At 65.9% G+C, this 169968-nt stretch carries 183 protein-coding genes and 8 pseudogenes (1 of these 191 running past the window's edge); 90 read left to right on the top strand and 101 right to left on the bottom strand.

Annotated elements, in window-relative coordinates:
• The 3 genes from HLB44_RS30080 to HLB44_RS30090 all read left to right on the top strand — a co-directional run.
• Positions 1–1557: the 3' portion of a sigma-54-dependent Fis family transcriptional regulator gene (locus HLB44_RS30080; protein WP_173132065.1), read on the top strand. It extends 129 nt beyond the left edge of the window; 1557 of the gene's 1686 nt are visible here — the last part of the coding sequence; its start codon lies beyond the left edge, outside the window; its stop codon occupies positions 1555–1557.
• A 4-nt stretch (positions 1558–1561) separates the two neighbouring features.
• Positions 1562–2296: a GntR family transcriptional regulator gene (locus HLB44_RS30085; RefSeq protein ID WP_173132068.1), complete on the top strand. Its 735-nt coding sequence runs from the start codon at positions 1562–1564 to the stop codon at positions 2294–2296.
• A gap of 99 nt (positions 2297–2395) precedes the next feature.
• Positions 2396–2740 (top strand): carboxymuconolactone decarboxylase family protein, encoded by a 345-nt coding sequence (locus HLB44_RS30090; RefSeq protein ID WP_173132544.1) that lies wholly within the window; start codon positions 2396–2398, stop codon positions 2738–2740.
• A gap of 3 nt (positions 2741–2743) precedes the next feature.
• On the opposite strand, the gene HLB44_RS30095 is transcribed toward HLB44_RS30090, so the two are convergent.
• The gene (locus tag HLB44_RS30095) at positions 2744–4153 is read right to left on the bottom strand and encodes an aminotransferase-like domain-containing protein (protein ID WP_173132073.1); all 1410 of its coding nucleotides are present in this window, start codon (positions 4151–4153) and stop codon (positions 2744–2746) included.
• 198 nt (positions 4154–4351) lie between these two features.
• On the opposite strand from HLB44_RS30095, the gene HLB44_RS30100 reads away from it, so the two are divergent.
• The gene (locus HLB44_RS30100) at positions 4352–4543 is read left to right on the top strand and encodes a DUF2970 domain-containing protein (RefSeq protein WP_173132076.1); all 192 of its coding nucleotides are present in this window, start codon (positions 4352–4354) and stop codon (positions 4541–4543) included.
• Between the two features lie 60 nt (positions 4544–4603).
• Here HLB44_RS30100 and HLB44_RS30105 read toward each other — a convergent pair whose 3' ends face one another.
• The 8 genes from HLB44_RS30105 to HLB44_RS30140 form a co-directional block, all read right to left on the bottom strand.
• Entirely contained in the window at positions 4604–4816 is a 213-nt protein-coding gene (locus HLB44_RS30105) for a universal stress protein (protein ID WP_173132079.1), read from the bottom strand.
• 228 nt (positions 4817–5044) lie between these two features.
• Positions 5045–5617, bottom strand: a complete 573-nt coding sequence (locus tag HLB44_RS30110) for an NADPH-dependent FMN reductase (protein ID WP_173132082.1) — start codon at positions 5615–5617, stop codon at positions 5045–5047.
• A 64-nt stretch (positions 5618–5681) separates the two neighbouring features.
• Positions 5682–5858 carry a hypothetical protein gene (locus HLB44_RS30115; protein ID WP_173132084.1) on the bottom strand — a complete coding sequence of 59 codons (177 nt, stop codon included), beginning with the start codon at positions 5856–5858 and terminating at the stop codon, positions 5682–5684.
• A complete protein-coding gene (locus HLB44_RS30120; RefSeq protein ID WP_173132087.1) occupies positions 5855–6220 on the bottom strand; it encodes a hypothetical protein in 366 nt (121 codons plus the stop codon). Before HLB44_RS30120 ends, HLB44_RS30115 begins: the two co-directional genes overlap by 4 nt.
• Positions 6221–6244: 24 nt before the next feature.
• Positions 6245–6874 carry an esterase gene (gene ypfH / locus HLB44_RS30125; protein WP_173132090.1) on the bottom strand — a complete coding sequence of 210 codons (630 nt, stop codon included), beginning with the start codon at positions 6872–6874 and terminating at the stop codon, positions 6245–6247.
• Positions 6875–6888: 14 nt separating this feature from the next.
• Positions 6889–7695, bottom strand: coding sequence for a dioxygenase family protein (locus tag HLB44_RS30130; protein WP_173132093.1), 807 nt, complete (start codon positions 7693–7695; stop codon positions 6889–6891).
• Positions 7696–7738: 43 nt separating this feature from the next.
• Positions 7739–8191 (bottom strand): DoxX family protein, encoded by a 453-nt coding sequence (locus HLB44_RS30135; protein WP_173132096.1) that lies wholly within the window; start codon positions 8189–8191, stop codon positions 7739–7741.
• 34 nt (positions 8192–8225) lie between these two features.
• The gene (locus HLB44_RS30140) at positions 8226–8858 is read right to left on the bottom strand and encodes an NADPH-dependent F420 reductase (protein WP_173132099.1); all 633 of its coding nucleotides are present in this window, start codon (positions 8856–8858) and stop codon (positions 8226–8228) included.
• Positions 8859–8986: 128 nt separating this feature from the next.
• Here HLB44_RS30140 and HLB44_RS30145 point away from each other — a divergent pair, with 128 nt between their 5' ends.
• The 4 genes from HLB44_RS30145 to HLB44_RS37560 all read left to right on the top strand — a co-directional run bounded on the left by HLB44_RS30145 (position 8987) and on the right by HLB44_RS37560 (position 11854).
• The gene (locus tag HLB44_RS30145) at positions 8987–9886 is read left to right on the top strand and encodes a LysR family transcriptional regulator (protein WP_173132102.1); all 900 of its coding nucleotides are present in this window, start codon (positions 8987–8989) and stop codon (positions 9884–9886) included.
• 316 nt (positions 9887–10202) lie between these two features.
• Positions 10203–10355 (top strand): hypothetical protein, encoded by a 153-nt coding sequence (locus tag HLB44_RS30150; protein ID WP_173132105.1) that lies wholly within the window; start codon positions 10203–10205, stop codon positions 10353–10355.
• 86 nt (positions 10356–10441) lie between these two features.
• Positions 10442–11086, top strand: a complete 645-nt coding sequence (locus HLB44_RS30155) for a universal stress protein (RefSeq protein WP_343051664.1) — start codon at positions 10442–10444, stop codon at positions 11084–11086.
• A gap of 99 nt (positions 11087–11185) precedes the next feature.
• Complete coding sequence (locus tag HLB44_RS37560; protein ID WP_246312553.1) at positions 11186–11854, top strand: trimeric intracellular cation channel family protein; 669 nt, start codon at positions 11186–11188, stop codon at positions 11852–11854.
• Between the two features lie 113 nt (positions 11855–11967).
• Here HLB44_RS37560 and HLB44_RS30160 read toward each other — a convergent pair.
• From HLB44_RS30160 to HLB44_RS30200, 9 genes and pseudogenes are all read right to left on the bottom strand, one after another.
• A pseudogene (locus tag HLB44_RS30160) lies at positions 11968–12816 on the bottom strand (universal stress protein); the annotation flags it as partial.
• A 12-nt stretch (positions 12817–12828) separates the two neighbouring features.
• Entirely contained in the window at positions 12829–13251 is a 423-nt protein-coding gene (locus HLB44_RS30165) for a GreA/GreB family elongation factor (protein ID WP_173132110.1), read from the bottom strand.
• A gap of 329 nt (positions 13252–13580) precedes the next feature.
• The gene (gene mnhG, locus HLB44_RS30170) at positions 13581–13922 is read right to left on the bottom strand and encodes a monovalent cation/H(+) antiporter subunit G (RefSeq protein WP_173132113.1); all 342 of its coding nucleotides are present in this window, start codon (positions 13920–13922) and stop codon (positions 13581–13583) included.
• The gene (locus tag HLB44_RS30175; protein ID WP_173132116.1) at positions 13919–14197 is read right to left on the bottom strand and encodes a K+/H+ antiporter subunit F; all 279 of its coding nucleotides are present in this window, start codon (positions 14195–14197) and stop codon (positions 13919–13921) included. Before HLB44_RS30175 ends, mnhG begins: the two co-directional genes overlap by 4 nt.
• On the bottom strand, positions 14194–14685 hold the full coding sequence (locus tag HLB44_RS30180; RefSeq protein WP_173132119.1) for a Na+/H+ antiporter subunit E: 492 nt from the start codon (positions 14683–14685) through the stop codon (positions 14194–14196). The genes HLB44_RS30175 and HLB44_RS30180 overlap by 4 nt, the downstream gene beginning before the upstream one ends.
• Positions 14682–16334, bottom strand: a complete 1653-nt coding sequence (locus tag HLB44_RS30185; protein ID WP_343051641.1) for a monovalent cation/H+ antiporter subunit D — start codon at positions 16332–16334, stop codon at positions 14682–14684. The genes HLB44_RS30180 and HLB44_RS30185 overlap by 4 nt, the downstream gene beginning before the upstream one ends.
• A complete protein-coding gene (locus HLB44_RS30190; RefSeq protein ID WP_173132122.1) occupies positions 16331–16675 on the bottom strand; it encodes a Na+/H+ antiporter subunit C in 345 nt (114 codons plus the stop codon). Before HLB44_RS30190 ends, HLB44_RS30185 begins: the two co-directional genes overlap by 4 nt.
• Positions 16675–19587: a monovalent cation/H+ antiporter subunit A gene (locus tag HLB44_RS30195; RefSeq protein WP_246312554.1), complete on the bottom strand. Its 2913-nt coding sequence runs from the start codon at positions 19585–19587 to the stop codon at positions 16675–16677. Before HLB44_RS30195 ends, HLB44_RS30190 begins: the two co-directional genes overlap by 1 nt.
• Before the next feature lie 35 nt (positions 19588–19622).
• On the bottom strand, positions 19623–20117 hold the full coding sequence (locus tag HLB44_RS30200) for a helix-turn-helix domain-containing protein (RefSeq protein WP_173132125.1): 495 nt from the start codon (positions 20115–20117) through the stop codon (positions 19623–19625).
• A 507-nt stretch (positions 20118–20624) separates the two neighbouring features.
• On the opposite strand from HLB44_RS30200, the gene HLB44_RS30205 reads away from it, so the two are divergent.
• The 6 genes and pseudogenes from HLB44_RS30205 to sdhB form a co-directional block, all read left to right on the top strand.
• Positions 20625–21038, top strand: a complete 414-nt coding sequence (locus HLB44_RS30205) for a GreA/GreB family elongation factor (RefSeq protein WP_173132128.1) — start codon at positions 20625–20627, stop codon at positions 21036–21038.
• Between the two features lie 45 nt (positions 21039–21083).
• The gene (locus tag HLB44_RS30210) at positions 21084–21959 is read left to right on the top strand and encodes a sensor histidine kinase (RefSeq protein WP_173132131.1); all 876 of its coding nucleotides are present in this window, start codon (positions 21084–21086) and stop codon (positions 21957–21959) included.
• A 330-nt stretch (positions 21960–22289) separates the two neighbouring features.
• The gene (locus HLB44_RS30215) at positions 22290–22709 is read left to right on the top strand and encodes a MarR family winged helix-turn-helix transcriptional regulator (RefSeq protein WP_173132134.1); all 420 of its coding nucleotides are present in this window, start codon (positions 22290–22292) and stop codon (positions 22707–22709) included.
• A gap of 25 nt (positions 22710–22734) precedes the next feature.
• Complete coding sequence (locus tag HLB44_RS30220; RefSeq protein WP_173132137.1) at positions 22735–23244, top strand: PAS domain-containing protein; 510 nt, start codon at positions 22735–22737, stop codon at positions 23242–23244.
• Between the two features lie 299 nt (positions 23245–23543).
• Positions 23544–23867, top strand: coding sequence for a ferredoxin FdxA (gene fdxA, locus HLB44_RS30225; protein WP_173132140.1), 324 nt, complete (start codon positions 23544–23546; stop codon positions 23865–23867).
• A gap of 29 nt (positions 23868–23896) precedes the next feature.
• A pseudogene (gene sdhB / locus HLB44_RS37565) lies at positions 23897–24004 on the top strand (succinate dehydrogenase iron-sulfur subunit); the annotation flags it as partial.
• 54 nt (positions 24005–24058) lie between these two features.
• Here the strand turns inward: sdhB and acnA are convergent.
• The 10 genes from acnA to HLB44_RS30275 all read right to left on the bottom strand — a co-directional run bounded on the left by acnA (position 24059) and on the right by HLB44_RS30275 (position 34501).
• Entirely contained in the window at positions 24059–26779 is a 2721-nt protein-coding gene (gene acnA / locus HLB44_RS30230; protein ID WP_173132143.1) for an aconitate hydratase AcnA, read from the bottom strand.
• A complete protein-coding gene (locus HLB44_RS30235) occupies positions 26776–27042 on the bottom strand; it encodes a hypothetical protein (protein ID WP_173132146.1) in 267 nt (88 codons plus the stop codon). Before HLB44_RS30235 ends, acnA begins: the two co-directional genes overlap by 4 nt.
• Positions 27039–28103 (bottom strand): universal stress protein, encoded by a 1065-nt coding sequence (locus HLB44_RS30240; protein ID WP_173132149.1) that lies wholly within the window; start codon positions 28101–28103, stop codon positions 27039–27041. Before HLB44_RS30240 ends, HLB44_RS30235 begins: the two co-directional genes overlap by 4 nt.
• Before the next feature lie 141 nt (positions 28104–28244).
• Positions 28245–28667 carry a GreA/GreB family elongation factor gene (locus HLB44_RS30245; RefSeq protein WP_173132152.1) on the bottom strand — a complete coding sequence of 141 codons (423 nt, stop codon included), beginning with the start codon at positions 28665–28667 and terminating at the stop codon, positions 28245–28247.
• A 343-nt stretch (positions 28668–29010) separates the two neighbouring features.
• Positions 29011–29244, bottom strand: coding sequence for a hypothetical protein (locus HLB44_RS30250; protein WP_173132155.1), 234 nt, complete (start codon positions 29242–29244; stop codon positions 29011–29013).
• Positions 29245–29297: 53 nt separating this feature from the next.
• A complete protein-coding gene (locus HLB44_RS30255) occupies positions 29298–30014 on the bottom strand; it encodes an ABC transporter ATP-binding protein (protein ID WP_343051643.1) in 717 nt (238 codons plus the stop codon).
• 50 nt (positions 30015–30064) lie between these two features.
• The gene (locus tag HLB44_RS30260; RefSeq protein WP_173132158.1) at positions 30065–30820 is read right to left on the bottom strand and encodes an ABC transporter ATP-binding protein; all 756 of its coding nucleotides are present in this window, start codon (positions 30818–30820) and stop codon (positions 30065–30067) included.
• Between the two features lie 11 nt (positions 30821–30831).
• The gene (locus HLB44_RS30265) at positions 30832–31974 is read right to left on the bottom strand and encodes a branched-chain amino acid ABC transporter permease (protein WP_173132161.1); all 1143 of its coding nucleotides are present in this window, start codon (positions 31972–31974) and stop codon (positions 30832–30834) included.
• 16 nt (positions 31975–31990) lie between these two features.
• Complete coding sequence (locus HLB44_RS30270) at positions 31991–33007, bottom strand: branched-chain amino acid ABC transporter permease (RefSeq protein WP_173132164.1); 1017 nt, start codon at positions 33005–33007, stop codon at positions 31991–31993.
• Between the two features lie 63 nt (positions 33008–33070).
• Positions 33071–34501: a substrate-binding protein gene (locus tag HLB44_RS30275; RefSeq protein ID WP_217283858.1), complete on the bottom strand. Its 1431-nt coding sequence runs from the start codon at positions 34499–34501 to the stop codon at positions 33071–33073.
• A gap of 59 nt (positions 34502–34560) precedes the next feature.
• On the opposite strand from HLB44_RS30275, the gene HLB44_RS30280 reads away from it, so the two are divergent.
• Both HLB44_RS30280 and HLB44_RS30285 read left to right on the top strand, forming a co-directional pair.
• Positions 34561–35478 carry a LysR family transcriptional regulator gene (locus tag HLB44_RS30280; RefSeq protein WP_173132167.1) on the top strand — a complete coding sequence of 306 codons (918 nt, stop codon included), beginning with the start codon at positions 34561–34563 and terminating at the stop codon, positions 35476–35478.
• Positions 35479–35519: 41 nt separating this feature from the next.
• The gene (locus HLB44_RS30285; RefSeq protein WP_173132170.1) at positions 35520–36632 is read left to right on the top strand and encodes a patatin-like phospholipase family protein; all 1113 of its coding nucleotides are present in this window, start codon (positions 35520–35522) and stop codon (positions 36630–36632) included.
• A 48-nt stretch (positions 36633–36680) separates the two neighbouring features.
• Here HLB44_RS30285 and HLB44_RS30290 read toward each other — a convergent pair whose 3' ends face one another.
• Genes HLB44_RS30290 through HLB44_RS30315 form a run of 6 tightly spaced genes read right to left on the bottom strand, consistent with a single transcriptional unit; the run spans position 36681 to position 40994 of the window.
• Positions 36681–37058 (bottom strand): c-type cytochrome, encoded by a 378-nt coding sequence (locus tag HLB44_RS30290; RefSeq protein WP_425500883.1) that lies wholly within the window; start codon positions 37056–37058, stop codon positions 36681–36683.
• Between the two features lie 2 nt (positions 37059–37060).
• Complete coding sequence (locus HLB44_RS30295; RefSeq protein WP_173132176.1) at positions 37061–37630, bottom strand: ferritin-like domain-containing protein; 570 nt, start codon at positions 37628–37630, stop codon at positions 37061–37063.
• A gap of 28 nt (positions 37631–37658) precedes the next feature.
• Positions 37659–38387, bottom strand: a complete 729-nt coding sequence (locus tag HLB44_RS30300) for an RNA polymerase sigma factor (RefSeq protein WP_173132179.1) — start codon at positions 38385–38387, stop codon at positions 37659–37661.
• A gap of 52 nt (positions 38388–38439) precedes the next feature.
• Entirely contained in the window at positions 38440–39162 is a 723-nt protein-coding gene (locus HLB44_RS30305) for a ferredoxin--NADP reductase (RefSeq protein ID WP_173132181.1), read from the bottom strand.
• Positions 39163–39208: 46 nt separating this feature from the next.
• Positions 39209–40207, bottom strand: a complete 999-nt coding sequence (locus HLB44_RS30310) for an NAD(P)H-dependent flavin oxidoreductase (RefSeq protein ID WP_173132184.1) — start codon at positions 40205–40207, stop codon at positions 39209–39211.
• Positions 40208–40232: 25 nt separating this feature from the next.
• On the bottom strand, positions 40233–40994 hold the full coding sequence (locus HLB44_RS30315) for a metallophosphoesterase (RefSeq protein WP_173132189.1): 762 nt from the start codon (positions 40992–40994) through the stop codon (positions 40233–40235).
• A gap of 107 nt (positions 40995–41101) precedes the next feature.
• Between HLB44_RS30315 and HLB44_RS30320 the strand changes: the two genes are divergently transcribed.
• The 11 genes and pseudogenes from HLB44_RS30320 to HLB44_RS37570 form a co-directional block, all read left to right on the top strand.
• A complete protein-coding gene (locus tag HLB44_RS30320) occupies positions 41102–41479 on the top strand; it encodes a MarR family winged helix-turn-helix transcriptional regulator (RefSeq protein WP_343051645.1) in 378 nt (125 codons plus the stop codon).
• A gap of 69 nt (positions 41480–41548) precedes the next feature.
• Positions 41549–42334, top strand: coding sequence for a 3-hydroxybutyrate dehydrogenase (locus HLB44_RS30325; protein WP_173132192.1), 786 nt, complete (start codon positions 41549–41551; stop codon positions 42332–42334).
• A gap of 65 nt (positions 42335–42399) precedes the next feature.
• Positions 42400–42951, top strand: coding sequence for a hemerythrin domain-containing protein (locus HLB44_RS30330; protein WP_173132573.1), 552 nt, complete (start codon positions 42400–42402; stop codon positions 42949–42951).
• Positions 42944–43156, top strand: coding sequence for a hypervirulence associated TUDOR domain-containing protein (locus tag HLB44_RS30335; protein ID WP_173132195.1), 213 nt, complete (start codon positions 42944–42946; stop codon positions 43154–43156). The genes HLB44_RS30330 and HLB44_RS30335 overlap by 8 nt, the downstream gene beginning before the upstream one ends.
• Positions 43157–43176: 20 nt before the next feature.
• Entirely contained in the window at positions 43177–43632 is a 456-nt protein-coding gene (locus HLB44_RS30340; RefSeq protein ID WP_173132212.1) for a CBS domain-containing protein, read from the top strand.
• A 10-nt stretch (positions 43633–43642) separates the two neighbouring features.
• The gene (locus tag HLB44_RS30345) at positions 43643–46126 is read left to right on the top strand and encodes an NAD-dependent epimerase/dehydratase family protein (RefSeq protein WP_173132215.1); all 2484 of its coding nucleotides are present in this window, start codon (positions 43643–43645) and stop codon (positions 46124–46126) included.
• Between the two features lie 34 nt (positions 46127–46160).
• A complete protein-coding gene (locus HLB44_RS30350) occupies positions 46161–46766 on the top strand; it encodes a uracil-DNA glycosylase family protein (RefSeq protein ID WP_343051646.1) in 606 nt (201 codons plus the stop codon).
• Positions 46714–47406, top strand: a complete 693-nt coding sequence (locus tag HLB44_RS30355; RefSeq protein WP_173132218.1) for a DUF488 domain-containing protein — start codon at positions 46714–46716, stop codon at positions 47404–47406. Before HLB44_RS30350 ends, HLB44_RS30355 begins: the two co-directional genes overlap by 53 nt.
• 243 nt (positions 47407–47649) lie before the next feature.
• Entirely contained in the window at positions 47650–48024 is a 375-nt protein-coding gene (locus HLB44_RS30360; RefSeq protein ID WP_173132221.1) for a hypothetical protein, read from the top strand.
• Between the two features lie 51 nt (positions 48025–48075).
• Positions 48076–49101: a phosphogluconate dehydrogenase (NAD(+)-dependent, decarboxylating) gene (gene gnd / locus HLB44_RS30365; RefSeq protein WP_173132224.1), complete on the top strand. Its 1026-nt coding sequence runs from the start codon at positions 48076–48078 to the stop codon at positions 49099–49101.
• 101 nt (positions 49102–49202) lie between these two features.
• Positions 49203–49286: pseudogene (locus HLB44_RS37570) on the top strand (hypothetical protein); the annotation flags it as partial.
• A gap of 108 nt (positions 49287–49394) precedes the next feature.
• On the opposite strand, the gene HLB44_RS37575 reads toward HLB44_RS37570, so the two are convergent.
• The 5 genes from HLB44_RS37575 to acs form a co-directional block, all read right to left on the bottom strand.
• Entirely contained in the window at positions 49395–49706 is a 312-nt protein-coding gene (locus tag HLB44_RS37575) for a PQ-loop repeat-containing protein (protein ID WP_246312571.1), read from the bottom strand.
• Positions 49707–49748: 42 nt separating this feature from the next.
• Positions 49749–50447 (bottom strand): CBS domain-containing protein, encoded by a 699-nt coding sequence (locus tag HLB44_RS30375; RefSeq protein ID WP_173132230.1) that lies wholly within the window; start codon positions 50445–50447, stop codon positions 49749–49751.
• 73 nt (positions 50448–50520) lie between these two features.
• Positions 50521–51219, bottom strand: a complete 699-nt coding sequence (locus HLB44_RS30380) for a CBS domain-containing protein (protein WP_173132234.1) — start codon at positions 51217–51219, stop codon at positions 50521–50523.
• Between the two features lie 3 nt (positions 51220–51222).
• Positions 51223–51588 (bottom strand): DUF488 domain-containing protein, encoded by a 366-nt coding sequence (locus HLB44_RS30385; protein ID WP_343051648.1) that lies wholly within the window; start codon positions 51586–51588, stop codon positions 51223–51225.
• 98 nt (positions 51589–51686) lie between these two features.
• Positions 51687–53651 carry an acetate--CoA ligase gene (gene acs, locus HLB44_RS30390; RefSeq protein WP_173132241.1) on the bottom strand — a complete coding sequence of 655 codons (1965 nt, stop codon included), beginning with the start codon at positions 53649–53651 and terminating at the stop codon, positions 51687–51689.
• An 857-nt stretch (positions 53652–54508) separates the two neighbouring features.
• Between acs and HLB44_RS30395 the strand changes: the two genes are divergently transcribed.
• The 7 genes and pseudogenes from HLB44_RS30395 to HLB44_RS36850 all read left to right on the top strand — a co-directional run bounded on the left by HLB44_RS30395 (position 54509) and on the right by HLB44_RS36850 (position 62288).
• Positions 54509–57322, top strand: coding sequence for an IPT/TIG domain-containing protein (locus HLB44_RS30395; protein ID WP_173132244.1), 2814 nt, complete (start codon positions 54509–54511; stop codon positions 57320–57322).
• A gap of 400 nt (positions 57323–57722) precedes the next feature.
• Complete coding sequence (locus tag HLB44_RS30400; protein WP_173132246.1) at positions 57723–57884, top strand: hypothetical protein; 162 nt, start codon at positions 57723–57725, stop codon at positions 57882–57884.
• Positions 57885–58228: 344 nt separating this feature from the next.
• Positions 58229–59602: a hypothetical protein gene (locus HLB44_RS30405; RefSeq protein ID WP_173132247.1), complete on the top strand. Its 1374-nt coding sequence runs from the start codon at positions 58229–58231 to the stop codon at positions 59600–59602.
• Between the two features lie 8 nt (positions 59603–59610).
• Positions 59611–60011: pseudogene (locus tag HLB44_RS30410) on the top strand (IS3 family transposase); the annotation flags it as partial.
• A 388-nt stretch (positions 60012–60399) separates the two neighbouring features.
• The gene (locus tag HLB44_RS38020) at positions 60400–61074 is read left to right on the top strand and encodes a biotin/lipoyl-binding protein (RefSeq protein WP_343051649.1); all 675 of its coding nucleotides are present in this window, start codon (positions 60400–60402) and stop codon (positions 61072–61074) included.
• A 39-nt stretch (positions 61075–61113) separates the two neighbouring features.
• Positions 61114–61974 carry an ABC transporter permease gene (locus HLB44_RS30420; protein ID WP_217283859.1) on the top strand — a complete coding sequence of 287 codons (861 nt, stop codon included), beginning with the start codon at positions 61114–61116 and terminating at the stop codon, positions 61972–61974.
• Positions 61971–62288 (top strand): ABC transporter permease, encoded by a 318-nt coding sequence (locus HLB44_RS36850; RefSeq protein WP_217283860.1) that lies wholly within the window; start codon positions 61971–61973, stop codon positions 62286–62288. The genes HLB44_RS30420 and HLB44_RS36850 overlap by 4 nt, the downstream gene beginning before the upstream one ends.
• Before the next feature lie 213 nt (positions 62289–62501).
• Here HLB44_RS36850 and HLB44_RS30425 read toward each other — a convergent pair whose 3' ends face one another.
• On the bottom strand, positions 62502–63386 hold the full coding sequence (locus HLB44_RS30425) for a DUF932 domain-containing protein (RefSeq protein WP_173132249.1): 885 nt from the start codon (positions 63384–63386) through the stop codon (positions 62502–62504).
• Between the two features lie 87 nt (positions 63387–63473).
• Positions 63474–63935, bottom strand: a complete 462-nt coding sequence (locus HLB44_RS30430) for a single-stranded DNA-binding protein (protein WP_173132251.1) — start codon at positions 63933–63935, stop codon at positions 63474–63476.
• 901 nt (positions 63936–64836) lie between these two features.
• On the opposite strand from HLB44_RS30430, the gene HLB44_RS30435 reads away from it, so the two are divergent.
• Positions 64837–65190: an NYN domain-containing protein gene (locus HLB44_RS30435; protein WP_246312555.1), complete on the top strand. Its 354-nt coding sequence runs from the start codon at positions 64837–64839 to the stop codon at positions 65188–65190.
• 51 nt (positions 65191–65241) lie between these two features.
• Here HLB44_RS30435 and HLB44_RS30440 read toward each other — a convergent pair whose 3' ends face one another.
• From HLB44_RS30440 to HLB44_RS30455, 4 genes are all read right to left on the bottom strand, one after another.
• Positions 65242–65490, bottom strand: a complete 249-nt coding sequence (locus HLB44_RS30440; RefSeq protein ID WP_343051651.1) for a hypothetical protein — start codon at positions 65488–65490, stop codon at positions 65242–65244.
• 331 nt (positions 65491–65821) lie between these two features.
• Positions 65822–66331, bottom strand: coding sequence for an H-NS family nucleoid-associated regulatory protein (locus HLB44_RS38025; RefSeq protein WP_173132253.1), 510 nt, complete (start codon positions 66329–66331; stop codon positions 65822–65824).
• Positions 66332–66395: 64 nt separating this feature from the next.
• Positions 66396–66812, bottom strand: coding sequence for an HU family DNA-binding protein (locus HLB44_RS30450; protein WP_173132255.1), 417 nt, complete (start codon positions 66810–66812; stop codon positions 66396–66398).
• A 93-nt stretch (positions 66813–66905) separates the two neighbouring features.
• Entirely contained in the window at positions 66906–67865 is a 960-nt protein-coding gene (locus HLB44_RS30455) for an SOS response-associated peptidase family protein (protein ID WP_173132581.1), read from the bottom strand.
• A gap of 903 nt (positions 67866–68768) precedes the next feature.
• On the opposite strand from HLB44_RS30455, the gene HLB44_RS30460 reads away from it, so the two are divergent.
• A complete protein-coding gene (locus tag HLB44_RS30460; RefSeq protein WP_173132258.1) occupies positions 68769–70148 on the top strand; it encodes a TIR domain-containing protein in 1380 nt (459 codons plus the stop codon).
• Between the two features lie 666 nt (positions 70149–70814).
• Positions 70815–72494 (top strand): annotated as a pseudogene (locus tag HLB44_RS30465) (phage integrase family protein); the annotation flags it as partial.
• Positions 72495–73627: 1133 nt separating this feature from the next.
• Here HLB44_RS30465 and HLB44_RS30470 read toward each other — a convergent pair.
• From HLB44_RS30470 to HLB44_RS30520, 11 genes and pseudogenes are all read right to left on the bottom strand, one after another.
• Positions 73628–75352: a tetratricopeptide repeat protein gene (locus HLB44_RS30470; RefSeq protein ID WP_173132264.1), complete on the bottom strand. Its 1725-nt coding sequence runs from the start codon at positions 75350–75352 to the stop codon at positions 73628–73630.
• A 66-nt stretch (positions 75353–75418) separates the two neighbouring features.
• Positions 75419–75799 carry a hypothetical protein gene (locus tag HLB44_RS30475; RefSeq protein WP_173132267.1) on the bottom strand — a complete coding sequence of 127 codons (381 nt, stop codon included), beginning with the start codon at positions 75797–75799 and terminating at the stop codon, positions 75419–75421.
• Between the two features lie 422 nt (positions 75800–76221).
• Positions 76222–77784 carry a cytochrome P450 gene (locus HLB44_RS30480; RefSeq protein WP_343051653.1) on the bottom strand — a complete coding sequence of 521 codons (1563 nt, stop codon included), beginning with the start codon at positions 77782–77784 and terminating at the stop codon, positions 76222–76224.
• Positions 77744–78256 (bottom strand): hypothetical protein, encoded by a 513-nt coding sequence (locus HLB44_RS30485; RefSeq protein WP_173132269.1) that lies wholly within the window; start codon positions 78254–78256, stop codon positions 77744–77746. The genes HLB44_RS30480 and HLB44_RS30485 overlap by 41 nt, the downstream gene beginning before the upstream one ends.
• 32 nt (positions 78257–78288) lie before the next feature.
• Positions 78289–79894: pseudogene (gene tnpC / locus HLB44_RS30490) on the bottom strand (IS66 family transposase).
• Between the two features lie 73 nt (positions 79895–79967).
• On the bottom strand, positions 79968–80315 hold the full coding sequence (gene tnpB, locus HLB44_RS30495; RefSeq protein WP_173132272.1) for an IS66 family insertion sequence element accessory protein TnpB: 348 nt from the start codon (positions 80313–80315) through the stop codon (positions 79968–79970).
• Entirely contained in the window at positions 80312–80713 is a 402-nt protein-coding gene (gene tnpA / locus HLB44_RS30500) for an IS66-like element accessory protein TnpA (RefSeq protein ID WP_246312568.1), read from the bottom strand. Before tnpA ends, tnpB begins: the two co-directional genes overlap by 4 nt.
• Before the next feature lie 473 nt (positions 80714–81186).
• Positions 81187–81423: a hypothetical protein gene (locus HLB44_RS30505; RefSeq protein WP_217283861.1), complete on the bottom strand. Its 237-nt coding sequence runs from the start codon at positions 81421–81423 to the stop codon at positions 81187–81189.
• 29 nt (positions 81424–81452) lie between these two features.
• A pseudogene (locus tag HLB44_RS30510) lies at positions 81453–81718 on the bottom strand (transposase domain-containing protein); the annotation flags it as partial.
• 232 nt (positions 81719–81950) lie between these two features.
• Complete coding sequence (locus HLB44_RS30515; RefSeq protein ID WP_173132281.1) at positions 81951–82931, bottom strand: eCIS core domain-containing protein; 981 nt, start codon at positions 82929–82931, stop codon at positions 81951–81953.
• Positions 82932–83040: 109 nt separating this feature from the next.
• Positions 83041–83721 carry a DUF1353 domain-containing protein gene (locus HLB44_RS30520; RefSeq protein ID WP_173132284.1) on the bottom strand — a complete coding sequence of 227 codons (681 nt, stop codon included), beginning with the start codon at positions 83719–83721 and terminating at the stop codon, positions 83041–83043.
• Between the two features lie 530 nt (positions 83722–84251).
• Here HLB44_RS30520 and HLB44_RS37600 point away from each other — a divergent pair.
• From HLB44_RS37600 to HLB44_RS30545, 5 genes are all read left to right on the top strand, one after another.
• Positions 84252–84407, top strand: coding sequence for a hypothetical protein (locus HLB44_RS37600; RefSeq protein ID WP_246312556.1), 156 nt, complete (start codon positions 84252–84254; stop codon positions 84405–84407).
• Positions 84408–84520: 113 nt separating this feature from the next.
• On the top strand, positions 84521–84715 hold the full coding sequence (locus HLB44_RS38415; protein ID WP_173132286.1) for a transposase: 195 nt from the start codon (positions 84521–84523) through the stop codon (positions 84713–84715).
• Between the two features lie 651 nt (positions 84716–85366).
• Positions 85367–85723 carry a MaoC family dehydratase gene (locus HLB44_RS30535; RefSeq protein WP_343051654.1) on the top strand — a complete coding sequence of 119 codons (357 nt, stop codon included), beginning with the start codon at positions 85367–85369 and terminating at the stop codon, positions 85721–85723.
• Positions 85724–85799: 76 nt separating this feature from the next.
• The gene (locus HLB44_RS30540) at positions 85800–86051 is read left to right on the top strand and encodes a hypothetical protein (RefSeq protein ID WP_173132289.1); all 252 of its coding nucleotides are present in this window, start codon (positions 85800–85802) and stop codon (positions 86049–86051) included.
• Positions 86052–86303: 252 nt separating this feature from the next.
• Complete coding sequence (locus tag HLB44_RS30545; RefSeq protein ID WP_173132292.1) at positions 86304–87098, top strand: SDR family oxidoreductase; 795 nt, start codon at positions 86304–86306, stop codon at positions 87096–87098.
• A 413-nt stretch (positions 87099–87511) separates the two neighbouring features.
• Here the strand turns inward: HLB44_RS30545 and HLB44_RS38265 are convergent, their stop codons facing one another.
• Entirely contained in the window at positions 87512–87826 is a 315-nt protein-coding gene (locus tag HLB44_RS38265; protein ID WP_343051655.1) for a helix-turn-helix domain-containing protein, read from the bottom strand.
• Between the two features lie 66 nt (positions 87827–87892).
• On the opposite strand from HLB44_RS38265, the gene HLB44_RS30555 reads away from it, so the two are divergent.
• The 3 genes from HLB44_RS30555 to HLB44_RS30565 all read left to right on the top strand — a co-directional run bounded on the left by HLB44_RS30555 (position 87893) and on the right by HLB44_RS30565 (position 91523).
• Complete coding sequence (locus HLB44_RS30555; RefSeq protein ID WP_173132298.1) at positions 87893–88045, top strand: hypothetical protein; 153 nt, start codon at positions 87893–87895, stop codon at positions 88043–88045.
• A 54-nt stretch (positions 88046–88099) separates the two neighbouring features.
• On the top strand, positions 88100–89374 hold the full coding sequence (locus HLB44_RS30560) for an acyl-CoA dehydrogenase family protein (RefSeq protein ID WP_173132301.1): 1275 nt from the start codon (positions 88100–88102) through the stop codon (positions 89372–89374).
• A gap of 352 nt (positions 89375–89726) precedes the next feature.
• Positions 89727–91523: an acyl-CoA dehydrogenase gene (locus HLB44_RS30565; RefSeq protein WP_173132304.1), complete on the top strand. Its 1797-nt coding sequence runs from the start codon at positions 89727–89729 to the stop codon at positions 91521–91523.
• 349 nt (positions 91524–91872) lie between these two features.
• Here HLB44_RS30565 and HLB44_RS30570 read toward each other — a convergent pair whose 3' ends face one another.
• The 11 genes from HLB44_RS30570 to HLB44_RS30620 all read right to left on the bottom strand — a co-directional run bounded on the left by HLB44_RS30570 (position 91873) and on the right by HLB44_RS30620 (position 102013).
• On the bottom strand, positions 91873–92667 hold the full coding sequence (locus tag HLB44_RS30570; protein WP_173132307.1) for an SDR family oxidoreductase: 795 nt from the start codon (positions 92665–92667) through the stop codon (positions 91873–91875).
• Positions 92668–92757: 90 nt separating this feature from the next.
• Positions 92758–92916 (bottom strand): hypothetical protein, encoded by a 159-nt coding sequence (locus HLB44_RS30575; RefSeq protein ID WP_343051657.1) that lies wholly within the window; start codon positions 92914–92916, stop codon positions 92758–92760.
• Positions 92917–92983: 67 nt separating this feature from the next.
• Entirely contained in the window at positions 92984–93721 is a 738-nt protein-coding gene (locus tag HLB44_RS30580) for a cyclic nucleotide-binding domain-containing protein (protein ID WP_173132588.1), read from the bottom strand.
• A 19-nt stretch (positions 93722–93740) separates the two neighbouring features.
• Complete coding sequence (locus HLB44_RS30585; RefSeq protein WP_173132310.1) at positions 93741–94988, bottom strand: ABC transporter substrate-binding protein; 1248 nt, start codon at positions 94986–94988, stop codon at positions 93741–93743.
• A gap of 55 nt (positions 94989–95043) precedes the next feature.
• Positions 95044–96897, bottom strand: a complete 1854-nt coding sequence (locus HLB44_RS30590; RefSeq protein WP_173132313.1) for an AMP-dependent synthetase/ligase — start codon at positions 96895–96897, stop codon at positions 95044–95046.
• Between the two features lie 4 nt (positions 96898–96901).
• Positions 96902–97699, bottom strand: coding sequence for an ABC transporter ATP-binding protein (locus tag HLB44_RS30595; protein WP_173132316.1), 798 nt, complete (start codon positions 97697–97699; stop codon positions 96902–96904).
• Positions 97699–98502, bottom strand: coding sequence for an ABC transporter ATP-binding protein (locus HLB44_RS30600; RefSeq protein WP_173132319.1), 804 nt, complete (start codon positions 98500–98502; stop codon positions 97699–97701). The genes HLB44_RS30595 and HLB44_RS30600 overlap by 1 nt, the downstream gene beginning before the upstream one ends.
• 7 nt (positions 98503–98509) lie before the next feature.
• Complete coding sequence (locus HLB44_RS30605) at positions 98510–99586, bottom strand: branched-chain amino acid ABC transporter permease (protein WP_173132322.1); 1077 nt, start codon at positions 99584–99586, stop codon at positions 98510–98512.
• Positions 99587–99588: 2 nt separating this feature from the next.
• On the bottom strand, positions 99589–100464 hold the full coding sequence (locus tag HLB44_RS30610) for an ABC transporter permease subunit (protein ID WP_173132325.1): 876 nt from the start codon (positions 100462–100464) through the stop codon (positions 99589–99591).
• Positions 100465–100580: 116 nt separating this feature from the next.
• Complete coding sequence (locus HLB44_RS30615; RefSeq protein ID WP_173132328.1) at positions 100581–101591, bottom strand: NADP-dependent oxidoreductase; 1011 nt, start codon at positions 101589–101591, stop codon at positions 100581–100583.
• Positions 101588–102013: a nuclear transport factor 2 family protein gene (locus tag HLB44_RS30620; protein ID WP_173132331.1), complete on the bottom strand. Its 426-nt coding sequence runs from the start codon at positions 102011–102013 to the stop codon at positions 101588–101590. The genes HLB44_RS30615 and HLB44_RS30620 overlap by 4 nt, the downstream gene beginning before the upstream one ends.
• Before the next feature lie 313 nt (positions 102014–102326).
• Between HLB44_RS30620 and HLB44_RS30625 the strand changes: the two genes are divergently transcribed.
• Positions 102327–103232 (top strand): LysR family transcriptional regulator, encoded by a 906-nt coding sequence (locus tag HLB44_RS30625; protein WP_173132334.1) that lies wholly within the window; start codon positions 102327–102329, stop codon positions 103230–103232.
• Between the two features lie 44 nt (positions 103233–103276).
• Here HLB44_RS30625 and HLB44_RS30630 read toward each other — a convergent pair whose 3' ends face one another.
• On the bottom strand, positions 103277–104359 hold the full coding sequence (locus HLB44_RS30630) for a phosphotransferase (protein ID WP_173132337.1): 1083 nt from the start codon (positions 104357–104359) through the stop codon (positions 103277–103279).
• A 188-nt stretch (positions 104360–104547) separates the two neighbouring features.
• Between HLB44_RS30630 and HLB44_RS30635 the strand changes: the two genes are divergently transcribed.
• The 4 genes from HLB44_RS30635 to HLB44_RS30650 all read left to right on the top strand — a co-directional run bounded on the left by HLB44_RS30635 (position 104548) and on the right by HLB44_RS30650 (position 109083).
• The gene (locus tag HLB44_RS30635; protein WP_173132340.1) at positions 104548–105225 is read left to right on the top strand and encodes a VOC family protein; all 678 of its coding nucleotides are present in this window, start codon (positions 104548–104550) and stop codon (positions 105223–105225) included.
• Between the two features lie 121 nt (positions 105226–105346).
• On the top strand, positions 105347–106351 hold the full coding sequence (locus HLB44_RS30640) for an NAD(P)H-dependent flavin oxidoreductase (RefSeq protein ID WP_173132343.1): 1005 nt from the start codon (positions 105347–105349) through the stop codon (positions 106349–106351).
• A gap of 2 nt (positions 106352–106353) precedes the next feature.
• A complete protein-coding gene (locus HLB44_RS30645; protein ID WP_173132346.1) occupies positions 106354–107259 on the top strand; it encodes a crotonase/enoyl-CoA hydratase family protein in 906 nt (301 codons plus the stop codon).
• 9 nt (positions 107260–107268) lie between these two features.
• Positions 107269–109083 (top strand): AMP-dependent synthetase/ligase, encoded by a 1815-nt coding sequence (locus HLB44_RS30650; RefSeq protein ID WP_173132349.1) that lies wholly within the window; start codon positions 107269–107271, stop codon positions 109081–109083.
• A 249-nt stretch (positions 109084–109332) separates the two neighbouring features.
• On the opposite strand, the pseudogene HLB44_RS30655 reads toward HLB44_RS30650, so the two are convergent.
• Together HLB44_RS30655 and HLB44_RS30660 are read right to left on the bottom strand one after the other, a co-directional pair.
• Positions 109333–109752 (bottom strand): annotated as a pseudogene (locus tag HLB44_RS30655) (ATP-binding protein); the annotation flags it as partial.
• A gap of 516 nt (positions 109753–110268) precedes the next feature.
• Complete coding sequence (locus tag HLB44_RS30660) at positions 110269–110475, bottom strand: hypothetical protein (RefSeq protein ID WP_173132352.1); 207 nt, start codon at positions 110473–110475, stop codon at positions 110269–110271.
• Positions 110476–110664: 189 nt separating this feature from the next.
• Between HLB44_RS30660 and HLB44_RS30665 the strand changes: the two genes are divergently transcribed.
• The 4 genes from HLB44_RS30665 to HLB44_RS30680 all read left to right on the top strand — a co-directional run bounded on the left by HLB44_RS30665 (position 110665) and on the right by HLB44_RS30680 (position 114351).
• Positions 110665–111585 (top strand): bifunctional helix-turn-helix transcriptional regulator/GNAT family N-acetyltransferase, encoded by a 921-nt coding sequence (locus HLB44_RS30665; protein ID WP_173132355.1) that lies wholly within the window; start codon positions 110665–110667, stop codon positions 111583–111585.
• 655 nt (positions 111586–112240) lie between these two features.
• Positions 112241–113608, top strand: a complete 1368-nt coding sequence (ltrA, locus tag HLB44_RS30670; protein ID WP_173132358.1) for a group II intron reverse transcriptase/maturase — start codon at positions 112241–112243, stop codon at positions 113606–113608.
• A gap of 117 nt (positions 113609–113725) precedes the next feature.
• Positions 113726–114034, top strand: a complete 309-nt coding sequence (locus HLB44_RS30675; RefSeq protein ID WP_173132361.1) for a YlcI/YnfO family protein — start codon at positions 113726–113728, stop codon at positions 114032–114034.
• The gene (locus tag HLB44_RS30680) at positions 114031–114351 is read left to right on the top strand and encodes a type II toxin-antitoxin system RelE/ParE family toxin (RefSeq protein WP_173132364.1); all 321 of its coding nucleotides are present in this window, start codon (positions 114031–114033) and stop codon (positions 114349–114351) included. The genes HLB44_RS30675 and HLB44_RS30680 overlap by 4 nt, the downstream gene beginning before the upstream one ends.
• 154 nt (positions 114352–114505) lie before the next feature.
• On the opposite strand, the gene HLB44_RS30685 is transcribed toward HLB44_RS30680, so the two are convergent.
• From HLB44_RS30685 to HLB44_RS30700, 4 genes are all read right to left on the bottom strand, one after another.
• Complete coding sequence (locus HLB44_RS30685; RefSeq protein ID WP_173132366.1) at positions 114506–117739, bottom strand: toll/interleukin-1 receptor domain-containing protein; 3234 nt, start codon at positions 117737–117739, stop codon at positions 114506–114508.
• A gap of 657 nt (positions 117740–118396) precedes the next feature.
• Positions 118397–119110 carry a hypothetical protein gene (locus HLB44_RS30690; RefSeq protein WP_173132369.1) on the bottom strand — a complete coding sequence of 238 codons (714 nt, stop codon included), beginning with the start codon at positions 119108–119110 and terminating at the stop codon, positions 118397–118399.
• Positions 119111–119159: 49 nt separating this feature from the next.
• Positions 119160–121049, bottom strand: a complete 1890-nt coding sequence (locus tag HLB44_RS30695; protein ID WP_173132372.1) for a response regulator — start codon at positions 121047–121049, stop codon at positions 119160–119162.
• Positions 121050–121068: 19 nt separating this feature from the next.
• Positions 121069–122073 (bottom strand): fatty acid desaturase, encoded by a 1005-nt coding sequence (locus HLB44_RS30700; RefSeq protein WP_173132375.1) that lies wholly within the window; start codon positions 122071–122073, stop codon positions 121069–121071.
• 410 nt (positions 122074–122483) lie between these two features.
• Between HLB44_RS30700 and HLB44_RS38030 the strand changes: the two genes are divergently transcribed.
• The 23 genes from HLB44_RS38030 to HLB44_RS38035 all read left to right on the top strand — a co-directional run bounded on the left by HLB44_RS38030 (position 122484) and on the right by HLB44_RS38035 (position 143011).
• Positions 122484–122609 carry a hypothetical protein gene (locus HLB44_RS38030; RefSeq protein WP_281375244.1) on the top strand — a complete coding sequence of 42 codons (126 nt, stop codon included), beginning with the start codon at positions 122484–122486 and terminating at the stop codon, positions 122607–122609.
• Between the two features lie 40 nt (positions 122610–122649).
• Complete coding sequence (locus HLB44_RS30705; RefSeq protein WP_173132378.1) at positions 122650–123699, top strand: hypothetical protein; 1050 nt, start codon at positions 122650–122652, stop codon at positions 123697–123699.
• Between the two features lie 4 nt (positions 123700–123703).
• Positions 123704–124198, top strand: a complete 495-nt coding sequence (locus HLB44_RS30710) for a lytic transglycosylase domain-containing protein (RefSeq protein WP_173132381.1) — start codon at positions 123704–123706, stop codon at positions 124196–124198.
• Positions 124199–124303: 105 nt separating this feature from the next.
• Positions 124304–124603 carry a hypothetical protein gene (locus HLB44_RS30715; RefSeq protein ID WP_173132383.1) on the top strand — a complete coding sequence of 100 codons (300 nt, stop codon included), beginning with the start codon at positions 124304–124306 and terminating at the stop codon, positions 124601–124603.
• Positions 124604–124615: 12 nt separating this feature from the next.
• Positions 124616–124981 carry a VirB3 family type IV secretion system protein gene (locus HLB44_RS30720; protein ID WP_217283863.1) on the top strand — a complete coding sequence of 122 codons (366 nt, stop codon included), beginning with the start codon at positions 124616–124618 and terminating at the stop codon, positions 124979–124981.
• A 61-nt stretch (positions 124982–125042) separates the two neighbouring features.
• The gene (locus HLB44_RS30725) at positions 125043–127394 is read left to right on the top strand and encodes a VirB4 family type IV secretion/conjugal transfer ATPase (RefSeq protein ID WP_173132385.1); all 2352 of its coding nucleotides are present in this window, start codon (positions 125043–125045) and stop codon (positions 127392–127394) included.
• Entirely contained in the window at positions 127391–127843 is a 453-nt protein-coding gene (locus HLB44_RS30730; RefSeq protein WP_173132387.1) for a hypothetical protein, read from the top strand. Before HLB44_RS30725 ends, HLB44_RS30730 begins: the two co-directional genes overlap by 4 nt.
• A complete protein-coding gene (locus HLB44_RS30735) occupies positions 127843–128880 on the top strand; it encodes a TrbL/VirB6 family protein (RefSeq protein WP_173132389.1) in 1038 nt (345 codons plus the stop codon). Before HLB44_RS30730 ends, HLB44_RS30735 begins: the two co-directional genes overlap by 1 nt.
• A gap of 35 nt (positions 128881–128915) precedes the next feature.
• Positions 128916–129623, top strand: coding sequence for a P-type DNA transfer protein VirB5 (gene virB5, locus HLB44_RS30740; RefSeq protein ID WP_173132391.1), 708 nt, complete (start codon positions 128916–128918; stop codon positions 129621–129623).
• Positions 129623–130396, top strand: a complete 774-nt coding sequence (locus tag HLB44_RS30745) for a VirB8 family type IV secretion system protein (protein ID WP_173132393.1) — start codon at positions 129623–129625, stop codon at positions 130394–130396. The genes virB5 and HLB44_RS30745 overlap by 1 nt, the downstream gene beginning before the upstream one ends.
• Positions 130396–131316 carry a TrbG/VirB9 family P-type conjugative transfer protein gene (locus tag HLB44_RS30750; RefSeq protein ID WP_173132396.1) on the top strand — a complete coding sequence of 307 codons (921 nt, stop codon included), beginning with the start codon at positions 130396–130398 and terminating at the stop codon, positions 131314–131316. The genes HLB44_RS30745 and HLB44_RS30750 overlap by 1 nt, the downstream gene beginning before the upstream one ends.
• Positions 131313–132743: a TrbI/VirB10 family protein gene (locus tag HLB44_RS30755; protein ID WP_173132399.1), complete on the top strand. Its 1431-nt coding sequence runs from the start codon at positions 131313–131315 to the stop codon at positions 132741–132743. The genes HLB44_RS30750 and HLB44_RS30755 overlap by 4 nt, the downstream gene beginning before the upstream one ends.
• A 14-nt stretch (positions 132744–132757) precedes the next feature.
• The gene (gene stbB / locus HLB44_RS30760; protein WP_173132402.1) at positions 132758–133465 is read left to right on the top strand and encodes a StbB family protein; all 708 of its coding nucleotides are present in this window, start codon (positions 132758–132760) and stop codon (positions 133463–133465) included.
• The gene (locus HLB44_RS30765; RefSeq protein WP_173132405.1) at positions 133462–133896 is read left to right on the top strand and encodes a hypothetical protein; all 435 of its coding nucleotides are present in this window, start codon (positions 133462–133464) and stop codon (positions 133894–133896) included. Before stbB ends, HLB44_RS30765 begins: the two co-directional genes overlap by 4 nt.
• Positions 133893–134993 carry a P-type DNA transfer ATPase VirB11 gene (virB11, locus tag HLB44_RS30770; RefSeq protein ID WP_173132407.1) on the top strand — a complete coding sequence of 367 codons (1101 nt, stop codon included), beginning with the start codon at positions 133893–133895 and terminating at the stop codon, positions 134991–134993. The genes HLB44_RS30765 and virB11 overlap by 4 nt, the downstream gene beginning before the upstream one ends.
• Complete coding sequence (locus HLB44_RS30775) at positions 134980–137043, top strand: type IV secretory system conjugative DNA transfer family protein (protein WP_173132410.1); 2064 nt, start codon at positions 134980–134982, stop codon at positions 137041–137043. The genes virB11 and HLB44_RS30775 overlap by 14 nt, the downstream gene beginning before the upstream one ends.
• Positions 137044–137067: 24 nt before the next feature.
• Positions 137068–137700, top strand: coding sequence for an OmpA family protein (locus HLB44_RS30780; RefSeq protein ID WP_173132413.1), 633 nt, complete (start codon positions 137068–137070; stop codon positions 137698–137700).
• 13 nt (positions 137701–137713) lie between these two features.
• Positions 137714–139897 carry an LPD7 domain-containing protein gene (locus HLB44_RS30785; RefSeq protein ID WP_173132416.1) on the top strand — a complete coding sequence of 728 codons (2184 nt, stop codon included), beginning with the start codon at positions 137714–137716 and terminating at the stop codon, positions 139895–139897.
• A gap of 106 nt (positions 139898–140003) precedes the next feature.
• A complete protein-coding gene (locus tag HLB44_RS30790) occupies positions 140004–140756 on the top strand; it encodes a TraX family protein (RefSeq protein WP_173132417.1) in 753 nt (250 codons plus the stop codon).
• Between the two features lie 33 nt (positions 140757–140789).
• A complete protein-coding gene (locus tag HLB44_RS30795; protein WP_173132419.1) occupies positions 140790–141194 on the top strand; it encodes a single-stranded DNA-binding protein in 405 nt (134 codons plus the stop codon).
• A 6-nt stretch (positions 141195–141200) separates the two neighbouring features.
• Positions 141201–141635, top strand: a complete 435-nt coding sequence (locus HLB44_RS30800; protein ID WP_173132421.1) for a TrbM/KikA/MpfK family conjugal transfer protein — start codon at positions 141201–141203, stop codon at positions 141633–141635.
• Positions 141635–142249 (top strand): thermonuclease family protein, encoded by a 615-nt coding sequence (locus HLB44_RS30805; protein ID WP_173132423.1) that lies wholly within the window; start codon positions 141635–141637, stop codon positions 142247–142249. Before HLB44_RS30800 ends, HLB44_RS30805 begins: the two co-directional genes overlap by 1 nt.
• 255 nt (positions 142250–142504) lie before the next feature.
• A complete protein-coding gene (locus tag HLB44_RS38035) occupies positions 142505–143011 on the top strand; it encodes an H-NS family nucleoid-associated regulatory protein (RefSeq protein ID WP_173132425.1) in 507 nt (168 codons plus the stop codon).
• Between the two features lie 18 nt (positions 143012–143029).
• Here the strand turns inward: HLB44_RS38035 and HLB44_RS30815 are convergent, their stop codons facing one another.
• A complete protein-coding gene (locus tag HLB44_RS30815) occupies positions 143030–143413 on the bottom strand; it encodes a hypothetical protein (protein WP_173132427.1) in 384 nt (127 codons plus the stop codon).
• 155 nt (positions 143414–143568) lie between these two features.
• Here HLB44_RS30815 and HLB44_RS30820 point away from each other — a divergent pair, with 155 nt between their 5' ends.
• On the top strand, positions 143569–143856 hold the full coding sequence (locus HLB44_RS30820) for a hypothetical protein (RefSeq protein ID WP_173132429.1): 288 nt from the start codon (positions 143569–143571) through the stop codon (positions 143854–143856).
• A gap of 193 nt (positions 143857–144049) precedes the next feature.
• Positions 144050–144676, top strand: coding sequence for a hypothetical protein (locus tag HLB44_RS30830; RefSeq protein ID WP_173132431.1), 627 nt, complete (start codon positions 144050–144052; stop codon positions 144674–144676).
• 1 nt (position 144677) lies between these two features.
• Here HLB44_RS30830 and HLB44_RS38420 read toward each other — a convergent pair whose 3' ends face one another.
• Positions 144678–145010 carry a phage integrase family protein gene (locus HLB44_RS38420; RefSeq protein WP_425500881.1) on the bottom strand — a complete coding sequence of 111 codons (333 nt, stop codon included), beginning with the start codon at positions 145008–145010 and terminating at the stop codon, positions 144678–144680.
• Here HLB44_RS38420 and HLB44_RS30840 point away from each other — a divergent pair.
• A complete protein-coding gene (locus HLB44_RS30840; RefSeq protein ID WP_173132437.1) occupies positions 144964–145233 on the top strand; it encodes a hypothetical protein in 270 nt (89 codons plus the stop codon). The genes HLB44_RS38420 and HLB44_RS30840 overlap by 47 nt on opposite strands.
• Before the next feature lie 321 nt (positions 145234–145554).
• Positions 145555–147759, top strand: a complete 2205-nt coding sequence (locus tag HLB44_RS30845; RefSeq protein WP_173132440.1) for a hybrid sensor histidine kinase/response regulator — start codon at positions 145555–145557, stop codon at positions 147757–147759.
• Between the two features lie 43 nt (positions 147760–147802).
• On the opposite strand, the gene HLB44_RS30850 is transcribed toward HLB44_RS30845, so the two are convergent.
• Together HLB44_RS30850 and HLB44_RS30855 are read right to left on the bottom strand one after the other, a co-directional pair.
• Positions 147803–149323, bottom strand: coding sequence for a relaxase/mobilization nuclease domain-containing protein (locus HLB44_RS30850; RefSeq protein WP_173132443.1), 1521 nt, complete (start codon positions 149321–149323; stop codon positions 147803–147805).
• The gene (locus tag HLB44_RS30855; RefSeq protein ID WP_173132446.1) at positions 149320–149985 is read right to left on the bottom strand and encodes a plasmid mobilization relaxosome protein MobC; all 666 of its coding nucleotides are present in this window, start codon (positions 149983–149985) and stop codon (positions 149320–149322) included. The genes HLB44_RS30850 and HLB44_RS30855 overlap by 4 nt, the downstream gene beginning before the upstream one ends.
• Before the next feature lie 276 nt (positions 149986–150261).
• On the opposite strand from HLB44_RS30855, the gene HLB44_RS30860 reads away from it, so the two are divergent.
• The gene (locus HLB44_RS30860; protein ID WP_173132449.1) at positions 150262–150771 is read left to right on the top strand and encodes a hypothetical protein; all 510 of its coding nucleotides are present in this window, start codon (positions 150262–150264) and stop codon (positions 150769–150771) included.
• Between the two features lie 241 nt (positions 150772–151012).
• Here HLB44_RS30860 and HLB44_RS30865 read toward each other — a convergent pair whose 3' ends face one another.
• On the bottom strand, positions 151013–151342 hold the full coding sequence (locus tag HLB44_RS30865) for a hypothetical protein (protein ID WP_173132452.1): 330 nt from the start codon (positions 151340–151342) through the stop codon (positions 151013–151015).
• 109 nt (positions 151343–151451) lie between these two features.
• Here HLB44_RS30865 and HLB44_RS30870 point away from each other — a divergent pair, with 109 nt between their 5' ends.
• Both HLB44_RS30870 and HLB44_RS30875 read left to right on the top strand, forming a co-directional pair.
• On the top strand, positions 151452–151727 hold the full coding sequence (locus HLB44_RS30870; protein WP_173132455.1) for a hypothetical protein: 276 nt from the start codon (positions 151452–151454) through the stop codon (positions 151725–151727).
• A complete protein-coding gene (locus HLB44_RS30875; protein ID WP_173132457.1) occupies positions 151724–152170 on the top strand; it encodes a hypothetical protein in 447 nt (148 codons plus the stop codon). Before HLB44_RS30870 ends, HLB44_RS30875 begins: the two co-directional genes overlap by 4 nt.
• Positions 152171–152199: 29 nt before the next feature.
• Here the strand turns inward: HLB44_RS30875 and HLB44_RS30880 are convergent, their stop codons facing one another.
• From HLB44_RS30880 to HLB44_RS30925, 10 genes are all read right to left on the bottom strand, one after another.
• Entirely contained in the window at positions 152200–152688 is a 489-nt protein-coding gene (locus HLB44_RS30880; RefSeq protein ID WP_173132460.1) for a hypothetical protein, read from the bottom strand.
• Positions 152689–152694: 6 nt separating this feature from the next.
• The gene (locus tag HLB44_RS30885) at positions 152695–153087 is read right to left on the bottom strand and encodes a Fic/DOC family protein (RefSeq protein ID WP_173132463.1); all 393 of its coding nucleotides are present in this window, start codon (positions 153085–153087) and stop codon (positions 152695–152697) included.
• Positions 153088–153097: 10 nt separating this feature from the next.
• On the bottom strand, positions 153098–153301 hold the full coding sequence (locus tag HLB44_RS30890) for an antitoxin VbhA family protein (RefSeq protein WP_173132466.1): 204 nt from the start codon (positions 153299–153301) through the stop codon (positions 153098–153100).
• A 208-nt stretch (positions 153302–153509) separates the two neighbouring features.
• The gene (locus HLB44_RS30895; protein ID WP_173132469.1) at positions 153510–153857 is read right to left on the bottom strand and encodes a DUF7673 family protein; all 348 of its coding nucleotides are present in this window, start codon (positions 153855–153857) and stop codon (positions 153510–153512) included.
• A 14-nt stretch (positions 153858–153871) separates the two neighbouring features.
• The gene (locus tag HLB44_RS30900) at positions 153872–154156 is read right to left on the bottom strand and encodes a hypothetical protein (RefSeq protein ID WP_173132472.1); all 285 of its coding nucleotides are present in this window, start codon (positions 154154–154156) and stop codon (positions 153872–153874) included.
• A gap of 17 nt (positions 154157–154173) precedes the next feature.
• The gene (locus HLB44_RS30905) at positions 154174–154683 is read right to left on the bottom strand and encodes a hypothetical protein (protein WP_173132475.1); all 510 of its coding nucleotides are present in this window, start codon (positions 154681–154683) and stop codon (positions 154174–154176) included.
• Between the two features lie 12 nt (positions 154684–154695).
• Positions 154696–155043 (bottom strand): endoribonuclease MazF, encoded by a 348-nt coding sequence (mazF, locus tag HLB44_RS30910; protein ID WP_173132478.1) that lies wholly within the window; start codon positions 155041–155043, stop codon positions 154696–154698.
• Positions 155040–155282 carry an AbrB/MazE/SpoVT family DNA-binding domain-containing protein gene (locus HLB44_RS30915; RefSeq protein ID WP_173132481.1) on the bottom strand — a complete coding sequence of 81 codons (243 nt, stop codon included), beginning with the start codon at positions 155280–155282 and terminating at the stop codon, positions 155040–155042. Before HLB44_RS30915 ends, mazF begins: the two co-directional genes overlap by 4 nt.
• 111 nt (positions 155283–155393) lie before the next feature.
• On the bottom strand, positions 155394–155885 hold the full coding sequence (radC, locus tag HLB44_RS30920) for a RadC family protein (protein WP_173132484.1): 492 nt from the start codon (positions 155883–155885) through the stop codon (positions 155394–155396).
• A 240-nt stretch (positions 155886–156125) separates the two neighbouring features.
• Positions 156126–156335 (bottom strand): hypothetical protein, encoded by a 210-nt coding sequence (locus tag HLB44_RS30925; RefSeq protein WP_173132487.1) that lies wholly within the window; start codon positions 156333–156335, stop codon positions 156126–156128.
• A 139-nt stretch (positions 156336–156474) separates the two neighbouring features.
• Here HLB44_RS30925 and HLB44_RS30930 point away from each other — a divergent pair, with 139 nt between their 5' ends.
• The gene (locus HLB44_RS30930; protein WP_173132490.1) at positions 156475–156726 is read left to right on the top strand and encodes a hypothetical protein; all 252 of its coding nucleotides are present in this window, start codon (positions 156475–156477) and stop codon (positions 156724–156726) included.
• 146 nt (positions 156727–156872) lie between these two features.
• On the opposite strand, the gene HLB44_RS30935 is transcribed toward HLB44_RS30930, so the two are convergent.
• From HLB44_RS30935 to HLB44_RS30950, 4 genes are all read right to left on the bottom strand, one after another.
• Entirely contained in the window at positions 156873–157346 is a 474-nt protein-coding gene (locus tag HLB44_RS30935) for a hypothetical protein (RefSeq protein ID WP_173132492.1), read from the bottom strand.
• Between the two features lie 192 nt (positions 157347–157538).
• Positions 157539–158384, bottom strand: coding sequence for a hypothetical protein (locus tag HLB44_RS30940; protein ID WP_173132495.1), 846 nt, complete (start codon positions 158382–158384; stop codon positions 157539–157541).
• A gap of 326 nt (positions 158385–158710) precedes the next feature.
• Positions 158711–159082 (bottom strand): hypothetical protein, encoded by a 372-nt coding sequence (locus HLB44_RS30945; RefSeq protein ID WP_173132498.1) that lies wholly within the window; start codon positions 159080–159082, stop codon positions 158711–158713.
• 15 nt (positions 159083–159097) lie between these two features.
• A complete protein-coding gene (locus HLB44_RS30950) occupies positions 159098–159817 on the bottom strand; it encodes an SOS response-associated peptidase (RefSeq protein WP_281375245.1) in 720 nt (239 codons plus the stop codon).
• 94 nt (positions 159818–159911) lie between these two features.
• Between HLB44_RS30950 and HLB44_RS30955 the strand changes: the two genes are divergently transcribed.
• The 5 genes from HLB44_RS30955 (at position 159912) to HLB44_RS30975 (ending at position 161726) form a co-directional block, all read left to right on the top strand.
• The gene (locus HLB44_RS30955) at positions 159912–160106 is read left to right on the top strand and encodes a hypothetical protein (protein ID WP_173132505.1); all 195 of its coding nucleotides are present in this window, start codon (positions 159912–159914) and stop codon (positions 160104–160106) included.
• 207 nt (positions 160107–160313) lie between these two features.
• Positions 160314–160487, top strand: a complete 174-nt coding sequence (locus HLB44_RS30960; protein ID WP_173132508.1) for a hypothetical protein — start codon at positions 160314–160316, stop codon at positions 160485–160487.
• Between the two features lie 150 nt (positions 160488–160637).
• Positions 160638–160889 carry a hypothetical protein gene (locus HLB44_RS30965; protein WP_173132510.1) on the top strand — a complete coding sequence of 84 codons (252 nt, stop codon included), beginning with the start codon at positions 160638–160640 and terminating at the stop codon, positions 160887–160889.
• A 16-nt stretch (positions 160890–160905) separates the two neighbouring features.
• Positions 160906–161382 (top strand): DUF4124 domain-containing protein, encoded by a 477-nt coding sequence (locus HLB44_RS30970; RefSeq protein WP_173132513.1) that lies wholly within the window; start codon positions 160906–160908, stop codon positions 161380–161382.
• Between the two features lie 14 nt (positions 161383–161396).
• Positions 161397–161726 (top strand): hypothetical protein, encoded by a 330-nt coding sequence (locus tag HLB44_RS30975; RefSeq protein WP_173132516.1) that lies wholly within the window; start codon positions 161397–161399, stop codon positions 161724–161726.
• Between the two features lie 190 nt (positions 161727–161916).
• On the opposite strand, the gene HLB44_RS30980 is transcribed toward HLB44_RS30975, so the two are convergent.
• From HLB44_RS30980 to HLB44_RS31010, 7 genes are all read right to left on the bottom strand, one after another.
• Complete coding sequence (locus tag HLB44_RS30980) at positions 161917–162243, bottom strand: hypothetical protein (RefSeq protein WP_173132519.1); 327 nt, start codon at positions 162241–162243, stop codon at positions 161917–161919.
• A 74-nt stretch (positions 162244–162317) separates the two neighbouring features.
• Positions 162318–162728 (bottom strand): single-stranded DNA-binding protein, encoded by a 411-nt coding sequence (ssb, locus tag HLB44_RS30985; protein WP_173132522.1) that lies wholly within the window; start codon positions 162726–162728, stop codon positions 162318–162320.
• Between the two features lie 589 nt (positions 162729–163317).
• The gene (locus HLB44_RS30990; protein WP_173132524.1) at positions 163318–163590 is read right to left on the bottom strand and encodes a hypothetical protein; all 273 of its coding nucleotides are present in this window, start codon (positions 163588–163590) and stop codon (positions 163318–163320) included.
• A gap of 11 nt (positions 163591–163601) precedes the next feature.
• The gene (locus HLB44_RS30995; RefSeq protein ID WP_217283872.1) at positions 163602–164273 is read right to left on the bottom strand and encodes a DNA methyltransferase; all 672 of its coding nucleotides are present in this window, start codon (positions 164271–164273) and stop codon (positions 163602–163604) included.
• A gap of 636 nt (positions 164274–164909) precedes the next feature.
• A complete protein-coding gene (locus HLB44_RS31000) occupies positions 164910–166886 on the bottom strand; it encodes a ParB/RepB/Spo0J family partition protein (protein WP_173132529.1) in 1977 nt (658 codons plus the stop codon).
• 656 nt (positions 166887–167542) lie between these two features.
• Positions 167543–167806: a hypothetical protein gene (locus HLB44_RS31005; protein WP_173132532.1), complete on the bottom strand. Its 264-nt coding sequence runs from the start codon at positions 167804–167806 to the stop codon at positions 167543–167545.
• Positions 167807–167864: 58 nt separating this feature from the next.
• A complete protein-coding gene (locus HLB44_RS31010) occupies positions 167865–169721 on the bottom strand; it encodes a DUF3560 domain-containing protein (RefSeq protein ID WP_246312558.1) in 1857 nt (618 codons plus the stop codon).
• Between the last annotated feature and the right edge of the window lie 247 nt (positions 169722–169968).

The raw sequence follows: 169968 nt of genomic DNA on the forward strand, positions 1-169968 counted from the left end.
GGTGAGTTGCGACGTGAACTGATGGGCACCATCGGTCGCGAGCAGACGCGCCGCCTGCTGATGCGCGCCGGCTATTCATCGGGCGAGCGCGACGCGCGGCTGGCGCGCCAAGTGCGCGGCGACGCATCGGTGCTGGACATGTTCGCCGTCGGCCCGCAGCTGCACATGCTGGAAGGCGCGGTACAGGTCACCCCCGAGTCCTGCGAGATCGACGTGGCCGCCGGCCGCTTCCACGGCGTGTTCCGCTGGGATCACTCCTGGGAGGTCGAGACGCATGTGCGCAACTTCGGCCCGCAAAGCGAACCGGTGTGCTGGATGCTGCTGGGCTATGCCTCGGGCTACACCAGCGCCTTCATGGGCCGGCCGACGCTGTTCAAGGAAGTGGCCTGCGCCGCCTGCGGTCAGCCCAACTGCCGCATCGAAGGCCGCGTACTGCCCGACTGGCCCGATGCCGAGGTGATGGCGCGCGACTACGCCGAAGACTCGATGATCGTGCGCCTGGAGGACCTGCAGTCGCAGGTCGACACGTTGCGCTCGACGCTGCAGCCGGCCGACGAACTGGGCCCCCTGATCGGTCGCTCCAAAGCCTTCGACGCCGCCGCGCTGCTGCTGCGCAAGGCCGCGGCGACGCAGGTGACGGTGCTGCTGACCGGTGAGACCGGCGTCGGCAAGGAGCGCTTTGCGCGCGCGCTGCATGCGATGAGCCCGCGCGCGGGCAAGGCCTTCGTCGCGGTCAACTGCGCGGCGCTGCCGGCCGATCTGATCGAGAGCGAGCTGTTCGGCGCCGAGAAGGGCGCCTTCACCGGCGCCGGTGCTGCACGGCCCGGCCGCTTCGAACGGGCCGACGGCGGCACGCTGATGCTGGACGAACTCGGCGAGCTGCCGCTGACCGCGCAGGCCAAGCTGCTGCGGGTGCTGCAGCAGGGCGAGATCGAGCGCCTGGGCGGCACGCAGACGCGCAAGGTCGACGTGCGCGTGGTCGCAGCCACCAACGTCGACCTGCAGGCCGCGGTGGCCAGCGGCCGCTTCCGCAGCGACCTGATGTACCGGCTCAACGTCTACCCGATCCGCATTCCGCCGCTGCGCGAGCGCGCCGACGACATCGAGCCGCTCGCGGCGCACCTGCTGGCCCGCTTCTGCGCGCTGCACGGCAAGAGCGTGCCCGGCTTCACCGACCGCGCGCTCGATGCGATGCGCGGCTACCCGTGGCCCGGCAACGTGCGCGAGCTCGAGAACCTGATCGAGCGCGGCGTGATCCTCGCCAGCCCCGGCGAGCCGGTGGACGTGCACGAGCTGTTCCCCACGCTGCCTGGCCAGCCGCCGGTGACGGTCAATGCCGCCGGCGAACTGGTGCGCAGCGCGCCCAGCGGCAGCCCGGCGCTGTACGACGAGATGATCGGCCGCGGCCTCAGCCTGGACGGACTCGAGGACGCGCTGATCCAGGAGGCCGTGGCGCGCGCCGGAGGCAACCTGGCCGCGGCCGCGCGCGCGCTTGGCCTGACCCGGCCGCAGTTGAGCTACCGGCTGCAGCGCGTGCGCGACCGCGCGAAGGAGTGAGTTGATGGCCAAGCGGGCACTCCTCGCGCTGGTCGACGACAAGACCGATGGCGACGCAGATGCGGGCGGCACCGCCTCGCGCACGCTGATCGAGCGCAGCTACCAACGGCTGCGCGACGACATCGTCGAGGGCCGGCTCGGGCCCGGCGAGAAGCTGCGCGTGGAGCACCTGAAGGCGCGCTACGAGGTCGGTGCCGGCACCTTGCGTGAGGCGATCACCCGGCTGGTCAGCGACGCGCTGGTGGTGGCCGAGGGCCAGCGCGGATTCCGCGTCGCTCCGATGGCCCTGGCCGATCTGGAGGACCTGACGCGCCTGCGGCTGCACATCGAGATCGACGCGCTGCGCCAGTCGATCCGGCGCGGCGATGCCGCATGGCGCGCGCAACTGCAGCAGGCATTCAGCGAGCTGTCGGCGTTCGAGCAGCCAATACGCCCCGAGCAGCGACCGCGCTGGGAGCAGCTCAATGCGCGCTTTCATGAGGCACTGATCGCCGCCTGCGATTCGCCGTGGACCATGAAGGTGCTGCGCCTGCTGGGCCGCCACAGCGAACGCTACCGGCGCTTCGCCATCGGCCTGGCCGACGACAGCCGTGACGTGCACGCGGAGCACCGACAAATCTTCGAGATGGCGATGTCGGGGCAGGAGGCCCGTGCTGCGCTGGCCCTCGAGGTTCACATCCGCTCCACGCCCGACCAGCTGGCGCGAGCGAACAAAGGAGGTTGGATCCCTGGCTTCTAGGGCTGTTGCGCGCTCAGCCGTGCTTCACGGCCACCGGCTTGAAGTCCGTCCGGGCCGCGTGATGGAATCGATGACCAGCATCAAGGAGATGCAAACATGATGATGGACTGGAACGCCTACCGCGATCAGATCAACGCAGCAGTGAGAGGAATGTCAGCCGCCAATCCGGACTTGGTGAGAGCGTATGCCGGACTTTCTCATGCCAACGCCAAGTCCAGCCACCTTGACTTCAAGACGCGCGAACTGATCGCACTGGCCGTCGCGGTGAGCTTGCGCTGCGACGGATGCATCAATGCCCATACCGAGGCGGCCATCAAGGCGGGCGCGTCGAAGGAAGAGATCGTCGATGCGCTCGGCGTCGCCATCATGGTCAACGCCGGCGCCGCGATGGTCTACTCGGCGCGCACCATCGACGCCTACGACGCGAAGTCAGCCGGGCAGTGATGATCAGGCAAGCGCTTTCGCGATGGTTCCCACCGTCTTGAGCGCGGCTTCGAAGCGCTTGTTGTCCGGGTGGCCAAAGTTCACCCGCACATGGTGCCTGTATCGGTGGTCCGCAGAAAACAGGTGACCTGGAGCCAGGCTGATGTCGTGGGACAGCGCCAAGCGGTGCAGTTCCAGCGCGTCGACGGTCTTGGGCAACTCGACCCACACGAAGTAGCCACCTTCCGGTTGTGTCACCTTCGTGCCGGCGGGGAAGCACTTCGCGATCGCGCGCAATACGACGTATCGCTGCTTCGCCAGGGTGGCCCGCAACTGTCGCAGATGCCTGTCGTAACCGCCGTGCCGCAGGTACTCGCTCAAGCCCTCTTGCGATGGTACGGGCGCTCCAAGTGAGCTCATGAGCTTGAGCCGGGCAACGTCCTTGGCGAATCGGCCTGCCGCCGCCCATCCCACGCGGTAGCCGGGCGCCAGCGACTTCGAGAAGGAACTGCAGTGCATGACCAGGCCGGTGCGGTCCCAGGCCTTGGCAGGCTTGGGCTTGTGTGAGCCGAAGTACAGCTCACCATAAACGTCGTCTTCGATGAGAGGCACCTGGTGCTTGGTCAGCAGTTCCACCAGCGCTTGCTTCGAACTGTCCGGCATCAGACTTCCAAGCGGGTTCTGGAAGTTCGGCATCAGCCAGCAGGCCTTCACCGCGTGCCGCTCCAACACTGCGGCCAACGCCGCCACGTCGACCCCGGATCGCGGATGCGTCGCAATCTCCACGGCGCGCAGGTTGTGACGCTCGAGGGCCTGGAGTGCACCATAGAAAGTCGGCGACTCCACGGCCACCAGGTCTCCGGGCTTGGTCACAGCGCCCAGGCACAGGCTCAGCGCCTCCATGGCGCCATTGGTGATGACCAACTCTTCCGTGTCGACACCGCAGCCCATCGCCAGGTAGCGAAGACCGATCTGGCGTCGCAGTGCCGGGCTCCCCGGAGACAGGTCCTCGACCGTGCGCCACGGGTCCAGCCGTCGGACTGCCCTGCCGAGGGCGACTGCCAGCTTTGGCAAGGGAAACAGGGTCGGACTGGGGAAGGCAGAGCCCAGCGGCACCAGCGTTCTGTTCTTGGCATCGCCGAGCACGTGGAAAACCAGCTCGGAGACTTCGACCGCTCGTTCATTTGTCACCGGTGTCGAGGCTTCGGGCTCGATCTGCTGGGCGATGCCGTGACTGACGAAGTAACCGGACCGCGGGCGCGCCTCGATCAAGCCGCGCGCTTCCAGCAGGTAGTACGCCTCGAACACGGTCGAAGGGCTGACCCCGCGACTTCGGCTGGTCTCTCGGACCGAAGGAAGTCGCTCACCGGGGAGGAGCTGGCCCTTGGTGATGGTCTCTGCGACCTCCCGGGCCAAGGCTTCGTAGCGTTTCATGCTGGAGCAGTTGCTGGATCAGCAATTCTCATCTGATATGACCAATATAGGCAGACTGCAAACTGTACTGAATGCCATCGTTCACCGCGAAATGACCGGATCACGGACTATCTGATACGCAGTTTCTTCCATCAACTGAGTCTGGGTACTTTCCTCGTGCCGTGGCACAGTTCAGTGCAGGAAGCGAGGTCTTGGCGTATGGAAACCCTGATCAATGTACGGAACGTGTTGTGGGCCTTCTTTGGCGTCGGACGGCGGAGCGCGGCCAGCGACCAACTGGCCCGGGGTAAGCCAGTGGTGCTGATCGCCACAGCCCTTGTCCTGGCTGCCTTGTTCGGCCTGACCTTGTGGGGGCTGGCCAACGTCGCGGTGCATTCCCTGAGCGGCTAGAACTCTCGCATCCGCTGAATGGGTTTGCCCCGCCGACATGGGGCAAGGCGTCTCAGGCATCTATCCTGCACTGGCGGGCAACCGCGCGCCGTGCGTCACCGCGAGTTGCGCTGCGCGTTCGACGGCCGCAACTGAGGTCTTGGAGAAGTCGGTGGCGACCACAATGTGGCGACGCTCGCTGGACGTGGCGGGACTGATGGGATCACTTGCTGGGAAGGTCTCGCGCAGCGCTTCGTCGATCAGCCATTCCTGATGTGCGAAACGCAGCGCCACGTCCCATCCTCGATCACGACTTTGCGGCCGCTTATCGCCGCAGCCTTGCTCAAGACGCTGGCCCGATGTCCGTGTTGCCTACGCGCAAACGCAAGGCGACTCTTTTGACAGTAAGACTAGCTTTGGGGAGACGCCTTTGCCGGCGGGCCTGCGTCTCGCCGAAGGCGAATGAGACGATCCATTCGAAGGTTGCCGTATCAAGGCTGAACGGTGCGCGATGGCGAGCCTTCAGGTCTTGCGCGGCAGCACGGTCAGCACACGCACGATGAAGGCGTGCAGCTCTGTCATGTAGGTCTGCAAGAACTTCTTCGTGCCTTCGTCGGTGACCTCGCCGTCGGGGGTGATGAGCTCGGGCTTGAACTGGATGTACGCCTCGACCTGATTCATCAGCGGCGAATTGCAGAAGCACAGCACGCCGCGCAGGCTCTGCTGCGCCACGGCGGTGCCGATGGCACCCGGCGAAGTACCGATCACGGCCGAAGGCTTCTGCGCGAAGGAGTTCTTGCCCCAGGGCCGGCTCGCCCAGTCGATGGCATTCTTCAATCCACCGGGGATCGAGCGGTTGAATTCGGGCGTCACGAAGAGGACCGCGTCGACGTCGGCAATGGCCTGCTTGAAGGCGCGGGCCACCGGGGGGTAGTCGGAGTCGTAGTCCTGGCTGTACAGCGGCAGATCCTTGATCGCGATCTCGCTCAAAACCAGTTCGGGCGGCGCCAGCTTCACGAGCGCCTTGGCTAGCAGACGGTTGATTGACGTCGAGGACAGGCTCCCGACGAAATATCCGACCTTGTAGGTGGCCATGCGTGGCTCCTGGACAGTGTGAAGGGGCGCTGGTTGTACGCCCGCGCCGGCCACTCCACAAGGCTTACCGCGGCTCGACGAAGACGATGGAGGTGTAGCCGCGGTGATGCATGAATTCGCGCACCACGAGCAAGGTTGCAGCTGCCTCGCGCCAGGAGGGCAGGCCTTGCATCGCAGCGGGCTGGCCCAGCGAAGCCGAGGCCAGCCGCTGGAACCATTGCTCGATGGTCTCGATCGTCATCGCCGGGCCGGACACAGAGGCCCAAGCCTGCAATGCGGGAGAGGTGCTCCACAGCGTGGTGTCGACCAGGCCGCCTTGCCCAGCCGCATGATCTCGTCCTCGGTGAAGTCGATGGCGCGCTCGATTTCTTGTGAGGTCGGCGGGTCGTGCCGAAAGTAGTCTCGGGCGATGCGTGGTGGGCCGAGATCGAGCTGTTGCACGGTCTCGGGCTTACCACCATGCCCGGTCAGTACGACGAGGTGCTCGTCCCCGATGTGCAGCAGCGTTGTGAACGCAGTGGGCTGGGAATCGCGCCTGGCGGCCACTCGAGCGACCGCGACGAAGTCGGATTCGAGTTGCGCGGGCGAGCGGTTGTTGGACATGTCGGCCTAGGGATGTGGCGTTGGTCAGATCGGCGCAGGCACCGCATCGGTCAGCCTGCGGACGATGGCATCGACCACACGTCCGTCCACCCCGTGGCCCAGCCCCGGGAAACGGTCGAGCGTCGCGATGGCCCCCAGGTCCTGCAGTCGTGCCAGCGCATCGACGGCCCCTTGCACAGGCATCACGGTGTCGTCGTCGCCATGCAGCAGGTGCGTGCGGACCGATCCGTGGGCGATGCGCGGCGGCCGTGCGAAACGGCCCGACAGCGCGATCACACGGGCAGCAGGCGGGTTGTCAAGCTGGGTCGATTCGAGCGCCATGATCGCGCCCTGCGAGAAGCCGACCAGCGTCGTTGCTGCCGTCCCAACGCCGCAGTCCTGTTGCCAATGCATGACTGCCCGCACGAAGCCCGGCATAGCGGCCGTGACGCGCGCCGGTCGGTTCGCCTCGGTGACGGCTTGGACGGAAAACCACTGCCAGCCGCGCCCCGAGGCCTCGGGCGCTTGCACACTGACGATCGCATCCGGCAGGTGCGGCGCCAGGGCCTCGCCCAGCGGCGCCAGGTCACGCGCGCTCGAGCCGACACCGTGGAACAGCAGCACCAATTGGCTCGGCTTCGCCGGCCGCTGGACGAACAGGTCTTGGGTGTGCATGGGGTCCTCGTCGATCAAGTCGCGTCGCTGCCCAGCGGTCCGGCAGCGCCAAAAATGAATGCATCCATCGACAGCACGCCATGCGTGATGCCGCCCTCGATCACCGTGGTCGGCAGCGGCGAGGCGGCTGCGCCCGCAGCCACCAGCAGCGGCCAGAAGTGCTCGGTGGTGGGGTGCGCGCGCCGCGCGTGCGGCGCCTGCGCCAGCGTCTGACGCAGTTGGGCACTGTCCCCACGAACGACGGCATCGCGCACCCAACTCGCGAACTCGGCGGCATAGGGCTCGTCGCTGCCCGCGCCGGAGCGGAACTCCGTCAGGTTGTGGGTCAGGCTTCCGGAGCCCACGATCAGCACGCCTTCGTCGGTCAGCGGCGCGAGTGCCGCGCCGAAGGCCCAGGCGCTGTCGCCGTCCAGCCGCGCCGGCAGCGAGACCTGGAAGGCGGGCACATCGGCCGCCGGGTACAGGTGACGCAGCGGCACCCAGGCGCCATGGTCGAGGCCGCGACGCTTGTCGGGCTGCGGTGCCCAACCGGCGTCGCGCAGCAATTCCAACGCGCGTTGCGCCAGTGCCGGGTGGCCGTCGACCGGGTAGGTGATCTCGTAGAGCGCCGGGTCGAAACCGCCGAAGTCGTGGATCGTCTGCGGACGGGTCACCAGGCCCACTCGCGGACTCGGCGTCATCCAGTGCGGCGACACCACCAGCACGGCACGCGGCCGGGGCAGCGCCCGGCCCAGCGCGGTCAGCTTCGGCCCGGCGAGGCCGGGCTCGATCGCGAAGGTCGGTGCGCCGTGCGAGACGAACAGGCTGGGCAGGCGGGTCATGGTGACGATGCTCCTGGCTGAACGTGGCTGATGCTTGCGGCGTTCACCGCGCTCCGGCCCCCTCGGCAAGCGCCGCGTCCACAGACAGCCGGCCGGCACCGCTGATCAGCAGCGAGACCGACGCGGCGAGCAGCGCCAGGCCGAACTCGTAGCCGTTCTTGTCCATGAACAGGCCGTTGCCGATGTGCACCGAGAAGATCGCCACGAGCATTGCGAAGGCCAGCGCCGCGGCGGCCGGCCGCACGAGAACGCCGAACAGCAGCGCCAGGCCGCCGAAGAACTCGGCACTGCCGGCCAGCAAGGCCATAAGGTAGCCGGGCGTCAGGCCCAGCGAGGACATGAACTGGCCCGTGCCTTCCAGACCATAGCCACCGAAGGCGCCGAACAGCTTCTGCGCGCCGTGCGCGACAAAGATGATGCCGATGGGGATGCGCACGGCCAGTGGCGCCCAGCCGGCGTTGGTGGCCAAGACGCGGCCGAGTAGACGGTTGCTCATTTGGATGCTCCTTGATCGTTGGACGTTGTACGGCTCAGGCCTTGCGGATCCAGGTCGGCGCGATGGCCGTGCCGAGACCGGCGCCGTAGCCAAGATAGATGTTCAAGCCGGCCAGTGGCTCGAGATAACGCGCGTTCTTCAGTCCGCCGGCATCGACCACCCCGAAGCCGATGCTCTCGGCGATGGCGACCGCGGTCTGCTTCGCGCGCTCGCTGTCGCTGGCGACGAACACCTCGACTTTGCGGCCGTTTCCAAAGTCGGGGCCTTCGGCCAGCACTTGCGCGAAGACCGTGTTGAACGCCTTGACGACCTCGGCGCCCGGGATAGCCTTGGCGATCTCTTCGGCCGCCGACGTGCTGTGGCCGATCGTCAGGCCCATGTAGTCGGCCGTCAGCGGGTTGGTGATGTCGATGACCACCTTGCCCTTGAGGTCGCCGACTGCCTGCAGAGCGTTGACGGCATCGGCGAAGCCGGTGGCGAGGATGACGGCATCGGCGCCCCTTGCGGCGCCGGAGATGCCCACGGCGCTGGTGCCGGTGTTGGCCGCTGCCACCTGAGCGGCCTTGGCACCGTTGCGTGCAGTCACGCTGACCTGGTGGCCTGCGCGGACCAGTTGACTGACGAATGCCGAGCCCATGTTGCCGGCGCCGATGACGGTGATCTTCATGACTTGCTTCCTCTGGTGGGTGCAGCGCGATTGGCTGCGATGTGTTGGACTTTAGAAGTGCAAGGGCGAGAGATAAACTGGCCAAGCCTGGTCGAACTGTCTCGGTATGCGAGACAATCCCGCCCGAGATGGACAAGTTCATCGAAATGCAGGCCTTCGTTGCCGTGGTCGATGCAGGCAGCTTCGTCAAAGCTGCGGAGGCGCTGGACGTGTCGAAGGCGGCGGTCTCGCGCTACGTGGCGGAGTTGGAGTCGCGGCTCGGGGTGCGGCTGCTGCATCGCACCACACGCAAGCTTTCATTGACGCCGGAAGGCGAGGTCTTCCAGGCGCGCTGTCGCGAATTGCTGGGCGGTGTCGACGAGGCCGAAGCAGAGATCACCTCAAGGAGCGGCGAGGCCAGCGGCCTGTTGCGTATCAACGTGCCGTTCTCCTTCGGCCTGCTGCACCTCGCGCCGCTGTGGGCCGAGTTCATGGCGCAGAACCCAAAGGTGGTGCTGGACGTGACCTTGGCCGACCGCGTGGTCGACCTCGTGGAGGAGGGGTTCGACATGGCGGTGCGCATCGCGCGGCTGCCCAACTCGTCACTGATCAGTCGACTGCTCACTTCGACGCGCATGGTGTTGTGCGCGTCGCCGGCCTATCTCCAGGCACGCGGCCACCCCAGCCACCCGTCCGAACTGGCCAGCCACGATGTGCTGGCCTACAGCCTGTTCTCGATGGGCGACCAGTGGGTGTTCACCGGGCCGGAGGGCGCTGCCTCCGTCAAGGTGACGCCGCGAATGCGCACCAACAGCGGAGACACCTGCCGCGTGGCCGCGCTCCGCCATCAGGGCATCGTGCTACAGCCAAGCTTCCTGATCGGGTCCGACCTGCTTGCCGGCACGCTGATGGAAGTGATGCCCGGGTGGCGCTCGATCGAACTGGGCGTCTACGCGGTGTACCCCTCGCGCAAGTTCGTCTCGCCAAAGGTCCGACTGCTGATCGAATTCCTCGTCAATGCCTTCAGGATGCGCGCCTGGACGACGTGATTGGGCGTAGACCGTGATGCCAGCACCCTGAGTGCGCCCACGGACCAGGCATCACGGTGGCCGCATAGCCGACTGCATGGGCGTCGTAAGGCATCCGACCTGGCCGCGGGGTTGAATGTGGGTTCGCCGACGTAGCGCTCAAGAACGGCTGCCACGGCGTGCAGATTCCGGGGCGACTGCGATGGTGTTGTCGCCGCTCGGCTATGTTGCTCGGAACCTGTAGTTAGTCGATATCAGCAGTTGGCCCACTGACGACATCCGCCAGAGTCCGCAATCGAAACCAAGCCCGGGGCACACCCGCATCGGAGGCTCGACGATGACAACCGTCCGTCCCATCATTGCCGCAACGGATTTCTCCGCGCCGGCGAAGCACGCAGCTTGGCGAGCAGCCCTGCTTGCAGAGGAAATGGGTGCAGGGTTAACGCTGGCTTACACGCTGGGCGGGACCGCACTCGACGACATGCGATGATGGCTCGATGACGCCACGGCCGACGTGATCCAGGATGAAGCGCGTCAGCGTCTGGCGGCGCTGGCCGCGGAACTCGCGCAGCGTCAATCTGCCGCCGTCCGGACCCATTTGGCGTCGGACATCCCGTCCAAGCGCTCACTCGCTATGCGGATGAAGTGGACGCGAGCTTGATGGTGACGGGTACACGCGGTGCGAGCTTCTTTCGGGGTGTGGTCTTCGGCTCCACCGCCGAACGCATTGCCAAGCGATCATCGCGTCCCGTGCTCATGGTGCGTCAGATCCCGCACGCAGCGTACCGACGGGTCCTGGTACCTGTCGACTTTTCTGAATGGAGCCGATCGTCCATCGACCTGGCGCAGAAAGTGGCACCGCAGGCGACGCTGGTCCTGACGCATGCGGTTGAGATTCCCTACGAAGGGAGGCTCCGCCTGTCCGGGGTCGCCGAAAGCGTTCTTGCCCGGTATCGACAGGCCGCGGTATTGGAGGCACGGGCGCGCCTGCAGGGCGTCGCCTCGGTGAAGGTGACTCCGCGCCTGCGCACGAACAGTGGCGACACCTGCCGGGTGGCCGCACTGCACGACCAGGGCATCGGCCTGCAACCCAGCTTCCTGATCGGGCCGGACCTGCTGGCCGGCACGCTGGTGGAGGTGATGCCGGCCTGGCGTTCGATCGACCTGGGCGTCTACGCGGTCTGCCCCTCGCGCAAGTTCGTCGCGCCAAGGTCCGGCTGATGATCGAGTTCCTGGTGGACGCCTTCAGGGTGTGTGCGTGGCCGGCGTGTGCGTCTTTGGCACGCCGAGTTTCAGGATCTGGCAGGAGTAGGCGACATCATGGCGAACACCATTCCCTGGACTCTGTCCCACACTCAGATCGCCGTCGAAGTGGTCGCCACGATCGCTTTTGCCCTGTCTGGCGTGATCGAGGGGGCACGCAAGCGACTGGATGCCGTGGGCATCTGCGTGGTGGCCGGGCTGGCCGCGTTCGGAGGCGGAACCGTGCGCGACATCCTGCTCGATCGTCGTCCGCTGTTCTGGGTGCAGCATGCGGATTGGGTCTGGGCGCTGCTGGCCTTGTGCATCGGCGCGATGTTGTTCATGCGTGCGCGCCACCTCGAGCCGACCGAACGTGCCATGCAGTGGCCCGATGCGCTGGGCCTCGGCCTTTTCACGGCCCTTGGCACGCAGATCGCCATCGACGCGGGCATGCCGTCGATCATCGCGGTGATCCTGGGCATGGTCACCGCGGTCTTCGGCGGCGTGCTGCGCGACGTGGTCTGCAACGAGATCCCGCGCGCGTTCAGCGACCATCGGCCTTACGCCATCTGCTCGTTCGTCGGCGGCTGGGTCATGGTGCTGGCGCACGCGGCAGACATGCCCCAGTGGGGCGCCCTGGTGGCCGCGGCCGCCACCGCGACCGCACTGCGCGCCGCATCCGTGGCAATGGACTGGCGCCTGCCTGCCTGGCGGGCCGGCGGGACGGGCAGTGATGATGTGCCCTGACCCCGCAAGCATGGGTGCAATTCATGCCGCCCTTCAACTGCAGTCATGGACTTCCCTTCTGCATTCGCTGAACTCGATCCGCTGGGCGAGCGTGATGTCTTGGGAACGACCAGCAGATCCGTGTCCGCCTCGGACAACAGGCGCTGAGCCGTGCTGCCCAGCAGGAGGTCTCCGAGCAACGACCGACCGGACTTGCCGACGACGATCAGATCGGCAGCGGCTTCGCGGCTCTTCTGCAGCGTCAGCACCGCAGGCAGGCCCTCTGCCACAGTCGTGTGAGTTCGGCGTGCCGGGAGAGTCGCCGCCAAGTGCCAGAGGCGATGCTGGCTGACCGTTTTCGCCCGTTGAACGGTGGAACGCACCAACTCGTCCGAACAGTCGGCCATGCGCAGCCGGCTCGCCATCGGAACGGACAATGCGTGCAGCAAATGCAAGGATGCCTGCGGCGCGACGCGGGCCGCCCATCCGACGGCCGGGAAGGTGGCGTCAGCCAAGTCGACAGGCAGCAGTGCGCGTCTATAGGGCGCAGATGGCAGTGACGGCGGACGCTTCACGACAAGCACCGGCCGGCGCGAGAGGCGCACCAGGCGCTCGGTCGTGGTTCCAAACAGAAGCGAGCGCAGCGAGCAGTCGGACCCACCGCCGAGCACCACCAGGTCCGCGTCGTCTGCCGCACGCAGGATCTGCTCGATGGCATCGACCTCCCGTGGCACTGCGATCCAGCGCACTTCGTGACCGGCGCGCAGCTCGCGACCCAGCCGATTCAGCATCCGGCGGACACGCCGCTCAGCCAGATGCGCGTCGTAGAGTGAGCGACGGGCACCGCACGACTTGCCGGGCCCGGCGGTCAGAATGGTCAGGCGGGCCTCGTTCTCGGCGGCAAGAAGGACCGCGCGCTGAAGTGCAGGCAATGCGGCTTCGGTGAGGTCGGTGACATGAAGAATCGAATTGATGCTAGCCATGGTGCTCTCCCGCTACAGCACGAAGTCGCCGCTGGCTTCAGGCTGGAAGAGGATGGCCGATACGCGAGCCTGCACCTCGTCTCCTGCAGGCGTCTGCCAGACTGCCAGCGAACCGACGCGTAGGCCCAGCAAGGCGGAACCCACTGGCGACAGCACGGAGACGAACCCTGCCGCCGGTTCAGCGTCTTCGGGGTAGCACGGCGTCAGCACCTGGTGTTGGTTCTTGGTGGATTCGACCAATAGGACGCGCGAATACATGGTCACCACGTCCGGTGGGATCGCGCGCGAAGGCGCCAGGTCGGCGTTGTCCAGCGCCGCGCGCAGCGCGGCGCTCGTGGCTTGGCCCGGGCCGGCAGGGGTGCCGGCAAGCAGTCGCTTCAGGCGAGCGTGGTCGAGGTCCGTGAGCGTGCGCTCGGTGAGTAGCAACGTGTCCATCGTGCAGTCCTTTCGGTCGCGAGGGCGACCATTGATCAGCGCGGGCAGTGGGCCCGGCGATCGAAGGTGTGCGCGAGAAGGGACAGTCGAATCGCCGGGCTCAGGAAAGTGCGGTCTGCAGCCCGAAGGGCTCGCCGACCGCCACACCAGACCGGACGCGCGCGATCCCCGCTAGCGTGGGACGTGCGCACCCCAGCGCAATGCGCGGAGCGGCATGGCGATGGTTGGGGCGAAGGTGGAAGGACACATGCGCATCGTAGCGGTTGCGCACCGGACGCTGAAGAGACGCGTCCAGTAGCCATGCACCCATTGCCGACTCTCGCGACGAATCATTCCATTCGTGCCAGCGGCCTCGACACGCTCTCGCCTGCGCGGCGCTGCCTGAACAGTGCGGCGCGCGCGAGCACGATGGTCGTGACCGGCGCGGTGATCGACAGCACGATGACCACCAGCCACGTGTGCAGCGCCAGCGAGCCTTCAGAGCCGGTGAAGTGGATGATCGAGGCCAGCGCGACGATCCAGGCCGCAAGCGTCGATGCCAGTGCGGGCGCATGCATGCGCGTGAAGAAGTCGGCCAGGCGCACCAGGCCGAGCGCCGCGACGAACACGGTTGTGCCACTGGCGAGCAGTAGGCCAGCGACGATCCACTCGGTCCAGTTCGCGGCAATCATTCGATCACCTCGCCACGCAGCAGAAACTTGGCCATTGCCATCGATCCAACGAAGCCGAACAGCGCCATCAGCAGAGCGCCTTCAAAGTACATCTGGCTGTCGTAGCGAATGGCCAGCACCAACATCATGAGCATGCCGACGACGAAGACGAAGTCGGATGCGAGCGCGCGATCCTGAGCCCGCGGTCCGCCTAGCAGCCGCACCAGCGCCAAGACCATCGCAACGGCGTACAGCAGCAGCGTGACCGTCGTCGCGATCGAGAGCAGGGCACTCATTGGAAGATCTCCAGCAGCGGCCGCTCGTAGCGGGCCTTGAAGTGGGCGGCGAACTCGGCGTCGTCGGTGTCGACGTCGAAGACGTGCAGCAGCAGCGCCGAGCGGTCGGGCGCCAGCTCCGCCCAGACCGTCCCCGGAACAACCGTCGTGATGACGGCCAGCGCCGCAAGGCCGTGCAGGTCGCGCAATTCCAGCGGGATGAGCACGAAGCGCGCGCGCGGTTCCCGGCGATGCGCGGTGAGGACGCCGCGCCCCACCTGCAGTGCCGAGACGACCACATCCGCACCAACGCGCAGCACCAGCCGCAGCACGACCATCGGTCGGCGCATCGGGCCGGGCGTGGGCCGCAGGGGCGACAGCAGCAGCGGCAGGACCAGGCCCAGCAGCACGGCCAGCAGCACGTGCCCCATGCTGACGCTGCGGTTCAGCGCCAGCCACATCACGGCCAGGGCGGCGGACAGCAGCGGGGACTGCACCCAGCGTCTCATCGGGGCCCTCCTTGCCCACGCAGGCTCACCGGCCGGGCGGACAGAACGGCTTCGATGTACTGGTCGGGCGCATGCAGCCCCTGCGCCGTCAAGCGCATGTAGTGCAGCACCGGCTCACCCTGGATCGCCAGCATCACCAGGGCTGCGAGCAGCAATGCGACCGGTGTCCCTTCGACGATGCGCAGCCGGGGTGACGGCCGCTCCTGCGGCAGCCAGAAGTGGCGCGCGCCCACCCGCAGCAGCGAGGTCGCGACCAGCAAGCCCGAGAAGATCAGCAGCCCGAACAGCGTCCAGGCGGCCGGGCGCGCGGCATCCAGCAGCGCAGCGAGCATGGCCACCTTGCCGACGAAGCCCGACAGCGGCGGCAGCCCGGCCACCACCATCGCGCAGAGCGTGAAGCCGACACCCAGGAAAGCCACCGCCGCCGGCAGCGCGCGGCCGATCAGCGCTTGCTCGTCATCGTCGAGGTTGGCGGGCTCGGCCGCGGCGGCGTCCACGAAGTCCGGCAGCGTTTCGCCCTGGGGCTGGCTCTGCGGGGGCGCGAACTCGACGTCGCGCCGGCGCTCGAGCAGCTCGACCATCAAGAACAGCGTGCAGCCGGCCAGGGTCGAGCTGGCCAGGTAGAACAGCGCACCTGCGCTCAGCGCCTCACGGTCGAAGCCGATGGCGGCCATCAGCGTGCCGGCCGAGACGATGATGCTGTAGCTGGCCAGGCGATTGGGCTCCTGCGTCGCCATCATGCCGATCGAGCCGAAGACCAGCGTGCACATGCCTGTCCAGATCAGAATCTCGGCACCGAACAGCGCCGAGTCACCCGCGGACGCGGGAAAGCACAGCGTCCACAGGCGCAGCACGGCGTACACGCCCACCTTCGTCAGCACCGCGAACAGCGCCGCAACCGGCGCACCCGCGGACCCATAGGCCTGCGGCAGCCAGAAGTTCAGTGGCCACTGGCCGGCCTTGGCCAGGAAGGCCGTGGCGAGAAGCGCTGCCCCGGCGTGCAGCAGCCCCCGGTCGCTCGGCGGAACCAGGGGCAGCTTGCGCGCGATATCGGCCATGTTGAGCGTCCCGGTGACGCCGTACAGCAGCGCGACGCCGATCAGGAACAGCATGGATGCGACGAGGTTGATGGCGATGTAGTGCAGGCCGGCCCGCACGCGCTGGCTGCCGCCGCCATGCAACAGCAAGCCGTAGGAGGCGGCCAGCAGGACCTCGAAGAACACGAACAGGTCGAACAGGTCGGCGGTCAGGAACACGCCCTGCAGCCCCATCAGCTGCAGCTGAAACAGTGGGTGGAAGTGCACGCCGGCGCGCTGCCAGCGCGGCAGCGCGAACAACAGCGCGGCCAGCCCGCAGGCCGACGTCAGCACCATCATCAGCGCGGACAGTCGATCGACCACCAGCACGATGCCGAAGGGCACCGGCCAGTTGCCCGGCAGGTAGACGCCGAAGCTGCCGGGTGCGTCCTGCGTGTGCACCCACGCCAGCAGTGCAATCGCGAGCGTGAGGCCTGAGGCCGTCGACACCAAGGCCAGCGCCGCGTTGAGCTGGCGGCGCTTCTCGCCGGCCAGCAGGATCAGCGCCGCCGTGGCCATCGGCAGCAGCACCGGCAGGACGATCAGATCGCTCATCGCTTCGAAGGCGATCACGGCCGCTCCTCCTCGCCATCCACGTGGTCGCTGCCGCTCAGACCGCGCAGCGCCATCAACACCACGAGGAAGAGCGCCGTGGTGGCGAACCCGATCACGATGGCCGTCAGCACCAGTGACTGCGGCAGCGGATCCGAATAGTTGTCGAGCGTCGGTAACGCGCCGACCCGCACGATGGGCTCCTGGTCCAGCGTCAGGCTGCCGACGCTGAAGATGAAGAGGTTGACCGCGTACGACAGGAGCGCGAGCCCGATCAGCACCTGGAATGTTCGCGGGCGCAGGATCAGCCACACGCCCGCGCTGCCGAGTACGCCGATGGCCATGGACAGCACGACCTCCATCAGATTTCCTCCTCATCGGAGGTCCGCAATGGGCGTCGGCGTGCCCTCAGCGACTGGTGGGCGACGGCCGTCAGCAGCAGCAGCGTGGTCCCCACCACCACGCTGAACACGCCGAGGTCGAAAAAGGCAGCGCTCGGCAGGTGCACCTCGCCGATCATCGGCAGCGTCACGTGCGCGGTGTGCGTGGTCAGGAACGGATGTCGGAACGCCAGCGCGCCTGCGCCGGTGGCCAGCGCGGCCAGCAGGCCCAGCGCGATCCACCGCGACGGCTGCAGCGACAGGCGGTCTTCCACCCAGCGGGTGCCGCCGACCATGTACTGGGCGATGAACGCGATGGCGAGCACCAGACCGGCCACGAAGCCGCCGCCAGGCTCGTTGTGCCCGCGCATGAAGAGATGGACCGCAAAGAGCGCGGCCACCGGCAGCAGCAGGCGCACCAGCACGCCGGGCACCTCCAGGTAGGCGTGCTCGGCCGCTTCGTCGGGCCGCGCCAGGTCGCTGTTATCATCCTCGTGCACCACGTTCTGCTGTGCCGGCCGGTGGATGACCTCACGCGGCGGCCGGAAGCGCCGCAGCAGCGCGAAGACAGTGAGGCCGACGATACCGAGCACCGTGATCTCGCCCAGCGTGTCGAAGGCCCGGAAGTCGACCAGCAGCACGTTGACAACGTTCGTGCCGCCGCCCAGCGGCAGCGCGTGCTCGAGGAAGAAGGGGGCGATGCTCAGAGGCGCCTGCCGGGTGAGCATGGCGTACGACAGCGCGGCCAGTCCCGCGCCGATGCCCGCGGCCAGCACGAAGTCCCGCCCGCGTCGCCAGCGCGCACGCGCACGGGTGCGGGGATCGTCCGCCGCCTGCAGCGGCAGCCAGCGCAGCCCCAGCAGGAAAAGCACGATGGTCACCACCTCGACCGCCAGCTGCGTCAGCGCGAGGTCTGGCGCCGAGAACCAGGCGAAGGTGATGCACAGCACGAGGCCGACGACGCCCAGCAGCGTCAGCGCGACCAGGCGGTGGAATGTCGCCAGCCTGGCCGCGCCGATGGCGCAGATCGCGCCGACCGCCCACAACAGGGCGAACTCCGCGGACAGCGGCACGCGCTCGCGCGTGCCCCATTCCAGCGGCACCACGAGGGCCGAGCCCAGCCCGACCGCCGACGCGAAGACCAGCATGCACAGGAGCTGCGCCTGCAGCCGGCGCGTGCCCAACCAGCGCAGCCCGTGCCTGGCGCCTTGGGTCGCGGCGGCGAGGGCGGTTTCGAAGGCCTGCTTGCCGTCCAGTCCCAGCAGCAGCGGGGCGGTGCGGCCGCGGCGCTGCTTGAACCGATCGGCAAAGCGCAGGTAGACGACCAGGCCCACTGTCAGAGCCACCAGGCTCATCACCAGCGGCGCATTGAAGCCATGCCACACGGCCAGGCTGTACTCGGGCAACGTGCCGCCGACCACGGGCCGGGCGGCGGTGGCCAGCAGCGGGCCGATCGACCAGCCCGGCAGCGTGCCGACGACGACGCAGGCCAGCACCAGCAGCTCGACCGGGACGCGCATCCAGTGCACCGGCTCGTGCGGTGCGCGCGGCAGGTCGCGCGCGGGCGGGCCGAAGAACACGTCGTGGCCGAAACGCAGCGAATAGACGACGGCGAAGACGCCCGCCACGGTGGCCGCGAGCGGCAGCATCATCTCGATCCAGGGGTGCGACTGCAGGTACACCGTCTCGGCGAAGAACATCTCCTTCGACAGGAAGCCGTTGAGCAATGGAACCCCCGCCATGGCAGCACAGGCGACGATGGCGAGCGTGCCGGTGATGGGCATGCTGCGGTACAGACCGTCGAGGCGGCGCATGTCGCGCGAGCCGGTCTCGTGGTCGATGATGCCCACCGACATGAACAGCGAGGCCTTGAAGGTCGCGTGGTTCAGCATGTGGAAGACCGCGGCCACGGCGGCGACCGGCGTGTTCAGGCCCAGCAGCAGCGTGATCAGGCCCAGGTGGCTGATCGTGGAATAGGCCAGCAGCCCCTTCAGGTCGTTCTGGAACATCGCGACGTAGGCGCCCAGCAGCAGCGTGGCGAGACCGGCGCCGCCGACCGTCCAGAACCACAGCTCGGTGCCGGACAGCACCGGCCACAGGCGCGCCAGCAGGAACACGCCGGCCTTCACCATCGTCGCCGAGTGAAGATAGGCCGACACCGGCGTCGGCGCCGCCATCGCATGCGGCAGCCAGAAGTGGAACGGGAACTGCGCGCTCTTGGTCAGCGCACCGGCCAGGATCAGCGCGAGCGCGAGCGCATACAGCGGATCGGCTCGAACCCGATCACCCGCAGCCAGCACGACATCGAGCTCGTAGCTTTCCGCCACGTGTCCCAGCACCAGCACGCCGCCGAGCAGTGCCAGCCCGCCGGCGGCCGTGATGGTGAACGCCATGCGCGCGCCGCGCCGCGCGTCCTTGCGGTGGTACCAGTAGCCGATCAGCAGGAACGAGAAGACGCTGGTGAGTTCCCAGAACACGACCAGCTGCAGCAGGTTGCCCGAGACGACGATGCCCAGCATCGCGCCCATGAATCCGAGCAGCAGGGAATGGAAACGGGCCGCCGGATCCTCGGGCGACAGGTAATAGCGGGCGTAGACGATCACCAGCAGCCCCATCGCGGTCACCAGCATCGCGAACATCCAGGCAAATCCGTCGAGCCGCACGAGGATGTCCAAGCCCAGCGTCGGCAGCCAGCTCACGCGCTGCGTGACCACGCCGCCGGCGCTCACCTGCGGATACAGCGCGGCGATCGGCACCGCAACCGCCAGCGCGACGGCCAGCGACCAGGCCGTGCCGAGGTTGCGCCGCGCGGTGGGCAACAAAGCAGCCACCGCGCTGCCCGCGAACGGCAACAGCAGCAGCCAGGGCAGCAGCTCAGTCAGGGAACGGGGCAATGGCGCGGCTCCTGGTCAGCGTGTCGACGCCGGGCTCAGGCCGCCGTGCCCGCGGCAGCATGGGTCTTGCGATAGGCATCGACCGCGGCTTGGCGGATGCGGCGGTGGCCACCTTCCGACCGGGTCACGACGCCCAGCTTGCCCTGGTCACAGAGCATGGACACGTGCGGGCGGCTCATGCCCAGCTGCGCCGCCGCCTCGGCAGTCGTCAGCAGCGTCTCGCCGCTGGCGTCGGTGGGGCGTTCCTTGCGCAGGCCCTGCGAGGCCTCGATGCGCGCAAGCGTGGTGATGAGCTCCATGCGCATGCGCGTGCCGGCGGGCGACGGATCGGTCAGCGCCGTCGCGAGACCGAAGCAGGCGACCTCGGCAAGCCGCTTCGACAGCTCGACCGCAAAGTCGTCGATGTCGCCCGACAAGGGCCGCACGGAAACGTCCAGATCGGCCAGCTTCAGGGCTACACCGCCGCGCCGCGCATGCGGTTCGGTGTGATGCATGAACGCGTGCTCGAGGGCGAGCAGAACGTCGTCCATCGGAGGGAGCGGCTGTGCCCACGAGCGCATGATGTTTCGGATTTATCGGTACGAATCAAGTTTACTCGACAAATACGAAACAGCTGGATTGGAGGCTCATTCGTCGGTGATCCCGCACCAGGGTCGCGCGATGATCATGGTTTCAGCTCGACGTGGAGCGCACCCATGCCGCGCGATTTCGCGTTTGCCGGAAATCGGCAATTGAAGCAAGGTCTATGGAGCGACTTCCCGGAATGAATGTTGAACAGGGCTACCATGGCTCGCATGAGTCTCCATGTCATGAGGTCGACAGCGGCGGTCGCCGCGTCGTGCTACGGCACGACGGGTTGGTCCCCGCAGGCGTCGTCCTCTTGGCTACGACGCCGACTCATTCAGCCTGCTACACATTCCTGAGCCCGGCGATCCACCTCCGCTTCTTCGCGCAAACTTTCGATCACCGGGCTCCTCGCTCAGCGCTGCGGCGCACTCGCATCCGCGAGTGACCTTCGCCTTCGACGGGACTGCTCGATGCAATTCGCGACACACGATGAGCGCACGCTCACGGAACTGGATCATGTTCGCCTGGAAAGGCTCATTCGCGATCCAGCTCATGCTTCGCAAACCTTGTCAATCAGCGCGGCTCTTGATTCCGCCGAGCGGGTACCAAGCCAAAAGGTCCAACCCGGCGTGGTGACCATGTGCTCGCAGATCCTGCTGGCCGATCTGGACAGCCGCGCGACCTTCGCACTGACGCTTTGCTATCCGCCAGAGGCAAACGCGAGCGCCGGCTTCGTTTCCGTGCTGTCACCGCTTGGCGCCAGCTTGATCGGTCTGCGAATTGGCGACATCGCTCGCTGGCGCACTCCTCACGGTCAAACGGGAGCGGCAGTAGTGGCAGCAGTGCTCTTTCAGCCGGAAGCCAGCGGCCTGTACACGCTCTAACCTTGCCGCGTCCTACCCATCCTTCTATTGCCAAGGAGAACGTGCATGCTCATCAGCTCGAACTTGCCTGCGGGCGGTTACGTGAACGCGACGGAGACGAAGATGCACGACAGGCTCCTGACACGGAAAGACGCGGACGGCGTGGACCCAGATGGATCCGCTGGCGGTTATCAACGGCGCTGGCTCGGGAGCGATGCCCGCCCGCGTGTCGAGCCCGCGCAGCGTCTCGCTGAAGAGGCGGTTGCATTGGTCAGCCACGAACTGCGCTCGCCACTTGCGGCCGTCGCCAATTGGGCGCAGGTGCTGCAGCGCTCGCCGGAAGACCGGCACACGGTTCTTCGCGCCGCTGTCGCGATAGAGCGGTGCGTGCGCCTGCAGGCCGCGCTTGTCGATGACCTGCTCGACATGACCCGAATCGGCGCCGGCAAGTTGGAACTGACGCAGGCCGAGCTGGAGCTCGACGGAGTCATTCAGGCAAGCCTGGCAATGGTCGAGCACGCCGCCGAAGCAAAGCGAATCAGCCTTCGCCGCGAAGCCTCAGAACCACTGCGGTTTCGGGCGGATGCCCGGCGGCTGCAGCAGGTGCTGGTCAACCTGTTGACAAACGCGATCAAATTCACGCCGGAAGGGGGGCAAGTGTGCATTCGATCCTTCGAGCAGGGCTCGCACGCCTTCATCCACGTGGCGGACAGCGGTGAAGGCATCGAAGCCGCACTGCTGCCTTTCATTTTCGAGCGGTTCCAGCAAGCACGAACAGCCGAAGAGCGTCGAGGTGGTATCGGGCTGGGTCTGCACCTCGCCAAGCGCCTCGTTGAACTGCATGGGGGCAGCATCCACGCCAAGAGCGCTGGGCCCGGTCTCGGGGCCGAATTCACAGTCCGACTGCCCTGCATGGGGGCTCCCGAAGCGAATCGCGCATGAAGACTTCCATCGGCGTGCAGGGTACGTCGCCAACGGTTGGCGACCGGCGGGCTGCAACTCGTTGTTGACAGTCGGCATCCCGAACCGGGCGTCTCAACGCTGTCGTTGGGGATCGGGTGTTGAGCTGGGCGTGAAGTGAGCCATCGCGCAAACGTCCCGTTGAGCTGCCGATTCTTGCCGTGGGCCGTCCCCCGTGCCATGGTGTCGAGCGTTGCATCACAGCCACCGCAGGCCGGGCACGGGATGCGGTCAACCTGCAATCGAGCGCTTGCGGCGCAATGAGGTCTATCACGGTATGATATGCAGTCGTGCATGGAGGAGTGTGTGCGGATGTCCGCTCGCAAGATGTCTAAGGCCGATTTCGAGACGTTGGCCAACTTTCGCTACCAGCTGCGCCGCTTCTTGCGTTTCAGCGAAGAGGTGACGCACGAAAACGGCGTCAGGCCACTGCAGTATTTGCTGCTGCTGCAGCTGAAGGGCTTTCCCGGCCGTGAGTGGGCCACGCTCACGGAGCTTGCCGAGCGCCTGCAGGCGAAGCACCACGGAGTGGTGGCGCTCGTGTCGAGGTGTGAGGCGGCGGGATGGGTGCAACGCAAGACAAGCCGTGGCGACCAGCGCAGTGTCGAGGTACACCTTACGCCTGCGGGCGAGGCGCGCGTCGAGGAACTGGCTCGCCTGCACAGGGACGAACTTCAATCGGTGAAGTTCGGGTTCGCCGTGCCCGGTATGACACAGCGCGGCGAGTCATAGGCGCCGCCGGGGAAAGGGATTCCAAATGCCGGCGATTCAACCCCTCGATCCCGAGCACAGCGCGCCTTTTCGTCACATCGTCGATCAGACACCGGATGCCGTCATCTTTGCCGACTCTGACGGAGTCATTCGGGTGTGGAACGGCGGTGCCGAGGCCGTGTTCGGATTCTCCGCTGCCGAGGCCGTTGGCAGCAGCCTGGACATCATCATCGCTGAGCGTTTCCGCCGCGCGCACTGGGAGGGCTATCACAGAGCCATGGCTAACGGGCACACCCGCCATGGCGCGCAGGTGCGAACCACACGAGCGATCCACAAGGACGGTCGCAAGCTGTACGTCGAACTCAGTTTCGGTGTGGTCGTTGACGAGGAGGGTGCGGCCCTGGGGTCCGTGGCCGTGGGACGCGATGGCACCGCCCGCCACGTTTCCGAAGGAGCGCTTCGCGCCCGGCTCGCCGAGTTGGGAGAAAAGACGGAGAGCGGCGCCACCTGTCCGGTCGCAGGATCAGGAACTGCGCCGACGGCCAGGAGGGGCTGAGCCCTTCGCCGCTGGGTCAGGTGCGTGCATCTTACGGATGTCCTCATGATCTCCCATGGGCAAGCCACTGATCCATCTGCTGGTCTGGATGCGGGTGCCGGTATCGCGCGCACTCACCAGCCGCGGGGCTGGTTCGCTGCCGCGTTCGTCGGCATGTTCGGGCCGGGCGACGTCTTCGGCACTTGCGGCGACCTGTGGCAGGTGCGGCTCGGCAAGTTGGCGCCCGGCGCTGTGCAAGGCGCCATCGACTGTGCTGCTCCAGGGGCGCCTGTTGCGGTCGAGCGGGCGAGGGCGCGGACATGACCTTCGTCGTCACCGGGGCTTGCATCCGCTGCAAGTACACCGACTGCGTTGACGTCTGCCCGGTCGATGCCTTCCGTGAAGGGCCGAACTTTCTTGTCATCGATCCTGATGACTGCATCGACTGTGCGTTGTGCGTGCCGGAGTGCCCGGTCTCCGCGATCTTCGCCGAAGAAGACGTACCCGGTGATCAGCAGGACTTCACGCCGCTCAACGCGGAGTTGGCGCAGGTTTGGAAGCCAATCACCAGGACCAAGGCGGGGCTGCCGGACGCTGACGAGTGGGCGCAGGTCGTGGGCAAGCGCGCTGAACTCCAGCGCTGAAGGCGCGGGCGCGCCGCATCCGCGACGCGTTCCGCTGTCGATCCATCCTGAACTGTGTTGACGTCGGCCCCAAGGGATTGCTCCCCGCATCGGCCATCATGAAGATCAAGGACATGATGGTGCGACGCTGCGTGTGAGAGAGCACGAACACGCGGGAGGGCGCCTCCCAACCTCGAGGGCTCAGGTCGTGCTCAGGTCGACAGAAGCTGTCGCAGCACCATCTGCAGGATGCCGCCGTGCTCGAAGTACTCGATCTCGGCCGGCGCATCGATCCTCACCATCGCATCGAACTCAACTCGAGATCCATCCTGCCGCTTCGCGCAAACCCTGGCGCTTTGCCGCGGTGTGATGCCAGCACCGATTCCGGCAATGGAGATGGTCTCGAAGCCGGTCAGGCCTAGAGACGTTGCTGAATCTCCGTCCTTGAACTGCAATGGAAGGACGCCCATGCAGACCAGGTTGCTGCGGTGGATGCGCTCGTAGGTCTGGGCGATGATCGCCTTGATGCCCAGCAACGTCGCGCCCTTTGCTGCCCAATCGCGCGAACTTCCCGAGCCGTACTCCCTGCCAGCGACAACGACCAGAGGCGTTCGCTCTTGCTGGTAACGGAGCGCGGCGTCGTAGATGCTCATCCTGTCGCCGCTGGGAACGTGCAGGGTCCAGGGGCCTTCGACTCCGGGCGTCATCATGTTGCGCAGGCGAATGTTGCCGAACGTCCCGCGCATCATGACCTCGTGATTGCCTCGTCGAGAGCCGAAACTGTTGAACTCCACCGGCGGCACGGCATGCGCCTCAAGATACTTTCCCGCCGGTGAATCGACGCCAATGGACCCGGCGGGCGAAATGTGATCGGTGGTGATCGAGTCCCCGAGCAGTGCAAGGACTCTGGCTCCGTTGATGTCCGAGATCGGTGCCGGTACGCGTGCGAAGTCAATGAAATAGGGCGGCTCGCGAACGTAGGTCGATTCGCCGGCCCAGTCGAACAAGGTGCCGGTGGGCGCCGGCATGCTCTTCCACTTCTCATCGCCTTCGAATATGCGGCCGTACTCGAGGTCGAACTGATCCGATGACACCGAGGCGGCGACCAAGGATTCAACTTCTTCGGCGGTGGGCCAGATGTCCTTCAGGTAGACGGGCTTGCCGTTCGGATCGGTCCCCAGCGGATCCACGGTCAAGTCGCACATGATCGTTCCGACCAGCGCGTACGCGACACACAAGGGCGGCGACGCCAGGTAGCTCGCCTTCACCTGGCTGTGGATGCGGCCCTCGAAATTTCGATTGCCCGATAGAACTGCCGCCACTGCCAGATCTTTTTGGCTGATGACTGCGGCGATCTCATCGGGCAATGGGCCGGAGTTGCCAATGCAGGTCGTGCATCCGTAACCCACCAGATTGAAACCGAGCTTCTCGAGGTAGGGCGTGAGGCCTGCCTTGTCGAGGTACTGGGTGACGACGCGCGAACCCGGCGCCAGAGAGGTCTTCACCCACGGCCGGCACTGCAGGCCTGCCTGCACCGCCTTGCGGGCCAACAGGCCGGCCGCGATCATGACGGCGGGGTTCGACGTATTTGTGCAACTCGTTATGGCCGCGATGACGACCGAGCCATGGGTCACGGACGCGGCTGCGCTCGGCTGCTCGATATGCTCCGGCGGGGCCTCGAGCACCTCGCCTGCTGGAGCGCCACCTTCGTCCACGAGCCGAGCAATGTCCTTGGCACTCGCGTCGGCTCCGGCCCCGGCGAGTGCGGACTTGAAGGACTGCCTGACTCCCGGCAACGCGACGCGGTCTTGAGGCCGCTTGGGTCCGGCGACGCTCGGCTCGACCTTCGCCAGGTCGAGGTCCAGCACTTCGGTGAAGCGGGGCTCGGCGTCGGCGTCGGTTCTGAACAATCCCTGCTCTCGCGTGTAGCGCTCGACCAGGTCGACGCTGGCTCCGCGCCCGGTCAGATGCAGATACTTCAAGGTGGTCGAATCGACCGGGAAGAGCGTGGACGTGGCGCCGAATTCGGGTGACATGTTCGACAGCGTGGCGCGGTCTGCGATGCCGAGGTTGCTCAATCCCGGCCCGAAGAACTCGACGAACTTGCCGACCACGCCGTGAGCTCTCAGCATCTGGGTCAGGGTCAGGACGAGATCGGTGGCCGTCGTGCCGGGTGGCAGCGTCCCGCGCGTGCGCACTCCAATGACGATTGGCCTGGGCAGAAACATGGGCTGGCCGAGCATCGCCGCTTCGGCCTCGATGCCACCGACGCCCCACCCCAGCACGCCCAGGCCGTTGATCATCGGGGTGTGCGAGTCGGTCCCGACCAGGGTGTCCGGAAAGGCCCAGCCGTCGCGCGCGATCACGACGCGCCCCAGATGCTCGAGATTGACTTGATGGCAGATCCCCATGCCCGGTGGCACCACGCGGAAGCCCTCGAACGCTTGCTGGGCCCAGTTGAGCAGCGCATAGCGTTCCAGGTTGCGCCGGTACTCCCAGTTCAGGTTGGCGGCGTAAGCATCGATGCTGCCAAAGCGATCGACCTGAACCGAATGATCGATGACCAGGTCGACCGGGACCAAGGGATTGACCCGCTTGGGGTCTCCGCCTGATCGGGCGACCGCGCTTCTCAGGGCCGCGAGGTCCACGACGGCTGGAACGCCAGTGAAGTCCTGCATCAGTACGCGTGCGGGCATGAACGCGATGGACGCATCGGCGCCGTTCGGCCACCGGGCCAGCGCCGCGACATCGGCGTGCGACACGTCGCGGCCGCCGGCCCGTCGGGCGATGTTCTCCAGCAGGATCTTGACGGTATGCGGAAGGCTCGCCACATCCGCGCCTGTCCTGCTGGCCAGCTTGGCCAGGCTCAGGTAACGCACCGTCCCCGAATTGATGACCAGCGTCGAGCCAAGGTCGAGTGGATCGTTGCTCATGAGATGTTTCCTTCGTGACGGCGGCCGCGAGCGCGCGGCACTGTCGATGCCGGTGCAACCGACGCTGCCGAGCGTCGCTTGCCGTGGAACTCCAGCGGATTCAGACGTTGCTCCGACGGGTGCAGACAGCACTGCGTCAGCGCTTGCGGATCGGACAGAAGTTCGGCATCGATGCACTTCGCCACGACTTCGGTGACCTGGCAGTAGACCCACATCTGCTCGAGCACTGCATCGACCCATGGATTGCTGAAGCTGGATTTCATGCGTCAGTCCTGCTGTACTGACCAAGGCCCTGCCGGGCACGAGTCGCTGGCGCCGGCACCTGCGGGCCGGTCAGAGCGCCCGCCATCGCTGCGGCGCCCCGGGCAAGACGCACTGTGTCGGGGGCTGTGTCGTGGCCCGGTGACCGCACCAGCGCCAAAGGTCGACGGGGCACCGGCTTGCTGACCGGGCGCGGAATGATCAACATGTCGCAGTGGGAGCCGGCCAGCAGGCGGTTGCTGACGCTGCCCAGAAAGAAGGTCGCCATGGTCGAACGCCCCCGCTTACCGGCGACGATCAGATCGGCACCGAGCGTCTGCGCCTTGTGCAATGCTGAATGGGCGGCCAGCCCGCGGCCCAGCGTGAAGCTCATGCGTCGGCTGTCCAGGCCGAGTCTGGCAACGCTGCGGCGCATGCGGGCGATGACGCCGGCCTCTTCTCTGGCTCGGGACTCGCGGATGACGGCTTCGGGCACGTCGGCTTCGCGCAGCACCGCCTCGCGCGCCGAACTGATGGCATGAAAGACCTGGATGCAGGCGTCAGGCGCCAGAAAGGCAGCGGCGCCGACCGCCGCGTCAGAGCTCGGCGTGAAATCGACCGGCACCAGAACGCGCCGATACGGAGCATCAGCCGATTGCTTCACGATGAGCAGAGGGCGGCGGCACGTTCTGAGCAGGCGGTCAGCGGTCTTGCCGACCACCAGATCCCTGAAGGGGTTGCTGCCGCGCTGTCCGAGCACCACCAGTTCTGCGCGTTCCGATGCGCGCAAGATTTCCTCGAGAGGGTCGCCTACCCGCAGATCGATGTTCACCACCACGTCGTGCCGGCCGACGATCTCGGCCGCGAATCGGCGCAGTGTCGCTCGCGCCTGTGCGGACTTGAGGCCGATGTCGATCGAAGGCGAGAACCACTCGCGCAGGGGTTTGCATCCGGCCGGTTTCACAACGTGCAGCATGCTCAGTCGTGCGTCATGCTCCCGGGCCAGAAGCGCGGCCCGGAGTACGGCATTGTTTCCGTCCACCGAAAAGTCGGTGGCCACCAGGATCGATCTGAATTGGGTCATTACGGTTTCTCCTCATGACCTGGGTCGTCGAATGGGCGTCGGACCCTGTGTGCAGGCGGGTTTGCACCCGGGAGTTGCCCGCGAAGGTCCGTCGTCAACGGTGTGCAGTTCGGGGAGCGCGAAGTGCGCTCCGGGCGGCAACTACATCGAGTAGTCGCCGCTTGCCTCCGGCTGGAAGAGGATGGCCAGGATCTCGGCCACTCTCTCATCCCCCGCCGGGGTCAGCCAGCGCGCCACACACCCGACGCGCAGACCGAGCAGGCTCCATCCCACCGGCGACAGGACGGAGACGAACCCTGCGCCAGGTTCTGCATCCGCCGGATAGCACAACGTCAGCTGGCTGCGCTGGCCGGTCGCAGGGTCCACCAGCAGGACCTGCGAGTACATCGTCACCACGTCAGGCGACACCTGGCGCGAAGGCACGATGGCGGCTGCGTCGAGGTCGTCCCCGATGTGCAGAGCGCGTGAGGAAAACGATCCGTCGCGGCTATCGCGATGGACGAGATTCGTCAGTCGGACGTGGTCCAGTTCCGTGAGCGTACGCTCGAGCGCCAAGACTTCCATGGGGCACACCTTCAGATGTCGGGTGCTTGTCTGCGGCCTGCAGACCCACACCATCGCGCGGGCTTGGGGCCCGGCGATCTGAGGTTTGCGCAGTAGGGGTGGAAGTGATCGCCGGGCTCAGAGATGTGCGGCCGGCAGACGGGGTGGATTCCCCGTCCCGGCCGACAAGCCAGGCGCACGCGAGCAGCCAGCTGCCGTGGAGGCAACTTGGCAGGGCGCGCCGCGATGCACGGCAGTGGAGGGGATGATGCACATGGGGCCGACCATATCGGCGTTGTCGAAATAGGGCAAGCAACCGCCGACAATTCCGCACCCCGTGTGAGCGTATCGCTGCGCTCGCGCATCACTGCCGCTTCAGCCGCAACCCGCTCGCCGCGACCCGCAACACGCCGTCATGCTCCAGTTCGAGGTGCTCGCCACTCGCGAGCTTGTATTCCGCAACCCCCGTGGGCTCCCACTGCTGGAACCCGGCCGATATTGGCGCGTGGACAAGGTGTTCGTAGCCGAAGACCTTGTACGACGCGCCTTGGTCGTCCTGTGCGACGAAGGCTTCGAGAAGATGAAGCTTTCGATCCATGTTGACTCTCCTGCTGGATGAGTGGTGCCGCGGGAAAGCCCCCAATCGCCGCGTCACAGGGCGAGGTACTGCTGGCGCAGGTCCTTGTTGTCGATCACGTCGCGCGCGCTGCCGTCGAATACGATCTGTCCCATGTCGAGAATGAGCGCGCGGTCGGACAGGTGCAGCGCAGCGATCGCGTTCTGCTCGACGATGATCGTCGTGAAGCGCAGCGACTTGATCTCCTCGAGGATCTGCTCGATGTCGCGAACGATCACCGGCGCAAGTCCTTCGTAGGGCTCGTCCAGCAGCAGCAGCTTCACGTCGCGAGCCAGCGCGCGCGCCACTGCCAGCATCTGCTGCTCGCCGCCCGACAGCGTGACCGCGTCCTGCCGGCGCCGCTCGGCCAGGCGTGGAAAGTGTTCGTACAAGCGCTCGATCGACCAACCGCGTGGGGGCTCGATCTGGGCCAGTTGCAAGTTCTCCTCGACCGTCAGGCCGGCGATGATGCGCCGGTCCTCGGGCACCAGCCCGACGCCGTTGCGCGCGGCCTGCCAGGCCGACATCCGGTGCAGCGGTTTGCCGGCGAGCCAGATCTCGCCGTTCTTCAACTGCGGGTCTGCAAGCCGCGCGATCGTGCGCAAGGTCGAGGTCTTGCCAGCGCCGTTGCGACCGAGCAGCGCGACGATCTCGCCTTCACGCACGGCGAAGCCGACGCCCTGCACGATGTAGCTTTCGCCGTAGTAGGCGTGCAGGTCGTGGCACGAGAACCAGGTCGACGGCGAAGCCACCGATGCAGGCTCGGACGAGACCTGCGGCCTCAACGGTACGAGTGTTGCATTCACAGGCGCGCCCCTCCTAGGTAGGCTTGCTGCACTCGTTCATCGCGCTTTATCGAGCTCGGGTCGCCCTCCGCGATCACGCTGCCCTGTGCCAGCACGCTGATGCGGCTGGCCAGCGAGAACACCACGTGCATGTCGTGCTCGATGATCACCTTGGTGACCTTGCCGTCGCCAACGCGCTGCAAGAGATCGATGGTGTTGTTGGTGTCCGCGCGGGACATGCCGGCGGTCGGCTCGTCCAGGAGCAGCAGTGTCGGGTCCTGCACCAGACACATTGCCAGTCCGAGCCGGCGTTTGTCGCCGCGAGACAGGCTGTTCGCAATGACGTGCCGCACGCTGGCGAGGCCGACGTCTTCGAGCATGTGCTCGGCCCGATCCCGCACCTCGGCCTGGGCGTCGGTGCGCGACCACAGCTTGAGCGCGAATGCGGCGTCGCGCCGTGCCAGCGCGGGGATCATCACGTTGTCGAGCAGGCTCAGGTCGCCGAAGATCTCGGGCGTCTGGAACATGCGAGCGATGCCCGCCTGGTTGATCTGGTGCGGATGCAAGCCGATCAGCGAGCGGCCGCCGAAGCTCACCGAGCCGCTGTCCGGCGCGACCCTGCCGACGAAGCAGTTGAGCAAGGTCGACTTGCCGGCGCCGTTCGGACCGATGATCGCGTGCACGCTGCCTTCATCGATGCTGAGATTGACGTCGTTCAGCGCCCTCAGTCCGTCGAAGCTCTTGCTGACACCCATCACGTGCAGGATCGACATGGCGCGTGTTCCTACGCGGCGCTGCGCGACGGAGCCGACGCGACGCGGGCTTCGCGTCGGCGGGCACGGCGCCTGAAAGCAGCGGCCAGGCGCCGGGTGCCTTCCATCACGCCGCCCGGCAGGAAGGTCACGACGATCATGAACAGCGCGCCGAGCGTCAGCTGCCAACCTTCGCCGACGAACAACCCGGCGAAGGGCACCACGGCGTTTTCGAGCGGATCGGGCAGCACGGCGAAGAATCCGTGCAAGGTCTGGGCGTTGAAGGCGGAGAAGATGTTCTCGAAGTACTTGATGATCACCGCGCCGACCACCGGTCCGAGCAGGGTGCCAACGCCGCCGAGGATGGTCATCAGGACCACTTCGCCCGAGGCGGTCCACTGCATGCGCTCGGCGCCCGCCAGCGGGTCGGTCGCGGCAAGCAGCGCGCCGGCCAGACCGGCGTACAGGCCCGAGATCACGAACGCGGCGAGCGCATAGGGCCGTGTGCTGACGCCGGTGTAGCTGAGCCGGTTCTGGTTCGACTTGATCGCTTGCAGCATCGTGCCGAACGGCGAACGGGTGATGCGCATCGCGACATAGAACGCCACAATCAGCAGTGCCGCGCAGAAGTAGAAGCCGCTGTAGCCGCTCATCGAGATGCCGAAGAGGTGGGTCGACGGGATGCTGCTGCTCGGACCGGAGAGCCAGGTGTCGATCAGGCGCAGGTCGGTGCGCCTGATCTGCAGGCCGGTCTCGCCGTTGGTGAGCGGCGTGAGCACCGAGTAAGCGAGGTTGTAGGACATCTGTGCAAACGCGAGAGTCAGGATCGCGAAATAGATGCCGGAGCGGCGCAGGCACACGTAGCCTATGACGAGCGCGAACAGACCGCCGACGAGCGTTCCGAACAGCACGGCCGGAATCACGTTCACCGTCAGCAACTTGAAGCACCACACGGCGGCGTAGGAACCGGCGCCCAGGAACGCGGCGTGACCGAAGGACAAGTAGCCCGTCAGGCCGAACAGGATGTTGAAACCGATCGCGAAAATGCCGTAGATCGCGAACCGCTGCAGCAGATCGGGGTAACCGGCGCCGAGCGGCGCCATCCACAGCGGCATCGCGAGCACCCCGAATGCGAATGCGCCGAACAGCACGAGATCCTTGCGGGCAGCGGTCATCATGGCGCGTCCGTCCTCATGTTTCCATCAGACCCTTGCGACCGAGCAGGCCGCGCGGGCGCACCAGCAGGATCACGACGGCGACCAGGTAGATGATGATCTGGTCGATGCCTGGAATCAGGCTCTTGACCTGGTTCATCGATGCGAGCGACTGCAGGATGCCGAGCATGAATCCGGCCGTCACGGCGCCGCCCAGAGAACCCATGCCGCCGACGACCACGACGACGAATGACAGCACCAGGAATTCCATGCCCATGTGGTAGTCCGGCGCCAGGATCGGCGTGTACATCGCGCCGGCCACGCCGGCGACGAGCACGGCGATGCCGAACACGATCGTGAAGCGACGCTCGATGTCGATGCCGAACAGCGCCACGGTTTCGCGGTCGCGCATGCCGGCGCGCACCACCATGCCGAAGGTGGTGTATTTCAGGAAGGCGAACACCGCCCCGATCACGAGCAGCGAGAAGCCGAAGTAGATCAGCCGCCACCACGGGTAGCTCAGCGCATCGCCGAGGCCCAGCCAGGCGCCGATGCTGGCTGTGCCGGAGTAGGCATCGGGCGCCGGAGCGGGAATCGCATTGGCGCCGAAATACGCCTTGATGATCTCCTGCAGCACGATCGCCAAGCCGAAGGTCACCAGAATCTGGTCGGCATGCGCTCGCCGGTAGAAGTGGCGGATCAGGCCGCGCTCGATGGCCACACCGATCAGCAGCATCACCGGTATGGCGAGCAAAATCGACAGCGGCACCGCGTAGTCGATCAGGCGCTCGCCGGCCTCGCCAAACCAGATCTTCAGGTACGGGACTTCCTTGTACGAGTCGAAGAAGGTGACACTCTCATCCTTGACCTGCTTGGAGATCGTGAGCAGCCGGTTCAAGGCCACGGCGCAGAACGCACCGAGCATGAAGAGGGCGCCGTGCGCGAAGTTGACGACGCCGAGGGTGCCGAAGATCAGAGTCAGGCCGAGCGCGATCAGCGCATAGGCGCCGCCCTTGTCGAGGCCGTTCAGCAGTTGCAGCAGCAGCGCGTCCATGGTGGCTGGGGCTGGTCTGACAAGGATCTGCGACGACGATCGTGGGGCGCGCGTGTAGCGGGGTCAGGCCGTGTAGGGACCCAGCTCGCCGCCGCCCATCCTCGGGTCGTACTCGACCTGCTTGCGTGGCACGACCTTGACAACTTCGAGCAGCCCGAAGCGGTTCGTCGGCTTCTCGGCCCCGCGCATCACCAGCACATCCTTGAAGCACTGGTGGTCGCCGGCGCGGTATTCGGTCGGCCCGTTGCCCAGCCCGTCGAACTGGAAGCCTTCGAGCGCCTTGATGACTTCAGGCGGGTAGAAGGTGCCGGCCGTCTCGACCGCGTTGGCATACAGCAAGGTCTGCACGTAGCAGGTGTGGGCGGCTTGCGACGGCGGTTCGCCGTACTCCTGGCCGAACGACTTGGTGAACACCCTGGTCGCCTCGTCCTGCAATGTCCAGTGCCAGTTGGCCGTGCCGAGAATGCCTTTCACAGCGTCGCCGGCGCCTTGCGCCATCAGCCGCGAGTACAGCGGCACGACGATCTCGAACTGCTTGCCGTTGACCATCTTGTCGCGCAGGCCGAACTGGACTGCCTGGCGCAGCGAATTCACCATGTCCTTGCCGTAGTGGTTCAGGATCAGCACGTCCGCGCCGGAGTTCAGCACCGGCGTGATGTACTGAGAGAAGTCGCCCGCTCCGAGCGGCGTGCGCACTGCCTTGGTGGTCTTCCAGCCGAGCGCCTCGGTGGCGTTCTTCAACGACTCTTCCTGCGTCCAGCCCCAGGTGTAGTCGGCCGTCAGGTGGTAGGCACGCCGGCCCTTGCCCATCTCCTGCGCGAGGATCGGTGCCAAGGCCTGGCCCGACATGTAGGCGTTGAAGAAGTGGCGAAAGCCGTAGCGGCGTCGGTCCTTCATCGTGGTGTCGTTGGAGTGGCTCAAACCGACCATGAAGAGGATGCCCATTTCCTGCGCCAGCGACTGGGTGGCCACCGCGACCGCCGACGACGAGCCGCCCGAGAACATGATCACGCCGTCCTTTTCGATCATGCGTTTCGCCGAGGCGCGTGCGGCGTCGGCCTTGGTCTGGGTATCCCCGGTGACGTACGCGACCTTCTTGCCGAGGATTCCGTTGCCCTTCAGCGACGAAGGCTTGAACGTCTTAGTCATGCCGCCGTCACCTTCGCCGTTCAGGTGCTTGGCGGCGAGCTTGAATGCCTTCAGTTCGTCGGCGCCCTCGTCGGCATAGGGGCCGCTCTGCGGCACGTTGAAACCGAGCGTGACGGTCTTCGCACTGCCTGGGTTGTTGCGGAAGTCCGCGGCCCATGCATTGAGCATGTAGAAACTCGGTGCCGCGATTCCCCCGCCGATGGCACCCATGCCCTTGAGCACCTTGCGTCGAACGTCTTGCATGTTGATCTCCGTGGGTGAGGTGTGAAGAAGTGGGGCGTTGGCGGACGGTTTGCCGTATCGAGATATTCGTTCCCCTCGAACCACAAGTAAAACGAGTTCCATTGCCGGTTCAGTGCAATACTTGTGTTGTCAATATCGCCCCCGCCGAGCATCCAATCACCATGGACATCACTCTCGCCCGGACCTTTCTCGAGATCGTGGCGAGCGGCAGTTTTCTACGTGCCGCAGAGCGCTTGCACGTGACGCAGACAGCCGTCAGCGCGCGCGTACGGACGCTCGAAGAGTTGCTCGGACGCCAGCTCTTCCGGCGCAACAAGTCAGGGGCGTCGCTGACGTCTGCTGGCGAGCATTTCATGCGCTATGCGCCGACCTTGATCCAGGTCTGGGAGAGGGCGCGCCACCAGGTCGCCGTGCCGGCGGGCCGGCGTGCGGTGGTCACGGTCGGATGCGAAATCAGCTTGTGGGATCCGCTGCTCCTCGACTGGCTGCTCTGGATGCGCCGCGCTGCGCCGCACCTCGCACTGCGCACGGAGGTCGGTGCCCCGGAGAGCCTGATCTCGCAGGTGTCCGAAGGCATCCTCGACATCGCGATCGTCTATGCCCCGCAGCAAAGGCCCGGCCTGCGCATCGAGTTGCTGATCGAGGAGAAGCTCGTGCTCGTCACCACGCTGCGGCGTGGCGGCGCCCCGCGCCCGGCCGACTATGTCTTCGTCGACTGGGGCCCCGAGTTCGCGGCGCAACACAACCTGGCGTTTCCCGAACTCTCCGGTGCCGGCGTGTTCACGGGCCTCGGCCCGTTGGGGCGGGCCTACCTGCTGGAAGCGGGCGGTTCCGGGTACTTTCGCTTGAGTGCGGTGCGCGCCGAACTGGAGAGCGGCCGCCTGCGCCGTGTGGCTGGCGCCCCGGAGTTCCTCTATCCCGCTTACGCCGTCTATTCCGACAGCGCCGACCTGAAGGTCGTGACGCCGGCACTGGCCGGCCTGAGGCACGTGTCCGGCGCGGAGGCCCAAACACCGCCGGGCGCGAAGGCACGCAAGCGCAGCATGTCGGCCAAGCGCGTCAGTGGGGCGTCTTCATGACCGCAGGACGTCGATCCGGTGCTGCCACCAGAGCCGCGAGCATGCGCGCGCGTGGCTCATCGCCACGCGCTGCCCTGCCTGGCCAGGTCGTGCTGGTGCTGCAAGGCGGGGGTGCACTCGGTGCCTATCAGGCCGGCGTGTACCAGGCCTTGCATGACTGCGGCATCGCGCCGAACTGGGTCATCGGGACGTCGATCGGTGCGGTCAATGGCGCCTTGATCGCAGGCAACCGCCCTGAGCACCGGCTCGCGCGCCTGCACGATTTCTGGCATCGCGTCGAGAAGACGCGACCGATCGCGGCACTGGGCCTGGGGCCGGTGGCGCAAAACTTCTTCGGCAACCTGGATACCCTGCTGGGTGGCGTCGCGGGCTTGTTCGAACCGAACGTGCAGGCCTGGCTCGGCGCGCATGCCCGTGTCGGCATCGAGGCGGCGTCCTGGTACAGCACGGCACCGTTGCATGCCAGCTTGAGAGAACTGACCGATCTCGAGGCCCTCGCCGATCATTCGACCCGCTTTACCGTTGGCGCGGTCAACGTGCGCACCGGTCGCATGCGCTACTTTGACAGCCGCGACGAGCGGCTCGGTGTCGACCATGTGATGGCCTCGAGCGCGCTGCCGCCTGCCTTTCCGGCCATTCGCATCGATGGCGAGCCCTACTGGGACGGCGGAATCTACTCGAACACACCGATCGAAGCGGTGCTCGACGACAGGCCGCGGCGCGACTCGGTGATCTTCGCGGTCAACGTTTGGCAGCCGGATGGCGAGGAGCCGCAGTCGCTCTGGGAGGTGATGGGGCGGCAGAAGGAGATCCAGTACGCCAGCCGCGCCGACAGCCACATCGCGCGCCAGCAGCAGATCCACCATCTGCGCCATGTCGTTCGTGAACTCGCGCGCCACTTGCCCGCCAAACAGCGTGAGTCGGCGGCGGTCAAGGAACTGGCCTCATGGGGATGCGGCACCGTGATGCACGTGATCCCGTTGCTGGCGTCGCGCCTGGACGGAGAGGACCAGACCAAGGACATCGACTTTTCGGCAGCCCGCGTGCACGCTCGCTGGCAAGCTGGCCTGAACGACACGCTGCAGGTCATCGAACGCGCGCCGTGGACGGCTGCGGTCGATCCGATCGAAGGCGTCATCGTTCATCGCGCCTGACCCGGCACCCGTCTTACCGGAAGGTGCCTTCCGGCGATGAACGCTGCGCTACTTGCCGCATTCCGGCGTCCGGTTGGCCCGCTTCAGGTAGACGATCAGATCCGCCCGCTCCGTCGGTTCGGAGACGCCGTCGTAGGTCATCGTGCTGCCGGGAACCATGGCCAGCGGCTTGGCAAGGAAGCGGTCGAGCGTTTTCTCGTCCCAGGTGATCTTCGAGTTCTTCATCGCTGTCGAGTACTCGAAGCCCGGCACGCTGCCGGCCAGCCGGCCGAACAGGCCGCAATGCCGTGGACCGACGCGGTCGTAGGCCAGCGCGTGGCAGGCCAGGCAGCGGGTGTAGAGTTGCTCGCCGCGCCGCACGTCCGGCGCTGCCCCTGCCGGCGCGACCGCGCACAGCGCGAGCACACCGGCAAGCGCCGCGCGAATCGTCACGACACGTAGGCCGACGGTACCGGCACTTCACCCAGCGCCTGGCGCAGGATGGCCCAGTGCATCGCTTCGTCGCCGAGGATGCTGGCGGCGGCTTTCGCCAGGTCGCGGTTTCCGAACAGCGGCACAGCGCCGAGATAGGCGCTGACGGCGCCCTGTTCGAGCCTCGCCGCAAACTTCAGCACGTCGGCCTGCGTCTTCAGCTGCGCGACCGGGAAGTTGTATTTCGCCTTGGCTGCCACCGGCTTGCCGCCGAGCTTCTCCACCGTCTTGGCGAGCAGGTCGGCATGCTCCTTGTGATGACCCTGGAAGGTCAGTGCGAGGTCGAGCGTGGGCTTTTGCAGCAGCTTGCTTTCGGCGCCGAGCTGGTAGGCCGCAATCGCTTCGAGTTCGGCGCCGAGTGCGGTGTTGAGAATCTGCGCGTCGGCCGCGGTGGCTTCACCGGCATTGGCGGCCAGCGCATGCTTGCCGGCAAGCAGTGCAACCGCTGCGCCGGAAAGGACCAGTCCGGACTGGCCGAGGAACAGGCGGCGAGCAGTGATCGGGTCGGGCATCAGCAGGAAGGACATGGTCAACTCCAGTGGGGTGGGTCGTGGATCAGGATCGGGGGATGGCTCGGTTCTCGGGGAGCCTGGCCAGCACAGCGGCGACGATGCGGTCGCAGCGCGCACCGTCGAACGAGAAAGCCTCGCTGATGGCGAGGTCGACGTCGCGCGACAAGCCCTCGCGCAGCAGGCCGCGGGCGCGGAAGTAGCGCGTGCGCACCGTGGCTTCAGGAAGCTGCAGCGCCGTGGACACCTCCTCGACGCTCAACTCCTCGACCGCGCGCAGCATGAAGACGGTCCGGAACGCTTCAGGCAACCGGTCGATACGGGCTTCGATCAGTCGACGGATTTGCGTACGCATCGCGACGTGCTCGGGCCGTTGGGCGGGGTCGTCCTGCATCGATTGCTGCGTGTCGGGATCGGCCGATTCCATGGCGGTATCCAGGGGAATGACTTGCGCGCTTGACCGCCGGCGCAGCCGCCCCAAGGCCTCGTTGATGACGATGCGCACCAGCCAGGTCGAGAGCTTCGACTCGCAGCGATACGTCGCCAGTGCCCGCCACGCGCGCAGGTAGGCCTCCTGCAATGCGTCTTCGGCCTCGGCGTCGTTCTTCAGAATGCTGCGCGCGGTGCGAAACAGCAGCCTGTTGTGGCGCCGCATGATGGATTCGAAGGCGAAGTCATCGCCGCTGGCGGCGCGCTGGACGAGTTCGATGTCGGTCGTCGCGGCTGACATGGCCGGCTGTTGTGACGTGCGTACGGAGGTCTGTGCTGTTTGCATGGTGTCGGCTCTTAGTCATAGGATGGAACGGTGGCGCGCTGCGTTCCCGCACTCAATAGCCGTAGAACTCTTCGCTGCGGATATCGTCGTCATCAATCCTGGCGTCGTTCAGGGTCTGTCGCATCGCTTCGACCATGCCGGGCGGGCCTGCGAGGTAGTAGATGGGCTTGATCAGCGCATCGGTTGCGCGTTTCACGAGTGCCGCGTCGATCAGGCCCTGCGAGCCGGTCCATGGTTGGCTCGAACTGCTCATCAGCGTCATCGTTGCGATCAATCTGAAGTCCGCGTTGTGTCGTTCGAGCTCTTGCAACTCGGCAAGGTAGGCCGCGTCCTCCGGTCGACGGTTGGAATAGAGCAGTACGAGTTGCTGGTGCAGCCGATCATGGGCTGCTTGTCGCACGATGCTCATGAACGGCGTGATGCCGATGCCCCCTGCGATGAACACGGCCGGCCGCGCGCGGTCGTTGTGCAAGGTGAGCGAGCCGGACGGGCCTTCGATCGCGATGCGCGCGCCGACCGGCAAGGCCCCGAGCGTGCGCTTGAACGCGCTGTCGCGCATCCGCGTGGCGATCGCGAGTTGGTTCTCGAAGGGCGCGCTGACGATCGAGAAGGTGTGGCGTGCGTTCTGCGCGTCGCCCGCCGGCGACTCGAGGAGCACGACGTCGATCGCCTGGCCGGGTTTGAACTGGAAACCGGCGGGCTTGTCGAGATGGAATGCCATCGTGCCGTGCGCGACTTGCTCGCGTCCCCGAAGCTTGGAGGCATGCATGGCCATGTTGCGTCTCCTGTCGATTGAGGTCCTACGCCGTTGGATGTGGCGATCATGTGTCGCATTCCCGCGTTGATCCGCCGGAGCGACCTTGCGCGAGGTTTGCGCCCATGGTCAGTTGCCGCTCTGCCTGCGCACCAATGCGCCGCACGAGCGTCGCCGCGCTCTCCACGCTCACGATCAGGTCGACGGCTTCGCCGGCCCACACCACCGCGGTGTCGAGGTCACCCTCTCGCGTGGCCGCCTGGTAAGGCCCGCGCTCGGCGTCCAGCGCCGCCGACAGTTCGCGCTCACGACCGTGCCAGCGTTCCATGAAGCGATTGCGCAGCCCACGCCCCGTGTACGGGGCTGGCCAGGCCATATCCCGCACGGTGTCAAACACGGTCGTGCGCGCGGTCTGTTCACCGTGTGCAGCAACGATGCATCGCTTGGCCAGGCCATGGCCGAGTGCCTCATCGCTGGCATAGAAGCGCGTGCCGATCAGCGCGCCGTGGGCGCCAAGCATCAGTGCCGCCGCCAGTCCGCGGCCATCGGCGATACCGCCGGCGGCCACCACCGGTATCGGGGCCACCACATCGGCCACCGCTGGCACCAGTGGCAGCGTCGAGCGCCCGCCGCCATGGCCACCGGCCTCGGTGCCCTGTGCCACGATGATGTCCGCTCCCGCCTCGACGGCCAGTTGCGCTCCGGCCAGGTCCTGCACTTGGCAGATCAGCTTGCATCCGGCCGCTTTGATGACCGCCCCGTGAGGCCTCGGGTCGCCGAACGACAGCATCACCGCGTGCGGTCGGTGGCCGAGCACCGACTCGACGAGGCCAGTGTCAACTGACCAGGTGATCAAGCCGACGCCCCAAGGTCTGGAGGTCTCTCCCTTGACCCGCGACAACTCCGTGCGCAGCCACGCAGGATCGCCATAGCCTCCGCCGACCAGACCCAATCCACCGGCGTTGGAAACCGCCGCAGCCAGGCGCCCACCAGAAACGCCCCCCATCGGCGCCAGCACAATGGGGTGCTCCAGTCGGAACATCTTGGTCAGTGCGGTGGTGATCATCGTTCTTTCCTCGTCAGGGTGTTGCTCAGACTTCGATCGTGAAATCCGGGTCGAACCGTGCGTTCTCGTTGACGCCGGCCTTCGCATACCCGCGCGGGTTGCAGATCACGCGGGTGCCGTTCAGTACGTAGTCGAAACTGTCGTGCGTGTGGCCGTGGATCCACCACTGCGCTCGATCGGCGCCGACAAGGTGCTCGAGGTCCGAGACGAAGCAGGCGTTCAGCAGCGATCCGGCAAACCTCGGGTGGATGCTCCGAAGTGACGGTGCGTGATGGGTGACGACGACCGTCGGCCCGGCATGCGGTGTATCGAGGCGTCGATCGAGCCACTTGGCGTTGCGCTCGAACAGGGCAACCGAATCGGCAGGGGTGAACAACGCACTCGGCCCGTCGTTGATCCGGATGCGGCTGAAGTCGCGCATCCGGCATTGCGCTTCCGCGATGGCAGCCGCTCGCTCGGCGCCGTCGCCGAACAGCATGAAGTCGGTCCACAAAGTGGTACCGAGAAAGCGCACACCACCAATGACGACTTCATCGTTGTCCAGCACATGGACTTGCGTGCCGTCACAGAGTCTTTTCAGTTCGCCAACAGCAGCCTCAAGGCTACTGCCGTAGAACTCGTGATTGCCGAGCACGTAGATGACGGGCTTGGTCAGCCGCATGGCCCACTGCGCCGCCTGCCGCGGCGGTGCGACGTCACCCGCCAGAACGATCACGTCGGCGTCGTTCAGCGGCGTGTCGAGCGAACTGTATCCAATGTGCAGGTCGGACAGGATATTGAGCTTCATGGAAGGGTGATTGCTTGGTTCTGCCCGACACTATCACGACGTGATATAAGGGCATCATGAAGGGTCAATCTCGGATGCCGGGCCGCAAACTATCAAAGGCAGACCTCGTGGCCCTTGCGCGCTTTCGCTGCTGGCTGCGCCGGTTCCTCAGGTTGACCAGGGAGGTGCCGCGCCGCAACGGGGTCACTGCGCTGCAGTACCGGTTGTTGCTCCAGATCGATGCCTTCCCAGGCCGCGAGTGGTCGACCGTGCCGGAGCTTGCCGAGCGCCTGCAAATCAAGCATCACAGCGTCGAGGCACTCATCTCGCGCTGCGAGACGGCGGGTCTGGTGAGCTACAGCGCGACTCGAGGCGACGAGCGTCGCGTGGAGGTGCGCCTGACGCCGTCAGGCAAGCGGTGCCTGGAGTGCGCGGGACGGCTGCATCGGGACGAGCTTGTGGAGGCGAGCCGTTTCTTCGTGCCCGGCTTCGGCCAAGACGCGTGATGCCTGCTTCGCTCAGTCGATGCGTATCGTCCAGTTGACAGCAACTCAATCAACGTACAGGAGCAAACTATGAACAGACTCGAAGGCAAAGTGGCCGTCGTCACGGGTGCGGCCAGCGGCATCGGCAGGGCAATTGCGCAGACGCTGTCGGTTGAAGGCGCAACCGTTGCCATTGCCGATCTCAAGCTCGACGCGGCGAATGCGGTCGCACGGGAGATCACGGCGCAAGGCGGTCGGGCGATCGGCGTTGCGATGGACGTGACGGTCGAGGCCGAGGTCGATCACGGCATCGATGCGGTGGTCGCGCAGTTCGGCAGCATCGACATCCTGGTGTCGAATGCGGGCATCCAGATCGTCAATCCGATCGAGCAGTACGCCTTCGCGGACTGGAAGAAGATGCTCGCCATCCACCTCGACGGCGCGTTCCTGACCACACGCGCGGCTGTGCGACACATGTACAAGGGCAGCCGAGGCGGTGTCGTCATCTACACCGGCTCGGTGCATTCGCACGAGGCCTCACCACTCAAGTCGGCCTACGTCACCGCCAAGCACGGCCTGCTGGGACTGGCTCGCGTGCTGGCCAAAGAAGGTGCCCAGCACCATGTGCGTTCGCACGTGGTGTGTCCGGGCTTCGTGCGCACGCCCCTTGTGGACAAGCAGATTCCAGAGCAGGCCAAGGAACTCTGCATCAGCGAAGACGAGGTCGTCAAGAAGGTCATGCTCGGCGACACGGTGGATGGCGAGTTCACGACCGTGGAGGATGTTGCGCAGACCGTGCTATTTCTCAGCGCATTCCCCTCCGCTGCGTTCACGGGTCAGTCGTTCGTGGTGAGTCACGGCTGGTTCATGCAATGACGAAGTTCGAGCGGGCTTCAGGTCGCGCCAGCAGGTCGCCCAAGGGGCAGGCCAGCGTGCCAGGCATGACGGTCGATGTGCCAGGCCATTCGGCCCCGGCCGCCGGATTCGAGGTGCCGCTCGCAATGCTGTCGGCGTGCCATTCGCGCATCGAACGTCAGTGTTCGACCTTGCGGCGCCTTGTGCCGCACTTGACGACCCGCGGCGCGGACGCCGAGGCGCGCACCGCGGCAGCCAACGTGATGCGCTACTTCGATACGTCGGCGCGGCATCATCATGCAGACGAGGAACAAGACCTCTTCCCCGCGCTCATCGAATCGATGGCCGGCTCGGATGCCGTGTGCCTGCGCGAATTGACCGAAAGCCTTGCGGCCGAGCACCACGAGCTCGAAGTGCGCTGGCAACTCGTGCGTGCGGTGCTCGAGCGGGTCGTCGCCGGCGAGCGCGTCTCACTCGAGTCCGAAGATGTCGAGGCGCTGGTCGGTTTTCACGAGCGGCACATCGAGCGCGAAGAACGGGAGTTGCTGCCGATGGCGGCGCGGCTGTTGAGCGACGAAGAGCTCGACCGCGTCGGTCGCGCGATGCGCGAGCGGCGGGGGGTGACCGAACATGACTAAAACAATCAAGGTCGGCGATCACGTCCGATCGAATTCTGAAGCCGGGCAGGTGAGCGGCAAGGTCATCAAGGTGAACCTAGAAGATTTCCACTACAGGGGGTACACCCACCATGCCAGCAAGGACGAGCCGCAATACGAGATCAAGAGCGACAAGTCCGAGCACATCGCCGCGCACAAGGGCACGGCCCTTCACGCAATCGATTGAAAGGCTCACGGAGAGACGCCATGACGAATACGAAGCTTGTCAGCAGCATAGATGCCGTCGCACGTTCGCGACTGGAGACGATAGACCTCGGCGCGTCGCTCGTGGATGTCGCGAAACGGCTTTCGGACACCCAGATCGCTCTCGTCGTCGTCTGCGATCCCGATGGGACGATGGTGGGTGTCATCACTGAGACAGATGTCGTCCGGCAGATCGGTCGTTGCGGGGAGAGCGCCTGCACGACCGCCGCCGCTGACGTGATGACCCGGAATGTCACCTCCTGCCGCCCGACCGACTCCCTGCTCGATGTCTTGTCGATGATGGAGAAGCGCGGCCTCGTACACGTCCCCGTCATCGACGAAGGGTCCAGACCATCGGGCGTTGTCAATGCGCGCGATGCGCTGCGGGCTCTGATGGCAGAGGAAAAGTACGAAGCGTCGCTTCTGCGGGACTACGTGATGGGCATCGGCTACCGGTGAGATTGCCGCGATGACGGATTCAGACCGCAGGCCGATCGTCCTCATCACTGGTGCGACCGGCAACCTCGGCCGTTCGCTCGCCGAGGCGCTCGGTCGCGACTACCGGATAGTCGGGCTCGACCTCAAGGCACAGGGCACCGACTTCCCGGTGTTCGAGGCCGACTTCAGCGCCGACGCCTCGGTCGAGCTGGCACTGCACAGGTTGCGCGACTCGTTCGGCTCGCGCATCGCCAGCGTCATCCACTTGGTCGCGTACTTCGACTTCACCGGGGAGGACAACCGGCTTTACCAAACCGTCAATATCGATGGCACGCGGCGGCTCTTGCGCGGGCTGCAGCACTTCGAAATCGAACAGTTCATTTATGCGAGCACGATGCTGGTGCACGCGCCTTGCCGTCCCGGCGAGAGGATCGACGAGCAACAGCCGATCGATCCGCGATGGGCTTATCCGCAATCGAAGGCGGCCGCCGAAGCGCAAATCAAGGCTGAACACAAGCACATTCCTTACGTCGTCCTGCGACTGGCCGGGGTCTACGACGAGCACTCGATGGTGCCGACGATGGCCCGGCAAATGGCACGCATCTACGAACGTGATTTCCAGAGCTACTTCTACTCGGGCAGCACCTTGGTCGGTCAGGCGATGCTTCACCGCGACGACATGCTCGAAGCGTTCCGCCGTACCGTCGATCGCCGCGATGTGCTGCCGCCCGAAACCGAGATCCTGATCGGCGAGCCCGACGCGATCGGCTATGACGCGCTGCAGGATCAGCTCGGCTATCTCATTCAGGGCGTGGAGGACTGGCAGACGCTGCGTGTGCCGAAGCCGATCGCCGCCGCAGGGGCGTGGGCGCAGGGCAAGCTCGAGCCGGTCGTCCCCGACGCCATCGACGCGGGCGAGGCGCCGTTCATCAAACCCTTCATGGTCGCGATGGCAGACGACCACTACGCGCTGGACATCCGGCGCGCCCGCGATCTGCTCGGCTGGGAGCCTCGGCACCGATTGGAAGACGAACTGCCGCAGCTCGTCGCGGCTTTGAAGAACGACCCGGCCGCCTGGTACGAAACCAATCGCATAACGCCGCCAACCTGGATAAGCAGGGCAGACGACCTCGGCCATGACCCTGAGCAACTGCGCGTCCGCCATGAGGCGCAGGTCAAGGCCGAACACGGCGCCAACCGCTGGGCGCACTTCGTCAACATGGGCCTGGCCACCTGGCTCGTCACGCAGCCGCTGCTGATCAACGTCGAGGAATCGCTGCTGCGCGGGAGCGAGATGGTTCTCGGCGCCATGCTCCTCGTCTGCGCCGCGCTGGCGTTGTCGTGGCGCGCGCATTGGGCGCGTTGGCTGTGTGCCGGTATCGGCGCGCTGGTGATGGGCGTGCCGTTCATTTTCTCGACCGCGAACGCGGCAGCCTATCTTTCCGACACGCTGGTCGGGGCGTTGATCTTCGCACTTGCGGTCTGCACCAAGCCCGAGCCCGGCCCGTCGGCGATCGCCGCAGTCACCGGGCCCGTGGTGCCGCCGGACTGGAGCTACAACCCGTCCGGCTGGACGCAGCGCTTGCCGATCATCGTGCTGGCGATCATTGGCCTGTACGTGTCGCGATACCTCGCCGCCTACCAGCTTGGCCATATTCCCGATGTCTGGGATCCGTTCTTCACCGGCTCGCCGCTGGATCCACAGAACGGTACCGAGGAGATCATCACCTCGTCGGTTTCGAGAGCGTGGCCGGTCTCCGATGCCGCCGTCGGCGGCTACACCTATCTGCTGGAGATCCTCACCGGCATCGTCGGCTCGCGCATGCGCTGGCGCACGATGCCGTGGCTGGTGGTGCTGTTCGGGCTGATGATCGCGCCGCTCGGCATCACCTCGATCTTCTTCATCATCATCCAGCCGGTCGTGCTCGGCACGTGGAGCACCATTGCGCTGATCGGTGCGGCGGCGGTGCTGTTGCAGATCCCGTATTCGCTCGACGAGCTGCTCGCGGCGCTGCAGTTCCTGCGCCGTCGCGCGAAGGCCGGCCAGAACTGGCTGCGCGTGCTGTTTGTCGGCGGAACCGACGAAGTGCCGACGCCGGCAAATGCAGAGCCCATCGGAGACGAGTTCGACCGGTCGCCCGGCGCCGTGATCAGGCACATGCTCGGCGGCGGCGTCAGCCTGCCGTGGAACCTGGCTCTCGCTGCACTCATCGGCCTGTCGCTGCTGTTCACGCGCATGACCTTGAGCGTCGATGGCAGCCTGGCGAATGCCCACCACGTGATCGGCTCGCTGGTCTTGACCGTCGTTTCGATCGCCGCGGCTGAAGTCGCGCGGCCGGTGCGATACCTCAACGTTCCACTCGGAGCCTTCTTGATGGCTGTGCCCTTCATGTTCGGCGCAAGCATGGTGGCGACCGGCGTCAGCGTGGCGTTGGGCGCTGCACTGGTGTTGCTCAGCATCCGCCGCGGTCCGATTCGGGAGCGCTACGGCGACTGGAATCGCTTGATGATTTAGCCTGATCGTGAAACCGCAGCCGATTGACATCGCCGTGAGCGCGCGCATCGAAGTTCACCCCGCGCTCGACCGCTTGCTCGAGGCGGTGCGGGCCTGCCGCGCGTGCGATGCGCATCTGCCGCACGGCCCGCGCCCGGTGTTGCAGGCGGGCGCGACGGCAAGGATCCTCATCGTCGGCCAGGCGCCGGGCGCGAAGGTCCACGCGAGCGGTGTGCCGTGGGACGACCGCAGCGGCGAGCGTCTGCGCGACTGGATGGGCATCGGTGCCGAGACCTTCTACGACAGCGCCTGCGTGGCGATCGTGCCGATGGGCTACTGCTACCCGGGCCGCGGGGCCAGCGGCGACCTGCCGCCACGGCGCGAATGCGCGCAGCTGTGGCTCGATCGGCTGCTCGCCCAGATGCCGAGGATCGAGCTCACGCTGCTCGTCGGCCGCTACGCGCAAGCTCACTTCCTTCGCGGCGCCGGCTACACGTCGGTGACGGCGACGACCCGGGGCTGGCGAGACCATGCTCCTCGCTTCATCCCGCTGCCGCACCCTTCGCCGCGCAACGTCGCCTGGTTCAAGGCCAATCCCTGGTTCGATGATGACCTCCTGCCTGTGTTGCGGCGCTGCGTCCGCAAGCTCGTCGGCGGCTGAAACGCCGCGGCGACGGTCCACGCCGGCCAAGGCCGCGCGGCGCGAGGCCGCCGGGCCCGATGCGCCGCTGCGCGAAGACTGCGGCGCGTTCAGCGTGTTGACGGTCGGCCATTCGACCCGGCCGATCGAGGCGTTCGTGGCACTGCTTCGCGTTCATCGCGTCACGCAGTTGATCGACGTGCGCACGGTGCCGCGCTCGCGGCACAACCCACAGTTCAACCCCGACGCGCTGCCCGTATCGCTCGCCGCCGCGAGCATCGGCTATGAGCGCGCGCCCGGCCTCGGCGGCTTTCGGCGCACGACGCCGGATTCTCCGAACGCCGGCTGGCGCAACCTGTCGTTTCGTGGCTATGCCGACTACATGCAGACGGCTGACTTCGCGGGCAACCTCGCGCGGCTGATCGAACTGGCACGGGGGGACCGGCTCGCGCTGATGTGTGCGGAAGCGGTGCCGTGGCGGTGCCACCGCTCGCTGATCGCCGACGCGCTCGTCGTGCATGGCATTGCGACATGCGAGATCGTCAGTCCGACGAGGCTGCAGCCGCACAGGCTGACGCCTTTCGCGCGCGTGTGCGGCCAGGAGATCACCTACCCGTCCGACTCTCTGGGCACACCGATTGCGGGCGACGGCAGTGGTTGACCACGACACCGGTTCATGGTCGAGTTTCTGCCGGGACTGGTGCGGGAACGCTCGATGTCGCAGCTGCATCTAACCCGTTACCGACTTGGCGCTGCGAACTTCGGACGGCACGCCAGTGCCACATCGAAACCTCGCTCGAAACCGCAAAGCGCGTCCTCGTGAGTGCACCACAGCACGGACGGCGGCGTGTCGGCATCGATCATGTTTGGACGGACCTCGAGTGGCATTGCAATGGAGTACACCATGGAACCCGCATCGATTCTTCTTACTTCGACAGTCTTGTTGGCCATCGCAGCAGCGGGTGGGCTGCTCATGGCAGGCATCCGATTCGCAGGCAATCGGTCGCCGCCCGCAGCGCTGGCCATGTTGCACGGTTTCCTGGCTGCCGCCGCAGTCACCTTGCTGCTGTACGCCGCTGCGACGGTCGGGCTGCCGGCCATGGCACTCGTCGCGCTCGCGCTCTTTCTTGCCGCTGCCGGCGGCGGCGCGATCCTGAACCTGAACTATCACTGGAAGCAGTTGCCACTGCCCAAATGGCTCATCGTCGTCCACGCCAGCGCCGCGGTCGCGGGCTTCGCGTTGCTGCTTGCAGCGACCTGGGCGACACGCGCGGCATAGCCGATGCGAGTTGGCAAAACAAGCGCTCGACCCGACCACCGGAGACGTCGAATGCAACTCGGCATGATTGGATTGGGTCGGATGGGCTCGAGCATGGTTCGGCGCCTGCTAAGAAGAGGCCATGAGTGCGTCGTCTATGCCAGGCGCGCTGCGGCAGTCGCCAGTCTGCAGAAAGACGGCGCCATCGGCGCCGCGTCGCTGCAGGAAATGGTCTCGCGCATGCCCAAGCCGTGCGCGATCTGGCTGATGCTGCCGGCCGCGAGCGTGGACCAGGTGCTCGGCGATCTCGCTGCGCTGCTCGACGCCGGCGACATCGTCATCGATGGCGGTAATTCGCACTACCGCGACGACATTCGGCGCGGCACCGAGTTGCGGGCGCGCGGCATTCACTATCTCGATGTCGGAACCAGCGGCGGCGTCGCCGGCCTCGAGCGCGGCTACTGCTTGATGATCGGCGGCGAGAACGACATCTTCGAGCACTTGCGGCCGATCTTTTCCGCCCTCGCCCCCGGCGTCGCGGCGGCAACACGAACCCCCGGCCGAAAGGCCGGTGCCGGCAGCGCCGAAGAAGGCTTCCTGCACTGCGGCCCACACGGTGCCGGCCACTTCGTCAAGATGGTCCACAACGGCATCGAGTACGGCGTCATGGCGGCGTACGCCGAGGGCTTGAACATCCTGCGCAACGCCAACGTCGGCAAGCGCACGCACGAGCACGATGCCGAGACCACACCGCTGCGCGACCCCGAGTGCTACCAGTACGAAATGGACCTTCCCGAGATCACTGAAGTCTGGCGCCGCGGCAGCGTGATCGGCTCTTGGCTGCTCGACCTGACCGCGCAGGCCTTGCAGCAGGATCCCGAACTCGCAACTTACGGCGGCCGCGTCTCCGATTCGGGCGAAGGCCGCTGGACGATCCAGGCGGCGATCGACGAAGCTGTCCCGGTGCATGTTCTCAGCGCCGCGCTGTACGAACGCTTCACGTCGCGCGGCCAAGCCGACTTCTCCAACCAGGTTCTGTCGGCGATGCGGCACGAGTTTGGCGGCCACGTCGAAAAGACAGGCGAGGGACTGAAATGAGTGCAAGAGAAACAATGAACCCTAACACCCGAAAGCTCCGCGACCTGGGGCAGCGTCTCTGGCTCGACAACATTACCCGGGAGCTGCTGACGAGCGGCACGATGGCGCGCTACATCCGCGAGCTGTCGGTGACCGGGCTGACCTCGAACCCGACGATCTTCGAGCATGCGATCGGCAGCGGCACCGACTACGACGACGCGATTCGAAAGCTGGCCACTGCGGGCCTGTCGGGCGAGGATCTGTTCTTCGACTACCCCGTCGCCCGATCGCACACGTGCTGGTGCCGATCCGCCTCAGCGGTTGACGATGACGCCGATGACGATCGCCGCGTCGAGCACGATCCACCCGATGCAGGCCAGGTAGATCGTCTTGTCGCGTTTGCGGAACCCGTACACGAACCACAGACAGGCGGAGAACAGATACGCCCCCCATGACAGCAGCGAGACGCCGCCTGCATCACGGCCGACCCAGACGGCAAGAACCTGCGGCACCGTCATCAGCATCGTGACGACGGAGAGGAATCGCAGGAACTTCTCCAGCCCGCTCGCCGGTGGTGTTCCTGGCGCCGCCGTCACGGCAGCACAGTCGGCGGGCAGCATAGTCATCGTTGATCCTTCACACGTCGATGCAGCGTCCCGTGGCGCCCGTCAGATCATCGGCTGCCAGGCGACGCCTGGCATGCGATCGTCCTCGACGCCGCGCACTCCGGGCACGTTCTCCGCCGCGACGCGTGCAGCCTGTCGCTCAGCGTCGCTGCGAGTCAGGCCGCGGTAGTGCACGACGCCATCGCGCACGTCCAGCGCCGACCAGTCGGGCCGCCACCAGCGCTGCCGCTCCAGTTCGCGCAACAGTCCAACCCGGATCGCCTCGTCGCTCTGCGCACGCGGCGCTTCGAGATCACGCATTGCCAGCGCAAGCGCCCGGATCAGATCGGCGCGGGTCACGATGCCGACCAACTGCCTGTCGCGCAGCACCGGGATGCGCCTGATGTGGCGCGCCTCAAAGATCGAGGCGATGTGCCTGGCCGGTGCGTCCTCCGTCACCGAGGCCACCTGCCGGCTCATGATGTCCTTCGCCTTGCGCGCATGCGACTTCACGTAGTCGGCGGCGATCTGGTCGCGCTCGATGAATCGCGCCCACCACGAGCGCTCGCGTGTGTCGCTGTCGGTGCCGATCTCGTGCCTGCGCAGGAGGTCGCCTTCGTTGACCATGCCGACAACCTCGCCGCCGGCGACCACCGGGACGCCGCTGATGCGCCGCTCGAGCAGCAGCTCGGCGATCTCGTGCACCGGGGTGTCCGGCGTGATCGTGACGACGGGTGCTGTCATGATGTCTTTCGAGTTCATCGCTCAACTCCTGGGTTGCACGAGGTGTTCGGGTAAGGCTCGGTCGCGCGAGGACCTCGCGCACCGCGAAGACTCAATACATCGACTGCCAAGCGCCCCACAGCGTGCGGGTGTCTTCGACGCCACGCACGCCGGGCACGTTTTCCGCCGCGACGCGTGCCGCCTGCTGCTCGTCCTCGTTTTCGATCAGACCCTGGTAGTGAACAACGCCTTCGCGCACGAACGCCGTCGACTGGCTGGGCCGCCACCAAGGCTGCCCCACCAGTTCCGCGAGCAGGCGCAAGCGGATCGCCTCGTCGCTCTGCACGCGAGGCGACGGCTTTGCCTGTGACGTCAGGGCCAGCGCCTGGACCAGGTTGGCTCGAGTGACGATGCCGACCAGTTCTTGCCCGCGCAAGACGACGACGCGCCGGACGGAACGCGCGGCGAAGATCGACGCGACCTTCTGCACGGGTGTGTCTTCGGTCACCGTGATCACCTGCCGGGTCATGAAGTCCTTCGCTTGCCGCGCGTGCGACTTGACGTACTCGATCGGCCGTGGATCGCGCTCGATGAGTTGCGTCCACCACGACCTCTCCGGCGCGCTGCTTTCGGTGCCGATTTCGTGGCGCCGCAGTAGCTCGAACTCGTTGACCAGCCCGACCACGCGGCCGTTCTCGACCACCGGCACGCCGCTGATGTGGTGCTTGAGCAGCAGGGCCGCGATCTCGTGCACCGGCGTATCGAGGGTGATGGTGACGACGGGCGCCGTCATGATGTCACTGACCTTCATGGTTCAACTCCTCTGGATTCGTGGGTCGGAAAAGCGCCGCTCGCTGAGCACCTGGTGCGGAACGACGGCCTGGTTGTGCTGTGCATCGCTGGCGTGGTAGAGCAGCGTCAGCCGACCACTGCGCCGCAGATCGTCGAGCAAGCGCAGAAGGTCGGGCCGCTGTTCGAGCTCGGTGCGGTACTTCTGGACGAAGACCGCCCAGCGACTCGGCTCATGGGCGTACCAGCGCCGCAGCGCGTCGCTGGGCGCCACGTCGCGCAGCCACAGGTCGGCCGCCACCTGCTCCTTGGTCAGGCCGCGCGGCCAGAGCCGGTCGACGAGGACACGCATGCCATCGTCGATCGAAGCGGCTTCTCGAGCGCGTTTCACGGCTACCGCGTGGCGCGTCCCGCCCGCGGCCATTCGCTTTGCAGCGCCGGGACCTGCAAGCGGTTCGGTGTTTGGCCTTTGCATGACGGTGTGCGCGGCTACGGCGTCACCGCGGCGATGGTGCGCCGACCGTCGATCAGGCTTTCGACCATCGTCGCGTCGGCCAGGGTCGAGGTGTCGCCGAGGTCGGTGGTGTCGCCGGCGGCAATCTTGCGCAGCACGCGGCGCATGATCTTCCCGGAGCGCGTCTTGGGCAGGCTGGAGGCCCACTGGATCTGGTCGGGCGCGGCAATCGGGCCGATTTCTTTGCGCACCCATTGCCCGAGCGCATTCCGCAGTTCATCGCTCGGCTGGGTGTTCGCCTTCAGGGTGACGTAGGCGTAAATGCCTTGGCCCTTGACCGGATGCGGGTAGCCGACGACCGCCGCTTCGGCGACCTCGGGGTGCGCGACCAGCGCGCTCTCGACTTCGGCCGTTCCCAGCCGGTGTCCGGAGACGTTGATCACGTCATCGACGCGGCCGGTGATCCAGAAGTAGCCGTCCTTGTCGCGCCGCGCGCCATCGCCGGTGAAATACAGGCCTGGACAGGCGCTGAAATAGGTTTGCACGAAGCGATCGTGATCGCGATAGAGCGTACGCAACATGCCCGGCCCGCCGTCGCGCAGGCACAGGCGCCCCTCGCATTCGCCTTCGAGAACCCGGCCGTCTTCGTCGACGATGACCGGCTCGACGCCAAAGAATGGCAGCGTCGCCGAACCGGGTTTGGTGGCAATGGCGCCCGGCAGAGGGGCGATGACGCTGGCGCCCGTCTCGGTCTGCCACCAGGTGTCTACGATCGGGCAGCGCTGCTCGCCGACGACGTTGTAGTACCACAGCCAGGCCTCGGGGTTGATCGGCTCGCCGACCGAGCCCAGCAGGCGCAGCGACTTGCGGCTGGTAGCTCGCACCGGGGCATCGCCCTGGCGGATCAAGGCCCGGATCGCCGTCGGTGCGGTGTAGAAGATGCTGACGCGGTGTTTGTCGATCACCTGCCAGAAGCGCGATGCGTCTGGCCAGGTCGGCACGCCTTCGAACATCACGGTCGTGGCGCCGTTGGCCAGCGGACCGTAGACGATGTAGCTGTGCCCGGTGACCCAGCCGATGTCTGCAGTGCACCAGAACACATCCTCGTCGTGGTAGTCAAGCACATAGCGGTGCGTCAGCGACGCCGCGAGCAGGTAGCCAGCGGTGGTGTGCAGCACACCTTTGGGCTTGCCGGTTGAACCCGAGGTATAGAGGACGAACAGCGGGTCTTCGGCGTTCATCGTCTCGGGCTCACAGTTCGAAGCCTGATGGTCGACGAGTTCGTGGTACCAGCGATCGCGGCCGTCGAGCCAAGCGACCTCGCCACCGGTTCGGCGCAACACGACGCAGGCCTGAACCGATGGACAACGCTTCAAGGCTTCATCGGCGTTGGCTTTCAGCGCAAAACGACGCCCTCCGCGCATGCCTTCGTCGGCGGTGATTAGGAGCTTGGCGTCGCAGTCGCGGATGCGCCCGGCGAGCGACTCGGCCGAGAAACCAGCGAAGACCACCGAATGCATTGCACCGATGCGCGCGCAGGCGAGCATCGCCACCGCCGCCTCCGGCACCATCGGCAGGTACACCGTCACCCGGTCGCCCTTGCAGATGCCGAGCGACTTCAGGCCGTTGGCCAAGCGGCAGACCTCGGCGTGCAACTCGGCGTAGCTGAGCGTGCGGCTCTCGGCCGGATCGTCGCCCTCCCATACGATGGCGGCTTTCCGTGCGCGCTCGAGCAGATGCCGGTCGAGGCAGTTCACGCTGGCATTGAGCACGCCGTCTTCGAACCATCGGATGTGAATGTCCTCCGGGCCGTAGGAAACGTCGCGAATCCTGGTGGGGTGGTGGAACCAGTCGAGGTGCTCAGCCTGTTCGGCCCAGAACCTCTGTGGGTCGTGCATCGAGCGCTGGTAGTCGCGGCGGTAGGCCGCGTTGTCGAACCAGGCTCGACGCTGCCACGACGCGGGCACAGGAAAAATGGCATCGCTGCTTGGCGCTGACATGGTCTGCTCCGGTTCGAATGGAGAACTCAAGCGGGCAGCGGTGCCGCAACCCGGTCGGCTCGCGTAGTTGCTTGCGCCGCGCGCCCGCTGGACGCGTTGGAAAACTGGCCTTGGCAGCTCCCGGTTGAACAAGTTGTCTCCGTCCACGATGCGTGTCGGCGTTGGCCTTCGTCGCGATCTCGAGCGCGCGCCAGTCCGTCGGCGTAGGGAAGGTTTGGAAGTTCGACCGGCATAGGTGGCTCCGGTGACAACGGTTGGTAATGGCAATGTTCGGTTTGCGCTGGACAGAAGTACAACGAATGTTATTGCCAGATCAATGCAATATATGTGTTGTGAAGTGCGTCGGCATTGCAGACGCTCTTGCTCGCGGAAGGCTCCTCGGCCAGCGCCTTCTTCTTTGCCGTCCAGTCGTGCCCGTAGCGGGTGACCAACTAAATCATCGGCAATGGAAATTATGTTAAGTCATGAGCCGGGCGCTACCTCCGACCACGGGTGCCCAGCCGGCGGCCCGGCTACAGTGCGAGGCGACGGCGGAACTTTCGTCGCGTGCCGCGTAGTCTTCCATCGCGGTGACCGCGTGCTGCATTCGCCGCAACTGGCCGATGGTCGCCGTGCGATTGTTCGTGCAAGTCGACGTAGGTGGGGGAGACGTAGATTTTCGACACGAGGGATCACCTCCAAAGTTGTCGGTTCCGGATGGCCCGCGACCCTGCTCCAACCGCAGGTTACTCCGGCGGCGGCCCTCCAGGCGTCGTCGGTCCTCCGCACATCTGGGGAGCTTGCGCCCCCCTTCCAGCTTGTGGTCCCACGGCCATCGCCTATAGACGATGGAAGGCCAACCGTGGGAGGACACCCCGATGCAATCCAGGCAAGGCTTCGCCCGCCGGCTGCTGGTGGTGCTCGCGTGCGCGGGCCTCGCCGGCTGTGCGTACATTTCGAAGGTTAGCCCGCGCTCTGGCCTTCCCGGCACGGTGGTGCAGATCGACGGGGCCGGGTTCTCGCCGCAGTGGCACGAAAACCAGGTCACCATCGGCGGCGCCGCGGCCCGGGTGATCGAGGGCAGTGCCAGCCGGCTGCGCGTGGTGGTGCTGCGCGACCTGGTCAGCGGCACGGTGCAGGTGACCACGCCCGCGCGCACCATCGTCAGCAGCGACGTGTTCGAGCGCCGCGGCGACACGCTGGGGCCGACGCCCGAGCGTGATGCCGATGCCAAGCTGGTGGTGGGCCGCGACTTCCCGCCCGACCGGCGCTACGACATGCAGGCCAAAGGTGCCAGCCAGAAGGTGCTGGTGGTGCTGGCCCGGCCGACCGACATCGACCCCGAAGCCGCCATCCCGGGCTGGGCCGCGGCCGAAGTGGGTCCGTTTGCCAACGCCAAGGAGTTCGTGCAGCGCCTGGTGTCGCACCCCGAGCGCGGCGTCAGCCGCTACTTCAGCGATGCCACCTACGGCCAGCTGGGCGGCGACTTCCTGGTCACCGACTGGCAGCCGCTGAGCCAGCCCTGGGACTTCTACGCTTGGGGCCCCGCCGACGTCACGCGGGCGCAGACCAGCGTGGCCGGCGCGCAGACCGACCTGGACACCGTGCTGGCCAACCCGGCCTCCACCCAGGCCGACATCGACGCCGCCCAGGCGCGCCTGGACGCTAAGAAGCAGGCGCTCAAGCAGGCTCAGGACTCGCAGGGTTTCCTGCAGCAGGCCGACTTCGCGTTCGCCGAGGCGCTGATCGGTGCCAAGGCCGCGCTGGGTGCGGCTGTGTTCGACCAGTACGCCGACCACTTCCTGGTGCTGGCCGGGCCGTGGATGCGCGGCTCGTGCTGCTGGGTGGGTACCGGTTTCCATGCCGAGTCGGCCAACCCGGCGCTGCCACTGGGGCCTTTCGACATCGGATTCCCGGCGCCGCGCGGCGGCACCTGGATGGCCGAGGACGGCAAGCCCGGGCGCATGGCGCACGAGCTGTCGCACTTCTTCGCCAGCGGCGACCTGTACGACGGTCCGGCGGGCGCCTTCGACCTGATGGGCTTCCACGACAGCCTGCCCCTGTACAGCGGCTACAACCAGCATCTGCGCGGCGACTGGCTGGACCAGGGCGCCTCGGGCAACGTGCTGAAGCTGCAGTGGGGCACGCCCGCCGACCTGGACCAGACCATCGAGCTCGTGGCCCACGGCAAGACGCAGGACCCCACGGGCGACAGCGTGCGGCAGGTGATCCGGCTGCGCGTGACCGACGGGCTGTTCTATTTCGTCGAGGTGCGGCAGCGGCCCGATGCAGCTGCCGGCGCGGCGCAGGACTTCGCCTTCGACAAGAGCGTGCCCGGCGGCGAGGCCGGCGTGCAGGCCGGCGTGCTGATCACCAAGGCGCTGGAGAGCAACAACCAGAGCAACAACCGCGAGCCGATGATCTCGCTGGTGCCACCGGAGATCTCGCCCAGCCCGCGGCTGATGGTCGTGGGCGAGGTCTTCACCGACCCGGCGCGCACCATCCGCATCTCGGTGGTGTCGCGCACGCAGGACCGCCCGGCGCGCTATCGCGTGCGGGTGGAATGGGGCCACCTGCCTGCCGCCGACCCGAACGGCCAGTTCGACCTGCGCATCACGCCGTGGGCATCGCCACCGTGGGAGACGGAGGACATCTGGGCCAACAGCGTCAAGAACGACGAGACCTCGCCGCCGCGCATGCTGTTCCAGAACCATGAGCCCGGCGACGAGACCAAGCCCATCGGCAACGGCGACCCGCCCTGGGTAGGCCACGACAACACACTGTTCGCGCGCATCAGCAACCAGGGCGTGGTGCAGACGCCGGACGACGTGCGCGTGACTTTCTACGTCAACACGCCGCCCGGCGTGGGCGATAACGGCACCTGGACGCCCTTCGACACCGTGGTGGTGGGCAGGCTGAATCCGGGCGAGACGCGCGTGGTCGAGGCCGCGCGCAAGTGGCGCCCCAGCGTGGGCGAACACACCTGTGTGAAGGTGCTGATCGAACGGATGAACGGCGAGGTCAGCTTCGACAACAACGAGGCGCAGGAGAACTTCAGTGACTTCGAGGCCGAAGGCGCCAGCCCCTACCGTGCGGTGGAGCTGGACGTGCTGGCACGCAACCCATACGACCAGGGTATCGCGATGGAGCTGATGGCGCGCGGCGTGCCGCGCGACTGGTTCGTCGCCTTCGACCATGGCGCGGTGTGGCTGCCGCCCAAGGGCGAGAAGCGCATCCATGCGGTGATGTGGACCGACCGCGTACCCGAGTGGATGCAGGACCGGCCGAAGGACCAGGGCCCGCCCAAGGCCATGATCAGCCTCGAAGGCTGGGTCGGGCGGCCCTTCGACCGCATCATTCCGGTGGGCGGGGTCACCGCCTTCGTCAAGGCCGTGCGGCAGGTGGTCGTGCAAGCCGAACCGCGCCAGAAGGAAGCGCGCAGTGGCGAGAAGCTGGGCGTGCTGGGCCGGGTGACGCCTGCCATGGGAGGTGTGCCCGTCGCCATCCACGTCATCGACCCAAACGGCAAGACCGCCGTCGAGCGAGTGGCAACGCAGCCAGACGGCCGCTTCGACCACGTGATGAGCGTGCCGCTGGGCCAGCCGGGCGACCACCGGCTGCAGGCCTTTGTGCTCGGCGGCAGCCCGGCGGCGCAGGCCGAGTCACCGCCGGTGCGCGTACGCGTGAACTGAACTGCCACCCAGCGGACAACCATGGACTGCCTCAAACACAGCAACTGTGACGTTCGCGCAGTTCAGCAACGCCGACTTCAACGCAGGCCCGCTTGGCCATCACGGTCGACGGCAGCACGTTGGTCGAGATCGAGCGCGCGGGCTCCGCTGATCGAATTCGGAAGTGCTTCGAGAATGAATCCTATCCCCTCTGCGGCGTGATCCAAGTTCATTGGAGCCGGACCACTAGTGTATGGGTCGCATATCGATATTCGTCCGTGAAGATGGTGCGAGTGCCCTTCATGAGACGGGTTTTTCTTGGTTTGCCGCCGTCGCGCCTTCTGCGTGGGCTCTCCACCGGCGGATGCCCAGAACGTTTTTCTTGGTCTGCCTTTGCCACCCACTCATTACGAGGATCGCTATGGATCTGCTTGCCTGGGTGGACGACAAGACAGTCTACGGAGCCCTATTACTCCTTTGGTTGATCGTGGCGGCGATGGCTTTCGGCTGGCTAGCAAATCGATGGCATCTGTACGTGCTGCACCGCAACAAGTATGCACTGGCCCTGCGTGAGGGGAACTAGCCGCTTGCGCGAGGGCGCAAGACAGCATGCGAGCTTGACTGCAATCGGATTGTGCGCGGCCAATCCTGCGCCGGCCGGCACACTACAGCCCGGATGCCGACCATCAAGTGCACTACTCGGATCTTATCGCATCGACGGCGAGCCCTGAATGTAGCCACGGCTAACAGAAGTCGAGGGGTGCAATGATTAACGAGTGCTTGGTTCAAATTGCGAGTGGGGTAGAGATATACGACGGACTCGTCCCTCGCGAGATGCTTGCGGGCATCCTTCTGTTCTCAATAGTGGCGGCGGTAGTGGTGGCGCCGCTTGTCTCTGCTGCGTACGGTCGGCGAGTATCACGCCTAATGGCGTCCAAGCTTGTCTTGCCAGAAAGAGTGCGCCCCCAGTTGTCCGCCAATGCGAGCGCCACTTGTCGCGTTTCACTCCAGGAGATTCAAAACGCAAGCAGGTGCCGAAAAACTCGCATCAGGACCGCCACTGTTGTTGCGCTACTCATCTATATCAGTGGAGCAATCCTCATCGCGGCCGGACTCTACAGTTCCCCTATTACGCTCGATATGTTGTCCGTCTCACTCTTGGCCGCAGGCGCGGCCTACTCCAATTTGACCCCTTTGCGGGGAACGCGGGGATCGGTTTGTCTGGTTGTTCTCGCAACTGGTTTCGTCCTCCTCCTCGCGTTGTCTGAGAAGGATGGAGATCTCGCTTTTGAAGCGCTCTTGGCATTCGCGTTCATCGCGGGAGCATTCAGTCGAAAGTGCCGGGCTCTCTTGGCGCCCCTGGTGTGTATCGCGTTCATCTTCTTGCTGACCCTGTTCGCCACGTTCTTTGCACTGACGCCAGGCACCTGCGCAAATGTGTTGGACGCTATCGAAGCAGGTGGCGTCAGCCCCGTGATTGTCAGCACTTCCATGGTCGCGATCGCAATTCCATTCTACGCCGCCACGCGCGTACCGAAAATTGTCTTGTGCGCATATCGGGCGGGCATCATTAGTGACATATCACTTATGGCAGCGCTAGGAGTCTCGCTTGCGACATTCTTGATTGTGCTGGCAGCGGATGGACCGAAGCGGCCGTTATGGCACTTGGTCTTGGTATGGTTGGCTTGGGTCGCGGCAATCATCGGCGGATATGTGACGACATTGGGGCGTATCGCTAAACCGGCTGCAACAAGAACACTACTCATGCTCCGGGTGTTCTCTTCCACCACAAGGCAAAGAGATTTGCTCGAGAACTTGCAAACGCAGTGGCGCTATTTTGGGCCGATTCTCGAAATCGGCGGACCAGATCTGGCGACGCTTAACGTTGACGCTCGGAAGGTCGTCCAGTATCTTGCAGGAACTGGCCATGAGGAGTTTTTAAGAGGCGGTACTCTTCTCCTTGGAGCGGACAGGGAAGGGCGATTCCATGTAAATGAAGTCTTTTGCTTGCAATCCAATTGGCAAGCGACCGTGGGATCGCTTATGGAGATCTCTGATGTCATACTTATGGATCTTCGAGGATTTAAGTCCGGCCGCTCTGGGGTAGAGTTTGAGCTGGAACTCTTGATAAAGACAAGTGCGATAGATCGGGCAGTTTTAGTCGGGGACAAGGAGACGCAATGGTTGGCTGTTGGTGATATTGTTGGCCCCAGAGCTGGGGCACGAATCTGTGAAGACACGGATGTGTTCGCTGCGTGCATGGACGCACTGCAAGCCAAGTCGGTGCGGGACAGAAGTTAAGGTCCAAGCAAGCGGCCCCGTCGGCGTATCGGCGTCATGCGGCGGGCCAACGCGATCCCGCGCTGCTGCCCGAGCGAGCCCACGCGATGCTCAGCTGCTTCCCCAGGTGCAGCGGGTGTACGACCAGAACCTGCAGGTCTACGGCGCCGACAAGGTCTGGCGCCAGTTGCGGCGCGAAGGCACGGCCGTGGGCGCGCTGCACCGTCGAGCGGCTGATGCGGCTGCGCGGGCTGCGTGGTGCGCGCCGAGGCAAGGCGGTGCGCACCACCGTGCCGGATGCCAAGGCGGCGTGTCCGCTGGATCGGGTGAACCGGCAGGTCAAGGCGGCTCGCCCGAACAGCTGTGGGTGGCGGACTTCACCTCTGTCTCGACCTGGCAGGGCTTCGTCTACGTCGCCTTCGTCATTGAGAACCCGGTCCTCCGCATCTGACCGAGGTGTCGGCACGCCGATTCCGTTGGGGCACTGGTCCTGACTTCGTTGCACGGACGGGTTGGGACCGAGGCTCCAGTCGGTTCGATGAGCTCAGCGCAGCGATATCCACCGGCGGCGCGGCGTGTGCCACGCAATTGGCCGATGGTAGGTGTCCCGTGTTCGGCGCGCGATGTCGGCGTGCCGCAGGTGGCCCGCTGCTTGCGTTCGAAGTCCGCAGGCGGGGTTTGACCGAGGCGGCGGGCGCCAGGGACTGACCGGCCCCCGGGGGCAGAATCGCCGCGACGATGAACCCCCTTCCCGCTCACAAGGGTGGTGGCGCCGCGGCCTGCTGCTGCTGGCACTGATCGCCGCGCTGATCGCCGCGGTGTCGTGGTTCAGCCGCAGCAAGCCGGTCGCGGTGGTGGTAGCCGAGGTCACGCGCGGCAGGGTCGAATCGACCGTTGCCAATACGCGCGCCGGCAGCATCGAGGCCTGCCAGCGCACCAAGCTGTCGACCATCAGCGGCGGCCGCATCGAGCTGCTGGCGGTCAAGGAGGGTGACCGCGTCAAGAAGGGCCAGCTGCTGATGAAGCTGTGGAACGACGACCAGCAGGCGCAGCAGGCGCTGGCGCAGGCGCAGCTGGAAACCACGCGCCGGCGCGTGAGGACGCCGCGCGCAGCGAGGCCGACGCGCGCAGCGGCAGCTGTGCCGCCGCGCAGGCCGACGTGCGGCAGGCCCAGGCGCGGGTGGAGGTCACCCGCGTCGAGCAAAGCCGCACGCTGCTGCGGGCGTCGTTTGCCGGCACGGTGGCCAAGATCGTCGGCGAGGTCGGCGAGTACTCCACGCCTGTCGGTGGCCGGCGCGGTGCTCGGCTACGGCGTCGGCCACTTCGGCGCCTTCGTGATCCGCCAGCTCTACCCGGCCTTCCCGGCCTGGCCGCCGACCTGGGCGGTGCTCGCGGCGCTGGCCACCGCGCTGATCACCGGCATCCTGTTCGGCGTGCTGCCGGCGCAGCGCGCGGCCGCGCTCGACCCCGTGGCCGCGCTGGGGCGGCGTTAGCAAGGGCGCGGGCCTATGTGGCTGCAGGATGCGATCGGCATGTCGTGGCGCGCGCTCAGCGCGCACCGGCTGCGCAGTTTTCTCACGCTGCTGGGCATCGCGGTGGGCATCGCCGCGGTGATCCTGCTGACCTCCATCGGCGAGGGGCTGCACCGCTTCGTGCTGGCCGAGTTCACGCAGTTCGGCACCAACGTCATCGGCATCACGCCGGGCAGGACCACCACCGGCGGCGCCAACCCGGGCTTTCCGTCGTCGGTGCGGCCGCTGACGCTGGCCGATGCGCAGGCGCTGCGCCGCGTGCCGCAGGTGCTGCAGGTCGCGCCCGGCGTGACCGGCAATGCCGAGGTCGAAGGCAACGGCCGGCTGCGCCGCGTGATGGTCTATGGCACCACGCCGACATTGATCGAGGCCTTCAAGCTGCGCATCCGCAGCGGCCGGTTCCTGCCGCCCGACGATGCCGACAGCGCGCGCAACTTCGTCGTGCTGGGCGCCAAGCTGCAGCGCGAGCTGTTCGGCGCGGACAGCCCGCTGGGCACGCGGCTGCGGGTGGGCAGCCTGCAGTTCCGCGTCATCGGCGTGCTGCAAGCGCGCGGCCAGTTCCTCGGCATCGACCTCGACGACGTGGCCTACATCCCGGCGGCGCGCGCGCTGGAACTCTTCAACCGCGACGGGCTGATGGAGATCAACCTGAGCTACGCCGAAGGCGCCAATGCGCACCAGGTGGCCAATGCCGCGAAAGCCGTGCTGGCGGCGCGCCACGGCCGCGAGGACTTCACGCTGGTGACGCAGGAAGACATGCTGCGCACGCTGTCGAACATCCTCGATGTGCTGACGATGGCGGTGGCCGCGCTGGGCAGCATCTCGCTGCTGGTCGGCGGCGTCGGCATCGTCACGACATGACCATCGCGGTGGCCGAGCGCACCGCCGAGATCGGCCTGCTGGTGGCGCTGGGCGCGCGCCGCGCCACCGTGCTGCGCCTCTTCCTCGGCGAGGCCGTGGTGCTGTCCGCCGCCGGCGGGCTGCTCGGCCTGGCGATCGGCATCACGCTGGCGCAGGCGCTGCGGCTGGCGGTGCCGGCGCTGCCGGTGCAGACGCCCTTGCTGTTCATCGTGCTGGCCGAGGGCGTGGCCCTGGTGATCGGGCTGGCGGCGGGGGTACTGCCGGCGCGGCGGGCGGCGCGGCTGGATCCGGTGGAGGCGTTGCGGGCGGAATAGCGGCAGCAAACTGCACAGCTCGTCGATGTCGGCGACGGGCAGCCGGCGCGAGCACCACGCCCGATCGATGATCGGCGCGGGACGCCTGTGCGGCGGCGATGACTTTCAGGGGAAAGTCATCGTTGCGGGATCGATCGCCCTACGGCCAGTGCAAACCCAAGGGGCGATTGAGCGATGGCTTCAGCCCCGAAGTCATCGCCCCGGCTCACGTCGTCACGACGCAGCCTTGATCTGTCGCATCTCCTCAGCCAGCATCCACAGCGCACGGTTCAGGCTCACGCCGCGGTCGATGCTGCCGACCGGCCGGGTCTGGAGCCTGCGGCCCTGCACGCTGCGGCCCGGCTGCCCGCCACGCATCACGTTCTCCTGCACGCGCTGGAACGTGGTCCAGAGGTTGTGCCCGATGTCGTCGACGCGGCGCGCCTCATTGAGCTGTTCGGCAGTCACCGGCGCCGGCCGGTGTCCGCCCGTCTCTTCGACCGGGCGCTCGCCGAAGCGCAGTGCCAGCGCAGCCGTCGCGAAGGCGATCTCCTCGCGCGGCTCAAGCGGCAGGGCCTTCATCGCCTCGGTTTGCTGCTCCACCGCCTCGAACTCGTCGAGCACGCGGAAGGCTCCTTCGATCACCTCACCCTGGATGTTGCCCTTGTGCGGGATGCGGATGTCCTCCACCACCTCGCCCACCACCAGGCCGTTGCAGCACACGAAGCGGAACATGCCCGCGAGCATTTGGTAGCTGCTGGCGCCGTCGTGGCTGTTGATCAGGATGATCTCGTTCGCCTCGGGCCGGGTCTGCACCTGCCCGGCATGCCGCATGCGGATCATGTGCTTGGTGAACGCGGCCTTGCCTTCGATGCGGCTGGCGCCTTGCGCGACCATGAAGGGCTCGAATCCCTCCTTGCGCAGGCCGCGCAGCACATCGATGGTGGGGATGTAGGTGTAGCGCTCGGAACGGCTCGCGTGCTTGCCCTCGGCAAATATGGACGGCGCCGCGGCGCGCATCTGGTCTTCGCTCAGGGGCTGGTCGCCACGCATCACGCGGGCGTTGGAGGCAAACCTTGTGGCCAAGGCCGGGGTGGCCAGTGTCGTGGTCGAGTACATGATGTTCCTTCGATCGTTGGGTCGGCTTCGAAGGGCGGGCGCGGCTCGGTGGCCTATTGACCAACCTGTCGCCCACCCGGTTCGGGTTCAGGCGTCGGCTTGCGCCGGCTGGCGCGCGTTGCGCGGCTTGCGGCTGTTCACGGCCGGTGCGGTGGGCCTCCCTCCGCTTGGCGCACCTTCATCGTCACGGTGGGTGCGGCGGGCTTCGCTCTCGGCGCGGCTGTCGAGGTAGTCGATCTCCTCGGCAGTGAATGCCATGCCGTAGACGGTCTCGCCGTCCTTCTCGTAGTTGTTGTTGCGCAGCCGGCCGGCGATGTTGACGTGCGAGCCCTTGCGCAGGTACTCGGCGGCGTTCTCGGCCTGCTTGCCCCACAGCGTCCACTGGATCGCGGTCGATTCCTCTTCGCGCGTCTCGCCCGATCCGCGCCGCGTATTGCTGATTGCGGTCACCACCGCCTTGGCGATCTTGCCCTCGCGACCGTTGACGAATTCGAGCTTGACGGCGCCCGCCAGGTGCGCGTGACGTTGAAACACTTGAACGTTGGCCATGGCCATATCTCCTGACGTGAGCGACCAGCCGGGCCCCGATCCGGGTTGCCCTCAAAACTGATCCTCTCGCTCGGACTTCCTCGCTCCCGCCCACGGGCGGGCGGGGGGTGGGCATGGTCCCTTCCCTCACGGGAAGGGGTTGGGGATGGGTGGGGTTCATCAGCAGCCGAAGCAGTGAGCCGGTTTCCCGGCCCACCGCTTTGAAGATCCCCCCACAAGTCCCCCTCACCCACGGATGGGGGCGCAGCTGGGGGGAGCGCGGTGGGACGACTGGCGCACGGGCTGCTCCCTCCCACGGTCGGCGCAGCGTCGCGGCTGATGTGCCAGCTTGCCTGGCTCAGCGGTTGCAGCGAAGATCGGCCTAACGCTCACGAGCAGCGGCGCCCCTGCGGCCGACGTGCCACAAAGCAAAGCGACTGGCGCGGTGGTCGAGCTGCTGCGAGCACTTCTCGCACTCCCGACTTCAGCGGCCCGGCGTCGGGCGTGGCGGTGACCGGGGTGGCGATCTGGCTGGCGCGCACCGAGCGCAGCGACCTGCAAGCCGGTCAGTTCGCCAAGCGGGCCTCGTTCACGCGCAGCGTGAAGGAATCAGGGCCCGCGATCCCCGGGCAAGGGAAGGGGCCGCGGCGTGCTTCAGCCGGCAGCGCCGGCCTGCTCGGATCTGCGTGAGGGATGGCAGCCCGTCAAGGGGCGAGACGCTGAGCCTTTTGACAGCGGCTCGACGCGCAGCGCAACAGCCCGGCCCCGCGCAGCGGGGACACGTCCAGGCCCACCGAGACCTGTAGGCAGACCTGGCCCCACCCGCGCCATCTGCGTCCCCACTTGTCTCGACGTAGTAGGCCAAGGAAACCTCGCCCGAAGGCCTTACGATGACTTCGACAAGAACGGCAGGGACAAGACCTTGAACCCGAACGACCACGACGACAGCCGATCAGTCGCCCTGTATTGGGACTTCGAGAACCTGCACGCCGGCCTCATGGAGGCCAAGTACGGCGAAGGTGTCTACGCCAAGCAGGACAACCGCTTCAAGGTCCAGGAACCGCTCGTCGACGTGCAGGCCCTCGTCGAGCTGGGTGCCTCGTTCGGTCCCGTCGCCATCAACCGCGCCTACTGCAACTGGCAGTACTTCGGCCGCTACCGCGACGCCCTGCTGCAAAGCGCCGTCGAACTGATCCAGCTCTTCCCTCCCGGCGCTTCCGCCAAGAACGGCGCCGACAAGAAGGGCGAGACCGACCACCTGCTGCGCGCCCGTTGAGGGCCTGACGCCCCCGAGTCCACCATCACGGGCCCAACGCCATTTGGACAACTATTGATAGTCAGAATGCAGCGCCGGCGGCTGGGACAGGTCTCCATCGATGTTCAGCAGGACGCTGGCCAACTCGAGCTTGCGCCACAGGGACGGCGGCATCGCCATGATCCCTTCAGGAGTGCGCGCACGGGTGATCCAGGCGCCGATCTGGGCGTGCTGGTCGGTGGTCAGCAGCATGCGGTCCCGCATCTCGTCAAGCGTCTGCATGGTTGTCGTTTCCTCGAGGAAGTCGTCGACTTGAAGCACGCAGGATGCCAGAGCCCGGCGCCACCTTCGTGACGGGCATCGCTACAGTGGAGTTGGCAGCGACGAGGCTCAGGCTTAGACGAGCCGAAAACGCGCCGGCGACGCCTTGTCGAAGGCCGTTGACCCTCCGAGTTCGTGGTCGCCGTCAGGATATGCCGATGCCGGCACCGAGCTAGACCCGTCTTGCCACCCACCTTGCTCGGCTCGCTGTTGACGTCTGTCGAGCGAGATGCCGGACTCGGGGCTCCTCGAGGACCCCGTCGACAGCATTGACGGCGCGCATGATGAAGCAGCTCGATTCATGGCCCGGCCGGGAGGCCGACAGGCGTACTTACGGCTTGATCAAGTACGGAGTCCGGTCCTCGACGCCGGCGATCCACAGCGGGGGCTTTCCGCGGCCGGTCCACGTCTTGCCCGTTGCCGCGTCGCGGTACTTGGGTTCGCCGACCGTTTTCGCGGCCGCCGCGCTGCGCCGGCCCCTGCCCTTCGCGACCACCGCCGGCTCCGCGCCGTTCGACTTCGCCGAGGCGATCAGGAATGCGGAGCGGTCCTTGGCGCCGGCGATCCAGGCGGGCGGCTTGCCGCGGCCAGTCCATGTCTTGCCGGTTGCTGGATCGCGGTACTTGGCCACACCGAACTGCGGCGCCTGCGTCACCGCTGCGCCTCGTACTGCGCCGCCCTTTGCCGACTTGGACAGACCGAGGTCGTCCGCGGAAATGCCGTACACGCTGATCGCCTCGCGGATGCGCCCGATGACACCGGCCTTCTCGGCATCGCGAAGCTTGTCTGCCTGGGCCTGAAGCCGGGCGATCTCAGCCGTCAAATTGCGGTATGTGCTCATTCCAAGTCCTTTGGTCAATGGGAGAAGGGCCGACGCCCTTCCCTCTTCTCAAGCCGCAGCTCGATTACAGCGCGGCGTCCTTGAGCTTCTTCAGCGCTCGGGTCTTGATCTTCACCGTGGCAGGCTTCGCGGCGAACACGCGTTCCTGCTTGGTGAACGGGTCGATGCCTGTGCGCTTCTTCTTGGCCGGCACGTTGAGCACGGTGACCTTCAGCAGTCCGGGCAGCGTGAAAGCGCCCAAACCCTTCTTGTGCACCGACGCCAGCATCGTCGCTTCCAAGGTCGCGAACACCGCCTTGACGGCCTTGGGTTCGACGCCGGAGGCCGCTGCCACGTGCGCGATCAGTCCGGTCTTGTTGAGGGCCTCCTTGATCGGTTTCGAGGCCACAGGCGCTGTAGCCTTCTTTGCGGGGATCGGGCCCTTTGCGGCCGCGGCCTTCTTGGCTGTTGCCGTTGTCGTCTTCTTCGATGCAGTTGCCATAGAACCTTATACCAACGATTGAGATGCGCCTGTCATGCAGGCGCGGCATTCTAAGTGCCTCAGGCGAAAGAGCCCAATGCGCGGTTCGGGCGACTACGCTGCGAGCCGATGCTCGTAGTAGGGTCGCTCCCGATCATCAAGGATTGCGTACAGATCACCGAGCCGCCTTGGATCCGGGTTCAACCACGCGTCGATGTTCTCTGGCCGCAAGGGAATGATGCACCGGTCATGCCCCGCTGCAGACACCTCCGGCGGCGGCTCGTCGGTGATGGCCGCAAATGAGAGCAATTCAGGTTCCCCAGGAAGGATCGAGCGCGACCAAAGGCAGGCGACCAGCATGTCCTGTGTCGGTCGGGGCCTGAACTCGAGCACCGCATTCTGGACCTCCTCGCCTTCTGCCAGCTCACGCCCTTGCACCCGATGGAGGTTCACGTTCTCGTAGAACGCGTTGACCACCGTGATTCCATGTGAGTACCCGAAGATGCCCTTCCAGAAGCCCTGGAGGTTGTCTCGCCTGGCGTTGTACGTTCCCGGGTACTTTGTGTCATAGAACGCTGGCTTCCCGGCCGGGCGGCACTGGTAGCGCATCGGCTTGACGACGCGGCGGCCGTTCTCGACCACCAGAACCGGCGCGTAGTAGCCGGGATAGATGCGGCAGTCGTCGTCGATCAGTTCGGTCCTGCGCATGTCGGCCAGCTTGCCCATCGCAGCTTCGATCTTGTTGATGGCGATGCGCAGGCTCTCCGCCGCGGCCTTCGTCGGCTTGCTCTGCAGGGCGCGCTCGGCGTCAGCCTTGCGCTTGCGCTGCTTGAAGAGGTCCTGCTCCCATCGAACGGTCTGGTCCGCGGCATGCTCCTCGATCAGCATCCTGATCATTCGCTGCTCTTCGTTTTGCGGATCGCTGAACGCCAGCTCCATCGCCTTCGGAACCTTCACCTTGGGATCGGTCCTGCGCCGCCAGAACAGATCGACGAACTCGCGCAGATCGATGTCGGCGCCGAACGTCCGCACGTAGCGGCGGTAGTCGTGGATGATTTGAGCGGAATAGCACATGCGTTGTTGGAAACGAAGGACCGTGCTTCGAATTGTGCGCTGTACAGGCGCGCGCAAGCTTGCCCGATGCGCATCGTTTGCCTGGAATTGCTGCCGCGGCCGTGAGCTGCACGGCCAGAAGCTGGCCGGCCTGTAGGAGCTGGTACGGATCGCGAAGCCCGGAAAGCAGGAATCTTGGCTGCTCTTCAAGAAGCGCGACGCCTGGACGCGACCGCTGGCCGAGTACGACGTCGTGACGGCGCTGCCGGACAGCGTCGTCAAGAAGCCGCTCGGACCAGTCCGAGAGCGGGAGGCTCGATCAGCACCCGCGAGTAGCGATGACATCGGCCTGGCCGGGCCAAGGAGGCACCGCTTCCCGCCAAGTTGAGTCCACAGCTCGCGACCTTGCCAAGGCGCCGCCGACGATCGCTGAGTGGGTCTACGACATCAAGTCGACGGCCACAGCATCCTGGCGCGAATCGAGAACGGCAAAGCACGCTTCACGACGCGCAACTGGGAAGCCTTAACCAGCAGCACGAGGCAGCGCCTCCTCTCGGTCATCCACGCACTGTGTCGGCGACCGAAGCCGGCCCCATCAAGGAGCACAATTTCGAGACTGCGTTCCAACACACGGAGGATCCACGGAGCACCTGCAGCGACCGTGACAGCTTGCCTGGCGCGATCGAAGCCGCTGCGCGGAGCAGCCCGCCCAACAGCATGAGCCCCGGCCCCGCAGCTGCGGGCGGCGTGACACCAAGCGCAGCGACTGGTGCGACGATCGAGGCCGGGCGATCTGAACAGCAGGCGCTCGAGCACCAGGCCGGGACACGCGCCTGCAACCAGGGCTCCAGACGCAGACCCACGCGGTGTATTCTTTCCTAGCCGAGGTCACCCTCGCGCCGAGTCCCCGCAAAGGATCGAACCATGTGGGTAGTGTTCGTCTCGTTCGCGACGCAGAACCTGCGGGTCGCTCAGCGGGTGGTCGAACACCTTGAGGCCGAGGGGATCAGGTGCTTCTTCGCGCCGCGCGATATTGCGGTCGGCTCGACCTGGCAGGATTCTCTCAGTGAAGCCATCGCGGCCTGCTCGGCGGTGGTGCTCGTGCTGTCCCGGCACGCGGGCGCGTCGGGGCACGTGCTGCGCGAGGTAGACATGGCCGTGGAGCGGCGCAGGACCATTCTCCCGATTCAAGTAGACGAAAACGAGGTGCCGGCGGCGCTCGACTACCTCTTGCGCCCGTTCCAAAGGCTGAAATCCAGTCCCCGTGTCGCGAAGCGCGATCTCGATGCGGTGGTGGCCGCCGTCCGGGATGTGCTGGCTCGCACCGGCCCGGGAACGAAGCCGACGCGCCCGGCGCCCGCTGCACCTGGCTCGGAATCGCCTTCGCTCTATCGTCGCCTGCTGACGTTTGGCTCTCAGCACGAACTGGACGAACTCTCGGAACGCGTCGAGCTTGCTCTGGCGCGGGAACCAGACGACGTCGAATTGCGGATGTTGCGTCGACAGGTGCAGCGGGCGCTCGAATCGCACCAACCCGCACGGGATGCAAGCACGCGCGCAATGCGCGCTATGAGTCCGTCCATCACATACGGATTCCTCGCGGTGATCGGTGTCGGCGTGGTGTTTTCGGTCTGGCATGAAAGCCCGATGACGCCCTCCTTCCCGCCACCGCCGCACTCGGCGTCGGGGCCAGTCTCGTCGGCACCACCGCCCGCACCGGTGCCGGCATCGACGCCAACACCAGCCCCTGCACCATCCTCGTTCGATCCGAGGCAAGAGTACCAACGGGTCGTGGCAGCGGAGTCTCAGGACTTCGGCGTCCAAGCCGCAGCGGCAAGGAAGACGCTGCGCATCGGACGCGACGCGCTCGCGTTCACAGTGCATGCAGCGCGCCCGGGATACCTGTACGTGCTGGCCGACGATGGGCAGGGGCCGCTGACGCAACTGGTCCCGAACGCGTTGACCGGCGCCGTGAAACTAGACGCGGGACGAGCCTTCCGGTTTCCGGAAGACTTGAGGCGCCCCAGCGGGGGTCCGGCGCATCTGACGCTTATGGCGGCCGATCCGCCCGGCACGATGCGGCTGCTGATCGTCGTCTCTTCGGTCGAGCGTGACCTTCGCGGCCTCAAGCCCGCGCAGCAAGGGCCGTTCAGCGTCTATCCGTTTGGGTCAGCGGCCGCAGCCGCCCTTGCCGGCCACACCGGAGCGCAACCCTTGCTGGTCGGCAGGCCCGACTGTCCCGGCAGCGCGCGCTGTGACGAGAACTATGGCGCTGCCATCCTGGAGCTGGAGTTGGTTCGCTGATGCGTGGGTCTCGGACATGCCGGATGCGTCTCCGCGCACGGCGAAGCCTCCTTGCCCGCCCCTGCTGTTCCGGCGCGAATCTTGAGTGGGCCTTGCGCCTCCCAGGAATTCCGTGACTAGGGAGTAACCGCTTAGCCCCTCACTGTTGGGCTGATAGTGACTGAACCTTGAGTCATCAAACAGGGGAACGGGATTGAATCGCTCAAAGTCCGGTGCGAATCTGCTGGATCGACTGCGAACGAACACAACCGGTCGCTCCGTGTGGATGCGAAATAGTGATTCATAGGCCGGGCCAACTATCCAGGTGCGACCGTCGCACACGATGACCAACCCGGCGACGTCAGGCAAATTGGCCGCCCATTCGTTGTCATGAATCAACTGTAGAGGAACCGAGCCTGCCCGGATCCTTGAGTTCATTGTTTCCATGCTGGCTCAATAAGTTCGGACTTACGGGCTCGTCCACTGACGCCTCGTGTCGAACGAAGACCTGTCGGTTCGCCGTCGTCGGTCGCTCCGCTCGCACGTACTCGGCAATGGCACGGCCAGTCGCTGGCGGCATGAAAGGCTTGTTCCGGTTGCTGTCTGCTATGGTGAAAACTACTCTTATCGCCTTAGCGTCTCCGCGGCAGCAAACTGCCGTGGGTGAAAACACGCCGGTCCGTAACAGTGCTTGACTCGCAGCCGACGATCGGCGACCACGGCGCCCTGCCCGACTCCGCCGAGCTTGCGGCGCTGCGCGCCTGGCACGAGGGCGAGGATTCGCGCGAGGCGGTCGACCGATACCTGGCCGACCGGCGAGCGCACGGTGAGTCCGCCCGAGGCGTCATCGGGCGGATTCGGGCTCGGCTCGAGGCGTTTGCCCGCATGCGGCACCGCGACGACCTGGCCGATCTGTTTCGTGGTTCGGCGAAGAAGGGGCCCGCAGCTGCTCGGCGTGTGGCGGCTGCCGTGGAGGCGCTGCGCGCCACTGCCCTACCCCAACCCTTGATCGGGGACGACATCGAGCGCTGGCTGGCACCGCGGGCGCTGGCTGTACTGCGGCGCGCCGGCATTCGGACGTTGGCCGACCTGACCGTGCGAATCCCCCGCAGGCGACGCTGGTGGACGGCGGTCGACGGGCTGGGGCCGGTTCAGGCGCGCGAGATCGAGGCGTTCTTCTCGGCTCACCCCGATCTCACCGAGCGCGCCCGGGTATTGGTGCCGGTGCTGCCGGATGCCGATGTGATGCCCTTCGAGCGGATCGTCGTGCCGGGCGAAGTCGATGGCACGCGAGGCACCTACCGGGCGCCTGCGGCAACGTGCTCACTGCGCGCCAGCAACGACTACGAGGCGGTGCAGGCCTGGTTGTCAATGCACGAGGCTGCGGCCACGCAGCGGGCGTATCGCAAGGAAGCCGAGCGCTTGATCCTCTGGGCCATCGTGGAACGGGGTTGCGCCTTGTCGTCGCTGTCGACAGAGGACGCCGTTGCCTATCGTGCTTTCCTGCGACATCCGTCGCCGCGACAGCGTTGGATTGGACCCGCTCGGCCTCGGTCTGCGCCGGACTGGCGACCGTTCACGGGTGGGTTGTCGACCCGCTCGGTGGGCTACGCGCTGACGGTGCTGAACGCCCTCTTCCGCTGGCTCATCGAGCAGCGCTACGTGCTGGCCAACCCCTTCTCGGGCGTGAAAGTGAGCGGCGGCCGCGGTGCGGTACTCGACACCTCACGGGTGTTCACCGGCTCCGAGTGGAACCTGGTGCGCACGATCGCCGATGGGCTCGAGTGGAGCTACGGCTGGGAACCGGACGCTGCGCAGCGCATGCGCTTCATCCTGGACTTCTCATATGGCACTGGGCTGCGCGCCGGTGAGCTCGTCGGTGCGATGTTGGGACGCATCGAAATCGATCCATACGCCGAGCGCTGGATCCACGTCATCGGCAAGGGTTCCAAAGCGAGCAAGGTGGTGCTGACCCCGATCGCAACTGAGGCGCTCGACAGGTACCTCGTCGCGCGAGGCCTCGCTGTGACGCCGGCGAAGTGGGTGTCAAGCACACCGATCATTGGCAGCCTGGCCGCAGACGGAACCGGCATCACGACCAGCCGGCTGTGGGAGGTGACGAAGCGGTTCTTCGGGACGGCCGCCGGGGCGTTGGAGGACTTTCATCCGTCGCTGGCCGAGAAGCTGCGCAAGGCGACGCCGCACTGTATGCGGCACACGCACGCCACGCATGCGCTCGAGAGCGGAGCGGATCTCACCACCGTGCGGGACAACCTAAGGCATGCGTCGGTGAGCACCACGTCGGTCTACCTGCACTCGGACGACCGGCGGCGGGCGGAGCAACTCAGGAAGGGCTTCGGGGCAAGAAGGGCCGGCCCGAGCACGACCCGACCCGTTTGCGCGATCGGCGCCACGAGGTCATTCCGCGTCAGGGCGCAGGGCAGATGTTCAGAAGCCGAGGCGCTTGAAGTGCGCGTCGAGTGCCAACGACGCTTCTCGGCAGTGCATGCTTCTTCGAAGTTCTTCGTCGAGTCGCTCCAAGGCGCTGCGCAGAACCTTGGTGTCGACCTTGCCGTCTTCGTGCGCGTCTGCTTCGACGACAGCTGAATCAGCCGAGGGCTCGTGCTCGAACACGACGTGCTGCAAGAGCGTTGGCTTGCGAGAAGGATCGCGCCGCCGGCGGACCTTTGGCGCGACCGGGGACTCCGTGACCGCCGTGGCGTCCGAGCCTTCGGGTTCGCCAAGCAAGGAGGGAGCCGTCGGCGCCTGGAGCTTGTAGACCTTGGGTGCCTTGACCGGTGCGGCTGCCACGACGGCAGCAGCAACTTCTGGGCCTTCAACCAAACGACGACGCTTGAACGTGACGGTCGGACCGGTGCTCGGATCCGTCGGACCCCACAGGTCCTCTGCCGCTGGATGGGCGCCCTTGTCGGGGTCGTGAGACTTCATGCGGCCAACCCCAAACTGCGGGGCCAGGAGACCGTGATTCATCGTTTCGATGGGAGGCTGTACTGCTGAACGACAAGGATAGCAGCAGCAGGCGCAGAGGTTTCACTGGACTGCTCTCGCAATGTGAGGGCGGACGGCCGCGGCTCGCGGGGCCGTCGAGTCGGTATGCTTGCTTTTCTCACCTCGCGAGGGACCGAGTAGCGGGCGCGGTCCTCCGGAGCGCCGTCCCAGCCGGCCGCTCCCGACCCGAAGCGGAAGCCCAGGTCGCCCGTTTCGATGACGAAAAGCAGATGGTGGAAACGCCCGCAGAGCGTACCTTCGGCTCGCGCCATTCAACCGCACGATGCACTACATTCTTCTCGACACGCTGGTGCGGCGGTGCGGCGCCGCCGGTTGCATGAAGGCGACGAGCATCGACTGAGCGGCAAACACAGACCGTCCGACTAGCGTGCGGACCCGTCACCCCAAGTTCGCGCGGCCGTTCGTCCCTGCTCTCGTCATCATCCCGGAGAACCATGCACCGTATGGTGCCCCGCCTCATCCGGAGTCGCTTATAGGCTTTGGGCTTTTGTCGCCCTACGCTGATGGGTCAGCCAGTACAGGCGCACCATCAGGTCGTCGATCTCGGTCACGCGGAAATCTCTGGACGACGGGCGGCGGCTAAATGTGACGACGCGCGCGCCGTCCGCCTCCCGAAACGGCACGGGGGGCTCATCGACGCTCGACGGGTCGTCTAGCCAACATAAGAGCGTCGACTCCGGGTACCCAGCGAGCTGCTCCGCGGCGTGCTTCACCAGCAACTTGTCCTCCAAGAAGGCTTGCGACGCGAAGACGAGGTAGTTCGCGCCGAGAGAACGCAGGACAAGCAAGGCCTGATCGCGTCGGCTCGCGGGCAGACCCCAGATGGATGCGGTTTGCCTTCTTCGCCACCACCTCTTGACGTCTCCGAAGACGTCGAAGCCCCGCTCGTCGGCGAGATACTGGATCACGCGGTCGACGTCGGTCCGGTCGTCGGGATGCCAACAGTGAGCGACCATCAGCTGGGCCAGCTCGACACTGTGCCGACGGAGTTCGTCCGACTTGGGGTCGAATGCGAAGAGCGGCTTCCCGTTGCGCATAGCCAGGTCCCGCTCGAAAGCGGTCCAGAAGGACGCGTTCGACTCTTCGCTGTCGATGGCGACGAGGCCGTCCGCCCCCAGCACACCGCTGATCAACTTCTCGCTTACGAACTCGGAGATCGACACACTCACGGGCTCGAAGACCACGGGGTGCACGTAGCTCGGGAGTGCCTTAAGCAGCGCATTCCGCGAACAGCTGTCGCTGTAGCGGTGCGAAATGAAGAGGCGGGTAGGAAGCGCCACCTCGACTTCCACGCTGCTCGCTTCGCCCTGCGGCGCCGCCCGCAGCGCGTTTGCGCAGAGGTGGCTCAGTCTAGAGGCCATTTCCGCCCGGTTCGACCGAATGCGCAGGGAGGCCTTATGCTTTTCGCCCAGCTTGGCCTCGGCGAGCTCGAGAGCCCCGACGGAGAGGTTCAAAGCCTCCGACGCCAGCAACGGGTCGCCGCGTTCTACGGCGAGCAGGGTTAGCGTCACTGCAAGCTCGTCGGCGAGCGTGATCGCGGACTCCGAGCCGGGCCGTGCGTTCGCCAAGCACGCCGCGCCGCGCCGCCCAAACTCGGCGGCCACGGCGAGGTTCCCGAGGCCGCGATGAATGATCATCAAGTACCTGCAGCAGATCCCCTCGTCCACGCCGTTGGGTGCTCGACGCTCGAAGATCGCGAGCGAGTCGAGAGCCAGCGGCAGCGCTTCGGCGAACCGGCCCGACCGCATCAATAGATCGGCCTGCTCATCCTGCGCGCATGCGCGCATGAGTTCGGCATCGTCGCCCTCGCCTCGAAGTCGCTCAATCTGCGCCTTGGAGATCATCTCGACCGCGAAGGTGTGGCCCCGGCGCGCGTTCACCTTCTTAAGGCCGTCCTCGAGCAGGGTCAACTGATGGGGGTGAAGGCCACAACTCTGGTTGATCCGCTGGGCCTCTTCGAAGGCAGCACGCGCCTCGTCGAACTCGCCCGCCAGCTCGTAGGCCCTCCCAAGGTCGACCCAGCTCGCACCTGTGGAAGGATGGTCGTCCCCGAAGGACTTCCGCACGAGATTGTGTTTGCGTTGAAGCGCCTCAAGCGCGGCAGGTCCGTCTCCGGCATCCAATGCAGCTCGTCCCCGCGACGTGAGACGAAGAATCTCGCCAAGATGGGCTTGGCCGCCTTCCTTGATCTGCATCGCGGCGACCAAGCTCTTGCTGTCATGCCACGCACGCCGGAGTCTTCGGAACATGGCGGAGCCTCTTCAGTCCACGTCCAGGATGTTGGGGATCCGCATCTCCAGCCGCATCGTATTGAACAGGATCTTCTGGAAGGAGCGTTGGTTGGTCGTGTCCCTCGCAGTTCCGGCCGCCTGGCTCGCCTGGAACCGCAACCGTTGCCCAATCGCGAAGATCGGAGGGTAGAGCTGATGCAGCTTGTCGCTGCCAAGTCCAGTGCTCACGTCGATATGGGTTGACAACGCGTCCGCGAGTTCTCGCAGGAGCGCAGCGGACCGCAACAGGCGTTCGTCCGAGATTCCCGCGACGTCCAGCTTGTCCAGCTCACGGTAGATCCGCTTCAGGGGGCTCTTGAGTTTCTTCGTTCCGCGACCACCTCTCAAGAAGCTGAGCAATGCGCCTGCCAACCGAGTCCTCCAGCTTGGCCGCTCAAGTATCACGCAGCGGTCGGGCCATACCCAATTTACTTTCACTGCTGCGTGATGGACGGGCGGAGGATAAGCGGTTTAGAACCCCTTTGTGTGCACGTGGTCGGCCACGCTGCAGTCGTTCTTACCTTCTGGTGATCTCCCTCCTGCTGCTCGACTCCGACCCGAGTACGAAAGGTGAGATGTCTGGAACCTGCACGTGGCTAGCGACGGCTGATGGCCGGCTGTGATTGCCGCGAGCGTCAGTTGCGGGCATCCTCAAATTTGATGACGGCAGTGCCGCGCCGAAATCGACAGAGTCGCCGGCACATCGCGACCCGTTGCCGACGCTGACCACCTCCCGAAGCGGACCCTCGGCATCGGCGATCTGGAGCAAGCATTTGCCGCGCTCGCCTGCTGACTCAGTTCGGTCGCTCGCGCAGCCGCATGCGCAACCCGACGGGGTTCATCGTGAAGTGCATGACTTCGCGCGCCTCGCCGCCGTCGGGTGTGTCGACCGCGATGACCTCGAAGTTGCCGAGCAGCATCGTCATTGCCAGCTTGATCTCAAGCAGCGCGAGATAGCGCCCGGGGCAGATGCGCGGGCCGGAGCCGAACGGCATCGCGATGCGTTTCGCTGCAGCGGCATCGCCGAGCCAGCGCGCGGGCTCGAACGCGGCCGCGTTCTGAAAGTAGCGGTCGTCGACGCTGTCGCGGCGCATGACGCACCAGACAAGCGTGCGTGCCGGCACGCGTATGTCGGCGATGGTCGTGTCACGCAGCGCCTCGATGCCGAGGAACGGCGCCACTGGCTTCAGGCGCATCGCCTCGCTCGCGCAGGCGTCGAGGTAGTGCAGCGCCTCGACTCGCTCGAGAGTCAGCGCCGCGAGGTCGGGAACCGCCTCGCGCACTTCCAGCTGAGCGCGACCGAGCGCGTCGGGATGGCGATGCAGCAGCCAGATCAGCCAGGCCAGCGTGTTCGCGGTGGTGTCCTCTCCGGCGAACAACATCGTCGAGACGTTACCGGCGACGTCACGGTCGTCGACACCGGCATCGCCCGCATCTGCCGCCGCCAGCATCGCCTCGAGCAGATTGCGGGGATGCTCGTGCAAGGTCGGATCTGCCTGCATCCGATCGCGCGCTGCCGCGACGAAACCCTCGATGGCCTTGCGCACCGCGGCGTTGCTGCGCTCGAGCTGTCGGTCGGCGGGCAGTCGGATCCAGCGCCAATACGGCAGCGGCGACATCACGCGTCGGTACAGTCCGCTGAGCACGATGTCGAGATGGCGCTGGATCACGTCGTCGCCCGATTCGAGCGTGTTGACCTCGGTGCCGAAGGCCAGGCCCGCGATCGCGTCGACAGTGAAGCGCTTCAGGTCGGCCTGCAGGTCGATCCACACGCCAGCCTGTGCGGCCTTGCGCCACCGCTCCTGCAGCCGACTCGTGACAGCGCGCAGCTGCGGCAAGAAGGCCCGGATATGCCCCGGGGTGAAGCTCGCCATCACCATGCGTCGCTGCTGCCGCCACGCATCGCCCTCGGCAGAGAACAACCCCGGAGTGCCGCCCATCTCGATACCGACCTCGCGCAACCGCGAGCTGCGCCGGAAACCGTCGGGCCGGTCGCGCAGCAGTGCGTTGACGATGACGTGGTCGGCAACGACGAGCAGCCGCGTTGGCCCCAGCCGCACCCGGAACAGCGGTCCGTACTGCCGGCTCCAGCGCTCCATGTCCTGGTGGATGCGTGCCATACGTACCTGCGGCAGGTTGCCGACGAGCGGCCAGCCGCGCGGACCCGGCAGCTCCTCAATGCTGCGCAAGCGCTGCGGCGCGGCCGCCGACGCAAGGCCGGCGGCTGGCGGCGACGGTTCGGCGTGCACGTCCATAACGCGCATTCTGATCCGATCGGCGTAATAGTCCGACGACAGCCCTTGTTGACGGCCGCAGTCAGACGTCGACGAGATGGTTGAGCAGGCCGAAGGCAACACGCCAGGTCTGACCGTCGCAATCGAGCGTCGCGGTTCGCTGGTTGATGCGCACGATCAGGCCGACGCGGCGCTGCAGATGCTGGTCAGTGAAGCTCACTCGCTGGCCGACACGGAAGTCAGCACGATCGGCGATCTCCGGTGGCGGTCTGGGCGGGCTTGGCTCTGCTGATGCGCCTGAGGCCTCGGATGCGGTCGACTCTGTCGGCACGATGGCCGCATAGGGCAGCGTGAAGTGCGCGCGGGTTGCATCGTCGAGCACGGTGACCCGGCGGTCCTTCATGGAGACGACCCGTGCAGATCTCAGCTTGCCGTCGTCCCAGTTGAGGTACCGGACCTGCTGGCCGGTGTGCAGTTGCCCTCGTGCCTGCACAATGCGCCGCGGATCGGCCAACAGCTGGTCGATCGCCCAGCTGAGCTGGTACAGCTCGGCGCTGGTGGCCATGGGCAAGTCTTCGATGAGCTTGATGCGCATGGGCCCATTTTGCCCATGCCCCGTGCCGGGCTTCAGGCGGCCAGCGGCAGCTCTTGCGCTTCTGCGTCAGCCCACTTCGCGGCAACGGCCCAGGGCAGCAACTCGTCGATGCGGTTGCTCGGGTGGTCGGCGATGCGTTCCAGGACGTGGCGCAGGTAGCGCTGCGGGTTGATCCCGTTCAGCTTGGCCGTGCCCAGCAGCGTGTAGATCACCGCCGCCGTGTGCCCGCCGGCGTCCGACCCGACGTGCAGGTAGTTTTTCCGTCCGATCGCCACGCAGCGCAGCGCACGCTCGGCCGTATTGTTGTGCGCGTCGATGCGTCCATCGCCTACGAAGTTCGTCAGCGCCGTCCAAGTTGCTCAAGGAGTAGCCGATCGCCAACGCCAGCGGCGACTTCGCCGAGACCTGCGCCAAGGTCTCGTTCATCCAGGACTTCAGTTCCGTCAACACCGGCGCCGTTCGCGCCTGGCGCATCCGCCTTCGTCGCAGCGCCCATCGCCCGTTGACCTCGGCCTCCACCTTGAACACTTCGCCGATGCGCACCAAGCCCTCATGCGCCATCGTTCCGGGCAGGCGATGCTGCTTCACGTGGATGTCCCACAGTTTTCGGCGTGCGTGGCTCCAGCATCCAGCCTCGATGATCCGACCGCCTTCGTAGAGCTCGTTGTAGCCGGAGTACGCGTCGGCTTGCAGGATGCCTTGGAACTTCTTCAGGTGCCGCGCCGGGTGCTCGCCCTTGCGATCGGCGGAGTATTGGAACCACACCGCCGGCGGCGCCTGGTCACCGCTGGGACGGTCATCGCGCACGTAGACCCACAGCCGCCCCGTGCGCGCCTTCTTGCCCTTGCCGCCGAGGCAGCGGATCGGCGTGTCGTCGCCGTGGATCTTGTTGGCCCTCAACACGTAGCGCCCGACGGCCTCGGCCAGCGGCGTCAGCAGCCACCCGGCTTGACTCACCCAGTCCGTGATGGTCGAACGCCCGAACTCGATGCCATCGCGCGCATAGATCTGGCACAGCCGGTACAGCGGCGTGTGGTCGGCGAACTTGCTCACCATGATGTGCGTGAGCAGGCCCGCACCGGCCAGGCACCGATCCACCGGCCGGCTCGGCGCCGGCGCTTGCGTGATCGTTTGGCAACCACGACACGCCAGCTTCGGGCGTACGTGGCGCACCACATGGAAGGTGCCTGGCTCGTAGTCCAGCACTTCCGAGACGTCCTGCCCGATCTCGCGCAAGCCACCGCCGCAGGCTGCGCATGCGCATCCTGCCTGTGGCGCATGCATCACGGTGCGCCGCGGGAGATGTGCAGGCAGCTCACGCAAGCCGGGCCGCGGCCTGGGCTCGCGCTTCCTGCGCTCTGTCTCGATCGACGTGACGTTGGACTTGGGCGCTTGTTCTTCGCCGGCTTCAGCGTCCGCGTTCGCCACGATCGTGGGCGGCGCCGCGTTGCCGCCGACGAGTTCGAGCTGCGGGTGCTCGAGCTTCTCGCTGGAGCGGCCGTACTTCATGCGACGCAGGTACGCGACCTCGACCTTGAGCTTCTCGATGGTCAGCTGCGCGATCTTGAGCGCCTCCTGCGAGCGCTTCACTTCGCCGCTGAGCGCGGCATTGCTGGCGAGCAGTTCGTCTGAGGTCACGATCCAGACTATGACCTCTGAGAGGGACGATTACTACAGGCGTTAACCTGTCAACCGCCAGGCGACCCGCCCTCTATGCCGCGCGGCTCGGCTGCCAGGTGCGTTCGGGCCGGCGCCAATCAATGCCTTCAAGCAGCATGGACAGCTGTGCGACGCTCAACGACACGCTGCCGGAGTCGGCCATCGGCCACACGAATCGTCCACGCTCCAAGCGCTTGGTCAGCATGCACATGCCGTCGCCGTCGCTCCACAGCAACTTCACCAGGTCGCCGCGCCGGCCACGGAACGCGAACACATGACCCGCGTAGGGGTCTTGGGTCAGCGCCATCTGCACCTTGGCGGCCAGACTGTCGATGCCGCATCGCATATCCGTCACGCCCGCGGCCAGCCACACTCGCGTGCCCGCGCGTGGCCCGATCATCGGGCCTGGCGCAACGCGCGCAAGACGCTGCACAGGCTCGCCTCGTCGACCTGGCCGCGCACACGCAGTTGCACGTCGGCGATCTCGAGTTCGATGACGCCGCCGCGTGAGGGCATCCTCGGCGCGGGTGTGGCTGGCGCAACCGGCGCAGGCACCGTCACGACCTCGGCTTGCGGCGCGATCTCAACCGGCAGCAACAACGCCGGCGCCAGGCGTTGCCCAGTGGCTCGAAGGTGCTCTCGCCGCCACTTGAACAGCATGTTGGCATTGATGCCGTTGCGCAGCGCGATCGCCGACACGGACGCGCCGGGCTCCAGGCTCTGCCGCACCAGCTCCTCCTTGAAGGCTCGGTCGTGCTGTCGACGGCTCGCCTTCTCAGGCTCCTGTTCACTCTTCATGGTGTGCACCATCTCCTGTTAGCGCACACCTCCAAGCGGGCCTGCGCGTCGGGTCGGATGCTTCCCCACGGTCACGCGATCAGGCAAGGACGGTGCTGGTCGGACTATTACCGATCGGCCGCAGCCGCCCGCTGCTGTCGTGCTTCCACGAACGAGCTCTACAACTCCGAGGTGCCGCGCGCAGAGTTGGGAGCACTGGGCCGGACATTCCGCGCGCCGGGGCGCCGTGATGACCGCTTCGGAGGACGACGCGCTACGGCAGGTCATGGCCGGGACCGCCGACGACGAGATTCACCTTCCGGGCATCATCAATCCTGATGACGGCTTACCTGCGACGAGCTTGGCCAGGTGATCGGCAAGGCTCGACCCATCAGCGACTTCCGCTGTCTTGAACTCGACGCCCCGAAGCGGTCGGCTGTTGCGCGGTAAGCGTCCGGGCATCCCGTCCGGGCCGAGCCACTCGAGCCGCGACCTCAGGCCAGGTCGCTGCGCCCGTCGTTCACTTCGTCGATGAACAGGTCGTCGGACCATGCGAGTCCGATCGCCTTGTCGAGTCGTTTCAGCAGGGCTTGCAGGGACTCACCTTCGCGCCGTACCAGCATGGCCAAGCTGTTGTGACCATCCGCAGCGGTGGCCGCGCACTCGAACGGTGGCAGCGCGCCGAGCGTGATGTCGCCACCCTCGGCGATCAGCGCTTCGATGTTCTTCATGGTGGAAGGTTGCTCGACATGGAACTCGATCATCCCGGATGCCAGCGGTGTGGCAGCAACTCGCCAATGCGGCTTGCCGGCTGGGTGGGCAGCCGCTCGAGCACATCGAGCAGGTAGACGTACGGGTCGTGCCCGTTCAGCCGCGCCGAGTGCACGAGACTCATGATCGCCGCGGCGCGCTTGCCAGCGCGCAGGCTGCCGGCGAACAACCAGTTGTGCGCCCGATGGCGATGGGCCGGATCTGGTTCTCGACCCAGTTGTTGTCGATGGGCAGATCACCATCGTCAATGAACCTCCACACTGGCACGTCGATGCCGTCATCAGGTGGGGGCGTCCATCCCATTGCATACGTTGCGCGCGGCAAGCTGCTGGAGCTCGTGGCGTCGCTGCCGCCGTCCACCATCGACATGGAGGCCTGCACTGGGCACTCGTGCAGACCGCTGTCGAATGTGCCGCAACCCGAAAGCCGAGAGAGCCGCGGGATCGCCAGCGGAGGGACGGCCCGACAAGGCGAGACAAGAGCGGACCTAGAAGCGAATGGTTCGAACGTCCCATGCCCCGGTAGATTCGCTCCAGTACAACCCGTACTGACCACCATTCTCTAGGCGATAGACCCGATGCGTGGGAGGTCGTCCCGCGCTCCCGGCCGTACTGATCGCAATTTGCATGTACCGCGCGTTTTCGCAGGCGTAGCTCGATGATGCGGCAGGACCCAGTAGCGTGATAAGCGGGGCTGTCTCACACGCAACTGTGAAGCTGAGGTCGGATGTCGCTTCGTTGGCTACGGTTACTTCAACTCTGTGCATCGTGGAAGTAGTCAAAACTTCCGCCAGCCCACCGCCTTGCAACCAGCTGGCGTACTCGCGCTCAACGCGACGGGCCTCGTCTTCCACGGAGTTCCAGCTACGAAGATAGCGGACCGCAAAGTCCGATATGCCCCATCTTCGGTATTGAACGACATGGGTAAGCTCATGCGCCCACAAGACATCGTTGGCGGCGTCCGTCGGTCCGCGAAAGACTATTACATAGTCGAGCGTGATGGCGCGCCTGTCTCCGAGCTTTTGTGCGGCACTCGGAAGGCTCATGAAGTGCCCTTCGCCTATGCGAAAGCGAACGCGGCGCAGGAGAGACTCGTCGAAGAAGTAGCGGACGCGGTTAAACACTTCTTCGGGAATCGGCTGGGTACCTGCGCGCAGCGCGTTGTTCCTCGATTCAATTATCCAGTTGGCAAGCGCAGGTCGCCCAATCTCAGCCTGAAGATCAAGTCGCGCTCGGTCTATCGGTTTGAGAATGCCTTCTTCGGCGGGTCTTCCGATGTTGTCCTGTAGAACTTGCGTGGCTGCACCGGCGGCGCGGGCGGCGTCTCCGCTGCACTTCATGTAGGACTTGAAACCTCGGGTCACCCATCGACAGTCAGCGCGAGAATCGAGTATGAAGATCAAGAGGAGGAGGGCAATACCGGCCTTGAGCGATCGACGGTAGAGCGGTGGCTGCCTGTGAACGCGCATGTCAGTCTCCGAGTCTAGGAACGCGCCTCTAGACACATAACGGCGAAGTTGAGCGCCGGCCCGATGGAGCGAGAAGTTGGGCCGCACGTGTGGCGCACCAAGTGGTGACTTAGTCCTTGAAGACGCCGGGACGAGACTTCCAATCGTTCCACGCAATCGTGAAGTCCTTGGGCACGTGTCGTAGAACTCGTTTTTCTCCCCTTTTCTTCAGCTCTGCGTTCTTCTTCCAGGCAGCGTTTCCACCGACGCGAACAGCGTTGTAGATTCGATTTCTTAGAGACTCTTCTACCTTTGAATCGACCATCGCGGTCAAGAATATTTCGTCTGACTCCTCCCGTGTGCGATCCTGCATCCAATATAGGTAGTCATGAACAACCGCGGCATAAGCGTATGCGCCTTCGGGGCGGATCCCAAAGCTCCACACTGCCTGCGGGATACTTGTTAGGTCGGTGACGAACCTATCGGGAACCGCGACGGGCTTGAACGTCTGCCCAGCATTGGGTTTCCACAAGGAGATGCCTTGGGTGTAATAGTAGTCCCAATCCTTGAACGGTATGAGCGCCTTCGGTGGGGCCAGACTTGAAAATTCCCCGCGTCGCTCCGCTGCCTTGGTGGCAGCCACCTGCTTCTGATACTCAGCTTGCCATTGTTCGTTTGCGCGGCGGAGCAGCTCTTTCTTCTCCTTCGCGAGGTCCTGAGGCGCGCTGGCCGGCGTGGCCGGCGATGAAGTTGCGGGGATTGCGGCGCCGAGGGCCGCGATAAGTGTTCTCCGGCGCGTAGTTGGCTGCATGCATTGCTCCTGCGGTTGAGGGCAGTTGCGGTCGGGTTGTAAGGCCTAACGATGCAGGGGACTTTCCCTTCCCGAGATACCTGCGTCGCTGCGGGATGCGGCAACGAAGTGTCACGACGGGAAGCGCGAACTCTCATCGACCACCACGGAAAGGATGACCATCGTATTCGTCAGCGACGAAATCGCCAAGAACGTCTTCGCGGTGCTCCGGCGTCAACGACGCCGGCAAGGCCGAAGCTGGTGCGGCCGGTTGATGCGCGCGGCAAACTGCTGGAGCTGGTGCGAGCGCCACGAACTGCCGCGCCCACTAGTGCGCGCCGGTGCAGGCCTCCATGCCGATGGTGCACGGCGGCAGTGACGCCCCGCTCGATGCTTCTTGGCCGGCACGAAGCGCATGTTCGCCCGTTGCAGCGCCTCACGGATCGCCGCCACGTCCGGCGCGTCGCTATGGCCGCGCCGGGCGCTCATGCCGCACGGCGGGAAGAACTTCAGCGCCATCAGCCGCACCGTGTGCAGCAGGGGCGCGGCTGATGGTGCACCGGGCGCGGCAACGGTTGGTCGAGCAGCGCACCGCCACGGTCAACCGCATCCGCGGTCTGCTGGCCGAGATCGGCGTCGTGCTGCCGCCGAAAACGGCCACTTTCGGCGCGGCGCCGCCGAGGCGCTGGGGGAATTGCCGGGCTTGATCGACTCGTCGCAGCCGACGTGCTGACCGAAGTCGACTGGCTACACGAACGTATCGCGCAGTACTACCCCGTGTCGCGCAGATGGGCGCGAGTGCGAGCGCGTGCAGCGGCTGATGCGGGTGCTGGACGTCGGCGAGACCACGGCGACGGCGCTGGTGGCGATGATCGGCAGCTGGCGCGATTTCGCGGACGGTCGGCAGCTTAGCGCCTGGCTCGGATTGGTTCTGGGGCAGTACAGCTTGGGAGGCAAGACGCGGCTGGGGTCGTCACCGAGGCGACAGACCCGACCCTGCGCTCGCTGCTGGTAATGGGCGCGCGAGCGGTGTTCAACGCGGCCAAAGGCGAAGCCGACGGGTTGAGCTGCCGGGCGGTGCGGCTTAAGCAGCGCCGGGGCAAGGGGCGCGATCGCGGCAAAGAACGCGCGCATGGCGTGGGCGGTACTCAGCCGGGGCGATGGAAGGGTGCGCAGCCCGATGGAACTCCAAGGCGCCATCTGAGCCCATTGCAGCAGCCGTCCGAACAGCGGACTGTCGCCGATGCCAGCTTGTGGCCGAGAGCGAGGCCGGCGAGTGTCTCGTTTGCGCATCATCAGTTTTGATGACGGCTTCAGGGCGGGTCAGTTGCCGAGGTGGCGGTCGGCCCGCGACCCTCAAGAGACATCCGCCGTGGCGATCTCATTGCCGCAGAGCTGACGTTCGGACTCGAACACAAGCACCCGTTGGAGGTGGCGTACGGCACACATCGGCTGACCGCACTCAAGGCGATGGAGGTACCGAGGACGGCCTGAGACCGTGCGGTGTCCGCGCCGACGACAGCAGGCGCCATCAGAACTTCGCATACGACGGATAAAGAGCCTGCATAGATCGGGCGTGCGATCGCGTCACCATAGCGTCATGGCCGATCTGACGTTCGAGAACCTGGGCGACTTCGTCGGCAAGGACTTGGGGACTTCGACGTGAGTGCAGGTGCCCCAATCTCGAATCGACGCATTAGCCGAGTGCACCGAAGACCGGCAGTGGATCTATGTCGACGTGAACCGCGCCGCACGTGAGAGCCCCTTCGGCGCACCAGTTGCTCATGGCTTCCTCACGCTCTCGCTGCTCCCGATCACCGCATACGAACTCCTCTCGAGGCTCGATCCCGGGAGATCGGTGAACTACGGCATGGACAAGCTGCGCTTCCTCGCACCGGTGCGCGCCGGTTCAAGAGTTCGCAATCACGTGAAGCTGCTCGCGGCCGAACCCGGGAAGACGGGTTCCGGCTGCTGCGCATGGAAAACACCGTCGAGATCGAAGGTGTGCAAAAGCCCGCGCTAGTGGCGGGCGCTCGAAGTTGTTGTACCTATCTTTCTCGGGACAGTGCGTCTGTACTCGGGGCGTAGGAAGCGAAACCATGAATGCGACACACACCAGAGACCCGGCAGAGGACGACACCTTTCTCAATTTGGTCGACTTCAAATGGCTTATGGCTGGCGTGGGCTGGTGGGTCGATCTGTCGCGGCTGCAGCGCGACAGGTCCTACATCGACCAGTGTCTGCAGCGCGCCCTGAGGAGCGATTCCCAGTTGCTGCGCAAGCGCAGTGTCGAGTTGCTTGGCTTGCAGCTTGGCTCGGATGCGTATCACGATGTCGCCTTGTGCGGATAAAGTACATGGCTGCTCGGCACACCGCACTAGGTCGTCGAGCTGGCTGCGCTGCCGACTTGCGTCGGCTGCATGGAAGCGAAACCTCCACGCCGGCCTGCGCTGCAGCCGAGCGACGTGCTCGTCGCCGAGGCGGTGGAAGTGATCCCCACTTTCGAAACCACGACTATTACAAGGACGCCGCGGCGGTATTCGTCGCGCGGAGGGGAACCTCACTTGGAGGGGCGTTGAAGCCCCGTTCGCAGAAAGCACGACATGAACATTCAAGGCAAGGTCGCCATCATCACCGGCGGTGCCAGTGGCATCGGAGCCGGATTGGCGGAACGCTTAGCAGCTGACGGCGCGCGCGGCATCGTGGTCGCCGATCTACAGCAGGCGCTGGCCGATTCAGTCGCCTCGAAAATTAACGCCGACGGCAGAAGCCGCGCAATAGCGGTGCGCTGCGACGTTAGCGTCGAGTCCGATATCCAGGCTCTTGTGGCGGCCACGCGGGCACGCTTTGGCCAAGTTGACATCTACATCTCGAACGCCGGCATCGGTGGTGTCACCGGGGGTTTCGAACTCGAGGATGCGGTGTGGGAGCGCATGTGGAAGATCCACGTCATGGCCCACGTGTGGGCTGCGCGAGTGGTAGTGCCCGAAATGGTCGCGCGTGGTGAGGGCGGTTTTGTCGTCACTGCATCCGCCGCAGGCCTACTCAACATCGTCGAGACAGCGCCATACGGCGTTACCAAGCATGCATCGGTGGCGTTTGCCGAATGGCTGCGTATTGGCTATGGCCGGCGCGGCGTGCGGGTCTCGTGCTTATGCCCGCAGGGAGTGGCTACCGCCATGACCGCCGACGGCGCCGGGTCGGCCGGGGTCGACGGCATGCTGCAGCCGTCGCAGGTGGCTGATTGTGTGACCCAGGCGCTGCGCGACGAAACTTTCCTCGTGCTACCGCACCCTGAAGTGCTGGACTACTTGCGAGGTAAGACCACCGACTACGCTCGCTGGTTGGGCGGCATGCAGAAGTTGTATGCCAGGCAGGTGTTGGGCGAGGGGAAGTGATAGTGCTCATCCTCTCTACGACTGCACCACGGTCGTCGCCGCGGTAGCACGAAACATGTGCTGCAAGCCGCAGAAATAGCGGCGCCACCGGCAGACATGGGAGGGCATTGCCAAAGGTCTCGGCTTAGCGCCGGACGAGGTTTTGCCTTGGCCTGGACTGAACGAGTCCGACGGCGCTGCGCGAGGTGGGCGTCGATGTCGATTCGACCGTCTTTGATGGCGCGGTGTCCAGGCCGCGCAACCACCGCCATCGTGTCGGAGCGGACGCGCGTAAAAAAAACCTGGTCGGACGTCGGCAACTGCATGTCGACGGCGAAGTCGATTGCGCCAGACGCCAACTCTCTCCATCTTCCTGCGATCGACTCTTACCGTCGAAATGCGCACGTTCGGTGCTTCTGCAGAAACGGCCTGCATCAACGCAGGCGGGACAGCGCGTGGCTGATGGCTGGTTGAGTGAGGTGCAGCCTGTCTGCCGCCTTGGTGATACCGCCTTCCGTGCAAATGCTCTCGAGGACAGCCACCAGGTTGAGGTCTACGCGGGAGATATGCATGGGATGGATGAACCTCCATTGAAACGCTGCATCCGCAGCCTTCGATGCGCTCCTACACTGGCCCGTCGAACCCCCCCGGGCGCTGCAAACAAGACCAACTCCCCAGTCAATCATGGTAGCAAAGCCAGGACATGTCCCAAGACATCGCTTGATTCGGATGTTGTTGGGCCATGACATCCGTCGCTACTGCAAGCGCACGGGCTTCATGACACCGCAGGAGTTGAAGGCCGACCGGAATTTTGTTTGGCCTACAACCTGCTTCGCATTGCGGCGATCCTGAAAGGCATTGCCAAACGCGTCGAGGCCGGCACCACCCCAAATGCCCAGGCGGCCACCTCCGGTGCCAGCACACGCCCGATGGCCGTACCGGCGCGGAACTTCGCGCAGCAAGCCTGAACGGCACCACCCCAGCAAGCATTGCCGCTACAAGCATCACCCCAAGGAAAAGAGATGGACTTCAACTACTCCCCCAAGACCAAAGAGCTTCAGGCCAGGCTGCTGAAGTTCATGGACGACCACGTTTACCCGGCCGAAGCAGACTACGACGCCGAACTCGAAGCCAACACCAAGGCCGGCAAGCGCTGGACGGCCCTGACGACCGTCGAAAACCTCAAGCAGAAGGCTCGTGCGGCGGGCCTGTGGAACCTGTTCTTGCCGGTGGACAGCGCATCCGCGTCGGGCTACGAAGGTGCGGGCCTTACCAACCAGGAATACGCTCCACTCGCAGAAATCATGGGTCGCGTGCCATGGGCCAGCGAAGCCTTCAATTGCTCGGCGCCCGACACAGGCAACATGGAAACCATTGCCCGCTACGGCTCGGCTGACATCAAGGCACGCTGGCTCAAGCCGCTGCTCGAAGGCCAGATCCGTTCCGCCTTTGCAATGACCGAGCCCGAGGTTGCGTCGTCCGATGCCACCAACATCTGCACGCGCATCGAACGTCAGGGCGACGAGTACGTAATCAATGGCCACAAGTGGTGGATCTCGGGCGCTGCCGATCCGCGCTGCGCCGTGTACATCACCATGGGCAAGACCGACCCCGATGCGCCCCGCCATTCGCAGCAGAGCATGATCATGGTTCCGGCCGACGCCAAGGGCATTCGCGTGGTGCGCCCACTTAGCGTGTTCGGTTACGACGATGCGCCGCACGGCCACGTCGAGATGTATTTCGAGAACGTCCGCGTACCGGCGGACAGCATCCTGCTCGGCGAAGGCCGCGGCTTCGAGATTGCACAGGGGCGCCTCGGCCCGGGACGCATTCATCACTGCATGCGCCTGATCGGGCTTGCCGAACGCGCTCTCGAGTTGATGTGCAAGCGTTCCCTCTCGCGTGTCGCCTTCGGCAAGACCGTGGCCCAGCAAGGCGTGACGCAAGAGCGCATTGCCGAAGCGCGCTGCAAGATCGACATGGCCCGATTGCTTACGCTGAAGGCTGCGTGGCTGATGGACATCGCCGGCAACAAGGTCGCCAAGAACGACATTGCAATGATCAAGATCGTTGCGCCCAACATGGCCTGCGAAGTGATCGACTGGGCCATGCAGGCTCATGGCGGTGGCGGCCTCAGCGGCGACTTTCCGCTGGCCAACGCCTACGCCGGCGCTCGCACGCTGCGCTTTGCGGACGGGCCGGACGAAGTACACCGCAACGCCGTCGCCAAGTGGGAATTGGGCAAGTACGGTGCGTACGGCAAAGACACCGAGCCTCCCATCACTCGCGGCAGCTGACTCCGCCAAAGCTGTTAGGCGCAGACTCGCAGGCACTGCTGAAGTGCTGCAGCGTGGACAGACCACTTCTACATTTACAGCCATCCGAAGGCGCTTGCCAATTTCGTGCGTCGAAGCCAAGCGATGGTAGCGGGAACCAATCCGCCCGATCCTTCCGCGGAGCGGCCGCAAGTCCGCGCCGAGTTGCGGGCGCAACTGCGCAACAGCGGGCACTGACGAACACGCGAGTTCCAACGACCTGCTCAGTTGCGCCGAGTTGGCCGGTCGGAGGCTCGCCTCGGTGCATCGCAGGGGTTCGATGTGTTGCCGGATGCATGCAACTGAAGCAACGCCAGAAAGAAGCACGGTAGTCATGAACGCCGACACCTACACGGCCCCTATCGCGGACATGCGTTTCGTTTTGACGCATCTGGTTGATTTGCATCGGGTGCTCGACCTGCCCGGCCTGCGGGACTGCAGCGCCGATGTCGTCGATGCCGTGCTGCAACAGGCAGGCCGTTTCGCGAGCGAAGTATTCGCTCCGCTGAATGTCGTGGGAGATCGCATCGGCGCGCAGCTCGACAAGCACCGCGTGCGCATGCCACCGGGGTTCAGGGAGGCGTACCGCAAGTACATCGACGCCGGCTGGTGCAGCCTGTCCGTCGAAACTGAACACGGTGGCCAGGGCTTGCCACGCGTCGTCTCATCGGCAGTGGGCGAGATGTGGAAATCGGCGAACCTGGCCTTCTCCGCGAACCTGATGTTGACTACCGGAGCGATGGAGGCATTGATCGCCCACGCTTCGACTGATCAACTGAAGCGCTACTTGCCAAGAATGTTGACTGGCGAATGGACAGGTGCCATGAACCTGACCGAGCCGCAGGCGGGCTCCGATCTGTCGGTCATCAGGACGCGTGCCGTGCCGCAGGCCGATGGCAAGTACCGCCTGCATGGCCAGAAATGCTTCATCACCTATGCGGACCACGACATGGCGGACAACGTCGTGCATCTCGTGCTCGCCCGCTTGCCGGATGCGCCTGCCGGCGTGAAGGGGATCTCGCTGTTCCTGCTCGCCAACCGCCAGGTCCAGGCCGACGGCAGCCTCGGCCCGCAAAACGACGTGAAGGTTCTCGCCCTGGAGAAGAAGCTGGGCCAGCACGCGAGCCCGACCTGCGTGCTGATGCACGGCGAGTCCGAAGGTGCGCTGGGCGAGCTGGTCGGCGCCCCTGGAGCCGGCCTGACGTGCATGTTCGTGATGATGAACGACGCACGGTTGCAAGTGGCGCTGGAAGGCGTCGGTGTCGGCGAGCGTGCGTACCAGCACGCGTTGGCCTATGCGCGGCTGCGTGTGCAGGGTCGCGCGGCAGGCACTGCGGCGCCGGCCGCCATCGCGCAGCATCCAGACGTTCGCCGCATGCTGATGTGGATGAAAGCGCAGAATGAGGCGATGCGAGCCGTGGCCTATGTGGCTGCGTCCTGGCTCGATATTGCCAAGCGCGATCCGAGCACTGAGCAGCGCCGCGAGTACCAGGATCGTGTCGACCTGATGATCCCGGTGTTAAAGGGGTGGATGACCGAGACCGGCGCGGAAGTAGCGTGCCTGGGCATCCAGATCCACGGCGGGGCGGGCTTCGTGGAGGAGACTGGCGCGGCACAGTTTTACCGCGACGTGCGCGCTTCGAGCATCTACGAAGGGACGACAGGCATACAGGCGAGCGACCTGATTGGCCGCAAGCTCGGCCGCACGCCCGGGCCGGAAGCGATTCGTGGACTGCTCCGCGAAATGCGGGCCACAGCGCAGGAGCTCGCCAATCCCCGAGGCGCCGACATCGTGGCAGTCCGCGGGTCCCTCCTGTCCGTCATTGAGGCGTTGTCATCCTCGACCGAGGCGATCATCGCCTGCGCGGCCGACGAACCCCAGGGCGTGCTCGCGGTGTCCGTGCCGTTCCTGAAGCTGGTCGGCATCGCGATGGGAGCGTGGCAGATGGCTCGTGCCGCCGGCGTGGCCGAGCGACTGCTGTCGTCAGGCGAGGGCGACAGCTCCTTCCTGCGCGAGAAGATCGCCACCGCGCGCTTCTATGCCGAACACATTTCGCCGCAGGCTGGGGCGCTGGCCGTCACGGTCGAGGCCGGCCGCAGCTCGCCGCTGGCGATTGACTTCTGTGCCTGACACGGGTCTTGTCCGTTCCGGAAAGAAGATGACCACAGACATCCATCCGGGAACTGAATGCAGACCCCGCGCGCGGCGGCCCGGGACGCCACGCTCAACGCCTTCGCCGAAGGCCTGAAGGCACGTTTCAGGGGAATCGCTGCAGCGCGAGGCTGGGCACCCGGCGCATCAGGCCGCTGTGCCCAACGCGCAGTCGAGCCGGGTCATCGTTCCCATCTCGAGGATCTGCGGAACGCCGGGCCCTTCCTTGCCGACCAGCCAGGCCTTGGATTTGGCTGGTGTACGACAGGGCGTTAGATGTCGGGGAGGCTTTGGAGGTCATGTCAGGAGGCCATGGCGCCGGGTGGGGTCATGCTCCCAAGACGACGCTTACACCGCCATCGACGGCCAGCCACTGGCCGGTGATGTGCTTGCCAGCGTCGCTGGCATAGAGCAGCGTGATGCCCTTCAGGTCTTCCTCGTCGCCGAGGCGGCCAAGCGGGGCGTGCGAGGCCATCTTTTCCTCCCCGAGGGACTTGATGAGGCCCGCCGCCATCTTGGTCATGAAGAAGCCCGGGCACACCGCGTTGACGTTGATGTTGTACTTGCCCCATTCGGCCGCCAGCGTCTGCGTGAAGCCGATCACTGCGGTCTTGGAGGTGTTGTAGGCCAGGGTCTGTATGTCAGGAGGATTACCGTTCAGGCCCGCGACCGACGCGATGTTGATGATGCGCCCGGCCCGCTTGGGGATCATGTAGCCGCGTGCCACCTGCTGCGCGAGGATGAAGTAGCCGCGCACGTTGAGGTTCATCACCTTGTCCCAGGCCTCGACCGGATGCTCCTCGGCAGGAGCGCCCCAACTCGCGCCCGCGTTGTTGACGAGGATGTCGATCGCACCCATGCGCTCCAAGGTCTGGTCCGCGAGGCGGCGCGTATCTTCTTCCTTCGAGCAATCGGCCGCGATCCAGCGCGCGTCGATGCCGGCGGCCTGCAACTCGGCCGTGGCCTGTTCGAGGTCCTCGGCCTTGCGCGAACTCAGCATGATGCGCGCGCCGGCCTCGCCGAGCGCATGCGCCATCTGAAGGCCGAGGCCGCGCGAGCCGCCGGTCACGAGCGCGGTCTTGCCGCCGAGATCGAACAGTTTCTGGATGCTTCTTGGGGTCATGGAAATTCTCGCTTCAGGGGGTTTGGAAATCGAGTACGTGCCGCGATTGGCGCAGAGTGCCGAGGACCCCAGACACTTCGGCGTGACGGATCATGAAGAGTCCTTCAAGCGCGAACGCACATAAATCAAAACGAAATCGACGGCGGCGAGCCCTGCGCCCGGCACGGCAATGGCCCATCCAATCGCCGGCTCGCTGCGGCCGGTGGCGATGCCGAGCACGCGGGCGAAGAGGCCGCCGTAGATCAGCACCGAGCTTCGCCAGAGTACTCGCGCCGAGGCGTCAGTACACGACATCTGGCAACGCATCCGACGACCGCTATTGGATGCCGGCGCGGATTTCCTCCTTGACGATTCGCTTGAGCGCATCATGGTCGCGCACCACCAGACCACGGCTTCGCTCGACGCGAATCACATCCTCGCGCTCCATCGCCTTCAGTTCAGCGTTGACGCGCTGGCGCGAAGCACCCAACAACTGGGCGAGTTCATGCTGCCAAAGCTGTAGACTGACGCGCATTTCCACAGTGTGAGACACGTCTCTTTTGCTAGGCCTGCGCGCCAGATGAATGAGCTGCTTGGCCAAGCGCGCGCGCAGCGTCAGGGTGTTCAGGTCTGTCACGATTCCGTAGAGTTGACGGATGCGCCGGGCGTGCAGCCGCAAGATTGCCTCGTACAACTCTATGTGCAGGCTCAACAGCATTTGAAAGTCGGCTCTTGCTACGCGAAGTACAGTAGTTTCTCCATGAGCAATAGAATCGTGCGTGTGTGTGCCCCCGTCCACCATTTCGACATCGCCAAACCAGTCGCCCGGCTCGACATATGTGAGTGTGATCTGCTTGCCCGAGATTGAGGTCGAACTCACGCGCACGGCCCCTTTGGCACATCCAATCCAATACTTCGACGGATCGCCGCGGGCAGCGATTTGGTCTCCGAATTCGTAGCGTTTGACGTTGGAGAGTCGAAGAATGTCGTGGCGCAATGAGGCGGAAAGCGAGGCGAACCAGCGGCCGGCGTTAATCGCATCGCGTTCGTCGCTGGTAAGAATCGGATCCTCAATCATGAGTGGCCACTGAGGATCAGCGGTCCTTGAAGAATTCCGACTGGACCACCAACTTGCCGTCCTTGTCCTTCACCGATTTCAAGCCGGAGAAGGCGACGTAGTCGGAGACCACCTTCCAGCGGCCGTCCTGGATCTGCGACAGGCGCGAGAACTGGTTGCCCAGGTGCTTGGTCGGGCTGAAGGTGAGCTCGGCCATGCCGAACATGTCAGGCGGGAAGGTCATGGTCTCCATGGTCTTCACAAAAGCATCGGTGGTGAGGTTGGGGCCGACCTTGAAGGCAACTTTCAGGAAAGCGTCCATGGCGCCCCAGCCGCTCGCGGAGTTCACCGTCGGATCCTCGTTGTACTTGGTCTGATACTTGCGGGCCCAGGAGCGCACCGGTTGTTCGGCCGCGTCGAGGTACGGGTGCGCCGCCGTCATGGCGGCATACAGCCCTTCGACCGGCTTGCCGCCCAGCTTGATGACTTGTTCGTTGTAGACCGCGCTCGAGCCCACGAAGAGCGGGTTGAAGCCGGCCTTCCTGGCCTCGACGATCGCGCCGACCGTTTCGCGGACGATGGTGCCCAGCACCACCAGCTCGCAGCCGGCGGATTTCATCTTCGCGACCTGCGTGGAGAAATCGGTGGCGCCGCGCTTGTAGCTGGTCTTCTCGACGAACTCCTTGCCGATGGTCTTCAGGCCCGCCTCGGCACCCTGCAGCACCTCAGCGCCGAAGTCGTCGTCCTGGTACAGGATGCAGGCCTTGCTGAGGTTGTTCTGTTTCATCAGCCGCGGTGCGGCGACTCGCGCCTGGTCGTATTGGCTCGGCTGGTTGGCCCACTTCAGGGGATGGGGCGGCTCGGACATCGAGCGCGCGGCGGCGTACGGCAGGAAGTTGATGACGTTCTTTTCGAACTGCACCGGCATCGAGGCGTTGTTCATCGCGGTGCCCATGCGGCCGATCACGGCGAAGATGCCGTTGCCCTGGCCAATCAGCTTCTGGGTGGCCAACACGGATTTCTTGGGGTCGTAGTTGTCGTCCTCGACCAGCAGCTTGATCTTGCGGCCGTGGACGCCGCCCATCTCATTGGCTTCGTCCACGCGCAGTTGCAGACCCATTCGGAACTGCTTGCCGTTCGAGGCCAGGGGGCCGGACTGGTCCAGGATGGTGCCCAGGACGATCTCGTTCTTGCTCACGCCGGGGGTGGCGCTCTGCGCTTGCGCCATGCCGGCGCTCAAGGCGAGGGCTGCGAGGGCTGCGAGGAAGGCCAGTTTCAGCTTCATGATGTCTCCTAGGAAATATGAATCCTTGCGGACTGGGGTGATTGCCTGACCGACCTTAGCGGTACATCGCTTCGATCTGCGGCGCGTACTTCTGCTGCACGAGCTTGCGCTTGAGCTTCATGGTGGGCGTGAGCTCTTCGTCCTCGGCGCTGAGCTGCGTGTCCAGCAGGAAGAACTTCTTGACCTGCTCGACGCGGGCGAACTTCCTGTTCACGCGGTCGATCTCTTGCTGGATCAGCCCCTGGATCTCCGGCGCGCGCGTGAGGCTCGCGTAGTTGGAGAATGGAACGTCGTGGTCCTGCGCGTACTTCTCCACGTTCTCCTGGTCGATCATGATGATCACGGTGAGATACGCCTTCTTGTCGCCGATCACCACCGCGTCGGTGATGTAGGGCGAGAACTTCAGCTCGTTCTCGATCTCCGACGGCGTGATGTTCTTGCCGCCGGCCGTGATGATGATGTCCTTCATGCGGTCGGTGATGCGGAAGAAGCCGTCCGCGTCCAGCGTGCCCACGTCGCCCGTGTGCAGCCAGCCGTCCTTGAGGGTCTCCGCCGTCTTCTCCGGCTGGTTCAGGTAGCCCATGAACACGTTGGGTCCGCGCACCAGGATCTCGCGGGTCGCCGGATCGAGCCTGATCTCGTTGAAGCCCGCCGCCGGACCGATGGACCCCAGCTTGATACGGCCTGCCGGGACGCCGGTGGCCGGGCCACAGGTCTCCGTCATGCCCCACATCTCGAGCATGGGCACGCCCAGCGCCAGGTACCATTTGACGAGGTCGGGCGAGATCGGCGCCGCACCCGTCACCAGGAAACGTGCGCGGTGGATGCCGATCAACTTGCGCACGTTGTTCAGGGCCAGCCAGCGCGCCAGCGTGAACTTGAACTTGAGCAAGCCGGCGACCGGCTCGCCGGCCAGCACCTTGTCGGCGATCTGCGCGCCAACGGCGATGGACCAGGCATACGCTGCCTGCTGCAGCTTGCTGGCTTCCTTGAGGTCGATCATCACGCCCGAATAGAACTTCTCCCACACGCGCGGAACGGCAGCGAACACCGTGGGTGCGATCTCGCGCACGTTCTCCGGCACGGTCTCGGGGTTCTCCACGAAGTTCAGCATCGAACCGGTGTAGAGGGCAAAGTACTCGCCGCCGACGCGCTCGGCGATGTGGCACAGCGGCAGGAAGGCTATGCGCTCGTCCGTTTCGTTCTGCGCCAGCAGCGTGTTGCAGCCGCGCACGGCGTAAACCAAGCCCCGGTGCGAATGCATCGCCCCTTTGGGCCTGCCGGTGGTGCCGGAGGTGTAGACCAGAAGGGCCAGGTCCTCGGGCTTGGTGGCGGCGACGCGCTTTTCCAGCTCGCCGGCATGCGCGATCAGGAACTGGCGACCGAGCACGCGCAGGTCCTCCAGGCTGATCACGTCCGGCTCGTTCAGGTCGTGCAGGCCTTCCATGTCGAACACGACGATCTTGCGCAGCCTGGGCAGCTGACCGCGTACCTCGAGCGCCTTGTCGAGCTGCTCGTCGTCCTCGACGAACAGGATGCTGGTGGCCGAGTCCTCGCACAGGTACTGCACCTGAGAAGCGGCATCCGTCGGATAGATGCCGTTGGCGACGCCACCGCAGCTGAGCACGGCCAGGTCGGACAGCACCCATTCGATGTTGGTGTTCGACAGGATGGAGGCCGTGTCGCGCGGCGCGAATCCCAGGCTAATCAGCCCGCAGGCAATCTCACGCACGGCCTCGCCGGTCTGCGCCCAAGTCCAGCTGCGCCAGATGCCCAGGTCCTTCTGGCGCATCCACACCTTCGGACCACGCTTGGCCACGGCGTTCCAGAACATGGCGGGGACGGTTTCGCCCTCGAGCACGATGGTCTCGTTGGGCTGGATGTGGGAGAGGTCCCAGAGGTTGCTCATTGCGTCATCTCCAGGTCTTTTTCTTCTTCCAGCGCCGCTCGCCGCGCACGCCGGCTTCCTTCATGCCCAAGTAGAACTCCTTGATGTCGTCCTTCTCGCGCAACCGCGCGCAGGTGTCTTCCATCACGATGCGGCCGTTCTCCAGCACGTAGCCGTAGTCGGAGGCGTTCAGGGCCATGTTGGCGTTCTGCTCGACCAGCAGGATGGTGGTGCCGCGCTCGCGGTTGATGCGCACCACGATCTCGAAGATCTCTTTCGTGAACTTGGGCGACAGGCCCAGGCTCGGCTCGTCGAGCAGGATCAAGTCGGGAGCGGCCATGATCGCCCGGCTGATCGCCAACATCTGCTGCTGCCCGCCCGAGAGCAGTCCGGCATCCTGGTCCGCGCGATCTTTCAGGATGGGGAAGTAGCGGTAAACCGTTTCCATGTCGCGCACCACGCCGTCGCGGTCGCTACGCGTGTAGGCGCCCATCAGCAGGTTGTCGTGCACCGACAGCAGCGGGAACACCTCGCGGCCTTCGGGCACGTGCACCAGGCCTTGCTGCACGATGCGCGCCGGCTCATTGGCCGTGATGTTGGCACCCTTGAACTCGATGCTGCCCTTGCGTGGATCGATGATGCCGCTGATGGTCTTCAGGATCGTCGTCTTGCCGGCGCCGTTGGAGCCGAGCACGGTGGCGATATCGCCGCTGCGCACCTGCAGCGAAACGCCGCGGATCGCCTTGATCGGGCCGTAGGCGCTCTCGACGTTCGAGAGCTTGAGCACCGGCAGACCGTTGACCGGCGGGGGATTGGTCGTCATCACACGGTCTCCCGGCGAAGAAAGGAAACGTCTTCGACGGAGCCGAGGTAAGCCTCGATCACGCCGGGGTGCGTCTGCACCTCGCGCGGCGTGCCCATGGCCAGCACCTCACCCTGGTTCATCGCCAGCACGCGGTCGGAGACCTTGGACACCAGCGTCATGTCGTGTTCGACCATCAGCACCGTGATGCCCAGCTCGTTCTTGATGTCCTGGATCCAGAAAGCCATGTCGTCGGTTTCTTCCACGTTCAGGCCCGAGGAGGGCTCGTCCAGCAGCAGCAGCCTGGGCTCGGTGCACAGGGCGCGCGCCAGCTCCACCACCTTGCGCACGCCGTAGGGCAGGCCGGCGACCATGGAGTCGCGGTGCTTCTGCAAGTCCAGCAGATCGATCACGCGTTCGACGTTCTCGCGCGACTCGACCTCGGCCCGGCGCACCGAGCGGGTGAAGAACATCTCGGCCCAGACGTTGCTCTTGTGGTGCACGTGCTGGCCGATCAGCAGGTTGTGCAGCACGGTCGCGTGCTCGAACAGCTCGATGTTCTGGAACGTGCGCGCGATGCCCAGCGCGGCGATGCGGTGCGGCGGCTGCTCGGTAAGCACCCGGCCTTCGTACTCGATGCTGCCGGCAGTGGGGGTGTAGATGCGGCTGATCAGGTTGAACACCGTGGTCTTGCCCGCACCATTCGGGCCGATCAGGGTGAACACCTCGCCGCGGTGGACGTCGAAACTGACTTTGTTGACGGCCAGCACGCCGCCGAAACGGACGGTGAGGTTCCTGGCCGACAGGAGGAAATCTTGGCTCATGGTCGGCTTACCTCAGACGGTCGGACTTCTGGAAGGACTTCTGCCGCTTGAACAGGCCCTTGCGGTAGAACGGGAACAGCTGCAGGTAGGTGCGCACCTTCAGCCAGCGGCCGTACAAGCCGAGCGGCTCGAACAGGACGAAGGCGATCAGAACCGCGCCGTACACGACTGACTGCAGGCCGGGCGCTTGGCCGATGGCGTCGGGCAGCCAGTCCTTGCCGAGGGATATCACCTGCGGCATGGTGATCAGGAAGATCGCGCCGAGGAAAGCGCCGTGCACCGAGCCCAGGCCGCCGATCACCACCATCAACAGCAGGTCGACCGACTGGATGATGTTGAACTGGTCGGGCGAAATGAACGACAGCTTGTGGGCATACAGCGCCCCGCCGACGCCGGCGAGCGCTGCCGACAGCGCGAACGACAGCGTCTTGTAGCGCGCCAGGTGGATGCCCATGCTCTGCGCCGAGATCTCCGAGTCGCGGATGGCCACGAAGGCGCGGCCGGTGGGCGAGCGCAGCAGGTTGAGGATGGCGAAGGTCGCGCCCACGGTGACCAGCAGGCACAGGAGGTAGAAACCGATGCCCGAGTCGACCTTCAGGCCGAAGATGTCGGGGGGCTTCACGTGGATGCCGGCGTTGCCGCCGGTGACGGACTCCCAGCGGACCAGCACTTCTTCGACGATGAAGCCGAAGGCCAGCGTGGCAATGCCGAGGTAGATGCCCTTGACGCGCAGTGCCGGCAGGCCGACGACCACGCCCACCGCCGCCGACACCGCGCCGGCCAGTGCCAGGGCGATCGGGAACGGCACGCCCATGTTGACGAACACCGCCTGCGTATAGGCGCCGACACCGAGGAAGGCAGCGTGGCCGATGGAGAACAGCCCGGTGAAGCCGGCCAGCAGCATCATGCCCAGGCCCACGATCGAGTAGATCAAAACGAAGGTGAGCTGCGCCAGCCAATATTCGGCGAACAGCCAGGGCGCGGCGACGAGCACAAGCATCAGCACGCTGTACCAGAAGACATGGCCGCTGTGCTTGGCCAGGTTGATGTCCAGGTTGTAGTCGGTTTTAAAAATGAATCGCATGGTCAGACTTTCTTGCGGAGCTTTTCGCCGAACAGCCCGTTGGGTTTCACCATGAGCATGACCAGAACCACGATGTAGGCCGCGGTGTCCTTGAAGCCGTCGGGCAGGTAGTAGCCCGAGAGCGACTCCACCACGCCGATGATCAGGCCGCCGACGATGGCGCCGGGCAGGCTGCCGAAACCGCCGACCACCGCGGCCGGGAAGGCCTTCAGGCCGATGAAGCCCATGTTGGCGTGCACAAAGGTGATGGGCGCGAGCAGCAGGCCGGCGATCGCGGCGACCGCCGCCGAGAGACCCCACACCAAGCTGTTCAGCCTCTTCACAGGAATGCCCATGTAGTAGGCCGCCAACTGGTTCTGCGACGAGGCCTGCATGGCGATGCCGATCTTGCTGTACTTGAAGACGGCGTACAGGACGGCGCACAGCACCGCGGTGGCGGCGATCACCGCCATCTGTTCGACGTTCAGCACCAAGCCGCCGGCGTTCCAGATCTCGTCCTTGTACGGCACGGCCAGCGTGTGCGTTTCGGTGCCGATGTTCGGGATCATCGTGATCAGCCCGCGCCCGACGTAGCCGATGCCGAAGGTCAGCATGACGACCGAGAAGGCCGGCTGGCCGAGGATCGGTCGGATCACCACTGTTTCGAGCAGGAGGCCGAAGGCCGCCATGGCGAGGATGGCGGCGACGACCGCCAGCCAAAACGGGAAACCAAGCAGGGTCATCGCGGCGAGCCCGCAGAAAGCGCCGAGCATCATCAACTCGCCCTGCGCGAAGTTGACTGTCTCGGTCGCCTTGTAGATGAGCACGAAGCCGAGAGCGATCAGTCCGTAGATGCACCCCTGCGCGATGCCGCCGATCACGAGTTGAATGAATTGCACTTTGTCTCCGATTCCTTATAGTTGGAACGTGTCGCCGAGTACCGCCAGCGAGAAGCGCATGCCGCGGATTGGAGACACGCGGTACTGGTGGACGACATTCATCGTCCGGTTCGATCTCAGGACGGGTCCGCCACGTGAATCATGCGTTTGCCGACGTTGCTCCCGTTGAGGACCCCGATGAGGCCCTCGGGCGCTTTCTCGAGGCCTTCGAGGATGTCCTCGGTCACCGTCAGGGACCCGTCGTCGAGCCACCCCTGCAGTGCCTGGAGTCCCTCGTCGAAGCGCTCGGCGTAGTCGGTGTACAAGAACCCGCGCATCGTGATGCTCTTGATGATCAGCACCCCGGGGACACCACGTGCGCCTCGCACGGGCGTGCTCGTGTCGTACTGCGACACCACGCCGCAGCACACGACGCGGCCGCGGTACGCCATCGCGCCGAGGGCCGTATCCAGCGTCACGCCGCCGACGTTGTCGAAATAGACGTCGATGCCTTTGGGACAAGCCTCTTTCAACGCCTTGCGGAACGCGTCGTCGCGATAGTTGACCGCCGCGTCGAACCCGAGCTCCGACGTGAGCCACTTCTGCTTCTCGGGGCTACCGCAGATGCCGACGACACGGCACCCGTGCAGCTTTGCGATCTGCCCGACGAGAGTGCCCGTCGCGCCGGCGGCTCCCGAGACGACGACGGTCTCCCCGGGCTTCGCTTGGCCAACATCGAGCAGGCCGAAGTACGCGGTCAGGCCGGTAATGCCCAACACGCTGAGGTGGTTGGAAAGCGGCCGCTTGTGCACGAGCCGCTTCAGGTCATGCGGGTCGACGACGGCGTAGTCCTGCCAGCCAAGATGCCCAGTGACGATGTCGCCGGGCGCGAAGTCGTCACACCGACTCTCGATCACTTGCCCGATCGAGAATGCAGGCATGGTGTCGCCGACCTGGATCGCCGCGCGGTACGTGGCGCCCTGGAACCACGCTCGTTGGGCCGCGTCGATGGAGATCCACAGCACGCGGCACATGACTTTTCCGTCGGGCACCTCGGGCCGGTCCGCGGTTTCCAGGTCAAAGTGCGAGCTCTCCAGCTGCCCGCTGGGCATCGCCGCGACGCGCCACCGACGGTTGGACGCGCTCATGCAACCACCACCCCGGGGATCGCCGGAAGGTAGCGCCTCAGGCCTTGGTATTGCATGACCTTGAGCGTGTCGAGGTACTCGAAGACCTCGGCGATCTTGCCGTCGCGCCCGCGCACAACGAGCATGTACTCGTTCTCGTAGGTCTCACCGGTCGCAGTGACGGTCGCGCGGCAGGTGAAGCGGGCCATGCTGACGTCGCCTGCGTCGGTCTCGTCGTGGATGTCGACCTTCATGCCCGCGGACTTGCTGTAGGGCCCCAGGGACGCCTTGTTGAACGCGATGACGGCGGCCTTGCCCTCGTGGGTGCCGCCGATGCGGCCCAGGGAGATGGGCAGTGTCCAGCGGATGTCGTCGGCATACAGCTGCTGCATGGCGGCGGCATCGCCTAACGCGCGCGCCAGGTCTCCTGCAAGCGTGCTCATGGGGTGCTCTCCTTACTCATGTGGTGCTCTCCCCAGACGATAGAGAGTCCAATCTACGGTCAGCGCGATCTTGGCGCCCATTTCGCCGAGCGCTTCGGCCATCTGCAGCCGAGGCCTCTCGAGCCCCAGGTGACGATGGCCGGACCGCCATCTGAATCAAGCAATTGTTCGACGGACATGTCCTGCCGTTGTCCCTACGACCAACGTGGATTCGTTGGTCTTTTGTTTGCACCCGCCGCATGATTTCGAGGTCCAGTCTAGGAGCGCATCGAAGGCCGCGGATGCAGAGTTTCAATGGAGGTTCATCCATCCCATGCATATCTCCCGCGTAGACCTCAACCTGCTGGTTGTCCTCGAGAGCATTTACACGGAAGGCGGCATCACCAAGGCGGCAGACAGGCTGCACCTCACTCAACCAGCCATCAGCCACGCGCTGTCCCGCCTGCGTGACCTGATGGGCGACCCGCTGTTTGAGAGGCAGGGCCACAAGATGGTGCCCACCGCCCTCGTCCGCCGAATGATTGGTCCACTGCGCGAATCACTTCAGGACATCGGGAGTTTGCTGAACGATGCACAGGCCTTTGATGCCGCCACGAGCCGGCGGCAATACGTCGTCGGGCTGCGTGATTACGTCGAAACCGCATTGCTGGCCCCGTTGATGCAGGCCGTTTCTGCAGAAGCACCGAACGTGCGCATTTCGACGGTAAGAGTTGATCGCCGGAAGTTGGAGGGGGAGTTGGCGTCTGGCGCAATCGACTTCGCCATCGACATGCAGTTGCCGACGTCCGACCAGGTTTTTTCCACGCGCGTCCGCTCCGACGCGTTTGCGGTGGTTGCGCGGGCAGGACACCGCGCCATCAAGGACGGTCGAATCGACATCGAAACCTACCTCGCGCAGCGACACGTGCTCGTGAGCTCGCGCCGCACGGGCATAGGTTTCGAAGACCTCGAGCTGCGCCGCCTCGGGTATCAAAGGCAGGTGGCGGTTCGCTGCCAAGGCCACTTCGCGGCTTGTCGAGCGGTGGCCCAGACAGACCTTCTGCTGACCATGTCGGGCAAGCATGCTGTGCTCACGAACCAGCAGTTCGGCAACCAGATCCTGCCGTTCCCGGTATCGCTGCCTCCCTATGACGCCTACTTATATTGGCATTCCAGCATGGACGGCGACCCGGGAAATCGGTGGGTGCGCCAGTTGATTGTGAGATTCGCCGGGGGCTGACCTGGGCGGCGGGTGGCTGCGGTCAACTGGCGCGTTGCAAAGGCTCAGCTCGCGTGCAGCGCGTCGATCTGCCGATCTCCCATTTCAGCAAAGCGGCGCGCCTGCCGTCCGGCCTCCAGTGCATGCGCGCTCGAGGCGTTGCCGTTGAGGGCCCGGGCCATGACGCCCTGAGCGATGGCGGCGACCCTGAAGAAACTGAACGCCACGTAAAAGGCCCAAGTGCTTGGGTCCACTTCGGGCAGTCCGCGACGGGTGAGATACATCGTGCGGTACTGGGCCTCGGAGGGCAGGCCGTCGTGGGCGACCTGTGCCGCGTCCAGGTCGCCCAAGCCGCGCAAGTCAGCGGGCAGTCGCCAAGCGATGCAATGGTAGGCAAAGTCCGCGAGCGCGTCTCCCACGGTGGACAGCTCCCAATCGAGGACGGCAACGAGACGGGGTTCGCGATGACTGAACATCACGTTGTCGAGCCGGAAATCCCCGTGCACGAGCGCGGGCGGCCCCTCGGGCGGCAGGTGCGCGGGCAGCCAGGCGATCAGCCGGTCCATCGCATCGATGCGCTCTGTCTCCGAGTCCCGGTACTGCCTGGTCCAACGGGCGACCTGCCGCGCAATGTAGGCGCCGGGCCGTCCGTAGTCGGCAAGGCCGACAGCCGCAGGGTCGATGCCATGCAGTGCGGCGATCACCCGGCTCATCTCGTCGTAGATCTTGCCCCGCTCCGTGGCCGACATGTCCGGCAGTCTGGGGTCCCACAAGACACGACCGTCGACGTATTGCATGACGTAGAAGCTCGTGCCGATGATCGTGTCGTCCTCGCAGAGGGCGTAGACACGAGGAACCGGCACCTCGGTATCGCGTAACGCCTTCATGACTCGATACTCGCGGTCGACTGCATGCGCCGAAGGCAGGAGCGGCCCAGGTGGCTTGCGGCGCACCACGTAGCGCTGTGCACCGGCTTCAACGAGGAAGGTCGGGTTGGACTGGCCGCCCCGGAATTGGGAGACTCGAAACCCCGCGAGATCGTTATCGACGTGCTGCGAGAAGTATGCCTTCAGTGCCTGCTCGTCGAAGCTGTGCCGCTGCTGAACCGGGGAGGTCCCGCTAAACTGCTCGTAACTGGTCTCGGTCATGAATGCTGTCCCTAAAGTGAATGCACACGCGCTCCGGCGAGCGACAGGATGGATGAGCGCCCGAAGACTACATGCCAGCTAGGGGCGCGCCAATGAACGCTGGGAATGAGGTCAATGCAGGGAATGCATATCTCGCGCGTCGACCTGAACATGCTGGTCGCTATGCTCGCGGCATGCAATTAACTCCCATGCTCCGAATCCGTCAGGCCGTCCTCGTGGCGCGCGACTTCGACGCGGCCGTGGAGGCGCTGCGGGCGACGCTCCCGCTCGCTGAACCGTTCAATGACCCGGAGGTCGCCCAGTTCGGCCTACGCAACGGCGTGATGGCGCTCGGCGACACCTTCGTCGAGGTCATCTCGCCGGTCCAGGACGGCACGGCGGCCGGCCGCCACCTCGAGCGGATCGGAGGCGACGGCGGCTACATGGTCATGTTCCAACTCGACGACATCGCCGCCGCCCGCGCACGAATCCGCCGGCTCGGCCTGCGCGTCGTCTACGAGCTGGACCGCGAGGGCGACACCGACATTCATCTCCACCCCGCTGACGTCCCGGGCGCGATCGTCGCGCTAGACCGCATGGACCATCCTGCGTCGTGGCGCTGGGCCGGTCCGGCATGGGTTGCGAAGGCACCGGCCCAGATCGGTCCGGGCCACGTGACCGGAGCGACATTGACAGCGCGCGAGCCGACGAAGCTGGCGAGCACGTGGGCAGCCGCCCTCGGCGCTGAAGCGCAGGGCGACCGGATCGCGCTCGACGGCGGGGAACTGCGCTTCGTCCCGGGCGAACGTGACGGGATCAGCGCCTTTCACCTCGAAGGGCTCGCGGCCGACTTCGCTTTCGGCGGCATCCGCTTCTTGGGCGTCTGAACCCCACCGAGCGCCACAACCAAGCCGGCAAGGACGAGGGCCCACGCGGTCGCCTTGGCCTTCGGTAGTTCGAACGACACCGGATGAGCCTGGCCGGGCTCGTCACCAACGAAAGGACGCAATGCTCTCGACACGTTTCACCGAGGAGTTCGGAATCGAGCACCCCATCGTGTGCGGTGGGATGACCGCCGTCGGCACCGCCGACCTGATCGCGGCGGTGGCCAACGCGGGAGCCCTCGGGTTCCTCACGGCGCTCACCCAGCCGACTCCGGAAGCCTTGGTCAGGGAGATCGCGCGCTGCCGGACCATGACCGACCGACCGTTCGGCGTCAACCTCACCTTTCTTCCCACGGTCAAGCCCGTGCCGTACGAGGAGTACCGGGCGGCGATCATCGACAGCGGCATCACCATCGTCGAAACGGCCGGTGCCAATCCCGCGGCGCACGTCGCGGCCTTCAAGAAAGCGGGAATCAAGGTCATCCACAAGGCGGTCGCCGTGCGGCACGCTCTGAAGGCCGAAACGCTTGGTGTCGACGCGATCAGCATCGACGGCTTCGAGTGTGCCGGCCACCCGGGCAGCGACGACGTTCCCGGGCTCGTCCTCATCCCTGCGGCTGCGCGCAAGGTACGGATCCCTCTGATCGCCAGCGGCGGCTTCGCCACCGGCAGTGGCCTGGTCGCCGCCCTCGCCCTGGGTGCCGCTGCCGTCAACATGGGTACTCGCTTCGTGGCATCCACGGAAGCGCCGGTCCACCAGAACGTGAAAGACCAGATCGTCGCCAACGACGAGCGAGCGACCCAACTGGTGTTCCGCGAGTTCAACAACACGGCTCGGGTGGCCCGCAACTCGATCTCCCAGGAGATTGCGCGTCGCTCCGCGCTGCCCGGTGCCACCTTCGCCGACGTGGCGGACCTCGCGTCGGGCGCGCGTGGGCGTGATCGCGTGCTCACCCACGGCGACATGGAAGATGGCATGTGGTGGGCTGGCCAGGCCCAGGGTCTCATCGACTCCGTCCAGAGCTGCCAGGAAATCGTCGACGGAATCATGGACGAGGCCCACCGCATCGTCGCCGCGCTCCGCCACGCCTTCTCGGCAGCCGGCCATACCGCATCCCTGGAGGTCTGAGCATGCAGTTCCAGACGATCCGGCACGACGTCAGCGATGGCATCCTGACGATCACCCTGAACCGGCCGGAGCAGCTCAACGCGTTCACCGTCACGATGGCCGAGGAGCTCGAGCACTCGTTTCGCGCCGTCAACGACGACGACTCGGTCCGCGCCGTCATCGTGACCGGAGCGGGTCGCGCGTTCTGCGCCGGCATGGACCTCAGCCGCGAGGGCAACGTGTTCGGGCTCGATGAAGAGCTCACGCCAGGTCTGCCCGACATGGCCGACCTCGACGATCCTGCGATTGCAGCGGTCCGCGACACCGGTGGGCGTTGCACGCTGGCGATCCACGACTGCCGCAAGCCGGTGATCGCCGCCCTCAACGGTGCGGCCGTGGGAATCGGCGCCACGATGACGCTGGCGATGGACCGTCGCCTGATGTCCGCCTCCGCGCGCATCGGGCTGGTCTTCGGCCGGATCGGCATAGTGCCGGAGGCCTGCTCGACGTGGTACCTGCCCCGGCTCGTCGGCCCGTCTGCGGCGCTCGACCTGGTCATGCGCGCCGACATCCTCGACGCCGAGGCGGCGTTGGCGCTCGGGCTGGTCGACGAGGTCCACCCTGCCGAGGACCTGCTGACCCAGGCCGTGACAGTCGCGGACGCCTGGACCCGGGGCCGGTCCCCCGTCGCCGTAGCCCTGAGCCGCCAGATGGTGCGGCGCAATGGCACCCTGGCGCATCCGGGCGAGGCGCACCGGATCGACTCGCTCGCCATGTTCTGGACCAGCATCGGCGATGGCAAGGAAGGCGTGGCGGCGTTCCTCGAGAAGCGCAAGCCCGCCTTCCAAGGGCGTGCGTCCGCGATGCCCGACTTCTACAACGACTGGGTGGCGGGTGAAGCTCGCCCCTCCAGTTCAAAGTCGAAGTGAGCCGTCGCCATGACCACACATGAAAGGCACGCATCGCAAGTGCGAGCAACCAACATCGGCAAGCCCCCCGCTGGCGAGGCGTTCGAACGCGCGCTAAAGGCGCGGACGGTGTGCGAGGCGTTTCAAATCACCGCGGCCGCCAGGGCCGACCAGGTTGCCGTCCGCACTGCTGACGGCAGTGTTTCGCTGACCTATGGCGCGCTCGCCGCACGGGTGCGGCGAGTTGCTGCCGGTCTCGCGGCGCTGGGCGTCAAGCGCGGGGACCGGCTGGCCATCATGCTCACGAACCGGCCTGAGTTCCACGTGGTGGACCTGGCTGCCATGCACCTGGGCGCCGTTGCGTTCTCCATCTACAACACCTCGGCGCGCGAGCAGATCGAGTATCTCTTCGCCGACGCTGGGAACCGCATGGTGGTCACCGAGCGTGCGTTCCTGAAGCACCTGCTGGCCGTGCGTGATGGCGGCACGCCGATCGATCGGATTGTGGTGGTCGACGGCGCGCCGGAAGGCACGCTCAGCCTCGAGGAGTTGGAGGCGGGCGGCGACGCGCAGTTCGACTTCGAGGCATCGTGGTCGGCCCTCGGGCCCGAGGACCTCCTCACGCTGATCTACACGTCCGGCACGACGGGTCCGCCCAAGGGTGTGGAGCTCACCCACGGCAACATGATGAGCGAGATCCGCGCGGTGCAGCAGGTGTTGCCCGTCACGCCGGGAGGCCGCACCGTGTCGTTCCTGCCCGCCGCGCACATCGGTGATCGTTGGAGTGGGCACTATTCGCCGCTGGGGGTCTGGGGCTTCACCGTCACCTCGTGCCCGGACGCGCGCAATGTGATGGGCATCGTGCACGAGGTTCGCCCCACGATATTTCTTCCGGTGCCGCGGATGTGGGAGAAGACGAAGGCGGCCCTGGAGGCGGAGATCGAGTCGGAGGCCGGCGATGCGGGTCGGACGTTGCGGTGGGCCATCGACACCCGAATCAAGATGGCCCGCGCCACGCAGGAGGGAAAGTCCGCTAGCCTGATGCTCCAGGAAGAGGCGAAGGTTGCCGAAGCGCTCGTCGGCACGAAATTCCGCCGGAAGCTGGGGCTGGATGAGGCCGAGTGGTTCCTTACCGGCGCGGCGCCAACGCCGCGCGAGGTGTTCGAGTTCTTCGCGGCCGTGGGGATCCCGATCTGCGAGATATGGGCCATGAGCGAGGCCTCTTGCCTCATGACCGTCAACCCGCTTGACCGCATACGAGTGGGCACGGTCGGGTTGCCGATCCCCGGGGTCGAGGTCAAGCTCGCCGATGACGGAGAGCTGCTCGTGCGCGGCAGGACTGTCATGAGGGGCTACCGCAATAAGCCCGAGCAGACCGCCGAGGCCATCGACTCCGAGGGCTGGCTGCATACCGGTGACATCGGAACGATCGACGACGACGGCTACGTGCGGCTCGTGGACCGGAAGAAGGAGATCATCATCAACGCGGCCGGCAAGAACATGTCGCCCGCGAACATAGAGACCTGCCTGAGGTCCTCCAGTCCCGTGATCGGCCAGGCGGTGTGCATTGGCGACGGTCGACCGTACAACGTCGCGCTGATCACGCTTAGCACCGAAGGCGCGGCCGGGAAGTCTGTCGACGATCCCGCCACCCTCGCCGAGGTCGCGGCGGCTATCGAGCGCGCCAACGGCCACCTTTCACGTGTCGAGCAAATCAAGAAGTTCAAGGTCGTCGCCAAGGAGTGGCTGCCGGGGAGCGAGGAGCTCACGCCCACGATGAAGCTCAAGCGCAAGAGCATCGCCGCGAGGTACGCCGCGCAGATCGAGGAACTTTACGCGAGGTAGTACGGACTGCCGCGACAGAGTACTCACCGGTCATCCACTGCCAATCACCTTCAATAGGGCGGTTCAGTGTCGGCGCCGATTGAATTTTGACCACTATGCCGAGCGAACATTGACCCCCTGATGGAAGCCGGCAGCACGCCTGCCGGCTGTGGATAAGTGTAGGTCTTTGCCGGGGGGACGATCTGCGTTGGCTGCTGAAGGTCGCGCGGCGGCCCTCCGCGGGGCCGCTGAAGGGGCCTTGGCGCCCCGCTACGGCGTCGAAGACGCCTGGCTGGCCGTGCGGCTCATCTCACGCTCCCTGACGCGTTTCTTGGCCGCTGCCGTGCTGCGCGTGAATCGGATCGAGTCGTTGCCCGTCACCAGGATGTGGCAGTGATGCGTGAGCCGGTCCAGCAGTGCCGTGGTCATCTTCGCCTCGCCGAACACGGTGGACCATTCGGCGAAGTCGAGGTTGGTCGTGATGATCACGCTCGTGTGCTCGTACAGCCGGTTGAGCAAGTGGAACAGCAATGCTCCGCCGGCCTGGCTGTAGGGAAAGTACCCCAGCTCATCGAGCACGACGGCGTCCATGCGCAGCAGGCTCGCCGCGATGCGACCGGCCTTGCCTTGTGCCTTCTCCTGCTCGAGCGCGTTGACCGGGTCGACCACCGAGTGAAAGCGCACTCGCTTGCGGCTGCAAGGCCGACCGCACGCCGGAGGAGGCAGGGATGCCGCGTGTGTACCTGCCGTACGTGCCGAGCCGCATCGAGGCCTTTCTTCGATGGCCGGCACATCCGCGCCGACGTGCACGAGTGGCTCGCCGCGCCCCTGCCGAAGGGATCGCGCCTGAACTGATGCTCGTGCGGACAAGAGTCTGCCGAGGAAGGCAACCGCTCACAGGTCAGCGGTTCGGACCTCGTCTCCGCCCCGCCGGTGCACGGCATCCGGATTCGTACGTGGATGTCGCGCATGCCGCGGCGCGGGAATCGGCCGATGCCAGGCCATCGAGGGTTCGCACCACAAGGTACCGGCCGAAACCTCACCATGTTTCCCGATTGCTGCCTTTGGTGACCGGCGGCTCATGGCCGTCTACCGTCGCTCGATCCCGCCTCACGCCGACGAGGGACAAGGGATCCAGAGAATACCCTCTCGTCAAATCGACGTGAGCTGCGGCGCAGGCCTCGGACCGGCCTCCGTGCACCGCGCTCAGGCCCCGCGGCGGCGCGGCTTCGCAGCGGGCACGAAGCCCATGTCTCCCTCCACGCGCTGGAGTTGCGACAACGCCGCGGCCAGCTCGCGCCGCAGCGGGAGCAGCCCGCGCCTGGCGGCAGTGATGCGTTCGCCGGCCTGCAGGTCCTGCTCGCCGAGCAGCAGGTTCGCGATGTCGCTCGCCTCGTCGCCGAGCACCGGCATTCCAGCAGCTTGCCGTCGCGGACGAACTCGTGGCCTTGCTCGACGAGACGCGTGTGTCGCTGCTCGCCGCCCCCGGGGATGGCGAGACGCCGCAGCGGCAAGCGCGGCTTGAGAACGCTCCTATGCCGTCAGGGCAGACTCGGGCCCTGCGTGTTGACTCCTTGAAAATGACTGACTAAAGTCAGCTATATGGAGCCAGATGCAGTTGCACGAGTACGCCGCTTCAACAGGGCGGTCACGGTCGAGGTGGGTGCCCTCGACACTTCGTTCCTCGGCCGCGGTCGGCCTCTCGGCGCCGCGCGCGTCCTGAACTCGATCGGGCGGGGAATCACTGACGTGGCTCGCTTGCGCGAGTCGCTGGGCCTCGACTCCGGTCTGACAAGCCGGCTACTGCGCGGTTTGGAGGAAGAGGGCCTGGTCGAGACCGTTGCCCATCCCGGCGATGCACGACGCCGAGTTGTGCGTCTGACGCGCGCGGGCCAGCGGGAGTTTCGAGCCTACGAGAAGCTGTCCGATGATCAAGCGGGCACGATGCTGGCCCAGCATCCTCACCCGCAAACGCTGCTGGCCGCCATGGACGTGATTGCCTGCGCACTGCAGCGCTCGCGCACGGTCATCGAGGAAGCCGATGCGACGAGCGAGCCCGCCCGGGCCTGCTTGCGCGCCTACTACGGTGAACTCAACAAGCGATTTGCCTCTGGCTTCGATGTTTCGCGTTCACGCGACCCGGAAGCCGCCGACATGGTTCGGCCGCGCGGCACGTTCCTGCTCGCCTGGTCGGACGGACTCCCCGTAGGCTGCGTGGGCCTCAAAGGAGATGGCAGCGAGCTGGCGGAGGTGAAGCGCCTCTGGGTGGCGCCGGCCGCACGGGGCCTGGGACTGGCGCGCCGTCTCATGACCGCGGTTGAAGACATCGCAAGCCACTTGGGCATCGGCGTGCTCCGCCTGGATACCAACAGCGCACTGTCCGAAGCCATCGAGCTCTATCGGAAGTCGGGCTGGATCGAAATCCCGCCGTTCAACGATGACCCCTATCCCGATGTGTTCTTCGAGAAGCGGCTACCGGCGAGCGAAGAAGGGCGGAGGCGACGCCGCAGTGATTCGTCATAGCCGGTCCGGCTGGGCCTTGGTGACGGCTAAACTTGCGGTTGTATAACAACTGCTATACACTTCCCGCATGGTGCGTCGTGACGCTAAGGAAAGGCCGAACCCCGAAGGGGGAGGACTGACTGCGGCTTGCTGCGCCACTCCTACGGGTGAGAGTCCCGTCCCGGTAGGCGTCGGTGCGCCGGGTAGCAGGCCCCAGGTATTGGAGGGAGACCTCTGTGCCCGAGCGGGGCGTCAGAAGCCCGTGAAGCGGCGCAAGCCGTACAGCGGGGAGCAAGCACGCGGGCCGCAACATGAAGTGAAGCCTGCAGCCTCGACAAAGTTACAACCCGCAGGCCGAGCCGCTCATGTCACGGCGAAGGCAACACCACTGGCGCAAGGACCGAAGCGCGCCAGAGGCTGCGGCGGGGTATGGGGCGCAGCACGCGTGCAAGGAGTGGAGCGGAACACGAGAGATCCGTCTGCGCGGCCCGAGTCGGGGCAAGCGAGCTCGTATAAGCCCAAGGCGAAGTCGAGTCGTGCGCAGCGGAAGTCCGAGGGGATCGTAGTACTGGACGGCGAGGCGCGAGCCGAGCCGACGAAGGCCGTGCGGCATAACGCGGCTGGAGGGAAGGGTCCCTGCGGTGGTTACGCTGAGGAAGCGGGTAAGCGCAAGGGAATGGCCGGCCAGACCGGACCTAACGACCCCGGCGGTGATGAGCCGCGCGACAACGTGCGACAACTGCAGAGGCAGCTCTGGGCCGCAGCCAAGCGGGCACCGGGAAGGCGTTTCCACGAGTTGTACGGCCAGATGTGCAGGGATGACATCCTGCGCGAGGCGTGGAGGCGAGTGCGCCGCAACCGCGGCGCAGCGGGGATCGACCGCGTGTCGATCCAAGACGTGGAGCAGTACGGAGTCGAGCGCTTCTTGCAGGAGCTGGGCGAAGTGCTGCGCGCGGGCGAGTATGGCGCGCAAGTCGTGCGGCGCGTGTACATCCCCAAGGCAGACGGAAGAATGCGGCCCTTGGGCATCCCCACGGAGCGCGACCGGGTGGTGCAGATGGCAGCCAAGTTGGTGCTGGAGCCGATCTTCGAGGCGGACTTCGAGCCGTGCTCGTATGGGTTCCGGCCGAGGCGCAGCGCGACGATGGCACTGGAGCGGATCAGGCAACTGAGCCGCGAGGGTGCCGAGCACGTGCTGGATGCCGACATCCAGGACTACTTCGGCAGCATCGATCACGGCAAGCTGCTCACCTTGGTGGGTCAGCGCGTCAGTGATCGCAGGATGCTCAAGCTGGTGCGGTTGTGGTTGCAGGCTGGGGTGATGGAAGACGGCGCGGTGCGCCATCCTGTGGCGGGGACGCCGCAAGGTGGCGTGATCTCGCCGCTGCTGTCGAACATCTACCTGCACGTGCTGGACCGGGTATGGGCCAGGCATGGCGCGCACCTGGGCACGCTGGTGCGATACGCGGATGACTTCGTGGTGATGTGCCGCAGTGCACGAAGCTGCGAGGAAGCCCAAGGTCGTATCGAGCACGTGCTGGGCCGGCTGGGGCTGAAGCTGCATCCGCAGAAGACGCGACGCGTGGCGCTGAAGGATGGACTGGAAGGCTTCGACTTCCTGGGCTGTCACCTGCGCAAGCGCATGAGCGGTCGACTGTGGGAGCAGAAGAAGCTCAAGCGGTACTACCTGCATCGGTGGCCGAGCCGCCGGGCGCTGAACCGGGTGCGCGAGCGGGTCAGGGACCTGACCCCGCGGTGGCGTTGCCACCAGGATCTGCGCGACGTGATCGCCCATCTGAACCCGGTGCTACGCGGCTGGGGGCAGTACTTTGGCAGCGGCAATGCGGCCGATCGCTTCACGGCGATCGATGGCTACGTCGTGCGTCGATTGCGCAGCCTGCGTGTCAAGCGCGCCGGTCGGCACCTGCGCCCAGGCCAAACGCCGCACTGGGATCGCGCCTACTTCGAAAGCCTTGGACTCCATCGCCTGCGCGGTACGATCCGCTATCCCGGCAAGCCTCCTGGCAACAGGAGATCCGCGTAATGCTGCGAGCCGACCGGCCACCGGTAAGCCGTGTGCGGGAAATCCGCATGCACGGTTTGAACGGGGGTGTTGGCTCTGTTATCGACCTTCTGGCCTGAAACGAGCCAACATCTACCAATGAGTCGCTCCGCCACCTTGCCGCCCATCCGTGTTGCGCCCGAGACGAAGGCCAGCCTCGAGGCTGTGCTGCGAGAAGGCGAATCGCTGACGCAGTTCATCGAGAATGCTGTTTGCCGCGAGGCTGAGTTCCGCGCTGAGCAGAACGCCGCTGTCGCCCGGGCGAAGAAGGCATTGCGCAGCGCTGAGAAGGGCGTCGGCCTGCTGACGGCTGAAGCCTTCCTGGCAGGCATGGAGCAGCGTGCAACAGCAGCACAGCAGCGCATCCGCGATGCAGTGGCGGCGAAGAACAAGCGAACCGCCGGGTGAGCGAAGGGTATCGGGTTGTTCTGACCGTCACGTTCCAGGAGGACGTCGAGCGTCTCGAGGAACACATCATCCAACGGGAGCTGGCAAGCAACACGCCGGATGAAATGTGCATCTTCCGGTTCCGCGACGCGGTGGAGCGCGCGATGGGGATCCTCGCCTTTGCTCCACACGCCTGTCGTCGATCTGAAGCGCACAGGGAATTCCGGGAACTGATCATTCCCTTCGGTCATGCCGGATGCGTCTTTCTCTTTGCAATTCGCGAGCTCGATGTCGTATTGCTCGCTGCGAGGGATCAGCACGAGCATGACTACCGCTGACGCCTGGCGGGTCAAGCCGTTCCATCGTCGTGCGCAGCTCGCTCGTGATGACGTGCCTCGATGAGCCGCCCCTACGTGCCGACATCCTGGGATCGGCAAGGCGCCGCCCTCCGGTGGCGCTGGCGACGGGTCGCCGAGCCAACCGTCGCAAAGACTAGGGCCGCGCGCCAGCCGCTCTGCAGGGGCCCGAGCCCGGCGCCAAGGCCAGCTGCGCGCGCTCGGCATCGCTCAGGCAGCGCGGCAGCGAGGACCAGGCACGGGCCTGCAGCTCGGCACGAGATGCGTGCAGCGGCCAGCGCCGTAGATCCCGGTCGAGCGAGGCGCTGAGCACCCAGCGGCCCTTCGGGTCGAAGGCCAAGGCTGCGACCGTGAGTCGGTGGCCCTCCATCGCGACGGCCACCTCGCCAGACTCCAGGTCCCATAGGCGGACCGATCGACCGTCGCGGGTGAGCAGCCGGCGTGAGTCCGGCGTGAAGGCCGGCGCGCCGACCTCAGAGAGTCCGCGCACCAGCATCACATGGCGCTCGTGTTTACCGATGCCCCAGACTTCGCCCGCCCCTCCGTAGCTGCCAGCCAGCCATTGGCCGTCCGGGCTGAAGGCGAGGCCCGCCCAGCGTGGCGCACGAGCGGCCGGGCCCATTTCGCGCTCGAACAGCAATCGGCCCTCGGGCAACGAGAACACGGCCACGCGTCCGGCGCGAAAGCCCACCGCCAGCCGCGTACCGTCGGCGCTGGTCACGAAGGTCTCGACTGGCGCACCCTTCATGTCGATGCGGCGCACCAGCGCGCCGTTCGATGCATCCCACAGCCGCAGCCCGGGCTCCAGGCGCAGGCTGAAAGCTTGGCCGCTGCCCGATGCAGCAGAGGCGGGGCTGTCCATCGGCGCTTGCCATTCGGCGGCCGTCAGCAGCCACCGGCCGTTGCCGCTGAACGCGGCGCGCGCCACCTGCCTTCTCAGCGTGGCGCCCGCAGGCGGATCGGCGGCCGGTGCATCGAGTCGGGCCACGAAGCTGCCGTTCGCGGGATCCCACAGCGTGGCCGGCCGCGCACCATGGGACATCAACAGGCGTCGGCCGCCCGGTGCGAACTGGGCCGCCTCTGGCGATCCGCCGTCCGGCAGGCGCTTGCGGTCCACTGCCCCGCCGTCGGCGGAACTCCAGCTTGACAGCTCGCCGTTGTTGGCCAGCAGGAAGGCAGTCAGCCCGTCGCTGGAGAAGGCGGACGCCAGCACCTGTGTGCCTCCGGCCGCCAATCTGGCGCGCTCGCTGCCGGATGCTGGATCCCACAGCCGAGCGGTCGCTTCCGAGCCATGGCTCAAGGCCCGTTTGCCATCGGGAGAGACGCTCACCCCCGTGACCCAGGCGGCGTGGCCCGCCAGCTTATCGCGCTGGGCGGGCGTCGCGATGCGCCAGATGCGCAGCTCGCGCCCGCCGTGGCTCAGCAGGCGCCCGCCGTCGAGCAGGGCCATGCCGGCCAGGTCGGGATGGCCGCGCAGCTCGACGGCACCAGGGCCCTCGTGGCGCTGCCACAGGTGCAACGTACTGGAGGCCGGCATGCCGCGCGGTTCGTCGCGCGTGTGGATCAGCACGGTGTCGCCCTCGGTTCCGGCGTCGAGCGCTCGCACCGGTGAATCCAGGGCAATGCGTCCAGGTGCGACATCGTCGCAAGGCTCGCCCGCCAGGCTCCATAGCGCCACGCCGCCACCGCTGTCGCCGGTGGCCAGCAGGCTTCCCGACAGCGTGCTGGCCCCGATCTGTCGCGTATGCGCACGCATTGCCGGCGGCCTGGGGCAGCTGGAGGACGCCGTGGCTCCGGCCGAACCAGACAGGCGCCATTGCTGCAGCCAGCCGTCCACTCCCACGGCGACAAGCTCACGATCGTCCCCGGCAAAGTACAGCGCCTGGGTACCGAAGCCCGGCCGTCCCTTCAGCTGACGCAGCAGGCGGCCCGCACCCGCGTCCCACAGCATCGCGTTGCCCTGGCCGTCCGCGCCGGCTAGTCGGCGGCCCTGTGCATCCAATGCCAGCGCCTCGACGCTGCCGTCGTGCTGCCAGCGCCGTAGCAGGCGGCCGTCGGCTGCGTCGTGGAGGCTGACGACGCCCTGCTCGTCGACCAGCGCCAGTCGTCGACCGTCGCCGCTGAAGGCGGTGGCGCGGATCTCGGCCGCATGGCCCTCGAGGGCGCCGATCAGCGCTGGGCGGCCGGTGTCCCAAAGGTAGGTCCGAGCCGGCTGCTGGTCGAACGCGGTGGTGACCACGAGCAGACGCCGGGCGGCCGGGCTCCAGCGATGGGCGATCGGAATCACTTCCGGCCCCCGATGTTCTCCCAACCAGCGGCCGTTCTCGGCATCCAGCAGCCGAAGCGCGTGGTCCTGTCCGAGCAGCGGAACAGCCGATGCAGCGGCCTGTGGCATCACGCCGAGCGTGACGCCGGCAGGATCGGGCAGAACCCGCTCCTCGCGCAGTGACTGCAGCGCCGCGTACAGGCGACCCTCGGCTTCGGGAAGCAGCGGGCGCTCTATTCCGCGCGTTGCATCCGGCATCGCTTCGAGAGCCAACAGCGCCGCGCGCACGGCATCGCCGCTGGCCTGGGCCTGGTGGGCGGCCGCAAGCAGCTGGCGCGACTGATTGGCCTGCGCCTCTGTGCGGCGTTGCCGTGCTGCGTCCCATTGCCACCAGGCCGTCGCCGCGATGGCGATGACGCCAAGCATCGCGGCGGCACCCAATGCGCGCCGCCGTCGTTCGGCGTCGCGGCTGGCGAGGATCAGCTCGACCACCTGGCGTGCAGCGGGCGGTGCCCGTGGCGGCCGACGCTCGTGCCAGGCAGCGGCACGACGCAGCTGCGCGCCCGAGAGCAGCGCGCTGCTGTCTGCCCGAACGGCGGCGCTCCCATCCTCGGATGGCGGACGCCACTGGTGTGCGCGCGCGAGCAGTGCGGTGCCCTCGCGCACCCAGGCGCTGTCGGTGTTCAGTGCGCGCACCAGCGGTGCCTGGTCCCGTTCCGGGTCGTACACGCCTTCGGCCGGCAGCATGTGGACGCGTCCGATCGCGGGTGGTAGTGCGGCGGCGTCGATGTCGGCGATACGCACGGGCATCAGCCGCTTGCACAACCGGACCACTTCCCCCAGTTCCCACTGGCACCAGCGCGATGTCACGCTCGCCGGCGTCACCAGCCACACCACGGTGTCTGCCGCGGCGATCGACTGCGCGAGCTGGCGCTGCCACTCCTCGCCGAACTCCAGCGCCTCGAGGTCGATGAACACGGCGAAGCCCTCGGACTCGAGCGCACGAACCAGCGCCTGCGCGGCGGCCTTGTCGCGCCGCGAGTACGAGACAAACAGTTTCAGTGGTGCTGCCAGGGGAAGTGGCGGAGCGAGGTCGACGGGCATGGCGAGGATGGTCGAACCAGACGGATCTTGCCTGGTGCCATGGCGTGGCGCTCATCTGGCAGGCTAGGCATGTCAGGCGGTCGCGGCGCGCACCGCTTCAGCAGGGCCTGGCGCGACCGTCGATGATGTCGGAACCACCTTCGCCACCGCTAAAAACGAACCAACGGCAGGCCGATGCTTCCCACCCCTTCGTCGACGCACTACCCAGCCGGACTGCTGCGAAATCGCCCAAGAGGAATCCGCGCCCAACCGCCTGCCGTTGGTTCATTATGAGGGTGGCCTGTGAGCCGCCGGCATCGATACTCCCGCCGCGTCAGACCACCCTGCCATGCCATGCCCCGGCGTTCGAACTCTATTTCGCCGTCCAGGAGTCCCTGCCCGCTCGTGCGAGCAGGTCTTCGCCGAAGCATGGGTGCGCCCTGGAGGGTCCACCAACAGACCCGAGCCGCAGCCGGCCTACAGTCCCACCACTTCACCCGTCAGCGAAGCCGGCCATGTCGTGCGCGGGGTCCGGGGTCCGGGGTCCGGGGTCCGATCGGCTCAGGGCGATCGAAGCGCTACCGCGCCGCCCCCCACCGGCGCACCCGGCTGTCCACCGGACAGGCGACAGGCGGGCAAGGGACCTGGATGGCCGGCTGTTCCTGAGAGAACCGCCGGTCAGATCTGCCGCAGGTGACCAACGACGCGCGCCAGCACCGCTATGTTGGACGGCAACTGTCCGTTGACCAAGGGGATCATCTGAACGCTGGTCGGCGGCATGGCAGAACCACAGCTGAGCCGGACCATTGGCTCACCAAAAACGACCTCGACCATACGGATCGCGGTCTGGTTCGCCTGCCCGGCGGCGCTGAACCGAAGCAAGTACATGCCGCTTCCAGCGATCTGCTCGCAGGTCGGGTCGACCAGAACGAGTTCGCCTGGCCGTATCTGGTCGAGCATGTCGCTCCCCGCCTGGCGATAGAACACCGCAGCGCGCGGATGATCCGTGTACTTGGTAAGAGCCCTATCGGACGACGAGGGGTCGCCTGGTCGGTACAGCGAGATGATCGGAAGATCCGCCATCTCTGAAGGTTGCGGACTTGCCGGATCGGCGTCTGAAGACGCCCCTGCGAGGAGCCGGTCCAAGGCCGCTGGGTAGAACGACTCCGGCGGAATCTTGTAGTGTTCGATGATCCGGGCCAGCGAGGGCAGGTCGGGGAAGTTGGCGCGATACGTCAACCAATTCTTGACGGTCCCCAGTGACTTCCCGGTGACAGCCCTAAGCTGTCGATAACCCTCGGTGATCTCAAGGGCGCCGTCCTTGGTGACGTGCCTGATGATGACGTCCGCCACATAGTGGCGGTACGCAGCGTCTCGGTCGGCGGCGGGCAAGTTTGATGGCTCTGCTTGGTCTTGTGCTTGCGAACCCATGGGGCCGAACCTACGCGGTGACCGATGTCACCACCCCGCGCCCTTCGTGTGTTGTTCTGAGCCAGCGCGTGAGGAGCTCCCTTAGCTGCGCCTCAGTGTAAGGCTTCCCCAGGTAGTCCGACATTCCGGAGGCAAAGCACTTCTCGCGGTCCGAGGCCAACGTGTTAGCCGTCAGCGCGATGATCGGAACGGGCGACTTGGCGGCCGCCATGGCCTCGTGTTGCCGGATGCGCTTCGTAGCTTCGTACCCGTCGAGAACCGGCATCTGACAGTCCATCAACACAACGTCGAACGCCTGATGGCCCAAGATCTCCAGAGCCTCTCGACCGTGGGCCGCAACGGTTACCTGAAGGCCAAGTTCCTCCAACATGCGGGACGCAAGCATGGAGTTCAGTTCGTTGTCTTCAACGAGCAGAACTGTGCCGGCGAACTCACCGAGCTCCTCGGAAAGTGACTCCACGATCGTCCCCCCGGAGGAACGGGGCTGCACTGCGGCGAAAGCCGCCGGCTGGGCAACTTCGACCGGCAAGGCCACCCGAACCACTGTTCCCAGGTGCTCGACGCTCGAAATCTCGATCTTGCCGCCCATCGCGTTCACCAACTCATGGACGATGGCCAGCCCGAGGCCAATACCACCTGCGCGACGATCGGCTCCACTGTCGCCCTGGAAGAAGGGCGTGAAAACCTTCTCCAGATCCTCCTCGCGGATGCCTTTACCCGTATCCCGAACCTGCAGGTGCAGACAAGCCTTCGGGAGCGATTCCCCTGGACGAGGTTCCAGCCTGGATGACAACTCGACGAAGCCAGCCTCCGTAAACTTGACCGCATTTCCCGTCAGGTTGTTCAAGATCTCGAAAAGCCTGACTTCGTCAATCACAACTCTCGTCACCGACGGCACGAGGTCCAAACGAGTGTGCAGGTTCAGGCCCTTCGAAGTGGCTGCAGCAACGTGAAGCTCCTTCACGGTCCGTACGGCATCAGGAATGCTGACAACGCATCGCCTCGCGTCAGAATCACGGTGGCTCAATTTGGTGTACTCCAGGATGCCGTTGAGAATCTGCAACAGCGCATGCCCGGCGCTGTGCGCCTTCTCTAGTAGCGCGCGATCGTCTTGATTGGCCTTCTTCGCCACCGATTCAAGAATCTGGAGGACGCCGTTCATTGGCGTCCGAACCTCGTGACTCATGTTCGCGAGGAAGCGCGACTTGGCTTCGTTGGCCTCCTCCGCTGCTCGCTTGGCAGCCTCAAGTTCCTTCGCGTAGATGTTCCTGCGCTCTTTATCCTTGCGCGCGAGAAAGAGCTTCCGCTCACGGTTCTCAATGCTGTGAGCGAGTGCGAAGGCCGCAATATTGACGACGACCAAGTGGGTGATGAGGCGCCCAATCTGGGCGCCCTGCCCCGGCATATGCAAAGCGTATGCAACCCCGGTGACTGATGAAATGCCGGCAACGACAGCTGTGTTGAGAACGGTGAGACGCGAAAACGCATGGACGACGACCACACCCGTGCAGAGCGATGACGTCAACGCCCAATACAGCTCGGCATGGGAAAGTTGGGCTCGCGCGTTAAAGGCAACAAATGCGGCCGCTTGGAGGGCTCCAAGCATGACGACGTTTGCCAACGCAGTGTAGTGCCTGGCCACAAACTCGCGTCGATAGAAGCACAGCGGGGACCCGATCGCCAACAGCGCAATGACGAACAACCGAAAGGACTGAACCCCGCCAACGGCCGGCAACACTCCATGGATGAAGTCGAGCAAATAGAAACTCAGAAATGTTAGCAGCGCGAGGGCGAGACTGATGCCCAAATAGGTAGCACCGGGAGCCTGATAGACGCGACGGAACTCGTTGTCGAGCTCGACATCTCCATGGTGCGCAAAGAACCTGAATACTGACCTCATGCAACCCACCGTCAAAGGGCTAGCCCGCTTTTCGCTTGACCAGATAGCGCAGGAACGAACCCTGGCCGTTGAAAATGGCCGTCTCGTCTACCAAGCCCTCAGCTTTGTAGATCGCATGGACAGCGGGCAAATTGGCGAACGAGACGCCCGGGTGCATGTGGTGATAGACGTGCTGAGCAAAGTTGAAGTCAGGCAAGAGAATCTTTTGCCACCACTTTAGGCGAATGAGGGGCGTGACCGAGTGAACGGTGGCGTTGGGCACGTTGTACTTGTGTTCGATGACGGCGATCCATCGCACGAATAACTGCGTCACCGTCAGGAGCGGCACCACCCAGTACACAAGAAAGACGGTCCAAGCGTTCGCGAGGGTGAGCGCTAGGGCGACGGCTGCGAAGAAGATCCAGCGGAGCAACTTGGGCGTCGGGTTTCTGCGTCGAAACTCCGTCACGTCCTTCGGCGCCGTCTTTCCTCGTATCAGCCCCAGCGTATTGATGCCGGTAAGGTCCTTGAGGACGATCCAAAGAAATGAGCGAAGGCTCGTAGGGATCGACCAATCCGGCCCGGACTTTCGGACAAAGTCCGGGTCCTTATCGGTGAAGAAGTACTTGTGGTGCGAAAGGTGAACCGCAGCGTAGTCTTCAACGGTCGTCACGAGCAACGGATAGACCGCGAAGACGTTGATCCACCAATCGGCGAATCTGGATCGCGCCCCGAGCCGATGGACCTGCTCATGCATGAGGAGGCCAAAGACCATCTGGCGGGTTCCGATGCCGATGATGCACAGGATGGTGACTACAAGGTTGTCAGCCCATATACCGAGCGCGATTAGAGCCGCGATTACGGCCCAATTGAGGAACATCTCGGTCAAAAACCGAATGGGCCGTGGTCCAGAGAGCTCAATGATTTTCGCCCTCGCGCTTTGCGAGAGTTGGTCTGGTCCCGCCAAGACGGCGGGGCGCAGGTCGCCGGCGTGCTCTGGCGCAATCACCTTCGCGGATTGATGTGCGGGCGCAATGGCCTCCATACGGGTTCTCCCTGAACCTTTTGGTTGACTAACCCCCTCTGGGGGCGCTGGCTGATCCGAAGCGGGCGCGATGCTAACAAAGCGTTGCCGGTCAACCATCAGGATCGCCGCGCCTTGACCCCCCTAGCTTCAAACTTCTGACAACAATCTGCTAGCTTTTCACCAACCGTCTGACATACAGTGTCACTTGTCTGTCGCATAACAGGCGTTGACCGCCAGACTTCTGGCGCTTCGTCGGAAAGAACCCAGGGGAGCCGAGGACGTGCAAGTGGAACGCTGTGCGTCGCACCGCGCGCAGATGGTCGGCGTCAGCGACGCCGCTGTCGGCGGATCACCGCCGCCTGTCTTGCGGCAGGACGGCGATGTGGGCGAGGACGAGGCTCACCGACTGATGCGCGCCGTCAGCGCGGATGGCTCTGCCGCAGTCGAACGTGATCGTTCTCAAGAAGTGCATCGAGCTCGCCAAGACCAACCGGGCCGCGCGCAGCGCTGCGATGAATCAACAACGCCCTGGCGAGCTCGCCAGGATCAAGTGAAGGGTCTCCTGACCGGCGACTCGATGTGAAGGAAAACGCAATGAGAGCAACCAAGAAGCTTCAGCAATTCGCGCTCATCGTCGCGGCCGCAGCGCTATGCCCGACCATGGCTCATGCCGAGGAAACGTGGCCGTGCGAAGTCGTGCTCTGCAGCGCCAACCCGAAGGGTCCGACCGCGCTGAAGGAATGCGAAGAGCCGATGCGCAAGGCGTGGAAGGCGTGGTCCAAGGGCAAGAAGATTCCGAGCTGCAAGCGCAAGGACGCCAGCGGCGGGAATGGCGGTGAGCTGAGCGCGAACGAAGGCGCGTTGCAGGAGAAGCCGGCCGAGCCCGACAAGAACTGCCCGTTCACCTACTACGCCACCCGGAACCAGTACCGCTATTGCCTCTACACCGGTGTCCAGGAGCAATGGATCGACGGCAAGCTCTGGGGCCGCATCTGGTACGGCGGGCCCACGGCGCAACCGTACATCGAGCAGCTGGTTGAAGATCCCAACAACCCGCGGCCGCCGCAGGCCATCGTGAGCGACTGGCCTGCCATGAAGGCTGACATCGAGGCCAAGGCCGCGGCCGCCGCGCAGGCCTACAAGGCCTGGGAGGCCGCCGAGAACGACGCGCTGCTGGCGATGGGGAAGGCGGCCTTGGCCGCCCACCAGGCCACCACCTACGCGCAGGAGTTGGCCTCACTCGAGGCTTCGCTGCCGGGCCAGATTGCTGGGGCGATTGCGTATGCGAACGCCAGGGACGCAGCGGAGTCGGCATTCCAGCCGAAGCTGCAGGCCGCAGAGGCGGCTGCGAAGAAGCCGGGTGCGACGGCGGCGGATATCGCGGCCTACAACCAGGCGAAGTCGGAGGCCCTGACCCTGTACTACCTGAAGCAGGGTGCGATCAACCAAGTGACCAACCTGCAGACGCAGCAGGCGCAGCTGCCACAGATGCACCAGCAGGCGCAGCAGCTGGCGACGATCGCGGCGCAAGCCCAGGCGGTGGCCGACCAGAAGAAGGCGTTCGCGCAGGCGCGCAAGTCGGAGGCCGACGCAGCAGACGCCGCCGCTCAGCCGCTGCCCAGGTACTTCAGCACCGAGGCCTGAGCGGATGTCCGGCCTCGGCACCCTGATCGCCGCCTGCGCACCGCTGGTCGCGCCGGCGACAGCGCACGCGCTGGTGCACCAGGAGAGCGGCGGGCATCAGTTCGCGATCGGTGTCGTGGATGCCCGGCTCGAACGGCAGGCCAGAAGCATGGCCGAAGCGTTGGCCACGGTCAGGCAGCTCGAAGTGGAGGGCATGAACTATTCGGTCGGCCTGGCGCAGATCAATCGCTCGAACTTCGCGCGCCTCGGTCTCACGGCGCAAACCGCTTTCGAGCCGTGCGCAAACCTGCAGGCGATGCAGGTGATCTTGGGCGAGTGCTTCGAACGTGCGAGCAGGAAAGCATCGGAGCAGCAAGCACTGCGCATGGCGCTGTCTTGCTACTACAGCGGAAATTTTCAGACGGGCTTCCGGCATGGGTACGTCACTAGCGTCGTGAACGCATGGAGAGCGCAAACGGAGAGCCGGCAGCAGCAGGAAAGGAGGTCCCGCACCGACTAGGCGACGAGACAACTGCCTTGCTGGGTGCAGCGTGCGCACGACCCGCCTCGGCCCCCACGGCACCCCCTTTCCCAGCACCAATGACAACAGAAGGAGTCCTTTCGAATGAGGCGCATCAAGCATCACCTGGCTGCAGGCAGAACGATCGCCCCCCGGATCGCGGGTGCAGTTCTGATCGCGGTCACGCAGGGCGCGCACGCCGGCGCTATCCAAGGCGTGGTCGACGGCGTGAACATCATTGCCGCCACGGTGGCGGCGGTGACGCTCGCGCTGTGCACCGTCGGCTTCGGCATGGCCGGCTACAAGATCATGTTCGACGGCGCCAGCTTCCGGGACGTGTCGAACAAGCTGCTCGGTGCCGCGGTCTGCGGCGGCGCGGCGGCGATGGCCGCGATGTTCGTCTGACGGCAGCCGACCATGGCTACTGACCACGCGCAGCCCCGCGGGGCTGTGATGCGCGAGGCGATCTACAAGGGAGCGACCCGGCCTGCGATGAAGGCCGGGGTTCCCCTGATTCCGATCGTCGTCGTCCTGATGCCGATCGCCCTCGTGACGTTGTGGGTCGGCTCGCTCGTCAGCCCGTGGGCGTTCCTTGTAGGCGTGTCGCTCGACGGCGCCGTCTATCTCTGGATGCGCTCGGTCACGGCGCGCGATGACCAGCGCCTGACCCAATGGTTCAAGGCCCTGAAGCTCAACCACTTGAACAGCAACCGCAGGCTCTTCGGTCTGCGCAGCTACAGCGCCTATCGCGCAAGAGGAGCGAACGATGTCTGGAGGCGCTAGCCCACGGTTCTGGGGGCAGAAGGACACGAATGTCGGCGAGTTCGTGAGCATCTCGAGCCCGGTGTCCGAATTCGACACCATTACGCGCAACGGGGACTACCTGCGCACCTGGCGCGTCGGTGGCGTGACCTTCGAGGGCGTGCAACCGAACATCATCGCCGAACGGCACGAAGCCCTATGCAACATGCTGCGCAACCTGCCCGAAGGCAGGTGTGCGGTCTACATGCACCGCATTCAGCGCCGCGGCACGGACCGGCTAATGGACCCGGTGGCGCCAACATTCAGCGCGACGTTCAGCCAGCAGTATCAGGACCGGCTGCAGGCCGAGCCGTTTCTGATCAAGGAACTGTTCCTGACCTTGCTCTATCGCCCCTGCGAGACCGCGCGCGACAAGAGCCTGCGCAAAGGGCAGCGGACAGTCGATAACCTGAAGCGCTGGAACGCTGAGGCGATCGAGCGCATGGACGAGCTCGGCGGTTTGATCGAGGCGGCGCTGTCGGATTTCGAACCGCAGCCGCTCGGCGTTCGCGCCGAGCCGACCGGCGACTACTGGGAAGCCGGCGAGCTCTACGCGTACCTGGTCAATGGCATCTGGCAGAAGGTGCGCGTGCCGGCTGGGCCCGCCTGGAAGGTCTTGCCGGATGTGCGGCTCACGTTCGGTGGCGCCGAGATCGAGATCCGGGGCCTGGCGACGAAGCGCTACGCCGCGATCCTCGACATCAAGGAGTATCCCGCAGAGGTCGAGCCGGGTTCATTGAGCCCGCTGCTCTACCTCGACTCCGAGTACATCGAGACGCAATGCCTGGCGCTGATGCCGCGCCGCGCGGCGCTCGCGGCGCTGCGCGTACAGCGCAACCAGCTGATCGCGGGGGAAGACGTGGTTCACACGCAGGTCGCTGCGATGGACGACGCGATGAACTGGCTGGGGGACGGCCTGTTCGCGATGGGTGAGTACAGCTACACGCTGGCGGTCTTCGGAGACTCCCCCGGTGATGCGCGCATGCGCGCGCAAGCGGCTGTGGGCCGCGTGGCAGCGTTCAACGCCATGCAGCTGGTGCCCGTCGAACTGCTCGGCGATGCCGGCTGGTTCAGCCAGCAGCCGGGGAATTTCCAGTGGCGCACGCGCAAGGCAGTGATCTCCTCGCGAGCCTTCGCAGCGCTCACCTGCTGCCACACGTTCTTGCTCGGCAAGCGCGACGGCAACCCGTGGGGCGAAGCGTTGGCCTTGATGCGCACGCCGGCCGGCCATCCCTTCTACCTGAACCTGCACGTGTCCTCGCCGGACGAGGACGCGGCCGGCAAGAAGCTGCCCGGCAACACGATCGTGATCGGTTCGACGGGCAGCGGCAAGACGACGCTGCTCACCGCGCTGATGGCGCTGAGCGCGAAATGGCCTCAGCCACCACGCATCGTGAGCTTCTCGCTCGATCGGGACACCGAGATCATCATCAGGGCGCTGGGCGGCACCTTCGGCCGGTTCGAGTACGGCGAACCGACCGGCCTGAATCCGCTTCAGCGTCCGGTGACTGAGGCCCGCGTCGGGCACTGGATGGCGCTCGTGAAGCAGTGCATCGAGACGCCGCAACTGCCGTTGCTGCCGAACGAAGTCGCGGCGATCGACGCTGCCGTTCGCGGCGTGGCCAAGATGCCGCTCGAGGAGCGGCGCTTCGGAACACTTCTCGGGCTGCTGCCGCGGGACCGCGAGAACAGCCTGTACGACCGCTTCCGGCGCTGGACGGCTCAAGGGGAGATGGGCTGGGTGTTCGACCGCGCTCCGGACAGCCTGGGTGAGATCAAGCGCCATCGCTACCTCGGGTTCGACTACACGGGCATCCTGGCCGCAGATGAAGTCCGGGTGCCGGTGATGATGGATCTGTTGAACATCAACGACGAGCTCGTCGACGGCACGCCCTTCATCTATCACGTCGCAGAGTGCTGGAAGGCCTTGGGCGACAGCATCTTCGCCAAGTTCGTCAAGCACGGCCAAAAGACGATCCGAAAGCGCAGCGGCCTCGGGATCTTCGACACCCAGGAGGTCGGCGACCTCCTGAGCAATGAGAACGGGCGCGTCATGGTCGAGCAGTCGGTCACCAAGATCGTGCTGCCGAACAAGGATGCCGATCGCGATGAATACCGCGCGCTCGGACTGACGGATGCGGAGTTTCAGCTCGTGCAGGACCTGGGGCGCCGCGGCGCACGGCAGTTCCTCATCAAGCAAAACGGCACGAGCAACGTGTGCGAGTTCAACCTACGCGGCATGGACGACGCGCTGGCCGTGCTGTCGACAACGCAGGAATCGGTGCAGCTGCTTGACCTGATTCGTGCCGAGGTCGGTGATGAACCGGACCTGTGGCTCGAGCCGTTCTACGCACGGGTTCGCGCGGCCGCCGAACGCTTCCGGAGGAGCGCATGAAGATGAACAGAACCGTCACGGGCATGGCGCTCGGCATCGTCATTGTCATCGGCCAAGCGATGGCCGCGCCACCCGTCTTGACTGCGACGTTGCCCTACAACGAAGCGGTCCGCAACGCGAACGGCAAGCGCCAGGTGGAGCTCCCGCCGCGCAATCCGCACTACCCGAAGCTGAAGATCGCGAAGGTGGGCGCGCCGTTCGGCGGGAACACGCACTGGATGATCGAAGGCCCCGACGGCCTCCTGCAATGCACGAGCACCGTCGTGACGGCAGAGAGCTGCGAGCCTTCGGACATCGGCACGGTCAAGAAGCTTCGGACCTGGGTCGTGCTCATGAAGGGCGCATGGCACGCCTGCATCGGCATGGCGGCACCGGTCAAGTGCCAAGGGCTCTATGCGAAGCCTACCAGGGACAACGTGCTCGCACTGCCACCAGAAGAGGTCCAGTGATGTTCTCGCACCTGGGCAACTGGCTGAACCAGTTCCTGAGCGGCTACGTGAACAACGCGGTCAGCATGCTGTCAGCCGCGTTGATGCCGCTCGCGCTCGTGATGCTGACCCTGTACATCGCGAACTACGGCTTCGCCGTCATGCGGGGTGAAGTGTCCGAGGCGATCGATACCTTCGCCTGGAAGGTCGTCAAGTTCACGTTGATCTGCGGCTTCGCGCTCGGGGGCGGTCTCTACATCGGCAACGTCTCGTCCGTCCTCGAGAACATGCAGGACGGCATGGCCACGATGTTCATCTCGTCAGGCGGCGGCGGAGCCTTCGGCGCAGCGTCATCGGTCGGCTCGGCTTTCGGAGCACTGGATGTCGCGTTCCAGGCGGGCGTCGATGCGCTCGACGATCTCTGGAAGGAAGCCGGCATCACGCGGCTCGATCTGGTCGTCGCCGGGATCGTCTACACGCTGGGGTTGGACGTATTCCTGTTCGTCGCAGCCGCGGTGGTGCTGATCTCCAAGATCTTCCTGAGCTTCGCACTTGCCATTGGGCCAGCGGCGATTCTTTGCCTGCTCTTCAAGCCAACGTCGCGCTTCTTCGACTCGTGGCTGTCCTTCGCATTGTCCGCGGTCGTGATGACCTGGTTCGTGTTCTTCGCGCTCGGCATGTCGCTCTTCGTCGTCAACAAGTGCATCGAGAGCGTCGTGGCTTCCGGGGCCTTCCAGGCGCAGGGCGACGTGAACGGCCTCGAGGCGGCGGCCGGTCTTCTTGTGATCTATGTGCTGCTCGCCGTCCTGCTGTGGCAGTCGCCGAAGCTCGCTTCGGCATTGACAGGAGGCCCGGCGGTGCAGACCGGGGCGTCGATGGTCGCGAGCTACATCCTCGGCAGCGTCGGGCGTGGATCTGGCTCGGGCGGCGGCGGCAGTGGCGGTGGCCGCTCCAACGAAGTGCAACGAGGTGGCGGCCCGAGCTACGGCTCGGGCCACGCGGCCGGCCAGGCGGCTTACCAGCGCGTCAGCAGCCTGTTCGGTGGTGGGCGCCGGTAGCGGCGCTTCGAGTGTTCAACGCAAAGGAGAGGAAAGTGAAGAAAACCCTCGTGAAGTTGATGATGGTGGTGGCGGTTTGGATCGCACCGCACACCGCCAAAGCCGGCATCCCGGTGATCGATGTAGCGAACCTCGCGCAGGCGATCATGGATGCGGCGACGATGATCAAGGAACTGGAGCAGATGTACGCCCAGTACCAGCAACTCAAGCAGCAGTACGAAGCGATCTCCGGTGCCCGGAACCTCGGCCAGGTGCTCAACAGCCCGCTGCTACAGAACTACGTTCCGAAGGACGCGCACACCGTTCTGAGGTCCATCAACACGCTCGGGAAGGCCGGCTTGACAGGCAAGGCGAAAGCTTTGCGTGACGTAGCGATGGTGTACGACTGCGGCGAACTTTCCGGCGCAGCGCGCTCTCGATGTGAAGCCGAGCTGAGCAAGCCGTATCAGTACCAGGCGTACTACGACGACGCATTGGAGCGGGGCAGCAAGCGCGTCGATCAGATCAATCAGCTGATGCAGCTCGCGGGCACGACGGAGGATGCCAAGGAGATTGCCGAGGTTCAGGCGCGCATCGCCGCCGAAAGCGCACTGCTGCAGCATGAGCTCTCCCAGATCCAACTGGTGCGCGCGTCGTCCGAGGCCGACGCGCAGGTGCAGCTGGCGCGGGCGCGCGAAGCGCAGCGCGAGAACGCCGCGCGCACCGGCAAGCTCGGCGCCAACATCTCATCGTTGGGGTTGTGATGAGCGTCGCCGATACGATGAAGCTGCCGGCATCGCCGGCCGCGCTCAAGGCCTTGGCCGAGAGCAGCGGCTGGGAGGTCGAAACCCGTGCCGTGCTCGCGCGGTCTGAACGCCGGGCGTGGTTGATCTCCGCCGCCTCGGTCGGCATCGCCGTGCTGGGCATGGCTGCAGCCACCGCGCAGTACCTGAAGCCCCCGCCAGCGGCCAAAGTCCTGATGGTCGACAAGACCACGGGCGAGACGGTCGTGCTCCCTAATCTCGACGACTCGTCGAGCGTCCCGCAGGTGGCCGCGATGGACCTGCACAACGCCGCGGTCTACGTTCGGGCGCGTGAGTCCTACAACTACTCGATGCTCGGCGCGGACTACCAGCAGGTGGCCCGCATGAGTACGCCTGAGCTCTTCCGGCCCTACCAAACGCTCTTCACGGGGCCCGAGGCGCTGCACGAGAAGCTCAAGGACAATGAGCTGCGCCGCGTGACGGTGATCAGCGTGCGACCGACAACGGGCTCGCAGTACGGGCGCGGCGGTGAAGCGCTCGTGACCTACGAGCGCGAGGTGCGCAACCAGTCGACGACACAGCCGATCGTGACCAGGTACACCGCGACCGTCCGGTACGAGTACCGGCCGGGGGCGGTCAAGAAGGACGTCGACCGGCTGGAGAACCCGTTCGGGTTCGTGGTGACCGGGTATCGCACCGACGCCGAAGTCGCCGCTTCGCGCATCGAGCCGGCGGCACCGGCTGGTGGCCCCAGCTTGCCCGGAGGCGTGTGATGCAAGCCCATCATCTGCTTGCGATCGTCGTGGCCGCTTCGGTCCTTCCCGCTGCAGGGGCCAAGGCCGCCGAGGCTTCGGGCTCGAAGGCGAGTTCCGCATCGAGCTCGGCGCAGGACCCACGCATCCGGCGCGTCGAATATGCGCCGGATGCGGTCGTGGTCGTGCATACGAAGCGCGGCCAGGTGACGCACATCGTGCTGGCGGCCGACGAGCAGCTGGTCGGCGAGCACGCGACGGGCCAGGGCTCGTCCTGCGAGACGCCGATCGACACCTGGTGCGTCGCGGTCGGGGAGACCCGACGAGACATCTTCGTCAAGCCGCGCGAAGGCGCGACGACGAACAACCTGTCGCTCGTCACAACGAAGCGGCGACACACGTTCGAGCTGGTGGCGCAGGAGAGAGGCATCACCGCGATGCGCGTCGTCATGACGCTCCCGGCGCCGGCGGCGCCGCAGGCCCGCAGCCAGGTCGCGGTTCCCATCAGGCCGCCAGAGATGTCGGCTGAAAGGTTGGTGGCCAATCGGATGCAGGCCGTGCCGGTCGTTCGCAACGCCGACTACTCGGTTGCGGTCGGGCAACTCGGCGAAGAGATCGTCCCGACCATGGTCTACGACGACGGTCGTTCGACCTACTTCCTGTGGCCGGGCAACCGGCCGCTGCCGGCCGTGTTCGCGAATGCTGCCGACGGCAGCGAGGAGACGGTGAACGTGCGCATGGGCGAGGACGGGCTGCTGGTGGCTGATCGGGTTGTGCGGCGCTTCGTGCTGCGCCTGGGCGAGGCGGTGGCAGCGGTCGTCAACGAAGCGTTCGACCCCGAGGGCGCAGCGGCCAAGGGCGCAACGGCAGTGCCTGGCGTTGCACGCGCCGTGATCGGGCGAGCAGAGGTTGCAGCAGGCAGCGATGGAGTGAACCGATGACACAAGCGCCAAACACGGTGCCATACGAGGGCAATGGCGATGCCCAGCTGACCGGCGACGCGGTGCCGGGACTTGCGCCCCAGCGGCGCTCCGGTGTGTCGGCAACAGCCATCCTGGCGCTTTCCCTGCTGGCGTTGTCGGTGGTGGTCGTCGCGAGCTTCGTCGCGAAGCGCTTCCTCGACAGCCGCCGTGAGGCGCAGCCTGACAAGGCACCGCCGGTCGCGAGCGCGAACGCGCAGAAGCTGCGGCTCGGCGACGCGCGAGCGGGGACTGTTCCGACGGGGCAAGCAGCCTCTGCGCCGGCGCCGGCGGCATCGGGACCGATCGGAGAGCGTGGGCAACGGGTGCCGGCGATCAGGGAGGCAGGCGATGTGCAGCCGATACCGGTCGTGCGCACTGGCGCGGGAGCGGGAGCGGCGCCGAACAGCCGCGCCGCTGGCTCTCGCGCTGGCCAGCCGCAACAGACGATCAACCCGATCGATGCCCCAGTGTTCTCGGGACAGGCTCGCGGCGCTGCGCCGCGGCAGCACGTCTCCGGCAATGGGAGTTCGGGCAGGCATGTCGCTGATCAGGACGCGGCCGGCGGTGACGATCCCGTGCGCGAGTCGATGGACAAAGCGATCGAGGACCTGAAGGCCCATCGCCTGCGCCTGCAGGCGAAGCTCGACAGCGCGGAAGGTTCCCTCGTCGGAGGGCAGAGGGCTCCAAACGTACCGTCCGGCCTCGAGTACCCCAACCCCTGGGGACCCGGCGCGTCGAACCGGCCTGGTGACGCCGACGGCAACACGTCCCGGCTCCTGGGTGGCATCGACCACAGCGCAACGCCGAAGGTGCGTGCGCAGAAGCCCTTCAATCGCTCGCTGACGATTCCGCAGGGCGTGATCATCCCCTGCACGCTGCAGACGCGGATCGTGACCGCGACGTCAGGTTTCATCAGCTGCATTGCGCAGCGCGACATCACCGGGCATGACGGGAAAGTGGTGCTCGTCGACAAGGGCAGCCACTTCAACGGTGAGTACCGCATCGTGAACGTGAAGCCGGGCCTCACGCGAATTCCAGTGATCTGGACCCGCATCCTGACGCCGCAGGCGGTGTCGGTCGACTTGGAATCCCCGGCGGTCGGGCAGCTCGGCGAAAGCGGGATCGGCGGCTACGTCGACAACCGCTGGCCCGAGCGGATCGGCGCCGCCCTCCTCGTCTCATTGATCGAGGACGCCATCAAGCTCGCCGGCGGGTCGGACGACAAAGGCGGCGAAAGGGTGTACCTGCCGTCGACTGCCGAACGCAGCTCCTCGCTCGCTGAAGAGGTGCTGAAAAGCACCATCAACATCCCGCCGCTCATGTACCAGAACCAGGGGGGCGTGGTCGGCGTGCGCGTCGCGCGAGATCTCGATTTCTCGAGCGTCTACAAGCTCGTGCCGCAATGAATGGGAGGAAGCAGATGAAGGTCGTCCTGATCAACTTCAGCGGCAACGTCGGCAAGTCCACACTCGCCGCCCACATGCTGGCGCCACGCATTGGTGATGCGCAGATCTACAGCGTCGAGTCGCTCAACCTCGATGCCGAGCTGGACGGCGTCGAAGTCGAACGGCATCGCGGAAAGCGCTTGATCGAACTGCTCGACGAGGTCATGAGCCGCGAGGCCGCCGTCGTCGATGTCGGAGCGAGCAACGCCGAGGAGTTCATGAAGGGCATGCGCTCGCTGCAGGGCGCTCATGAAGAGTTCGACTGGTTCGTGGTGCCGGCTGTGCACTCGCGCAAGCAGCTCGGCGACACGCTGAACACGATCCGGGCCCTGCAGGAGCTCGGCGTGCCGCGCGCGAAGGTCCGCGTGGTGATGAACCGCGTGGACGAGGGCGACTCGGTTCAAGTCGAGTTCGGCGTGCTGTTCCATGCAGCAGCCACCGAGGGGAACTGCGTCGTGCCTCCGGCCGCGACGGTGTACGCCAACGAGGTGTTCGAGCGCCTGAAGGGCACGGGGTTGTCGCTCGCTCAGGTGCACGCCGACACGACCCCTTGGCGGGACCGGTTCCGTGCCGCGACGACAGACGAGGAGCGCGACCACGCCCTGCGCATGCTGACGCTCAAGCGGCTCTCGGGGAGCGCCAGCTCGAACCTCGATCACGCGTTCGGAGCGCTCTTCGCATGAACGCGGTGGCCAAGGAGCTGGGCACATTACAGCTCAATTTCGCGTCCGCGAAATTCCTCCCGTTCTTACCCGAAGAGTGCCAGGAGAACCCTGGTGTCTACGGCTTCGAGCTGGCGCTGTGGGTGGCGCAGCGCCTCATCGAGGCGGGCATCGCGAGCGGCTATCCGTTCGGCGAGGACTGGGGATGGTTCGTCGAATGCATCGACGACCAGGCCGAGATCCGGATCGGCTGCTCCAGCGTCTCGAACGAAGGCGACGGCTACACCGGCGAAGCGATCACCTGGCGAATCTTCATCAAGCAGCTGGTGTCGCTGATGCAGCGCTTGAAGGGCACGCCGACGTCGCCCTCCGTCAAGACGATCGCCAGGACCTTGCAGGTCGCGCTCGAGGCCGAAGGCATCGCTGTCACTTTCGAGGAGATCGAGCAATGATGAACGGCACCCAGATGTTGGCGGCCGAGCCGATCCCAACCTTCCCCAGGGCACGGACAGGCCGGGCGAACGCGTATGCCGAGATCGACGAGACCACCGCACTGCGTCGCAAGCTCGCGCCGCTGCGCCAGTACCTCGACCGTCCCGGCGTGATCGAGGTCTGCGTGAACAAGCCCGGCGAGGTATGGGTCGAGACCTTCGAAGGCTGGAAAGTCTTCGCCGACGACGCGATCACCTTCGCCGGCATGACCGAGCTTGCGACCGCCGTCGCGACCTACACCGTGCAGGGCACCGGCGTGATGGCGCCGCTGCTGAGCGCATCGCTGCCGAGCGAGGAACGCATCCAGATCCTGCAACCGCCGGCGACGCCAAGCGACTACGTCGCGGTGTCGCTGCGCAAGCCCATGGACTCGGTGATGTCGCTGTCGGATCTCGAGGGCTCGGGGCTCTTCATGCACGCGCAGAACGAGCATGCGCGTCGCAGTGCCGACGACGAACGACTCCTGCAGCTGAAGGAGGATGGTCGCCTGGCCGAATTCCTGCGCCAGGCCGTGCTCGCGCGCAAGACCATCGTGCTCGCCGGCGCGACCGGCAGCGGCAAGACCACCATGATGAAGGCGCTGGCCGCGGAAATCCCGGCCAACGAGCGCCTGATCACGATCGAGGACGCGCTCGAGCTCAAGCTGCCGAAGCACCCGAACAAGGTGAACTTGCTGTACAGCAAGGGTCGGCAGAACGCGGCCAAGGTCACGGCCGACCAGCTGCTTGAGGCCTGCATGCGACTGCGTCCCGATCGCGTGCTGCTGGCTGAGATCCGCGGCGAGGAAGCGTTCTCCTTCCTCGACGGCGCAGCGTCCGGGCACCCCGGGTCCATCACGACCGTGCACGCGGGCTCGTGCGACGAGGCCTTCGAGCGCATCGCATTGCTCACGCGCAAGTCCGGTGCCGGCGGCGGCCTCTCGATGCCCGAGATCAAGCAGCTTGCCTACAGCGTGATCGACGTCGTCGTGCACTTCGCGCGCGTCGGTGCGAACCGCAAATTCGCCGTGACCGGCGTTCACTACGCGCCGAAGGGTCTGGCTCATGGCGGCGCCTGAGACAGCGAGCACGGCCGCGCCGGCCGCCGTGGCGCCGAGAAAACGCGGCAACGGCGCACAGACGTTCAAGGCGATCGCGATCGGCGCCGCGGTCATCGGGTACCTGGGTCTGTCGTACGTCGGCACGCTATGCGGCGCGACGGCCGTCTACCTGGTCGCGCACAAGCAGGCACCCAGATCGTTGAGCACTGGTCGCTTCTGGGACCTATGGGCGGACACAGCCGAGGACCCACAGGACCGCAAGAAGCTCAAGGTCGGCCTGATCGTCTGCGGCATCGCGTTCTTCGGGCTGCCGTGTGCCATAGCCGCAGGGTTCGGCACACGCCGCGAGCTGCATGGCAGCGCGCGATGGGCCAAGCACAGCGAAGTCGTGAAGGCCGGCCTGCTGAGCAACACGGCCGGCATCGTCGTTGGCAAGCTCGGCAACCGCTTCCTCACCTTGCCGGGCCAGCAATCGGTGACGCTGAGCGCCCCGACGCGCTCGGGCAAAGGGGTCGGCGTCGTCGTGCCGAACCTGCTGTCGTGGTCCGACTCGGTCGTGGTCGTCGACATCAAGGGCGAGAACTTCGAGCTGACCGCGGGCTTCCGAGCGAAGCACGGGCAAGCGGTGTACGTCTGGGCACCCTTCGCACGCGATGGCCGCTCGCATCGCTGGAATGTGCTCGGCGCCGTGCGCGAGCAAAACCGGTTCCGCGTCGGCGATCTGCTCGGAATCGCGCAGGTGCTCTACCCCAGCTCGGGTGGCGGCGTGTCGGGCACGGACAAGTTCTTCAACGAACAGGCGCGCAACCTCTTTCTGGGGCTGGGGTTGTACCTCCTCGAGACGCCCGAGCTGCCGCGGACGATCGGCGAGATGCTGCGGCAGTCCAGTGGCAAGGGCAAGCCGCTGAAGGACCACCTGGTCGAGCTGATCGCGCAGCGGCGCGAATCCGATCACCCCCTGTCGGACGTGTGCGTCGATGCGTTGAACCGCTTCCTCGGCACGTCCGAGAACACGCTCACCAGCATCCTCGCGACTTTCAACGCGCCGCTCACGGTCTGGTCCGAGCAGTTGGTCGACGCGGCGACGAGCACGAGCGACTTTTCCCTCGGCGACCTGCGACGTCGGCGCATGAGCGTCTACGTCGTCATTCCGCCCAACCGGCTGGCCGACGCCGCGGTGCTGCTGAACCTCTTCTTCTCGCAGTCGGTCAATCTCAACACCGAGGTCCTCCCACAGCACGATCCGGCGCTGAAACACCAATGCCTCTTCGTGCTCGACGAGTTCACGGCGATGGGACGGGTCGGCATCCTGGCCAAGGGCATCGGCTACATCGCCGGCTACAACCTGCGCGTGCTCACCGTCATCCAGGCGGTGAGTCAGCTCGACGACACCTACGGCAAGGAAGCGTCGCGCACCTTCAGCACGAACCACGCCCTGCAGATCCTGTACGCCCCGCGCGAACAGCGCGATGCGAACGAGTACTCGGAAATGCTCGGGACGCTCACCGAGAAGGGCACGAGCACCGGTCGCTCGGTGAACAACGGGCCGCGCGGCGGCTCGACGACGTCGCGCAATGTGAGCGACCAGCGTCGTGCGCTCCTGCTACCGCAGGAGTTCAAGGAGCTCGGGCCCGATCGCGAGGTCGTGCTGTACGAGAACTGCCGGCCGATCCTCGCCGAAAAGATCCGCTACTACGCCGACCCGTTGCTCGCGCCTCGGGTCCTTCCCCCTCCGGAGGTTCCCTTGATCGACCTTGGCCTGCACCAGGCACGCGTCGAAGGACGCATGCGCTTCGCAAAGCCCGAAGAAGTCTTCACGCTCGATCAGCTGGCCGGCGACTTCGGCCGGTTGCCGCGGCTGTCGGAGGACCCGACCCGCGACGAGGTGTCCAGCCTCGTGGACGCCTTCTTCGAGTGCGGCGCGATCGAGTTCGAGCGAACCGCTGTCGGCGCGAAGGGCGCCGACCAAGAAGACGCTGGCGAGGGCGCCCATGGCACTCCGACGGGCTCGAGCTTGGCCGACGCCGACGGAGCGATCGACGACGAGCGCCTGGCGGCGCTTCGCTGACACCAACCGACACGAGGAAATCTCATGAACCTTCGCGCTCTCGCCGCTGCGGCCCTGCTCGCCGGCTGCTCTTCTCCCCCGAAACCGCCGTCCGTCGACGACAGCGTGCGCCGGCCGATCAACAGCGCGCAGGCCATCGAGCTGCAGCGGTGCAGCGCCGAGAACCGCGCGGCAAGGATCGCGCTCACCGAAGCCGAGCATCGTGCCAACGTCGCCGTTGCCGGCGCCGCGGCGGACAGCCTGGCCGCGGCGCGCCGCGCGGCTCAGACCTGCGCGCCTGGCGCTCGCACCTCGTCCGGCTCGAGCGTCTTCGTCGTGCCCTTCGTGCTCGGCTCCGCGAAGCTGGAGCTGCCGCCCGACCAGGCCGAGCGCATCGCCTCTGCCGCGAAGATGGCATCTGCCATCGTGATCCGAGGTCGCACCGACGCCGCCGCTGACTCACCCGCCGAGTCAGCGCTTGCCAAGCGACGCGCCGAGGCTGCAGGCACCTGGCTCGTGCAGCGTGGCGTCAGCCGCGATCGGGTACGGCTGCAGTGGCAAGGCGCGGGCGATCGCCTGATCTCCGTCGACGCGAAGTCGGCGCTGCAGCGCCGTGTCGAGATCGAGATCTACGAAGCCGCGCCGCCCGTCGAGACGGTCGCAAACCTGGCACTTTGAAGGGGAGAACTTCATGAACATGGACGAACCGGCAGCGCGTTCCGAACCCGCCGAACTGCCGCGGCACCAGGTGGGCAAGGATCCCTCGTCCTGGGTGAACGAACATGTCCAGGCGCAGCGCGACACCGCCGATCGGCTCGGCATCACCCCGGACCTCGAGCACATGTTCGCGAAGGGGATGACGGCATCGCAGGTGACCACCGCGCTGCGGGAGGAAGGCCGCCTCGGCGGCGTTCCGATCGAAGAGCACGCAAGTCTCGTTCTCGGCGCACGCGCGACATTGGGCATTCCGTCGCAGGCCGATGCCGAAGGCCGGCGCGATTTCGAGGCCTGGAAGGCACAACGCGACGAACGGCTCGGCATTGCTGCTGCGCCGCCGGATGCGGCCGTGAAAGCCTCAAAGACCACCAGAATCGATCAGGACGCGCCGACAGTCACCGATCAGGAGCGGACGGGCCTTGAGCTGTTGGCTGCAGCCAGGTTTGCACGTCAGCATGAAGAGTTCTTGAGGGCAAGTCCAAGAGCCACGGATGATGAGGTTTCGGCAGCCAAGGAAGATCGCAAGGGCGCTGACTACAAGCCTTGGGTCCATGATCAAGAAGTCGCGCGCGCGGCCGCGGCGCAAGCGCCGCCCATCGCGATGACCATCGACGAGGGCGGGCATGCGGCGGCCGGTGCGCGCCGCGAGCGCGAAACAGGCGCGGCATCAGCAGACCTCGGGACGACAGCGCCTACCGCACCGCAAGCCTCGGCCGAGTTGGCAACGGCGACGCTCACCGATGCCGCAATCGAACAGCCGCCGGCGGTCCCCGACACGGCCATGCTCGAGCTCGGCACCCGCATCGAGAACTGGCACGCCAGCTACGACGAGGGTGCAAGCGTCCGGCAGAGTGGCGCCGACCAGGTCGCGGCCCAAGCCGCGCCCGTCGCAATGACCATTGACGACGACGCGCGTGCGGCGGTCGACGCCCGCCGCGAGCGCGATACAGGCGTGGCCTTGGCCGAGCTCGGCATGGCGCCGCCGGCCGCCCTACAGCCCTTGGCCGAGCGAGCGACGGCAACGCAGGCCGATGCCACACAGCATGAGCGGCCGCCGGTCGCGTTCAGCGCTGCCATGCTCGAGCTCGGCACCCGCATCCAGAACGCTGACTGGTACGCCAGCTACAGCGACGATTCCAGCGTGCGGCTGCGCGGCGGGGAGCAGGTCGACGCGGTACTCGGAGACCTGAAAAAGCTAGCCGCGAACGACAGAGAGTCCGCACAAGCGGTCTGGACCCAGTTCGCCCCGAAAGACGTGCCGCAGCCGGAGCATTTGGCCAGCCACGATGCAACGCGCGATGCGCCACGTCAGCACCAAGACGTCGAGGGCGTGAACTCGATCTCGCCGCTGGCATCCCGTTGCGAGCTGGACGCCTTCCAAGAAGCGGGCAAGACGCCTGAGTCCGTGCGCCAAGCACTTGACGCCGTCGTTGGCCAAGGCTCGGTCGAGGGCCCGCGGTACCGGCCGATCCCTCCGCTCGAAGAGCGGTTCACGATCAATCGCCATCTGCTGAGCAACGACTACGAATTCCGCGACCAGCCGGGCAAAGTCGCCTTCACCGAGCGGCTGACCGGACTGCGGACGCAATCCGAGGCGCCAGCGGCCATCATCGGCATGCTCGATCGTGCTGCCGAGCGCGGCTGGTCCAAGGTGCGCCTTGGGGGCTCGATGGAGTTCAAGCGCAACGGCTGGATCGCCGCCACCGCGCGCGGCATCGATGCGAGAGGCTACGTGCCCACCAGGGGCGATCAAGCTGCCGCGCTGGCCGAGAAAGAACGCTTGGCGCAAGCCAGGGATCTCGCCGAGGGGCGGGTGAAGGCAGCGGCCCAACGGGAATCGCGGCCGGCGTCGCCCGAGCGCGACACCGCCGCCGGCATCCCACCCGACAGCACACACGACAAGGCCAAATCCTTCGTGCAGGGCATCAGCGCGGCCGCGGGCGTGATGGCTGCACTCGAGATGGCATTGGATCGGCAAGCCGTGCGCGCCGAGCAGCGGCCCGCAATCCGTGAGGCGGTGGCAGAGAAGCTCACGGCCATGCAGGCCGCCGGCCTCTCGGCCAAGGTCCGCATCGTCGACAAGGATGCGGCGCGCACGACGACCCAGGCTGTGCCGGCTCACGAACATCGGCGTGCATCGCCGGAGCGTTCGCGATGAGCAGTGCCATGACCTGGCCAAGCCTGGTGCTTTCGGTGCAGCCGTGTCGCGATCACGCGGAACGAGTGCGATGAGCACCACTGGCCGTGCGCACCGTCGTGCAACCATGGTCGTAGCAGCTGACAACGGCGGCAGCGCGCCGGCGGCCCCGACCCGCACACCGAACAGCGCGAGCGCAGCCCGGCTGCTCATCGCGGACGGAACGCTCGAAGCGCTGAAGTGGCTGGCGCTGCTGTTGATGACGGTCGACCACGTCAACAAGTACCTGCGCGATTGGTCGACACCATGGATGTTCTCGGCCGGCCGCCTGGCGATGCCGATATTCGCCGTCGTGCTGGCCTACAACCTGGCGCGCTCGGAGACCCTGGCGGCCGGCGCATACCAGCGGACGATGAAGCACCTGGCGATCGGGGCCGCTGTCTCCACGGTGCCTTTCGTCGCGCTCGGCAAGGTGCAGTTCGCCGGCGGCTGGTTGCCGCTGAACATCCTCGCAACGCTGCTGGTGGCCACCGCGGTCATGTACCTGCTCGAGCTAGGCGGCGCCCGCCGCATGCTGCTCGCGGCGGTCGTGTTCATCGTTGGCGGCGCGCTGGTCGAGTTCTGGTGGCCGGCGATCGGGATGGCAGTGGCTGCACAGCACTATTTCCGAAGGCCATCCTTCGGCACAGCCGCGGCGGTGATCGTCTGCACGGCCCTGGTCGGGATCGTCAACGGCAACCACTGGGGGTTCGCGGCGCTCGCCATCGTTCTCGCCGCAACGCGCGTGCAGCTGCGGGTGCCGCGGCTGCGGTGGGTGTTCTACCTCTACTACCCGGCGCACCTTGCCGGGTTGTGGATCGCTCAACGCGTGTTGCTTTAAACCTTCGACACACAACTTGGAGGAGTGAATCTCATGCCCTCGCTGAACAAAGTCATGCTCATCGGCAACCTTGGGCGGGACCCCGAGGTCCGCTACACGCCCAACGGCAGCACGGTCTGCAACTTCAGCATCGCGACCACGCGTGCCTGGAAGAACAAAGAGTCCGGCGAGCGCCAGGAAGAAACCGAGTGGCACCGGATCGTGCTGTTCGACCGCCTGGCCGAAGTCGCCGGCGAGTACCTTAAGAAGGGCCGCTCGGTCTACATCGAAGGCCGTCTGCGCACGCGCAAGTGGACCGACAAGGACGGCGTCGAGAGGTTCACCACCGAGATCTACGGCGAGCAGTTGCAGATGCTGGGCAGCCGTCCGGATGCCGACGGATCGATCCCCGCCGGTGACGCGAGCGAGCTGGACCCGATGGACGACATTCCGTTCTAGGCAAAAATGAGCCAGACCACGAAGATGAAGAACGCCTTGCTCGCCGGAGCACTGTCCTTGTCGGCCGCAAGCGCAGGCGCCGGTGTGCCGGTTGTTGGCCCGTCCGGCGCAGTGCTCCAGCGGGAAATGGAAGGCATCGTCGGCTTGACCGAGATGATCAGTCTCGTCGACAACGCGCCCCAGGGGCGCTCGGCCGCGCCCCTGGCAATGACTATCAACGAGCGCCTGGCCTGTGAAGCGATCGTCTGCCTGTCCCTGATCAGCCAGCCCGGGCCCAGCTGCACCCGATCACTTCAGACGTACTGGAGTGTCGAGCCGCACAGGCGGGTGCTGTACCTGAGCAACTGTCCGCAAGCAAAGTGGTTCGATCTTCCGGACGTCGTCGGCAACGCTGGTGTCCCTCCCGCCCAGATGAGCCAGCGACAGAAGGCGAAGCGTTGATGCATCCAGCCGTCACGTTCGGAGCAGCGTTGGCAGCGTTGGCGGTGGCGACTGCGGCCTGCGCGCGCAGCGACGGTGAAACCTCAGCAAAGCGCGCGACCAACGAAGCGCCGAGCGCGATCGCCGGTACCGTCATCCACGTCACCGACGGCGACACGCTGGTGATGCGCGAGCGTGGCGGTGCGAGCTTCGTCGTTCGACTGACTGATATCGACGCGCCGGAGACATCTCATGGCGCAAATCGACCTGGACAGCCCTTCTCCTCGAAGGCCACGACGCACCTGAAAGACCTGGCGCTTGGCCTGGCCGCTGATGCCGAGTGCTATGGAAGAGACGTGCGTCAAGGCAACGACGGCACAGAACGAGTGCGTCACATCTGCCGCGTGCGTGCTGCCGGTAAGGATCTCAGCCTGGCGATGGTGGACGTCGGGCTGGCCATGGCCAACCGGCAGAACAAGCGCTACGTGCGCGATAAGACGGTCTACGCGCACGAGGACCAGGCAAAGCGACAGGAAGTGGGGTTGTGGGCTCAGCCCGAACCTATCGCGCCATGGGTGTGGCGTCGCATGTGCTGGCAGCACAAGTTCTGCGAGGCCGCGGATCGCGCACCATGATCCGTGGCGACTTCGCCTTGGCGGTCATGACGATCCTGAAATGGCTGCCAAGGGGCTCCGACATCGGCTTCTATTGGGTGGACGGGTCGCCTCATGTAACGGTACGCCACGCGGATGGATCTGAGAGGGTATATGCGTTGATTGAGAATTCGGACGAGCATGGCGGCTATGTCCGTCAGGCGTTCGTTCTCGTGAGCGACGCACAATGCGATGCACAATCGCCCGCGCCACTCACCACCTCTTCAAGGACTCTCGATGACGACGCTCCACGCTATCAGCGCCCAGATTGCAAAACTCCAGGCGCAGGCCGAAGCATTGCGGGAAACTGAGAAAGCCGGAGTGGTGGCGCGGATTCGCGAGGCCATTGCGGTCTACGACATCTCGGCTCAGATGCTTGGCTTCGGGGGTGGCAAGGGCCGCCGCGAAGGCGGCGCTGCCAAGCGCCAGGCCGTCAACGGTTCGTCCGTCGGCGTGCCGAAGTACAAGGACCCTGCGACGGGCAACACCTGGACCGGCCGCGGCAAGCCGCCCGCCTGGATCGCAGGCGCGAAGGACCGCAGCGCGCTTCTGATCAACGGCAGTGCCGGAGCGCCGGCGGCGAAGGCCGAGGGCGGTGCGCGGGCCAAGGCGAAGGCGACCCCGAAGGTGGGCGTTCCGAAGTACGCCGACCCGGCTTCGGGCAAGACGTGGACCGGCCGCGGCAAGCCGCCGGCATGGATTGCCGGTGTCCAGAACCGCGACGCGTTCCTCATCGCGAAATAAGCGACGGCGCGTCGGATCTCAGCTGGTCACGAGGCGCTCACCCCCTGGGCGCTTCAGCTCAGCTGGCGCCGGCGATGGGTGCGGGTTCGGGCGCAGCAGTGCGAGCGGGTCGGCCTCGGGCGGCGGAGCGGCCGCGGCGCCTGGCGGCAGTCGGCACCACCAGGCCTGCGGCAGCCAACGCTCCTCCCAAAACTTGCCGACACGCTCCCGCCCAACGAGGACGAAGGCGTCGCCCTTGAGCGATCGAATTCGGCAGGCCTTCAAGGATTCCATCCAGGCACCCTGGCCCTGGTAGACCCACGGCAACGTCAGGTAAGCAACCGGACCATCGCTAGCGGACTCGATGCTCAGCTCGACCCGCTTGGGCACGGCGGCGCGCAGCTCGTCGCGGGACAGCTTCATCCCCTCGCGCCGAAGGTGAACAACGTCTACAATCACTGTACAAATATACAGCTCCCCGCCAGCTGCTGCCAGACCGCTTCGACGACTTCGCGCACGCCCTGCTGGGCGTGCAAAGGCCCACAATGATGTTCACGTCTGCCAGAATGCCTTCGACCATGAACGCCGTTCCCGCATACGCGGTCGCCCCGATCGACCCGATCAAGCCTGATCCGGAGATCACGGCCGAAATCGTGATCGAGATGATCGCGGCCGTTTGCGCAAACCTTCACAGGATCGAGCGCGAGAGTGCGGACAACGAGGTCAAGAGCCGGGCCGCCGCGCTGTATGAGCAGACGCGCGCTCGTCGTTTCTCGTTCGATCCGCATGACGCAGCCGAAGTCGACGCGATGTTGGAGTCGGTGAGCGCGATCGCCGAGGCGGTGGAAGCCGGCCGCTTGCCTTGAGTCTGCTCCCGGTCCCTGGCCGGCTGCTGACAGATGAAGCGTCCGAGGCTGTGTACCGCACCGATGTGCGGTCCTTCTAATTCGACGACGTTCGGCGTGCGGATGCTCCGCGCTTGGTTATCGTTGGCGGGCAACCAGGTTGCGGCAAGACGGGCGCGGTCCTCAGCGCAACGCGCGCACGTTTGACCGGCGCATGATCCGCCTCCCCTACTTGTGGCTTTGCTTGGCAGCGGGCGTTTTCATCGCCCTTCCCGGAATGCACGCGGTGGGCATGCCTCTGCCATGGTCGACGGCAATCGCTGCGCTCTTCTTTCTTGGTACCGCACTTGTGACGCGTCGCGCTTACCTGCGGCCGGAGAGGTTCGATAGAAGGGCGTTCCTCCTCACTTCGTTGACGATGATGCTTGCCACCTACGGCGTGGCGGTCGCCGGCACCCTGGCTGGCTTGTGGCGTTCGACGGGAGCCCTGTTGGCGCAGGCAGCTCCGGCACTTCTGCTTGGAGCCTGCGGCATGTGGGCGCTCTTGTACGCACTTCTCGCGGGTCGCGGCACGCAACTGCAGCGCGAACTGCAGCGCGCGCGGGAGCAAGTCGAGGCCGAAAAGGCATCGACGAGGCGCAGCGAACACGAGGGACGACTGCAGCTGCTGCAGGCAGAGGTGACGTCCCTGACGGGAGCTTTGACGGAGCTGCAGCCGTTGGTTGACTCGCATGACGCGCGCGCAACCCCGTTGCTGCATGCGCTGACACGCTCTCTACGCGCGTCGGAGGCGCCGGCGGATGGCCAACTGCCACGGCCAGGTGTCGAAAGCAGTCGCTGAGCTATTCGCCGCCGGGAAGAAGCCCTTTGACGGTTGCCAGGATCGCCTGCGCTCGCCTCGGACCGATCGAGGGCGCCAAGAACCACCAGCGCCTCCCGCTGGCCGCCGCAACGAGCAGGTCGTTGAGCGTTTCCAAGCCCGCTCGCCGTAGGCGCGCGGCAAGGCCAGCGTCGATCCACTGATCCAGTCGATCGATCGGCCGAACCTGACCGGCTGGAGGGTTGATGCCAGCAGCCACGGCGGCAGCTGGCGGCCTGGGGCCCAGGCCCTCTGTCATCATGCAAGGCATGCAATACATCGTCGTTCTGGACGGCAACACGCCCGTTGGCCGCATCTACGCGAGCGACAACGATGGCTTTGTAAAGGACAACGAGCGCAGCCATCCTGTGTTGCGCTGCCTTTCCGTTGACCACACCAATCAGTCCTACGTCCTTCTGACGCGAGCCGGCCAGAAGCAAACGTTCTACGTGCCCCATCCGAGTGTCGTGGCGATCTACCGGGTCGAGGGTGACGATGGGCTGCCGACCGGGTTCTCCCAACTCCCCGAAGAACAGTGATCCCGCGCAGTCGAGTTGCAGCCTGCAGCTGCAATTGCGATGGGCGCTGCGCGAAGGGTTGCTTGGCCCCAGCGTCCGACCGAGCGCGCTGCTGGCCGTGGGTGATCCCGGCCCACTTCGCAAGGCCGTGCCGGGCGGGGTGATGCCGCCGGCATCACCGTAACACGCCTGTGAGCCAGACTGGAGCCCTTGGCGCACGCAGCGGCCCTTCTGCAGAGGTCCAGTTTCTGACAAAGACCTTGCGAAGCTGCAGGCGTTGGTTGACGGTCATGACGCGAGCACGACGTGATACTCGGCATCCTGTCGGTCTGAACGCATCCCATGAGCGCTGTCTATCCCGCCAACCGGAGCCTGCGCCAAGTGCTGCAGCAATTGGCAGCGATCGGCATCGTTCCGCTGGCCGTGCTGGGCGCGTACGGCGTGTGGTCCGCCGTCGAGTCCCAGCAGCGCGATCTGCAGCGCTCGACGCTCGAGATTTCCAGAGCCTTGGCCATCGCGGTCGAGTCGGAACTCGATGCCAACATCGGTGCCTTGCAGGCGATGGGCCGTTCGCCGTTGCTCGCACAGGGCGACATCCGCGCCTTCTACGACTTCGTCAGCACTGAGGTGGCAGCACGTTCCTGGTGGGCGGGCGTCAACCTCGTCGACGCCGAGGGCGGGCTTCTCTTCAAGAGCGTCTTGCCCTTTGGTTCGGGCGAGGCCCGCCTGATCGCGCCCGCGGAAGTGGAAGAGACCTTGCGCGAAGGCCGGCCCACGGTCGGAATGCTGGCTGCCGGAAAACGCAACGCGATGGCCTTCCCCGTGCGCGTGCCGATCGCCGAGGGTGGTCGCGTCAAGTACGTGCTGACCGCTGCGGTCAAGCCTGATCGCATTCTCCAGGCCGTCCAGAGGCAGCAGGTCGAGGAGAAGTGGGTGATCTCGGTTTTCGACCGCGGCTTGCAACGCGTGGCCCGCTCGAAGAACCACGAAGCCACGCTGGGCAAACTGCCCACGCGCAGTCTGCAGGACTTCATCGCGGCGCATCCGGAAGACTCGGCATCGGGCATTTCAGTGACCATCGACGGCGAACAAGCGTTCACTGGCTTCACCCGGCTGGACCATGGGTGGATCGTGGCCGTCGGGGCCCCAACGACCGAGGGCAACGCGGCCCTCAAGCGCGGCATTGCTTGGTACGTGGCGGGCATCCTTACGTCGATCGCGCTGTGCCTGGCGTTCGCGTGGCGATCGTCCCAGCGCATCGTCAAGAGCATCCACGGTTTGCGCCAGGCGGCTGTCGAGCTGGGCGCAGGCGCCCATCCGATCGTGGTGAAGCGAATCGGCATCGCCGAGCTCGACGACATGGCCAATGCGCTGAGCGCCGCGTCGCACCGTCTCGCCGACGCCACCGCGACGGTCACCGATGCGCTCCAGCAGGCCACAGCAGCCGGCCGTGCCAAGGACGAATTCATGGCGCTGCTGGGTCATGAGCTTCGCAACCCACTCTCGCCCATCGTCACCACCCTGCACCTGATGGATCTGCAGGGTGACAGCTCGAGCGTGCGAGAGCGCCAGATCATGCGCCGGCAGGTGGACCACCTGCGCCGGCTGGTCGACGACCTGCTGGACATATCGCGAATCGCGACGGGAAAGCTTCAGATCGAACGTCGCACCTTGAATCTGTTCGGCGTCATCGAACAGGCGGCGGAAGCGGTCCAGCCCCTGCTGAAGGATCAACCCACCGGTCTCGTCGTGACCTTGCCCGAGCAACCCGTCTGGGTCCAGGGCGACGAGACCCGCTTGGTGCAGGCCGTCACCAATCTGCTCACAAACGCCGTTCGGTTCGGCGGCGGGAGCCGGATCGAGCTGAGCCTGATCCCGCGCGGGCTGGAGGTCGCCATTCAGGTTCGTGACGAAGGAGAGGGCATGACGGCGGAGGCGCTTTCGAAGGTCTTCGAGCCGTTCTACCAAGCGCCACAGACGACCGCCCGACCCACCGGCGGCCTTGGGCTTGGGTTGAGCATCGTTCGCTCGATCGTCGAATTGCATGAAGGGCGGGTGGTGGCCGCAAGCGCCGGTCCTGGCCGGGGTTCGACCTTTGAAATCTGCCTGCAGGTTGTGGACTCGCAAGCCGCCGAGGACGGGTTCATCGCGACTCAGGCCAGCTCTCCCACCGGGAGGGGCGTGTTGATCGTGGACGACAACGTCGATGCGCTTGAGAGCTTAAGCACGGTGTTCGAGGTGGCTGGATACGAAGTACGGATCGCGGTGAGCGCCGATGCAGCAATGAAGGAAGCGCGGTCGTTCAGGCCGGACATCGCGATCCTCGACATCGGTCTGCCCGACATGAACGGCTACGACCTCGCGAGGGCGATGCAGGCCTTGCCGGGCGGATGCGGCGCATTGATCGCACTGACCGGCTACGGCCAACTGGCGGACAAGGAGGCCGCGATGGCGGCCGGGTTTGCGCTGCACTTCACGAAACCGACCGATCCCGCCGCCTTGCTGCTCGCCATCGAGCGCCTACTCGCCTCGGCGCAGCCGATCTAGCATCGCGACGGGGTCAAGGCAACGGTTCGTTCGTGCCGGTGCCTTAGCGCTCGTGCCCTGGCTTGCCGCGAGCCTTCTGCAGTTGGTCGACACGTGCGTTCAAATGATCATCGGTGAAGCGCACATCCATGCCGGTCCGGGCAACGATCTGCGCCACTCGCTCCTTGAACGCGTCGTCGCCGCTGAGCTTCAGCCGGTCGCCGAAACGCTCCCTGGCCCGTCGCAGCGCCGCCTCGATGTCCCGGTCCGTCGGACCGTCGAGGGGGACGCGTCCTTTGTCCGCTACTCCTCCTGCCGCGCCAGATCCAGGCCGTCGCAGTGCGTCAGGTGATTGGGCGTCGCGGTGCTCCAGCTCACGAGATGCATCACCCGGCAGTAGCACTTCACTTCCTCGGGTGAAGCGAACCACAGGGACGCCGGACAGCTCTCGCAGACCGTCGAGGGTCTTGGCTTTCGCGAGCGGTCCAGCGCTCGCAATGTTGGGCTCTGGTGCAGCGAACCTGCCTCCAACTCGTCGCTGTCCGGCTCCGTAAACCCGCTCGAATCGTCCAAGACCTGGTCGACGACCGCCTCTGGTTTGGCCATGCTGCTGCTCCCTGCTGATGGTTCGGGTGGTGGGCTGTGCGCCCATGACGTCGACACCGCGGAAGGTGTCTCGAATGAAGTCGGATACGGCTATTGCCAGCTGCTGATCCTCTGGGCGCGCGCTCGCGCGCAGCGCGCCCTCGACGCGCCCCCACGCCTCATGTGCCGCGGCCATCGCCCGATGCTGCCCGGGACCCCGCCGGACGGGACTGCGCGGCACCCTGACGCGCTGCGGGTCGCGCTCGCGCCATAGCGTCTGCCACGAGCGATGAACGGCGCGCGGGCGAGCCGGCGTGGCCAGCGCGTTGATGCCCTGGTCCTGCAGGCGCGCCGCGAAGCGCTCGCGCCAGCGCTGCAGGTCAGCCTTGCGGGGGTTCAGCCTGATGCCGTCGCTGCGCTCGGCGCGCACGGCCAGGTGCACGTGCGGGGACTTGGTGTCGGTGTGGAGCACGAACACGTACTTGTGCCCCTCGAAGGTCTCGCGAGCGAACTCGCGCGCCGCCGCACGCACCGCCTCGGGAGGCGTGCCCTCCGGCATCGACAGGATGATGTTGAAGGCTTCCTTGCGCGGGCTGTCGTCATGGATGTAGCTGCCGGCCAGGCGCCAGTCGGTGGCCAGGTTCTTGATCGCCTGTTGGCCCTGCAGTTGCTGGCCGCGCTCGTTCTCGAGCTCGAGCGTCTCGCCGCGGCCGCCGGCGATGTCCTTGCCCTGACGGCTGATGTAGCGCATGTGCGCCTTGATCGCGCTCAGCCCGCGCCCGCCGCCGGTGATCTTCACCATCACCTGCTTGCCGCCGGACGTGACCACGGCGCGCACGTGCTGCCGGATCGCGTTGGCGCTCGGGCGAGCAGCGAGGCGCCCGGCCAAGTAGCCCTTCACCGTGAGCTGGTCGTCGCCGCCGCGGGCCTTGGGGCGCGGATAGAAGAGCCGCGTGCCCCATTCCACCAGGACGCCGTCGGAATCGCGCTGCTGGCTCATGCAGCGGTCTTCCTGGTGGTCTTGCGCGGGCTGCGCGCCCGCCGCGGTGCCGCCGGCGGCGGCTCATCGGGCAGCCGCACCAGCGGGCGGATCTCGGCCGCCAGGCGCGCAGCGGCCTCCAGGTGGTCGTAGACCGCCGCAACGGTCCGCTCGAGCGCCTCGCGATCGGCGGCCGTCGTCTTGCCGGGGTAGAGGTTCAGTGAATGCGCGACTTGGTTCAGGTTGCGACCGATCGCCACCAGCTCGGCATTCGAGCGGATCAGCTGCTGGACAGCGTCGCCGAGGTTCTGGCTGCCAGCCGGCCCGCCAGTCGGGGCGAGCGCGATGCCATCGATAAGCGCCCGCAGCACGCCTTGACGCGTACGGCGGCCGGTGCGCGCACGCAGCTCGTCGAGCTTGGCGGCGTCGCGCGCGCTGAGGTTCGGGCGATAGACGGCTTCGCCTACGCCGCCGGCGTCGCCGGCGGCCGGCGGCTCCTCGCGGTCGTCGGATAAGTGCACCTGGACTGCGATGCGGACTACGTCCGAGACGCGCATGCCTTCGGCCTTGGCTCGGGCATCAACCGCCGGCCGTAGGGGCCCGAGGTCGATGTTCAGGGTCGCCCGTTTCGGGCGATCTGCGGATGAGGCGATGGGGTCAGCGGCGCCGCGTACATGAGCCATTAGCTCATCATGCCGCCAGTTGTGGCACAAATCAACCGGCGAAGCCTATCCTGCACTCTACTTCAGCCCTCCTCGCTGTTTGTTCGAAGCACCGGGCCTGCGAAAGACAACGAAGCGACAACGATAGCCAACGGATTGACGCCATTCACTGGAGCTTCTTATCACTTCGGTAACTGGAACCAGTCTTTGAACAACTCAGAGTCAACACCTCAGCGTTCGAAGTCAACCGTGTGCAGGTAGACTGCCGCGACCGGCGCTCTCCCCCGACCTGACGCGATGGATCAACAACAATTCGCAGCACAGCTCTTCCGCGAACTGGTCAACGACCCTTCCAAGCGAACGAAGATCGGCCTGCTTCGCGAGTTCTTTCCGCTGGTCGAGGACGCACTGCAGCGCGGCGTCGACCGCGCCGCGATCCTCGAAGCGTTAGCCAAGCTCGGCTTGGAGTTGCAGCCGCGGTCGTTCACCGAGCTCGTCTCCCGAGTTCGCAAGGAACGACGTGCCGCAGGTGCTGGGAACGTGGCGCTGGCCGCGCCGGTGGCAGCCGTGACATCGCCGAGGGAACCGGCCACCGCCAACGACTCGGCCGGGGCGCAAACGCCCGTCCATGCCGCTGTCGGCACTGGCGACAGGATCAGCGCAATCGCGAGGGCCACGCCCGACATCGATGCGATGCAACGCAGCCACGTGCGACGGCTTCGGGCGGAAGCCGCGACCAGGCGCAAGGCGGACGGAGCCTCGTTGGACCCCGCCCCTTCAGCTGCGCTACCCAGCGCTTCCGGCTAGCCGCGACCTGCCGCGACCGAGACAAGCGCCATGGGTGCGGCGAGCTACGGGCTTCGGCCGGCCGAAGCGCTACCGTGCCGGCCCCTACCGCCGCAGCCAGCAGTCCACTGGACTGCTGGCCAAGCCCTCGATGGCGCTTGGGTACTCCCGCAATGCCGGCTCCCCAATACCGCTCTCGAGGAGGTCCCTGTCCAACGGCAACAGCGCTTGAGCGGCGCGATGCGGTGTGATCGCCTGAAGGTCAAGCCATCAGGCGAGTGACCCATTGCCAGACATGGACCACGGTCACGACCAAGGCAAGCAGCGCCACGATGAAGAGGGCCTTCACGACCATCCAGTCGTACTCGTCGATGCGAAAGATCGCGCGCCACGCTCGCTTCAGCGCCCACAAGGTCGTGAGCACCGCGGCCGTGGTGCCGAACGGACCGCCGCCTCGCGTTAGGTGAGCGAACCACCACATGATCGCGGCCGGCACGGCGATCGCGTCCAGCACGGCGAGCGCGTGGATGGCGATGTACAGCGTGGCGCCGGCCGGCGTCGCAAACCACGGCTTGTTGACATCCGCTCGCATCGTCTTCTCCCCTCGAGGCCGTACCGGCTGGCATCCATCCTAACGCTGATCGCCAGTCGGCGGTAGACATCTTGGTGAACACGTAGTGAACACAGTGCATACTTCGCCCGTGCCCGCACTCGACACCATCCGCAAGCGCCTGGCCGCGCTCGAAGCAAAACCCGACGCGCAGTCGCTGTCCGGCCGGATCGCCGAGCTCCTGCCCGATATCGAACAGGCGATCGCCCGCGGCGTCAGCTACGCCGTGATCAGCGAGTCGCTCACCGCCAGCGGGATATCCATCGCGCCGGCGACGCTGAAGACCTATCTGTACCGACTGCGCAGCGCCCGGCGCGTCGCCACGGACAACGTGAAGCGGAAATCCGCCAAGAAGGCCCGCCCATGAGTGATGCGCGTACCGTTCGCGAAGCGCTGCTGCAGCAGCTGCTCAACGACGTCGACGAACTGCTCAGGCGGCTCGAGTCGCTTGAACCGGGTATCAGCGCCGGCGTCGCGCGCCTTGAGGGCGCCGCGCAAGGCCTGCAGGCCGCGACTCTCGCTAGCTCCGATGCGGCCAAAGCGAGCGTGGGCGAGTTCATCACCCGCCAAACCAACGAGGCCGTGCACCAAGCCAAGGCCGAACTACGCACCACGATGAACGAGGCCGCGCGCGCGGCCTACCAGGAAATCTTCGCCGCCCGGATGCACGCGCTGGTCGCGCGGATGGAAGTGGCGGCGCAGTTGTCAACGTCCGTGCCCGGGTGGCCGCAATGGCTGCAGATCCTTGTCGCCGCAGCCTCAGGCGCAGTGCTGGCCGCCGGCGGCACTGCCATGCTCTTGGGCCGTTAGCCCTGACAGCCTGAACGCCGCCCGCAACCTCAACGCTCTGGGCCTTGGGTCCGCGGTGGCGCTTGGATCGGTTGCAGCGGCCGCGCAATGCTCGGCATCGGTGCTGTCCGCTCCAATGCTTGTTTGGGCAACCGACCACCGTCGAGCAAGCGCATGGTTTCAGACTTGGCCTGGGCCGCGTAGTGCTGCTGCGCACGCGCGTTGCCGGGAAACTTGTCTGCGAGCGTGTTCGCGACGGCGCGCAGGCCTGCGTACGCCGCCTGCAGTTCCGGATGCCGTGCGACGGCTTCGGCCTCCGGCAACTTCTCGAAGGCCACCGCACGCATCGGCCGAATTGCCTCGGCGAACAGGTCTTTGATCGGACCGAGCTCGCCCTGGAAGCTAAGCCGCGCGGCCAGGTTCCATTCGCCCTTCACCTTGTCGATGCGGGTCTGGTCGAGCTCGTAGCCGGCCTGGCGCGCCAGCTGGCCGATGAATTCGCGCGTCGCGCGGCCGTTGCCTTCGCGGAAGGGATGCAAGGTGTTTCACTCGGCGTAGTGATGCGCCAGGCGGTCCACGAACCGGTCCTTCGGGAGGTTCTGCAGCTGGTTGTCACGCCGCAGGTTATCGGCCAGGCGCGCGCCTATCGCATCGAGCTGGCCGGCCTTCGTGAAGCTGCTGCTGCCCTTGCTGATGTTGATCGTGCGGAGCTCGCCCGCCCAGTCGTAGACATCCTGGAACAGCGCCTTGTGGATCGCCTTGAGGTGCGACAGATCGAACTGACCGTGGACCGGGTGGTTATCACGCAGGTCGATCGACCGTGCTGCGCTCTGCTCGTACTCGAAAGTCTTCAGCGCTTCAGCGTTGCGCAGGCCGACCTTGTTCCGCAGCACGTCGCTCTGCGGATCCTTGTACGGATCAACGAAGCTGCCAGGCATGGCCAGGCGGTCAGCGCGACGTCGGCGGGACGGCAGCGGCGTCGGCGGCCAGCGCGCGAGCCAGGCTCGCGGCGCGCGCTTGCTCGGTCGTCATTGAGCCCTTCGCAACGGCTTCCATGTCGGCCATGAACTCCGGCGTCGGCTCATGCCCCTCGATGCGAGTGTTGGCGATCGCCTGCTCGATCGCATGGCGACGTTCGTTTTCAGTGGTCATCGAATGGTCCCTTGCATCTGTACACAGCCTTGGCGTTGTACTTGGCTGGCTGGCAGTCAGGCAAGCGGTGACGCTAGGGGCTGTCGTCTTGACGAACCGGAGACATAAACTCCGGACCGCCGGTCCAACCTCCCTTTCCTCCCTCCCGGACCGGCTTTCATGTGCCACCGGCGTCCCACGACTGCCGGTGGCACTTTCTTGTGCGAAGTCACGATTGCTGCGGCCACTCGATGCCCCAGTCGGCCAACACCGCCAGGATACGCCGCTCTCCCTCCGGGACCAGCTTGTGCAGGTCGGCCTTGGCCCAGCGCAAGGCGTCCATGCACGCGAGCATGTCGTCGGAGATCGCAACGTCGACCGCTCGGAGCTCGAACAGGTCGAACGGAAAAGCTTGCCCGTCGTACGTGCTGGCCAGGAACAGCGCAACGCGCCTGGCCTGGCCGGTGTCATGCTTCTCGGCCAGGGCAAGAAGACGCGCGAGGGCTTGAGCAGCTGCTGCCTGGGCGGTCTGTGCACGCGAGTCCCACTCACGTTGCTGGCGCTCGAAGTCTTTCATGATGGCCAGAACGCCTACTGCGCAGGCTGGGCGTTCGCGCTGTCGCGCTGCGCCACATCGAAGGCTTCTTGTGCCATCCAGAAGTGCTTTCTGGAGACGCAGAGCGCGTCCGTCGTGACCGCCGACACCGCTCGAACCTTGACATGCGAGGCGAACGACGACTGCGGGAGTTCGACGATGAACTCTCGTTCGCCCTGCGTGGCGGGGGCCACACCGAAGGACCCGGCATCGAGGACCAACGCGGCGAGCGCGCACCCGACCACCACGCCCAAGCTCAGCAACGCATTTCCGACCGTCATGATGCCTCCTGCGAGATCTACGACCGAATCCCCTCGCCCTCTTCGGCCGGATGATCAGCAAAGGCCATGAAGCGTCGGTAGCCGACAGCTGCAGTCCATCCAAGCATCGCGGAGCTGACGAGCCACGCGGCCCAAGGGAATGCGATGTCTGCTTCTCCCGGAGACGGCGCGACCAACCCGAGTGCATGCACGGTCCACCCACAGAAGAGCCACGTGGCGATGAAGGTGACGAAGCCTGCAATCAGCGCGAGCGGCACGCCGAGAACATGACCCACGATGCGGCGCAATTCGTCACCCAGAATGCGCCAGACGATGACTGCCCCGAACAGGGCGGTAACGATGACAGCCCAGAACAGGGCCGTAGCGAAGAGTCCGGCTCCCGCTTGCTCAAAGCTTCCCATAGCGATCAATCTCCCTGGTTTCAATTTCAAGTAAATGCTGCGTCTGCAGCACCCCCACACGATGACGGCCGAATACACGCCGGCCGTCGCCATGGTTTCTTCGCTGGTCGTGAGCCATGCGGCCACGCACGTGGCATTTCAAGGCTGCGTCAACAACACACGCAGCTTCGCAAGCACATCGGCCACTACGTCATCCGTAGCCCGCCCGGCACGCTCTGCGTTGCGCGCACTCCAGTCCAGGCTGCCCAGCTGATCAGCCAGCACGACACCCAACAGCCCCTTGATCCCGGTCAGGGTCACTTCGAACGGATAGCCCTTGATCTGCATCGTGATCGGACAGCAGAGCAGCAGTCCTGCTGCTGCGTTATAGGCCTGCGGCGAAAGCACGAGCACCGGATACCGTCCGGCATGCTCGCGGCCAGCCCGCGGATCGTGATCGAGCCATACCACATCGCCTTGGCTCGGCGCGGCCGCCTTTCGGTTCACTGCCCCTCGCGACCGACCGGTGCGCCAAAGTCGACGGACGCATGCCGGTTTGCCTTCGTGATGCCCGCGAGAAGATCATCGAGCCGGTACTCGTGCCTGACCGGTTGCAAGACGATCTTGCCGTCTTCGGTCGTCGTCAGCTCCAACTGGTCGCCGAGCGCGACTTTGACCACTTTGAGGATCGCGGCCGGCAGCCGCACCGCGGTGCTGTTGCCCCACTTCACGACTTCGACTTGCATGGCTCCCCCGTAACGCAATGGATATACATTGTATATCCGCGCCGCTGCCGCAGCACCTGTGCGTTAGGGATGGCGACCCCTTCAGGACGGCCGCCGAGAGCTCGATCGAGCTCAAAGGAGCCCTCTTTCAGCGAAGGACATGACCCGTGCTCCGCCGACGATCATGTGGTCGAGCAGGCGAACGTCGACCAGCTGCATCGCAGTCTTGAGGGTGCTCGTCAGAAACTCATCCGCCCGACTGGGCTCGGGCTCGCCACTCGGGTGGTTGTGCGCCACGACGATAGCCCCAGCGTTCAACTGCAAGGCCGCACGAACGACCTCCCGAGGATAGACGCTGGTCTGCGACAGCGTGCCCCGGAACATCTCCCGCATCTCGATCAGCCGATGCTGTGCGTCGAGGAACATGACGACGAAGACCTCGTACTCCAGCCGCGACAGCTGCACGGCCAGGTAGTCCTGGACCATCTGCGGCGAGCTCATCGGTGCGCACTTTCGGACGCGCCGCTCGAGCACGCGCTTCGCCTCTGCGATCACCTCGTCCTCGGCGGCCACCTGGTAGTCACCGAGAAGATCCTTGACGAAAAGTGCGGTCGTGCGGGTCATGAGCGAGTGCCTCCTTGGCATCGGGCGGGATTGCCCGCTGCCCACGCAGCACGTCGCAGCGCAGCCGTCAGGGTTCGCAGACGGCCGCCAGGCCGCAAGCGCTCCCTTCAAGGAGCGCGCAGACCTTGACGGCGAGAACGACGTGCTACCTTCAGCCATCACAGCAAGCCCCCTCTCCGCAGTCCTCGGGACCTTGGTCGGACAAGACCGGCGCCGTAGCGCCGCACTTCAGGCCTCGCGTCAGCCCGGTTGGGCGTTGCGCTCATCGACGGCGCGCCGCTCGAGCAACGCAGCCAGGAGCTGGGCATCGCACCGGGCTTCGTTCACGTCGCGTTCGCTGTCCTCCCGCATCCGCTGCCGCAGCATGTAGGTCGTGTTCGGATCGGCCGTCAACGCGGCCAGCGCGTCGGCGTAAGTCATGCACTGGATGGCTTCGGGCGTCAGTGACATCGGAGCTTCCTCGAGGTCTGGATCACGGGCGACATCGGCGCATGGGCGTTGCGTGTCGATCAGGCGCGCGGCCGGCAGCGCCGCACGAGCGAGGTATCGGGCACGGTTCACGTGGAGCTCGGAGTACCGGGATGCGCCCGTGGATTGCGCCCGCGACGGCTCAAAGCTCGACGTCGTGCTGCACGTCCAAGGCAACCAGGAAGGCAGAAAAGCGTTCTGGCGGATATTCGGCTTCGACGTGACTTCACCAGACAGCCGAGGCGACGAGTTCTTGCGGGGAACCGTAGGCGCTCTGCGCGTGGCAGGTGACGGTTTGGCGCTGGGCGAGCACCCGCGCACGTTCGACATCGCGCGTATGCGCTGCCCGAGCCATCTTGGCGAAGCGCGGTAGCGCTCGCCATCGCAGGCCGATCAACAGCACGCGCAGCCAATCAGGCGGCGCCGGACGCCCCACATTCATCGCTCGCGTCACTGGCGCACCGGCGATGGGCAGAGTTTCGCGCCCGCGAAACTCTGGAGGGATCACGTCGCGTCAGGTCATCTGCACGCCTGAGAAAAGGCTTCTTCTTCGGAGAAGCCTTCCATGATGAGCTCAACGATCAGATCCTTGTGCTCTCGAACTGAAGCGGGCAAGCCTGCCTTATGCTTCTTGAAGTACGCGGCCATCAGCTCCAGAGCAAGCGATTCTTTGATCTTCTTGCGGGGCATTACGGCGGTCTCGGTCGACTTGACAAAGCCGTCGAAGTCGGCGGTGACAGCGCTCCAGTCGAAATTGAACACGAGGTCTCGGGTTGCCACTGGATCAAAGTGCCGCGTAAACCCGCTACCGCATTCGCCAGACCCTTTGTTGATGATCAGCGCGGTGAGGTCCGGCAGTTCACGCTCTTTCGTGAACATGCGGACCACATCAAGACGGCGGCCGGCCGAGACTGCAATGGCTTTCTGAACCACCGGGCGATCGGGATACTCGGACTTGGCGCGATCAACCAGTTCGCCATAGGTGAACCGCACCGTCTTTCGAGGAGGCCTGTTGGCTTGAGTCAGGCCGGGCTGGCCTGATCATCAAGATGGCTGTTTGGCCGTTGGGATTTCTTCTATCAGCCCCCCCCGCAGGGGCCGCCGGAGGCTCCCCCCGGTTGGGCCGTGTAGCACCAAGGCGCCAACGCGCCGGCCGCGGCGAGCAGCGCTGCCGGCGCACTCCACTCAGAGTGCCAGCCTCTGGGCAGAGGTGTAGAGCGCGTTCGCTGAGGCCATGAACAGGCGGCCACAGGTGGTTTCTGGACCAGAGTACCTGGGATCCGTCTTCCACCAAGCTACCACCTTGTCGAACTCCGCGTGAGAGTAGCCCGCGGTGTGCATAGCCTTCAGGACCCGAGCTTCCATTCCAGGCGACTCGATCCATGCGCGCACGCCGCCCCCAGCAGCTTTCACCGGCAGGTCGTACGGAGAGCCGGCGATCGCCCGACCTGCCGCGTACAGAGCCGAAGCGAACGTGGCGACATCGACGACGAGCGCTTGATGGCACTGACTGGCGACCCCGTAGTGCGTAACGGCCCAATCGAGGTCGCCCGCCAAACGGGCGCTGGCCAGACGTTCCAGGCTGTCGAGGAGTCCACGAGCCGTGACCAAGGCGAACGCAGCACGCTGGACCACGATGCCCGAGGCCAACAGCGCCGGCTCGTCGGTCGCGGGAAGGCGGCACAAACGACCGCGAAACGTCACCAGGTGCTCGTGCGGCCGAGGTGGATCTTCGGCAATGTCCGACAACTGTTGGGACAGCCACCAGGAACCGGCCGAAATCAGCCCGAAGACGAGCGCTCCGCCGCCGCTCGAAGCGGCACCGGCAAGCACGGCGATCGCCGCTGAACCTGCGGCAAGGTAGTTGGCGCCATCGCTGGCCTCGTCGTAGCCTTCCTTCTGTTCGACCGATAGTCCACCAGCCGGCATGGCGGGTCCACCTCCTATGCCTTCCTTGAACGCCGGCGGCTGTTCGAGATCGGGATTGCCTTCTGGCCCCGGAAGACCGGAACCACCTGAACCGTTCGACATGCTTTTCTCCTTGATGAGTCCGATGCCTCTGCTCGCAATGAGCTCGAAGCATTGGTAAGGACGAGAAGGCATCTCGCAGCCGGACGATGATCGACGTCGCTCATCCGTCGAGTTGTTGATGCCCGGACCACGGCCGAATCGATCTCGAGCAGACCCGCAAGGCTGCCGCGGCAGAGAAAAGCTTTCGGGCGCCGCGAAGACATCCTTCCTCAAGAAGTGCGAGACGGACGCCGCCGCAAAATGCGACGCCGCTGCAACCGAGAGAAGCCGCCGGCGCAGCGAAGAACTCGCCCGTCAAGGAGTGCACGCGTTGTTTGTGGAAAGGGTTACTGCCAAAGCCGATATCGATCCGCGAAAGCTCCGATCGCCTCATCCCACTGAACTGCAGCGCGATCAAGCCGACCGATGTCGGCAGCGCGCAGCCGCTGATCATCGGCCGCCAGCAGCATCCAGTCATGCGGATCGAGCTTCGGCGCGAACGCGCGTCGCACGAGCTCCGCAAACGGCGCCGGCGGATCGAGGTGATCGAGCCAAGACGCGCGCAAACCGCGCACATGGTTCTCGAACGTCGGATCTGACCCGTGCACGCCTTCCAGCGCCTGGTCGAGGATCTTCAGCGCCGGGGCCTCCGGCAGCTCCATCAGCAGATCGAGCGCACGACGCACGATCGGGTGCTCACCACGAATCAAAGATGCCACGACGTCCCTCATGCGTCAGAAGAGCGTAGGCTCGCGCTCGGCCGCGAGCTGCTGCAGCAGCTCGTCGGTCCGGCGCGCGTCTGTCTGATCGAAAAGCTCGAGTGCCGGCGGCCGCAACAGCTGCAGCGCCTGGTCTTCACTGCCGTTCAGCCAGGCATCCCAGTCCACCGGATCGATGTGCACGAGCGAGCGCTTGTCCTGGCGATCCGGTGGCAGCTCCGGATCGGGCCGGTGCAGCCGCTTGAGCATCGGATGGTCATCGCAGTTGACGGTGATGGCGGTGTAGTTCGGCACCACCTCGCCGGTCTCGCGGTCCGTCCACTCGGACCACAGCCCAGCGATCGCCCACTGCTCGCCATCGGTGCGCCGCAAGCGCCACCAGACGTTGCGCGCGGTCTCCCAGTTCGGCTCCTGGTACCACTCGGCGGGGATCAGGCAGCGCTGCCCTTTCGCCCAGGCCTGCCGAAACGTCGCCAGCTTGGCGACCGTCTCGGCACGGCTGTTGTTTACCATCCTCGGTCGCTTGCCCACCATCTCGCGCCGCGCCGGCGAGCCCGGCCGGATCATTCCCCACTGTCCCGCAACGAGCTCAAGGCCGCCGCCAGCGGCCGCACGTGCGAACAACCCGGTCCCGAACGGCGGCACCGGGTTGTCCAAGCGCATCTGTTCGCGCCACATGGCGCCGATGTAGCGCTCGACCTCGCCCTTCGGGCTCATGTTGTACAGGTTGCACATAGCGGCTGACTGTACAGACCGACACAGCAGCTCCCGACGGGCTTGCGATACTGCGGCCGACGCCTATACTGTTGATTTATACAGGTATCTTGCCATGGCTTCCCCGCTCCCTGAAGTCCACGTCGGCGCGGGCGACAACTTGGAGCCTGAGCTCCCGCTCGCCACGGACGGCGTTCGCCGCTACGTCTGGCACGGCCGGTTCGGCGACATGCTGATCGAAGTCGAAGGCGACAAGGCCTTCGTCAACGGCGAGCCCGTGCGACCAGCTGAGCCTGCAGCCAGCAGTTGACCCAAGCGACGCACCACCTGGTGCTTAGGAAGCACGGCCGGCCCTCGCCGGCCGTGCTCTTTTTCGCCGCCGCGGGCGCGACGTCCGTCGGCCACGGCTTCGGCTCATCCGCCGACATCAACAGTTCGTCGCAGCGCGATGTCGCGCCGCCAGGCGGCTTCCTACAGTTCACTCCAACGCAGCCAACGAACCGAACCGGAGCCCACCATGTTCAAGCAGATCAGCACCCAAGCCATCGCCTTCGGCCTCGCCGCGATGGTGACGCTGGCCTCGCTGGGAAGCATGGGCGCCCTGGCCAACACGATCGTCGCGAACGCCAAGGCCGACCACACCCCGGTGCAACAGGTCGTCATCGTCGGCCAGAAGGCTCCGCGCGGCTGAAACCCCGAGCGCGCCCTCTCGGCGGCAACCAAGGCCCCGCATCGCGGGGCCTTGTCGCTTGTGCGCCGTGATTCACAGGTCGCATCAAGCGCCGTCCATCGCGGCGCGACCAGGCTGCCAGAATCGCTGAACAAACACTGAAGGACGTTCATGCGACCGATGCAAGTTCTCGCCCTCACCTGCATGCTGCTTGTCGGCGCTCACGCGTCCGCGGCCGAGAAGACGTGCAAGGAAGCCGCGCACGAGAAGAAACTCGCGGGCGCTGCCAAGACGTCCTTCCTGAAGAAGTGCGAGAAGGACGCTGCCGCTGCCTGCGAAGCAACAGCGGCCGAGAAGAAGCTCGCCGGCGCGGCGAAGAACTCTTCGGTGAAGAAGTGCACCCGCGAGGCGGTCGGCGCATAGCAGCGCGACGCGAGCCATGCATGAAACGTTGCGGTGGACCTTCGCCACGGCGACCAGCCTGGTGATGGCGGCTGCAATCGCTCAGCCGACGGGCCTGCGCCACTCCAACGGCAACGTCTACAGGTGCGATGTCGACGGCAAGGTCACCTATTCCGATGAGCCTTGTCTCGGCGCCAAGCGCGTCGACGTCCAGCCGACGCGAGGGCTCGACAAGTCCAGTGGCAAGGAACGCACCGGGGCTGACGTGGCACGCGAGCGGCGCCGCGAAGGGCTTGCCGAAGCCCTCCGGCCAGTGACCGGGATGGACGCGAAGCAGTTCGACGCTGAAGGGCGACGCCACCGGCTGCAGCCAGCCGACAAGGCCGAGTGTAGGTGGCTTGACGCGTCGATCGCCCGCCTCGAAGCGTCCGAGAAAGCCGCGACCGGCGAGGCGACCGCTACCCAGCGCGACCTCCTGAGCCAGCGCAGGCGGTACCTCGACTTGCGCTGCTGACGCAGCCACCCTCGATGCGAACGAAGCGGCCAGAGTACGCGCGACCGAAGGTCATCTTCCTGCCCTTTGGCGCTGAACGATTCCTTCCGCGCCCACCGACCGAAGGCACCGTCCTGGGCGTGGTGCAGCGCGGCCTGCTCACCGGCGCGCTGGTGAAGCTCGACGATGGCACCTACGCACAAGTCAACGGCGACGTCGTGCAGCCGCTCAATGCGTCAAGCGTCGAGCACGCGATCCGCGTGGCAGGCGTTGCCAAGCGCCTGAACCGCGTGCACGCACCAGCCCCGCAGACGACCGTCGTCGTGAAGCGACGGCGCGTGATCGATCCCTCGCTCAGAGGATGAACCGGCATGCGCGCGGTACCGAGCGGCAGCGCACATGCCTAAAGTCCGATGACACGCAGCGCTGCTGCGCAGTACAAACTCGACGCTGGCAGATTGGTGCGGGCGTCAGGACAGATCCCAACGACGCACCTCGCGTGCTTGATCGCCGGCCGGCCCTCAGCCGGCCGGCGATTTTTTTCGCACCGGTCCGTCAATGCCCAGCCGACGCCATCAGCTGGCTGAAGCGCCCTCCTCCCGTCGCGTGGTTCTCGCCGCCGCAAGAGCACTCGCACTGGAAGCCGACAGCGTGCGTGCAGCGTGCGCTGCACTTCACCGCGGGGTTCAGCGTAGCCCGCAAGAAACCGAACTTCATCGGTCGTCCGCAGCAGACCTCGCCGCCAGGTCCTCGAGCTCCGTCCGACTCCTTGAAGTAGCTCGGCTCCTTGCGTCCGTAGCCGACATGGCACATCTGCACGCGGTAGCGAATGCGCCGCGTCGTGTTGCAGCGCTTGCAGCGATAGATAGCGGTCGCGCTCATCGGCATCGCCTCCAGGGTGTTGCACGAGCAGCGCCGGTCGCGTGGCCTTCCACGCGCCGGCACGCACCTGTTGGTTAGAACGGGTGGTCGTCGTCGACGTAGCCGCCGTCATCGTTGCCCGACCCTTCGCCTTCCGGAGCGCCCTCCTTGCGCTTGCCGCCGAGCATCAGCAGGTTCGTCGCCACGATCTCCGTCGTGTAGCGCTCGATGCCGTCCTTGTCGGTGAACTTGCGCGTGCGCAGCTTGCCCTCGATGTCGACCTGCGAGCCCTTGATGAGGTACTCGCCGACGATCTCGGCCAGGCGGCCGAAGAACACCACGCGATGCCACTCGGTGCGCTCCTTGCGGTCGCCGCTGTCCTTGTCCTTCCAGGCCTCGGCGGTGGCCAGGCTGACCTGCGCAGTCGGGGTGCCGTTCGGCAGGTAGCGGATCTCCGGATCCCGACCGAGGTTGCCCAGGAGGTTGACGCGGTTCTTCGAGGCCATGGTGAATCCTTCCAAGGTGAGCGGCCAGCCGGAAACCTTCTTGGCTTCCTCAAAACTGATCCTCTCGCTCGGACTCACCTCGCTCCGCCCGGGGGCGGCGGGGGTGGGCGAAAGCCCCTTCCCTCACGGGAACGGGGTTGGGGATGGGTGGGGTTTCGGCTTCGCAGCCGAAGCGGTGAGCCAGTTTCCCGGCCCACCGTATTGAAGATCCCCCCACAAGTCCCCCTCGCAAACTGACGGGGGCGCAGTTGGGGGGATCACGGTGGGACGACTGGCGCACGCGCTGCCCCGTTTTCCCCGAGGGGAGCGCCGCAATGCAGCGGCCGTGACAGCTTGGCTGGCGCGACTCAAGCCGCTGCGCAGAGCAGCCCGCCCAAGGACCTGAACCCGGCCGGCAGCTGCGGCCGGCGTGACACCAAGCGAAGCGACTGGCGCGACGATCGAGGCCGGGCGATCCGTTCAGCAGGCGCTCGACAACCTGGCCGCCAAAGCGGCCACGCGCCTGCAGCAGGGCTGTGCCCAGCGGCCTCGGGGCGGCGAGCCCCGAAGAGAGCGGCCGCACCGAACAGGGCCCTGCGGCCCCGTCTCCCTACCCGTCCCTGTTGCCGTGCAGGCTTCGCGCCGCCTCGCGCGGATCGACGGCACCCGTCACCAGGTCGACCAGCAAGGGCAACGAGAACCCGCGCGTCAGCGTCGCCACTCGGCGGGCGATCTCCTGCGCCGCCGCCTCGCGCCAAGGACATGGCGTCCCGGCCACACCTCCGACCAACTCCACGAGAGGCCCCAAGGCCTCATACCGCGCGTAGCCGGACAAGAAGTGCTTGAGCTCTTCGCTCGTGATCGCCGATCGCTCGCTGTCCATCGCCCGCCCCTTCACGCCGCTGCGCCCACGTCGGCCGGGAGCGGCGGCCGTCGGCGCGGGCCCGCGCTCAGGCGCGCCGATGCCGTGGCGTGCATCGCCGGGTCCAGCTCGATGCCCAGGAACGAGCGATCGACCAGGCGCGCTGCGACGAGGGAAGAGCCCGAGCCGGCGAAGGGATCGAGCACCAGGCCGCCCTGCGGGCAGAAACATCGCACGAGCGGCGTGAGGATCGACGTCGGCTTCTGCGTTGGGTGCAGGCGATTGCCGGTGTACTCCCGCGGGATCACGTCGCCGATGGGCGCAGCAGGCCTCGGCGGGCGCCCCTTCGCCAGCAAGTACGCACCTTCGTGCTGGTAGCGCAGCATGCGCGTCGACGATGCGTAGCGCTTCGGAAACGTCAGGTGCCCTACCGGCGCTAGGCCGGCGCGGCGCCACGCGTGGAAGAAGCGGTCCGCCCTTGACCAGCCGTAGAACGAAACGCAGAAGGTGTCCGGCTTCATCAGCCGCGCGATGCCCTCGAAGGCCGGCACCAGCCAGTGGTCGTTCCGATCGTTGGCCACGCGCCGGCCGGAGCGGTCGACGTAGTTGACCAGGTATGGAGGATCGGCCAGGACGAAGTCAACGGATGCGGCGGGAAGGCCACGCATCACTTCGATGCAGTCGCCGCGCAAGACGGAGTTCAAAGGCATGCCCATGGTCCAAGCTCCAGTTGTTAAGAACTGGCGCACGCCTCGGGGAGTGGTCTCGTCGCCTGCCCCGGTGGTGATCGGCGTGTCGCCTGGCGTGGGCTGGGCAGCTGCAGTCGGGGTGAGGACAGCAACGTGGAATAAATGCCGGCCGCGCGCAGCCGGCCGGCCGTTTATGCCGCGAAAGTGCTGTCCTAGGCGGCCAGTGGAGCGGCCAACAGCCGCGCAAGCCTACGCAATCTCGGCGCAGCCGCTGGCCTTCGCCGGCGACCCGGATGCAGCGGCAAAGTACACCCCAGGCGACTCGCCGCGCGGAAAGTCGGCATGCGCGCCGAAGGCTTGGAAGTCGGCGCTCCCCAGCGCCCCAGTTTTCGCGGACGCGAAAACGTCCGAGGTCACCCGTCGCTGACTCGCGCGCCGGACCGGCGCGCCTCCTCTTGCACGACGGCACTTAGGCGCAGCCGCACCTTCATGCAGTTATGAGCGAATTCGTGGATACAGGGTCCCAGCCGAAAACCTGGAGCGGGCGGCTGGTGATGCTCCTTCGACGGCACAATGACATCGCCGCTGCTCGCCCTTCTGCGTGCGCCGCGCAGCAGGGTGCTAAGCACCCTGCCTCGGCCATCGTCGTCGTCAGCCGCGCGGCTTCAGCGCCGCGGGCAACCAGCGCTTGCCCTGGAGCAGGGCTTCGGCCTTGGCTACCGCCTCACCCTTCTTGAGCTTCTCCAAGGTCGAGGCCTCGGCCGTCATGCCGCTGTCGGCCAGCGCAGCGCAGATCATCGCCTTCGGCACGCAGTTGAGGTACTCGGCAGCGGTCGGCTGCCACCAGTCGGCCATGTCGAGGCCGACCGCTTCGCCCAGCGAGTCACTCGGGTGCTTGAGGTGCGAGGGCTGGACCGCGTTGACGGTCAGCGACACGCACAGCGCGATGAGATCGCACAACTCCGACATCGGCAGCTTGATCAGCCAGGGCAGCAGGCTCGCCGGATCGCCGGGCATCCGCTCACCCCACTGGTGGCGCAGCTCCTGCAGTTCCGTCCAGGCGCGCGAGGCCTTCACCGTCGACTCGGTGGCGGCGTCGAGTTGGCGTTCGCAACCCTTGGCCTGCAGGTCCAAGGCGCTGCCGACGCGGGGCGACGATTCGTCATCGAGGACGCGTCGGACCAGCGCGTGCGCAAGGGCGGCCATGGCAACCTGCGTGTTGTCCGCGAGCATGCGCTGCAGCGCGACCGTGCGGTGCGCGGTCAGGCGCCGCATCAGCGATTCGGACACGCTCGACTTAGGGGCCTCGACCTTCGACGGCTCTGCACCCTCCACTTTCGGCTCGTTTGCTGCTTCGGCGGCCGCCCGGGCTTTGGCGGCTGCCTTGCGGTCTTCCTGGCGGATCAGTCCGCGGCACGTCACGATCTTGCCGCTGTTGTCAAAGGTGACCAGCGCACCAGCGTGTGCGAGGACTTCTGGCGTCCAGCCCGACAGCGACTCACGCAGCCTGCTCAGTTGGGTGCGCCTGCGCTCGATCGTCTCGCTGAGCGTGCGCGCCTGCTCCTGCTCGGCATCGTTGAGATCTTCATCATCGCGCTCGTACAGCGCATCGCGTGCTCGATCCGCTTCGTCGTGCTTGGCCTGCAGGTCCGCGAGCTTCTTGCGCTCGTCGTCGCTCAGGTTTCGCAGGCCCTTGGTCGCGCGCGCGTAGTTCACGTCATACATGTTGGTCGCCTGGGCCCGCACTTCGATCCAGGCCCAACCCTCTCCGCGCAACTCGTCGGCGTGCTTCTGCAACTTCTGCTCGGCCAGCGTCTTGAGCAGCGTGGAGTCGATCAGGTACGTGTCGGCGTCCTGACCGAACAGGTCCGAACGAACGGCACCACCTGCGTTCTCGTAGGCCTTGATGCTGACGAAGCGCGCGAGCGGCGCCGTGGAGGCCACCTCTTCTGCCGTCAGCGCCTGTCGCAGGCTGTCCGGCGAGCGAGCCCACTGCTGCGACCTCGCAGCGTTCCAGACCCGTTCTTGAGCGGCGTGATCGTCGCTGATGCACAGGGCCATCAGCTGTTCCAGCGACATGCCGTCGTTGCTGAAGACTTCGAAGAGTGCCGGCGACGCTGCTGCGAGCTTCAGGCGCTGCCGCACGAACAGCTCCTTCACGCCGAACATCGCTGCGACCTGTTCGATGCTGCCGCACTGGTCGAACAGCTGCGCGAAGGCCTTGAACTCGTCGGCTGGGTGCATCTGCGTGCGCTGGATGTTCTCCGTGGCGCTGGCGGCAGCAGCTTCGTGATCAGGCACCTCCAGCACGTCGACCGGGTAGTCCGCGGGAATGGGCTCGACGTCGTCCACCTTTCCATCGCGGATAAGGCACAAGGCGAGGCGCCGCGTCTCGCCGGCGGCCACGAACGCACGACCCGTGCGCTTGCCTTGCTTCGCCTCGGGTACGACCACCAGGTTCTGCAGCAGACAGCCATGGGCGCTGATCGAATGCGCCATCGCCAGCACGCTTTCGGGGGTTCGCTTCTTCTTGCGCACGTTGTTGTCCGTCGACGGCAGCAGCGCATGCAGCGGATAGGTTGTGCGGACGAGTGGCTGGGCGGGTTGAGCAGTTGCGAGCGAAGCCATGGTGTGTTCCTCCAGGGGACCAGCCCGCCACCCACTGCGGGCGCGTTCGGCTGATCCTCTCGCTCGGCTCTCCTCGCTCCGCCCGGGGGCGGCGGGGGGTGGGCGACGGCCCTTCCCTCACGGGAAGGGTTGGGATGGGTGGGGTTCACAGCAGCTGACGCAGTGCGCCGGCTTCCCGTCTCACCGCATCAGATCCCCCCACAAGTCCCCCTCGCTGACCGACGGGGGCTTGTGGGGGGAGCGCGGTGAGGCGCCTGGCGCACGAGCTGCACCGAGCGCGGCCGATCGAAGAGCAGCGAAGACGGCCGCAACGACATCGAGGGCCGGCGGCTCTGCGGCCGACGTGCCACCAAGCGAAGCGGCTGGCGCGACGGTCGAGCCGGCTTGATCGCCCTTCAGCGGCGCCCTTTCCTTCCGCGCCGCGCCGTGAACGCCTGACCGCAACCGGAGGTCAACCCACACCGTGAGCGGCCGATATCAATAACTGGAGTCGGTTGCGGGAAAGCGTTCCTTGTTGGCACGATGACGTCGACTCGGACCGCACCAACCCTGCCTCACACACCGACGTTCGCAGTGCGGACAACCAGCGGGGCATGGGGCACGCGCCCTCGGGGCAGCCAGCCCCGAAGAGAGCGGTCCGTGCGCCTGCGTCAGGTCTACGGCACGGCCGGCGGCAGATACATCCGCACCTGCTCGAGCGCGTCGCCCCAGTTGTGCGCGTAGTGGTCGCCTTCGCATGGGTCTTCAACGAAGCCCGCGGGTGGCCAGACGTTCATGCCGCCGCCCGGCAGCTTCTCGATGCAGATGCTGTGCAGTGCCGCGAGGCGCTTGGCCTCCTGGCGCGCTGCGCGATGCTGATCACGAGGCGCATTGCGCGGCGCACTGAACGTTGCCTGCAGAAGGTTCCGCAGCGTCTTCATGGGTGGTGCCTTTGGGAGATCTCCGCAGGCGCCTTCGCGGCGCCGCGCGTCGTGGGTGTTAGGCCGTCGCCGTCTCGTCGACCGGAACCGTGAACGACAGCAGCACCGTGTTGGCGTTGGTTCCGGCTTCCTCGAAGGTGCCGGCCGGCAGGGGCTCCCACGTGCCGCCGTGGTGCTCGACCATCGGTTTCAAGGTCGCGTGCTGGCGTGGCCCGCCCGCGCAGATCGCCACCAGCGTGCCGCCCGGTTTGACAAACGTGGCCGCGTGTTCGATGTGCTTGATGTCCGCCGCGTCCGCAAACGGCGGGTTCATCAGCACGACGTCGAAGCGGCCGAGCTGCTCGACGGTGCATGCCAGAAAGTCCCGTTGATGCACCGTGACCTCTCGATGGTTCAGGCGCAGCACCTGGGACGCGGCCGGATGCACCTCGATGGCGGTGCACGCTGCTGCACAGCCGGTCACCGCCTCGATCGCGCGCAACAGCGCACCCGAGCCGGCGCTCGGCTCGAGGACTCGATGACCTGGCCGCACCTCTGCGAGCTCCACCATCCGGCGCGCCAGGTGCGCCGGCGTCGGGAACAACTGCGGCACGGTCACGACCTGCACGCCCTGGCGCAACTGGTCGCGCATCGCGTTCAACTCCGCCGGTGCGCGCGGTGCCGCAGCTTGCGGCGGCGCCGCGGTGGCCACGCGCTCCGGCGCGGGCAGCGCCGGCCTGGCCGCTGCATCGACGTTGGGCGCCGGCGGCGCTACCTGCTTCGCATCGCTGATGAAGACCCGAGCGTAGGCGTAGCGCTTGTTCGAGTCCTTTTCGTCGCCGAGAACGTAGCTGCCCAGCGCCACGCGGACCCGATGGGCCCCGGCGGTGTCAGTCGCGGCCCGGCGCTCCATGCCCTTGTAGTCCTTCGGGATCTTGTTCCATTGGGCCTGCGTGATGGTCGGCACGCCCTCCCCCGCGTAGTTCACGAGCGGCGGCAGCTTGGTGACCTCCTTGACGAGCGCCACCTCCTCGGCGGTCGGCGCCTGGTAGTCGGCGACCAGCTCCGCGCCGAACACGCGGCCACGCCGGTTCGTGGAGATCGACACCGGCTGCCCGTCCTTGCGGTTGACGCGCACGATGGTCGACCAGATGCCTTGAACCAGCACGCGGCCGCCCGGCTGCAAGTCGAACGTCTTGCCGGTCGTGCCGAGCTGCTCGCCGAGCATCGCCCGCTCGTACGTCAGTCGATGATCGTAGTGCTCGATCCAGCGCTGGGCCCAGGCGATCGTCGGCGGGTGAGACGCCAATGCGATCGCGCGCGCCTGCTCCACGGTGATGATCTGGTCCTCGAGCGCAGACCATAGGCCCATCTGGCCCTCGTACTGCGATGCAGGTGGGGTGCGGGGATAGTCGGCAAGCGGAAAGCAACGATGAATGTGCTCGTGGTTCGCGATGGTCAGCGCCTGGTCGCGCGTGAGGCCCTCTCGCTGCCACAGCTTCGTCAGCGTCTGGCGCTCTTCAACGAGGCGTTCTTGCCGCCGCTTGTCGGCCTCGATGATCTTGATGCGACGGTGACGCACGTCGGCGCGCTCCTTGTACTTCGCGTGCCGCAGGGCGCCGGCGGCGCGTTCCTGCCAGTAGGTCGAGGTTTCCCACAGGCGCACGGCCTTGCGCATGCCGTTCTGGATGCGCTCCTGATCCTTGCGCGCATGCCGCTCGCTGTGGTGTCCGATGAGGATCGGCTGCCCCAACGGGATGTGCTCGGTGATCGCGGCGACCGCCCGGCGCGCGGCGTCGGCCTCCCGCCCGCGACGGTCCGAGTAGCCATCGAAGCGGTCGGCTCGCGCGTCTGCGCGGTCGACCAGGCTGGTGTCTTCGTCGCCGATCTCGCCGCAGAGCTCGAGCAGCAGGTCGGCGCGAATCGGCGACCACATCGGCGCAACGAAGAGGTCTTGTTTCGGCGCCCACTTGAAGCCGGCCGCCTTGACCCGCTCGAAGGTCTCCGCGTCGAGCCGATAGAGGCTGTACAGCCGCAGCTTGTTGTCGTCGGGCGAGTAGCCCCGATCGACACTTCAAATTCCCCCACCTGTAGACACCCAAACTCCTCCAGGCAGGACGTGGTCGGATTATTGATCGGTCATGCTTCGGCGGCGATGGCCAAGCGCGCGGCCGCCTCCTTCA

The organism is Pseudaquabacterium terrae, assembly GCF_013266755.1.
Classification (GTDB): Bacteria; Pseudomonadota; Gammaproteobacteria; order Burkholderiales; family Burkholderiaceae_C; genus Pseudaquabacterium; species Pseudaquabacterium terrae.

Coding starts and splice junctions, on each gene's coding strand:
- HLB44_RS30085 (WP_173132068.1), top strand. CDS start 1,562: ATGGCCAAGCGGGCACTCCTCGCGCTGGTCGACGACAAGACCGATGGC.
- HLB44_RS30090 (WP_173132544.1), top strand. CDS start 2,396: ATGATGGACTGGAACGCCTACCGCGATCAGATCAACGCAGCAGTGAGA.
- HLB44_RS30095 (WP_173132073.1), bottom strand. CDS start 4,153: ATGAAACGCTACGAAGCCTTGGCCCGGGAGGTCGCAGAGACCATCACC.
- HLB44_RS30100 (WP_173132076.1), top strand. CDS start 4,352: ATGGAAACCCTGATCAATGTACGGAACGTGTTGTGGGCCTTCTTTGGC.
- HLB44_RS30110 (WP_173132082.1), bottom strand. CDS start 5,617: ATGGCCACCTACAAGGTCGGATATTTCGTCGGGAGCCTGTCCTCGACG.
- HLB44_RS30115 (WP_173132084.1), bottom strand. CDS start 5,858: ATGACGATCGAGACCATCGAGCAATGGTTCCAGCGGCTGGCCTCGGCT.
- HLB44_RS30120 (WP_173132087.1), bottom strand. CDS start 6,220: ATGTCCAACAACCGCTCGCCCGCGCAACTCGAATCCGACTTCGTCGCG.
- ypfH (WP_173132090.1), bottom strand. CDS start 6,874: ATGCACACCCAAGACCTGTTCGTCCAGCGGCCGGCGAAGCCGAGCCAA.
- HLB44_RS30130 (WP_173132093.1), bottom strand. CDS start 7,695: ATGACCCGCCTGCCCAGCCTGTTCGTCTCGCACGGCGCACCGACCTTC.
- HLB44_RS30135 (WP_173132096.1), bottom strand. CDS start 8,191: ATGAGCAACCGTCTACTCGGCCGCGTCTTGGCCACCAACGCCGGCTGG.
- HLB44_RS30140 (WP_173132099.1), bottom strand. CDS start 8,858: ATGAAGATCACCGTCATCGGCGCCGGCAACATGGGCTCGGCATTCGTC.
- HLB44_RS30145 (WP_173132102.1), top strand. CDS start 8,987: ATGGACAAGTTCATCGAAATGCAGGCCTTCGTTGCCGTGGTCGATGCA.
- HLB44_RS30150 (WP_173132105.1), top strand. CDS start 10,203: ATGACAACCGTCCGTCCCATCATTGCCGCAACGGATTTCTCCGCGCCG.
- HLB44_RS37560 (WP_246312553.1), top strand. CDS start 11,186: ATGGCGAACACCATTCCCTGGACTCTGTCCCACACTCAGATCGCCGTC.
- HLB44_RS30165 (WP_173132110.1), bottom strand. CDS start 13,251: ATGGACACGTTGCTACTCACCGAGCGCACGCTCACGGACCTCGACCAC.
- mnhG (WP_173132113.1), bottom strand. CDS start 13,922: ATGATTGCCGCGAACTGGACCGAGTGGATCGTCGCTGGCCTACTGCTC.
- HLB44_RS30175 (WP_173132116.1), bottom strand. CDS start 14,197: ATGAGTGCCCTGCTCTCGATCGCGACGACGGTCACGCTGCTGCTGTAC.
- HLB44_RS30180 (WP_173132119.1), bottom strand. CDS start 14,685: ATGAGACGCTGGGTGCAGTCCCCGCTGCTGTCCGCCGCCCTGGCCGTG.
- HLB44_RS30190 (WP_173132122.1), bottom strand. CDS start 16,675: ATGGAGGTCGTGCTGTCCATGGCCATCGGCGTACTCGGCAGCGCGGGC.
- HLB44_RS30200 (WP_173132125.1), bottom strand. CDS start 20,117: ATGGACGACGTTCTGCTCGCCCTCGAGCACGCGTTCATGCATCACACC.
- HLB44_RS30205 (WP_173132128.1), top strand. CDS start 20,625: ATGCAATTCGCGACACACGATGAGCGCACGCTCACGGAACTGGATCAT.
- HLB44_RS30210 (WP_173132131.1), top strand. CDS start 21,084: ATGCTCATCAGCTCGAACTTGCCTGCGGGCGGTTACGTGAACGCGACG.
- HLB44_RS30215 (WP_173132134.1), top strand. CDS start 22,290: ATGTCCGCTCGCAAGATGTCTAAGGCCGATTTCGAGACGTTGGCCAAC.
- HLB44_RS30220 (WP_173132137.1), top strand. CDS start 22,735: ATGCCGGCGATTCAACCCCTCGATCCCGAGCACAGCGCGCCTTTTCGT.
- fdxA (WP_173132140.1), top strand. CDS start 23,544: ATGACCTTCGTCGTCACCGGGGCTTGCATCCGCTGCAAGTACACCGAC.
- acnA (WP_173132143.1), bottom strand. CDS start 26,779: ATGAGCAACGATCCACTCGACCTTGGCTCGACGCTGGTCATCAATTCG.
- HLB44_RS30235 (WP_173132146.1), bottom strand. CDS start 27,042: ATGAAATCCAGCTTCAGCAATCCATGGGTCGATGCAGTGCTCGAGCAG.
- HLB44_RS30240 (WP_173132149.1), bottom strand. CDS start 28,103: ATGACCCAATTCAGATCGATCCTGGTGGCCACCGACTTTTCGGTGGAC.
- HLB44_RS30245 (WP_173132152.1), bottom strand. CDS start 28,667: ATGGAAGTCTTGGCGCTCGAGCGTACGCTCACGGAACTGGACCACGTC.
- HLB44_RS30250 (WP_173132155.1), bottom strand. CDS start 29,244: ATGGATCGAAAGCTTCATCTTCTCGAAGCCTTCGTCGCACAGGACGAC.
- HLB44_RS30260 (WP_173132158.1), bottom strand. CDS start 30,820: ATGTCGATCCTGCACGTGATGGGTGTCAGCAAGAGCTTCGACGGACTG.
- HLB44_RS30265 (WP_173132161.1), bottom strand. CDS start 31,974: ATGACCGCTGCCCGCAAGGATCTCGTGCTGTTCGGCGCATTCGCATTC.
- HLB44_RS30270 (WP_173132164.1), bottom strand. CDS start 33,007: ATGGACGCGCTGCTGCTGCAACTGCTGAACGGCCTCGACAAGGGCGGC.
- HLB44_RS30275 (WP_217283858.1), bottom strand. CDS start 34,501: ATGGAACTCGTTTTACTTGTGGTTCGAGGGGAACGAATATCTCGATAC.
- HLB44_RS30280 (WP_173132167.1), top strand. CDS start 34,561: ATGGACATCACTCTCGCCCGGACCTTTCTCGAGATCGTGGCGAGCGGC.
- HLB44_RS30285 (WP_173132170.1), top strand. CDS start 35,520: ATGCGCGCGCGTGGCTCATCGCCACGCGCTGCCCTGCCTGGCCAGGTC.
- HLB44_RS30295 (WP_173132176.1), bottom strand. CDS start 37,630: ATGTCCTTCCTGCTGATGCCCGACCCGATCACTGCTCGCCGCCTGTTC.
- HLB44_RS30300 (WP_173132179.1), bottom strand. CDS start 38,387: ATGCAAACAGCACAGACCTCCGTACGCACGTCACAACAGCCGGCCATG.
- HLB44_RS30305 (WP_173132181.1), bottom strand. CDS start 39,162: ATGGCCATGCATGCCTCCAAGCTTCGGGGACGCGAGCAAGTCGCGCAC.
- HLB44_RS30310 (WP_173132184.1), bottom strand. CDS start 40,207: ATGATCACCACCGCACTGACCAAGATGTTCCGACTGGAGCACCCCATT.
- HLB44_RS30315 (WP_173132189.1), bottom strand. CDS start 40,994: ATGAAGCTCAATATCCTGTCCGACCTGCACATTGGATACAGTTCGCTC.
- HLB44_RS30325 (WP_173132192.1), top strand. CDS start 41,549: ATGAACAGACTCGAAGGCAAAGTGGCCGTCGTCACGGGTGCGGCCAGC.
- HLB44_RS30330 (WP_173132573.1), top strand. CDS start 42,400: ATGACGGTCGATGTGCCAGGCCATTCGGCCCCGGCCGCCGGATTCGAG.
- HLB44_RS30335 (WP_173132195.1), top strand. CDS start 42,944: ATGACTAAAACAATCAAGGTCGGCGATCACGTCCGATCGAATTCTGAA.
- HLB44_RS30340 (WP_173132212.1), top strand. CDS start 43,177: ATGACGAATACGAAGCTTGTCAGCAGCATAGATGCCGTCGCACGTTCG.
- HLB44_RS30345 (WP_173132215.1), top strand. CDS start 43,643: ATGACGGATTCAGACCGCAGGCCGATCGTCCTCATCACTGGTGCGACC.
- HLB44_RS30355 (WP_173132218.1), top strand. CDS start 46,714: ATGACCTCCTGCCTGTGTTGCGGCGCTGCGTCCGCAAGCTCGTCGGCG.
- HLB44_RS30360 (WP_173132221.1), top strand. CDS start 47,650: ATGGAACCCGCATCGATTCTTCTTACTTCGACAGTCTTGTTGGCCATC.
- gnd (WP_173132224.1), top strand. CDS start 48,076: ATGCAACTCGGCATGATTGGATTGGGTCGGATGGGCTCGAGCATGGTT.
- HLB44_RS37575 (WP_246312571.1), bottom strand. CDS start 49,706: ATGACTATGCTGCCCGCCGACTGTGCTGCCGTGACGGCGGCGCCAGGA.
- HLB44_RS30375 (WP_173132230.1), bottom strand. CDS start 50,447: ATGAACTCGAAAGACATCATGACAGCACCCGTCGTCACGATCACGCCG.
- HLB44_RS30380 (WP_173132234.1), bottom strand. CDS start 51,219: ATGAAGGTCAGTGACATCATGACGGCGCCCGTCGTCACCATCACCCTC.
- acs (WP_173132241.1), bottom strand. CDS start 53,651: ATGTCAGCGCCAAGCAGCGATGCCATTTTTCCTGTGCCCGCGTCGTGG.
- HLB44_RS30395 (WP_173132244.1), top strand. CDS start 54,509: ATGCAATCCAGGCAAGGCTTCGCCCGCCGGCTGCTGGTGGTGCTCGCG.
- HLB44_RS30400 (WP_173132246.1), top strand. CDS start 57,723: ATGGATCTGCTTGCCTGGGTGGACGACAAGACAGTCTACGGAGCCCTA.
- HLB44_RS30405 (WP_173132247.1), top strand. CDS start 58,229: ATGGCGTCCAAGCTTGTCTTGCCAGAAAGAGTGCGCCCCCAGTTGTCC.
- HLB44_RS30420 (WP_217283859.1), top strand. CDS start 61,114: ATGTCGTGGCGCGCGCTCAGCGCGCACCGGCTGCGCAGTTTTCTCACG.
- HLB44_RS36850 (WP_217283860.1), top strand. CDS start 61,971: ATGACCATCGCGGTGGCCGAGCGCACCGCCGAGATCGGCCTGCTGGTG.
- HLB44_RS30425 (WP_173132249.1), bottom strand. CDS start 63,386: ATGTACTCGACCACGACACTGGCCACCCCGGCCTTGGCCACAAGGTTT.
- HLB44_RS30430 (WP_173132251.1), bottom strand. CDS start 63,935: ATGGCCAACGTTCAAGTGTTTCAACGTCACGCGCACCTGGCGGGCGCC.
- HLB44_RS38025 (WP_173132253.1), bottom strand. CDS start 66,331: ATGAGCACATACCGCAATTTGACGGCTGAGATCGCCCGGCTTCAGGCC.
- HLB44_RS30450 (WP_173132255.1), bottom strand. CDS start 66,812: ATGGCAACTGCATCGAAGAAGACGACAACGGCAACAGCCAAGAAGGCC.
- HLB44_RS30455 (WP_173132581.1), bottom strand. CDS start 67,865: ATGTGCTATTCCGCTCAAATCATCCACGACTACCGCCGCTACGTGCGG.
- HLB44_RS30460 (WP_173132258.1), top strand. CDS start 68,769: ATGTGGGTAGTGTTCGTCTCGTTCGCGACGCAGAACCTGCGGGTCGCT.
- HLB44_RS30470 (WP_173132264.1), bottom strand. CDS start 75,352: ATGCAGATCAAGGAAGGCGGCCAAGCCCATCTTGGCGAGATTCTTCGT.
- HLB44_RS30485 (WP_173132269.1), bottom strand. CDS start 78,256: ATGCGCATCAAGCTCATCGAAGACTTGCCCATGGCCACCAGCGCCGAG.
- tnpB (WP_173132272.1), bottom strand. CDS start 80,315: ATGATCGGGCCACGCGCGGGCACGCGAGTGTGGCTGGCCGCGGGCGTG.
- tnpA (WP_246312568.1), bottom strand. CDS start 80,713: ATGAAGAGTGAACAGGAGCCTGAGAAGGCGAGCCGTCGACAGCACGAC.
- HLB44_RS30505 (WP_217283861.1), bottom strand. CDS start 81,423: ATGAAGAACATCGAAGCGCTGATCGCCGAGGGTGGCGACATCACGCTC.
- HLB44_RS30515 (WP_173132281.1), bottom strand. CDS start 82,931: ATGCGCGTTCACAGGCAGCCACCGCTCTACCGTCGATCGCTCAAGGCC.
- HLB44_RS30520 (WP_173132284.1), bottom strand. CDS start 83,721: ATGCAGCCAACTACGCGCCGGAGAACACTTATCGCGGCCCTCGGCGCC.
- HLB44_RS37600 (WP_246312556.1), top strand. CDS start 84,252: ATGGTGCACCGGGCGCGGCAACGGTTGGTCGAGCAGCGCACCGCCACG.
- HLB44_RS38415 (WP_173132286.1), top strand. CDS start 84,521: ATGCGGGTGCTGGACGTCGGCGAGACCACGGCGACGGCGCTGGTGGCG.
- HLB44_RS30540 (WP_173132289.1), top strand. CDS start 85,800: ATGAATGCGACACACACCAGAGACCCGGCAGAGGACGACACCTTTCTC.
- HLB44_RS30545 (WP_173132292.1), top strand. CDS start 86,304: ATGAACATTCAAGGCAAGGTCGCCATCATCACCGGCGGTGCCAGTGGC.
- HLB44_RS38265 (WP_343051655.1), bottom strand. CDS start 87,826: ATGTCATGGCCCAACAACATCCGAATCAAGCGATGTCTTGGGACATGT.
- HLB44_RS30560 (WP_173132301.1), top strand. CDS start 88,100: ATGGACTTCAACTACTCCCCCAAGACCAAAGAGCTTCAGGCCAGGCTG.
- HLB44_RS30565 (WP_173132304.1), top strand. CDS start 89,727: ATGAACGCCGACACCTACACGGCCCCTATCGCGGACATGCGTTTCGTT.
- HLB44_RS30570 (WP_173132307.1), bottom strand. CDS start 92,667: ATGACCCCAAGAAGCATCCAGAAACTGTTCGATCTCGGCGGCAAGACC.
- HLB44_RS30585 (WP_173132310.1), bottom strand. CDS start 94,988: ATGAAGCTGAAACTGGCCTTCCTCGCAGCCCTCGCAGCCCTCGCCTTG.
- HLB44_RS30590 (WP_173132313.1), bottom strand. CDS start 96,897: ATGAGCAACCTCTGGGACCTCTCCCACATCCAGCCCAACGAGACCATC.
- HLB44_RS30595 (WP_173132316.1), bottom strand. CDS start 97,699: ATGACGACCAATCCCCCGCCGGTCAACGGTCTGCCGGTGCTCAAGCTC.
- HLB44_RS30600 (WP_173132319.1), bottom strand. CDS start 98,502: ATGAGCCAAGATTTCCTCCTGTCGGCCAGGAACCTCACCGTCCGTTTC.
- HLB44_RS30605 (WP_173132322.1), bottom strand. CDS start 99,586: ATGCGATTCATTTTTAAAACCGACTACAACCTGGACATCAACCTGGCC.
- HLB44_RS30615 (WP_173132328.1), bottom strand. CDS start 101,591: ATGAGCGCGTCCAACCGTCGGTGGCGCGTCGCGGCGATGCCCAGCGGG.
- HLB44_RS30620 (WP_173132331.1), bottom strand. CDS start 102,013: ATGAGCACGCTTGCAGGAGACCTGGCGCGCGCGTTAGGCGATGCCGCC.
- HLB44_RS30625 (WP_173132334.1), top strand. CDS start 102,327: ATGCATATCTCCCGCGTAGACCTCAACCTGCTGGTTGTCCTCGAGAGC.
- HLB44_RS30630 (WP_173132337.1), bottom strand. CDS start 104,359: ATGACCGAGACCAGTTACGAGCAGTTTAGCGGGACCTCCCCGGTTCAG.
- HLB44_RS30635 (WP_173132340.1), top strand. CDS start 104,548: ATGCTCCGAATCCGTCAGGCCGTCCTCGTGGCGCGCGACTTCGACGCG.
- HLB44_RS30640 (WP_173132343.1), top strand. CDS start 105,347: ATGCTCTCGACACGTTTCACCGAGGAGTTCGGAATCGAGCACCCCATC.
- HLB44_RS30645 (WP_173132346.1), top strand. CDS start 106,354: ATGCAGTTCCAGACGATCCGGCACGACGTCAGCGATGGCATCCTGACG.
- HLB44_RS30650 (WP_173132349.1), top strand. CDS start 107,269: ATGACCACACATGAAAGGCACGCATCGCAAGTGCGAGCAACCAACATC.
- HLB44_RS30660 (WP_173132352.1), bottom strand. CDS start 110,475: ATGCCGGTGCTCGGCGACGAGGCGAGCGACATCGCGAACCTGCTGCTC.
- HLB44_RS30665 (WP_173132355.1), top strand. CDS start 110,665: ATGGAGCCAGATGCAGTTGCACGAGTACGCCGCTTCAACAGGGCGGTC.
- ltrA (WP_173132358.1), top strand. CDS start 112,241: ATGGCCGGCCAGACCGGACCTAACGACCCCGGCGGTGATGAGCCGCGC.
- HLB44_RS30675 (WP_173132361.1), top strand. CDS start 113,726: ATGAGTCGCTCCGCCACCTTGCCGCCCATCCGTGTTGCGCCCGAGACG.
- HLB44_RS30685 (WP_173132366.1), bottom strand. CDS start 117,739: ATGCCCGTCGACCTCGCTCCGCCACTTCCCCTGGCAGCACCACTGAAA.
- HLB44_RS30695 (WP_173132372.1), bottom strand. CDS start 121,049: ATGAGGTCAGTATTCAGGTTCTTTGCGCACCATGGAGATGTCGAGCTC.
- HLB44_RS30700 (WP_173132375.1), bottom strand. CDS start 122,073: ATGGAGGCCATTGCGCCCGCACATCAATCCGCGAAGGTGATTGCGCCA.
- HLB44_RS38030 (WP_281375244.1), top strand. CDS start 122,484: ATGGCTCTGCCGCAGTCGAACGTGATCGTTCTCAAGAAGTGCATCGAG.
- HLB44_RS30705 (WP_173132378.1), top strand. CDS start 122,650: ATGAGAGCAACCAAGAAGCTTCAGCAATTCGCGCTCATCGTCGCGGCC.
- HLB44_RS30710 (WP_173132381.1), top strand. CDS start 123,704: ATGTCCGGCCTCGGCACCCTGATCGCCGCCTGCGCACCGCTGGTCGCG.
- HLB44_RS30715 (WP_173132383.1), top strand. CDS start 124,304: ATGAGGCGCATCAAGCATCACCTGGCTGCAGGCAGAACGATCGCCCCC.
- HLB44_RS30720 (WP_217283863.1), top strand. CDS start 124,616: ATGGCTACTGACCACGCGCAGCCCCGCGGGGCTGTGATGCGCGAGGCG.
- HLB44_RS30730 (WP_173132387.1), top strand. CDS start 127,391: ATGAAGATGAACAGAACCGTCACGGGCATGGCGCTCGGCATCGTCATT.
- HLB44_RS30735 (WP_173132389.1), top strand. CDS start 127,843: ATGTTCTCGCACCTGGGCAACTGGCTGAACCAGTTCCTGAGCGGCTAC.
- HLB44_RS30745 (WP_173132393.1), top strand. CDS start 129,623: ATGAGCGTCGCCGATACGATGAAGCTGCCGGCATCGCCGGCCGCGCTC.
- HLB44_RS30750 (WP_173132396.1), top strand. CDS start 130,396: ATGCAAGCCCATCATCTGCTTGCGATCGTCGTGGCCGCTTCGGTCCTT.
- HLB44_RS30755 (WP_173132399.1), top strand. CDS start 131,313: ATGACACAAGCGCCAAACACGGTGCCATACGAGGGCAATGGCGATGCC.
- stbB (WP_173132402.1), top strand. CDS start 132,758: ATGAAGGTCGTCCTGATCAACTTCAGCGGCAACGTCGGCAAGTCCACA.
- HLB44_RS30765 (WP_173132405.1), top strand. CDS start 133,462: ATGAACGCGGTGGCCAAGGAGCTGGGCACATTACAGCTCAATTTCGCG.
- virB11 (WP_173132407.1), top strand. CDS start 133,893: ATGATGAACGGCACCCAGATGTTGGCGGCCGAGCCGATCCCAACCTTC.
- HLB44_RS30775 (WP_173132410.1), top strand. CDS start 134,980: ATGGCGGCGCCTGAGACAGCGAGCACGGCCGCGCCGGCCGCCGTGGCG.
- HLB44_RS30780 (WP_173132413.1), top strand. CDS start 137,068: ATGAACCTTCGCGCTCTCGCCGCTGCGGCCCTGCTCGCCGGCTGCTCT.
- HLB44_RS30785 (WP_173132416.1), top strand. CDS start 137,714: ATGAACATGGACGAACCGGCAGCGCGTTCCGAACCCGCCGAACTGCCG.
- HLB44_RS30790 (WP_173132417.1), top strand. CDS start 140,004: ATGGTCGTAGCAGCTGACAACGGCGGCAGCGCGCCGGCGGCCCCGACC.
- HLB44_RS30795 (WP_173132419.1), top strand. CDS start 140,790: ATGCCCTCGCTGAACAAAGTCATGCTCATCGGCAACCTTGGGCGGGAC.
- HLB44_RS30800 (WP_173132421.1), top strand. CDS start 141,201: ATGAGCCAGACCACGAAGATGAAGAACGCCTTGCTCGCCGGAGCACTG.
- HLB44_RS30805 (WP_173132423.1), top strand. CDS start 141,635: ATGCATCCAGCCGTCACGTTCGGAGCAGCGTTGGCAGCGTTGGCGGTG.
- HLB44_RS38035 (WP_173132425.1), top strand. CDS start 142,505: ATGACGACGCTCCACGCTATCAGCGCCCAGATTGCAAAACTCCAGGCG.
- HLB44_RS30815 (WP_173132427.1), bottom strand. CDS start 143,413: ATGAAGCTGTCCCGCGACGAGCTGCGCGCCGCCGTGCCCAAGCGGGTC.
- HLB44_RS30820 (WP_173132429.1), top strand. CDS start 143,569: ATGAACGCCGTTCCCGCATACGCGGTCGCCCCGATCGACCCGATCAAG.
- HLB44_RS30830 (WP_173132431.1), top strand. CDS start 144,050: ATGATCCGCCTCCCCTACTTGTGGCTTTGCTTGGCAGCGGGCGTTTTC.
- HLB44_RS30840 (WP_173132437.1), top strand. CDS start 144,964: ATGCAATACATCGTCGTTCTGGACGGCAACACGCCCGTTGGCCGCATC.
- HLB44_RS38420 (WP_425500881.1), bottom strand. CDS start 145,010: ATGCGGCCAACGGGCGTGTTGCCGTCCAGAACGACGATGTATTGCATG.
- HLB44_RS30845 (WP_173132440.1), top strand. CDS start 145,555: ATGAGCGCTGTCTATCCCGCCAACCGGAGCCTGCGCCAAGTGCTGCAG.
- HLB44_RS30850 (WP_173132443.1), bottom strand. CDS start 149,323: ATGAGCCAGCAGCGCGATTCCGACGGCGTCCTGGTGGAATGGGGCACG.
- HLB44_RS30855 (WP_173132446.1), bottom strand. CDS start 149,985: ATGGCTCATGTACGCGGCGCCGCTGACCCCATCGCCTCATCCGCAGAT.
- HLB44_RS30860 (WP_173132449.1), top strand. CDS start 150,262: ATGGATCAACAACAATTCGCAGCACAGCTCTTCCGCGAACTGGTCAAC.
- HLB44_RS30865 (WP_173132452.1), bottom strand. CDS start 151,342: ATGCGAGCGGATGTCAACAAGCCGTGGTTTGCGACGCCGGCCGGCGCC.
- HLB44_RS30875 (WP_173132457.1), top strand. CDS start 151,724: ATGAGTGATGCGCGTACCGTTCGCGAAGCGCTGCTGCAGCAGCTGCTC.
- HLB44_RS30885 (WP_173132463.1), bottom strand. CDS start 153,087: ATGCCTGGCAGCTTCGTTGATCCGTACAAGGATCCGCAGAGCGACGTG.
- HLB44_RS30890 (WP_173132466.1), bottom strand. CDS start 153,301: ATGACCACTGAAAACGAACGTCGCCATGCGATCGAGCAGGCGATCGCC.
- HLB44_RS30895 (WP_173132469.1), bottom strand. CDS start 153,857: ATGAAAGACTTCGAGCGCCAGCAACGTGAGTGGGACTCGCGTGCACAG.
- HLB44_RS30900 (WP_173132472.1), bottom strand. CDS start 154,156: ATGACGGTCGGAAATGCGTTGCTGAGCTTGGGCGTGGTGGTCGGGTGC.
- HLB44_RS30915 (WP_173132481.1), bottom strand. CDS start 155,282: ATGCAAGTCGAAGTCGTGAAGTGGGGCAACAGCACCGCGGTGCGGCTG.
- radC (WP_173132484.1), bottom strand. CDS start 155,885: ATGACCCGCACGACCGCACTTTTCGTCAAGGATCTTCTCGGTGACTAC.
- HLB44_RS30925 (WP_173132487.1), bottom strand. CDS start 156,335: ATGTCACTGACGCCCGAAGCCATCCAGTGCATGACTTACGCCGACGCG.
- HLB44_RS30940 (WP_173132495.1), bottom strand. CDS start 158,384: ATGTCGAACGGTTCAGGTGGTTCCGGTCTTCCGGGGCCAGAAGGCAAT.
- HLB44_RS30950 (WP_281375245.1), bottom strand. CDS start 159,817: ATGTGCAACCTGTACAACATGAGCCCGAAGGGCGAGGTCGAGCGCTAC.
- HLB44_RS30955 (WP_173132505.1), top strand. CDS start 159,912: ATGGCTTCCCCGCTCCCTGAAGTCCACGTCGGCGCGGGCGACAACTTG.
- HLB44_RS30960 (WP_173132508.1), top strand. CDS start 160,314: ATGTTCAAGCAGATCAGCACCCAAGCCATCGCCTTCGGCCTCGCCGCG.
- HLB44_RS30965 (WP_173132510.1), top strand. CDS start 160,638: ATGCGACCGATGCAAGTTCTCGCCCTCACCTGCATGCTGCTTGTCGGC.
- HLB44_RS30970 (WP_173132513.1), top strand. CDS start 160,906: ATGCATGAAACGTTGCGGTGGACCTTCGCCACGGCGACCAGCCTGGTG.
- HLB44_RS30975 (WP_173132516.1), top strand. CDS start 161,397: ATGCGAACGAAGCGGCCAGAGTACGCGCGACCGAAGGTCATCTTCCTG.
- HLB44_RS30980 (WP_173132519.1), bottom strand. CDS start 162,243: ATGAGCGCGACCGCTATCTATCGCTGCAAGCGCTGCAACACGACGCGG.
- ssb (WP_173132522.1), bottom strand. CDS start 162,728: ATGGCCTCGAAGAACCGCGTCAACCTCCTGGGCAACCTCGGTCGGGAT.
- HLB44_RS30990 (WP_173132524.1), bottom strand. CDS start 163,590: ATGGACAGCGAGCGATCGGCGATCACGAGCGAAGAGCTCAAGCACTTC.
- HLB44_RS31000 (WP_173132529.1), bottom strand. CDS start 166,886: ATGGCTTCGCTCGCAACTGCTCAACCCGCCCAGCCACTCGTCCGCACA.
- HLB44_RS31005 (WP_173132532.1), bottom strand. CDS start 167,806: ATGAAGACGCTGCGGAACCTTCTGCAGGCAACGTTCAGTGCGCCGCGC.
- HLB44_RS31010 (WP_246312558.1), bottom strand. CDS start 169,721: ATGTGGTCGCCGATTCGCGCCGACCTGCTGCTCGAGCTCTGCGGCGAG.